Genomic DNA, 230686 nt, shown 5'->3' on the forward strand with positions numbered 1-230686 from the left:
GTCGCGGCGCTGGACGAGGTGGCCGAGCGGACGGGCCAGAAGCCCATCACGGTGCTGGCCGCGCCCGCGGACGGCTGCGCCGACGACAGTTGCGCGATCTAGAGGCCGCGCAGCGGCTGGCCCAGGTCGCCCGCGCGGTGGTGGCGGCGGCACAGCACCTGGTAGCGGACGGCTGAGGCGTCGGTGTCGCCGATGACGACCTGCTCGCCGGTGCGGGCCATCACGCCGCCGACCACGCGGGCGTTGAGCTGGCCCGGCCGCCCGCACCAGCACAGGACCTCCACCTGGAGCCTGCTCACCTCGTCGGCCAGCTCGAACAGCCGCTGCGCCGCGGGGAACATCACCGAGCGGAAGTCCGAGGCCAGGCCGAAGGCGTAGACGTCGACGCCGTGCTCGTCGACGAGGTCGGCGAGCTGCTCGATCTGCTCGACGGAGTAGAAGCACGCCTCGTCGCAGATGAGGTAGTCGACGGGGTCGTGCTTGGTGACCAGCGCGACCAGGTCGAGGCCGTCCTCGACCTCGATGGCCTCCAGCCCGAGCCCTATCCTGCTCGTCACCTGGGGCCCGCCCGAGCGGTCGTGCTTGGTGAGCACGAGCCCGCGCCGCCCCTGCCTGCCGTGGTTGTAGTTCAGCTGCAGGGCGAGGGTGGACTTCCCGCAGTCCATGGGCCCGAAGTAGAACTTCAGCACGGCATCGCGGCCGGCGGCGGAGGGCGCGGCAGACAGAGCAGACGATTCGGTCACGGAGTGCCACCTTAGTGGTTGGCTTATGGGAGATTTGTCCCAAGAGCCTCAGGAGGACGCCTTGGTCACAGAGAAGCCCGCCGACAAGCCGCCGGCGCTGGACGCCATGATGACGCCCGACGATGTCACCGCCGCCCAGGCGGACGCCGCCCGCTGGCGCTACGGGTTCTTCGTGGTGGTCACCGGCATCGTCGCGATCCTCGTCGCCTTCGGGGCCGCGGTCTTCGCCACCAGGGAGTTCGCCGCGCTGTTCGCGGGCGTCGCCGGGGTGGTCGGCACGATCATGGGCGCCTACTTCGGCGTGCAGGCCGGGCAGTCGGGTAAGGCGCGCGTGGAGTCGGAGCTGGCGAAGTCCCAGGAGATGGTCGTACGGCTGGCCGCCTACGTGGGCACCCAGAACGCGCCACGGGTTATTGACGAAGTTCTGGGCCGGCGCCGTACATGATGGCAATCCGTCTGTTATCCGAGCCCAGTACACATATGAAGCATGCGTAGCGTGCGTATCGGAGTCGACACCGGCGGCACGTTCACCGACGTCGTGGCGGTGGACGAGAGTACCGGCGAGGTCGTCACCACGAAGACGCCCTCGACCCCGGCCAACCCGGCCGACGGGTTAATCAGGGGCATCGAGAAGCTCGGCGAGTTCGACGTGAGCTCGATCGTCCACGGCACCACCGTGGCCACCAACCAGTTGCTCGAGGACCGGATCTCGGAGCTGGGGTTCGTCACGACCGAGGGCTTCGAGTTCATCCTGGAGATCGCCAGGCAGAGCGTGCCCGACGGGTACGGCAACTCCTACTTCTGGGTCAAACCGCCCAGGATCGTGCCCGTGCACCTGGTCAAGACCGTGGGCGGGCGCCTGGACCACCTCGGCGAGGAGGTCCGGCCGTTCTCCGAGGAGCAGGCGGTCGAGGCGGCGCGCTGGTTCCGCTCCAAGGGGATCACCGCGATCGGCGTCTGCTTCCTGCACTCCTACGCCAACCCCGAGCACGAGCGGCGCATGCGCGAGGTGCTGGAGCGCGAGCACCCCGAGGCCGTGGTCTCGCTCTCCAGCGACGTGCTGCGGGAGTACCGCGAGTACGAGCGCTCGATCACCACGCTGGTCGACGCCGCGGTCAAACCGGCGATGCGGCGCTACATCGCCAGCCTCTCGGAACGGCTCGGCATGCCGTTCTCCGTGATGAAGTCGAACGGCGGGATCCTGTCCGCCCGCGAGGTCGTCAACCAGCCGATCACCACCGTGCTGTCGGGACCGGCCGCCGGCGCCCTCGGCGCCGCGCTGATCGCCTCCACGGCGGGCCACCCCTCGGTCATCACGCTGGACGGCGGCGGCACCTCCACCGACGTCGCCGTCGTCGTCGACGGCGAGCCCTCGACCACGACCGAGGGCGCCATCGGCCGGTACCCGTGCAAGATCCCGATGATCGACATCGTCACCGTCGGCGCGGGCGGCGGCTCGGTCGCCTGGATCTCGCCCGAGGGCACGCTCAAGGTCGGTCCCCGCTCGGCCGGCGCCGACCCGGGCCCCCTCTGTTACGGCAGGGGCGGCGCCGAGGTCACCGTCACCGACGCCCATGTCTACCTCGGCCGCATCCCGCCCCACCTGCTTGGCGGCGAGATCCCGCTGGACGTCTCCGCCGCCCGCGCCGGCATCGAGGACCTGGCCGACAAGCTCGGGCTCAGCCCCGAGCGCACCGCGACCGGCATCCTGGAGATCAGCGCCTTCAACCAGAGCAACGCCATCCGGCGCCTGACCGTCAAGCGTGGCCTGGACGTGCGCGACTTCCCGCTGGTGACGTTCGGCGGATCCGGCCCGTTGCTGGCCTGCCGCCTCATCGACATCCTCGGGCTGCCCGCGGTGCTCGTACCGCCCGGACCGGGCAACGTCTCCGCCTTCGGCCTGCTCACCGTGGACGTCAAGAACGACTACGTCCGCACCCACGTGACGCGCTCGCTCGACCTGCGCACGGCCGCGCGGATCTTCGGCGAGCTGGAGTCCACGGCCGCCGAGGCGCTGGACCGCGAGGGCTTCGACGACCCCGTCCACGCGCGCAGCGCCGACCTGCGCTACTACGGCCAGGCCTACGAGGTCCGGGTCCCCGCCCCGGCGGGCGCGCTCGACGAGGGCTGGCACGCTGAGGTCACCGCGCGCTTCCACGACGCCCACGAGAAGCTGTACGGCTACGCCTACCGCGACGACCCCAGGCACCCGGTCGAATGGGTCAACCTGCGCGTCTCCGGCATCGGCCCCATCACCCGCCCGGCCATCCGCCGCCTCGAAGGCGACTTCCCCGAGCAGGAGCCGCAGACCAGGGCGGTGCACTTCGACCACCCCACCCCCGCCACGCCCATCCACCAGCGCGCCGGCCTGGCCCCGGGCACCGTGATCGAGGGCCCCGCGGTCATCGAGGAGTACGGCTCCACGATCCCCGTCCACCCCGGCTTCCACGCGGAGGTCGACCCCTTCGGCAACCTGGTGCTGCGCCCCGGCAAGCCCGAAGCCGCCGAAGCCGCCGCGAATGAGGAGGGCGAGTAACCCATGAGCGCCGACCCGATCCTCATCGAGATCGTCGAAGGCACGCTGGCCTCGGTCGAACGTGAGGTCGAGACCGCCATCGCGCGCACGGCCCGCTCGCCGATGATCCGCGACGCCCACGACTTCCGCGCCGGCATCCACGACGTGAAGCTCAGGAAGCTCACCGGCCGCTCCTACAGCGCCCTCGTCCAGCCCGTCGTCAGGGACTTCCCCGTTGAGACGATGAAGGAGGGCGACGTCTACTTCCACAACGACGTCTACCTCTCCGAGGGCGGCATCGGCCACCTGCCCGACCTGTGCGTGACCGTCCCGGTCTTCCACGAGGGCGAGGTCGTCGCGTTCGTCCAGGCGTTCGGCCACCACGACGACATCGGCGGCTCGGTGCCCGGCAGCATGCCCTCCCACGCGCGCAGCGTCTTCGAAGAGGGCCTGATGGTGCCGCCGATCAAGCTGTGGGACCAGGGCGTGCCCAACGAGGCCGCGCTGCGCATCATGACCAGGAACTCCCGCATGCCCGACTCCCTCGCCGGCGACCTGGATGCCGAGTGCTCGGCCTGCCTCATGGGCGCGCGCCGCCTGTCCGAGCTCTTCCAGCGGTACGGCAGGGCCGCCGTCCAGGAGTGCTTCGACGCGATCATCTCCAAGACCACCGAGACCTTCCGCCGCGAACTCCTGGCCAAGATCCCCGAAGGCGTCTACGTCTGGGAGGACTACGCCGAGCACGACGGCGTCGACGAGCCGCGCCTGCACGCCCAGCGCATCACGCTGACCGTCGACCACGCCAGGCCCGCGCCGCTCACCATCGACTTCACCGGCACCTCGCCCCAGGCCAAGGGGCCGATCAACCACGCCGGCGACTACGCCGACGGCGTGTTCCTGAAGAAGTGGCTGGCCCCGGTGCTGCGCAACCTGGCCGACACGCCGGAGCGCATGGCCGAACTCGACGTCAACGAGGGGGTGGTGCCGCTGATCGAGATGCGTTTCCCCGACAAGGGCACCCTGCTCACGCCCGTCTTCCCCGCGCCCACCAACGCCCGCACGTTCGTCATCCTGCGGCTGCTCGGCGTGCTGGCCGGGGTGCTGGCCAAGGCCACGCAGGGACGCATGCCGGCCGACCAGGAGACCATCCGCTACACCGGTGTGCACGGGCTGGACGGGGAGGGCCGGCCGTACCTGATGAGAGAGGTTCTCGGCGGCGGCTCCGGCGGGCGCTGGTACGCCGACGGCGAGGACACCATCCACATCGTGCCCGACTCGCGCAACATCCCGGTGGAGTTCGCCGAGGCGCGCTGGCCGTTCCGGGTGGAACGGCTGGCGCTGGCGTGCGACTCGGGCGGGCCCGGCATGTACCGGGGCGGGCTCGGCTACGACAAGCACATCAGGATGTTGCGCGACGCGTCGTACATGTCGATCGCCGACCGTTCGATCCTGTCGTGCTGGGGCGTCAACGGCGGGCTGGCCGGGCGGCCGTTCCGGGTGGAGGTCGGGGGCAAGGAGATGGAGGGGCTGGTCGACGACCATCCGGTGCAGGCGGGGGAGGTGGTCCGCATCCGCACCACCGGTGGCGGCGGGTGGGGCTCGCCCTACGACCGCGACCCCCGGGCGGTGGCCGCCGACGTACGCGACGGGAAGGTCTCCATCGCCGGGGCGCTGGGGGACTACGGCGTGGTCCTGGACGGGGACCGCATCGACGAGCAGGGCACGGCCGAACTCCGCGCCCGCCTGCGCCCGGCCAACGGCCGCTTCTTCGACCGCGGCCCCGGCTACACCCGCCTGTCCGGCGGCAACCCCGCCCCAGAAGTGGACGAACTGTAAGGATCTCATTACGGGCCGTAATGGAGGCGGCTAGCATGATCCGACGTGAACGCCCCCTCCTCTGCCTACGTCGATGAGTCGATGCGGGTCTCGCATGGTCTCTATGTGATGGCGGCCGTGCTGGTCGCGCCCTCTTGTGCCGCCACCTTCCGTGCTGTGCTCCGCTCCCTGCTGATCGGGAAGCAGGCGCGGCTCCACTGGCGGGACGAGAGCGACCGTCGCAGGGCCTTGATCGTCGAGGCGCTGGCGGCGCTGTGTCCCTTGGGCATCGTGGTGGTCGCCAGTGGGCTGGACCGGCGGCGGCAGGAACGCGCCCGCCGTAAGTGCATGGAGACGCTCCTCTGGGAGCTGAGTGGATGCCATGCGGCGGACGTCGTGTTCGAGCGGCGCAACGAGGTGCTGGACGCCCGGGACGCGGAACTGGTCGAAACCCTGCGTGGCCGTCACGCGATGGCTCCGCGGCTGCGCGCGCGGTGGTGCTCGCCCTTGGAGGAGCCTCTGCTCTGGATGGCCGACATCGTCGCAGGCGTGGCGTCGCTGAACGAGGTGGGGCAGGGGGACCTATGGGCCGCGATCAAGGACGGGGTGACGGTCGCGCGGATCGAGGTCTCGTAGAAAGGCGCGCGCCCGGGCTTCCGTCAATTCCGGCGGTGCACCCGGGCCCACTTCCATCCCCCCCAGCAGGAGGGCGGCCTGCGTTCACTGTACCCGGGTGAACACCGTCTGTCACTCGAGTTGGTGTGGGGTGCCATGATTTCCCCCGTTCGTGGAAACGATGGGGAGGAGTCATCATGCGGATCGCACTGGCCGGGCTGGCCACCAGTCACCCCTACAGCGACGCCAGGACGCTGGCGCGGCATGCCGAGCTGAGTGTGTGGGAGCGGGATCCGGAGCGGCTCGGGCGGTTCGTGGAGGAGCATCCTCGGGCCAGGGTCGCGGGCGACCTCGCGGAACTGCTGGCCGGTGAGCCGGACGGGGTGGTGCTCACCGTGCCCAACCCGCAGGCGCCGGCGGCGCTGGGCGCGGTGCTGCGTACCGGGGCGCCGGTGTTCATGAATAAGCCGGCCGCCGCCTCCAGGGAACAGCTCGAGGCGCTGGATCGGCTGGAGATCACCGACCGGGTGCTGTCGACGTCGGTGCTGCGGTTCGCGCCGGCGTTCGCGGGGGTGCGGGTGGATCCGGCGGAGGTGCTGGGGGTGCGGGCGACCGTACGCCATGACGTGGGGATGTGGGCCAACGGCTACAACGCCTGGCAGGACACGCCCGGCCAGGGCGGCGGGACCATGGTGACGATGGGCGTGCACGGGGTGGAGTTGCTGGTCGCGCTGCTCGGTCCCGAGGTACGGCTGGCCGGCGCGGCCGGTGCCGTACGCCACTACGAGGGGCTGCGCTCGGAGGACACCGGCGTCATGGCGCTGCGGTGGGGCAGCGGGATCACCGGCACCGTGGAGATCATCGGGGTCTCCGCGGACGAGGCGTACACCGTCACCGTCCACACCCGCGACGGCTCGCGGGAGATCGTCATCGAGGCCGGCGACGACCATCTGAAGGGTCTCGGCTACGAGGGGACGGTCGGCGCGTTCCTGGACATGGTCGGCGGCGCGCCCAGCCCGGTGCCCTGGGAGCAGACCCGCGCGATCCTCGAAGTGCTGGTTTCGGCGCGCGAAGCGGTCCCTACCCATTGACAGGGCCAGACTCCGATAGTTACGGTCTGGACCGTAAATGAGAGGAGTTCGGGGTGCGGACGGTATCGGAGCTCGAAGAGCGGCTGGCGCGGCCGAGCGCGGGGCTCGTCGACGACCTGGCCAGGCTCGACGGCGACATCATGATCCTCGGCGCGGGCGGCAAACTGGGCCCCAGCCTGGTCAGGCTGGCGCTCAACGCCACCCGGGGCGATAGGCGCGTGGTGGCGGTGTCCAGGTTCTCCGAGCCCGGCCTGGCCGACGCGCTGACCGAGGAGGGCGCGAGCGTGGTCAGCGCCGACGTGGCCGACGAGGCCGCGCTGCGCGACCTGCCCGACGTCGAGAACGTGGTCTTCCTGGTCGGCGCCAAGTTCGGCACCCAGGGGGCCGAGCACGCGACCTGGTTCACCAACTCCTACCTGCCCGGCCGCGTCGCCGACCGGTTCAGGCACAGCAGGATCGCCGCCCTGTCCACCGGCAACGTCTACCCGCTCATGCCCGTCACCAGCGGCGGCGCGACCGAGGAGACCAAACCGGACCCGGTCGGCGAATACGCGATGAGCTGCCTCGGCCGCGAGCGCGTCATGGAGCACTTCAGCGAGAAGTACGGCACGCGCCTGGCCCTCATCCGCCTCAACTACGCGGTCGAGATGCGGTACGGCGTGCTCGTCGACCTGGCCCAGAAGATCGTCGCCGGGCAGCCCGTCGACCTGGCCACCGGGCAGGTCAACGTCGTCTGGCAGGGCTACGCCAACGAGGTCACGCTCCGGGCGCTGCTGCACGCGGACGCGCCGCCGTACCTGCTGAACCTGACGGGACCCGAGCTGATCTCGGTACGGCAGGCCGCGCAGGCCCTCGGCCGCGCGATCGGCAAGGAGCCGGTGCTCGTCGGCGAGGAGGCGCCCACCGCCCTGCTGTCGAACGCCGCCCGATGCCACCGCCTGTTCGGCTACCCGGAGCTGACGCCGGCCGAGCTCATCGAGCACACGGCGCGCTGGGTGTCCGAGGGCGGGCCGCTGCTCGGCAAGCCGACTAAGTTCGAGCGGCGCGACGGCCGGTTCTGATCAGCATGCTCATCGACCAAGGGGGAAATCACGTGCTCAGCACGGCTCCAGATGCTCAGACGTCCGTGCGGGACCTGTTCAGGCGCGGCCTGGTCATCCCGGCGCACCCGCTCGCGCTGGACGCGGGCAGGAAGCTCGACGAGCGCCGCCAGCGGGCGCTGACCCGCTACTACGTGGACGCGGGCGCGGGCGGGCTGGCCGTGGGCGTGCACACCACGCAGTTCGCCATCCACGGTACGCCGCTGCTGGCGCCCGTGCTGGAGCTGGCCGCGGAGACCTCCCGTGAGGCCGAGCGCGAAGTCGTGCTGGTGGCCGGCGCGACCGGTCCGACCGCGCAGGCCGTGGCCGAGGCCGAGCTGGCCAGGACGCTGGGCTACCACATGGTGCTGCTCAGCCCCTACGCCGAGCTGGACGAGGACGCGCTGATCGAGCGGGCGCGGGCAGTGGGCGAGGTGCTGCCGGTGATCGGCTTCTACCTCCAGCCCGCCGTGGGCGGCCGGACGCTGTCGCGCGACTTCTGGACCCGTCTGGCCGGCATCGAATCTGTCGTCGGGATCAAGGTCGCGCCCTTCGACCGCTATCGGACCCTCGACGTGTTGCACGGTGTGGTGAGGGCCGGGCGCTCCGACGAAGTGGCGCTCTACACCGGCAACGACGACCACATTCTGGCCGACCTCATCACCCCGCACCGGGTCGTCGTGGACGGGCGCGAGGTCGAGGTGGAGTTCGTCGGCGGGCTGCTCGGGCAGTGGGCGGTGTGGGTGCGCAAGGCCGTCGGGCTGCTTGAGGAGGCGCGGCGGGCGCGCGGGGGCGACGACGAGGCGGTACGCAGGCTGCTGAGCCTCGACGGCCACCTGACCGACGCGAACGCGGCCATCTTCGACTCGGCCAACGGGTTCCATGGGTGCATTCCGGGGATCCACGAGATCCTGCGGCGGCAGGGGCTGCTGGCGGGGCGCTGGTGCCTGGATCCCGAGGAGGATCTGTCGCCCGGGCAACTGGCGGAGATCGACCGGGTGTGGGCGGCCTACCCGTGGCTGCGGGACGACGAGTTCGTGGCCGAGGGCCTGGACCGGTGGCTTTCCTAGAGTTCGACCCCGAGCCCCGGCGCCGCCCCCCGGCACCGGGGCTCCACCACGCCCACCCCCACCCCTCCACCCCAGAACCCTCCACCCCAGGTCTGACCACCCCAGGTCTGACCACCCCAGGTCTGACGTGCTGTGGTCTGACGTGCTGTGGGTTGACGTGCTGTGGGTTGACCGCCTGCGGGCTGACGTCCCTGGGTCGGACATCCAGCGGGCTGACGGTCTGTGGGGTGACGGCCCTCGGGTTGACGGTCTCGGGTCTGACGGTCTCGGGTCTGACGATCCAGGGGTTGAAGGACCCGAGGCGGGTGGGCCGTGGGTTGACCGACCCAGGGCTGATGGACCCACGGCTGACGGACCTGGGTCTGACGGTCGAGGGGTTGACCGGCCTGGGTCTGACAGCCCAGGGGTTGACGGGCCTGGGGGTGAGCGGGCCTGAGGTGGGGGTTGGGCTAGAGGGTGAGGCGGTACAGGGTGAGGGGGCGGCCGCTGCTGCCGCTGGTCAGGTTGCCCGTTCGCTCGGCCAGCCCCGCCAGCTCCAACCGGTGCAACATCCTGCGCGCCGTCCGCTGCTGCACCGCCAGCCGTTCCGCGATCTCCCGGGTGGTCAGCGGCTCACCCCCCGAGGCGTCCCGGGCCTCCAGCAGCCGCTCCAAGGTCGGAACCGACAGCCCGACCCGCCGCGCCAGCACGGACAGGTTCTGCTCACCGGCCGGCGTGCTGGTCACCGACTCCAGCACGATGTCGGTGTCGGCCCGCAGCGACAGCACTGCCGCCACGTCCCCGATCCGCCGCGCCCTGGCCAGGGCCCGCCGCGCCAGGCTCTCCGCCTCGGCGGCGCTGCGTCCCAGCCCGAACCCGACCCGCACCACCCGGCTGCCCGCCGCCAGCCGTCCCAGCATGGGCAGCCCGGTGAACCCGCCGGTGGCGTCGTACAGCGGCCCGCGGGTGGTCACCAGCAGGTGGGTGCCGCCGCGGAAGCCGGCCAGCGTGCCGCCCAGCGCGGTGGCCTCGCGCAGCAGTCCCTCCTCGCCGTCCACCTCGACGAGCCCGAGCGCGATCTGCGCGTCCTCCTGCGCTTGGCCCTCGGCGGTCAGCAGGAGCTGGCGCAGCGCCACCCGCACCGAGTGCACCGACGGCGCGAGCCGCAGCACGTGCATCTCCCCGCGCAGCGCCTCGTGCACCGAGCTGAGGCAGGTGATCACCGGGTGGCCGGGCCCGCGCCGGTGGAAGGCGATGGCCTTCTTGGAGGTCATCTCCGGCCGGTAGCCGAGCGTGCGGAGCTGGTCGGTGGGCAGTCCCGCCTCGGTGAAGGTGGCGGTGACGTCGGCGGGCGCGAGCGTGTCGATGGACAGCCGGGTGACGTCGTAGCCCTCGTGCTGCAGGCGGACCAGGCCGCTGAGCAGCGTCGCGCCGGAGTAGTCCACGAACGCGGCGGGCCGGGAGAGCATGTCGGCGTCGCGGGCCAGCATGTACGGGACGATGCCGGTGAACAGCCAGCCCTCCACGGCGTTGGCGTGGGCCTCGACGATGGCGGGGGCCTGCGACTCGTGGTCGTAGTCGAGCCGCAGCGCGCTCACCCCGGGCTGCTCCTCGCAGGTGGCCGCGACGTCGTCGACCAGATCGTGCGGGCCGACGACACCGATGACGATACCCACCCTCGCCTCCTTCTTCACTATTACGGTCAAGACCGAAAGGTTAACTTGTGACTCTCAAGTTTCCAAGCATGGCCGAGTCCGCCGGCCGTACCCTCGGCGACGAGGAGATCGCGGCGCTGGAGCGGGTGATCCGCTCGGGCATGCTCAGCTCCGTCTGGGGGACGGAGGTGCGCGCGCTCGAAGGCGAGATCGCCGAGCTGTACGGCTCCCGCCACGCCATCGCGTGCAGTTCCGGCACCGCGGCCCTCCATCTCTCGGTCGTGGCGGCCGCACCGGACCCCGGGGACGAGATCATCACGACACCGATCACGGACTTCGGCACGGTGGCCCCCATCTTGGCGCAGAACGCCGTCCCTGTCTTCGCCGACGTGGACCCCGCCACCGGCATTCTCGACCCGGAATCGGCCGCCAGGCTCATCGGCCCCCGCACCCGCGCGATCATGGTGGTCCACCTGTTCGGCGCGCCCGCCCCGATGGCCGCCTTCCGCGCGCTGGCCGACGAGCACGGCCTGGCGCTCATCGAGGACTGCGCCCAGGCGTGGCTGACCGAGCTGCCCGGCGGCCGGTACGCGGGCACGGCCGGCGACGTCGGCACCCTGAGCCTGCAGCAGTGGAAGCACATCACCTGCGGCGACGGCGGCCTGACCCTCACCGACGACGACGAGCTGGCCAGGCGCATGCGCCTGTTCGCCGACAAGGGCTGGGACCGCGCGCGGGGCCGTTCCCACGAGAGCCTCGGCCTCAACTACCGGATGACCGAGCTGCAGGGCGCCGTCGCCCGTGCCCAGCTCGGCAAGCTGCCGGGCGTGGTGGCCGACCGGCGCCGCACCGCCGTACAGCTGATCGAGGAGCTCAAGGACCTGCGGACGGTACGGCTGCCGCGCCCGGACGGCCACGCGTGGTGGTTGTTCCCGCTCGTCCTGCCCGGCGGCGGCGCCCACGAGCTGGCCGGGAAGCTGCGCGAGGAAGGAATTCCGGCGCGGGCCGGATACCTGACGCAGACGCTCAACCAGGCACCGGTCCTCGATGCACCGCTGTACGGGAACTCGCGCTACCCGCTGGAGGGCTACCGGGCGGCCGCCTGCCCGGAGGCGGAACGGCTGGTCGGGGATACGCTGCTGGTCATCGACTGGAACGAGAACTACACCGGCGAGCACGTGGCCGCCATCGCGGCCGGCGTGCGGGCGCACTGCCGGTGACCGATATCCCGGAGGGCCGCCTAGTTACGGTCATGTATCAGGCATTGACCCCCTGTTCTTCCGATCGCTAGGTTTCGGTCTAGACCGGTATTACGAAGAAAGGAAGGCCCATGAGGAAGGTAGCGGTAGCCGGCCTCGCGGCCGCCTTGGGAGTGACGCTCGCCGGATGCGGCGGATCCGACGGAGGATCCGACGGCGGCAAGAGCACGGTGACGATGTGGATGTACCCCGTCATCGACGACCAGGCCAAGAGCAAGGCGTTCTGGGACAAGGTCGAGAAGGACTTCGAGGCGAAGAACACCGGCATCGACGTCAAGATCGAGCAGCAGCCCTGGGACGGCCGCCAGCAGAAGGTGACGGCGGCGCTGGCCTCCAAGAAGGGATTCGACCTGGTCCTGCTGGGCCCCGACCAGATCCCGCAGTACGTCAAGCAGGGCACCGTCGCCCCCGTGGACGACGCGGTCGCCGCCGACAAGGCGTCGTTCCGCCCCAACGCGCTGAACGCGCTGAGCGTCGACGGCAAGCTCTACGGCGTCCCGATCTACCAGACGATCACGGCGCCCATCTGGAACAAGAAGCTGCTCGACGACGCCGGCGTCACCGAGGTGCCCAAGACCTGGGACGAGGTGCTGGCCGCCGCGCCGAAGCTGGCCGCCAAGAAGACGCCGATCCTGCTGTACCCCGGCGCCCCCGAGACCTCGCTCAACCTCAGCTTCTACCCGATCCTGTGGGCCAACGGCGGCAGCGTCTTCGCCGCCGACGGCAAGAAGGCGGCCTTCAACGGCCCCGAGGGCGTGAAGTCGCTGCAGTTCCTGCTCGACCTGCAGAAGGCCGGCGGCCTGCCCGCGAACGCGGCGACGCTGGCCAACGTGATCGAGGGCAGCCCGCTCGCCCAGGGCAAGATCGCCATGTACCACGCCGCCGCCCCCATCGGCGCCACGCAGCTCGGCGCCGGCGTCGGCGAGGAGAACGTGGTCGTCGGCGGCCCGATCGAGGGCGCCAAGAAGGTGGCCTTCGGCATCCCCGGCGGCATCGTGCTGGCCAAGGCATCGAAGGTCGCCGACGCGGCCAAGAAGTTCGCCGCCTACGTGGGCTCGGCCGAGGTCGCCACCCAGCTCGCCACCGAGTCCGGGTACTTCACCGCCCGCACCGACGCCTCGCCGGCGAGCGCGTCGCCGCTGGCCAAGGAGTTCGAGAAGTCGCTGGAGTTCGCCTTCCCCGGTGACACGCACCCGGCCGCCCGCCAGGTGATGACCGCGCTCGCGCCGGAGATCCAGTCGGCGCTGCAGGGCAAGAAGACCGCCCAGCAGGCGCTCGACGACGCCGCCAAGCTGGTCGACGACCAGCTCGCCACCGCGGGCTGACGTACCTGGGGAGGCCGCCCGCGCGGCCTCCCCATCCCTCTGCGAAAGGCGTGAACTCCGTGCGACACCGGCTGCGCGACCCCATCACCGGGTTGCTGTTCGTCCTGCCGATGCTCGTGCTCTTCGTGATCTTCCGGTTCGTTCCCTCGCTGGGCGCGGCGGGCATGAGCCTGACGGACTACCAGATCAGCGGGGAGTGGAGCTTCATCGGCGTGGACAACTACGCCAGGCTCTTCAACGATCCGATCTTCATGGGCGCCCTGCGCGTCACGATCGTCTACGTGGCGATCTACGTGCCGCTCACGCTGATCGTCTCGCTGTGCACCGCCCTCCTGCTCAACTCGGTCATCTTCATGAAGGGCCTGTTCCGGGGCATGCTCTTCCTGCCCTACGTGACCAGCTTCGTCTTCGCCGGCGTGATCTGGCGGTGGATCTACGAGTTCGACGGCCTGATCAACGGCCTGCTGGCCAAGATCGACATGGGCCCGATCGGATTCCTGGACGACACCGCGCTGGTCCTGCCCTCGCTGGCCGCCGTGTCGGTGTGGAAGGGCTTCGGCTACTCGATGCTCATCCTGCTGGCCGGGCTGAAGTCGATCCCGCCCTCCTACCTGGAGGCCGCCCGCGTGGACGGCGCCAACGCCTGGCAGCGCTTCCGCAGCATCGTGCTGCCGCTGCTGCGTCCCGCGCTCTTCTTCGTCGTGGTCATCGAGACGATCGGGGCGTTCCAGACCTTCGACGTCATCTACGTGATGACCGGCGGCGGGCCCTCGCGCGCCAGCTACAACCTCATCTACGCGCTCTACGACCAGGGCTTCGGGAACTTCAACGTGGCGTACGCGGCCACGATCGGCATCGTGCTGTTCATCCTGGTCTTCATCGTCTCGATGATCCAGCGCCGCCTGCTCGATCGGAGCAACTCATGACGCTTACCGAGACCAAGCCGGTGACGGCGGCGCCCGCGCGGCCCCCGGGGCCCCGGCGCAGGACCGGACGGCAGTGGCCGCTGGTCGTCCTGCTCGCCCTGGTCGCCGTGCTCACCGTCAGCCCGTTCCTGCTGATGCTGGTGCTGGCGCTCAGTCCCAAGAACGAGCCGACCCTGCCGCACCAGTGGCCGGAGACGCTCACGCTGGACAACCTGGTCACGAACCTGACCTCCTCCGGCTTCCTCGGCTGGACGCTCAACTCCTTCATCTACGCCGGTGTCTCGGTGGTCGTCATCCTGCTGACCGCCTCCATGGCCGGGTACGCCTTCGCCAAGAAGCGCTTCCCCGGCCGCGACGCCATGATGTGGGCGTTCCTGGCGACGATGATGGTGCCCTTCCAGGCCACGCTGATCCCGCTGTTCATCCTGGTCTCCGACCTCAACGGCGCGGACACCTTCTGGGGCCTGATCGTGCCCACGCTGGCCAACTCCCAGGCCGTGTTCCTCATGCGGCAGTTCATCCGGGACCTGCCGGACGAGCTGTTCGAGGCGGCCAAGGTGGACGGCGCGCCCGAATGGCGCATCTACCTGCAGATCGTGGTGCCCCTCACCAAGCCGATCCTGGCCACCCTGGGCGTCTTCGTCTTCCTGTGGCACTGGAACGATTTCCTGTGGCCGCTGGTCGCCACCAGCAGCGAGGAGGTGCGCACGCTCACCGTCGGCCTGTCCACGCTGCGCGGCGAGCAGTTCCCGCAGTCGATGGAGATGGCCGCCGCGGCGATCTCGGTCGTGCCGTGCCTGGCCGTCTTCTTCCTGCTCCAGCGCTACCTCGTCAACAGCATCGCGATGACCGGGTTGAAGTAACCCTTAGGCTGGTGCGACATGAGCACGGCAATCGACCCAAGGGCGGCCGAACTGCGCGATCGCCTGCGCGGGACGCTGGTCGCCGCCGCGGCCACCCCCATGACCACCGCGGGCGAGGTCGACCTCGACCTGGTCTCCGGCTACCTCGCCGGGCTGGTCGCCGACGGGGCCGACGGGCTGGCGGTGCTGGCCCACACGGGGCGCGGGCCGTACCTGAGTGAAGGGGTGCGCGCGGCCGTCGTCGAGCGCGCGGTCGCGCTCGGCGTGCCGGTCGTGGTCGGAGTCGGGGGTACGGACGTCGTCGCGCAGGCCAGAGCGGCGGCGGAAGCGGGGGCCGCGGCGCTCATGCCGTTCCCGTCGCCCGGCGACCGCGTGGCCGAGCATCGGGCGGTGTGGGAGGCGACCGGGCTGCCCCTGATCGCCTTCGACCTCTACAGCCTGCCCTGCCCGCCGGACGTGCTGGTCGCGCTGGTCGCGCTGCCGGGGGTGGCGGGGCTGAAGGCGGCGCTGCTGTCGGACGCCATGGCCTGCCAGCGCACCATCGAGATCACCCGCGCGGCGGACCGCCTGGCCATCACCGGCGAGGACCGCATGTTCGGCCCGTCCCTGCTGTGGGGTGCTGAGGCCGCGCTGGTCGGCCTCGCCGCGGCGCACGTGGGGGTCACCGCCGACGTGCTGCGCGCCTACCGGGGCGCCGACCTGCGCGCCTTCGAGGCCGCCTCGGCCCGGCTGGACCGCCTGGCCGCCGCCACGTTCACCGAGCCGATGGAGGGCTACGTCCAGCGGATGTTGTGGCTGGCGGCCGAGGAGGGCCGCATCCCGGCCACCCACGCCCACGACCTGTACGGCCCCGACCTCGGGCCGGAGCCGCTCAGCGTCAAGGACGTGCTCTAGGGGCGGATCGCGACGCTCACCAGGTTGCGGCCCTTGATGGTGTAGAGCGCGCGGCGGTCGGGTGCGATGCCGAGCTTGGGCGTGCCGCCGAACCAGTCGCCCGCCAGCCCGGAGACGATCTTCCTGACCGTCCAGGCGCGCAGGTCGACGCGGTAGACGGCGTCGGCGTCGGCCGTGTAGGCGGTCAGCCCCGCCACGTACAGGTCGCCGCCTCTGGCGCTGACCTTGAGCGTGCGGGTGACCTTGCGCCTGAGCAGGTGGTACTCGAACAGCACGCCGGTGTTGGTGATGCCGTAGACCGCCAGCGGGGTGTGGGCCAGGTCGGTGATCGCGGCGACGCCGGGCAGCGGCTCGATCTCCCACCTGACCTTGCGGGTGCGCAGGTCGAAGGCGGCCAGCTTCGCCGTCGGGGTGACCGGGGGCGAGCCGAGGCCCTCCTGGGTGCTGGTGCCGCAGTAGAGGGTGCCGAGGTAGGCGGTGACCGAGAAGATGGTCTGGCGGTCCACGACCGGGCGGTAGGTGTCGAGCTTTCCCGACCTGGGGTCGTAGACGTTGAGCGCGCCGTTCTGGTGGCCCGGTTCCGGCTGGGTCGGCATCGCGATCAGGCCGGTCACGTGGTCGTAGGCGAGGTCCTTGGGGCGGTCCTGGTTGTGGCCGGTGCGCAGGAGCAGTTTGGCCTCGGGCTGCCCGGCCTTGTGGGCGTACAGGGCGCCCTGGGTGTAGACACCCAGGTACGTGGTGCCGCGTACCGTGATCATGGTTTTGGGTTCGCCCGGGATGGGCAGCCTGGTGACCTTGCCGGTGGCCAGGTCGTGCAGGTCGGCGCCGCTCTTGCCGCCGACGTAGACGGTTCTGCCGTCGGAGTGGACCGACATCGGCGCCTCGGCGGCCGAGCGGAAGCCGCGCTGCACGTGGCTGAGGTAGTCCATGGCGCCGGTCGCCGGGTCGTAGACGAAGACGCCGCTGTCCTGCAGGCCGTAGACCTTGCCCTTGTGCTCCAGGATGCGGACCGTCTGCGCCTCGGGGAACGGCACGCCCAGCACCTCCGACCTGCCGCTCGCGAGCTCGTAGCGGTAGACGGTGCCGGACGGGCGGCCGGCGAAGTAGACCCAGCCGTCGAAGATGAGGACGGCGACGGTGTACTTCTCGCCGGGGACGGACGCCTTGACGATCTTGTAGTTGGCCGGGTTCGCCTTCTCGATCACGACCAGTTCGGCGGTGGAGTTGAGGCCGCCGGCGAGGTGGGTGTCGCTGCCGGCCATGCTGGAGACCCAGTCGCGGTCGGCCAGCTCGGCGGGCAGCAGCTCGCGCTTCTCGCCGGTCCGGCGGTCTATGGCGATGAGGTGGGCGTTGGCGCCGACGCCCGCGTAGACGTGGCGGTCGTCGGCCTGGATGCTGCGCACGTACGCTTCGCCGGGCGCGGGCTGGCCCAGGTCGCGGCTGGTGCCGGTGGCCGGGTCGTACTCGACCACGCGGCCCGGCTCCGACATGCCCATGTAGACCTTGCCGTCGGGGGCGGCGGCCATGGTCCAGATGAAGTGGTCGGGGTACTCGGCGAGCTTGGTGGTGGTCCCGTTCAGGGTGTCGATCTTGTACAGGTCGGAGCGGGAGTGGGTGCCGACGTAGACGTCGGTGCCGTGCTTGCACATCGCCCAGACGCCGACGCCGGTGGGGATGTCGAAGTGGGCGGTGATCCGGTCCTGGACGAGGTCCCAGGCGCCGACCACGTTGGGGGACAGGCCACGCGAGCCCATGTAGAGCACGTCGCCCACGAACTCGCCGTTGCCCAGCGGGCTGGCCACGCTGGCCGGGCCCAGGTCGGTGAGCGTGCCTTCCGCGGGTCGCGTCGCGGCGAGGGCCGGTGCGGCGGGTAAGGCGAGGGCGGCCGTCGAGGCGGCGGCGGCCTGGAGGAAACGTCGGCGGGGGATCATGCGCAGTGCTCCTTCAGATAACGGCCTGGACCGTAATTCGACCGTACGGCTTCGCGGGCGCTCGCCCAGCGTGGCTTGTCCGGCGGGGGGGTGTTCCCGGCGGGGTGTGTTCCCGGTGGGGAGGCTTCCGGTGGGGCTTGTCCGGCGAGGTTCGTCGCGACGGCGAGGTTTGTCGCGGTGGGGAAGTTCCGGTGGGGAGGTTTCCGGCGGGGAGGCTTCTGGTCGGGAGGCTTCTGGTGGGGTGGCGGGTCAGGTGGGGAGGTTGAAGAGGGTGGCGGCGTTGCGCCAGGCGACCTTCTCGGCGGTCTCCGGGTCCAGGTTGGCCGCGGCCACGGAGCCGAAGGCGGAGGCGGGGTCGATGAGCGTCGAGTCGGTGCCGAACAGCAGGCGGTCCGTGTCCACCGCCGCGGCCACCTCGGCGAAGCGGCGGGCGGGCGCGTGCGAGTAGCAGGGCTCCAGGTAGAGGCGGTCGCAGCCACGCGCGGCCTCGATGGCGTGACGGTGCCCGTCGGCGCCCATGTGGCCCGCGATGACCCTGAGTCCCGGGGTGTCCTGGCAGGTCGCGGCCAGGTCGAGGACGGTCGGGCCCCACGTGTGCACCAGCGCGGGCACCCCGTGCGCGGCGACCAGCGCGAGCGCCTCGCGGGTCTGCGGGGAGTCGGCGGGGGAGCGGGTGTAATCGGTGTGGATCTTGACCCCCTTGAACCGGCCGGTGGGCAGGTACTCGCGCAGGTCCTTATCGGCCTGGTCCAGACGGCGGGGGTTGACGGTGACGTAGCCGTAGTGGCGGTCGGTGGTCTCCAGCCAGTCGGCCAGCGCCCGGTTGCCGGTCGCCGGGTCGTAGATGACCGCCTCGGTGGCCGACACGATCGAGCAGGTGATGCCGTAGCGGTCCATGGCGGCGTGGTTGAGCGCGGCCACGTCCATGGTGAAGAACCACGGGCCCCAGTGCGCGTGCACGTCGATGATCATCCGAGCAGCCTCCTCGCGTTGCCGCCGGCCACCGCGGCGATCTCCTCGGGCTTGAGTCCGCTGGTCGCCAGCCGTAGCAGCGGGACGACGGGCTCGTAGTGCGGGGTGCGCGAGCCGTACACAAGCCGATCGGGCGGTACGGTCTCCAGCGCGTCAGGGGAGTTGAGCAGGCGGGTCGAGGTGTGGAAACCCGGCTCGTCGGCGGCGACGACCAGGAAGTCGCCCAGGTGGTAGAAGTGCGTGTCCAGGAAGACCACGTTCGCGCTGCGACCGGCGAACGGCTGCCAGAACCTGCGCACGTCGCCGCCGGTGAGCACGGTCAGCCCGAGTTCCGCCGCCTTGCGCGCCACGTGCCGCACCGACGGGAACCCGGCCTCCACCCCCTGCTCGTCCGGGAACAACCGGATCGCCCGCACGCCCAGCGGCACGAGGCGCTCGATCTCGCGTACCGCGCCGAGGGGGTCGCGCAGGTCCACGGCGCCGACCGGGACCACGTCCGGCAGCGCCAGGACCTCGTCGTTGCCCGTGCGCATGTCGAACAACGCCGCCCGCAGCGACGCCACCGCTCCGGCCTGGATCCGGTGCCCGGCGAGCGTGCCCAGGACCGACGCCGGGTCGCCGGGCGGGCCGTCGCGGTCGGCGTAGGCTCCGACCAGCACGTCCACGTCGAGCGTCACGGTGAGCTCGCCGACCAGTTTGCGCGCGTCGAACGCCGTCACAACCGCCTCCATTGACTATTCGCGCTCAGAACATTACGGTCTGGGCCAAAATTGAGCAATAGGTGCAACGGCTCACCCCCACTCGCAGAAAGCCTCCCATGCGCGCATTAACCGCGATCGCGGCGGCCGTGCTGGCCCTCGCCCTCGCCACACCCCCACCCGCCCAAGCCACCCCCTCCGCGCAAGCCGCTCCTTCCGCGCAAGCCGCTGCTTCCGTGCAAACCACGCCATCCGCCCAAGCCACTCCATCCGCGCCATCTACTCAGGGCGCGTCATCCGCCCCGGGCGTGTCAGCCGCGCGAATCGCGTCGGCCGGTTTCGCCGCCAAGCCCGGGAGGTGTGACGGGACGCGGGTCGAGACGTTCGGGCCGGCTTCGGTGACCGGGGCGATCGTCGGCGCCGCCGTACAGGATGGGCATGCCTATGTCGTGACGCGCGGCCAGAAACCGCCGGTGCTCGCCGACATCGACCTGAGCACCCGCAAAGTGGTCAGAAGCGTCACGCTCCCGGACGGCCCCGCGACCGGCGAGCCCGAAGGCGGGTGGGCCACGGCGATCAGCGGCGGAAAGGTGTACGTCGGGACATATCCCGTGCCCGATCTGTATAGCTTCGACATAGCTACGGGTGAGGTGAAGCATCTGCACTCCTTCGGGAGGAACGGCGGCTTCGTGTGGAGTCTGGCCGCCGCGCCCGACGGCAAGCTGTACGCCGGGACCTACCCCGACGGGCGCGTGTGGGAGTACGACCCGGCGACGGCCGCCGTCAGGAACTTCGGCGTGCTGGTGGCCGGGGAGCGCTACGTCAGGTCGCTGGTCGCCGACGCCACCCACGTCTACGCCGGCCTGCTCGACAAGGGCAGGCTCATGGCGATCGACCGTCGCGACGGCGCCGTCAGGCAGCTCGCCCAGGGGACGGGCGGCATCGGCGTCGTGGCCGAGCACGGCGACCGGGTGCTCGCGGTCAGCGGCCAGACCCTGATCGACGTGCGCAAGGACGGCTCCGACCTGCGGACGGCCGCCTCGCCGGCACTCGACGCCCTCGTCTCCGCCCCCGACGGCACCGTCTACGGCACCTCCAGGCCCGACGGCGCCGTGCACCGCTACCGCACCGGTGACGCCGCCACCACCCGGATCGCGGATGCGCCCTCGCAGGAGGACGAGACCCGCCGCCTGGTCCTGGCCGCCGAAGGGACGCTGACCGGTTTCTCCGGCAGTGGCGGGATGTGGTGGCTGGACCTGCGTACCGGGGAGTCGGAGTTCGTCGACCTGATCGACGCGGGGCTGCCCGCGGGGGCCGAGCGGGTCCAGAGCATGCTGCTCGTGCCGGGCCGTGCCGTCTACATCGGCGGCCACTTCTCCATGGACGTACGCGACCTGCGCACCGGCAAGCAGCGCCGCTTCCGGGTGCCCGGCGAGCCCAAGGACATGGTGCGGCGCGGCAACAAGATCTACGCGGCCATCTACCCCAGCGGCCAGATCCTCGAGATCGACGTGCGCACCGACAAACTGCGCAGCCTCGGCTACCTGGGGCATGACCAGGCACGGCCGTGGGACATCGAGTACGACCCGGTCCGCGACAAGCTCCTGGTCGCCTCGGCCCCCCTCGGCCCCAGGCTCAACGGAGCCCTGTCGATCGTGGATCCCGACACCGGCGCCAAGGACGTCCATGTCGGGATCATGCCGGACCAGAGCCTGATGAGCCTGTCGCTGGACGCGTGGCGGGGCATCGTGTACCTGGGCGGCGACGTGCTGGGCGGCGGCGGCACCCCACCAACCCGGAAATCAGCCTCCGTAGCTGCCTTCGACCTGAAAAAACGCGAAATCCTGTGGCAGGTCGACCCCATGGCCGACTTCCGCACCTTCCAGGACATCAAGGTGCACGACGGCCTCCTCTACGGCGTCTACAAGCGCAACTCCGGCGCCTGGATCGCCCTCGACCTGGCCACCCGCACCGTCAAGAGCCAAGGCACCCTTTCTGGGTACGGCGAGCTGACCGTACACCGGGGCCGCGTCTTCACCTCGACGTTCTTCGGCAGCGGCAACGCCTACCTCCTGGACACCGAGGCCCGGACGCTGGCCACCGGGCTGGGCGACGACTGGTACACCAACCCCCAGCTCCACTTCGAACCCGGCTCCTGGAAAGCCTGGGCCCTGGTAGGCCGCTCCCTGGCCCGCCTGGACCTAACCCCCACCTGCCCACCCCTGACCCCACCCACCTCCACCGCAACCCCCACCCCCTAACCCCACCCACCCCGACCCCCGCCCCCTGACCCCACCCCGCCCAAGACCCGAGCACCGGAAAGCCCCGGCCTCGGCTCGCCCGGTGCCGGGGAAAGCTCACGCCCCGCCCAGGTCCCGGATCAGGCCTGGGCACCGGCTCCCGGGGCCTCGGCCTCCGGCTGCCGGGCCAAGGGCGCGCGTCCGGCCTCCGCCCCGGCCCTGGGCCGTCGGCGGCGGCTGCCACCTCCGGTTTCGGCCTCTGCGCCCGGCCGTCAGCTGCCACCTCCGGTTTCGGTCTCTGCGCCCGGCCTTCGGCCACTGGGCCATGGGCCATGCGCTCGGCCTCCGGTCTCGGGCCGCAGCTTCCGGGCACCGGTCTCGGGGTCAAGGGCCTCCGGGGTCTCGGCCTCAGGTCATGTGTCTTGGAGCTCGGCCTCCGGTCTTCGGGGCAAGCCTGGGGTTGGGGGTGAGGCCGGGGCGTCGGGTGGGTGGTAGGGGTGGGGTTGACCGGGGTTGGGGGGCGTGGATAGTTTCGGTCTGTGCCGAAATCCGTCACGGACGCCCACCGCCTGATCGGCCCCGTGCCGTTCGACGACCTGCCGGAGGACCCGCGCCCCGACATGTCAAGGCTGGGCATCCAGCGCGCCCACGTGACCCACACCCTCAGCCTGTTCTCCGACCACCGGACCGGCAACGAGGCCCTCATGGACCTCCGGGACCCGGCGCTCCAGCCGGTGCCCGTCCTGGTGCCCGAATCCTTCGAGCCCATCCCGGACTGGAGCGTGCCGATGGTCCGCCTGTGCCCGTCCAGGCACCGGTTCGACCTGGCCGGCCCCACCACCCTGCGCTGGCTGCGGCGGATGGAGGTGACGGTGGCGGTCGAGTTGGAGGAGACCTCGCCGGGCGAGCTGCTCGCCCTGGCCGGCCGCCTGCCGGACCAGCGGATCCTGCTGCTCAACCCCGGCTACCGCAGGCTGCGCGCCGTCGGCGAGCTGATGGCCGAGATCCCGAACCTGTGGCTGGAGATCGGCACCGTCAACACCCAGCGCGGCGTCGAGTGGCTGGCCGGACACTACGGCCCCGAACGCCTGGTGTTCGGCACCGGCGCCCCCGTCCTCGACGACTGCGGCCCGCGCTTCCTCCTCGACCACCTGGACCTCCCCGCCAAGGACGTCGAGCTGATCGCGACGGGAGGAAGCCTGCTGTGATCCTCGACGCGCACGGACACCTCGGCTCCTGGCCGGACTTCCTGATCCCCGACCCGTCGGCCGAGGGCATGGTCGAGCTGATGGACCGCGTCGGCGTCGACGCCATCGGCATCAGCCACCTGCTCGGCGTCGGGCCGTCGGCCGAGGCGGGCAACCGGCTGGCGTTCGAGGCGGCGCGGCGGTATCCCGGCCGCATCGGCGTCTGGCAGGTCTACAACCCGCACCAGCGCAACTCCCTCACCACGGACGGCGTCTGGGGCGTCAAGATCCACCCGGACGTGCACCAGTGCACCCTCGACGACCGCCGCTACGACCCGGTCTGGGAGCTGGGCCTGCCCGTGCTCGCGCACGGCCAGACCGACTCGCCGTGGAGCGATCCCGAGCGGTTCACGACGGTCGCGCGGCGCCATCCGCACGTCCCGCTGCTGCTCGGTCACGCGGGCCTGTGGCCGTACGGCTTCGCCCGCGCCGCCGAGCTCGTCCACGACCACCCCAACCTCTACCTGGAGATCTGCGGCTCCAAGATGACCGGCCGCTGGATCGCCAAGCTGGCCGAACTGGCCGGCGCCGACCGCGTCGTCTACGGCTCCGACTCCTGCTTCCTCGACCTGCGTGTCGGCTTCGGCCGCGTCGCGCTGGCCCCGCTCAGCGACGCCGACCGGGCCCTCATCCAGGGCGGCAACCTCGCGCGCGTGCTGAAAGGACGCCTCGCATGACCCTCGCCATCCACGGCGGCACCCCCGTCCGCACCACCCCGTGGCCCGCCTGGCCGCCGCCGCTCGACGACGCGCAGCGCAAGCTGGTCACCGACGTCCTCGACAGCGGCCTGTGGGGAGCCACCCAGGGCGGTTCGGCCTGCGCGGACCTGACCGCCGCGTTCGCGCGCCTGTCCGGCGTCCGGTACGGCATCGCCGTGGGCAACGCCACCCTGGGCCTGTTCGCCGCGCTGCGCGGCCTGGGCGTGCAGCCGGGCGACGAGGTGATCGTGCCCGCGTACACGTTCGTCGCCTCGGCCACCTCGGTGCTGCTGGCGGGAGCCGTACCGGTGATCGTGGACGTGGACCCCGTGGACCTGCACCTGTCGGCGGCCGCGGTCGAGGCGGCGGTGACCGGGCGCACGGCCGCGATCATGCCGGTCCACCTGGCCGGCAGCCCTGTGGACATGGACGAGCTGGGGGCGGTAGCCGTACGGCATGGACTGAAGGTCGTCGAGGACGCGGCGCAGGCGCACGGCGCGAGCTACAAGGGCCGCCCGGTCGGCGGGCTCGGCGACGCGGGCGTCTACAGCTTCCAGGCGAGCAAGGCGATGACGGCGGGGGAGGGCGGGCTGATCGTCTGCCGCGACGAGGCCGATCATGACGCGATCTGGTCGGTCTGCAACCTCGGGCGCAGGCTCGGCGGCGCGTGGTACGGCCATCCCGAGGTCGGCTGGAACCTGCGCCTGACGGAGATCCAGGCGGCGCTGCTGCTGCCCTGGCTGGACCGGCTGGGGTCGGAGGTGGCCCGGCGGAACGCGTTCGCCGCCGAGGTGGAGCGGGGGCTGGCCACGATCGGCGGGCAGCCGGTGAGCGTGGTGCCGCAGCCGCCGGGCACCACGGCCGACTCGCGCCACCTGCTGATGCTGCGGGTGCACGTACCGTTTGACCGGGCCTTCTTCCTGGAGGCCATGGCGGCGGAGGGCGTGCCGCTCGACGGCGGCTACCCGCCGCTGGGAACGATGGCCGCCCTCACCGACGCCGGCGCGCGGCCCGAGCCGTGCCCCGCCACCGAGACCGCCGCCCGCGAGGTGGTCTGGATGCGCCAGTCGATGCTCATGGACGACCCCGCCCACGCCTCGCACCTCATCGAGGCCCTCACGAAGGTGCTCCACGCATGATCTTATGGAAGGGAGCGCTCGCGGCCGTGCTGGCCGCGGTCACCGCGCTCACCCCCACGCCCCCCGCTCCCGAGAACCTCGGCGTCCCGCTCCAGGACGTGCTGCTGCTCGGCGGCGCCGTCGCCCCGGGCCCGGAGGGCGAAACGGTGATCTGGAGCGCCTCCTCCGGCGCCCCCGCCCACCTCAACGCGGTGGACCCGGCGACCGGCGCGCAGACCTCGCGCTTCGACCTGCCCGGCGCCGGCGGAGCGTGGGCCGTGGCGGCCACCCCCGACGGCGGCGTGTACGCGGGAACCTACGGCGCGAGCAAGCTCTTCCGCTGGACGGCCCAGGGCGGCGTCCAGGACCTCGGCAACCCGCTGCCGGGCGAGACGTTCGTCTGGACGCTGGCCGCGGGCGAGGGCGCGACCGTCTACGGCGGCACCTCGCCGGGCGGCAGGCTGTTCGCCTACGACCCCGCCACCGGCGTGCGCGACTACGGCCGCCTGTCGGCCGCCCACGCCTACATCCGCAGCGTCTCCCACGCGGGTGGCAAGATCTACGCCGGCACCGAGGCGCCCGCCAAGATCTTCGAGGTCGACGCGGCGAGCGGCGCGGTCAGGGAACTGCCCGCTCCCGAGGACACCACCGGCAAGTGGGCCTACGACGTCAACACCGCCGCCGGCTACCTCTACGTACGGCTCGGCAGCGCCAGCCCCGGCCCCCTGCACGTGTGGGACGTCGCCGCGGGCAGGTGGACCGACCGGGTGGACGCCGCCCACGGCCTGGACGTCTCGCCGCCGGACGACGAGGGCCGGGTCTACTTTGTAAAGGGCGGCGAGCTCGTCCGCTACGACCCCAAGACCAAGGCCATCACCCCGACGGGCCTGCCGGTCACCGGCCGCGTGGCCAACACCCGGGGCATCGGCTGGGCCGAGCTGGGCCTGCCCGACTACCCGGGCAAAAGCCTGGTCGGCCTGCTCTGGCGCGGCATGATGTTCCGCTACAACCCGCAGACCGGCGCCAAGTCGTTCGTTCAGAGCGGCATCAAGGGCGAGCCGATCGACGTCACCGCGCTCTCGGAGGGCCCCGACGGCCGCATGTACGCCGGCGGCTTCCTCAACGGCGGTTTCGCCGGCATCGATCCCGACTCGGGCAAGACGGAGGAGTTCCACACGTTCTCGCAGAGCGAGGACATGACCACGCACCGGGGCAAGCTGTACATCGGGGCCTATCCCGAGGCCCGCGTCTACTCCTACGACCCGCGCCTGCCGTGGAACAGCACCGAGTACTCGCCCAGCCCGGAACCAGGCCCCGCCCCGAACCCCGCCCGCCTGTTCGACAACGTCGCCGAGCACCAGATCCGCCCGCGCGCCATGGTCTCGGCCGGCCGCTACCTCGCCGTCGGCACCATGCCCGACCTCGGTCACCTGGGCGGCGTGCTGTCGGTCTGGGACCCGGAGACCGGCCGGCTCAAGTCGTCGCGGCGCAACGTCGTCCAGGACCAGTCGATCGTGGCGCTCGCCTACCGCGACGGCGTCGTCTACGGCGGCACGTCCATCTACAGCGGCCAGTCCGCCACCCCGCCGACGCAGCCGGAGGCCAAGCTGTTCGCCTGGTCGGTGCGGGAGAACCGGCTGCTGTGGGAGATCGTCCCCGCCCCCGGCAAGCCCGCGATCCCGGCGCTCGCCTTCGACGCGACCGGCCGGTTGTGGGGGATCGCCGGTGGTGAGGTGTTCGCCGTGAACACCTGGGCCCGCAAGGTGGTCAAGCGCGTGGTGCTGTCGTCCGGCAAGAGCGCGAGCGGTCAGCTCGCCTTCAACCGCCGCGACCTTCAGTTGTACGGCGCGCACGCCGGGCAGTCGGTGTTCCGCCTGAACCCGCTGACCGGGCGCCACACCGTCCTGCTGTCCGGGCCGGTGCACCAGCTCGCGGTGCACAGTTCGGGCGACGTCTACTTCGCCGAGGGCCCCACCCTCTACCGCCTCAGCCGCTGACACCCAGGGGAGAGGCCACCCCGGCTCCCGGGGTGGCCTCTGGCCGTGGGACGGGTCAGCAGATGCGGTAGGTGTAGAAGTTCTCGAAGCGCGACAGGTAGAGGTGCCCGTCGGCGCCCTTGAGCAGGTTGGAGATGGGCCGGGCGATCAGCGTGAGCGCCATCGTGGCCGGATCGATCCGGTAGGCCTTGCCCTGCACCTTCCCCCACAGCATCCCGTTGTGGAACTCGAGGTTGGTGTCCAGCCACACCTGCGTGGCGGTGCCCCACGGGTAGGTCTGGTGCTTGGCGGTACGCAGCGTCTGCCCGGTCACCGGGTCCATCTCGAACACCGCGTCCGGCGTGAGCCCCCACAGCCGCCCGGCGCCGTCGAAGGTGATCGACCCGAGCGACAGGTCGCCCTCGACCGGCGCCGTCACCCACTTCAGCGCGTCGGTGACGATGTCGTAGGCGAAGACCTTGGCCGCGGTGTCCTGCGGGACGCCGACGCCGCCGAAGGCCGAGGTGGCGCCGTAGACGACGCCGTCGCGGTAGGCGAGGCCGATGACGGAGTGGCCGGGGACGAGGTCGCGCCTGATGACCTTCTGCCCGGTGTCGGGGTTGAGCAGGCCGAGGGCGCCGCCGACCGTACCGGACTTGGGCACGGTGCCGAAGGCCAGCCACTCGCCCGCGGAGATCATCGCGAACGGCCGGTCCTGCTCCTGATCGGAGAGGCTGAGCAGTTGGGTGGGGGTGGCGCCGTCGAAGGAGTAGATGCGGGCGCCCGGGTAGACGCCGAGGTAGAGCTTGCCCTTGTGGGTGACGATGCCCTCGCTCTGGCCGACGTTGGGCCAGAACTGCGACCGGCCGGTCCGAGGGTCGTAGGCGGCCAGGCCGCCGGTGAAGAAGCCGCCCGCGTAGACGCGGCCGTCGGGCCCGTTGCCCATGGAGCGGATGCTGACGGGCTGCCCGGTGATCGTGGACTCGAACAGGCGGCCCTCGCGGGTGCGGCGGTCGTAATGCCACATGCGGCCGGTGGAGCTGGTGCCGACCAGGACGTGGCCGCGCCAGCCGAGGGGACGGATCGCGCCGCCGCCGAGGTCGGTGAAGCCGGTCGGCCGGACCTTCCCCGAGCGCAGGTCGAGGACGCCGAGCTGGTCGTTCTGGACGAGGTAGACCTGGTCGCCGAGCCGGCCGCCGCCGAGGGTCAGGCTGTCGACGTCGTCGACGACGCGTTCCCAGCGGCGTGTGAGCAGGTTGTAGACGCCCATCGGGTTGGTCCCGGTGGAGGTGGCGAACCTGACGAGCAGGCGGTGGCCGACGACGTCGAGGTCGTAGGCGTAGCCGTTCCCCTGGACGGGTGGGTCGACGACGCGGATCGGGGCGCCGTCGGGCCGCAGGACGGCCACTTTCATGGACTGGGCGCCCATGCCGGCGAAGACGGTGCCGTCGCGGGCGACGGCCAGGTCTCTGATGAACTGCTCGCCGGGCACCGGGCTGCCCAGGTCGCTGAGCTTGCCGGTCGTGGTGTCGTAGCGGACGAGCTTGCCGCCGGGCGAGGTGCCGGCGTAGACGGAGCGGCCGTCGGGAGCGGCCGCGACGGTCCAGACGAACGTTTCGCCGGGTACGGCGATGCCGATCTCGGTGACCTTGCCGGTGTCGGGCTCGAAGCGGAACAGCCGGCCCATGGCGCCGGCGGTGGCGTTGTAGCTGCCGACGTAGACGGAGTGGTCGGGGGCGACGGTGACCGCCCAGGACCCGAGGGCGAGGGGGAGCGGGTGCTCGGAGACGAGCCGGGCGTCGGCGGCGTTCCTGACCGCCAGGACGGCGGGGCCGGAGGCGCTGGAGGTGACGGTGTAGACGCGCCCCCGGTCCATGGCCGCGCCGGCGGTGGTGGCGCCGGTGAGCGGCAGGGAGCCGAGGTCGTGGAATCCGCAGCCGGTAGGCGGCGCGGATTCGGCCTGGACCGGAGCGGCGAGGGTGAGGACGAGTAAGAGGGCTGCGGCGAACGCTCGCATGGGAGGCCTCCATGGATTTATTTAACGGTCTTGACCGTAATTAAGGATGGGGCCTTCTGGCAACATGTGGTGCATGAGCGGACCGGTGCGGATCATCGCGGTGCGGCACGGCCAGAGCGAGGCCAACCTCGCCTACGAGCGGGCACGCGAGACACCCCTGGTCTTCGAGCGCGGCGACCACGAGGTCACGCTGACCGATCTCGGCAGGCGGCAGGCGGCCGCGGTGGGGCGCGTGCTGGCGGCGCTGCCCGAGACGGAGGCGCCGGAGGTGGTGTGGTGCTCGCCGTACCTGCGGGCGCTCGACACCTGGGCGCTGGCCCGGCAGGCGTGGGCCTCGGACCTGCCCCACACCGTCGACGAACGGCTGCGCGACCGCGAGATGGGCGTCCTGGCCACCTTCAACCGGGCGGCGATCGTCGCGCGTTTCCCCGAGGAGGCCGCCCGCTTCGAGGCCGAGGGCGAGTACGCCTTCCGCCCGCGGGGCGGCGAGTCCTTCGGCGACGTGGTGGTACGGCTGCGCGCCTTCGTCGAGGACCTGCGCGAGTCCGCCCACGGCCGCCGGGTGCTGATCGTGGCCCACGACGCGGTCGTCCTGCTGCTGCGCCACGTGCTGGCCGGCGGGCCCGACGCCGAACTGGCCGCGATCCACCGCCATGCCCCGATCCGCAACGCCTCGCTGTCCACCTGGCACACGGTGGACGGCCGGCTGGAGGTGCTGACATTCAACGACGTGGCGCACCTGGCCTGAGACCGGGCTCGCTACCGTTGCCCTATGCCCAAGACTCCCGACACCTCCCGCCGCAGCGAGCGCTCCCGCCAGGCGATCCTCGCGGCCACCCGCGCCCTGATCTCCGAGGTGGGCTACGAGAAGGTCGCCATCGAGGCCATCGCCGCGCGGGCGGGCGTCGGCAAGCAGACGATCTACCGGTGGTGGCCGTCCAAGGGCGCGGTGATCTTCGACTCGATCCTGGCCCTGAGCGAGAACGCCCAGGGCCAGGACCTGTCGCTGCCCGACACCGGAGACCTGGAGGCGGACCTGAAGCAGGTCATGCGGGCCACCGTCGCCGAGTTCGCCGACCCGGACTTCGAGCGGCCGATCCGGGCCCTGACCGCCGAGGTGATCAACGACAGCGGGCTGGCGGAGCAGTACCGCGACCGGCTCGCCCGCCCCGTGGACGAGGCCAAGAAGGCGCGGCTGCGCAGCGCCCAGCGTGCCGGGCAACTGGCCGACGACGCCGACCTCGACCTGGTGCTCGAAGTGCTCTACGCGCCGCTGTTCCAGAGGTGGCTGCAGCGGTCGGGGCCGCTGACGCCCGAGTACGCCGACGCGCTGGTCGAGCTCACCCTCAGGGCGTTCCGGCCGGGTGCTCGCGGGTGAAGTCCGCGATCCAGTTGGTCTCCCAGGTACGCTCGCCGTCCACCGAGAACGCCTGCTCCCAGCGGCAGTGGTCGGCGTCGATCCTGATCCAGAGGAATCGGCAGCGCACCGGAGTGCCCTCGTGCTCGTCGTCGCAGTAGAACTCGCCCCGGTCGCCGTCGAAGCGCCCCACCACGGGCGGCAGCCCGAGCACGGGGTCGGCGGAGCTCACCCAGTAGATCGACCAGAGGTCGGTGGCGGGGTCGTGCAGGCGCAGCGTCAGTCCCGAGGCGCCCTTGGTGGGGAAGGTGACCTCGTCGCAGCTCGCCGCGCCGTCCAGATGCCGCGTGGCACGTGTGTATCCCGGGAACTCCTCCCAGTCGTCGCTGCCGGCCAGGCGCTTGGTGAGCTTGCGCTGGCGCGAGGTCCAGGTGCCCTCGAAGAAGTCGAAGTTGTTCATGCGCAGAAGTTAGGAGCGCACCACTGACATCTCCTGTCAGTGCCTGAATCCTTTTGGGGGCCCGCCGCCTCTTATGTGTGTCCCGGCGATCCCCGCCGGAACCCCGACCCGGAGGTTGTGTCCATGACCGTCACCACCATCGCCATCATCGCCGTCGCCGCCGTGCTCGTCTGTACGTGTACCGTCGTGGTGCTGCGCCGCAGGAGCCGTTCCCGTGGCTGACACGACCTGGCCCGACGAGCGGCTCATCGCCGCCGCGCAACGGGGCGACGTCGACTCCATCGCCGCGCTGGTGTCGGGCTCGCAGGCGCACGTACGCCGCTTCGCCCACGCGTTGTGCGCCTCCCCGGAGGACGCCGAGGACGCCGCGCAGGAGGCGCTGATCATCCTCTACCGGAAGATCGGGGTGCTGCGCGCCTCGGCGGCGCTGGCGTCGTGGATGTTCCGCATCGTCCGCAACGAGTGCCTGCGCCGGGCCCGTACGCTGACCGGGCACCACCACGCGGTGCCCGACGGCGCCGGGCGCTCGGCCGAGGAGGAGGTGCTGCTGCGCCTGGAGGCCGGGATCGTCGCGGAGGCCATCGCCGCGCTGCCCGCCGACCAGCGCAGCGTGCTGATCATGCGCGACGTCCAGGGCCACAGCGGGCGCGCGGTCGCCGCCGCGCTTGGCCTCAGCACCCCGGCCATGAAGTCCCGGCTGCACCGCGCCCGTACGGCGGTGCGCGCCACCCTGCTGACCTCGGTGGGTGGTGGCCATGGCTGACGGGCGGGACTTCTCCAGCAGTTCGCTGCCCCGGCACTTGGCCCGCGGCGCGCTCGGCCTCGGCTCGCTGGTCGCCGCGCTGGCGCTGCTTCCGGTGACCGGGCCGGTGAGCCTGCTGCTGGCCCCGGTCGGGGTGCTGGCGCTGCGCGGGTGCCCGACGTGCTGGGCGATCGGGCTGGTGCAGACGATCTCCAGGGGACGGCTCCGCCGTACCTGCGTGGACGGTCGCTGCGAGCTGACGAGGACCCCGTGATCGTGGTGGCTCAGAGGGTCACGGCGATGCGGTGGTCGTGGGACAGGCCGTGGGGGGAGCAGGGCACGCCTGTCTCACGGGGGCACAGGACGTGGTGGCCGGTGACGTTCGCGACGTAGAGGCGGTAGGGGCGGGGCGCGCTCAGGTCCTCGGGGGCCATGGGCCGGCCGCCGCGCGCGGGGGCGCCCGGGTAGATCGCCAACGCCGCTTCCAGGTCGGTGACCTGCCTGGCCGTGGCCCGCATGTAGACCGCCTGGCCGCTGCCGGGGACGACCTGGGAGTTGAACACGACCAGGCTCAGCTCCGGGCGGTCGGCCAGGTTCCTGGAGTGGGTGGCCTCGGGGGAGGAGACCCAGTAGAAGTCGCGGTAGCCGTCGTGGGCGAAGAACACCGGACTGGCCCACGGCGTGCCGTCCCGGTCGGCGGTGGCCAGCGTGGCGTACACGCCGGCGTCCAGGATGGATCGGGCCATGGCCGCCAGGTCGTCGTTCATCGGCGCGCGCCGCCTCTCTCGTCGGTCATGGGCTCCGTGACGGGCCGCTCGGCGGCCTCGGGAGTCCATACCCCCGCGCGGCGTGCGCCGCGCTCCTCGGCAGAGGCGGCAACCCTAGCCCCTGGCCGCCGCACGGGCCAATGCGGCGGCCGGGGAGGCGGTGGCGCGCACCGGCCGGGGCGCGCGCCGGCTTGGAGGGCTCGCCCGTGCGGCTGTTCTACGGGCCGCGCGCAGCGCGCTTGTCCGGCGGGTTCGCGGGCGATCGTGGCGGGCTCGCGGGTGTGTGGCTACTTGATGGGGCCGCAGGCGATGCGGCCGCCGGCGTCGCCGGTGCGGAGGGTGGCCTCGTCCGGGCCGGTGGCGCTGTAGCGCTCGGGGATGTTGGCCAGGTTGTCGGGCAGCGCGTGCACGATGACGGCGCTGCCGTCGGCGTCGGTGAGCTGGCGGACGCGGAAGCGGTCGGTGACCACCGAGGCGGTGCCGGAGCCGTCCGCGCCGACCAGCAGCGGCGGCAGGTCGCCCGAGTGGTGGGCGTGGGTGCCGCCGCCGAGGTCGAAGTGGCCTCCGGCGGTGTAGAACGGGGACACCTTGCCGGTCGCCGGGTCGACGGCGGCGGGGTCGCAGATGCCTGTCGTGTGGATGTGGAAGCCGTGGTAGCCGGCGGGCAGGCCCTTGACCGTGACCGACAGGCGCGACTTGGTGTACCCCTCCGGCCGCAGGGCGAGCGTGCCGACCGGCTTGCCGGCGACGTCGCGGATCGTGACCGCGAGCGGGTGGGCCTCCTGTGCGCCGGTGGTGGCCTGGGCCACGGCGCCGACGCCGATGGCCGCGACCGCGGTGAGGAGGGTGGCGCAGATGGTCAGGTGAAGGGTTCGTGGCTGCGGCGCCATCGCGAGGCGGCCTTTCGATGCGGGGAAGGGGGGTCGCGTCGAGGGTAAAGGCCATCTGCGGGGATTTTGTATAGGATTTGGTATAGCAATCTGATGGGTGGCCGGGGTTATGGCCATCCTTCACAGTCACGTGGAAATGACGAGGTCGGCTCGGGTACGGGTGGCGTCCGCGGTGAACCAGCGGTCCTCGGCGGCGAACCACGCCTGCCACTCCGCCTCCAGCCCGGCGCCGTCCCTGGCCACGACGCGCTCCCAGCGGGTCTCGCGCTCGGCCTCCAGCCAGACCCGGAAGGCCAGGAGGTGGTCGGCGTCGCGGCGGGCCGTACCGACGCCCTCGATCACCAGGACCGGCGCGGGCGGGACCTCGAGCCAGGTCGTGTAGCGGGCGCGGTGCCAGTCGTAGCGGCGGAAACCGCCCGCGCGGCCCTGCGAGAGCGGGTCCAGGACCTGCGCGCGCAACGCCGCGAACCACGCGCCGGGACCCTCCGACCACGGCACGGGGAAGTCGTCGCTGTGGATCACCTGGCAGGCGAGCGCCTCGCCGAGCCGTCCCGCGAACGTGGTCTTGCCCGCGCCGGCGGGCCCGTCGACGGCCACGAGGCGCACGGGGCCGCACGACGGCGGCAGGTCGCGGACGCGCTCGGCGAGGGTTTGCACGCTGTCGAGGGTAGGGGGCGACAGAAAGGACCTGGCAAGCTGACAATATTGACTTTCCCCGGGATGGAGGTTGATCTTGCTCGGACCCCTAGGCGACATCGTCGTGCTCGATCTGTCCAGGGCCCTTGCCGGTCCGCACGCCGCCCAGATGCTCGGTGACCTGGGCGCCAAGGTGATCAAGGTGGAGCACCCTGACGGCGGTGACGAGTCGCGGGGCTGGGGGCCGCCGTTCGTCGGGCCGGAGCATGACATCTCCACGTACTTCCTGGCGGCCAACCGCAACAAGCTGTCGCTGGCCGTCGACCTGAAGTCCGACGAGGGCAGGGCGCTGATCGAGCGGCTGGTCAGGCAGAGTGACGTGGTGATCGAGAACTTCCGCACCGGGGTCCTCGAACGGCTCGGCCTGGCGGTGGAGCGACTGCGCGAGATCAACCCGCGCCTGGTGGTCCTGTCGATCACGGGGTTCGGACACGACGGCCCGGAGGGCGGGCGGCCCGGCTACGACCAGATCGCCCAGGGCGAGGCGGGGCTGATGTCGCTGACGGGTCCCAGCGCCGAGGAGCCCTACCGCGTGGGGGCCTCGATCGCCGACCTGCTCGCGGGCATCCACGGCGCGTACGGCGTGGCCGCCGCCCTGTACGAGCGCGAGCGCACGGGCGAGGGCAGGATCGTCCGCACCTCCCTGCTGGCCGCGGTGACCGGCGTGCACTCCTACCACGGCACCGCCTGGACGGTCGGCGGCCAGGTCCCGAGGGCCAACGGCAACCACCACGTCTCCATCGCCCCGTACGGCGCCTTCCACTGCGCCGACGGCATGCTCCAGATCGCCGTCGCCAACGACACCCAATGGCGAAAAGTCGCCACCCTCCTCGGCATAGACCCAGATATCGCGAAATATCGCACTAACCGGGACCGCTTCCAGCACCGCGACGACCTCATCCAGGACATGGAGAAGACCCTGGCCGCCCACGACCGAGCCCACTGGCTGGCCGTTCTCGCGGAGCAGGGCGTCCCGGCCGGCGCCATCCGCTCCCTGGACGAGGTCTACGCCTGGGACCAGACCCGCTCCCAGGGCCTGCTCGTGACCGTCGAGCACCCGGTCCTGGGTCCCATCGAGCTCCCGGGCCCGCCGCTGCGCTTCGACGGCCTGCCGCCCGCCGAGCACACCGCCCCGCCCGCGCTCGGCCAGGACGGCGCCGCGGTCCTGGCGTGGCTGGAGGAGCGCGAGCGATGATCGACAGCCGCCCCGACGCGCGCGCCCTCATCCGCGCGGTCCTGGACGAGGGCTCCTGGCGCTCCTGGGACACGCCGCCGGTCGACCCGGTGCGCCCCGACTCCTCCTACGCCGACGAACTGGGCGTGGCCCGCGCCAAGTCCGGCTACGACGAGTCGGTCGTGACCGGCGAAGGACTCCTCGACGGCCGGCGGGTGGCGGTGGTGGCCAGCGAGTTCTCCTTCCTGGCCGGGTCGATCGGCGTGGCCGCGGCCGAGCGGATCGCCTTGGCCGTGGAGCGGGCGACCGCCGAGCGGCTGCCCCTGCTGGCCGCGCCCGCCTCGGGCGGCACCAGGATGCAGGAGGGCGCGCTGGCGTTCGTGCAGATGGTGAAGGTCACCGCCGCGGTGCAGGCACATCGGGCGGCGGGCCTGCCGTACCTGGTGTATCTGCGGCATCCGACGACGGGCGGGGTGTTCGCGTCGTGGGGGTCGCTGGGGCACGTGACCGCCGCGGAGCCGGGGGCGCTGATCGGGTTTCTCGGGCCGAGGGTGTTCGAGTCGCTGCACGGCTACCCGTTCCCCGAGGGCGTGCAGGTGGCCGAGAACCTCTACCGCCACGGCCTGGTGGACGCGGTCGTCTCGGCCGAGGCGGCGCGCTCGATCGCGGTGCGGGCGCTGAGCGTGCTGTGCGCGCGGGTGGACGACCTCGATCCCGGGCTGCCGCCGGAGGAGGACCTGCGCCCGGTGGAGGCGTGGGAGGCCATCACCCGCTCCCGGCGCGACGACCGTCCGGGCGTGCGGACGCTGCTCAAGCTGGCCGCCACCGACGTCACCCCGCTCAACGGCAGCGGCGAGGGCGAGAACGAGCCCGGCCTGATCCTGGCGCTGGCCAGGTTCGGGGCGGCGCCGGCGGTCGTGCTCGGCCAGGACCGGCGGCGCCAGCGGGTGGGTGCGCCGCTGGGCCCGGCGGGGCTGCGGGTGGCCAGGCGCGGCATGCGGCTGGCCGCGGAGCTGGGGCTGCCGCTGGTCACGGTGATCGACACGGCGGGCGCGGCACTGTCGAAGGCGGCCGAGGAGGGCGGGCTGGCCGCGGAGATCGCCCGCTGCCTGGCCGACATGGTCGCGCTGGAGGCGCCGACGGTCTGCCTGCTGATGGGGGAGGGGGCGGGCGGCGCCGCGCTGGCGCTGCTGCCGGCCGACCGCGTGCTGGCCGCCCAGCACGCCTGGCTGTCGCCGCTGCCGCCCGAGGGCTCCTCCGCGATCCTCTACCGCAGCGTCGACTTCGCCCCCGAGATCGCCCAGGCCCAGGGTGTACGCGCGACGGACCTGCGCAGGAACGGCATCGTCGACCGGGTGGTGCCCGAACTGCCGGATGCCGCCTACGAGCCGAGGGCGTTTGCCGAGCGGGTGGGCAGGGCGCTGGAGTACGAGATCGCCACGGTGCTCCGGTTCACCCCGCAGGAGCGCAAAGACGCCAGGAGGTCACGCTATCGCGCGCTTTGACGCCAAAAATACTGACTGAACACTTGTATGGTCGCCGGTACATGCGTCTAGCATGTTGGACATGCGACCAGTTTCTGACGAGGATCTGACGGCGCGCGCCCGCATCCGGGACGTCGCGATGGCGCTGTTCGCCGACAAAGGGGTCAAGGCCACCACGATCCGCGGCATCGCCGAAGCGGCCGGGGTCTCGCCCGGCCTGGTCCAGCACCACTTCGGCGCCAAGGAAGACCTGCGCGCGGCCTGCGACGAGTATGTCCTGTCCTACATCCGCGCCCAGGTCAAGACCGGGGTCACCGACCGCAACCTGGAGGACCCCGGCTTCATCGAGCACGTCCACCGCACCGCCCCGCCGCTCATGCAGTACCTCGGCCGCGCGCTCGTGGACGGCTCGCCCGCCGCGGCGGCCATGTTCGACGAGCTCGTCGCCGTCACCGAGGAACACCTGGCCGGGACCGACGAGCCCGGCGCCGACCACCGCGCCCGCGCGACCGTCCTGACGGCCATGAAGCTCGGCCTCACCGTGCTGCACGAGCACGTCTCCCGCGCTCTCGGCACGCCCGTGTTCGGCGCGGAAGGGGCCATGCGGGTCGGCAAGGCCCAGCTCGACCTCATCAGACCGGAGTTCCTGGGCCGCGAGCTGTTCGAGCAGGCGCGGACGGGTCTGGAGAAGGCGGAGGGACAACGATGAGCACCGCCGTACGCGCCGAGGGCCTGGTGAAGACGTTCGGCCGGGCCCGAGCCCTGGACGGGCTGGACCTCAGCGTCAGGACCGGCGAGGTGCACGGCTTCCTCGGGCCCAACGGCGCTGGGAAGACCACCACCATCCGCGTGCTGCTCGGCCATATGCGCGCCGACGGCGGCCAGGCCGAGCTGCTCGGCGGCGACCCCTGGCACGAGGCCACCGAGCTGCACCGCCGCCTGGCGTACGTGCCGGGCGACGTCACCCTCTGGCCGACGCTGAGCGGCGGCGAGGTCATCGACCTGCTCGGCCGGGTGCGCGGCGGCCTCGACCCGCGCCGCAGGGCCGACCTGCTCGACCGCTTCGAGCTCGACCCCCGCAAGCGCTGCCGCGCCTACTCCAAGGGCAACCGGCAGAAGGTCGCGCTCGTGGCCGCGTTCGCCTCCGACGTCGAGCTGCTCATCCTGGACGAGCCCACCTCCGGCCTGGACCCGCTGATGGAGGCGGTCTTCAACGACTGCGTGCGGGAGGAGAAAGGACGCGGGCGCACCGTCCTGCTGTCCAGCCACATCCTGTCGGAGGTGGAGACGCTCTGCGACCGCGTGTCGATCATCCGGGCCGGCCGTACCGTCGAGTCGGGCAGCCTCGCCGACCTGCGCCACCTCACCCGCACCTCGGTCACGGCCGAGCTGGACGGCCCCGCTGCGGGCCTCGCGCGGCTGCCCGGCGTGCACGACCTCACCGTGGACGGCGACCGCCTGCGCTGCCAGGTCGACGGCGCGGCCCTCACCCCGGTGCTCGCCGAGCTGGCCAGGGCGGGCGTGCGCACGCTCACCACCCAGCCGCCGACCCTGGAAGAGCTGTTCCTGCGCCACTACGCGGGGCCGGCCCGATGACCGGCCTCGGCGCGCTGATCCGGCTCATCCTGCGCCGCGACCGCGTCCTGCTGCCCGTCTGGATCCTCATCAGCGCCGCGCTCCCGGCCGCCGTCGCCGCGAGCACCGCCCGCCTCTACCCCGGCCAGGCCGCCCGCGACGCCTTCACGCACGCCTCCATGAACAGCCCCGCGCAGCTCGCCACCCGCGGCGTCATCCACGACGCGAGCGTCGGCGGCCTGACCGCCTGGACGCTCGGCTCCTCCGGCGCGCTGATCGGCGGCCTGGTCAGCATCCTGCTCGTCATCCGCCACACCCGCGCCGAGGAGGAAACCGGCCGACGCGACCTGCTCTCCTCCGGCGTCGTCGGCCGCCACGCGCCCCTGGCCGCCGCCCTCGCCGTGGTGCTGGCCGCCAACCTGCTGCTGGGCCTGCTCGGCGTGCCCGGCCTGGTCGCCGCCGGCCTGCCCGCGGGCTCGTCGCTGCTGTTCGGGCTCTCCACCGCCGCCTCGGGCTGGTGCCTGGCGGCCGTGGCCGCCGTCGCCGCACAGCTCACCACCGGATCCGGTACGGCCCGCGGCCTCGCCATCGCCACCGCCGGAGCCCTGTTCGCGCTCCGCTCGCTGGCCGACACCGGCGGCGCCGCCTGGCTCGCCTGGCTCACCCCGTTCGGCTGGACCCGCCTGACCAGGCCGTACGGCGGCGACCACTGGTGGGTCCTGGCCCTGCCCGTGGTGTTCGTCGTGGCGGCGGGGGCGGCGGCGTTCGCGCTGTCGGCCCGGCGCGACCTGGCCGCCGGCCTGCTGCCCACCCGCGCGGGACCGGCCGAGGGCACGCTGGGCGGCGCGTTCGCGCTGGCCGGGCGGTTGCACCGGGGCACGCTGACCGGCTTCGCGGTCGGCTTCGCGCTGGTCGGCGGCCTGATCGGCTTCTCGGCCCGCGGCCTGGACGCCCAACTGGACACCCAGGCGCTCAGAGGGCTCGCCGAGACCATCGGCGGTCCCGGCGCCCGGATCTCGGATGTGTTCTTCACGTTCATCCTCTACGTCATGAGCCAGCTCGTCGCGGGCGCCGCGCTGGTGTCGGCGCTGCGGGCGCGCGGCGAGGAGGCGGCCGGGCGGGCCGACCTGCTGCTGTTGGCGCCGGTCGGCCGGCTGCGCTGGGCGCTCGGCCACCTGTTCTACGCGGTGTTCGGACCGGCGCTGCTGCTGGCCCTGCTCGGCGGCGTGGCCGGGCTCGCCTACGACGGCGGCGTGCTGCGCGTCGCGGGCGCCACCCTCGCCTACCTGCCCGCGGTCTGGACGGTGGTCGGCGTGGCGGTCCTGCTGTTCGGGCTGCTGCCCCGGCTGGCCGCCGTCGTGAGCTGGAGCGTGCTCGGCCTGATCCTGGCCGTGGACCTGGTGGCGGAGTTCAAGCTGGCCGGCGGGTTCGTGCTGGAGCTGTCGCCGTTCGTGCACGTGCCCGCGCTGCTGCTGGGCCGGGGCGCCGCGCCCGTCGCGGCCCTGGCGGGGCTGAGCGTGGTCGCGGCGGCGCTGGCCGCGGCGGGGCTGGTGCTGCTGCGCCGCCGCGACCTGGCGCCCTCTAGCTGAGGCCCGCGTCCTTCCACGTCCACAGGACCGCGCCCTTGGCGTCGTAGCCGGTGAAGGTGAGGTCCGGCCAGGTCAGGCCCTTCTTGGCCACCTCCGCCGGCACGGTCGCGGCGAACATGGTCACGCCGTGCCCCCAAGGGTCGGGGACGGTCTCGGCGGTGACCCTGCCGGCCTTCGACACGCCCTCGATCCTGGCGGTGCCGGGGAGGGCGAAGCCGTACCAGACGTCCTTGTGCTGGCCCCAGCGCAGGGGCTCCTCGGGGCCGAGCACCGTGCGCAGGCCCGTGCCCGGCTGGCGCTCGAAGGAGCCCGGCAGCATCCGGCCGTCCTTCCAGAAGTGCAGGCAGGACGAGCCGCTCAGGTGGGCCGAGACGCCGCCGGGCAGCGACCGGCCCGTGCCCTCCGGCTCGGTGGCCCGCATGCAACCGTGGTCGAGGAACCGGGTGCGTTCGAGGGTGCGGCCCTTCTCCTTGTAGGCGAGCGCGAAGATCTTGACGTTCGCCGGGAAGCGCAGCGTCCACACCGGCGCCGGCGCGCCCTCGATCCGCTGGATGCTGGCGGGCAGCCTCTTGCCGTCCGCGGTGATTCCGGTGATGGCCTGCGTCCCGGCGGGCAGCACGCCGTAGGCCAGCTCGGCGCCCGGCTCCGGCAGATAGGTGGTCTTCGTGGACCAGGACAGGGTTTTGGCGTCGAGCTCGGCCGTGGCGCAGCCGGTGGACTCGCGCCCGCTCGGCTCGACGCCCCCCTTGGCGCACAGCTCCGGCCCCTCGCTGCCCTTGGCGAACCACAGGCGGACCGGGCCGAAGGTGAAGTCCTCCGTGCCCGGCACCACGATCTTGCCGGTGATCGGCTCGCCGGAGTCCTGCTCCAGGGGAGGATCCTGGCGCCAGATCTCCCCGCCGGCCGCGTCGTAGGCGACCAGCGCGTACCGGTCGTCCTCGGAGCTGACGTCCGCGGGCAGCGCGAACACGCCCAGGCCCAGCCCCCACGGGTCGGCCCGCGGCGTCAGCGTCAGCTCGCGCCCGCCGGCCCGCCACACGAGGCGTGCCACGTCCTGCCTGGCCGCGCCGAACACGACGCCGTCATCCACCTGCAGCCGGACCGGCCACGGCCGGTCGGCGCCGCCGTCCTTCCACAGGTAGCGCTCGTTGAGCGAGATCGAGCCCACCTCCCGGCCGGCGCGCGTCCAGATTACCTCCATGTCCGTCGCGCCGGCCTGGGTCTCGTTCGGAACCTGGTAGGGCCGCAGCGACAGCCCACCCGCCAGCTCGTACGGCCGGCCGGCCGGCCTGGCGTTAGCCGCGCGGCCCGCCAGCATCGACCGGGGCATCTCCCCGAGCGTGCGCCGTTCGGTGTCGGCGAACTCCACCTTGGTCACCTGCTCGGCCGCCGGGTAGCTCACGCTCCAGATCGCCTGCGGCGCCCCCCGGACCGGGTGCACCGTGCCCGCGAGCTGCCTGCCGTCGCCCGTCACCGCCCAGACCTGCTTGGTCTCCGGCTGGGTCAGGCCGTAGTCGACGACCCGGTCGCCGTCCTGCGCCGAGCCCTCGTACGTGCCCGGCCCCTGCCCGTAGACGGGCGAGCACGAGCCGACCGGCTCGCGCCCGGCGGTGATCAGCGAGCAGAGCTGCGGATTGCCGTGCCTGCCCTTGGCGAACCACAGCTTCAGCCCGTCGAGCTCCACCGGCTGCCCGTGCGGCGTCAGGCTTGCCATGATCTGGTGCTCCACCGTGCCGGGATCGGCCGCCGAGTTCCTGCCCAGGCCCCCGTTGAGCAGGACAGGAACGAACAGCGCGATCATCGCGACCGGGATGGCCGCCAGCAGCCAGCGCCCCCGGCGCGGGGGCAGGGGAGTGCGCGAGTGCACGTTCAGCCAGGCGTTCTGGCTCGGCAGGTAGGTCTGGGCGCGAGCGTCCAGCGCGGCCTTCAGCCGCTCCTCCAAGGGAGTCACGCGTCCTCCTCAAGGGCCCGGCCCAGCGCGGCCAGGCCCCTGCTCGCATGCGTCTTCACCGAGCCGGGCGACACGCCCATGGCCGCGGCGATCTCACGCTCGGACAGATCAAGCCAGTAGCGCAGCACCAGCGCCTCCCGCTGGCGGCGGGGCAGCCGGTCGAGCGCCTCCAGCAGCTCGCGGTGCTCCTCGGCGAGGATGACCGACTGCTCGCTGCTGCGGACCGGTTCCGGGGGTTCCGGGCGGCGCAGCCGTATCAGGCGCAGGTGGCGCAGGCGGTTGCGGGTGAGGTTGCAGACGATGGCGCGCAGGTACGCCACGGCCGCGCCGTCGTCGCGCAGCCGCCCGGTGTGCAGGCGGGCGAACGCCTCCTGCGCGATGTCCTCGGGGTCGTCGGCGCCGAGCAGGCCCGCCAGCCGTACCAGAGACTGGTAGTGGGCCGCGAACAGGTCGGCGAACGACGGCGGCGCCTCCCGCACCGGCGCGAGCGAGGTCGTTTGTCGGTTCACGCCCCTATAGACCCACGAGTGTCGCCGTGGTTGACAGGAAATGCCGGAAAAGGCGGTTATGGCACAGGGATGCGTTCCACCCGGATCGAGAAGACCTCCTCGCGGGGGACGACGACCTCGTAGGCGCCGTGGTCGACCATCCAGTAGCCCAGGGCCTCGGCCTTCATGCCGCTGTGGCCGGTGTAGGCGATGTGCAGGCCGTCCTCGTCCTCGTCGAGCACGATGCAGGGCTCGCCGCCGAACGCCGCCACCGTGCGCACGAGCACCAGCCACTCGACGTCGGCCCGCTTGACCGTGCGCCGCCAGTAGCCGGAGGCGGCCTCGAAGCCGGCCAGTTCCTCCTCGCTGAACAGCACGACCTCGTCGCTGTCGGGGCCGAGCGCGGCGGGGAAGGTGCGCTCCTCGAAGCGCGCCACGAAGCCGGAGGTGATGGGGACGCTCATGCCGCAGGCCGCCAGGTCAGCCCGTCGTAGGCGGCGAACGGGCGCTCGGACTCGGCGCCGACGTGGACGATCTCGGCGCCGGCCGGGATCGGCATCGGCATCGTGTGGAACTGCGGCACCACGTGCTCGCGTGAGGTGGTGAAGCCGTTGCCCGCGAACGGCGGCGTGTCGCTCCAGTCACCGCCCATGTGCGGCCCGTACGGCACGGCGTAGGTGTCGACGTCGCGCGCGTACCAGCGCATCACATACAGCTCGGGCACCTCGGCCGTCAGCTCCGATCCTTCGAACGACAGGTCGAGCCCGTGGTAGAGCTGCCTGGGGGTGGTCAGCCGCGCGCAGTCCTGCACGCGGTAGACATATCCGGAGATGACCGTGCGCTTGCCCGACAGATAGGGCACGAGCAGACGCGGCGGGACCACCTTCTGCATTTGCGTTCTGCTCACGACACCACTTTACGATCGCGTGACCCCGAGCACCCGATGTTCAAGGCACGGAAGGGTCTTCCTCATCGTGGCCGTGGCCTCCAGGTCGGCCTCGACGAGCTGGACTCCGGATGCACTGCCCAGATCCGCCCGGACCACTCCCAGCGGGTCGACGAGCATGCTCCGGCCGACGCCGAAACCGTCACTCGACTCGGCCGGGTTGGGAGCCTGACCGACGGCCGCGGTCCACGTCGTGTTCTCCAGGGCGCGGGCGCGTACCAGCGTGATCCAGTGGTCCTCCTTGAGCGGCCCAGAGCCCCAGGCGGCGATCACCGCGAACATCTCCGCGCCCTTGTCCACCAGGGCCCGGGTCAGCTCGGGGAAGCGGACGTCGTAGCAGGTGACGAGCCCGATTTTGAGTCCCGCCAGCTCGACCACGGACGGCTCGGCGCCCGCCTCGACCAGCTCCGACTCCTTGGCGCCGAAGGAGTCGAACAGGTGGATCTTCCGGTACGCGGCCTGGATCTCGCCTCGGGCGTCCATGGCGACGGCGGTGTTGTACACCCGGTCCTCGCCCGGCTCGAACACGCCCGCGATCACCGCGGTGCCGTGGGCACGGGCCGCCTCGGCCACGCCGGTCACGAACGGGCCGTCCAGGGGCTCGGCCAGGTCGGTGATGCGCTTGCCGTAGCGGGTGAGCGTCGCCTCGGGGAAGATGGCCAGGTCGGCGCCTTCGGCCTCGGCCAGGGCCTGCCGTACCCGCTGGAGGTTGACGGTGGGGTCAGGGGACACCGGGATCTGACAGAGGGCGATTCTCGTCACGTCTCGACTCTAGACCGTTGGGCACCCGGCGGAACCAGGTCAGGCACCGCCAAATCCACTCAAGCGGCCCGTAGCGGTAGCGGGTGAGCCACCACCGGCTGAACATCGCTTGGGCGGCCACCGTCGCCCCCGCCACCACCAGGACCCACCAGCCGTCGGTCACCGGGCCGGTGAGGAAGATGACCAGCGTGCCGGAGACGTAGTTGGTGAGCGCCAGCCTGCCCATCGGCTCCAGCACCGCGGCCAGCCAGGGGCGCAGGACCAGCAGCAGGCCGGTGCCGTAGGCGAGCGCTCCGGCCAGGGCCCCAAGCGTGTAGTAGGCGGGGATCGAGCTGGAGCGGTAGAAGACGGTCAGCACCACCGTGGCCACCGCGCCGACGGCGAAGAAGGGCGCGAGCAGCCGTCGGTCCGGCCTGAGCTGGATCAGCGCCATCCCGACCAGGAACAGCCCCGGGATGATCAGCGTGCCGCCGCCCTGCCACACGCCCCAGCCGGTCGCGACCAGGCCGAGCACCAGCACCGGGTAGCCGGACGCCAGGAACGAGGCGGGCAGCAGCACGGCCGCGCCGAAGGCGGCGTAGTCGGTCAGCACCTCGCCCTCGTAGAACGTGTGCTGCACCAGCCCGAACATCAGCAGGAAGAACAGCCGGCGCAGCAGCACCCCGCGCGAGCCGCCGCGCAGGAACAGCACGAAGCTCATGCCGAACAGCAGCGAGAAGATCGGGTAGAAGCGGCCCTGGAAGGCCGACTCCATCACCGAGTCCAGCGGTTGCTGAGGCGGATCGTGCGGTGCGTGCTGCCAGGTGTTGACCAGCATGATGCCGCACACCGCGAAGCCGCGGAGCGCGTCGAGCTCTCGGATGCGCGTCACAGGAACCAGGCAAACCACCATACGAGGAACCCGCCGCCCACCACGAGGGCGACCAGGTGCGGCCACAGTCTTCTGGCCGGTTTCGCCTCGATGGCCCACACCGCCGCCGCCACGCTCAGGGCCACGGCGCCCACGGCGAGCCAGCCGTACGTCTCCACGTTACGCGGGACGCCGACGGCCAGGGCGGTCTCGTTGGTGCTGAGCAGGGCGTACACCGACTGCGCCGTCAGGCCGACCGCCGCCAGCCCGGCCAGGCCCGCGAACGCGCTCAGCCCCCGCCCCCGCACTCCGCCGCCGACCAGTTGCACGAGCGCGACCAGCGCGAACAACACCAGCGGCACGGCCGGCCAAGGGGCGAGCATGATCTGGTACGGCGCGCCGGTCACCAGCATCGACCCCGGGGCGAACCGGTCGAGCGCCGCCCGGCTCGGGACGCACGGCTGACTCCACGAGGCCGGGGCCTCGACGAACGTGGCGATGGTCTGGCGGCCGCAGGTGGTGGCCATGGCCAGGAAGACGGCGTGGCCCGCGCCCGCGAACTCCACGAACGTGGCGCCGGGCAGTTCGGCGGCGGCCGGCCTGCTGGTCCTGGGCGGCGTCGTGGGATCGAACTGCCCACCCAACACCAGCACCGGCACCCCCACCGCCTGCCTTGTGCCATCGGGGTGCGCCCCCGCACCCGCCCGTCCCGCGCCCCCGCCCTCTCCCGCCACGCCCCCGACGCCCTTTCCCGCCACGCCGCTGGCGTCCGTTTGTGCCGCGCCCTTGTCGAGCGGCCGGGCGCCCGTCTGCATCACGCTGCCGGGGTGCGCCCCGGAGCGTGCCGCGCTGGTGGGGTGCCTCCCGGCGTTCTGGAGGCCGCCTGGGGCCGTCGGGTCTGTGGTGGCAGGGCTGGTGGGGAGGTTCCAGGCTTGGCAGACCGCCTTGTCGTTGGTCACCGTGAAAAGGCGCGAAATTTCCGGAAATTTCGCCTCATCCTGGCATTGGACGGCGTGATACAGCCCGAACTCGTGCGAGGTCAGCGCCCCGCCCACCGCGTCGGCGAGCGGGCGCAGCAGTTCCTCATGACCAGAGGCCAGCGCGTCGATCAGCGCGGGCGCCACCGCCACCAGCTCGGCGTCGTGCAGCGCCTCGGCCAGCACCGTGGCCACGTCGTCACCGCTCATCCGCGCCGTGAACGACTCGCCGAGCAGCGGATCGGTCGTCGGCACCCGGGCCGGGCTCCGGTTGTAGCGCTCCACCATCGCCTCGAACCGGTCCTTCACCCCCAGCGCCGCCACCGTGTCGGCCAGGTTCCGGTCGGCGTCGCGGTACCAGTCGACCTTCTCCGGCAGGTAGGAGTCGAGCACCATGGCCCGCACCCCGCCCGGATCCGCCTTGGCCGCCTCGACCATGACCCGCGTGGAGTAGCTGACCCCGAACAGGTTCCAGGCCGGGTAGCCGAGCTTCCTGCGCAGGTCCACGACGTCCGCGACGATCTCGCGCGTGTTGTAGCCGCGCAGGTCGATGCCGCGCTCGGCCAGCCGTTCCCGGCACTTGACGGCCCCCGCCGCCACGCCCGCCGCGCCGCTCTCCGGGCTGCGCAGCCGGTCGAGCATGGCCGCGACCGTCTCGGGACAGGTCAGCCGGGGCTCGGAGTACCTGCCGCCGCGCTGCTCGACCGTCACGACGTCGCGGTCGGGAAAGAGCTGACTCAGGAACCCGGTGAGCTGCAACGACGACGACGCCGGGCCGCCGCCCATGTAGACGATCGGGTCGGGCTTGCGCGCGGGATCCTGCGAGCGGCGCACGGCGTACCCGACCTTGATGGTACGGCCCGGCGCGTCCCTGCGTTCGGGAACCTCCAGGAACCCGCAGGTGGTGCCGGTGGGAACGGGGACGGGACAGGCGTCGGCGGCCCGGACGGCGGCGGCCGGAGGGGGGACGCTCAGAGCGAGCGCGATCACGACCCTGATGATCACAGGTCGAGCCTAATAGTCTGGGGCCGTGACGGAACCCCTTGTATCCAGGATGCGCGCCTTCGGCACGACGATCTTCGCCGAGATGAGCGCGCTGGCCGTGCGGACCGGCTCGATCAACCTCGGCCAGGGCTTCCCCGACACCGACGGCCCCGCCGCGATGCTCGACCGCGCGGTGGAGGCGATCGCGGCGGGCGCCAACCAGTACCCGCCGGGTCCGGGCGTGCCCGATCTGCGGCACGCGGTCAGCGAGCACCGCGCGGCCCACTACGACCTGGCCTACGACCCCGACGGCGAGATCCTGGTGACCGTCGGCGCCACGGAGGCGATCGCCGCGAGCGTCCTGGCCCTGTGCGAGGCGGGCGACGAGGTGATCGCCTTCGAGCCGTATTACGACTCCTACGCCGCCTCGATCGCCCTGAGCGGGGCCCGCCTGGTGGCGGTGACACTCCGCCCCGTGGACGGACGTTTCACCTTCGACCCGGACGAGCTCCGCGCCGCCGTCACCCCGCGCACCCGCGCCATCCTGGTCAACTCCCCCCACAACCCCACCGGGACCGTCTTCACCCGCGCCGAACTGTCCGTCATCGCCGACCTCTGCCAGGAACGCGACCTGACCGCGATCACCGACGAGGTCTACGAGCACCTGACCTTCGACGGCGTCGAGCACATCCCGCTGGCCACCTTCCCCGGCATGCGCGAACGCACGGTGATGATCTCCTCGGCGGGCAAGACGTTCTCGGTCACCGGCTGGAAGACCGGCTGGGTCTGCGCACCCCCGCCGCTGCTCACGGCCGTGCAGACGGTGAAGCAGTTCCTCACGTTCACGGCCGGCGCGCCCTGGCAGTTGGCGGTCACCTACGGGCTGCGCCACGAACTGGACTGGGTCGCGGCCCTGCGCTCCGGCCTCCAGGACAAGCGCGACCGCCTGATGGAGGGCCTGGCCTCGGCGGGCTTCGAGGTCCTCCGGCCGGCGGGCACGTACTTCGTCCAGACCGACATCCGCCCCCTGGGCTTCACCGACGGCCTGGAGCTGACCCGCAGGCTGCCGTCGCTGGCGGGCGTGGTGGCCATCCCGACCCAGGTCTTCTACGACCACCCGGAACGCGGCGCCCACTTCGTCCGGTTCGCCTTCTGCAAGAAGGACGAGGTCATCGACGAGGCGGTATCCCGCCTGAAACGCCTCACCAAACCCCCAACCAGCCCCACCTCGTCCGCGCGATGTCAGCGGGGAGGGTGGGTCAGGTGATGATCTGGACGGGGAGGCGGCGTTGGCGGACGGCGCTTCGGACGGCCTTGGCCAACTGGGCGTGTTCGGCGGCTCGGGCTGAGGAGGCTCGGTAGGCCAGGCCGATCGTGCGGCCGGGGGCGGGCGGGGTGAAGCGGCGGAGCGCCAGCCGTACCCTCTTGCCGGTTTCGACCGGGACGGCGGACTCGGGCAGGAGCGTCACGCCCAGGCCGCCCGCCACGAGCTGCACGAGCGTGGGCAGGCTGGTGGCGTAGGTGGTCGCGGTGGCGCGCGCGCCGACCTCGCGGCAGACGTCGATGGCCTGTTCGCGCAGGCAGTGGCCCTGGTTGAGGAGCACGATGTCGAGGCCCTTCAGGGCCGCGCGGCCGAGCGGCTCCTCGCTCGCGGCGAGCGGATGATCTTCCGGTACGGCCAGCAGGAAGTCCTCGTCGTAAAGCGGTTCCTCGACCAGCCCGGTCACCTCGGTGGGCAGCGCGAGCAGCACCATGTCCAGGCGGCCCGCGCGTACCTCCTCCAGGATCGTCTCGGTCTTGGCCTCGTGGACGGTGAGCTTGAGGCGGGGGAAGCGCTTGGCGAACATCGGCAGCAGGGCGGGCAGGACGTAGGGCGCGACCGTGGGGATGACGCCCAGGTGGGCGGGGCCGCTGAAGGGCGCGCGGTTCTGGGCCACCTCGCCCATGAGGTCGCCGACCGCGGCCAGGACGCGCCGCGCGTGCTCGGTGACGCGTTCTCCGGCGGGGGTCAGCAGCACCTTGCGGGTGGTCCGTTCCACCAACTGCTGGTCCAGGACCTCCTCCAATGCCGCGATATTTCCGGACAAAGTGGGCTGGCTGATCCGGAGCGTGCTCGCCGCCTCCCTGAAGTGGAGGTGCTCGGCCACCGCCAGGAACGCGCGGAGCTGAGCCAGCGTCGGCATGGGCTCACTGATAGGGAACACCTCTCGGATTGGTCCGGCTGCGTGATTTCTCGGATCAATGCTAGATGCGCCAACCTGGGCCCCTGACCACCGCGTTTATCGAAGGAGACCGGACTTGCTCACCGTCGGTGACCACTTCCCCGAGTACGAACTCACCGCCTGCGTCGACCTCGACCCCGAGAAGGCGTTCGCCGAGATCAACCACAAGACCTACGAGGGCAAGTGGCGCGTGGTGTTCTTCTGGCCGAAGGACTTCACCTTCGTCTGCCCGACCGAGATCGCCGAGTTCGGCCGTCTCAACGAGGAGTTCGCCGACCGGGACGCGCAGGTGCTGGGCGTGTCGGTGGACTCCGAGTTCGTGCACCACGCCTGGCGTAAGGACCATGAGGACCTGCGCGACCTGCCGTTCCCGATGCTCAGCGACATCAGGCGCGAACTCTCGGCCGAGCTCGGCATCCTCGGCTCCGACGGGGTGGCCCAGCGTGCCACGTTCATCGTGGACCCGAACAACGAGATCCAGTTCACGATGGTGACGGCGGGTTCGGTCGGCCGTAACGTCAAGGAGGTCCTGCGGGTCCTGGACGCGTTGCAGTCCGACGAGCTGTGCCCGTGCAACTGGAACAAGGGCGAGAAGGGCCTCGACGCGAAGGCGCTGCTGGGCGCATGAGCATCGCGGCGCTGAAGGAGGCCCTTCCGGCCTACGCCAAGGACACCAAGCTCAACCTCGGCTCGGTCACGACCACCTCGTCGCTGACCGACCAGCAGCTCTGGGGCACGATGCTGGCGTGCGCGCTGGCCGCCAGGTCCGGCCGGGTCATCGCCGAGGTCTCGGCGGAGGCGGCGCGGAACCTGTCGGAGGAGGCGTTCACCGCCGCCAAGTCCGCCGCCTCGATCATGGCGATGAACAACGTGTACTACCGGGCCACGCACCTCATCGGCGACGAGACGTACGCCACGCTGCCCGCCAAGCTCCGGATGACCGTCATCGGCAACCCGGGCGTGGACAAGGCCGACTTCGAGCTGTGGTGCCTGGCGGTGTCCGCGATCAACGGCTGCGGGCGGTGCATGGAGTCGCACGAGCAGGTGCTGCGCGGGTCGGGGCTGCCGCGCGAGCAGATCCAGGAGGCGCTGCGGGTGGCCGCCGTGGTGGCCGCCACCGCCGCCACCCTGGAGGCCGAGGCGGCCCTGCTCCCCGTCTGACCTGCCCCACAGGAACGGGACGCCCCCGCCGGGCGTCCCGTTCCGCGTTCCCACCCCGGGACGCGCAGCCCAATGCGCGGGGCCACGCGCGCCGAGCCACACGAACAGCACGGCGCGCGGAGGCGCTCGGGCAGGCAAGGAGACGGTGGGAGCCGGGGTTGGGTGAACGGGTGGTGGGAGGGGGGTGAATTATCCAGGGCGGTTGGATAATGCCTCTTCTCCGGCGGAGGGGACGCTCCTTACGCTGCCGAACATGTCTAGACAATTAACGTCATTGTGGCAAGCCATCGTGCTGCTCTTGGCGGTCGCGGCAGGGGTGGCGCTGTGCGCAGGCCCGGCCTCCGCGCACCTCACCCGGCAGCACGCCGAACTCGTGGTGGCCACCTCCAACGGCGTCACCAGTGGACGGCTGATCGTCCACCGTGACGTCGTCAGCCCGGAACGTGCGGGCGCCTGGGCCTCCGCGCTGCTCCCGACGCCCTGCCCGGTCAGCGCCCACGGCGTGGCCGGTGACGGTGGCGGGGTGCCGGGGGGAGTGGTGGTCGAGCTGGCCTGGTCGTGCGCCGTGGACGCGCTGGACCTGGCGCCGCTGCTGGACCGGGGCGGGTTCACGGAGGTGATCGCCGAGTTCGACGGCACGGCGGCCAACGTGAACGCCGCCGCGCCGGTGATCGACGTGACCGGCGCGCACGCTCCGGTCCGCGCCGTGTGGCCGGTGGCCGTGGGCGTGCCGGCCGCCGTGCTGATGCTCGCGCTCCTGGGTCTGGTACTGCTGCGCCGTACCGGAAACCGGGCCGGGAGCGGTGCGGGAAGCAGCGCGGTTGGCCAGGCCGGACGGCGGACGTGGCGGACCAGGGCGGCGGTCGCGGTCACCGTGAGCGTCGCGGTGCTCGCCCCGCAGGCGGCCATGGCCGCCGCGCCCGATCCCGTGCGGACCACCACCGGAGACCTGGAAACGGCCAACCCGGCGACGCCCGACCCCGCGAAAGCAACGGCAGAGGCAACGGCTACGCCCGAGCCCAGCGCGAGCAGTGCCGACGCCGCCGGGACGCTGGCCATGACCACGGCCGACCCCAAAGCCGGTCAGCCCGTGACCTTCAGCTACTCCACCGACCGGGTCAACGCCCTCAACTGGATCGGCATCTACGGCCCCGGCGAGAAGCCGGGCGTGGTCGCCTCCCGGGTGTGGGTGCGGGCGCCGCTGGGTTCGGGCACGGTGTCGATCCCCACCACCGCGCTGGGGGAAGGCTCGTGGACCGCCTACTACATGTTCGACGACGGCTACGAGGCGCTGAGCGCCCCGGCGACGTTCACGCTGGCCGGTGCGAGCGCCGACGTCGTGACCGTCACGGGCACGGTGTTCAAGGACAGGAACGGCAACGGCGCCAAGGACCGCGGCGAGACGGGCTTCCCCCGCGTCTCCGTGACCGACGGCGCCAACTGGGCCACCACCGCGGCCGACGGCACCTACAGCATCCAGGTGAACCGCAACCGCCGCGAGACCGACCTGGTCTACGTCGTCTCCCCCGACGGCTACGAGCCGGTGCTGCGCGAGGACTACATCCCGCGCTTCTTCCGCCAGCTCGACCAGCAGACCGGGGTCGACTTCGCCCTGGTGCCGACCAAGGCGGCGGCCGACCCGAAGGAGAAGTGGCTGATGGTCTCCGACGTCGAGGTGGGCAACCGCAACGACGAGGAGTACAAGAACGCCGCCCCGCGCTGGACCGGCCAGGTCAAGGCGATGTCCGAGGTGGACGGCGCCACGCTGACGATCACCACGGGCGACCTGACCGTCACCGACTACGCCGACGCCGCACGCCGCCAGGGCGGCTACGACCTGCTCAGGAACGGCCTGCGCGACGGCAGGCTGGGACACCCGTTCTACCCGGTGATCGGCAACCACGACATGGGCGGCACCGCCACCTCGGTCGGGTACGGCGGCAGCCTGGAGTACTGGCGCCGCAACGTCGGCCCCGAGTGGTACAGCTTCGACCGCGACGGCCGGCACATCGTCGTGCTGGAGGACAACTACGACACCCGCGGCCTGGCCCCGCAGCTCCAGTGGCTGCGTGAGGACCTGCGCAGGCACGCGGTGGGCAAGCAGGTGTTCGTGTTCGCGCACCGGTCGCTGTTCACCCGCTGGGGTCCGGGCGCGGGCATGCAGCCGACGGTGGACGAGCTGGCCAAGTACGACGTGCGGATGTTCGCCGCCGGGCACAACCAGCAGGCCGAGTACCGCCGGGGCGCGTTCGCCCGCTCCGTCGAGGTCAACAACATGGGCATGTACGGCATCGACGCCGCCCGGCCCGACTACAAGATCCTCGACTTCAGCGCGATCACCGGCAGGGACAAGGGCTACGTCACCGGAGTGCACCGCCAGTTCGGCGTCAACGACGACGTCTCGCTGGTGAGCCCGGCGAACGGCAGCGTCCACGGCAAGAAGGCGGGCGTACCGCTGGAGATCTACGCCGAGGACGACGGCCGGACCCCGGAGCGAGCCGAGCTGACCGTGCGCTTCAAGAACGGCAGGGTCGTCTGGAAGCGGGAGCACCTGCGCTTCGGCGAGGAGACCAGGCCGAGGGGCATCGTCAACTGCTACAAGGGCGAGTCCTGCCCGAAGGCGCACGTGTCGTGGACGCGGGCCGGCGACCGGATCGACGGCCTGCACCCGGGCTCCTACACGGCCGAGCTGACCGTGAGGGACAGCAAGGGCAAGCCGTTCCCGAAGGTGCGCACCGCCTTCGAGGTGCGTCCGGACTCGCACGTCTCGCGGCCCGAGCCCAAGGGCGACTGGCTACGGCAGGGCGGTGACGAGCAGGGCCGCTCGGCCTCGGCCGACAATCCGGGCGCCACGCTCGACCTGCGGTGGGCGGCCAACACTGGTGAGCAGTTCCATCTCAACGGGGCCGCCGTCTCGGGTGGCAGGGTGATCGTCGCCTCGCAGGCGTTCGCCTCGCCGTACAGCATGATGCTGGCCTACGACGCGCGCACCGGGCGCGAGCTGTGGCGCACCTACCTCGACGGCGACGCCGAGTCCTTCCCGACCGTGCACGGCGGCAAGGTCTACCTGACCACCGGTGTCGGGCGCGTCTACGCGCTCGACGAGCGGACCGGCAGGGTGGCGTGGGAGACCATCGACGCGGAAGAGGTCAAGCAGGGCACCGTGCGGCGTTACGGGCGCGCGGGCGGGCCGGTCAGCGTGTTCGACCTGCCCGACGGCCGCGCGGTCGCCGTCTACCACGAGTGGGACGGGGTGCGCTGCCGCGACGCCCGTACCGGCGAGCGGCTGCCCGGCGGTTTCAACGCGCCGGTGGCGTGGGGCGAGTTCCACAGCACCGCGATCAGGAAGCCCGGTACGACCGTCGCGTGGCTGCACTCGGGCTCCAGCCAGTCGCTGATCTCGATGGACCTGGCCACGTGCAAGCAGGTGTCCAGCGTGGACACCGGCGGCGACATCTACTCGCAGTCCTCACCGGTGTTCAGCGAGTCGGGGCTGGTGACGACGACCGCCTCGGGCACGCGCGGGCACGGCGCCGACGGCGCGGTGCGCTGGCACGCCAAGGTGGGCACCTCCGCGGTCTGCGAGTACGGCCCGCCGCCGGTGACCAGCCCGGCGACCTGGGGCGGCCTGGCCTATGTCGCCAGCCAGGACGGCATGGTCCGCGCCTACGACAGCGCGACGGGCAAGACGCTGTGGGAGACCCCCACCGGTTATCTGCCGGGCGAGAGCCCGATGGAGGACCCGTGGCGTTCCGGCACCTCGTGCAAGGCCAACGGCCCCGGCTCACCGGCGGCGCACGCGCTGGCCACCGAAACGACGGTCTACGCGGGCACCTGGGACGGCCGGGTCGTGGCGCTGGACCGGGCGACGGGACGGCAACTGGCCGCCTACGACCTGGGCGGCGGGGTCGCCTCGGCGCTGTCGGTGAGCGGGAACACGGTGTTCGCGCTGACCGACGACGGGTCGCTGCACGCGCTGGCGGCTAGATGACCAAGGGATTGGCTCGCCTGCTCGCGGTCGCGGGCGCGGTGGCGCTGATCCTGCTGGGGGCGGCGGGTCCGGGGTGGGCACACCCCTTCGGCCCGCCGCCCGTGGCGAAGATCCGCGCGGACGGCCCCGCCGTCGAGATCACCTGGTCGGCGGCCGACGACGACATCGCCGCCCTGACCAAGGCCGTCACCGACGTAGACGGATATTTCCGTCATGGCGTGACGGTACGGCAGGGCCCGGCCGACTGCCCGCTGACCGAGGTCCATACCGAGGCGCTGGCCACCACCGGCGCCGTGCTCCGCTTCGGCTGCCCGCGACCGGCCGACGAGCTTCAGGTGCGCGTCACGCTGCTGCAGGACCTCAACCGCGCCTACCGCACGGTGTCGGTGACGCCGTCGGGCTCGGGCGCCCTCCACACCGCCGACGCCCCCGCCCATCCGGTACGGCTCAGCGGCGCCGCCGCCCCGATCGCCGCCACGTCGTTCACCGCGGACCTGCCGTCGCTGATCGACCGGTTCCTGCCGCTGGCGCTGCTGGTGGCACTGGTGGCGGGTGCGGCCCACGCCTGCGCCCCCGGCCACGGCAAGACGCTGACCGCCGGGTACCTGCTCGGCGGCCAGGCCAGACCCATGGACGCGGTGCGGCTGGGCGGCGTCGTGGCGCTCATGCACACGGTGTCGGTGGGGGTGCTGGCGGTGGTGTGGTGGCTGGCCGTGGACAACGCGCCCGACCTGGGGGCGGTGACCCGGTGGCTGCAACTGGCCGGGGCGGCGGCCGTGGTGGCGGTGGGCGGCGGCCTGGTCTACCGCCACCTGAGAAACCAGAGCCACGGTCATGGCCACGGTCATGGCCACGGTCATGGACACGGCCACGGTCATGGGCACGGGCATGGGCATGGGCATGGGCACGGCCGCGGCTTCGGTGCTGGTCAGGCCGATGGGCAGAGCCGTGATCAGGGCCATGGGCACGAGGGGTCGTTGCTCACCCGGCGTGGTCTGGTCACCCTGGGCGTGTCCGGCGGCCTGCTGCCCTCGCCCTCGGCGTTCCTGCTCCTGCTGACCGGCCTGCTGTCCGGCCGGGCGTTCGTGGCGCTCGTGCTGGTCGCCGCCTTCGGGGTCGGCATGGCGCTCACGTTGTCGGCGGTCGGGCTGGCCGTACTGCGTGGGCGGGATCTGCTCGGTGTGGCGACCCGTCACCGCTGGACCCGCCACCTGCCGCTGGCCGCCGCGCTGCTGGTCCTGGCCGGCGGGTTGGGCAGCACCGCACTGGCCGCGATCGACCTGGTCAGAGCCGGGTGACCGCCGCCGTAGGGAGCCGCCAGCGCTGGGCACGTGGCACCGCGCGGTGCCGTCAGGGCTGGGTGAGCGGGGGCAGCGCGGCCGTGGCCTCGTCGTCGGTGGCCCCGGTGGCCTGGAGCAGGTCGACCACGATCGAGCGCAACTGCGCCAGGATCACGTCGGCGGAGAACCCGAGCCGGTCGGGTCGCTGCCGGGCCGCCACCGCCAGCAACGCCTGCCTGGCGAGCTGCGGCTCGCGCCCCGCCCCGAGCTCCAGTTGCAGCAGCAGCGCCGCCTCGGACACCTCCCGCAACGAGGTGGCCAGCGTCGTCGGCAGCGGCGTGGTCTCGCCCAGCGCGGCCAGCGTACGGCGGGCCAGCACCCGCGAGTTCCGCAACGCGTGGTCCACGGGCACCGCGGCGCTCTGGTAGCGGCTCAGCCGGGCGCGGCGGTGCCAGTGCAGCGGCGAGATCGTGGCGATCTCCCGGCTGGTCTCCAGCGCCTGCTCGAACTCCTCGATCACCGCCTGGGTGCCGCGTGCCTCCTCCAGCGCCTCGGCGGCCAGGTCCGCGTCCCGCGTCTCGATCGCCGCCGCGCACTTCTCCAGCACCGTGGACAGCGCGTCCAGCACCCCGGAGGCGTGCTTGGCGGCGATGGCGAACGGGCTGGCGGGCAGCAGCGCCACGGCCGCGATGCCGACGACGCCGCCGGTGAGCGCGTCGAGCATGCGGTCCAGGCCGCCGGTGTCGCCGGGCGGCAGCAGGGTGGCGACCAGCACGGCAGAGGACCCGGCCTGCGCGACGAACAGCGCGCCGCTGTTCAGCAGGACCGCGGCCGACATGGCGAGGCCGACGACCAGCGCGATCTGCCACGGCCCCGACCCGATCCAGGAGACGAGCAGGTCGCCCACGCCGACGCCGAGGCTGACGCCGACGACGAGTTCGACGACCCGGCGCAGTCGTTGCCCGAGCCCGACGCCGACGCAGATGAGCACGGCGATGGGCGCGAAGAACGGGCGGGCGTGGCCGAGGAGCTGGGTGGCGATCACCCACGCCAGCGCCGAGCCGACCGCGCACTGCGCCACCGAGGGAGCCATCAGCCCGAACGTGCGCAGCCGTTCCCGCATGTGCTCGCCGAGCTTCGTACCCACTCTCCCCACCTTCGCGGATCTTTGTGACGTTAAGGTCACGCCTGGTCAGCCCATTCTGGTCAGCATCTCCGCGGTGACCTCGTGCTCCAGCGAGCGACCCGCGGCGAACCTGGCGATCTCGCCGGTCACGATGTCGCCCAGCCGCCGGTAGCACTCCACGGTTCCGGCCGCCTGGTGCGGGGTGAGCAGGACGTTCGGCAGCTCCCTGAACGGGTGGCCGATGGGCAGCGGCTCCTCGTCGAACACGTCGAGGGCGGCGTCGACGCGGCCGGTCTTCAGCTCGGCCAGCAGCGCCTCCTGGTCCACCAGCCACGAGCGCGCGGTGTTGACGAGCATGGCGCCGTCCGGCATCAGCGCCAGCTCGCGCGCGCCGATCATGTGCCGGGTCTCGGGCAGCACCGGCGCGTGCAGGGCCACGACCTGGCTGGTGGACACCAGCTCGTCCAGGCCGACGGACGCCTCGTGGTAGGGGTCGTGCACGATCACCTCGGCGCCGAGCGCGCGTACCAGCTCCATGTAGGCGCGGCCGGTGCGCGACGCGCCGACCACGCCGATGCGGCAGCCGAGGATCTCGTGCCGGGGCGGCGTCAGCGACGCGGCCTCCCACGCGGCGCCGGAGCGCAGCGCGTGGTCGAACCGCTGCACCCGGTACAGCAGCGCCAGCGTGAACGCCAGCGACGCCTCCGCCACCGACCTGGCCATGCCCGCGCCCGCCTGGGTGACGCGGACGCCGCGTGCCCACGACTCCTCGGTCACAAAGGGCTTTACGGTCGCGCCCGTATGGGCCAGCAGGCGCAGTTCGGGCGCCAGGTCCAGCAGCTCACGTCCGAGCGCGGGCGCGCCCCAGCTCGTCACCAGCACCTCCGTGCCCGGCAGCGCGGCGGGCAGACCGGCGTGGTCGTCCACCAACCGGACGTCGCCGAGCGCCAGCAAGTGCTCGGGGTTGGGGAAGAACCGGGCTCGAAGGGCAGGGGAAGCGCTTACCGTGATCCGCATGCCTCAGCACTCTACGGTCAGGCGTCCAGGAACTCCTCGACGGCCTCCAGGAAAGCGGGCCGCGCCGAGGTGTGGATCAGGTGGCCGACGTCGATCGTGACCAGCCGGGCGCCCGGGATGAGCCGGGCGACGGGCTCGGCCCTGATCTGGCTGCTGGGACCGCCCGACAGCACCAGCGTCGGCGCGCTGACCCGGGCGAGCTGCCCGGCCCACGCCGGGTCCGGGTTCAGGAACTGCCGCTCTGTCTGGAGCACCATCTCCCAGTCGTAGCCGGTGGAGCCGTCGTGGACCGGCGCGGGCCGCCCGGTCATGGGCAGCGGCGCGCCCGGGTCCTCCAGCACCAGCCGCTCGACCAGCTCGGGATGGCGCATCGCCAGGTGGAAGGCGACCATGCCGCCCAGCGAGTGCCCCACGACGATCGCCCGGCGCCCGTCGAGCAGCGCGGCGACGTCGTCGGCCATGTCCGGCAGCGCGTAGCTCCCCGGGTACCCGCTCTCGCCGTGCCCGCGCAGGTCGGGAGCCAGCACGTGATAGCGCCTGGCGAAATGCTGGATGATGCCGTTCCAGTCGTTGTGGTTGGCGGTCCTGCCGTGGAGCAGCACCATGAGGGGCGCGCCGGCCTGGCCCTCCTCCCGGTAGACGATGGTCAGCCCGTTCGCGGTGGTCTCGCGCATCATGCGGCGACTCTACCGACGCCGCGCCCACCGGCTTGCCGTACATCGGAGGCCGACGTCGGCAGACATTGCCCATGAAGGCCGCCGAACCGCTCGGCTAGCGTCGCCTGCGTGGGGGAACGGCTACTCATCGCACTCGGCGGCAACGCCATGACCGGCCCGGACGGCAGCGCGGCGCCCGAGCACCAGCGCGCGGCGGTCGAGGAGGCGATGCGGCACGTACGCACGCTGCTGGAGGCCGGCCACCGGGTGACCCTCACCCACGGCAACGGCCCCCAGGTCGGCAACCTGCTGCTGAAGAACCAGCTCGCCGCGGCCGTGGTGCCGCCGGTGCCGCTGGACTGGTGCGGCGCGCAGACCCAGGCCACCATCGGCACCCTGATCATGAACGCGCTCGGCCCCCGCGTCGCCACCGTCGTCACCAGGACGCTGGTCGACCCCGAAGACCCCGGCTTCGCCGACCCGGTCAAGCCCATCGGCCGCTACTTCACCGAGCAGGAGGCGCGCCGCTTCGAGAAGCTCGGCCAGACCTGGCGCGCCTTCGGCAAGGGCTGGCGCCGGGTCGTGGCCTCCCCGGAACCGCTGGAGATCCTCGACTCGGGCGCGGTGACCGCGCTGATGGACGCCGGGTTCACGGTCGTGGCCGCGGGCGGCGGCGGCGTGCCGGTGGCACGGCAGCCCGACGGCGCCCTGGCCGGCGTCGAGGCGGTGATCGACAAGGATCTGGCGGCGGCGCTGCTGGCGCGGGCCGTACAGGCGAAGGTGCTGATCATCGCGACGGACGTGCCCCACGCCATGATCGGGTACGGCGGGCCCGCCCCCCGCCCGATCGGCCGGATTTCCGTGCCGGAGTTGCGTGTCCTGCACGCCGCCGGGCACTTCGCCGGGGGGAGCATGGGACCGAAGGTGGAGGCGGCGCTGCGGTTCGTCGCGGCGGGCGGGGAACGAGCGGTGATCACCTCGCTCCCCGAGATCGCCGCCGCCCTCGACGGAGATGTCGGTACACAAGTGGAGAAGGGGCAATAGATGCCGGACCCGATCGAGGTACGCAAGGTGCCGATCGAGAGCGTGACGGACGCCTCCGGGCTCGAACGGCTGATCGCGGACGGGGTGATCGAGGCGCCCCGGGTGCTCGCGGTGGTCGGCAAGACCGAGGGCAACGGCGGCGTGAACGACTACACCAGGATCCTGGCCGACCGGGCCTTCCGCGAGGTGCTGGAGCGGCACGGGCACCCGGCGCCCGACTCGGTGCCGCTGGTGTGGTCGGGCGGCACCGACGGCGTGCTGAGCCCGCACGCCACGATCTTCGCCACGACCGCGGACGCGCCCGCCTCCGACGAGCCGCGCCTGTCGGTGGGCGTGGCCATGAGCGAGGTGATCCTGCCCGAGGACATCGGCCGCCCCGCCATGGTGGAGAAGGTCGCGGCCGGCGTACGCGAGGCCATGAAGATCGCCGGCATCGACGACCCCGCCGACGTCCACTACGTGCAGACCAAGACGCCGCTGCTGACGCTGGCCACGATCACCGACGCCAAGAGCCGCGGCCAGGACACCGCGATCGAGGAGACGGGCCCGTCCATGGACCTGTCGAACGCCACCACGGCCCTCGGCATCGCGGTCGCGCTCGGCGAGATCGAGATGCCGTCGGAGGAGCAGATCTTCCGCGATCTGTCGCTCTACAGCAGCGTCGCCTCCTGCTCGTCGGGCGTGGAGCTGGACCGGGCGCAGATCGTGCTGGTCGGCAACGTGCGCGGCGTCGGCGGACGCTACCGCATCGGCCACAGCGTGATGAAGGACGCCCTCGACGCCGACGGCATCTGGGCGGCCATCCGCGACTCCGGCCTCGACCTGCCCGAGCGGCCGCACCCGTCGGACCTGGGCGAGCGGCTGGTCAACGTCTTCATGAAGTGCGAGGCCGACCCGTCGGGACGGGTGCGCGGGCGGCGCAACATCATGCTCGACGACTCCGACGTGCACTGGCACCGGCAGATCAAGGCCACCGTGGGCGGCGTGGCGGCGGCGGTGACGGGCGATCCGGCGGTGTTCGTGTCGGTCGCCGCGGTCCATCAGGGCCCCTCGGGCGGCGGCCCGGTGGCGGCCATCGCCGACCTGGGCTGATCTTCCCGGTACCCACCACGATTTCATCGCTCAGGCACGCAAGCGTGCACGAATCTTGGGGTCGCTCCTCCGTCTGGTCAGCATTCTCACACCTGACCGGAAGGAGCACCCCCCATGAGACGGATCGGCGCCGTCCTCTGCGCGCTCACCCTGGCGTCAGCCGTGCCCGCGGCCCCCGCGGGCGCGGCGGCGCCCGCCCCGCCGCCCGCCGTGCTGCGCGCGGCGATGGACGGCTCGGGCGTGGACACGCTCAACCCGTTCCTGGCCTTCTTCAACGGCGCCCTGGAAACGTTCGGCATGGTCTACCCGTCGCTGAACTCCCTGGCTCCCGACGGCACGCCGGGCCCCTACCTGGCGACCAGGTGGGAGCCGTCCGCGGACCGGCTCACCTGGACGTTCACGATCCGGGAGGGGCTGAAGTGGAGTGACGGGCAGCCCATCACCGCCGAGGACGCGGCCTGGACGCTCAACCTGATCATGACGGACGCGGTCGCGGGCACCGCCAACGGCTCCCTGGTGTCCAACTTCGAGAAGGTCACCGCCGAGGGACCGGCGACGCTGGTGATCAGGACGAAGGCGCCGCAGGCGAGCGTGCCGTACGTGAGCCACCCGATGAGCGGCATCCCCATCGTGCCCAAGCACGTCTGGGAGCCGCGCGCCAAGAACCTCAAGGACGTCAAGAACGACGAGTTCCCGCTGGTCGGCTACGGCCCGTGGACGCTGACGGAGTACAAGCAGGAGCAGTACGCCAGGTTCACCGCGAACAAGGACTTCGTGCTCGGGCCGCCGAAGTTCGACCAACTGGTGCTGCAGAGCTTCAAGTCGGGCGACGCGGCCGTGGCGGCGCTGCGCAGCGGCCAGATCGACTACAAGGCGGGCGTCAACCCGACCCAATTCAAGGCGCTGCAGGCCGATCCGGCGATCACGGCGGTGCGCACGGTCGGCAACGGCTGGATGGGCCTGGAGATCAACCACAACGCCCGCACCCGCTCGGGCAAGAAGATCGGCACCGGCCACCCGGCGCTCGGCGACCCGGCGCTGCGCAAGGCGATCGCGCTGGCCACCGACAAGCAGACGCTGGTCACGAAGGTGATCGACGGCGTGGGCCGGCTCGGCCAGGGCTACCTGCCGCCGGCCTGGCCGCAGTGGTTCTGGACCCCGGCCCAGCCGACCCCCTACGACCCGGCCCAGGCCAACAAGGTTCTGGACGAGGCCGGCTACACCAAGGGCGCCGACGGCGTGCGCACCGACCCGAAGAGCGGCCGCCCGCTCGCCTTCCGCCTCGGCATCCACTCCGACGACGCGGCCGACGCCGCCATCTCCGGCTACCTGACCGGCTGGCTGAAGGAGATCGGGATCAAGCTGACGATCCAGTCGCTCAGCATGAGCGCGCTCAACAGCGACCTGGCCAAGGGCGACTGGGACCTGCTCATGGACGCCTGGACCACCGGGCCCGACCCCACGTACCTGCTGGGCATCCAGAGCTGCGGCACGCTGCCCAAGGACGACGGCACCGGCGGCAACACCGACTCCTTCTTCTGCGACGCCACCTTCGACGAGCTGTTCAAGAAGCAGCTCACCACGTTCGACCAGGCCGAGCGGGCCAAGGTCATCGCGAAGATGCAGGAGATCCTGTACGCCGCCAACGTCAACCAGATCTACTACTACGGCGACGGCCTGGACGTGGCGCGCAAGGACACCGTCACCGGCCTCACGCTCGGAAAGCCGGACGCCTCCGGCGTCTACCCGTCGCAGACCGCGTTCTGGAGCTACCTCAGCGCCACCCCCGCCAAGGCGACGGCCGCGGCCAAGGCCGAGGGCTCCGGCGGCGGGGCGGCCTGGATCGCCGGCGGCGTCGTCCTGGTCGTGGTCCTCGGCGGCGTACTGGTCTGGCGCCGCCGCGCGGGCGGGGCCGACCGTGAGTAAGCACCTCGGCAAGAAGGTGGCCGCGGCCCTGGTGAGCTTCCTGGTCACGCTGGTCATCGGGTTCGTGATCTTCAGCCTGATGCCCGCCGACCCGGTGCGTACCCTCACCAGGGGCCGCCCCACCAGCGAGGAGCAGCTCGCCCAGATCCGCGTCCAGCTCGGACTCGACGAGCCGGTCTGGTACCGCTTCCTCACCTTCGCCGGTGACACGCTCCGCGGGGAGCTGGGCTTCTCCTGGCAGTTCCAGTAATCGGTCTCCTCACTGGTGGCCGAGCGCATCGGGCCGACGCTGCTGCTCATGGGCGCGGCGGCGGTGATCTCCATCGCGCTCGGCCTCTGGCTGGGCGTGCACAGCGGCTGGCGGCACGGCACGGCCTTCGACAAGCTCGCCTCCGGCGCGTCGCTGACGCTGTGGTCGGTGCCCACGTTCTGGCTCGGGATGATCCTGCTGGTGCTGTTCAGCGGCTGGTTCCCCAGCGGCGGCATGTCCGACCCGTCGCTGGCCGCCACCGGCCTGGAGCACGTGCTGGACGTCGCCCGGCACCTGGTGCTGCCCGCGCTGACGATGGTGCTGGTGGTCTTCGCCCAGTACGTGACGGTCATGCGCGCCTCGATCATCGACGAGCTCGGCAGCCCGTACCTGCTGACCGCCCGCGCCAAGGGCCTCACCGACGCCGACGTGCGCAGGAAGCACGCGGTGCCCAACGCGCTCCTGCCCTCCGTCACGATGATCTTCATGCACCTGGGCACGCTCGTGACCGGGGCCATCACCGTCGAGGCCGTCTACTCCTGGCCGGGGCTCGGCTACCTGACCTACGAAGCTCTCAAGATCCCCGACCTGCCGCTGCTGCAGGGCACCTTCATCATCTTCAGCGCGAGCGTGATCCTCATGAACCTGCTGGCCGACCTCGCCTACCGCTTCCTCGACCCCAGGGTGCGGGTCCCGTGAGGCGCTCGGGCCTGTGGGGGATCGGCGTGCTGGCCGCCTTCGCCCTGCTGGCGCTGACCGCGCCGCTGCACATCGGCGCCGACCAGCTCGACGTGGTCAGGGTGGACGGCCCGCGCCTGGCCCCGCCCAGCGCCGCCTACCCGCTCGGCACCGACCTGGCCGGCCGGTCGATCCTGCACCTGGTCATCTGGGGCAGCCGCGAGTCGCTGAGCATCGGCCTCATCGCGACCGCGCTCACCGTCCTGCTCGGCACCGCCGTCGGCCTGCTCGCCGGCCATTACCAGGGCCGCGTCGGCCAGGCGCTGATGCACGTCACCGACTGGTTCATCGCCCTGCCCAGCCTGCCGCTGGCCATCTCGCTGTCGGCCGTGCTCGGCCAGGGCGCCGCCTCGATCACGATCGCCATCGCCGTCACGTCCTGGACCGCCACCGCCCGCCTCGTCCGGGCCCAGACGCTCGCCGTGGAGGCCAGGCCGTTCATCGAACGCGCCAGGGCGCTCGGCGCGGGCAACCGCCAGGTGATGATCCGGCACGTGCTGCCCAACGTGATGCCGCTCGTGCTCGTCTCCAGCACGCTCACCGTCGCCTCGGCCATCCTCGCCGAGGCCACCCTGACCTTCCTCGGCCTCGGCGACCCCACCAGCGTGACCTGGGGCTCGATGCTGCAGACCGCCTTCTCCGGCGGCGCCGTCACCGCGGGCGCCTGGTGGTACCTGATGCCGCCCGGCCTCGCGATCCTGCTCGTCGTGCTCGGCTTCACGCTGACGGGCCGCGCCGTGGAACACCTGCTCAACCCCCGGATGGTGCAGCATGCTTGAGGTCCGCGACCTGCGCGTCGCCTACGGGGGCACGCCCGCTGTACGCGGCGTCAGCTTCACCCTCGAACCCGGCAGCACTCTCGGCGTGGCCGGCGAGTCGGGCTGCGGCAAGTCCACCATGGCGCTCAGCCTCCTGCGCCTGCTGCCCGCGACCGCGAAGGTGAGCGGCGAGGTCGTCTTCAAGGGCGAGAACCTGCTGACCGCCCGCTGGGCCCGGCTGCGCGCGGTGCGCTGGTCGGCCGCCTCGGTCGTCTTCCAGGGCGCGATGAGCGCGCTCAACCCGGTACGCACCGTCGGCGAGCAACTGTGCGAGCCGATCCTGCTGCACGACGCCGTCACGCGAAAGCAGGCCACGCGGCGCGCGCAGGAGCTGATGGACAGCGTCGGCCTGCCGCCCGAGCGGCTGCGCGCCTATCCGCACGAGTTCTCCGGCGGCCAGCGCCAGCGCATCATGATCGCGATGGCGCTCGCCTGCCGCCCCGACCTGATCATCGCCGATGAGCCCACCACCGCCCTCGACGTGATGGTCCAGGCGCAGATCATGGACCTGCTCGCCGGCCTCGTGCGCGATTCCGGCATCGCCGTCATCATGATCAGTCACGATCTGTCCGTCCTCGCCCAGCTCTGCGACACCCTCGCCGTCATGTACGGCGGGCGCATCGTCGAACAGGGCCCCGCCCGCCAGCTCATCGCCGACCCCCGCCACCCCTACACCAGGGCCCTGGCCGGCGCCTTTCCCGCCATCGGCGACCCCGCCTCCCGCCGCAACCCCACGGGCCTGCCCGGCGACCCGCCCCGCCAGGCCGAGCTGGGCGACGGCTGCGCGTTCGCGCCCCGGTGTCCCGACGCGGGGGCGGCCTGCCGTACCGGGGAGGTCGTGTTGTGGCCGAGCGGACCCGCGCGCACCGCGGCGTGCGTGCGCGTGCTGGAAGGAGAGCCCCGTGCTTGAGGCCCGCGAACTGAGCGTCGTCCACCCCGCGCGCGGCGGCCGCCCGCCCGCGCGCGCCGTCGACGGCGTCAACCTCCAGGTACGGCCGGGCGAGATCGTCGCCCTGATCGGCGAGTCCGGTTGTGGTAAGAGCACGCTGGCCAGGGCGCTGGTCGGCCTGGTTCCTCCCACGGCGGGCCAGGTCCTGTACCAGGGCGCGCCGCTCGACCCGCGGCGTCTGCGCGCCTTCCGCCGGCGGGTCCAGCTCGTCCTCCAGGACCCGGGCGGCGCGCTCAACCCGCGCCAGAACGTCTTCGACGCCGTCGCCGAGGGTCCCCGGCTGCACGGCGAGAGCGAGGGACTGCGCGAGCGGGTGCGCGGTGCGCTCGCCAAGGCCGGGTTGCGCCCGCCGGAGGAGTTCTACCGCCGCCATCCGCACGAACTGTCCGGCGGCCAGCAGCAACGCGTGGTCATCGCCGGCGCGCTCGCCCTCGACCCCGAGGTGATCGTCGCCGACGAGCCCGTGGCCTCGCTCGACGCCTCGGTGCGCGGCGAGATCCTCAAGCTGATCCTGTCACTGCGCGACGAACTGGGCCTGTCGGCGCTCGTCGTCAGCCACGACCTCGGCCTGGCCTGGAACATCGCCGACCGGGTCGCGGTCATGTACCTGGGCAGGATCGTCGAGACCGGCACCGTCGAGGAGGTGCTGCAACGACCCCGCCACCCCTACACGCGGGCGCTGCTGTCGGTGCTGCCCGGCTCGCCGGAACGGATCGTGCTCACCGGCGAGCCGCCGGACCCCACCCGCGTGCCCACCGGGTGCCGCTTCCACCCCAGGTGTCCCATTCGTGTCTTTGGATGCGACATGATCGATCTGCCCGTCCTGTCCCCGGCCGATTCCGTGGCCTGTTCGGAGGTACCCCAGTGAACCGCCTCATCCCTCCGCCCGCCCTGCGCCCCGGCGACCGCGTCGCCGTCATCGTCGCCTCCAGCCCGTGCAACCAGGACAAGCTGGCCGGCGGCGTCGCGGCGCTCAAGGCGTTCGGGCTGGAGCCCGAGGTCTTCGACTCCGCGCGGGCCGCCGGGACCGCGTTCGACTACCTGGCCGGCGACGACGCCCTGCGCGCCGCCGACCTCACCAGGGCGCTGGCCGACCCCGCGTACGCCGGGGTCATCATGGCCGGCGGCGGCTACGGCGCCCAGCGCACGCTGGAACTCGTCGACTGGTCGCGCATCGACCCGGGCGCGCCCAAGGTCGTGGCCGGGTACTCCGACGTCACCGCGCTGCTGGAGGCGCTGGCCGTCAAGCTCGGCTGGGGCAGCTTCTTCGGGCCGATGGTGGCCTGCGACGCCTTCCACGAGGGGGTGGGCTCGTACGCCTTCGATCGGCTCATGGCCATGATCACCACGCCGGTGACCGAGCTGCGCTTCGCCGGCGCGCACACCATCGTGCCCGGCGTGGCGGAGGGCGTCACCGTCGGCGGCAACGCCAGCCTGCTGGCCGCGAGCGTCGGCACCGACACCTCGCTGCCGGCCGAGGGGGCCATCCTCTTCCTGGAGGACGTGGACGAGTACACCTTCCGCCTCGACCGCATCTTCACCCAGCTCCGCCGCTCCACCTACACCGACGGGGTGGCCGGGATCCTGCTCGGCACGTTCACCGAGTGCGGCGACCCGGGCGACGTGGAACGGCTGCTCGCCGACCGGTTCGGCGACCTCGGCGTGCCGGTGCTGGCCGGGGCCGACATCGGCCACAACGTGCCCATGCAGACCTACCCCATCGGCGTACCCGCCAGACTCGACGCCGACGCCGGGGTGCTCACCCTCCTCAAACCCGCCCTCGCGTAACGAGCCGCGCCCTGCAGCGCCCTGCAGCGCCCTGCAGCGCCCTGGTGTGACCTGGTGCGGCCTGCCGCAGCAGGGCGCGGCAGGGCGTAGCCTCGTGGGTTGTGCCGAGCATTCCGCAGCCTCTCGTACCCGATGACGACGGCAGCGCCGACGACGCCGTCGCCGCCGCGCTGTCCGCCCATGCCGCGGGGGAGGCCGACCCCACCCAGGTGCTGTCGGCGCTGAGCGGCGCGCGGCTGCTGGTGCCCGTGGTGGCGTTGCTCACCTCCTCGGAGGTGGGCGAGCACGGGCTCAGGCAGGAGAAGGAGAGCGAGATGGCGCTGCCCAAGCTCGTCGGCCAGGACGGCCGCGAGGCGGTGCTCGCCTTCACCTCCGCGCGCTCGCTGGCCCTGTGGCGGGCCGACGCGCGTCCCATCCAGGTGAGCACGCTGGACGTGTGCAGGGCGGCCGCCGCCGAGAAGGCCGCCGCCGTGGTGGTGGACGTGGCGGGGCCCGTCTCGTTCGTGATCGAGGGCGAGGTGCTGGCGGCGCTGGCCGCGGTCGCCACCGGCGCCACCCCCGAGGGCGTCACCGTCGCCCGCCTCGAACCCGCCAAGCGCGCCCGCCGCTGGCCCTGGCGCCGCGACTGACGCCTTTCGCCTGTGCGGGGCGGGCCCGCCTGGCTACCCTCGGAGGGTGGGCGGCCTCCTCCTCGCGCTGAGCGCGCTCGCCGGCCTGCTCTGGGGCGGGTACGTCAGAGCCATGGCCGCGGGGTTCGAGGCCGAGCCCGCCGACACGCGGGCCGAGGCCAGGCGGGCGTTGGTGAGGTGGCCGCGTTATCGGGTTCCGCCCTGGCTCGAGCTGGCGGCGGCCGTGGTCTGTCTGCTGGTCGTGTGGCGGGCGGGCCTGCCGTACCTCTTCTTCGCCCTGGTCGGGATCGCGCTGGCGGTCGTCGACTGGCGTACCTCGCGGCTACCCGACGTGCTCACGCTGCCCGCCTACCCGCTGCTGGCGCTCACGCTGCTGCCCACGGGCGAGGTGGCGCGGGCTCTGGCCGGGGGGCTCGCGCTCGCCCTCCTGTACGGCGTGCTGTGGTTCGTCCGGCCGAGCGACCTGGGCCTCGGCGACGTCAAGCTGGCCGGGCTGATCGGCATGGCGACGGCCGCGCTCGGATGGGAGCAGTGGGTGGCCGCGGCGCTCGGCGGGCAGGTGCTCGGCGCCCTGTACGCCGTCTGGCTGCTGGCCACCAAGCGGGGCGCTCGCGACACCCAGTTCCCGTTCGGCCCGTTCATGCTGCTCGGGGCGCTCGGCGCGCTGTGTCTCGGCAACTGAACACCGACATCAGCACACTGCCGCTCATGGAAGACTTGGGGGCATGTTGCGCTGGTTGACCGCCGGAGAGTCCCACGGCCCCGAACTCGTTGCCATCATGGAGGGCCTGCCGGCCGGGGTCGAGGTGACCACGGCCGCCATCGACGAGGCGCTGCGCCGCCGCCGCCTCGGCTATGGGCGCGGCGCCCGGATGAAGTTCGAGCAGGACGAGGTGACGATCGTCGGCGGCGTGCGCCACGGCCGCACCATGGGCAGCCCCGTCGCCGTCCGCGTCGGCAACACCGAGTGGCCCAAGTGGGAGAAGGTCATGGCGGCCGACCCGGTCGACCCGGCCGACCTGGAGGGCATGGCGCGCAACGCCCCCCGCTCGCGCCCGCGCCCCGGCCACGCCGATCTGGCCGGCATGCAGAAGTACGGCTTCGACGACGCCCGCAACGTCCTCGACCGGGCCAGCGCCCGCGAGACCGCCGCCCGGGTCGCGCTCGGCGAGGTCGCCAGGCGCTTCCTCAAGCAGTCGCTCGGCGTCGACATCGTCAGCCACGTCACCGAGATCGGCGGCGCGCGCACCCCGTCCGAGATCCTGCCGGGCCCCGGCGACCTCCAGCGCATCGACGACGACCCGGTCCGCTGCTCCGACCCCGAGGGCAGCGCCGCCATGGTCGCCGTCATCGACCAGGCGCACAAGGACGGCGACACCCTCGGTGGCGTCGTCGAGGTCCTCGCGTACGGCCTGCCGCCCGGCCTGGGCAGCTACACCCACTGGGACCGCCGCCTCGACTCCCGCCTGGCCGGGGCCCTCATGGGCATCCAGGCCATCAAGGGCGTCGCGGTCGGCGACGGCTTCGAGACCGCCCGCCGTCCCGGCTCCCGCGCCCACGACGAGATCGAGTACACCACCGAGGACGGCGTCCGGCGCATCACCAACCGCGCCGGCGGCGTCGAGGGCGGCATGACCAACGGCGAGATCCTGCGGGTCAGCGCCGCCATGAAGCCCATCTCGACCGTCCCGAGGGCACTGGCCACCATCGACGTCCTGACCGGCGAGGCGGCCAAGGCCCACCACGAGCGCTCCGACGTCTGCGCGGTCCCGGCCGCGGGCATCGTGGCCGAGGCCATGGTCGCGCTGATCCTGGCCGACGCGGCGCTCGAGAAGTTCGGCGGCGACTCCGTGGAGGAGGTCGCCCGCAACCTGTCCGGCTACCTGTCGTCGATGGTGATCAAGTGAGCGAGAGCGAACCCATGACCCGCGCCGTTCTCATCGGCCCGCCCGGGTCGGGCAAGTCCACGCTCGGCCGGCTGCTGGCCGAGCGGCTCGGCGTCGGCTACCGCGACACCGACGAGGACGTCGAGGCGGTCGCCGGCAAGCCGGTCGGCGACATCTTCGTCGAGGATGGCGAGGAGCGCTTCCGCGAGCTGGAGTTCGAGGCCGTACGTGCCGCGCTGGCCGGGCACGACGGCGTGCTGTCGCTGGGCGGCGGCGCCATCCTGCGCGAGGACACCCAGGAACTGCTCGCCGGGCACCCGGTCGTCTACCTCCAGGTCGGGCTGACCGACGCGGTCCAGCGGGTCGGGCTCGCCTCGGCCAGGCCGCTGCTGGTGCTCAACCCGCGCAGCCAGCTCAAGAAGCTCATGGAGGCCAGGCGCCCGATCTACGAGCGGCTCGCGGTCCTCACGGTCGCCACCGACGGCCGCGAGCCCGCCGAGCTGGTCGAGGAGATCGCCAAGGGGCTCGGGGCATGAGCGCGAGCAGGATCACCGTCAAGGGCGAGAGCCCCTACGACGTCGTCGTCGGCGCCGGGGTGCTCGGCGAACTGCCCGGCCTGCTGGGCGAGGGCGTGCGCACGGTCGCCGTCGTGCACCCGTCGACGCTGCCGGAGATCTCCCGCCCGGTCTGCGCGGCGCTGACCGAGGCCGGCTACGACGTGGTGGCGCTGCCGGTGCCCGACGGCGAACAGGCCAAGACCGTCGAGGTGGCGGCGGGGCTGTGGTCGGCGCTCGGCCGCTACGGCGTCACCCGCTCCGACGCGGTCGTTGGCGTGGGCGGCGGCGCGACCACCGACCTGGCCGGGTTCGTGGCGGGCACGTGGCTGCGCGGCATCAAGGTCGTGCTGGTCCCGACGACGCTGCTGGCCATGGTCGACGCCGCGGTCGGCGGCAAGAACGGCATCGACACCCCCGAGGGCAAGAACCTCGTCGGCACCTTCCTGCCGCCCGCCGGCGTGCTGTGCGACCTGGCGACGCTGGCGACGATGCCGCGCGCCGACTACGTGGCGGGGCTGGCCGAGGTCATCAAGGGCGGGTTCATCGCCGACCCGACGATCCTCATGCTGGTCGAGGACGACCCTGAGGCCGCCACCCGCCCCGACGGCGAGCACACCCGCGAGCTCATCGAGCGCAAGATCCAGGTCAAGGCCGACGTCGTCGGCGCCGACCTGCGCGAGGCGGGCCTGCGCGAGATCCTCAACTACGGCCACACGCTGGCCCACGCCATCGAGCGCCACGAGCACTACCTCATGCGTCACGGCGAGGCCGTGGCCATCGGCATGACGTACGCCGCCGAGCTGTCGCGGCTGGCCGGCCGGGCCGACCTCGTCGAGCGGACCAGGAGCATCCTCACCTCCGTGGGCCTGCCGACCGGCTACCGCGCCGACGCCTGGCCGGAGCTGCGCGAGCACATGCGCATGGACAAGAAGAACCGGGGCGCCAAGCAGCGCTTCGTCGTCCTGGACGATCTGGCCAGGCCGGGGCGGCTGGAGGATCCGGCCGAGGAGCTGCTGGCCGCCGCGTACAAGGAGATCGCCCGATGATCTACGTGCTCAACGGTCCCAACCTGCGCCGCCTCGGCACCCGTGAGCCCGACGTCTACGGCGCCGAGACCTTCGCCGACCTGATCGCGCTGTGCCAGGCCACCGGCCGCGAGCTCGGCGTCGAGGTCGAGGTGCGCCAGACCGACGACGAGGCCACGATGATCGGCTGGATCCACGAGGCGGCCGACGGCAAGATCCCGGTCGTGCTCAACCCGGCCGCCTTCACCCACTACTCCTACGGCCTGCGCGACGCCATAGCCCAGCGCACGGCGCCGCTGGTCGAGGTGCACATCTCCAACCCCGCGGCGCGGGAGGAGTTCCGCCACAACTCGGTCGTGGCCGGTGTGGCGACCGGCACGATCGCCGGGTTCGGGCTACGCTCCTACGTCCTCGCCCTGCACGCGATCATGGAGATGGCAAGCAAGTAATGCGGCACTACGGCTCTTTCGTCGCGCTCGGCGACAGCTTCACGGAGGGTCTGAACGACCCCGGCGCCAACGGCCACTACCGCGGCTGGGCCGACCGGGTGGCCGAGCGCCTCGCCGTGGACAGCCCCGCCTTCCGGTACGCCAACCTCGCCGTCCGCGGCAGGCTCATGGACCAGATCGTCGCCGAGCAGGTCCCGGTCGCCGTCGAGATGGCCCCCGACCTGGTCAGCCTGTGCGCCGGCGGCAACGACCTGCTGCGCCCCGGCAGCGACCCGGACGCGATGGCGAAGAAGCTCGCCACCGCCGCCCGCGCCCTGCGCGCCGCCGGCGCCGACGTCCTGCTCTTCACCGGCGTCGACCCGCGCGACACGCCCCTGATGCGCCACATGCGCGGCAAGTTCGCCGTCTTCTACCTGCACGTGCGCTCCATCTCCGACCTGTACGGCTGCCGCCTGGTCGACCAGTGGTCCATGCAGGGACTGCGCGACTGGCGGGCATGGAGCCCCGATCGCCTCCACATGAACGAGGACGGCCACCGCCTGGTCGCCGCCCGGGTCCTGGACGTGCTCGGGGTGCCGTTCGACGAGTCGTGGCAGAGGGAGTGGCCCCAGCGGGCGGTCGATCCGCGGGCCAAGCGCCGCGAGGACGCCCAGTGGATCAGGGAGCACCTCGTCCCCTGGGTCACCCGCAGGCTCCGCGGAACCAGCTCGGGCGACGGCGTCCTCCCCAAGCGCCCCGACCTGACGCCTTGGTCGTAGGGCGGCGAAAGCCGATCAAAAGCGCCGGCCCCTAGATTCATCGCCGTCGGGACTGGAGAACCAGGGCGCGGACGCGTCCTGGCTCACCCGTGCTGACCGAGGGAGGGTGGTGGCGGCGTCGGGGCGGACGCCGCCATCATCACGTTCAGCCCGAAACCCCTCCGGCACCCTCATGCCTCTGGAGGCGCCTTGCCTCGCCGCGTGCCGGCGGTGGGCCGTGACGGTGGGGACCACGTCCGACGTGAGAAGCGATCCCCCCGATCTGCGCCCGCGCACGACGGCGGGTGGTGGTGGGGGCGGCCTGCCGTAACGGATGGAAAGCTCTTGAGCGGCAGAAGCGACCTCAGGTGCCGGAGAGACGTCTGAGGGCGGCGCGGGGAACGGCGGGGTCGGTGGTGCGCCAGAAGGGGGGCAGCGAGCCGAGGAGGAAGCCGCTGTAGCGGGCGGTGGCGAGGCGTGGGTCGAGCACCGCCACCACGCCCTTGTCGTCCATGGAGCGCAGCAGGCGCCCCGTCCCCTGGGCGAGCAGCAGGGCGGCGTGCGTGGCCGCCACCGTCATGAAGCCGTTGCCGCCGCGCGCCTGCACGTGCCGCTGGCGGGCCGAGGTCAGCGGGTCGTCCGGCCGGGGGAACGGCACGCGGTCGATGATGACCAGCCGCAGCGAGGGCCCGGGCACGTCCACGCCCTGCCAGAGCGACAGCGTGCCGAACAGGCAGGTCGGCTCGTCCTCGGCGAACTGCTTCACCAGCAGCATCGTCGAGTCGTCACCCTGGCACAGCAGCGGCACGTCCAGCCGGTCGCGCAGCGCCTCGGTGGCGGCCTTGGCGGCGCGCATCGAGGAGAACAGCCCCAGCGTGCGCCCGCCGGCCGCCTCGATCAGCTCGGTGATCTCGTCGAGGTACTGCTGCGGCAGGCCGTCGCGGCCGGGCTGCGGCAGGTGCTTGGCGACGTAGAGGATGCCCGCGCGCGGGTGGTCGAAGGGCGAGCCGACGTCCAGGCCGTTCCAGCCCTTGTCGCCGCTCAGGCCCCACTGGCGGGCCATGCCGTCGAACGTGCCGCCGAGGGCGAGCGTGGCCGAGGTCAGCACGACCGTGCGCTCGCCGAAGAGCTTGTCGCGCAGCATGCCGCCGACGTTGAGCGGCGCCACGCGCAGGATGGGCGGGCGGCGGTCGGTGCCGTCCTCCAGCCAGACGACCTCGGCGCGGTCCTCCTCGGAGGCGTGGCCGTAGGCCTCCAGCATGCGCACGGCGGTGTCGTGGACCTCGTCGAGCGCGGTGAAGGCGGCCTTGCGCTGTCCGGCGCGTTCCGGGTCGTCCTTGTCGGCGCCGCGCGGGCCCATCGCGGTGACGCAGCGCGCGGCCGAGTCGCGTACGAGCGCGAGCGTCAGGCCCAGCACCTCGGGCAGTTCGTCGATACGGCCGGCGGGCGCGGCGGCCAGCAGCGCCTTGAGGTCCTCGCCCGCCTCCATGAGCTGGTCGGCGACCGGCTGGTCGATGAGGCGGGCCACGCGGCGCACCGCCAGCGACACCGACGCCTCCGACAGCTCGCCGGTGACCACGGAGGTGACCCGGTCGACCAGCTCGTGGGCCTCGTCCACGACGACGACCTCGTGCTCGGGCAGCACCGGGATCTCGCCCATGGCGTCGATGGCCAGCAGCGCGTGGTTGGTGACGACGACGTCGACCTCGCCCGCGCGGGCCCTGGCCATCTCGGCGAAGCACTCGGCGCCGCTCGGGCAGCGCTGGGCGCCCAGGCACTCCTGGGCGCTCACCGAGTACTGCCGCCAGGCCTGCTCGCTGACGCCGGGCACCAGCTCGTCGCGGTCGCCGGTCTGGGTCTCCTCAGCCCACTCCTGGATGCGCTGGACCATCCGGCCGGTGGCGCTGACGTCGCGCGGGTCGAAGAGCTGGTCCTGCTCGTCCTCTTCCGGCCAGCCCGCGGTGGCCTTGTAGCGGCACAGGTAGTTGCGCCGGCCCTTGAGTATCGCGAACGACGGCTCGTGGGGCAGCTCCTTGGCGAGCGTCTCGGCCAGCCTGGGCAGGTCGCGGTCGACGAGCTGGCGCTGCAGCGCGATGGTGGCGGTGGAGACGACCACGGGGGAGTCGGTGCCCATGGCGTGCCGGATCGCGGGGACCAGGTAGGCCAGCGACTTGCCGGTGCCGGTGCCCGCCTGGACGGCCACGTGCTCCTCGGTGTCGATGGCCCGCTGGACCGCCTGCACCATCGTGATCTGACCGGCTCGCTCGCTCCCTCCGAGAGCGGTGACGGCGGCGCTGAGAAGCTCTTCGACTGGGGGGAGATGGGAGTCCGGCACCCCACAAAGCTACCGGCATTTCCGGGGTAGTCGGGGAGTGATCGAGCGGACGCATCCCGGCGTTACCGAACCGGTCGGGCATCTCGCATGGCACACTTGCGGTCGGAATCCCAACCGGTCAAGAAAGATCTTCCTATCGTGATCAGAGGGGGTTGCGGTGGGTTTGGGTCGGCCGGTTCAGTAGGGTTTTCCGGGGTTGAGTGGACGAATAAAGGCTGGTTAAAGCAGTATGTCTGCCATGTCGGAAGTTGTCCCGTTGCCGTCGTTCGGCGAGGTGTTCTTCGATGCGCGAGGTCAGGAGCGCTGTCTCCGGGTCACCTGGCATGAGGGAACGCTCGTTCTCAGCCTGTGGCGTGGGGAGATGTGCACGGCCTCGTTCCGCATGCCCATGGACGACGTCGGGCGCCTGCTCGACACCCTCGACGAGGGTTTCGCCGAGGCGACGGGCGAGCAGCCCGCCGTGCCCGCGCACGACCCCGAGGTGATCCCGGGCACCGGGCAGTACCACCGCCCGCCGGACAGCGGGCTCCCGCAGCCGCCGCACTACGCCCAGCCCGACGAGCGCCCCACCGCGGCGCTGTCGCCCAACGACGTGCTGGTGGCCAGGGGTGCGCCCGCGCCGCCGGACAAGCTGGTGGCCTCCTACGACACCACGCCGCCGCGCGAGATGCCCATCCCCGGGTACGGCGAGCAGCGCCCCGCCTACAACGAGCGGCAGCCCGCCTACAACGAGCAGTACACCGAGCAGCAACCCGCCTACGGCGAGCGGCAGTCCGCCTACAACGACACGCCGCTGTACAACGACACGCCCGCCTACGGCGACCAGCAGCACTACGGCGGCTACCAGGCCGAGCAGACCCAGCCGGTCAAGCAGCCCTTCACCGGCCCGCAGTACGTCGAGCCCGCCGCCCAGGCCGACCCGTTCTACCAGTTGCCCGGCACCGACTCCCGCGGGCGGCAGGCGCCGCTGAGCACCGACCCGCTGGGCTTCCCCTCCCAGGCCGCCGAGCCCTATCAGCAGGCCGCGGAGCCGTACCAGGCCGAGCCGTACCAGCACGGCGCCGAGTCCTACCAGCAAGGCGACGGCTACCAGCAGGGCTACCAGCCGCGCAGGCAGTACACCCAGCAGCCGGACCCCTACACGACCGGCCAGCACTCCTACCAGCAGCCGCCGCCGCCCCAGCGTGAGCGCAGCCAGGGCGCGGCCGGGCTCGGCACGCCCATGCACGGCATCCCCGGCGCCGGCCGCCGCGCCCAGCAGGACTACCACTCGGGCGACCACCAGCCCTACCAGGCCCCGGCCAACCCCGTGGACCCGCTGCTGGCCATGAGCAACCCGGTGCCGCCGCACCAGCCGGAGCTCGACATCACCCGGCCCTACGTCGGCGACCCGATGTTCTCCACGGGTGAGCGGCTGCGTCCCGAGCAGCAGTACGACGACAGGGGCGAGCGCCGCGAGTGGTGATCCGCGCCGCGTGGGGGCAAGATCCGAAATAGTCTCCTGATCGGGCATCATGCGGTGTGACACCGCCTGGCCCCTAGGAGGCTTGCGTGAACCCGGAGATGGCCCTTCGCCTGCTGCTCGTCGCCGCGGGCGCGCTTCTGGTGGCCGCCGTCGCCAGGCGCAGGGGCTGGCCGGCGCCGCTGCTGCTGGTGGTGGCCGGGCTGATCGCCTCGCCGCTGGTGCCGGTGGTGGCGCTCGACTCCGAGATCGTGCTGCTGGTGTTCCTGCCGCCGCTGCTGTACTCGGCCGCGCTGGACAGCTCCTACCTGCGCCTGCGCGAGGTGACCAAGGCGGTCGCGCTGCTGTCGGTCGGGCTGGTGCTGTTCACCATGGTCGTGGTCGGGTACGTGGTGCACCTGCTGGTCCCGGCGCTGCCCATGGCGGCCGCCTTCGCCCTGGGCGCGATCATCGCCCCGCCGGACGCGGTCGCCGCCGTCGCCGTGGCCCGCCGGCTGGGGCTGCCGCGCCGTACGCTGACCATCCTCATCGGCGAGAGCCTGTTCAACGACGCGACCGCGCTGACCGCCTACCGGGTGGCGATCGCCGCGGCCACCGGCAGCGTCTTCGAACTGTCCGGCGCGGTGGGGCAGTTCCTGTACGCGTCGGTGGTGGGCGTGGTCATCGGCGTGGCGCTGGCGCTAGCCTTCGGGTGGGTGCTGCCCCGGCTGCGGGACGCGCTGGTCGAGAACACGATCATGCTGCTGATCCCGTTCGCCGCCTACCTGGCCGCCGAACTGGTCCACGCCTCGGGCGTGATCTCGGTGGTGATCGTCGGCCTCTACCTGGGTGGCAGGATGCACCGGCAGGGGTTCGGCACCCGGCTGGTCGCCGCCGGCGTGTGGAAGGTAGTGGACTTCTTCCTGGAGACCATCGTCTTCGCGCTCATCGGGCTGCAGCTCACGCACGTGATCCCGAAGGAGTACACCGGCTGGCAACTGGCCTGGTACGCGCTGGCCGTGTTCGCGGCGACGGTGGTGGCCAGGTTCGTCTACGTGTTCCCCACCTCGTTCCTGCAGCAGTCCCGGCCGGCCATGCCCAACGTGGTGATCGTGGGCTGGGCGGGCATGCGGGGTGTGGTCTCGCTGGCCGCCGCCTTCGCCATCCCGGCGGGGTTCGAGGGCGCCGATCTGATGATCTTCCTGACGTTCACGACGGTCATCGGCACGTTGCTGGTCCAGGGGCTGACCTTCCCCACGCTGATCCGCCGCCTGAGGGTCACCAGCGAGAACGAGGTCTACGAGGACAACCTGGGCGAGGCCGCCGCCAAGCAGGCCGCCATCCAGGCCGGCCTCGACGCCCTGAACAGGCAGCTCCCGCCCGACGACGAGATGGACGAGATCACCCTGGACGTGGTCGGCCAGCTACGCCAGAAGACCGAGCGGCGGGCGATGTCAGCGTGGGAACGGCTCGGCGGCGGCACCGCCCAGGACGGCTCGGAGACGCCGAGCGCCCTGTACCGGCGGCTGCGCGGCGACATGCTGGTGGCCGAGCGCGAGGTGTTCGTCAGGCTGCGCGACGAGCGCCGCATCGACGACGAGGTGATGCGCAGGATGATGGCCGAACTGGACTTCGAGGAGGCGATCCTGGAGCGCTAGGCGCACGGGTCGGCGTAGGGGAGGTCGTCGCCGACGTACGCGCGCCAGTCGGCCCGCGACAACGGCCGCTCCATCCGCTCGCACAGCCTGGGCAGCGCCCGCTCGGCGCTGACCGGCAGGTCGCGCAGCGTCCCGTCGTAGCCCAGCACCCGCAGGTCGCCGCCGGGCAGGAAGGCCATGCGCGGCGCCGCGTCCCGGTCGTCCATCTCGGGGCGGGTGGCGGCCACGGTGCGGGCCGCGCCGAGCTGCCGGCCGGTGTCCAGGTCGAACGCGGTCACCTGCTCGTCGTGCGCCAGCACCAGCGTCCTGCCGTCGGGGGAGAAGATCGCCCCGCGCACCGTCCCCGGCACCTGGAACACCTGCCCGGTCGGCCGCCACGTGGTCGCGTCCCACAGGGCCACCCCGCTCCCGCCGTACGGCGAGGCCCCCCGCCGCCCGGCGCGGTCGAGCACCATCCACAGCCGGGCGACCGTCCCCGGCCCCGACGTCCTGGGCAGGACGCGCATGGTGGCCAGGTCGATCACGTCCACCCGCACCGAGTCCCCCGCCAGCAGGTGGCGCCCGTCGGCGCTGAAGGACAGGTCCTCGGAGGAGACCGGGCCGAAGATCTTGACGATCCTGCGCTCGCGCACGTCCACGACCGCCACGTTCCCGGTGCCCGGGTAGTCGCCCGACCAGACGAAGCCGATGGCCACCCACCGCCCGTCGGGGCTGAAGACCATCCGCCCCATGCCGTCGGCCAGGCTCAGCTCCGGATCCGGCCGCCTGACGACGCCCGTGCGGCGTCCCGTCGCGGTGTCCCACACCTGGATCTGCTCGGAGTGGTCGTTGGGCACCGCGGAGAGCAGGGTCCGGCCGTCGGGGCTGAGGGCGAGGTCGGGTTCGAGGCCGAACGTCAGCTTGCCGAAGGCTTCCACCGCCGGGCGGGCGGGCGTGAACGACGGCAGCGTCCACGACCTGGCCTGCGAGCCGACCAGCCCGACCGCGGTGCTCCCGTCGGCGGTCATGCGCAGCAGCGTGGCCCCGGCGGGCGGCGCGCTCCCCGCGGCCGTGTACGGGGCCAGGTCGTAGACGGTGACCTGGCCGCCGTCGTCGAGCAACGTCAGCCGCCGGCCGTCGGCGCTGAGCGCCGGGCGCTGGGTGAGCGGCGCGGTCGTGGTGAACCGCATCAGCCTGGCCCCGTCGCGTACCCGCCACAGCGTCACGACGGACGGCGAGGTCACCACCACGCCGTAGTCGGACAGGTGGCTGAGCGTCACCATGTACGCGCCGTCGGCGGAGAAGCCCGCGGTCTGGGCGGGGCCGGGGAAGTCCCGCACGCGCCTGCCGTCGGCGAGGCTGACCAGCGAAAGGTCGTCATTCCTCGACACCGCCGCCATGGAGCCGTCCGGCGTGATGCCCGCCACCCTGCCCGGCAGCCCGTGCCGCAGCTTCCTGGCCGCGCCCGAGGGCGGCTCGCGCACGGTCCCGGCGTCCCCGTCCACGGCGAACCGGTCGCCGGGCCCCAGCTCCTGCGGCGAGGTCCCATGCCGGGTGAAGTTCTGCGCCGCCCTGCTCCACAGCCCGTAGAACGGCCCGCCCTGGTTGGCGGTGACCTCCAGGTAGCCGCCCGCCGGGCTGAAGCGCAGCGACCCCGGCGTGTTGGCGCCGGTGGAGAGCGTGTTCTTCGAGCGGTCCCGCGCCACGAGCCTGCCCGTGCGCAGGCTCCACAGCCGGATCCGGCCGTTGGCGCCGAGCGCGAGCGTGTCGCCGTCGGGCGACAGCGCCGCGCGGAACGGCCCGGCACCGACCCCGCCGAACTCCCGCCGCACCGCGCCGTCGCGCACGTCGTAGACCCGCACCCGGTCCTCTCCCGCGCTCACCAGCAGCGAGCCGTCGTGGCTGAGCGTCCGTCCGGTGTTGGTGAGCAAAGGATCCTTGAAGGTGTGCGTCTCGGGCTGGGCGAGCGAGCTCAGCACCGCCGCCTTCGCCTCGGGCACGGGCGAGATCCGGTACGCGGCCGCGCTCAACGCCATCGCCCTGGCCGGATCGCTGCGGCGCAGCCCGTCGGCCTGGAGCGCCACCAGCCTGGCACGCTCGGCGGCCCGCTGGTCGGCGAGCCGCTTCTCACTGGCCTGGCTCAGCCGCGTCTGCTGCCAGGCCAGCACGCCCGCCACCAGCGCGGTGACGGTCAGGACGGCCACGCCGCCGGTCACCACGCGCCGCCGCCTGGCCCGGCTTCTCGCGTGGCTCGCACTGGCCGCGAGGAAGGACTGCTCGGTGGCGTTGAGCGTCAGGTGGCCGGGAAGGGGGTGGTCCAGGGCCTGGCGCAGGGCCGTACCTTGGAGGAGGTCCTCGTCGCGGCGGCCGTGCTCCGACCAGCGGCGGGCCGCCTCGCCGAGCCTGCGGTGACGGGCCAGGGCCGCGCGGTCGCCGGCCACCCACTCGTGCAGGCGGGGCCAGGCGCGCAGCAGCGCGGGGCGGCCCATCGAGACGCCGCCTTCGCCGCGCTCGATCAGCCGGGCCCGTTCGAGCTCGGCCAGCACGGGCTCGGTGGCGGGGCGGCCGTCGAGCAGTTCGCCGAGCGTCGCCGAGCGCGGGCTCTCCTCGCCCTCGCGGACGTCGACCAGGCGCAGCAGCACCTGCCTGGCCACCTCGCGGTCGGCGGCGGGGAGCGCGGCGTAGACCTGCTCGGCGACCTGGCCGAGCGCGGGCTCGCCGGCCAGTTCCTCGGGCGGGCGCACGCCGGCCGCGGCCCGCGCGCCCGAGGCCATGAGCGGCTCGCCGGCCATGGAGGCGCCGAGCAGCGCGGTGAGCAGGTCGTGCGCGCTGGGCCGCAGCTCCGGGTCCTTGGACAGGGCGGCGGCCACGTGCGGGCGCAGCGGCGCGGGCACGGGCGACAGGTCGGGTTCGTGGGTGAGCAGGCGGTTGATGACGGCGACCGTCGTCGGCGCGCCGAAGACGTCCTGGCCGGTGGCGGCGAAGCAGACCAGCGCGCCCCAGGCGAAGACGTCGGCGGCGGGCTCGGCCCGGCCGCCGGAGAAGACCTCGGGCGCCATGTACATGGGCGTGCCGGTCAGCTCGCCGGTCGAGGTCATCGACAGGCCCGCCGCGCGGGCGATGCCGAAGTCGATGACCCGCGGGCCGTCGGGCCCGAGCAGCACGTTCTCCGGCTTGAGGTCGCGGTGGACCACCCCGGCCTGGTGGATGGCGGCCAGCGCGGTGGCCACGCCGAGCGCCAGCCGGTGCAGCGCGTCGCCGCCGAACGGCGCGGCCCTGCGCAGGCTGGGCCCCGACACGAACTCGGTCACCAGGTAGGGCCGCGCGCCGGTCAGGTCGTGGTCGATGATGCGGGCGGTGCAGAAGGAGGCCACGCGCTGGGCGGCGCGTACCTCGCGCAGGAACCTCCTGCGCAGCGCGGAGTCACCCGACAGGTACGCGTGCAGGACCTTCACCGCGACCCGGTTGGCCGCCTCGTCGTACGCCTCGTACACGACCCCCTGGCCGCCGGCGCCCAGCCGGCCGGCCAGCCAGTAGTCCCCCAGCCGCAGCGGTTCCCCGTTCACCTACGGTTGGATGCGCGCTCAGCCCATCTGGTTGTCGACGTAGCACCACCGCCAGGTCTCGCCCGGCTCGAACGACTGGATCACCGGGTGGCCCTCGCCGCCCGCGTGCTTGCTGGCGTGGCGCGACGGCGAGGAGTCGCAGCAGCCGATGTGCCCGCAGGACAGGCAGCGCCTCAGATGCACCCAGCGGCCACCGGTCGCCAGGCACTCCTCGCAGCCCTCCGGCGTGCGCGCGGGCGGATCGCCGGCGTTGGAAAGATGTTCACAGATTGCCATAACCGAAATCGTAGGACTAGAAGCACATTCCAATTTGGCCGCACCTCTTGATCGAGCGCTTGGTGCAGTGGACTCTTTGCTAATCGGGGGCGGCGAAAGGAGCCCCTCGTGCTTGAGGTCCGCAACCTCGAGGTGGTCTACGACGACGTCATGCTCGTGCTGCGCGGCGTCAGCCTGAGCGTCCCGCCCGGCTCGATCGTGGCGCTGCTGGGCGCCAACGGAGCGGGCAAGACGACCCTGCTGCGCGCGCTGTCCGGCCTGCTCGACGTGCACGACGGAGAGATCACCAAGGGTACGGTCACCCTGGACGGCGTCCCGATCCACCACCTCAAACCAGCCCAGATCGTACGGCGCGGCCTCAGCCAGGTCATGGAGGGCCGCCGCATCCTGGCCGAGCTGACCGTCGAGGAGAACCTCAGGGTCGGCGGCCACACGGCCGCGGAGTCCCACCTCGACCGGGTCTACACCCTGTTCCCCGTGCTGGCCGAGCGCCGCAGGAGCGTCTCCGGCTACCTGTCGGGCGGCGAGCAGCAGATGCTGGCCGTCGGCCGCGCCCTCATGGCGGGCCCCGCCTACCTCCTGCTCGACGAGCCCAGCCTCGGCCTGGCCCCGGCGCTCGTGGCCCAGATCCGCGACCTCATCGTCGAGATCAACAAGCAGGGCACCACCGTCCTGCTGGTCGAGCAGAACGCCACCATGGCGCTGTCGATCGCCGCCCACGGCTACGTGATGGAGACCGGGAAGATCGTGATGGACAAGCCGGCCGCCGCACTGCTGGCCGACGAGGACATCAGGGAGTTCTACCTCGGGCTCGGCGCCGAGGGCGCGGCCAGGTCCTTCCGCGAGGTCAAGCACTACAAACGGAGGAAGAGATGGCTGTCCTGACCGTCGAGGACGTCGGCCTGTCCTTCGCCGGCGTCCGCGCCATCGACGGGGTCTCCTTCGAGGTCGGCCCCACCGAGCTGTTCGCGGTGATCGGTCCCAACGGCGCCGGCAAGACCTCGATCTTCAACGTCCTCTCCGGCGTCTACCGGCCCCAGCGCGGCAAGGTCGTCTTCCTGGAGACCGAGCTGCTCGGCCGCCGCCCCGACGAGATCGCCGCGATGGGCCTGGCCCGCACGTTCCAGAACGTCGAGCTCTTCCACAACCTCACCGTCCTGGACAACCTCATGCTCGGCCGCCACTGCCACTTCACGTACGGCACGCTGTCGGCCCTCGCCTGGTTCGGCCGGGCCAGACGGCAGGAACTCCAGGCCAGGGCCAGGGTCGAGGACATCATCGACTTCCTGGAGCTGGCCGCCTGGCGCCGGCATCCGGTGCGGCTGCTGCCGTACGGGATCCAGAAGCGCGTCGAGCTCGGCCGCGCGCTGGCGATGGAGCCCAGGCTGCTGCTGCTCGACGAGCCCGTCGCCGGCATGAACCTGGAGGAGACCGAGGACATGGCCAGGTTCGTCCTGGACATCCGCGACGAGCTCGGCATCCCGATCGTGCTCGTCGACCACGACATGGGCCTGGTCATGGACCTGGCCGACCGGGTGCTCGTGCTCGACTTCGGCCGCCAGGTCGCCCTCGGCACGCCCGCCGAGGTGCAGCGCGACCCCAAGGTCATCGAGGCGTATCTGGGAGGGACCGCGTGACTGTCACCGCACGACGCCTGGAGACGATCGTCACCCGTGTGAGGCGGCGGGCCGAGCGCACGCCCGCCGGCGTGGCCCTGCGGCACAAGGACCTCGGCGTCTGGCAGGAGATCACCTGGTCCGGCTACTGGCACCAGGTCGAGCTCGTCGCCCACGCCCTGCTGGCCCTCGGGGTCGAGCCCGGCGACCGGGTCGCCGTCCACTCCGAGAACCGCCCGGAATGGCTCTACGCGGATCTGGCCACGGTCGCGGTGCGCGGCATCACCGTCGGCCTCTACCCGACCAACCCGCCCGCCGAGGTCGCCTACCTGCTGGCCGACTGCGGCGCCCGCATCCTGCTGGCCGAGGACCAGGAACAGCTCGACAAGGCGCTGGACATCGCCGGCCTGGAGCGGATCATCTACCTGGAGCCGCGCGGCATCCGCGGCAGGTACGACGACCCGCGCCTGATCCACTGGCCCGACCTGCTGGCCATCGGCGCCGCCCACCGGGAGGAGCACCCCGAGGCGCTGGCCCGCCGCATGGACGAGGCGAGCGCCGAGGACGTGGCCACCCTCATCTACACCTCCGGCACCACCGGCCCGCCCAAAGGCGTCATGCTCACCGTCGGCAACATCGAGTTCGCGGTGCGCACGCTCGTCGAGGAGGGCGGCTTCACCTCCCCGCCGCCGTCCGAGCGCGACCTCATCCTGTCCTACCTGCCGCTCTGCCACGTCGCCGAGCGCGCCTTCACCGTCTGGTTCAACTCCGGCGCCGGCGTCCAGGTGAACTTCGCCGAGTCGATCGAGACCGTCCAGGCCAACCTGCGCGAGGTGCAGCCGACGATCCTGTTCGGCGTCCCGCGCATCTGGGAGAAGGTGCTGGCCCAGGTCAACATCAAGATCGACGCCGCCTCGCCGCTCAAGCGGGTCGTGACCCGGTTCTGGCTGCGCGTGGCCGACCGCGTCGGCGACACGCTGGTGCGCACCGGCGGCACGCACACCGCCGCCACCCGCCTGCTGTACGCGCTGGGCTGGGTGTTCTGCTACCGCTCGCTGCGCGAGCGCCTCGGCATGCGCCGGGTGCGCTACGCCGCCTCCGGCGCCGCCCCGATCGCCCCCGACGTGCTCAAGTTCTACATGGGCATCGGCGTGGCCATGCACGAGGTGTACGGCATGAGCGAGAACACCGCCATCGCCACCGCCAACCGGCCCGGCCGGGTCCGGCTCGGCACCGTCGGCGAGCCGCAGAACGGCATCGAGCTGAAGATCGACGAGGCCACCGGCGAGATCATGACCAGGCATCCCGGCACCTTCGCCGGCTACTGGGGCAACCCCCGCGCCACCGCCGACGTGCTCGACCCCGACGGCTGGCTGCACACCGGCGACGTGGGGGAGTGGGACGGCACCCACGTGCGCATCACCGACCGGATGAAGGACATCATCATCACCGGCGGCGGCAAGAACGTCGCGCCCTCCGAGATCGAGAACGCGCTCAAGGCCTCGCCGTACGTGAAGGAGGCGGTCGTCGTCGGCGACCAGCGGCCCTACCTCGTGGCGCTCATCGGCATCGAGTACGACACCGTGGGGGAGTGGGCGCGCCGGCGCGGCATCGCCTACACCACCTACCGCGACCTGTCCGAGCGGCCGGAGACGCGGGCGCTGGTCCAGGACGTCGTGCTGCGGGTGAACGAGCGCTTCGCCCGGGTCGAACAGGTCAAGAAGTTCGCCTTCCTGCCCAAGGAGCTCGACCACGAGGACGGCGAGCTGACCGCCACGCAGAAGGTCAAGCGCAGCGCCATCGCCAAGCTGTTCGAGGAGCTGGTCGAAGGGATGTACCGCGCGTGACGGGACTACTCGAGTCGATCATCAGGGGGCTGGGCAGCGGCTCGGTCTACGCGTTGCTGGCGCTCGGATTCGTGATCATCTATAAGGCGACCAGGGTCATCAGCTTCGCCCAGCCCTCGCTCATGCTGGCCGGGGCGGTCGCGGTCAGCTACCTGGCCGAGGTGACCGGCTTCTACCTCGCGGTGCTGCTGGCCGCGCTGCTCATCGCCGGCGTCGCGCTCGGCATCGAGAGGGTCGCGATCCGGCCCATGGTCGGCCGTCCCGTCTTCGTCGTCGCGATCATCACGCTGGGCGTGGACGTGGTCGTCCGCGTCGTCGTCAACGGCTTCATCGGCCGCGACGTGCGCCAGATGGGCGACCCGTGGGGCCTGCGGCAGGTGACGCTCGGGCCGCTGGTCGTGCAGCAGCGCTGGCTGGCCATGCTCGCCGTGACGGCCGTGCTGGTCACGCTGCTGTTCCTGTTCTTCCGCCACACCAGGTACGGCCTGGCCATGCGGGCCGCCGCCTTCGACCAGGAGACCGCGCTGGCGCAGGGCGTCTCGGTCGGGGCGGTGTTCGCGATGTCGTGGGCCCTGGCCGGGTTCCTGGCGGCGATCGCCGGCATGTTCGTCGGCACCGGCCAGGGCGTCGAGCAGCTCACCTGGATCGTCGCGCTCAAGGCGCTGCCGGCCATCATCGTCGGCGGCCTCGACTCGCTCGGCGGCGCGGTCGTGGGCGGGCTGACGATCGGGGTGGTCGAGTCGCTGTTCCAGAGCTACCAGGGCGAGTTCGCGCCGTGGCTGGGACAGAACTTCGCGGTGGTCACGCCGTACGTGGTGATGCTGGTCGTGCTGCTGGTGCGGCCGTACGGGCTGTTCGGCACCCGGGAGGTCGAGCGCGTATGACCGAGACCAGGTCCACCCCCAAGGCCCAGGTGCCCGATCCGCCCGCCGGGCGTGCGCGCCGGCCGCGCGGGCGCCCGCTGCTCTACACCGCCTACGGCCAGGACATGGCCCTGCTCGACACCCGGGCCAAGCGGATCTGGACCGGGCTGCTGGTGCTGCTCGCGCTGTCGCTGTCCGTGGTGCTGGCCGACCGGTCGCTGGAGGTGCTGGCGGGGGCGTACGTGCTGGCCATCGGGGCGATCGGGCTCAACATCGTCACCGGGTACGCCGGGCAGGTGTCGCTGGGCCACGCGTTCTTCGTGGCCATCGGCGCGTACACGGCCGCGGCGGTCTCGGGGCCGCCGGGGGGCGAGCACCTGGGGTTCGGGCTGGCCGAGATCTGGATCTGGCTGCCGGCCGCCGGGCTGGTGGCCGCGCTGTTCGGGGTGCTGGTCGCGCCGCTGGCCACCCGGCTGCGCGGCCTGTACCTGGCGGTCGTCACGCTCGGGCTGGTCTTCCTCGGCGAGCACGTCTTCAAGGAGTGGGACCACCTGACCGGCGGGCCCGGCGTGGGGCGGGAGGCGGCGGTGCCGCACCTGTTCGGCGTGCCGCTCGACCAGGACGGCATCGCCACCAAGGAGCAGCAGCTCTACGTGCTCATGCTGGCGCTGCTGATCGTCTTCGCGGTGGCCGCGCGCAACCTCGCGCGCTCGCGGATCGGGCGGGCCTTCTCGGCGATCCGCGACCGGGACATCGCCGCCGCGGTCATCGGGGTGCCGCTGACCCGCTCCAAGGTGCTGGCCTTCGGGATCTCCTCCTTCTACGCCGGGTGCGCCGGGGCGCTGTTCTACAGCATCGCCGGGTACGTCGAGCCCGGCTCGTTCAACCTGCTGCTGTCGGTGCAGTTCATCGCGATGGTGCTCATCGGCGGGGTGGCGACCGTGTCCGGGGCCATCGCGGGCGCGCTGTTCATCTCGCTGCTGCAGCCGATCACCCGGTCGCTGCCGGAGCTGCTGCCGATCGTCAGCGCCGACACCACCGTGACGCCGAACGTGTTCCAGGTCGAGACCGTGCTCTACGGCCTGCTGATCATCCTGTTCCTCGTCTTCGAGCCGCGCGGGCTGTTCGGCATCTGGATCCGCGTGCGCACCTACTGGAAGTCGTGGCCGTTCTCCTACTAACGAGAGGAAACTCTGATGAAGGTGCGCTATGGCGTGACATTTGTCGCGATAGTGGCCCTTCTGTCCGCGTGTGGCGTCATCCGGGGGGACGACGAGGGCAGCAAGGGCGCCGTGACGACCGGCGTCACCCGCGAGCCGTGTCCGCTGGCGGTCGACAAGAACAAGGGCTGCATCTACCTGGGCACGATCTCCGACCTGACCCAGGGGCCGTTCGCGGCGCTGGCCGTACCGATCACCGACGCGCAGAAGGCGTTCTGGAAGCGCGTCAACACCGCGGGCGGCATCGGCGGCAAGTACGAGGTGGACGTGCAGGCGTACGTGCGCGACAACAAGTACAACCCCGAGGTCCACCGGCAGGTCTACAACGAGATCAAGGACAAGGTCCTGGGCCTGGCGCAGACGCTCGGCTCGCCCACCACCGCGGCCATCATCGGCGACCTCAAGGCCAACGACGTCGTCTCCGCCCCCGCCTCCTGGACCTCCGCGTGGGAGTTCGAGGACGTGATCGTGGAGAGCGGCGCCAACTACTGCGTCGAGGCCATGAACTCCGTCGACTACGCCATGGAGGTCTACAAGCCCAAGACCGTGATGGCCGTCCACCTGGCCGGAGACTACGGCGCCGACGCCGCCGCGGGCGCCAAGGTCGCGGCGGAGAAGAACGGGCTGGAGTTCACCGCCGTCGAGACGCCGCCCGGCGCCACCGAGCAGGGCCGGGCCATCACCGAGATCACCAAGAACAAGCCCGACCTCGTCATCCTCACCACCGGCCCCGCCGACGCCGCCGCCATCGTCGGCCAGTCGGCCGCCGCCGGGTTCAAGGGCCGCTTCATCGGAACCGGTCCCACCTGGAACCCCGCCCTGCTCAAGTCGCCCGCCGCTCCCGCGCTCAAGGCCCTGTACGAGCAGTCGTCGCCCGGCAAGCCCTTCAACGCCGACACGCCCGGGCACAAAGCCATGCGCGAGGCGCTCACCGGCGTCACGCCCAACGACGGCTACACCTCCGGCTGGGTCTGGTCCTACCCGCTGAAGGCGGCGCTGGAGAAGATGGTCGCCTCGGGCGACGTCAGCCGCAAGGGCCTGCTCGCGGCGGTCAAGACGCTCTCGACCGTGGACTACGAGGGCATGCTGCCGCCCGAGGCGGGCAACTTCTCCGGCGACCCGAACACCGCCACCTTCCGCCAGACGCTCGTCAACAAACTGGACGAGGCCGCGCCGACCGGGGTCACCATGGTCAAGGACTTCTTCACCGGGCCCACCGCCCAGGCGTACGCCATGGACGGTCCCTGCTACGCCAAGCTCTAGTTTTCCGCCGTTCTGGCTCCCGCCGGGGGCACGAGCCGTTGGGTAGGGTCGCAGGTATGCGACTCCGGTTTGTGCCCCTAGCCCTTTTCGCCTCTGCCGTCTTCCTCGCCGGGTGCGGCGAGGTCAACAGCACCATCGACAAGGCCCAGGCGTGCCTGGAGGCGCCGAAGATCGTCGCCGACCTGGTGGCCGAGGTCGGCAAGTTCACCAACGATCCGCAGGCGATGGACAAGGCCATCGACGACGCCGCCACCAGGCTGAACGGCGTGGCCGACAAGGCCTCCAACACCACCCTCAAGGAAGCCACGGACAGCCTGGCGACGTCGCTGGGCAACATCAACGTCAAGACCGTGAACGACGCGGTCGACTCCGCCCAGAAGGTGACCGCCGAGACCGCCGCCTACCTCGACAAGATCGCCAAGGCCTGCGCCTAAGCCCCCGGCCAGTCCTGGCCACCCCCTCCGGGAGCCCCAGGGCGGGCCGGGAGCCCGGGGTTGCCCGACCCGTGCCATCTCTTCGAAGCCCAGGGCGGGCCCAACCCCGGGTGGCGGAAGGCCGCGTTGCCCCGCCTCGCCCGGCTCTGGCAACCCCGGAGTGGGCTGACCCGGGGGTGGAAGCCCGGGTTGCTCCGCCTTCGGACGTGATCGTGCCTCGGCGTCACACGGGCGGTTCCGGCGACCCGGAGGTGGATACGACCCGGGTGGCTTCGCCTCCGGTCGCGGTTGTGGTCAGGATGGGGTTTCTGTGGCGAGGTGGGCAGGGAGCAGGGCGGCGCCGAAGTCGGCGCCTGGGCGGCGGAGCACCGAGTGGGCGTGGTTGGCGCCGTTCTGGGTGTTGTCGTACTCGATGAGCAGGCCCGGCCCCTGGATGCGGTAGTAGTGGCCGAGGCCGCGTTCGGAGGGACCCGCCCACGCGAATGACAGCTTGCCCGGCTCCACCGGCGCGCGCAGTGCCGGGGCCAGGCGGTCGACGTAGACCGAGGTCAGCCGGCCCAGCAGCGCCGCCGCCGAGCCGGTCAGCTCCGCTCCGCGTACGCCGTAGGGCTCCAGGGGGTCGGTGGCGACGGCGGTGCCGGTGAGGATGTCGGGCGGGGCCGTACCGGCGATGACCGCGGCGGTGCGGTGGGCGGCGGGGAGGTCGGCGAGCAGCGCCCGAGCGAGTTCCTCCTCCAGCGGCAGCGGCCGGGTGACCGCGACACCCTCGTAGGTGACCGCGGCCGGGTTGGCGCCCAGGAACAGCGGCGCCACCTCCACCTCCTCCCCGCTGACGGTGGCGGTCACCGACAGGTGGTGGCCCTCGAAGCGCCAGCTCCAGCGATCCGCGCCCGGCGTGCCGAACACCGCCAGGTGGTAGTCGTCGCTGTGCCGCCTGCCCCGGCCATCCTCGCGCAGGTCGAGCACCTCCTCTAGCGCCATCACGGTCACCGCCTGCGCGAACGCGTGCGGCGCCAGTGCGGTGGCCAGCAGGCGGTGGGCGGCGTTGCGCGCGGCCCTGCCGAGGCCGAGCAGCGGGGCGCCCGGCCGCCACGCGGGCACGTACGTCCATTGCCGGCGCAGCGGGTCGGCGAAGTCGTGCGCGGCGAGCGCCCGTCGCTCCTCGTCGAGAGCGTCGAGGAACTCCCCGGCGACCGTCGCCATGGCCTGCGCCGTCATGGTGATTCCCGCCTTCTCTAGGGGTTGTATGTACGAATTATGGTGAATTTCATGGAGCCCGACCCCAGATTCACCCTCGCTAATGAACGTACCTTTCTGACGTGGTTGAGCACCGCATTGGCGTTGAGCGCGGGCGGCGTGGCGATGGCCGCCGTCCCGGAAGACGTGTTCGTCCCCTGGATCCGCACCGCCCTGGCCCTCATGCTCGTCGCCCTCGCCGCGCTCGCCGCCGGCATGGCCTACCCGCGCTGGCGCAACATCCAGCGCGCGCTGCGCGAGCAGTCCCCGCTGCCCCCGCCCGCCCTGGCCGCGGTCTTCGGGTACGGCGTGGCCGCCGTGGCCATCGTCGCCCTGGTGCTCATCATCCTCGCGATCTGACGATGTCGAAGGAGATCTGGGACCCCGGGCTGCAGAGCGAACGTACGCGGCTGGCCTGGGTGCGGACCGCCGTGGCCCTGTCCACCGGCGGCCTCGCGGCGGCCGGGCTCACGCTGCGGGCGGGGCTGCCCCCCGCGGCCGTGGCGGGGTTCGCCCTGGCCTCGCTGAGCGGCGGCGTCCTGCTGGCCAGGACGGGCGTCCGCTTCCGCCGCTACCAGCGCGCCCTGCACGAGGGCGAGCCACTGGACGCCGGACTCGACGCACTGCTCGCCTGGCTCGGCACCCTCTGCGTGGTCGCCGGAGCCATCTTCTTCGTGGCCAACAGAGGCTGAGTGGCCAGCAGAGGCCGAGTGGCCAGTAGAGGCCGAATGGCCGGCGAGGCTGAGGGCGCGTCAGCCCGCCGCGAGCCGAGGTTGAGCGCGCTTCAGCCCGTGGCATGGCCGCGCGTGCGCCAGCCGTCCGGAAACTCCCTGCGCCCCAGATCGTCCAGCAGAGACAGCAGCCGGTACCGCCCAGGCACCGGCGGATCGTCCAGCAGATCCCAGAAGCAGCGGAAATATCCGTCCGCCCGCTCCCGCCCGCGCAGCGGCTCCAGCTCCGCCACCGCCTCGTCCGTCCGCCCGAGGCAGGCCAGCGCCAGCGCCCGCACGTGCCGGTCCTTCTCGCTGCCGGTGTGAGCGGGGTCAGGCTCGGCGGCCAGCGTCAGCAGCCGCTCCGCCCGCTCCGGATCGGACCTGCGCAACATCACCCCCAGCCGCACCGTGTATCCGCGGTAGCCGCCCTTCTCCGCCGCGTGCGCCCGCTCCAGATGGGCACGGGCCGCGTCCGGATCACCGCGCATCAGCTCGACCAGGGCGCAGTCGAGCCGGTCGGCGCCGGCCACGTCCACGTCCACGAGGGTCACCGCCTCGCCCGACATCGCCTGGACTAGCGCCAGCCCCGCCTTCATGCCCGCGTGGCCCGGCGCGGTCCGCAACCCCTGCCGGTAGACCTGCGCCGACTCCTCCAACCGGCACAACGCCGTCAGGTGCCCGCCGAGCAGGTAGGAGGCCCTCGCGTACTCGGGCGAGACCCTGATCGCCTCCCGGTAGGCGCTCTCGGCGCCCGCGTTGTCGCCGAGCGCGAAGCGCGCGTTGCCCAGCTCCACGAACGCCGCGCCGTGCCCGGGATCCAGCCGCACCGCCTCCTCCAGCGACCTGGCCGAGGCGGCCGAGTCGCGCAGGCACGCGTGCAGCACCCCGGCCAGATAGTGCAGCCCGGAGGCGGACGGACGCCGCTCCAGCCGCCGCCGGGTCAGCTCCACCGCCGTGGTCCAGGCGACGACGGCCTCCGCCTGCCGGTCGAGGTCGCGCAGCACGTACCCGAGCCCCTCGTAGGCGTACGGGTTGCCGCCGTCCATCTCGATCGCCATCCGGTACGCCGCCTCCGCCTCCTGCGGCCGGTCGAGGGCGTGCAGCGTGTCGGCCAGTTGCTTGCCGATGAACATCGTGGGCCCGATCTCGATCACCCGCTGGTAGGCGCGGACCGCCGCCTCGTGCTCCTCGAGGTTGGAGTGCAGCGCCCCCAGCCACTCGTACATCGGGCCCGACCCGGGATTGCGCTCCACCTCCGCCTGAAGGATGCGCAGCCCGGCCCGCCACTGCCGCCTGGCCTCCTGCGCGCGGTCGAGCTGCGCGAGCACCGAGCCCAGCCGCCCGTAGGCGCAGAAGTCCTCGGGGTCGAGCTCCACCACCGTCCGGTACGCGGCCTCCGCCTCCTCCAGCCTGCCGAGCGCCAGCAGGGCGTTGCCCAGGTAGGTGTGGGTGTCGGGGCTGTCGGGGCGGACCCGGGTCAGCCGCTCGGCCAGCGCCAGCGCCTGCTCGTGCTCCTCCGCCGCCTCGGCCATCAGGCACGACCAGTCGAGGAAGCTCGGGTCCTCGGGCGCCCGTTCGAGCTGCTCGGCCAGGATGTCCCTGGCCCGCCCCCGGTGTTCCAGCTCCATCGCCCTGGGGCCGGACAGGTGGTAGGAGTTCCAGATGTGCAGCGCCGGCCAGAGACGGTCCTCGTCGCCGTTCCCGGCCGCCTCGAACGCCTCGATGGCCTCCTCGTACCTGCCGTACTGGCGCAGGGCGAGGCCGAGCTGGGTCCAGGCGCCCTCGTCGCCGGGCTTGAGCGCGGCGGCCTCGCGGTAGAAGCCGAGCGCCAGCCCCTGGTAGCCGAGGGCGGTGACGTCGTGGCCGAGGCCCATCGCCAGCGACGCCGGGTCCGCGGCGAGCCTGACGGCGGTGGCGAACGCCTCCTCCGCCCGCGTCTGCTCGCCCAGGGCCAGCGCGGTCAGCCCGAGGTGCCGCCACGCGTCGGCCGCGTCGGGCGCGTACCGGGTGGCGAGCTCGGCCGCGCGCAGCGCGTCGCTGGAGGGCGAACGCCGCAGGTTGGCCGGGTCGACCAGGTCGCGGGCGATCTCCATCGCGGCCTGCGCGACCTGCTCCAGCGCGGCGGGCGACGAACCGGCCAGGCGCGCCGCGGCCCGCTCGGCGAGCCCGATGCGCGCCCGGGTGTCGAGCGACAGCCAGCGGACGTGCCGCAGCCGCAGCAGGTCAAGCAGCCCGGCCCGGAGCTCGCCCTCGACCGGGCTGTAGTCGGAGCGGGCGCTGTCCATCAGCGCGAACGTGCGCTCGAACTGCTTCTGGTAGGGGGTGAAGCCCGGCTTCAGCATGTCCTGCATGGTGTCCAGGTGCTCGCGCTGGTCGGAGGTCAGGACCGGCTCGAAGAAGCGCGCGGTGAGCAGCAGGTCGCCGGCGAAGCCCCGGTCGAGGACGCAGATCGGGAACAGCCTGGCCATCAGCCGCAGGCCGTCCACGTTGTCGGTCCAGAACGCGTGCCACAGCAGCGTCTCGACGTTCTCCCGCCAGGCCCGGTCGTCCAGGCGCTCGGTGCCGTCCAGGCCGTCCTGGCCGGCCAGCCGTTCACGCAGCAGGTCGATGGCGCGGCGGTTGGCCTCCAGCACGGTGTAGCGGTCCTGCGGCCCCAGCAGGAACGAGCGGAACGTGGAGCGGACCGCCTGGTGCAGGCGGCGGGTCCTGGTCAGGATGAAGTCGTGCCTGCGCACCAGCTCGTCCATGATGCGGGCGAAGGCCAGCGGCTCGCCGACGTCCCACAGCGCCGACAGCAGCGAGGCGTCCAGGCGCTCCGAGCGGTGCAGGGCCATGCCGAACAGCAGCATGCGCTCGTGCGGGTCGTGGGTGTGCTTGAGGTAGCGCTCGGCCAGGGTCCTGATGACGAAGGAGACCTCGCCGTCCTCGCCGATCTCGGCCAGCGCGTCCTCCACGTCGCCGGTGCTCTCGATCTCGTGACAGAGCATCGACACCGCCAGCGGGATACCCCTGCTGGCCCGCCAGATCCGCTCCACCGGCAGGTCGACGGCGGCCGCGCCGAGCCTGCGGTGCAGGTACTCGGCGAGCGTCCCCATGTCGAAGACCTCCATGAGGATGCGGCGGAACCGGGTGCCGGGCAGCTCGCGCTGGTAGAGCGACGCCTCGTTGCCCTCGGTCGGGCTCAGCTCCTCCTCCAGCCGCATGGCGATCACCCACACGACACCGGGTCCCGACAGCCGGATCGCCTCGCGCAGCCGCCGGTGGTCGGCGGGGCGCAGCAGTTCCGCTGTGTCCAGGAAGATCGCGATGGGCGAGCCCCTGCGGCCGGTGGTCAGGCTGCGCAGGCCCGCCGCGAACGCGGCCACCACCTGGTCACGCATCCGCGCCACCCTGGCCTGCTCCCTGGCCAGCCGTTCCGCCTTCTGCTGCTTACGGCGGTGCAGCGCGTCCGCGCCGCGGTCGACCATGCGATCCAGCGGGCTGGTCGGCAGCGGCACGCCGAACAGCGCGTCGCCGACCAGTTCGCCGCCGAGCTCCAGCGCGCCCTTCGTCCAGGCCCGCGGGCCCGAGTCGGCCTCGTCCGCCTCCGGCGCGTCCTGGTCGCTCTCGCCGAGCGCGTCCACGGCGGCGACGAAGTCCTCGAACTCCTTGCCCGCCGCGCGCCCCTGCCGCCGCTCGGCCGGCGGGCACAGCTCGAAGGCGATCCGCTCCAGCGTGCTCACCAGGCTGGCCCGCCACAGGCCCGCCGCCTGGTCGAGGTCCTGCACCTGCTCGGCGTCGAGGTCCACCAGCACCCCGCGCAGCCCGGCCGCCGCGGCCATGTCCACGTAGCGGTTGACCAGCGTGCTCTTGCCCATGCCCCCGTGCCCGTGCACGAGGACGGCGAAGCCCTCGTCGGGCCCGTCCCCGGGATCGCGCAACGCGGTCAGCAGCGAGGCGAAGCGCTCCTGCTCTTCCGTCCTGCCTACGAAGATCTGCCGCGCCACTGCCGCTCCAGGTTGGGGGATACCGGGTCCGTGCCGATGTTTCTACCCCGCTTGCGAGCGCGCGCAAGCCGGGCGGACACTCGAAGGGAGGGGGTGACCTCATGGAAGAACAGCGCAGGAGCGTGCCGTTCGAGTGCCGGGGATGCTGGTACGTCTGGGAAGAGGACTACCTCGTGCGATCGGTCGACGACCGCCATGGTAACGAAAGAGAGGTCTGGGTACGGGCCGGCGTGCTCGTCCCGCCGCCGGCCAGTGCCGCGCTCTGCCCGAAGTGCGGCGGGCAGCAGACCACCACGTTCCCCGAGGGCTATCTCGCCCGCCACCCGGAGGCGCGGCTGGCCGGGATGCCGGTGGTCCCGGACGAGACGGTCCTGCTGAGCCCGATCCGGCCACGGCTGCTCTGAACCATGACAGGAGGTGAGCTTTTGCTGGCCTCCGGTGGTGAAACACCCGGCTTGTGCGGGGAGTGAGGGCCGGTGGACACTCGGTGGCGGATACGGCCATGCCGTACCCGCGCTCTGACTTGACCCCGAAGCCCGCCTCACACCCGGGCCCCGCCGCGAAGGGGATTTCCCGGAGGGGCCTCGTGCCCCTCCGGGAAACGGTTCAGCTCAGGCTCTCCAGCCAGGCCCTGTGCAGCCCGGCGAAGCGGCCGGAGGCGGCGATGAGTTCGTCGGGACGGCCGTCCTCGACGATCTCGCCGCGCTCCATCACCAGCACGCGGTCGGCGATCTCCACGGTCGACAGCCGGTGCGCGATGATCAGCGCCGTGCGGTCGGCGAGGATCGTGCGCAGCGCGCGCTGGACCAGCCGCTCGCTCGGCACGTCCAGCGACGAGGTCGCCTCGTCCAGGATGAGCACCGCGGGGTCGGCCAGGAACGCCCGCGCGAACGCGACGAGCTGCCGCTGCCCGGCGGACATGCGCCCGCCGCGCTTGCCCACCTCGGTGTCGTAGCCGTCGGGCAGCGCGCTGACGAACTCGTGCGCCCCGATCGCCTTGGCGGCCTCGCGCACCTCACGGTCGGAGGCGCCCGGCCGGCCGAAGCGGATGTTGTCGGCGACCGTGCCGGAGAACAGGAAGTTCTCCTGGGTCACCATGACCACCGCGCGGCGCAGCGTCGGCTCGTCCAGCGCCGTCAGGTCGACGCCGTCGAGCAGGACGCGGCCCTCGACCGGGTCGTAGAAGCGGGAGATGAGCTTGGCCAGGGTCGTCTTGCCCGCGCCCGTCGCCCCGACCAGCGCCACGCTCTGCCCGGCCGGGATCGTCAGGTCCAGCCTGGGCAGGATCGGCATCTCCTCGGTGTAGGCGAACCGCACGCCCTCGAAGCGCACCTTGCCCCTGGCGCTCTCCAGCGGCGTCGGCCGGCGCGGCTCGGGCACCGCCGGAGGCTCCTCCAGGACTCCGGACAGCTTCTCCAGCGCGGCGCCGGCCGACTGCAGCGTGTTGTAGAACTGGCTGATCTCCTGCATCGGCTCGTAGAACTGGCGCAGGTAGAGCAGGAACGCCGCCAGCACGCCGACCGTGACCTCCTGGTGCAGCGCCAGCCAGCCGCCGTACACCAGGACGCCGGCGACGGTGACGTTGCCGATGAGCTTGATGCCCGGCATGAACACCGCCAGCAGTTGCATGCTGCGCGCGTTGGCGTCGCGGTAGTCGGCGTTGAGCTGCTTGAAGATCTCCTGGTTACGGCTCTCGCGGCGGAAGGCCTGCACCGCGCGGATGCCGGTCATCGACTCGACGAAGTGCACGATGACCAGCGCGACCGTCTCGCGGGTGCGCCGGTAGACGATCGCCGACTGCTTGCGGAACCACCGGGTGAACAGCAGCAGCAGCGGCAGCGGGATCAGCGCCAGCAGGCCGAGGTGCAGGTCCAGGACGATCAGCAGCGCCGCCGTACCGAACATCGTCAGCACGGCGGTGACCAGGCCGTCGAAGCCCGACTGCAGCAGTTCGGCGATCGCCTCGATGTCGGAGGTGAGCCGCGAGATGACCCGGCCGGAGGTGTACTTCTCGTGGAAGGACAGCGACAGGCGCTGGAAGTGGTCGAACACCCGCCTGCGCAGCTCCAGCAGGATGTCCTGGCCGATGCGCCCCGACAGCTTCAGGAACGCCTGCCGGGTGAGCGCCTGCGTGGCCGCCGCGGCCAGGATCACGCCGACGACGGTCAGCAGCGTGCCGGTCCCCGTGCCCTTGAGCATCGGCGGGATGCCCTCGTCGATGCCCACCTTCACCAGGTACGGGATCGCCAGGCCCGCCAGGTTGGAGACGATGATGATCGCGGTCAGCGCCGCGATCTGCTTCTTGTGCGGTTTCAACAGGTCGCCGAGGAGCTTGCGGGAGCGCTCCCGCAGCAACACCGACACCTTGTCGTCGAGCTCGTCCTGCTCCTCGGAGGCCACGCCCCGCCAGGCCTTGGTCGCGCTCGTCATCGCAGCGCTCCTTCCGAGGGGTCGAAGTCGGCGTCCTGGGCCAGCAGCTCCCGGTACTCGGGCACCGCCTCCAGCAGCTCGTGGTGGGTGCCGATGTGGGTGATCGTGCCGCCGCGCAGCAGCGCCACCTTGTCGGCCAGCAGCACCGTCGAGGCGCGGTGCGCCACGACGATGCCGGTCGCGTCGCGCAGCACCCGCCGCAGCGCCTCCTCCACGAGCGCCTCCGTCTCGACGTCGAGCGCGGACAGCGTGTCGTCCAGCACGAGGATCCTCGGCTTGCTCAGTACGGCCCGCGCCAGCGCCAGCCGCTGCCGCTGCCCGCCCGACAGCGACATGCCCTGCTCGCCGATCCGGGTGTCGAGCCCCCAGGGCAGGTCGTAGACGAACTGGGCCTGCGCGGTGCGGATCGCCGCGTCCAGCTCCTCCTCGGAGGAGTCGTGGTGTCCCAGCGTGAGGTTCTCCCTGACGCTCATGGAGAACAGCGTCGGCTCCTCGAACGCCGTCGCCACGATCTGCCGCAGCGAGCCCAGCTCCAGCTCGCGCACGTCGTGGCCGTCGATCGTGACCCTGCCGCGCGTGGGGTCGAGCAGCCGGGGCACCAGCGAGGTCAGCGTCGTCTTGCCCGAGCCGGTCGCGCCGACGACGGCGACGGTCTCGCCGGGCCGTACCTCCAGCCAGAGGTCGTCGAGCACCGGGGCCTCCGCGCCAGGGAAGCGGTACTCCACGCCCTCGAAGCGCAGGTGGCCGCGGGGCTCCCGGGCCGTGTCCGCGCCGTCCTGGATCGACGGGACGGTGTCCATGACCTCCATGACGCGGTCGGCGGCGGTCATGGCCTCCTGGGACATCGCCAGGATGTAGCCGAGGCTGGCGATGGGCCAGACGAGCTGCAGCATCAGCGTGGTGAACGCGACCAGCGTGCCCAGCGACAGCTCGCCGCCGCCCACCGCGAGCGCGCCGAGCAGCAGCACCAGCGCGAGGGTGAAGTTGGGGATGACCTCGAGGAAGGTGAAGAAGCGCGCGGAGTTGCGCACCTTCTCCATGGAGGTCCTGTACACCTTGAGCGCGGAGTCGTCGAAGGAGTCGAAGACGTGGTGCCGGCGCCCGAACGCCTTGATCGTCCTGATGCCGATGGCCGACTCCTCCACGAGCGTGGCGAGATCGCCCTGCTCGTCCTGGACCTGGCGGGAGATGCGGATGTAGCGCTTCTCGAAGCGCAGCGACACCACCACGATCGGCACCGCGGAGCCCGCGACCAGCAGCCCCAGCGGCCAGTACATGTTGAGCAGCACGATGGTGACGACGGTGAGCTGCAGGATGTTCATGACGAGGAAGAGCATCCCGAAACCGAGGAAGCGCCGGATCGCCGACAGGTCCGTCGTGGCACGTGACAGGAGCTGGCCGGACTGCCATTCGTTGTGGAAGGCCATCGGCAGCCGCTGCAGGTGGCGGTAGAGGTCGTCACGGATGCGGGTCTCCAGCCCGAGCACCGGCCCGACCTGGGCCCAGCGGCGCAGGAAGGTGAGGAGCGCTTCGAGGACGCCGACGCCGAGCGCCAGGAGTCCGAGAGGAAGCAGCGCCCCCTGGTCGCCGTGGGCGACCGGCCCGTCGACGACCTCCTTGCCGATGAGGGGGAGCGCGATGCTGGCCCCGATGCCGAGGAGGGCGACCAGCCAGATGAAGACGAGTTTGCCGATGTAAGGGCGGAGGTAGCCCTTCATCCGCCAGAGGGAGTTGGTAGACAGCAGGGGACGGCGGGAGGTTGTGGTATCGGGAGGCACTCAATCAATGCTAACCCGACCGATCAACCCATTTTTGGCTGGGCACGGCCCGCTTCGGGCAGGGAACTTCTGGCACGGAATCGGTCAAGGCGGCGCGTCGCGCCTCAGGCGGGCATGATCGCGCGCGGCACAGTGGGACGCGACCGGCCCACGATCCCGCCGGACCGCCGTAGCCCGTGAGGAGCGCATGGAGCCGCTGCTGATCCTGCATGCCGTGGCGGCGATGTGCGCGCCGGTGCTCGTGCGGGTGATGGGCAGGGGCGCGTTCACGGTGCTGGCGGCGGTCCCGGCGATCTCCCTGGTGCTCGTGACCGGTCCGGTGCCGTACGAGCACGCGCGCGCGTGGGCGCCGCAGCTCGGGCTGGAGCTGGCCTTCCGCGTAGACGCGCTGTCGGCGCTCATGGTGACGCTGGTGACCGGGATCGGCGCGCTGGTCCTGTGGTACTGCTCGCGCTACTTCGCGCCGGACGCCCAGGGCCTCGGCCGGTTCGCCGGCGTGCTGGTGGCGTTCGCCGGGGCCATGCTCGGCCTCGTGATCGCCGACGACCTGCTCCTGCTGTACGTCTTCTGGGAGCTGACCACCGTCTTCTCCTACCTGCTGATCGGCTACGACCCCGAGAGCCGGGCCGGCAGGGTCGCCGCGATGCAGGCGCTCACCGTCACGACCTTCGGCGGGCTGGCGATGCTGGCCGGACTGGTCATGATCGGCCAGGCGGCGGGCACGTACCGCATCTCCCGGATCGTGGCCGACCCGCCCCAGGGCGGGCTGGTGGGCGTGGCGCTGGTCCTGGTGCTGGCGGGCGCGCTGGCCAAGTCGGCGATCTTCCCGTTCAGCCTGTGGCTGCCCGGCGCGATGGCCGCGCCCACGCCCGTCTCCGCCTACCTGCACGCGGCGGCCATGGTCAAGGCGGGCATCTACCTGCTGGCCCGCCTCGGTCCCGCGTTCGGGGACGTTGCCGTGTGGCGGCTGGTCGCGGTGCCGCTGGGCCTGGTGACCATGCTGATGGCCGGGTGGCGGGCGCTGCGCGAGACCGACCTGAAACGCCTGCTCGCCTACGGCACCGTCAGCCAGCTCGGCTTCCTGACCGTGCTGTTCGGCGCGGGCACGGGCGCGGCGGCGCTGGCGGGCGTGGCCATGCTGCTGGCCCACGCCCTGTTCAAGGCGGCGTTGTTCCTGGTCGTCGGCATCGTCGACCACGCCACGGGCACCCGCGACCTGACCGTGCTGAGCGGGCTGCGTGCCTCGATGCCGTGGGTGTGCGCCGCCTCGGTGCTCGCCGCCGCCTCGATGGCCGGGCTGCCGCCGCTGCTGGGCTTCTCCGGCAAGGAGGCCGCCTTCGAGGCCCTGCTGCACGACCCCGTCGTCCTGGCCGGGGTGGTGCTCGGCTCGCTGCTGACCGTCGCCTACACCGCGCGCTTCCTGTGGGGCGCCTTCGCGTCCAAGCCCGGCCTGCCGCCCACGCCGGTGCGTCCGACGGCGGCGCCGATGTCCGTCCCGCCCGCGCTGCTGTCCGTCCTCGGCCTCGCCGCCGCCTTCGCCGCCAGTTGGTACGGCGCCGCCATGGCCCCCTTCACCGCCTCCTACCCCGACCCCGGCCCGGAGGCCCACCTGGCCCTGTGGTCAGGCGCCCTCGTCCCGCTGGCCCTGTCCGCCACCGCCCTGGCCGGCGGCCTCATCCTCTTCCTGGTCAGGGAACCCGTGGCCAGGCTGGGCGCCTCCCTGCACGTGCTCGACGCCGCCCAGCTCTACTGGGCGATCATGCGCGGCGTGGACCGCTACGCCACCATCCTCACCGGCCTGCTCCAGCGGGGCTCCCTGCCCGCCTACCTCACGCTCGTGCTCGCCGTCATGGCCGCCACCGGCTGCTTCTCCTTCCTGTACGGCGGCGCCCCCGTCCTCCACCTGGACTTCACCGGCTGGGCCGGCGCCGAGCAGCCCGTCGTCGGCGCGATCGTGGTGGCCGGAGCCGCCGCCCTGCTGTTCGTGCGCGGCCACATCCTGCTCGCGCTGACCGCGGGCGTCACCGGCTACGGCGCCGCCCTGCTCTTCCTGGCCCACGGCTCACCGGACCTGGCGCTCACCCAGTTCCTGGCCGAGACGCTCAGCCTGGTGATGTTCGCGCTGGTGCTCAGTCGGCTGCCGGTCAGCCCGGAACGCGACTCGGCCCGGGTGCCGTTCTGGCTGCGGCTGGGCCTGGGCGTGGTCACCGGGGTCGTGGCCGCCGGGGCGGGCATGATCGCCCTGCACGAGCGCACCGCCGTACCGGTGGGGACGCAACTGGCGGCGGCGGCTGAGGAGGCCGGGGCGAGCAACCTCGTCAGCGCGCTGCTCGTGGACATGCGGGCCTGGGACACGCTGGGCGAGAGCTCGGTGATCATCGTGCTCACGCTCGGTGTGACGAGCCTGGTCTTCCTGCGCCGCCGTACCTTCAGCCTCGAACGCGAGGACGCGGCGCCGCCCGCGGACGGGCGCACGCACTGGCTGTCGGCGACGCTGCCTGCCGGGCAGCGCTCGGTCATCTTCGAGATCGTGGCCAGGCTGACCTTCCACACGATGCTGCTGCTGTCGGTGTTTTTGCTGTTCACCGGGCACGGACGGGTGGGCGGCGGGTTCGCGGGCGGCATCGTGGCCGGGCTCGCGGTGGCGGTGCGCTACCTGGCGGGCGGGCGCTACGAGTTGGCCAGGGCGCTGCCGGTCAACGCGGGCGTGCTGATCGGGGTGGGGCTGACGCTGTCGCTGTGCTGCGCGCTGATCGGCTGGGGCGTGAGCGGGGACGCGCTGCGGATGCTGGCGGCCGACGTGACGCTCCCGCTGGTCGGAACCCTGCACCTGTCGACGGTGCTGCTGTTCGACTTCGGCATCTACCTGTCCGTGGTCGGCATGGTCGGCGACGTGCTGCGCGCCCTGGGCGCCGAGCTTGACCGGCAGATGGAGAGCTCGTGAGCCTGCCGCTGGTGCCGTTCGCGCTGTCCGCGGTGCTCATCGCCGCGGGCGTCACGCTGCTGCTGGAGCGGAGCCTGGTCAGGATCCTGGTCGGCGTCATCGTGCTGTCCAACGGCGTCAACCTGCTGATCGTCACGGCGGGCGGGCCAGCGGGCCGCCCGCCGTTCCTCGGCACGCCGGGGGCGGCCGACCCGCTGCCGCAGGCGATGGTCCTGACCTCGATCGTGATCACGCTGGGCGTGACCGCGTTCCTGCTGGCCCTGGCGCACCGCTCCTGGCAGCTCACCGGCGACGACGCGGTGCAGGACGACACCGAGGACCGCAGGGTGCGCATCAGGGCCACCGCGGGCGAGCTGAGCCAGGCGCTGCGGGCCAGGGAGAAGTCCTACGAGCGGCTCGTCGCCGACCAGCGCGCCGAGCTGGCCCGCCTGGACGCCGAACGGGTCAAGCGCGAGCGCCGTGCCACCGCCGAGCTGGAGTCGCGGATCCTGGAGATCAACGTCGACCTCGGCCGCTGGATGGAGGCGCACAAGGACGACGGGCTGTCGTCGGAGGAACTGCTGCGCCGCTTCGACGAGGCCAGGCAGCTCGAACAGGCCCAGGCACGCGGCAAGGACGAGCGGGTACGCGAGCTGCGCGACGACTTCGCCCGCAGGCAGCGTGACCAGGACGCCGCCGAGCGGGAGTTGCGGCGCAAGCTCCGTGCCAGGCAGCGCGAGGCGCGCAGGAAGCTGCGGGCGGCGATCCGCGAGGACCTGCGCAGACAGGCCCTCGCGCAGGACCCCGAGCTGGAGGGGGAGGACTGACATGCAGGCGCTGATCCCCGCTCCGGTCCTGCTGCCCCTGCTGGCCGCGGCGCTGAAACTGGCCATCGGCGGACGGCTGCGCCGGCTGCACGCGCTGATCAGCCTGGCGACGCTGGGCGCCATGGTCGTGATCTCGCTGATCCTGCTGGTCGCGGCCGACCGGGGCGGGCCGCTGGTCGCGTGCGTCGGCGGCTGGCCCGCGCCGACCGGCATCTGCCTGGTCGCCGACCGGCTGTCCACGCTCATGCTCGTGGTGTCGTCGGCGGTGACGTTCTGCGTCATGCTGTACTCGCTGGCCAACGCCTACGCCGACCAGGAGCACCTGGCGCCGATGGCGATCTTCCATCCGGCGTACCTGATCATGGTGGCCGGGGTGGCGGACGCGTTCCTGTCGGGTGACCTGTTCAACCTGTTCGTCGCGTTCGAGATGCTGCTGGGCGGCTCGTACGTGCTGCTCACCTTCGGCGGGACCCTGCCGAGGATCCGGGCGGGCGCCACGTACACGGTCATGGGGCTGGCCTCGTCCATGCTCTTCCTGATCGCGCTCGCGATCACCTACGCCGGCACCGGCACACTGTCGATGGCCCAGCTCGCCGAGCGCTTCGCCGGGCTGCCCCAGCACCTCAAGCTCATGGTCGAGCTCACGCTGCTGCTGGTCTTCGCGATCAAGGCGGCGGTCTTCCCGATGTCGGCCTGGCTGCCCGACTCCTACCCCACCGCGCCCGCCCCGGCCACCGCCGTCTTCGCCGGACTGCTCACGAAGGTCGGCATCTACTCGATCATCCGGCTGGAGGCGCTGCTGTTCCCCGGCGGGCCGGTGTCCACGATCCTCATGTGGGCCGCGCTGGCGACCATGCTCGTCGGCATCGCGGGCGCCGTCGCCCAGACCGACATCAAACGGATGCTCTCCTTCACCCTGGTCAGTCACATCGGCTACATGGTGTACGGCGTCGCGCTCTCCTCGGTCGCCGGCATGGCCGGAGCGGTCATGTACGTCGTTCACCACATCACCGTCCAGACCAGCCTCTTCCTGGTGACCGGGCTGATCGAGCGGCGTACCGGGACCACGTCCGTGGACCGGCTCGGCGGCCTGATGAAGCTGGCCCCGCTGATCGCGGTGCTGTTCTTCGTGCCGGCGATGAACCTGTCGGGGATTCCCCCCATGTCCGGATTTTTGGGGAAACTTCTGCTCGTTCAGGCGGGGCTGGCGGACGGCGGGCCGCTGGCGCTCACGCTGGTCGCCGGCAGCCTCGTGACCAGCCTGCTCACCCTGTACGCGGTGGCGAAGACCTGGGGGAAGGCGTTCTGGCGCAGCCCGCCCGCCGCGCAGGAAGCGGAGGAGACCGTGCTGGACAGCGAGGAGTCGTCGGAGGAGGGCGCCATCCGCACCACCACCCTGCTGCCCTGGCCCATGGTGGCGGCCACGGCGGCGCTGGTCGTGCTGGCCCTGTCCTACACGGTTCTGGCCGGGCCGCTGTCCGCGCTGGCCGGACGGGCCGCCGATGAGCTGATGGCGCGGCAGCCGTACCTGGAGGCCGTGTCGGGGAGCGGGCGATGAGGACGCGGTTGTTCGCCCCGCGTGTGTTCGGGCGGCACGTTCCGCTGCCGCTGGTGGCGTGGCTGGCGTTCGTGTGGGTGTTGTTGTGGGGCGACCTCAGCGTCGGCAACGTCCTGGGCGGCCTGGTGGCGGGGGCGGTCATCGTGTGGATGCTGCCGTTGCCGCTGCTCGACCCCGGGATCCGGCTGCGGCCGGTGGCGCTGGCGGCCTTCCTGCCCCGCTACGCCCTCGACATGGTCGTCTCCAGCGTCCGCGTGGCGTGGTGGGCGCTGCGGCCCGGGGCCTGCGCGCCGCCGGTCCACCTGTCCACGGCCACGCTGCGTACCTCGTCGGAACCGATGACCACGCTGATCATCGTGGCCCTGTCGTCGTTGCCCGGCAGCCTCGTCGTCGAGGCGTACACCGGAAGGAAGGAACTGGTCGTGCACGTGCTCGGGGTCACCGACGCCACCTCCGTCCAGGAGGAGGTCACCCGGCTGGAAAGCAGGGTGATCGCCGTCTTCGGCACCAAGGCCGACAGGGAGGAACTCCGATGACCGTCGTCCACGCCCTCGTCGTGATCCTGCTCGGCTGCGCCGCCGCGATGACCATCTACCGGCTGGCCCGCGGACCCTCGATGCTGGACCGGGCGGTCGCCTTCGACGTGCTGACCGCCGTGGCCATGTGCGCCGTCGGCACCGCCGCCGCCGTCTACCGCGACTACACCGCCATGCCCGTCCTGCTCGTTCTGTCGCTGCTGGGCTTCGTCGGGTCGGTCTGCCTGGCCCGGTTCTTCGCCAGGAGCGGCCGATGACCGACATCCTCGCCGGCGCCTGCCTGCTGCTCGGCGCCGCGCTCACCTTCGTGGCGGGGGTCGGCCTGGTCCGCTTCCCGGGTACGCTGGCCCGCATGCACGCGGGCAGCAAGCCCCAGGTGCCCGGCATCCTGCTCATCCTGATGGGCATGTGGCTCCGCGAACCGACGGCCGCCACGGGCGGCCCCCTGCTGATCGTCGGTTGCGCCCAGATCATCACCGTGGCGGTGGCCACCTACGTGGTAGGCCGCGCCGCCTACCTCTCCGACTAACCCACCCAGCCCCCCTCTCGCTCCGGTCTCCATGACCTGCCCCCGCGCCCGGCTCCCCGAAGCGCCCGATCCAGGGGCGTTTTGCCAGGCCGAGGCGCTGTCCTCCGGAGGGTTGTCCTGGAGGTGCGCCCCGCGCCTGGTGGGTTGGGGGTCAGGAGGCTTGGCGGGTCGGGTGGGTGGTGAGGTGGGCGTCCAGGGTTCGGGCTGCCCGTACCAGGGCGCTGGAGCGGGGGCGGTCGGCGAGTTCGGCGACCGCAGGTACCGCGCCGCGGGCCGCCGACCAGCGGGCCACGTCCAGGGCGAAGGCCAGGGTGCGGGTGTGGGCGGTGGTGCCTCGTTCGTCGGCAGCCGGGAGGTAGGACGCGAGCAGGCCGGTCATGATCTCCCAGACCTCGCGGTGCGCCCCCTGCCTGGCGCACGACTCCAGGGAAGAACGGACGTCGGCCGCGCTGACCACGCCCGCCCGCAGCGCCAGCCCGAGCTGGTGTCCGCACCGCTCGCCGGGCAGCCCGCCGGTGGCGGCGGCCGCCAGCAGCAGCCTCTCGGCCCGCTCCGGCGGCAGGTACCAGTCCCGCTCGGACAACAGCGTCGCCAGCAACGCGCCGACGGCGTCGCCCGCCGTACCCTCAAGGTGGAACAGGCGCGTGACGTGCTCGACGAAGTCCGCGGGCCGTTCCCAGCCCGGGGTCACGTGCGGCAGCAGGTGCATGGCCAGCGCCTCCCGGTCCGAGGGCAGCACCCGGTGCCAGTGCTCCATCGACTGCCCGCGGCGAGCGGTGGGCGCGTGCCCCAGCAGCGCGTCGACCAGGGGAAGCCCGGTCGGCTCCAGGCGTGCGATCCCCTGCGGGCGCCCGCCGCGCCACAGCACCCGCAGCCGCGGCTCCGGCCGGTCGGCCAGCCAGCGCACCAGGGTCGCGCCGGCCTCGGACGCCAGCCGCCCCGCCCGTTCGGCCACCTCGGCGGGCACCTCGCGCGGCAGCCGTAGCAGCGCCTGCTGCAGGTCGGCGGGCAGCGCGACGGCGCCGGCCCGTTCGTAGCCCTCCAGCCGGGCGACCAGTTCCGCCGGCTCGACGTGCCCCGAGGCCGTCGTGGGCAGCGCCAGCAGGTACGGCGGCAGCGTCCCCACCCGCAGCGCGGCCAGCACCTCGGCACACCGCTCCAGCACCATCCGGTGGGGCGCGGCCAGCGTGTGCGCCTGCGGTAACCGGCCCAGAAGCTCGTCCCCGGCGCTCTCGCCCGGCCGCGCGGCCTCGCCGGCCAGCGCCTCGACCCACGACTCCACCGCGTGCCAGCGCCGCTCGCCGTCGCCGCGGCCACGCCCACGGATCAGGCGGCGCAGCGTTCCGCCCAGCCCGCCTCGCGCGGCGGCGGCCGCGGGACGCCGGGCGCCCGCCGCGCGGACGAACCCGTCCAGCCACGCCTCGAACGGGTCCGGCTCGTCCGCGGGCGGCTCCACCGGCGGAAGCGGAACCGGCACGAACCCGTCGGTCAGCCCGCCCTCCTGATCCACGTGGCCATAGGCCGCGGACAGCGGGACGAGCAGGTCCGCCGGCAGCACTGTCGCCGCCTCGCGCACCGCCTCGGCGCCGACGGGGGTGAAGCGCCCGGCATGCCGTACGGCCAGCCGTACCGTGCGCTCCTGAACCGCGTAGGACTCGCACAGGAACGCCGACGCCAGCGCGGGCGCCAGGTGGTCGAGGTCGCCGTCCGTCTCGCGGGCCACCCGGTCCAGCCAGCTCAGCCCGGCCCGCACCAGCTTGCTCTCGGGGCGGAACAGCAGCGCGGACACCGCCTCGCCCACGTCCTCGGCGGCGAGCGTGCCGCGCAGTTGCCTGAGCGCCGCCTCGGCCACCGTGCCGGGGGCGGCGGGCAGCAGCCGCAGGTAGTCGCGGGCGCGGCCGGGGTCGGGGGCGGGGTCCAGCTCCTCGTGCAGGCGGACGAAGAAGCGCAGGTCGGGGGCGGTACCACCGCGCAGGAACCGGCGTACGCAGCCGTCCACCAGCATCTCGCGGTCGAGGACGCCGGAGGCGGCCAGGTCGCGCAGCGTGCGTACCCAGGAATGGCGCGGCCCCCAGTCCAGCGGCTCGACCCGGTCCTCGCGCAGGGCCCTGCCCACGCCCTCCGCCTCGAACAACCGCGGCACGAGATGGGCCGCCAGCGGGTCTCCGGGCAGCCGGGGCGGCTGGCTCACCCACGCCACCACGAGCGGCTCGTGGTCGGGCGGCGGTGTGCCGGTCCTGCGCAGCAGTTCCAGCGCGAGCGGCGCGCTGTCGTCCGTGCGCTGGGCGCGCGAGCCGCGCAGCCGCAGCGCCAGCCGGACGGCCAGGTCGGCCTGCCACTCGGCCGGGCGGGCGGTGATGACCTTCAGCAGCGGTTCGAGGTCGGGCTCGGGCGACCAGCGGGAGAAGTCGCGGCGGTAGAGGTAGGCGGCGACCGCGGCGGCCCCGCCGATGGTGCCCGCGCCGGCCACCCGCATGGGCTCGATCCAGACGTCGTGCAGCCGCCAGTCCCAGCTCTGGCGCCGTTCCGCCAGCCGGTGCTGCGCGTTCCTGGCAGGGGCGATGTGGCCGGGCAACTCGGCGGCGACCTCGCGCCGGCCGTCCTCGTCCAGTTCGAGGACGCGCGTGGCCACCTCGTCGGCGTCGCCGCGGGTGATCGCCTCGCGTACGCTCTCCCACGCCTGCCTGGTCACGCGGTCACCTCGACGTCCACGCGGGCGGCGATCCTGGCGGCCAGCACGTGCTTGCAGGGACCGCGCGAACCCCGATGGTCGAACCACCACGAACACGTGCACGAGCCGTCGGCCAGCCCCACGATCCTGACGCCGTTCGGGGTGGTCACCTCGGCCCGCTCGCCGCTCACCCGCACCGCGCCCGACGACACCAGCGCGCGGGCCGCGGTCAGCCGGGGGTTGAGCTCGGCGACCTGGTCGCGGTCGTAGGGCAGTTCGCGGTGGAAGTGGGCGCTCTCGTGGAGGTCATAGCCGACCCGGCCGGCCGTGCCGAGCTGGGTCAGCGCGGCGCGCACCCGCGTGGGGGACAGGCCGGAGGCGTCGGCCAGCGCGCCGACCTCGATGGCGGGCTCGAAGGCGAGCAGCGGGGCCAGCACGTCGGCGTCGCCCGCCGCCTCGTCGGTGGAGAGGTGGTCGAGGACCGCGCCCTCGCCGGAGAAGCCGCGCGAGGGGCCGGGGGAGAGGGCCAGCGTGTAGCGCATCCCGGGGAGTTCGAGCTCCCAGACGCTCGCGGTCGAGCCTGATCCGGCGGGCGGGCCGTACAGGCGAAGGGCCTTGGCGAAGCGCAGGAGCGGCAGGAGCGTGGCCACGCGGCCCGCGCCCGCCAGGCACACGGCGCCGGGGACGGGGCTGGTGTGCAGGCGCAGGTCGCGGCCGGCGGGGGCGACCCAGACGGTGGCGCCGGCGGCGCGCGGCAGCGAGCGCAGGAAGCGGATCGCGTGCGGGCCGCCCAACTCCGCGCGCAGGTCGAACCCGGAGGCGATGACCTGCACCTCGGCGAAGCCGCGCAGCCAGCGCGGCGGCAGCGGGACCTTCTTCTCCACGACCGCGCCGTCGAGGGTGGTGACGGCCATCTCGTCGGCCCCCACGCCTAGGTGCAGCGGGTCCTTGCCGCCGACGCGGGCCAGCGCCTCGCGCAGCGGGCCGTTGACGTCGACGTTGGTAGTGCCGCGGTCGAGGATGTCGCCGTCGAGCGCGGCCAGGTCGAGCCGGGCGTAGACGCCGCCGCAGGCCGAGAACGACTCCATCCGCAGCCGCTGCCCGTCGCAGGTCACCACCGGGTCGCGGGTCCAGCCGGGGCGCGGCTGGTGGTAGCGGGTCATCGCCACGTCCGACAGGGCCAGCAGCCCGGCGGCGGCGGGGGCGGCTTCGGTGACCAGCCCGCTGAAGAAGCGCGGGCGGGGCAGCGGGCCCGACAGCGCCCGTCCGCCGGAGGTGGACAGGCCCAGCCGGGAGCCGTCGAGGAAGGAGGGAGCGGCGTAGGAGTACGCCTGCACGGCAGTCATGGCGGTGAAGCTAGAGATCGACTCCGACAAAAATCCGCCACCCCGCGTGCGGCCTGGTCACGACGTCTCAGGCGGTCACGCCGCCGTCGATCACCAGGTCGTGGCCGACGGCGAAACCGGCCTCCTCGGAGGCGAGCCAGAGCACCGCCGCGCTCACCTCGTCCAGCGTGCCGATGCGGCCGAGCGGGATCTGCGTCGCGTACCGGACGGCGCGCTCCTCGTCGCTCTCGCCGGGCAGCGCCGACATCGGCCCCTCGTTGGCTCCGGGGCTGACGGCGTTGACGCGGATGCCGTCGCCGACGTGGTCGCGGGCCGCGGCCCTGGTCAGCAGGCTGACGGCGCCCTTGGCGGTGCCGTAGGCGGAGAAGCCGGGTCGGCGGCCGTGGGCGCCGATGTTGGAGGAGGTGTTGACGATGGCTCCGCCGCCGTGCTCGCGCATGTGGGCGATCTCGTGCTTCATCGACAGGAACACGCCGGTCAGGTTGACGTCCAGGACCTCACGCCAGGTGCCGGCGTCGAGGTCGGCGAGGGGACCGGGCGGGTTGAGGACGCCGGCGTTGTTGTGGGCGACGTGCAGCGCGCCGTAGCGGCGCACGGTCTCGGCCACCATCGCGGCCACGTCGTCCTCGCTGGTCACGTCGGCCACCACCGCCGCCGCCTCGCCGCCGTCGGCGGCGACGAGCTCCACGGTCTCCTTCAGCGCGCCGGCGTTGCGCCCCGCCACCATGACGGCGGCGCCCTCCTTCGCGAACGCCCGCGCCGTGGCCCGCCCGATCCCGCTGCCGCCACCCGTGACCAGGACGACTTTGCCACTGAACCGCATCACAAACTCCTCAATATTTAAGAATGATCAGTCCAACAAAGACAGGGCCTGCTCCGCCGCGTCCCGCATCCGCGCGGCGTCGTCTGAGGCCTTGCCGACCACCCGCAGGCCCTGGAGCACCACGAGCAGCAGGCGCGCGAGCGCCCGGGGGTCCTTGCCCTCGGCCAGCTCGCCCTGCTCCCGCGCCCTGGTCAGTGCCGCGGCCAGGGCGTCCTCGACGAAGTCCCAGTTGCCGCGGACGCGCCGGGACAACTCGGTGTCGTGCGGCGCGAGCTCGACCGCGGTGTTGACGATCAGGCAGCCGCGCCGCTCGGCGTCGTGCGCGGCCTCTTCCGCGTACTGCCGCACCAGTTCCCGTACGGCCGGCAGCGCGGGACCCGGCCCGCCCAGCCGCCCGGTGAAGTCGATCCCGTTTTCCAGGTAGCGCTCGTAGGCCCGCAGGTAGAGCTCGCGCTTGCCGCCGAACGTCGCGTAGATGCTGGCCCTGGCCACGCCCAGTTGCTCGACCAGGTCGGCCATCGAGGTGGCCTCGTACCCCTTGCGCCAGAACAGCTCCATGGCCCGACCCAGCGCGACGTCGGGGTCGAACTCCTTCGTCCTTGCCATGGGCGAGAACGTAGCTTATTCGAGAACGATCGGTCAAATATCGGGGATGACGAGCTTGACGCCGACGCCGCGTACCGTGTGCAGGAATCGGGGATTCTCCGCGGTCTCGCCGAGCTTGCGGCGCAGCCAGGACAGGTGGACGTCGACGGTGCGGTCGGCGCCGCCGTACGGCATGTGCCAGACCTCGACCATCAGCTCGCGCTTGGTGATCACCCGGCCGGGCCGGGCGGCGAGATAGTGCAGCAGGTCGAACTCGCGCGGACTCAGCTCCAGCTCCGTCCCGTCGAGCCAGGCGGCGCGGCCGGGCGGGTCCACGCGCAGGCCGCCGACCTCGATCGCGGGCGCCGTGCCCGGCTCGGAGTGCGCCGCCCGGCGCAGCACCGCCTTGATCCGCGCCTCCAGTTGCTCGGCGCCGAACGGCTTGATCACGTAGTCGTCCGCGCCCGCGTTGAGCGCCTTGACGATCTCCGCCTCGGAGTCCCTGGCCGAGGCGACCACCACCGGCGTCGAGGTGACCGCCCGCAGCATGCGCAGCACCTCGCCGCCGTCCAGGTCGGGCAGCCCCAGGTCGAGCACGACCACGTCGGGACGGCTCTCGATGACCTGGTTCAGCCCCGCCATGGCCGTCGGGCTGGAGGAGACGGCATGGCCGCGCTCGCTCAGCGCGCGGGTGAGCGCGGAGCGGATCGACGCGTCGTCCTCGATGAGGTGGACATGCACCACGAGATCACGCTAACCCGCGAAATCCCCTACTTGACCAGGCATTTGTACTATCCGTGACACAGTCGAACCATGCCTCGCTCGATCAGAGGCCGCATGACGGTCACCGCGCTCGCGGTCTTCGCCGTCGTCCTGCTCATCGGCTCGGTCGCGCTGTCGCTCACCGTCCCCGCGCTCGTGCGCGCGGAACTCGTCGACCGCGCCGACCGCGCCAGCCGCCAGGTGACCACCCTTATCGACGAACGGCCGCTGCCCGGACCCGTCCCGCCCCAGCACGACGTGCTCCTCCTCCAGGTCGTCGACACCTCCGGCCGCGTTGTGGCCGCCAGCGCCGCCCTGCAGGGCCGCCCGCCGCTCACGGCCGCCCGCCCCGCCGGCGGCGACTCGCGTGTCTCCACCCGCGTGTGCCCGCCGGGCGCCGACGCGTGCCTGATCGTCGTGGGCACCAGCAACCGCTCCACCGCGTACGGCCCCGCCGTCGCCTATGCCGCCGTCCGCGAGTCACTCGTGCTCAGGAGCGCCTTCCTCCCACTGGCGCTGGCCGGATCCTCGCTGGTCCTGCTCGCGCTGGTCGGCTGGGGCGCCTGGACGATCGTCGGCCGGGTCCTGGCCCCGGTCGAACGCATCCGCGCGGGCCTGGAGCAGATCAGCGCCACCGACCTCAGCGAACGCATGCCCGTCCCCGGCACCGGCGACGAGGTGGCCGAACTGGCCATCACGGTGAACGACACCCTGTGCCGCCTGGAGGACGCGGTGGAGCGCCACCGCCGCTTCGTCTCCGACGCCTCCCACGAACTGCGCACGCCGCTGACCGCGATGCTGGTCGGCCTGGAATCCGGCCTGGACCACCCCGACCGCGCCACCGTGAAGTCGGCCCTGGACGACGCCACCCGGCTGTCGGCGATCGTCCAGGACCTGCTGCTCATGGCCCGCCTGGACGCCGGCGAGCGCCCGGCGGAGGACCTCCTCGACCTGGGCGCCCTGGTCGCCGAGGAGGTGGCCCGCCGGCCGTTCCGCCTGGAGGTGGAGACGTCCGTCACCTCCGGCCTGAAGGTCCGCGGCGACCGCCTGCGCCTGGACCGCCTGCTGACCAACCTCCTGGCCAACGCCGACCGCTACGGCGAGGCCCACATCTGGGTCTCGGTCAGCCGCGACGGCGACCAGGCGGTGGTGGAGGTCATGGACGACGGCCCCGGCATCCCCGCCGACCTGCGCGAACAGGTCTTCCAACGCTTCACCCGCCTGGACCGCGGCCGCTCCCGCGACACCGGCGGCACCGGCCTGGGCCTCCCCATCGCCCGCGACATCGCCGAAGCCCACGGCGGCACCCTCCAAGCCGCCGACACCCCCGAAGGCGCCCACCTGATCCTCCACCTCCCCCTCGCCGAACGGGACTCTTCTCCCGGCGGCTGACACCTTTGCCACCAGGGAGGAAGACACCCCCACCGGGACATCCACGATCTTGCGCGCTTTCCGCCACAGTGCTGCGAATGGACAACCAACCGGGTGGTGGACCGTCGGGCGGCCCGCCATCCCAGACCCCTCCTTGTCGGCTGCAGGTCGTCGACATCCGGATGAAGGCCGCGCATGCCGCCTTCGTCGCCTTCGCCGAGGAGCAGCGACTGGAGCTCGTACGCTTTGTCATGAGATGCGGCGCCTCGCTGGCCGAGGCCGAGAGCGCCGCCCGCGAGGCCTTCGCCGAGGGCTGGCGGCTGATCAGCCGCGACCTTCGGGAGTGGCGCAAGGTCGGCGACGAACGCCTGTGGATCCGCAAGGTGGCACTCGGCGTCTGGACCGGCACGGGCGGCATGCGGCCGTTGCTGCCGGAGGTCGCCACGGTGGGCGTCGAACTCGCCGATCTCGCGGGGCAGGCGCTCGATACCACGATCGTCCTGGCCGCTCTGCCTCCGGGCCAGCGGCTGGCGATGGCGCTGCACCGTGACGGCTTCGGACCGGCCGAAGTCGCCGCGTTCATGGAGGTGCCTGAGCCGGAGGCCGCGAGGCTTCTCGGCGACGCCCGCGCGACGCTACGGGTCTCGCTGGCGGCCTACCGCACGACGCAGGGGGAGCCGTGACGGGCGACGAGCCGCTGAGCGACGAGCAACTGGACCGCGTCCTTGACGAGGCCGACGCGCGGCACCTGCACTTCATCGCGTCGAACACCTCGATGCCGGACCTGCTCAACTCCCTGATCGCGCTCACCCCCGACGTCCAGCCACCGGTTCATCTGGTCGAGATCGTCGTCCAGGCCAGGACCAGGTTGCGGGAGATCGCGCACGAGCTGGCGCGCGCGGAACTGCACTCCCGCTCAGCCTGCGTGATCGTGGGCGACGAGCGGGCGGAGGTGATCGATCGCGCTGTGCTGAGCGCGCTGGCCGTCGCCACGGACCGGGAGCTGTGCCGCCTGCCCGAGCTGACCAGGCTGCTGACGGTCGCGCTGGCCCGCGCGCTGGCCGGCCTCGTGCGCTTCCTGTCGCCCGAGGACGTGCCCCGCGACGAACGCGTCGCCGACAACCTCAGCAGCCTGGTCGAGGCACTGGCCCAGGCGGTCGGCGACGCGGGCGAACTGGCCGCCGAGCTGAGCAGGGCCCACGACCTGGACGGCGTGGACGCCTCGGGCGCCGACCTGTCGGAGCTGGAGGTGCCCTCTCCCGACCTGCTGGACGGCGTCATCTGGGACCACTCCACGGTGTGGCCGCCGGAGATCCTGGCGTGGGTGCGGGTCAGCTCCGAGCAGGTACGCGCCGGGGTCTACCGGGTGACCTGCTAGGACTGCTCACCCAGGGCGATGGTTTCGGCGACTTCGGCGTGGCGGTCGGCCTCCTCCTCGGCGAAGCGGGCCGCGTCGAGTCGGTCGGCGATCTCCTCGTCCTGGCGCATGAGCGTGTCCAGTGACTGGCCGGCCATGTCCAGGACGCCCATGTCGGCGTACGCCTGCTGCAACCGCGGGCTCCACAGGCCGATGTCCTTCACGCACGGCACGATCCGGCTGAACAGCAGCGAGCGGAACAGCCGCAGGTACTCGGACTGGTCCACCGCCTGCATGGCCTCCTCGACGTCGGGCTTCGACAGGCCGATCGTCTCCCAGGTCTCCCGGCCGCGCAGCCGGTCGCGCATGAGGTAGCAGCCCTCGATGACGAAGTCCTCGCGCTCGTTGCGCTCGGCCTCGGTCAGGTTCTGGTAGTAGTCGCGCAGCGCCATCCGGCCGAAGGCGACGTGGCGGGCCTCGTCCTGCATGACGTACGCGAGGATCTGCTTGGGCAGCGGCTTGGTGGTGATGTCGCGCATGACGCCGAACGCCGCCAGCGCCAGGCCCTCGATGAGCACCTGCATGCCGAGGTAGGGCATGTCCCAGCGCGAGTCGCTGAGCGTGCTGTCGAGCAGGGCCTTGAGGTGCTCGTTGATGGGGTAGGCCAGGCCGACCTTCTCCTGGAGGAAGCGGGCGTAGGTCTCGGCGTGGCGGGCCTCGTCCATGGTCTGGGTGGCGGCGTAGAACTTGGAGTCGAGGTCGGGCACCGACTCCACGATCTTCGCCGAGCAGATCATGGCCCCCTGCTCACCGTGCAGAAACTGCGAGAACTGCCATGCGGCGCTGTGCAGCCGCACGTCCTGGCGCTGCTTCTCGTCCATCCGGTCCCAGAGCGGCGTGCCGTAGATGGCGATGGTCTGGTCGGGGATGCCGAGCACGTTGTACGGGTCGACCTCGAGGTCCCAGTCGATGCGTTTGGCGGAGTCCCACTGCTTGTCCTTGCCCTTCTGGTACAGGGCGAGCATGCGGTCGCGGCCGTCGTCGTACTCCCAGGTGAACCTGCTCGAACCGGCCATCTCCACGTTCCAGGTGGAGAGCTCCGCGGGGATCGTGTAGAGATCATGCGTCGACATGCCGCCTCCAGGGGGACGTACACCGTACGTATGCCTGCAGGCTCGCATGGCGGCTCAGGGTCCGTCAATGAAACTAGAATGAGCCATGCCCTCCGAGCCGCTGTCCAAGAAGCGCATCGTCACCGCGGCGATCGGCCTCATCGAGCGTGAGGGCGCCGACGCGATCTCCATGCGCCGGATCGCCGCCGACCTGGGCGTGGGCGTGATGTCGCTCTACAACCACGTGCCCAACAAGGACGCCCTGCTGTCGGAGGTGGCCGAGTCGGTGCTCAGCGAGATCGAGTTCACCGACGACCCCGACGCCGACTGGACCGACCGGGTACGCATCCAGGCCCGCGCCTTCCGCCAGATCGCCCACCACTACCCGCGCTCGACCATGCTGGTCGTCAGCAGGCAGCTCCACTCCAACGCCGGCCTGCTGCCGGTGGAGCGGGCGCTGGCCACGTTGCGCAGCGCCGGGTTCGAGGGGCCGGAGGCGGTGAAGGTGCTACGCCTGTTCATCGCCTTCATCGTGGGCGCGCTGCTGCGGGAGGTCGGGGTGACGCCGTCGTTCGCGCCGCTTCCGGCCAGGATGCGGGCCGGACGGGTTGACGCCGAACTGTTCCCCACGGTCGCCGCGCTGGCGCCGCTGCTCGACACGTGCGATCCGGACGAGGAGTTCGACTTCGGGATGGAGATGTTCATCCAGGCGATAGCCGTACACAGGAAAAGGGCACCCGGCGCGCCGGATGCCCTTTCCGGGGCAGCCGCCCCTTCCCCTGAGCGGCTGTCCTAGTACCAGTTGTGCGACCTGAAGTGACCCCAGGCGCCGCACGGCCTGCCGTACCTGTCCTTGATGTACGTCAGGCCCCAGCGGATCTGCGTGGCCGGGTTGTAGCGCCAGTCGTGCCCGGCTCCCCGCATCTTGCCGCCGGGCAGTGCCTGCGGGATTCCGTAGGCGCCCGACGAGCGGTTGTACGCCCGGTGATTCCAGTTGCTCTCCCGGGTCCACAGGCTGTCGAGGCACCGGAACTCGCGTAGTGACCACGCCCGCTGAACCACCAGGCCGAGCGCGATCCTCTTGTTCCGACCCTCGGGTCGCTTGTGGGCGGTCTTGGGCCTGGCCTTGGTGGTCCAGGTCCCTCGCCTGACCTCCGGTGCCTCAGCACTGGTACGCCAGGAACCCCGGAAATCCACCTCGGTGTCGGCCGCGGCGGCGGCAGCGTTCCCGCCGGTCACTCCCGCGAGCGAGAGCATGGTGACGAGGGTGCTGCGCAGAGCGCGTTTGCTGTCCAAATCGATCCTTGCTATCGGGCCGTGTGCGAACGGTTACTCAGCGTGACCGCCTTGTACCTGCCGATCCCCGATCCGTGGCTTGGATGAGGAGGGTCCGCGCGGCTTCCCGGGATCTGGTTCCGCCCGTGGGGGCGGCCCGGAAGCTCCACGACATGTCCTACGCGTTGTTCTAGTGCGCCGGATCGGCGCGGGTCAGGGACCTCGGGCGTCCTGAGGACAGGACTTTGCGCTGTGGCGGGGCCGGGTTGGCTCCGCCCGGCCGCCTCCTGGGCCGAAGCATTCGAACATCCGGTTCCGGCTTGGGGGACGGGGCTCGTTCCGGGGGAGATGGCCTGGTGGGGCCCGGCGCGCCGCCGTACCGCCGGGGGAGGGGTTTTGCCTGGTCTGAGAGGTTTTGTCGAGGAGTACTGTGGGGATCATGAGCCTTCGTGACATCCCCGTCCGCACCCTCGCGGACGTCCCCACCACACTCGCCGAACTCGCCGGCGACAAGGCGCTACTCATAGTGAACGTGGCCTCCCGCTGCGGGCTGACCCCGCAGTACTCCGGCCTTGTCAAACTCCAGCAGGAGTACGGCCCGCGCGGCTTCACCGTCGTCGGCGTGCCGTGCAACCAGTTCATGGGCCAGGAGCCGGGCTCGGCGGAGGAGATCCAGGAGTTCTGCTCCACGACCTACGGGGTCGACTTCCCGCTGCTGGAGAAGACCGACGTCAACGGCGCGGACCGCCACCCCCTCTACACCGAGCTGACCGAGACCGCCGACGCGGAGGGCGCGTCCGGCGACATCCAGTGGAACTTCGAGAAGTTCCTCGTCGCGCGGGACGGCACGGTCGCGGGCCGCTTCCGCCCCGGCACCGAGCCGGGTTCGCCGGAGCTCACGCGCGCGATCGAAGGCGTGCTCTGAACCCGTCCTACAACCGGGGGCCGCAACTGCCGCGGATGACCAGCTCGGTCGGCAGCAGCACGCTCCTCGGGCGGCGTGAGCCCGACCGCAGCACCAGCTCGGCCGCCCGGTAGCCCAGGTCGCGGGCGGGCTGGGCGATCACCGTGAGCGGCGGGGAGCACAGCTCGGCCCACGGCACGTCGTCGTACATGACCACGGACAGGTCGCGGGGCACGCGCAGGTCGAGTTCGCGCGCGGCCAGCACCGCGGCCTCGCCCAGCATGTTGCCGCCCGCGACCAGCGCGGTCAGGTCGGGGCGGGTCTGGAAGAGGCCGGAGGCCGCCGCGTAAGCCGAGTCGCGGCTGCCGTCGGAGAAGACGATCAGCTCCTCGTCCGGCACGCCGCCCACGGCCTGCCGGAACGCCTCCACCCTGCGCTCACGGCCGGGTCCGCCCAGGTAGGCGATACGGCGGTGGCCCAGGCCCCTGAGGTACTGCACCGCCGTACGGATGCCCGATCGGTCGTCGGTGAGCACGGCGGGCACGTCGAGCGGCCGCGCGGCGGGACGCGGCGCGGCCGGACGGGCCCCGGGCAGCGCGCCGACGCCGTCGAGCATCATCAGCTCCGACAGCGCCGCCGAGCTGACGCCGCTCAGCGCGCCGCCCTCCGTCCCGGGCTCCGCGTCGGGATCGGGTACGGCGGGCGCCGCGTCGGGATCGGGCGGCAGCCGGTCGGCGAAGACGACGTTCATGCCCGCCTTGAGCGCGGGGCGCCAGGTGTCGGCGTCGCCGCAGGGCACCGCGATCACCCGGTCGACGCTCTGCTCCAGCAGCATGCCGATCAGCTCGGCCTCCTGCTCGGGGTCGTCGGCGGTGGAACCGATCACGACCGGCTCCCCGGCCGAACGCGCGCAGGCGAGCACGCCCTCGGCGAGCTGGCCGTAGAAGCTGTCGGTCAGGTCGGGCAGGAGCAGGCCCATGCCGCCGGTGCGCTGCTGGCGCAGGTTGCGGCCGAGGGCGCTGGGACGGTAGTCGAGCTGCGCGGCCACGGCCAGCACCCGCTCGCGGGTCTCCGGGCTGGCCGAGCCGCCCGACAGCACCCGGGATACGGTCGCGACGCCGACGCCCGCCGCCTCGGCCACATCCTTGATGGTCGCCCTCTTCATGGAAACGATTCCATCATGGTTTCCGCGTACTTTCCAGTGTTGCCCCAGGCTCTTGACATGGATGTCCGTTTCGGGTGAGATGCATGAAAACGTATCCACGCAGGAGTGCGCATGGCATCCATCGTCCTAAACAACGTCGACAAGATCTACGCCGGTGGCGTCAAGGCTGTGAACGGGCTCAACCTTGAGATCAAGGATGGCGAGTTCATGGTGCTGGTCGGCCCGTCCGGTTGCGGTAAGTCGACCGCGCTCCGGATGATCGCCGGCCTTGAAGACATCAGCGGCGGCGAGATCTCCATCGGCGACAAGGTGGTCAACCACCTCCCGCCGAAGGACCGTGACATCGCCATGGTCTTCCAGAACTACGCGCTCTACCCGCACATGACGGTCGAGGAGAACCTTGCCTTCGGCCTGAAGCTTCGCAAGATGCCCAAGCCGGAGATCCAGAAGCGGGTCAACGAGGCCGCCAAGATGCTCGGCCTGGAGCAGTACCTCAAGCGCAAGCCCGCCGCGCTCTCCGGTGGTCAGCGCCAGCGTGTCGCCATGGGCCGCGCCATCGTGCGTGAGCCGCAGGCCTTCCTCATGGACGAGCCGCTGTCCAACCTGGACGCCAAGCTCCGTGTCTCCATGCGCGCCTCCCTGAACCAGATGCACGAGCGCCTCGGCGTCACCACCGTGTACGTCACCCACGACCAGGTCGAGGCCATGACGCTCGGCGACCGGGTCTGCGTCCTGCGCGACGGCCTCCTGCAGCAGGTCGACACCCCGCAGAACCTGTTCGACAAGCCGGTCAACCTGTTCGTCGCCGGCTTCATGGGCTCGCCGTCCATGAACTTCGTGACGGCGGAGCTCGTACGCGACGGCGGCGGCGCGGCCGTCACCTTCGCCAACATCAAGCTCTCCATCCCCGAGTCGACCTTCTCCGACAAGCCGGGTCTCGACCAGTACATCGGCAAGAAGATCATCCTCGGCATCCGTCCCTCCGACTTCGAGGACGCCGCCTCCGCCGGCAACCACGCCAACGGCTGGGCCACGCTGCCGGTCAAGGCGGAGGTCACCGAGGAGCTCGGCTCCGAGATCAACGTCCTGTTCCTCATCGACGCCCCGCCGGTCGAGCACAAGGACACCGTCGCCGCCCAGGACACCGGCGACGACGACGAGGCGGCGCTGCCGCTCGTGGGCGACAAGTCGCTGTGGACGGCCCGCGTGAACGCCCGCAGCCACGTGCGTCCCGGCCAGAGCATCGACCTGGTCGTCGACACCCACAACCTGCACTTCTTCGACTCCACCTCCGGTCTGTCGATCGGTCACGAGGCGAACATCGGCAAGTAACGCCCCCCGACTCCGATCCCCACCACAACCCCCTCCTGTGGTGGGGATCGGCTGTTCCCACCCCTTTTATCCCCTGATCACCCACTTAGCCCCTGATCACCCACTTAGCCCCTGATCACCCACCCACACGCCACCCACGCCACACCGCCCGGACCTGCCACCACCGCTGCGCCACTCCGGTTCCTTCGCACCCACGCACGCTTCCGCAACCGCGCCCCACGCCCGCGCCCCGCCCCCGCGCTTCGCGTTCCTCCATCGCGTGCCCCGGGTCGCTCGTGTCGTCACCGAGTCGCCAAGGGTGCCGCTGCCCTCAGGGTGTGCCGCTTCAGCCCACCCATCCGAGTGCCCCGTCGCGCCCTGATCGGGTTTGTCCTGTGATCCGGTCGTGCCAGCCTTCGGGGTGGCCCCCCGGCGCGCCACGCCGTAGACCGGGTGGGCGTCGCTCGGCATGTGTTACCAGGCGAAACGCTGTCCTGATGGTGCCAAGATCCTGACCATGGGCCCCAACCCCTTGAGCTGTTCGTTACTGATCCACTACTGTCAGTAATGGTTCGCAGCCTGAAACAGGAGGTTTCATGCCCCGCACGACTCGTCTGATCGCCCTCTCCGCCCTGGCCGCAGCAGGACTGCTCCTGGCCACCGCCCCGGCCCACGCCGTGATCGACCCCGCCGCCACCCTCATCTGCCTCACCGAATCGGCCGTCGACGTCACCGCGCTCGTCGACCCCGCCAGTCCGGGCGTACCCGCCGAGGTGCCGGCGGTCGGCTGCCTGCAGCCCTGACCCCGCACGGCGGCGCGGCCAGCCATGCCGCGCCGTCCCCCCGGCATCCCCCCTCGTGAAGGAGTTCCGTTGGACATCCGAGCTCTCGTAATTAGAACGGCCGCCGCCCTCGCGGTCGCCGCCGCCATGATGGGCAGCAGCGACCCGGCCACCCTCAATGTGCAGGCCATCGTCGACAGGCTGAATCTGTACGTCCTGACCTCCTGAGATGCAACCACTGCTGTCCATAGCCCGAGTGCCTCAGCCGCACGGCGCGCTGAGGCGCCTCGGCTACATCATGTTCCTGAGCCGCTGGATCCAGGCCCCGCTCTACCTCGGGCTCATCGCCGCCCAGGTGGTCTACGTCTGGCGCTTCATGGCCGAGCTGCTGCACCTCATCACCCTCGGCTTCGGCGGCAAGCCCGCCGAGACGACGGTGATGCTGATCGTGCTCGGCCTGGTCGACGTGGTGATGATCTCCAACCTGCTGATCATGGTGATCGTGGGCGGCTACGAGACCTTCGTCTCGCGGCTGCGGATCGAGGGACACCCCGACCAGCCCCAGTGGCTCTCCCACGTGAACGCCAACGTGCTCAAGGTCAAGCTGGCCATGGCGATCATCGGCATCTCCTCCATCCACCTCCTTCAGATATTCATCAACGCCGCCAAGCCGGCCATCACCGACAGAGAACTCCTATGGAAAACACTCATCCATTTGACCTTCATCCTCTCAGCGGTGGCGCTCGCCGTGATCGACCGGATCATGGACGGTCCCCGTCCCGCCCACCGGTCCGATCCCCAGAGCCCCGCCGCCACCGACGCGCCACGCAAGCAGATCGCCGCCTGACGACCGGGCTCGCGCTGGCCGCGGGGCTGATCGGCGGCGCGCTGCTGGCCGTACCCGCTCAGGCCGGTACGGCCCCGAGCCTGGTCGGCGACGTGATCATCTTCAACGACGAGATCGTCGAGCCGGTCTCGCTCCCGGTCAGCACCTGTGGCGGGCCGGGCGTCCTGTTCAGCACCTCGGTCACCGACTGCGGCGGCGCCTCCCGGGTGTCCGACGACGACGCCTGACCCTCCGAGCCGGGTGCCCGCTTGCCGCGGCGGGCACCCACCCGGCTCGCCTCCTCCGCTCCAGCTGAACATCGCTAATCTTGCATCGTTCGTTCTCTTGTATCGTTCGTGTTTATGCCGGTAATCTCTGCGCCATGACTCCGACCACCGCCGAGGAACTGCGAGGGGCCGGCCTGCGGGTGACGGCCGCCAGGGTCGCGCTGCTGGAGACCGTCCGCGCCGGCGACCACCTCGGTGTCGAGGAGATCGCCTCCAGGGTGCGCGATCGCGTCGGCCACATCTCTCTGCAGGCCGTGTACGAGGCGCTGCACGCGCTGACCGCCGCGCGTCTGGTCCGGCGCATCGAGCCGGCCGGCAGCCCCGCCCTGTACGAGGGCCGCGTCGGGGACAACCACCATCACGTCGTGTGCCGCTCGTGCGGCGCCGTGGCCGACGTCGACTGCGCGATCGGCCACGCGCCCTGCCTGAGCGCCGCCGACGACCACGGCTTCACGATCGACGAGGCCGAGGTCGTCTACTGGGGCCTTTGCCCCACCTGCACCACCGCACACGGTGCCTGAACACGATCCGACAGTCCGGAAGGATTCCCCCATGTCCGAGAACCACGACGCGATCGTCACCGACGCGAAGACGGAGGAGCCGGGCGGCTGCCCCGTCGCGCACGGGCGTGCCCCGCATCCGACCCAGGGCGGCGGCAACCGCCAGTGGTGGCCCGAGCGGCTCAACCTGAGGATCCTCGCGAAGAATCCCGCGGTCGCCAACCCGCTCGGTGAGGAGTTCGACTATGCCGAGGCCTTCCAGAGCCTCGACCTCGCCGCGGTGAAGCAGGACATCCTTGAGGTCATCACCACGTCGCAGGACTGGTGGCCGGCCGACTTCGGGCACTATGGCCCGTTCATGATCCGGATGGCGTGGCACAGCGCGGGCACGTACCGCATCAGCGACGGCCGCGGCGGCGCGGGCGCCGGACAGCAGCGCTTCGCCCCCCTCAACAGCTGGCCGGACAACGGCAACCTCGACAAGGCCCGCAGGCTGCTGTGGCCGGTCAAGAAGAAGTACGGCAAGAGCCTGTCGTGGGCCGACCTCATGATCCTCACCGGCAACGTCGCCCTGGAGTCGATGGGCTTCCAGACGTTCGGCTTCGCCGGCGGCCGCGAGGACGTGTGGGAGCCCGACGAGGACGTCTACTGGGGCCCCGAGTCCACCTGGCTGGGTGACGAGCGCTACAGCGGCGACCGCGAGCTGGAGACGCCGCTCGCCGCGGTCCAGATGGGCCTCATCTACGTCAACCCGGAGGGCCCGAACGGCAACCCGGACCCGCTCGCCGCGGCGCGCGACATCCGCGAGACGTTCCGCCGCATGGCGATGAACGACGAGGAGACCGCGGCCCTCATCGTGGGCGGCCACACCTTCGGCAAGACCCACGGCGCGGGCCCGGCCGACAACGTCGGCGCCGACCCCGAGGCCGCCTCGATCGAGGAGCAGGGCCTGGGCTGGAAGAACGCCTTCGGCACCGGCAAGGGCGCCGACACGATCACCAGCGGCCTTGAGGGCATCTGGACGAACACGCCGATCACCTGGGACAACAGCTTCCTGGAGATCCTCTACGGCTACGAGTGGGAGCAGTTCAAGAGCCCGGCGGGCGCCTTCCAGTGGCGGCCGAAGGACGGCGCGGGGGCGGGCACGGTGCCCGACGCCCACGACCCGTCCAAGCACCACCAGCCGACGATGCTGACCACCGACCTGTCGCTGCGCGTCGACCCGATCTACGAGCAGATCACCCGCCGCTGGCTGGAGCACCCCGAGGAGCTCACCGACGCCTTCGCCCGCGCCTGGTACAAGTTGACCCACCGCGACATGGGCCCGGTCGTGCGCTACCTCGGCTCCGAGGTCCCGGCCGAGACCATGCTGTGGCAGGACCCGCTGCCCGAGCGCACGCACGACCTCCTCGACGCCGCCGACGTGGCCGCGCTCAAGGCGCAGGTCCTGGAGTCGGGCCTGACGGTCGCGCAGCTCGTGTCCACCGCGTGGGCCTCCGCCGCGTCCTTCCGCGGCAGTGACAAGCGCGGCGGCGCCAACGGTGCGCGCGTACGCCTGCAGCCGCAGAGCGGCTGGGAGGTCAACGACCCCGACCAGCTCGCGAGCGTGCTGCGCACGCTGGAGGGCATTCAGCAGGCGTTCAACGCGGGCGGCAAGCACGTCTCGCTGGCCGACCTGATCGTGCTCGCCGGTGGCGCGGGCGTCGAGAAGGCCGCCAAGGACGCCGGGTTCACGGTCGAGGTGCCCTTCGCGCCGGGTCGCGTGGACGCCGCGCAGGAGCAGACGGACGTGGAGTCGTTCGCCGCCCTGGAGCCGGTCGCCGACGGCTTCCGCAACTACCTCGGCAAGGGCACCCGCCTGCCCGCCGAGTACCTGCTGCTCGACCGGGCGAACCTGCTCACGCTGAGCGCCCCCGAGCTGACGGTCCTGGTCGGCGGCCTGCGCGTCCTGGGCGCCAACCACCAGCAGTCGCCGCACGGCGTCCTCACCGCGACGCCGGGGACGCTGACCAACGACTTCTTCGTCAACCTGCTCGACCTCGGCACCACGTGGCAGGCGACCTCGGACGACGCGACCACCTTCGAGGGCCGCGACGCCTCCGGCCAGGTCAAGTGGACCGGCACCCGCGCCGACCTGGTGTTCGGCTCGAACTCCGAGCTGCGCGCGCTGGCGGAGGTCTACGCGAGCGACGACGCGAAGGAGAAGTTCGTGAACGACTTCGTCGCGGCGTGGACCAAGGTCATGAACCTGGACCGGTTCGACCTGCGCTGATCGTCCTCATCCGGCGGAGGCCCCGTGCTCGCGGGGCTTCCGCCAGATGACGCTGTAGCGCAGCAGAAGGTGCCTGCGGTACTGCGAGCCGGGCAGCATCTCGGCGCTCAGCGCCCGCATCTGCCTGTACGTCACCGGAGGCGGCCACACGGTAGGAGAGGTCTGCTTCCAGAGCCCTTTGAAGGCCCGGTGGACCTGGCCCACGACGATGCCGGCGAGGTCGCGTGGCAGGTCGCCGGGCAGCTCGCTGCGCGCGAGCCCGACCACGGCCAGGACGCCGCCAGGCCGTAGCAGCTCGCTCATGCGGGCCAGCCCGTCGGCCGCGTCCATATGGTGCAACGTGGCCACCGACGCGACGACGTCGAACGAGCCGGGCTCGAAGGGGTGGGTCAGGAAGTCCCCGACGATGTAGTCGATGTCACCGGGGTACGCGCGGGCCTGGCCGATGCTGGGCTCGTGGAGGTCGATGCCGGTGACGTACGGCACGGCCTGCCGAAGCTCCCGGGCGAGCATCCCCTCACCGCAGCCGACGTCAAGGGCGCGCTTGGCCCCGTCGGGCACCGCGCCCAGGATGCGGGAGTGGTAGTGGATGTTGTGGTTCCATCGCCTGCCAGATCTAACGGACATACGGCCATCCTTCCGGACGCCCTATCCGGCCACATAGTTCTTGATCAGGTCGTAGAGCGCGTTGCCCGCCCCGCCCTCGAACAACGCCCTCCCGGTGCCGGCGATGACGTTGAGCGCCCGCTTCACCCTGGGCACGGGCAGCTCTTTCTCGGTGAGCGCCGCCCGCAGCTCCGCCAGCGCCTCGCTGACCTCGGGAGACAGCCGCGCGTCCGTGTCGTCCAGATATCGCACGATCACCTGCGCCAGCTCACGTGACGGATCGAGCGCCGCGTTGTTGTTGACGACACCGCTGCCGAAGAGCGAGTTGATGAAGCTGACCTTGTCGTAGAAGTTGTAGTTCACCGAATGCTCCTGCGGCATCGTCCGAGGCTCCCGGCCGGAGCGATCCGCTTCGGCCCAGAGCGCACCGAGTTTGGTGAGCTTGAGGCGGCGACTCCGTCGGGGACGCATCGCCGGTGGCAGCGGGAACAGGGCGAGCAGGTCCCGCGCCCAGCGGCCCGGCCCGAGATTGCGGACCACCAGGTTGCCGGCCAACGCCGCGCGGACGGCCCACCGCACGTGATCCGGGGCATGCTCCTCCCGCACCAGGTGGTCGACGGCGTCCTCCTCCGGGCGCCAGTCTCGGGACAGGCGCAGAACGAGGGCACGAACAACCGGGCCGACAGGCTCGGTCACGGCGCGGTGGTACGACTCCGGGTGATGGCGGACGAACAACTCATCGCACGGGTGATCCACGCCGGGCGACGGTACGGCGTAGCCGAGCCTGACGGTCTTCCCGTTCTCGGCGGGCAGCACCACGTCCACGCGGTGCAACCGCGGAAGTGGCATCCGCCTGAGCAACGGCGGCAGGGACGGCGCCTCGTGCTGCCGGATGTGCAACCCGCTCTCGTCCATCCGGCGCTGGAAGCTTCGGCGCTGCTCTTCCTTGAAGCTCTCCCGCCACTCGTGGTGCGCCTGTGTGCGCCGGTTGGCCTCCTCTACTCTCCGGCATCTGCGCTCGTAGTCCTCGTGCGAGCACACCCAGTCGCCCGGCCGGAGGTCCGTGGCGGGTACCGCGCGGGTGAAGCGCCGCAAGCGCCGTCCCGTCATCGCGGCCAGCACCCGTCGTCGGCCCGTCAGTTCGGAACCGAGCTGTAGGAGCTCGGATCCGGACGCGGTCAGGGCGGCCGCCAGGCCGAGGGCCGCGAGGAGCGCGGATAACCAGGGCAGGTTGGCCAGCCAGAAGATGCCGGGAGCGGCTATGAGGGTGCCCAGGAACAGGCGTGCGGACGTTTTCGACCGGGTGGTTTCCGACCAGACGGCGCCCGCGATCAGGTACGGACTCAGCCGTACGTCGTCTGCACCGACCCGCATGGCACCAGTATGGGCATCAGCGGCCGATTCTGGCGGAGACCTGTGCGGCGAGGTTGCGGGGGACGAACTTGCCCACCGCGACGATCGCCTTGTAGCGCGGGTCGGGGATGCTGACCACGCGGCCCAGGGCCAGGTCGCGCATGGCCGCGGCGACCACGTTGTCGGCCTTCAGCCACAGGAAGCCGGGGATGCCGGCGGTGTCCATGCCGGCGCGGTCGTGGAACTCGGTGCGGACGAAGCCGGGGCACAGGGCCATGACCTTGACGCGGGGGTGGCCGACCTCGGCGGCGGCCGACTCGCTGAAGTTGATCACCCAGGCCTTGGAGGCGCTGTAGGTGCCTCGGGTGAAGAAGCCCGCCACCGAGGCGACGTTGATCACGCCGCCGCGGCCCCGGGACTTCATTCCGGGCAGCGCGGCCAGTGTCAGGCGCAACACGGCCTCGCAGTGCAGCTTCAGCATGCGCAGCTCGTCCGCGACCGGGGTACGCAGGAAGCCCTCCGGGTGGCCGAAGCCGGCGTTGTTCACCAGGAGGTCCACGCCGTCGCGGATCCGGGACTCGACCGCGGTGAGACCGTCCTCGGTGGACAGGTCCGCGGGCAGGGTCTCGACGGCGCCGCCGTACCGGAGCTTGAGTTGCTGGGCGCTCTCGGCGAGGCGGTGCTCGTCGCGGGCGACGAGAACCAGCGTGAAGCCGTCGGCGGCCAGGCGGCGGGCGAAGGCGGCGCCGAGGCCGGCGGTCGCGCCCGTGATCAGTGCGGTAGGCATGTTCGCAGATTAGCCCGCCCGGGGCGGCGCCCCGCCGTTGAGGCGGGGCGTGGCGTGAGAGGATCGTGGGGTGCGATCGGCTCTTCTCGCGCCGCTGGCCGTCGTGGTGGTCACCGTGACGGCGCTGGCCTGCGCACCCTCCACCCCCGAGGCCCCCGAAACCCCCGCATCCGGTACGCCGTCCGCCTCGGCCGGTGCGCCGTCGTCCACGGCACCGGCGGAGACTCCGGTTCGGTCCGAGCGGCCGGGCAAGCTGGTGTTCACCGAGGTGGGCACGATGGACAAGCCCGTGGCCTTCGCCGTACGCAAGGACGACGAGCGCGTCTACGTCGCCGAGCAGGGCGGCAGGCTGCGCACGCTGGACGGCGCGACCGTGATCGACCTGTCCGGCGAGGTCAGCACCGGCAACGAGCAGGGACTGCTCGGCGTGGCCTTCCACCCGAGCGGCCGGTGGCTCTACCTGGACTGGACCGACCGCGAGGGCCACACTCACGTGACCGAGTGGGCCTTCGACGGGAACAAGGCCACGGGACGCCGCGACGTCCTGCGGCAGAACCAGCCGTTCGCCAACCACAACGGCGGGCAGCTCGCGTTCGGCCCCGACGGGTACCTGTACATCGCGCTCGGCGACGGCGGCAGCGGCGGCGACCCGCAGGGGAACGGGCAGGACCTCGGCACCTGGCTGGGCAAGATCCTGCGCATCGACCCGCGCGGCACGCCGTACAAGGTGCCCGAGGACAACCCCTTCACCGGGAAGGACGGCGCCAAGCCGGAGATCTGGGCCTACGGCCTGCGCAACCCCTGGCGGTTCACCTTCGACAAGGAGACCGGCGACCTCTGGATCGGGGACGTCGGCCAGAACGCGTGGGAGGAGGTCGACTTCCAGCCGGGCGCCTCCAAGGGCGGCGAGAACTACGGGTGGAACCTTCGCGAAGGCGACAAGCCGTTCAACGGCGGCCAGGGGAAGGGCCTGACCGATCCGGTGATCACCTATCCGCTGGGCGAGGGCGGCAACTGCTCGGTCATCGCCGGGTTCGTCTACCGCGGCGAGAAGATCCCGTGGCTGCGGGGGCGGTTCCTGTACGGCGACTTCTGCGCGGGCTGGGTGAAGGCGGCCCAGGCCGGAGAGCCCCGGGACGCCATTGACGTGGGGACGGTCGAGCAGCTCTCGTCGTTCGGGCAGGCGGCGGACGGCGAGCTGTACGCGCTGAGCCTCCAGGGACCCGTCTACAAGATCGAGGCGGCGTCGTGAGCCGCCTGCTGATCGTGCACCACACGGTCTCGCCGGCCACGCACGAGCTGTTCGAGCAGGTGCTCAAGGGCGCGACCACGGACGAGGTCGAGGGCGTCGAGGTGGTGACGGAGCCGGCTCTGGGCGCGACGGCGGCCGATCTGCTCGCCGCCGACGGACTGGTCATGGGGACGAGTGCCAACATCGGCTACATGTCGGGCGCGCTCAAGCACTTCCTGGACACCGTCTACTACCCGTGCCTGGCCGAGACGCGGCGGCTGCCGTACGGGCTGTGGGTGCACGGTGACAACGACACGACCGGAGCGGTGTGCGCGGTGGAGTCGATCGCGGGCGGGCTCGGCTGGGAGCGCGCGGCCGCGCCCGTCACCGTCACGGGCCGGCCCGCCAAGGCCGACCTGGAGGCGTGCTGGGAACTGGGCGCGACCCTGGCAGCGGTCATCAGCCCGGTGGCCTGACACGAAGCGGCGGTGATCAGTCCGGCCGCCTGATGCGACGCAGGTGATGGTCAGCCCGGCCGTCTGGCGAACCAGGTGATGGTCAGTCCGGCCGTCTGGCGAACCAGGTGATCATCAGGGCGGCGGTCGCCGCGTGCGTGATGCTGGAGGCCACTCCCGCGCCCGTCGCGCCCCAGACCGGGATCAGGGCGGTGTCCAGGCCCAGGTTGAGTGCCAGCGCCGACAGCGTGATCATGGTCATCGGGTGCGGCCTGGCCAGCCGGGTCAGGTGCTGCTCGACGGGTTTGATGAGCGCCGCCATCACGGCCGCGGGCGCGAGGGCGAGGAGCGGGGCCACGCTCGCGGCGTACGGCGGGCCGTACACGAAGGGCAGCGCGCACGCGGCCCCGGCGGCGATCAGCGCCACGCACCCCAGCGAGATCACCAGGTTGAGCGCGAGCACGTGGCGGGTGACGGCGCGCGAGCCCGCGTCGGTGCCGCCCGCCTGGCCGGGCAGGCACACGTGCGCCACCGCCTCGGTCGGGATCTTCACCAGCATCAGCACCCCGGCGGCCACGGTGTAGAAGCCCGCCTCACGCGGCGAGTGCAGGAAGCCGAGCAGGAGCGTGTCGGCGGCGGGCAGCAGGTGGAAGGCGACGAGGCCGAGGTGGTAGCGGCCGGACAGGGCGAGCTGGCGGACGGCCAGGGCCCTGGCGGGGCGCAGCGCGCGGGCGCCGAGCGCGCCGGTGAAGCGCAGCACGGCCGGTACGCTGGCCGCCGCCCAGCACGCGACCACGGCGGTGAGCGTGAGCAGGTCGAAGGCGGCCAGCGCCAGGATCGGCAGGTACTGCGCGAACCCCGAGGCCAGTTGCGCCTGGTTGACCAGCCGGGTGCGTCCGCGCAGGAGCAGGACGCCGCGCAGGTTGAGCCAGCAGACGGTGACCGGCACCGACGCCAGCGCGATCGCCAGCGCGGGCGTGGCCGTGCCCGGGTCGCAGGCCGCGGCCAGGGCGAAGGCGAGCAGGGCGGTGAGCGTGCCCATGCCGAGCCCGATGACGACGGCGTTGCCGGCCAGCCGCGCCCGCAGCACGCGGTGCGGCCAGAAGGCGATCTGCGAGGTGTTCAGCGACCAGTGCCCGATGAGGACGGCGGTCGTGGCGATGCTGACGATCGCCGCGTACAGGCCACGGCCCTCCGGCTGGAGGGCCCGGGCCAGGGCGGCGCCGGCGACGATTCCGAGCGCCGTCTTCACGGCTTCGGCGGCCATCATCGGAAAGGCCGCGCGGACGGTCGTTCTCAGCGGCCGGCCCATGGGGCAGATCCTATGGACCACTCCCGTCACGGATTATGTGGCGTGGTTTTCCGTGAAGTCGGGAGATCGTCTGCATTTGCCAAGGAGCGGAATTCAGCCGGATATCTTCTCGATGAGATCCTCCACCTGGGCGTTGAGCCTGGCGCCTCGGGCCCAACCGGCGTAATGGGTGAGGAAGGCGACAACCTCCCGCAACTCCTCCACGCTCAGCTCGCCGGCCCGCACCGCCGCGTCCAACTGGATCAGCAGCTCTTCGTCCAGGCCGCCCTGGCCGACGAGCAGGCCGAGCAGCAGGAGCCGGCGTTCTCGGAACGAGAGCGCGTCTCGTGACCACAGATCGGCGAAGGTCATCTCTGCCATACAAACCGCGCTCCCTATCCAGGTGATCCTCATATTTTTCGCTACTTCCGGAGATGGACCAATGGGGGTTGCGGGAACGTTGCGGCGGAGTGACCGTGAAGGCATGCGTGCCTTGGGTTTACTCGCCGCGGCGCTGCTTTTCGTCAACGCCTGCGGAGCCGGCCAGGGTGAGGCGCCGGGCGCGGCGCAACCCCGCAACGACGGCGGGAACGCTACCCAGCGCGGTGTCCACGTGCGCAACGCCTACCTGCTGAGGGGCGGCTCGCTGCACGCCGTTCTCATCAACTCGGGCACGCGGGCCGACCGGCTCGTCCAGCTCACGCTCGCCGGCGGGCGGCTTTCGCTGCTGGCCCCGGTCGAGCTGCCGCCCTCGGGGGTGACCGGCGGGGACCGGGCCCTCGCCACCGCGAGCGGGCTGGAGGCGCGGGTGGGCTCGTGGGTTCCGGCGACCTTCCAGTTCCAGGAGGCGGGCGTGCTCGCGGTACAGGTTCCGGTCAAGGAATTCCCCTAGGCTTCCGTCACAAGTAAAGCCAAGGGATGGCCAAGATTTGGTCAAGATGTGTCACCGGTCATGACGCTCATTCCGCATGAAAAAGGGCACAACAACACCGTTGGTCCGTTAAGCGGAGGTAAGCCCCGGTGATAACGGTACGGACCTGGGTCTCGATCATGGTCGCGGCCCTCACCCTCTCGGCCTGCGGCCAGCCGGCCTACCACTACGTCCACGACAAGGGCGGCACCACCTACTTCAAGGTCCCCTCCTCCTTCGCTCAGCTCGACGCCACCCCGATCGAGCAGTACCTCAGCCGGCTCCACCCCGACTCCGAAGCGGCCAGGCTGCGCCGGGAACGGGTGTGGTCCACCGCCTTCGACCAGGCGGGCGCGCCGACCCTCCAGCACCTGCTCAGCTCCAGCGACCCGTTCGTGTACTCCACCGTCCACCGGCTGACCGTGCGCGAGCGCGACCGGGTCTCGCTCGACGGGCTGCGCGACTTCGTCTTCCCGGTGACCGAGCCGGCCAGGACCGCCTACGTCACCGACCGGCTCAGCAGCGGGCAGATGCCGCTCTACCTCAAGTTCGAGCCGCTGGTCGACGAGGTGCTCACCCTGGACGGCGGCGCCAGGGGCGTCCGGCTCCGCTTCAACTACCAGATCGGCCCCGACGTCCAAACCTTCGACCAGACCGCGATCCTCGACGAGAAGGGCTCCACCGTCTCGGTGCTGATCGTGAGCTGCCGCTCGCTGTGCTTCAGGAAGCGCGGCGGCGAGCTGGACAAGATCGCGCAATCCTTCAAGCTGCTCCGGCTGCCCGGATGAGGGAGCTCCAGTGACCACGACCATTCCCCACGGGGGCCTGCGCGCGCCCGGCAGCGGCCCGACCGATCCCGACGCCGTCACCAGGAAGAAGATGCGGTTCTGGGACCGGGGGAAGTTCCTGATCGGGCTGCTGGCCGCCTTCCTCATCCTGACCTGGAAGACGATGGCGGACTTCGAGGGGATCATCCCCTTCTGGGATGCCATGCAGTACATCGGACGGGCCTATCCGTGGATCTTCTGGTTGCTGGCCGCCGAGACGGTACGGCAGGCCCACTTCCTGGTCAGCGAGCGTTCCTCCGGCTACCACCGGTTCTGGAGCCAGCGGGTGTTCGGCGGCTTCGAGCGCTGGTCGCACCGCCGCTTCGACGACTGGACCCGCTTCCGCGTCGCCAGGGCCGTCAAGATCGCCTTCTGGGTGTCGCTGCTCGCGCTCGTGCTCGGCGCGGTGCTGGACGTCAGCCCGTTCATCGCCCTGTTCAGGGCCCCGGCGCTGGCCGTGCAGGCGCTGCCGTTCGTGCTGCAGATCGTCTTCCTGTTCTTTGTGATCATCATCCAGTTCGTCGGGCTGTTCTGGTTCCTGTCGCGCGGCGGCGTGGAGACGTACTTCCCCGACGACATCAAGACCCGCTTCGCCGACGTGTGGGGGCAGGACCACGTGGTCGAACGGGTCAGGGAGAACATCGTCTTCCTGGAGAGACCGGACGCCATCGAGGAACGGGGCGGCTACGTGCCCAGCGGGCTGCTGCTGTGGGGGCCGCCGGGCACCGGCAAGACGCTGATGGCCGAGGCGGTGGCCGGTGAGACCGGCAAGCCGTACGTCTTCGTGGATCCCGGCGCCTTCACCAACATGTTCATGGGCATCGGCATCCTCAAGGTGAAGACGCTCTTCAGGAAGCTGCGCAAGCTCGCCCTGCGCTACGGCGGCGTGATCGTCTTCTTCGACGAGGCCGACTCCCTCGGCAAGCGCGGCCGCCTGGCCCAGCAGGGACCGCCTGGACAGCAGGGCTTCAACGGCTGCCACGGCCTGAACTACCTCTCGGAGGAGACCCGTTCCGTCCTCGCCTTCAGGGCGCGCCGCGCCGAGCCGGAGCCCGGCCGCGACCGCTTCTTCATGGGCGGCGGCATGAACGCCTCCGGCGACCCCGGCACGCTCCAGGCCCTGCTCACGGAGCTGTCCGGCCTGAAGAAGCCGCGCGGCTTCTTCAACCGGCTGGTACGCCGCGTGCTGGGCATGCGCCCCAAGCCACCGCCCAAGTACCGCATCCTCGTCATGATGGCCACCAACCGCCCCGACGCCCTCGACGAGGCACTGTTACGGCCAGGCCGCATCGACCGCATCTACAAGGTCGGCTACCCCTCCAAAGCCGGACGGGTCCGCACCTACCAGGGCTACTTCGACAAGGTCGCGCACGAGCTCACCCCGGACCAGGTCGACAAGCTGGCCACCATCACCCCCTACGCCACCGGCGCCACGATCAAGGACCTGGTCAACGAGTCGCTGATCACCGCCATCCGGGACGGCCGCGAGGTCATCACCTGGTCCGACGTGCTGCGGGCCAAGCGGCTCAAGCAGCTCGGGCCGCCGGAGGACGTCGAGTACATCGAGCGCGAACGGCACGCGGTCGCCGTACACGAGGCGTGTCACGCCGTCGTGGCCTACTACACGCGCTTCCACCTGGAGATCGACATCGCCACGATCGAGAAGGGCGCCGACTACCTCGGCATGGTCGCCTCGATCAAGCCCGAGGACCAGTTCACCCGCTGGAAGTCGGAGTACGAGGCCGACATCATGGTCTCGCTCGCCTCGCTGGCGGGCGAGCGGATGTTCTTCGCCGAGGACAACTCCTCCGGGGTCTCCGGCGACCTGCACGCGGCCACGTTCCTGACCGCGCTGATGGAGTCGCACTGGGGGATGGGCTCCGGGGTCACCTCGCTGCCCGCGCTCCAGGAGCTGGAGATCATGGGCGGCAAGTCGATACCGCGGCCCCGGCGGGCCGACCTGCCCGAGCACGGGCAGCCCGACCTGATGCCGGACGTGCTGGGGGAGCGGATCGAGTTCAACCTCGTGCGGCTGCTGGAGAAGACCGAGCGGCTGCTGCAGGAGCACCGGCGGGAGGTGCTGAGCGTCGCCCACGCGCTCGAACGGCACAGGACGCTCAACGGGGACGACGTGGTCGCGATCATCGAACGGCGGGCCGGGCCGCTGGTCGACGGCACCGTCTACGCCTCCGACGAGCTGAGCGCCGAGCTGGAGGAGTACCACCAGGAGGCGGCCAGGGCACACCACGAGCACAGCCGGGTCGAGCGGGAGCTGCCCGGCCTGGTGGCCGACGAGGTCGTCGTGGAGGCCGTGGTGGTGGAACACGAACCTGCCGCGCCGGTGTGGAGCGGGCCTGCCGTACCGGCGGGCGGGGGTGGGACGCGGCCGCAGTTCGTCGCCCAGGCCCACCCGCCACTGACCCATCCGCCCCAGGCCCACCCGCCACGGGCTTACGCGCCTCAGGCTCAACCGGCCCCGCAGGCTCACCCTCCGCTGACCCCTCCGGCACCCGCGCGGCAGCCCATCGTGCCCTTCGGGGAGCCTCAGCCCGAGCGGGCCCGTCCCTCGCTGGGCCGGGCGGTGCTGATCGCGGTCGGCAGTCTGGTCGCGCTGGTCGTGGTGGCGCTGCTGGGTGGCCTGGCGGTCACCCGGACCAGCCCTGCCATGGAGCCGGCCTCGCCGGGCCTGCTGGTGATCCTGTTCGTGTTCGTGGTGGCGCTGATCGTGGGGGCGTGCCTGGCGGTCGTGGCCGTCAGGGGGCTGCGCGCGGCCCGCGAGCGGGCGGAGCGCGAGCGCGACCAGGCCCACGCCAGAGCCCAGCTCCTGGCCGCCGCCATGGACCCCGACACGGCCATGCGCCTGCTCGGCTACGACGGCGGGCGGCCTCCCGGAGAAGGGTGACGTCAATCACGTAATGCGTTCACTTCATTGCTTAGGGTGAAAATGGCCTGAGCGAGGAGTGAGATGGGTCCTGGAATAGTCCGCAGCCTGGTGCCCGCGCGGCTGGACCGCCTGCCCTGGTCGCCGTTCCACACCCGGCTGGTGATGGCGCTCGGCGTGGCGTGGGTGCTTGACGGGCTGGAGATCACGATCGTCGGCAACGTCGGTGCGTTCCTCCAGCGCTCCGACACGCTCGGGCTGACCTCGGCGCAGGTCGGCCTGTCGGCGACCGTCTACCTCATCGGCGAGGTGGCCGGCGCGCTGTTCTTCGGGTGGCTGTCGGACCGGATGGGCAGGCGCCGCCTGTTCATCCTCACGCTGGCCGTCTACCTGGTCGCCAGCGGCCTGACCGCGCTCTCCTGGGACTTCGGCAGCTTCCTCGTGCTGCGCTTCGTCGCCGGGGCCGGCATCGGCGGCGAGTACGCCGCGATCAACTCGGTGATCGACGAGATGATCCCGTCCCGCTACCGGGGCCGCGTGGACCTGGCCGTCAACGGCACCTACTGGCTCGGCGCGCTGCTGGCCACTTCGGCGACCTTCCTCCTGCTCGACCCGTCGAGCCCGCTCGACCCCGACTGGGCGTGGCGGCTCGGCTTCCTCGTCGGCCCGGTGCTCGGCATCCTCGTCTGGGGACTGCGCAGGCACCTGCCGGAGAGCCCGCGCTGGCTCATGACCCACGGCCGCGAGGACGAGGCGGAGCGGGTGGTCGCCGCGATCGAGAAGGAGGTGGAGAAGGAGGACCGGCTCGTCCTGGAGCCGGTGCCGGACAGCCGGGCCATCGAGGTGCTGCCGCGGAAGCGGCTGCCGCTGGTCGAGGTGGCCAGGACGCTCTTCCGCACCTACCCGGGCCGCTCGTTCCTGAGCGCCACGCTGATGATCTGCCAGTCGTTCCTCTACAACGCGATCTTCTTCACGTACGCGCTGGTGCTCACCCATTTCTACGACGTCGAGGCCGGCGAGGTGCCCAAGTACATGTTCGCCTTCGCCCTCGGCAACCTGCTCGGCCCGCTCGTGCTCGGCCGGTTGTTCGACACGGTCGGACGCCGGCAGATGATCTCCGGCACCTACCTCGCCTCCGGCGCGCTGCTGGCCTTCACCGGCTGGCTGTTCGAGCGCGGCGCGCTGACCGCGACCACCCAGACGATCATGTGGTCGGTCATCTTCTTCGTCGCCTCGGCGGCGGCCAGTTCGGCGTACCTGACGGTGAGTGAGATCTTCCCGATCGAGATGCGGGCGCAGGCGATCTCCATCTTCTTCTCGCTGGGCCAGGTCGTGGGCTCCTTCGGCCCGGTCGTGTTCGGCGCGCTCATCGGCGACCGGGCGAACCCGGACCCGGCCCGGCTCTTCCACGGCTACCTCTTCGCCGCCGGGATGATGATCTTCGCGGGCCTGGTGGAACTCCGCTTCGGGGTCAAGGCCGAGCGCGCCGCGCTGGAGACCGTCGCCGAGCCGCTGAGTGCGGTCAGGGCAAGGGCGCGGCGCGTCAGGAGCGAGGAGCGGTGAACCCCCGGCCGGGCCCGGCCGTCGTCTGGGTATGGACCGCCTTCTCGCGCTGAAGGGCGCGTGCGTGCTTCTCGCCGCCCTCCCGCTCGCCGCCTGCCAGAGCGACCGCGTCTGCACCCTCATCGGTACGCCCGTCGGCATCCAGGTGGACGTGGCGCCGCCGATCTCCGAGCGGGTGGCGGCGGCCGAGATGGAGGTGTGCCAGGCGGGGACGTGCCGTCCGGCGAAACTGGAGCTGCACCGGGCCGACCAGGGCGGCGCGGCCGGCTTCGGCGACGTGGCGGGGCTGCGCAAGGAACCGGCCCAGGTCTCGCTGAAGCTCACCGACTCCAGGGGGGAGCCGGTGGTCGAGCGGGACATCCAGGTCATGCCGCGCGGACGCTTCCCCAACGGGCCGGACTGCGGCGAGGGCGGGCCCAACGCGAGGGTACGGGTGGACGGCCAGGGCCTGCTCCATGAGGTGCCCTGACGGCTTGACCGGACCGCCCGATGCCCGCATTAATTGGATTTAGTGCCTAATAGTGGGGGTGCGGGATGCCGGAGGTCGTGCGGATCAGCCTGCGGAACCGGCTGCGCGCGCTTTTCACCTTCCAGGAGGTGCTCGACCGCTTCGACATGATCGCCGACCGGTCGGCGGGAGCCGTACGGGTGCGGACCGGGCGGCGCGGCGGGTACTGCGTCGTGTGGGCGCCCGAGCACGTCGAGCGCGTCTTCGTCACCCACCAGCACCTCTACGCCAAGTCCGCGCAGTACCGGCTGCTCGCCGTCGTCACCGGCGACGGCCTGCTGACCAGCGAGGGCGAGCGCTGGACAGCGCAGCGGCGGCTCATCCAGCCGATGTTCGCCAAACGCCACCTGGGCCGCTTCGCCGAGCACATGACCGACGCGATCGCCGACTTCGCCAAGGAATGGGACCAACTGCCGGACGGCGCCCGCGTCGACGCGGCCACCGCCATGAACCGGCTCACGCTCGACGTGGTCGGCCGGGCGCTGTTCGGCTCCGGCCTGTCGGAGCAGGCCGCGCGGCTCGGGCCCGTGCTCACCTCCGGCCTGCGCGCGGGCGTGCGGGCGACCCGCCTGCAACTGCTGTTCAGCACCCCGCCGTGGCTGGTGGACGCCGCCCACGCTGTCGTACGGCGGGCGCCCGGGTGGATCCCCGGCATCCGCGACCTGCGCCACGTGCTGACCACCACCGACGAGGTCGTCGAGGCGATCGTGGCGGCGCACCCCGGCGGCACGGACGACCTGCTCGGCCTGCTGCTCGCGGCGCCCATGGACAGACGGCAGGTCCGCGACGAGGTGATGACCTTCCTGCTGGCCGGGCACGAGACCACCGCCAACGGCCTGGCCTGGTTCTGGCACCTGCTCGCCCTGCACCCCGAGGCGCGCGCCCGCCTGGAGGCCGAGGTGGCCGGGGTGCTCGACGGCCGGGTGCCGACCGCGGCCGACGCCGACCGGCTCGTCTACACCGCCGCCGCCTTCCAGGAGGCCTTACGCCTCTACCCGCCGGCCTGGTCGATCGTGCGTACGGCGGTGGCCGACGACCGGCTCGGCGACCTGGACGTGCCCGCGGGGACGAACGTGGTCATCCCGGTCTACCTGGCACACCGGGACCCGAGCGCCTGGCCGGATCCCGACCGGTTCGACCCGGAACGTTTCCTGCCCGGGGCGGCGCCGCGCCGCTTCAGCTACCTGCCCTTCGGGGCGGGGCGGCGGATCTGCGTGGGCGCCGGGTTCGCGGTGATGGAGGCGAGCCTGATCATCGCCATGCTCGTCCAGCGCTTCCGGCTGGAGATGGAGGCGGGCGCGGAGGTGCGGGCGGAGGCGACGGTCACACTCCGGCCGCGTGATGGGATTCCGATGAGACTGTACAAAGTGGTCTAATTCAATCGGATCCCGCGAAGATCGGAAGGACGCCCTTGACCCGGCTCCTCAGCGCGCAGGGGCTCATCCAGGCCGTCCTGCGCCGCACCAACCTGCTCATGGCCGGCAAACGCGTGGCGATCGTGGGCGAGGCCCCGCCCGGCCTGGTCACGCGGCTGCGCGCGATGGGCGCCCACCCCGGCAGCCCTGTCGAGGAGGCCGACCTGGTCTTCGGCGCGGACGTGCGTCCTGACCTGCTGAAACCCGGCGCCGTCGTCGTGGGCGGCGTCCGCGGCGACCTCGGTGTGACGTCGGCCAGGCAGGACGTGCTCCGCGTCGACAGGGGCGGCGGCGACGCCGACGTCTACGTGGTGAGCCTGCCGTGCTGACCGACATCGCCGACCCCGCGCTCTGGCCGGGCGGCGCCGACCGGATCGCCTGGGCCCGCCGCTTCATGCCCGTCCTCAACGCCCTGTCGGTCCCCGCCCAGACCGAGGGTGGGCTTGATCTGGATGGGTGGCGGATCGGGCTCGTGCTGGTGCTGGAGCCCAAGACCGCCAACCTGGCGCTCGCGCTGCGCGACGCCGGGGCCGAGGTGATCGTGCACTGCCCCGGCAGGGAGACCTCCGACGACGTGGCCGCCGCCCTGGTGCGCTCCGGCGTCTCCGTGCTGGCGAGGTCGGGCACCACGCGGGCCGAGGACGACGACCTGGCCCGCCGGATGCTGGATGCCGGGCTCGACGCGCTGGTCGACGACGGTGCGAGGGTGATCAGGCTGGCCCATGCCGAGGAAAGGCTGGGCCCGCTCAGGGGCGCGGCGGAGGAGACCACGAGCGGACTGCGCCCGCTCAGGGTGATGGCCGCCCAGGGAGACCTGCGGGTGCCGGTGATCGCGGTCAACGACGCGCGCTGCAAGGTCCTGTTCGACAACGTGCACGGCACCGGGCAGTCCTGCGTCATGGCCGCCCTGGACCTCAGCGGGCTGGAACTCGACGGGCTGACCTGCGTGGTCGCCGGATACGGCCACGTCGGCCAGGGTGTGGCCCGCTACGCCGCCGCCCTGGGCGCGCAGGTCGTGGTCAGCGAGGTGAACCCGTTCGCCGCGCTACGCGCCTTCCACGACGGGCTGCGCGTGCTGCCGCTGCTGGACGCCTGCCCGCAGGCCGACCTGCTCTTCAGCGCCACCGGCGTCGCGGGCACCGTCACCGCGGAGCACGTCGCCGCGCTCCGGCCGGGCGCGTACGTGGCGGTGGCCGGGGGAGTGGAGGACGAGGTGGAACGCCCGCCGGGCGGCCGCGAGGTCCGTCCTGGCGTCACCGACCACGGCGGCTGGTACCTGCTGGCCGAGGGCGAGTGCGTCAACTGCGCCGCCGCCGAGGGCAACCCGATCGAGATCATGGACCTGTCCCTGTCGCTGCAGGCGCTGGCCGTCGCCCACCTGCTCGCCAGCCGCCTGCCGCCGGGCGTGCATCCACTGCCGGAGGAACTGGACGAGCGCGTGGCCAGGCTGAAGCTGGACGCGCTGGGCGTACGCCTTGACCGGCCGACCGATCGGCAGCGCGCGTTCCTGGGCAGGGGCCTGTGATCGTCGACGTCCGCGACGCCGGCGTCCGGTACCGCTCGACCGGGCAGCAGGTGCTGCACGGCGTGGACCTGGCCGTGGAGCGCGGCGACTTCGTGCTGGTCGCGGGGCCGTCGGGGTGCGGCAAGAGCACGCTGCTGCGGCTGCTCAACGGGCTGGTGCCGCACGCCTACCGCGCCGAGGTCACCGGCCGCGTGGAGATCGGCGGCCGGCCCGCCCTGGAGCAGTCGGTCCGGCAGCTCTCCACGGTCGTCGGCACGCTGCTGCAGGACCCCGCCAAGCAGATCGTCGGCACCACGGTCGCCACCGAGCTGGCTTTCGGCCCGGAGAACCTCGGCCTGCCCCGCACCGAGATCCGCGCCAGGATCGGAGAGGTGGCCGACCGCGTAGGCGTCGCCCACCTGCTGGACCGCCCCACCCACGAGCTGAGCGGCGGCGAGCTGCAGATGGTGGCGTTCGCGGGCGTGCTGGTGATGCGTCCCGAGGTGGTCGTCGTGGACGAGCCGCTGGCCAACCTGGACCCGGACGCGGGCCGCCGCCTGCTGACCGCCTTACGCCGCTTCGTCGACGACGGCGGCGCGGCCGTGGTGGTCGAGCACCGGGTGGAGGAACTGCTGGAGTTCGGCCCGGACAAGGCGCTCTACCTGGAGGACGGCCACCCCCGCTACTCGGGCGACATTTCCGGATTCCTGCGGCAGGCACCGGTGGCGCACGTCAAGCTCCCCTTCGACACCCTCGTGGCCCGCGCCAGCGAGCTGCCCGCCTCCACCGGCCCGCCCCGCCCGTCCCGCACCGGCCCCTCCCGCCTGGCCTACAAGAACGTCTCGCTCGGCTACGGCTCCCGCACCGTCCTGCACGACGCCGACCTCGACCTGAAGGCCGACGAGCGGGTCGCCGTCCTCGGCCGCAACGGCGCCGGGAAGTCGACCCTGCTCCGCGCCGCCGTACGCCTGCTCGAACCCACCAGCGGCGAGATCCTCGTGGACGGCGAGCCCGTCGGCGGGCGCGACACGCTCAGCCTCGCCACCACCTTCGGCTACGTCTTCCAGAACCCCGGACAGGCGCTCTTCTCCGCCACCGTCGAGGAGGAGCTGGCCTTCGGCCCCCGCAACCTCGGCCAGAGCCCCGAGCGGATCGCCGAGGTCTCCCGCGAGGCGCTGGCCGCCATGCTGCTCGACCGCGAGCCCGGCATCATGTCCCGCCCGCCGCACACGCTCTCGCACGGGCAGCAGCGCCGCCTGACCGTGGCGCTCGCGCTGGCCATGAGCCCGAAGACGCTCGTCCTGGACGAGCCCACCGCCGGGCAGGACCTGCGCACCACGACCGCGTTCATGGACCGCGTGCTCGGCGGCATGCAGAGCGTCTACTTCATCACCCACGACGTGGACCTGGCGCTCACCCGCGCCGACCGCATCGTCATCGTGGACGGCGGCCGCGTCGTCGCCGACGCCTCACCGGCCGAGCTGGCCCACGACGAGCGGTTGTGGACCGGCAGCGGCCTGCGCGAGACCAGCCTGGTCCGCGCCATCCGCGACCTGCTACCCGGGAAAGGAGCGATACCGCACCCGTTCGACCTGGCCAGATCCGGAAGGACTCACCTGTCATGACATCCCCTCACTTACCGGTCCGCACCTCCATCTGGGAGATCAACTCCCGCGTCGTCGTGTTCGCCGCGGTCGGCGCCGCCCTGTACGCCGTGCTGGGCCTGATCAGCTTCACCATCCCGGGCACCCAGAACGTCGACATCCGCCCCGCCTTCGCGCTCGTGCCGTTCATCGGCATGCGGTTCGGACCGATCGCCGGATTCTTCACCGGCCTGGTCGGCAACATGGTCATCGACCAGATCAAGGGCTACGGCGCGCTCTTCTACTGGAACTGGAGCCTGGCCAACGCGCTGACCGGACTGCTGGCCGGCATCCTGTTCGCCCTGCTGGCCACCCGCGTCGCCCGCTCCAACGAGATCCTGCGCCTGGTCCTGGTGGGCGCGATCGCGTGGTTCTCGATGCTGCTCGGTTTCGCCACGACCTTCACCGACATGTGGCTGCAGGACCTCACCTTCGGCGGCTGGGCCTCCTTCGCCTTCGGCCCGCTGCTGCTCAGCAACACGCTGGTCGCCCTCATCCTGGTGCCCGCGCTCGACGCGATCTGGGAACCGATCTCCAAGCGCATGGGCAGGTAACCGCGTGGACGTCACGCCACGGTATCTGGGAGGCGAGTCCTTCCTGGGCCGGCGGGACCCGCGCGTGCTCCTGCTGGTCCCGGTCTGCTTCCTCGTGGCGGTGGCGCGCGTGAGCGACCTGCGCCTCATGCTGGTCTGCGCCCTCGTGGCCCTGGCCTACTACCGTGCCGCGGGCATCCCGTGGCACGCGGTCAGGGCCAACTGGGCCTTCGTCCTGACGCTGATGACGCTGACGGTGCTGGTCAACAGCGTCTTCACCGACGCCCTGCAGATCGAGGCCACCCGGCAGGCGCCGCCGCTGTTCGACATGCCGATCACCGGGAACCCGGTCAGCGTGGCGACGCTGTCGTACTCGACGACGCTGCTGCTCAGGTTCGTGGCCATGGCCATGGTGGGCTTTCCCGTGGCCTTCTGCATCGCGCCGGGCGACCTCGGGGTCAGCTTCGCCCGGCTGCGGGTCTCGCAGCGGCTGGCCTACGGGGTGGACCTGACCTTCCGGTTCCTGCCGTCCACGGCGGCGACCATGCAGCAGATCATCGACGCGCAGCGGGTACGCGGCTACACCCACCCGCGCACGAATAACCCGATAAAGCGGCTAATATCCCTCAAACCGGTCGTGATCCCCTTGACCGTGAACTCGCTCATCGACGCGGAGGACACCTCGAACGCCATGGACCTGCGCGGCTTCGGCGCCAAGCACCGCACGTGGATGCGCGAGCTGACCTTCGACCGCGCCGACTACCTGCTCCTCGGCGCGTTCGCCGCCTTCGCGCTGGCCCTGCTGGCGTACAAGATCCTCGGCACGGACGTCGTATGGGTCCCGTAGTCCACGGGGCGCCGCTCGTCCTCACCATGGACGGCCCGCCGATCGAGGACGGCACCGTCACGGTCGAGCACGGGCGCGTCGTCGAGGTCGGGCGGGGCAGGGCCGAGGTGCGCTGGCCGGGCGTCCTGGTCGCCGGGCTGGTCAACGCCCACACCCACCTGCAGTACACGTGCATGGCCGAGGTCGGGCGGCGCGTCTACGACTCCTTCGAGCACTGGTCGGAGGTCTTCAACGACGCCTACTTCCAGGGCGGCCAGGGGAGCTGGGACCCCGCCCGCAGGACCGGCCCCTGGGACTGGGCCGCCGCCGCGGCCGACGGCGCCTGGCAGTGCCTGCGCTCGGGAACCACCGCCGCGGCCGACATCGTGACCGATCCGGAGGCGTTCGTGGACACGCCGCTGGGCGGCCTGGCGTACCTGGAGATCATCGGCGACACCGACGCGAGCTGGCGGGAGGACGGGCGCGAGCGCTTCCTCAAGACGCTCGGCGAGCGCCGCGCGGGCATCTCGCCGCACTCGCCCTACACGCTCGACACCGGCGTGCTCGCCGACGCGGCCGTGCTCGCCCGCGAGCGTGGCACCCGCATCCACATCCACCTGGCCGAGTCCGCCCACGAGCGCGAGTACACGATGGCCGGCACCGGGCCGCTGGCCGAGCTGGTGCGGCAGTGGAGCGCGCCGTTCGCGCTGCTGGAGGGCGGCTCCGGGCTCGCGCCCGCCGCCTACCTCGACAGCCTCGGCGTGCTCGGACCCGACTGCCACCTCGCCCACGGCGTCCACCTCGGCCCCGACGACCGCGCGCTGCTGCGCGAGCGCGGCACCGCGATCGCGCTGTGCCCCCGCTCCAACCGCACTCTCGGCCTCGACGGACCCGACGTCGCCGCGCTGCTGCGCGAGGACAACCCCATCGCCGTCGGCACCGACTCGCTGTCGTCCTCGCCTTCGCTCGACCTGCTCGCCGACGTCGCCGCCCTCAAGCACCTCGCCGTACGGCAGGGCTACCGCGACCCCGACCTCGACCGGCGGCTCGTCGAGGCGGCCACCCTCGGCGGCGCGTACGCGCTCGGCATGAGCGGCGAGATCGGCGTCCTGCGGCCGGGCGCGCGCGCCGACTTCGCCGTCTTCGACGTCGACCCCCGCGACCCCTACGCCGGCCTGGTGGAGCACGGTTCTGGACGGTGCGTGGCCACGGTTGTGGGCGGCACCAAACTTTGGGCCCTGTAGGGCCGTCCGAGCAGGTGCTAGCGTCCCGGGACGATGGCATCGCAGAGCCTGCGGTTCAAGCTGTACTCCCTCCTCAGCCTGCCGATCGTGGCGCTCGTCGCGCTGTGGACCTTCGTCGCCGGTCACGTGGTCGGAGACTTCTTCGAGCTGCGTACGGCGACCACCGTGTTCGAGAAGATCAGCGCCCCCGCCGCGGCGCTGGTCACCGAGCTGCAGCACGAGCGCAAGTCGGCGGCGATGTTCCTGTCCTCGCCGCCGCCCGACGGCAGCCTGCTCGTCTCGGCGCGCAAGCGCACCAACGCCGCCGCCGGCGCCTTCCGCACGCTGTCGGCCTCCGAGGAGGCCCAGACCGTCACCACCCCGGAGCTGCGCCGCGCCATCGACGCCGTGCTGCGCAAGATCGGCGGCCTGGACGCGGTGCGCAGGGAGGTCGACGACCGCACCACCAGCCGCCTGTCGGTCGTGCGGGCCTACGGCGAGGTCACCGACGAGGTCTACCACCTCTACGACCAGGCCGTCACCGCGCCGGACATCAAGCTCTACCAGCAGGCCGCCGGGCTCCAGCGCATCGCCCACGCCCGCGACCTCATGTCGCGCGAGGACGCGCTGATCTCCGGCGCGACGCTGGCCGGCCGGATCACCGAGCAGGAGTACCACGCGGTCGAGGAGCTCGCGCCCAGCAGGAAACTGCTGCTCGAAGACGGCGTGGCCGCCCTCGACGCCGAGCTGCGCGCGCCGTACGACCTGCTGCTGGCCTCGCCCGAGCACCAGAGCATCTCCGCGATCGAACACGAGATCATCGACACCGCCCGGCTGCCGCGGGTGCGCAACGCGTGGCAGGCCGTCGCCGACCGCTTCGGCGCCACCCTCGACCGGCTGCTGGTCAGCCGCGCGGAACTGCTGAACACCCGCACCGAGGCCGCCGCCGGCGACATCGTCGTGCGGATCGTGCTGGTGGGCTTCTTCGGCCTGGTCACCATCATCGCGGCGGTGATGTGGTCGGCCAGGCTCGGCCGCCGCCTGGCCACCGAGCTCGACACGCTGCGCGACGCCGCCGCGGAGCTGGCCGACCAACGGCTGCCGCGCCTGGTGGACAAGCTGCGCGGGGGCGAGGACGTGGACGTCGACGCCGAGGCCCCGCCCATCCCCACCGACGGCGCCACCCAGGAGATCCGCGACGTCGCCCACGCCTTCGCCGGAGTGCGCCGCACCGCGGTCGAGGCGGCCGTCGGCCAGGCCGCGCTGCGCAAGGGCCTGGGCCGCGTCTTCCGTAACATGGCCAGGCGCAACCAGGCGCTCGTGCACCGCCAGCTCGTCCAGCTCGACGTGATCAGGCGGCAGATCACCGAGCCCCAGACGCTGCAGGACCTGTTCACGCTCGACCGGCTCACCACCCGCATGCGCCGCCAGTCCGAGGGCCTGCTCATCCTGTCGGGCGGCTCGCCCGGACCCGCGGGCGGCGACCCGGTCCCGCTGGCCGACGTGGTGCGCGAGGCCATCTCCGAGGTCGAGGCGTACACCAGGGTGAACGCCCCGCCCATCCCCGACGCCTTCGTGGACGGCTCCGCCGCCGCCGACGTCACGCACCTGCTGACCGAACTGGTCGCCAACGCCACCGCCTTCTCCCCGCCCACCACCACCGTCCAGGTCTACGGACAGGTCGTCGGCCGGGGCTTCGCCATCGAGGTGGAGGACCGCGGGCTCGGCCTGCCCGACACGATCCGCGAGGAGGTCAACTCCCGCCTGGCCGACCCGCCGGAGTTCGACCTGGCCGACAGCGAGCGGCTCGGTCTGCTCGTGGTCGGCCTGCTCGCCCGCCGCCACGGCATCAAGGTCACCCTCAGCAAGTCGGCTTACGGTGGTATCACCGCTGTCGTCCTGCTTCCACAGTCGCTCATCATCTCCGGATTAACACGGCGTTCACATTCGGGCAAAAACCGGGAAACGGCCGCCTGGCAGCCTCGGCGTGGCTGAGAAAAACCCCGAAAGGACCGCCGTGAGCTACAAGGCTGAGTACATCTGGATCGACGGCACCGAGCCCACGGCTCTGCTCCGCGCCAAGACCAAGATCCTTGCCGATGGCGCCGAGCCGCCGGTGTGGGGTTTCGACGGCTCCAGCACCAACCAGGCCGAGGGCCACGCCTCCGACCGGGTGCTCCGCCCCGTGTTCACCTGCCCGGACCCGATCCGCGGCGGTGCCGACGTGCTGGTCCTGTGCGAGGTCGAGGAGATCGACGGCGAGGCGCACAAGAGCAACACCCGCGCCCTGCTGCGCCCGATCGCCGAGCAGTTCGCCGACCAGGAGTCGTGGTTCGGCATCGAGCAGGAGTACACCTTCTTCAAGGGCTCGCGCCCGCTCGGCTTCCCCGAGGGCGGCTTCCCCGCTCCCCAGGGCCACTACTACTGCGGCGTGGGCGCCGAGGCCGTCTTCGGCCGCGAGATCGTCGAGCTCCACCTCGACCGCTGCCTCGCCGCCGGCCTGAAGATCTCCGGCATCAACGCCGAGGTCATGCCCGGCCAGTGGGAGTTCCAGGTCGGCCCGGCCAGCCCGCTTGAGGTCGCCGACCACCTGTGGCTCGCCCGCTACCTGCTCTACCGCACCGCCGAGGAGTTCGGCGTGGAGGCCACCCTCGACGCCAAGCCCGCCCGCGGCGACTGGAACGGCGCCGGCGCGCACACCAACTTCTCCACCAAGGCCATGCGCGAGGGCTACGACGCCATCATCACCGCCTGCGAGGCGCTCGGCGAGGGTGACAAGCCGCTGGAGCACGTCCGCCAGTACGGCGCCGACATCGAGTCCCGCCTCACCGGCGCCCACGAGACCGCCCCGTGGAACAAGTACTCCTACGGCGTCTCCGACCGCGGCGCGTCGGTGCGCATCCCGTGGCAGGTCGAGGTGGACCGCAAGGGCTACATCGAGGACCGCCGCCCCAACGCCAACGTCGACCCGTACGTGGTGACCCGCCTGCTGGTCAACACCTGCTGCGCCGCCCTGGAGAAGGCCGGCCAGGTCTGACCGCACGTCTTGCGGAGGAACGCGGGCACCCCCGATCGGGACCCGCGTTCCTCCGTTTTCCCGCGAGGGTTCAGGCCAGGCGCGACAGGTAGACCCTGCGCGCCTCCGCCACCAGGCCGCCCCGGTCCTTGACGAGCTCCTCCAGCAGGTCCAGCCAGCGCAGGCAGAACGTCACGTCCTCCTCCCTGGCCACCCTGCGCCGCTCCACGTCGAGGTAGACCGGGCTCGAGTGCGCCCGCACCAGGCCGCCGCCCTCCGCCACCGCCACCACGTACGTCGGCCAGTCCACGCGTAACTCGGCCGCCACCTCGTTCGGCGGGCCCGAGGCCAGTTCGCCGTCGGCGGTCAGCAGCCGCACCCGCTGCACGCCGGGCCCGATCACCCGGGCCGCCGCCCGGACCGTCGAGCCGGCCTGCAGGTCGATCGTGGCCCCCGGGCGCTCGCCCGCCACCGACAGCTCCAGGAACGGGCCCGTCGTGGCGAAGGTACGGCTGTGCCGTACCGCGTGGGCGTAGGACTCGGCGGTGAGCGGGCCGTCCACGTGCGCGTAGGTGCGCTCGCCCCCGATCGGGCCGAGGCGGCCCGCGGTGCCGGCGACCGCGGCCACCCGGTTGCCCGCCCCGATCAGCCGCCGGTAGGCCCGGTCGGAGCCGATCGCCGAGGAGAAGCTGTCGACCAGGCCCAGCGCCGCGTCCACCACCGACATCCTGGCGTCGAAGACCGGGTAGCCGCCGTCGAACAACTGCTCGGGCGTCTCGACCGGGCCGCGGAAGGCGTTGGCGTACCCGATCAGCGCGCCGCGCTCGCGGAGCTTGTCGACCAGGCCGGACGGCACGCTCGGCGCGTCCTGCGCCAGGCCCACCCTGGCCACGTGGGTGGCGTCCGACCAGGGCAGGTTGCGGCCCGCCCAGAGGTCTTCGGTGTCGCCGTCGCCCGCGAGCAGGTTGACCACGTGTAGGTCCTCGCCGTGCTGGGAGTCGGCCACCCACTGGGGCGGGCGGTTGAGCCGCACGTGCAGGTCGCCGCCGTACCAGCCGCGGGCCGCGGCGTCGTAGATGCGCGGCGGGGCCAGCTCCACCAGCGTCTCGCCGTCGCCGGGCGTGAGCGTGGTCTGGGCGTGGCCGTACTCCATCCCGCGCGCGGCCCTGACGGTGAGGCGGCCGGGCGGCACCTCCAGCACGACGTCGTCGCCGTGGAAGTACGGCAGGCCGTCGATGTCCCTGGCCGGAGAGGTGCCGTGCGGGTACCAGCCCCGGCCGTCGTCGCTCCAGACGCTCCACCGGCATGGGAAGCCGGCCCGCAGGCGGAGGGTCTGCTTGGCGGCGAGTAGTGTCAGATCGTCACGCATCGGCTTCTCCCCGTAATCGAAGGCGCCGTTATCGTGCCACGGCCCTGCCCCTCCGGAAAGGCCGCCGATTCCCGGCGGAGTGGCTTTCTTACTCCGAGGTAGAAGGATCTAGAGTCGAGGTGGTGGTTCGTATTTGGGCAGATCCGCGCGTTTCCCATGAAGATGGGCAATCAGTTCGCGCTGGGTTTCGAGGTCGCCGCGCCGATCCGACTCCAGGTCCCTGATCGCCACCTCGATCAGCCCGCGGGTCCGCTGCGGCGTCTCCTGGAAGGCCTGATCCAGCGCGTGGTCGTAGGCCGTCCTGGCCGCCTCGTCGTCGCCCTCCGCCCAGGCCAGCAGCGCCAGGTCGAACAGCAGGAAGCTCGGCCGGTCCGGCTTGACCGCCTGGTACTGCTGGTAGTAGTCCAGCGACTCCTGGTAGCGACCCAGCCGGTACAGGCACCACCCCCTGGTCGACAGGTGGTCGGGGTCGTACGGGCTGAGCGCGTCGAGCACCGCCTCGTAGCACTCCTCCGCCCCCTCGCGCGCGCCCATCGAGAACAGCGTGTCGCCCTTGCCGGCCATCGCCCCGGTGGAGCCCGCGTCCAGCGCCAGCGCCCGGTCGTAGGCGGCCAGCGCCAGCTCCAGGTCGGGGGTCTCCCGGTAGCGATAGGCCCAGGCCAGCATCTCCTCGCAGTACGCGGTGACCTGCCGGCCCGGCGCGGTCGCCTCCAGCCCGGCCTCGATCGCCAGGTCCCACGCGGCCACGTACGACAGCGTGATCGACAGCTCCGCCCAGATCCAGGCGGCGTCGGGCTCGGCCTCCACCGCCTTGGTGAGGCTCCTGATCGCCGCCAGCGGGTCCCTGGCCGTGCGCTGGATGGAGCCGAGCACGTAGAGCCGCTCGGCGTTGTCGGGCGCGAGGTCCAGCGCCCGGCCCGCCGCCTCCAGCGCGGCCTCATGGCGTCCCATGGCCGCCTCCAGCCAGGCCCGCGCGGAGTGGATCTCCGGTTCCTCCGGCCAGACGCGCGCCGCCTGGTGGAGCACCTCCCTGGCCTCGTCCAGGCGGCCGTCGTACTGCAGCGCCTCGGAGTAGTGCACGACGACCTGGGGGTCGGCCTCCCTGTTGACCGCGCTGCCGTTCATGGCGTGCTCGCGCAGGAAGCGCACCGCCTCCTCGCCCCTGCCCAGGCGCTGCAGGGTGTTGCGGAGCATGACCAGGGCCAGCAGGTCGACCGGCTCGCCCGGGTGGAGCAGCTCCGCCGCCTCGCGCAGGTCGGACTCGGCCTCCCCGTAGGCGCCCTTGGCGTACCGGGCGGCGCCGCGCACGGCCAGCAGCCATCTGCTGTCGTCGGACTGGGGGATGGCCCGGGTGGCGTGGGCGATGGCGTCGTCCAGGTCGCCGGTCATCCGGTAGACCTCGGCCAGCGTGCCGCGGGCCCAGGACAGCTCGGGGTCCATCTCGACCGCGCGCTCCAGGTCCGCCCTGGCCTCGGGCAGCCGCTGGAGGCTGAAGTAGAGCTGGCCGCGCGAGCCGATCGCGAAGGCGGAAGGGGCCAGGCGCACCGCCTGCTCCGCCAGCTCCAGGCCCTCCTCGGGCCGGCGGGTCATGCGCAGCACCTCGGCCAGGTCGAGCAGCGGGTCGGTGGCCTCGGGCCACAGCTCGATCGCCCGGCGCAGGTGCGGCTCGGCCTCCTCGAAGCGGCCCAGCGCCAGCAGCGCGCCGCCGAGCCTGGCCCGCGCGAACGCGTAGTCCCCGTTGAGCTCGACGGCCTTGGCCAGCTCCCGCTCGGCCTCCTCGCGGCGGTCGGCCAGGCTCAGCTCGACGCCGAGGTGGGCGTGCAGGGCGGCGTAGCCGGGCGCCAGATCGATGCCGGCGCGGAAGGCGGCCACCGCCGCCTCGCGTTCGTCCAGCTTGCTGTGGGCCAGGCCCAGCAGGCGGTGGTCCTCGGCGTCGCGCGGGGTCATGCGGGTGATCTGCCGGGCCACGTCGTGGGCGTCCTTGGTCTGCTCCTGCCTGCTGAGGATCTCGCTGTAGGCCCAGCGCAGCGGGATGTAGTCGGGCGTGCGCTCGACGGCCGCCTCGACGGCGTTCCTGAGGTCGGCGACCTCGGCGACGGGCAGCTCGGGCAGCCAGAACTCGGTCAGCTTCGTCAGCGCCCTCGGGTCGAGCGGGTCGATCTCCAGCGCGCGCTGGAACGCCTCGTCGGCCTCGGTGATCCGCTTCAGCCCATAGAGGATCTTGCCGCGGGCGGCGTGCGCGGCGGCGTTCTCCGGGTCCCGCTCCAGCGAGCGGTCCAGCAGACGCAGGGCCTCGGCCGGGTCGTCGGCCTCCGCCACCTGGGCCTGGGCGCGCAGCGTCCAGGCGTTCTCGAAGCCCAGGCGGGCGGCCCCGTCGAGATCCTGCCTGGCGCCGGTCAGGTCCATGAGCCGGCCGCGCAGGTCGCCGCGTACGGCCAGCATCCAGCCGTCCTCGGGGTCCAGCTCCAGGGCCTGGTCGAGCAGCGGCGCGGCCTCCTCCAACCGGCCCAGGTCGAGGCGGGCGACGGCCAGGTGGCGCAGCACGACGGGCTCGCCCGGCATCAGCTCGGCGGCCCGGGTGAGGGTCCGCTCCGACTCCTCCACCTGGCCCACCCCGAACAGCGCGATGCCCTCGACGATGAGCGCCCTGGGGTCGCCGGGCAGGTCGTTCCTGATCTCGCGGACCAGCTCCAGCGCCCTGGCCATGTCGCCGGTGCCGAGCAGGATCTGGGCCGCGGCGAACCGGACGACGTGGTCGTTCTCGGCGCTCAGCGCGGCGTCCACGTGCTCGCGCGCCTGCGCGCGGCGATGCGCTCTGGCACAGGCGTCGGCGGCGTCCAGGTGGAGCGTCGCGCCCGGGCGGCGGCGGGCGGCCTCGGTGGCGGCGTCGGCGGCGCTCTCGTGGTCGCCGATGCTCTGGAAGGCGAGCGCCAGCCACTCCAGGATGTCCGGATCGTCCCGGTCGGCCTGCAGCAGCGCGCCGAGCGCCTCCTCATGGCGGCCGGCTTCCAGCAGGGCGCCGCCGAGGTCGCGCCAGGCGGCCGGGGTGAGCTTGCCCAGCCGTTCCGCCAGCTCCAGCCGGAGCCTGGCCAGCCGTACGTCGCCCGCCCAGCGGGCGCAGGCGCGGTCGGCGAGGTCGAGCGCGGCGTACGGGTCGCCGTCCTCGGCCAGCAGCACCTGGGCGTAGGCGGCGTAGGGGCTGTCGGTGTCGTCGGCCTCGGCCATGACGCGGGCCGCCTCCTCGCGGCGGCCGGTGTGCAGCAGCGCCAGCGCGTACGGCGGGGGCGAGAACGACGGGGGCGCGACCTCCAGGGCCCTGGCGAACAGCTCGCCGGAGGCCGCGTGGTCGCCCGACTCGCGCGCCAGCATGCCGCGGGCGATCAGCACCAGGCCGAGCAGGCCGTTCAGCTCCGCGTGCCAGGACTCGGCGCGTGCCTTGAGCGCGTCGCCCAGAGTCTCCTCCAGCTCCGCGGCGTGCTCGGCCACGCCGCCGGTGGCCTCCAGCCACAGGGCCGCCAGCAGCCAGCTCACCTGCTGCGACAGGTCGCCGTTGTCGGGGACCAGGTCCGCGCGCCGGCGGCTACGCCAGAGCTCGGCCATCGCCACGTGGTGTGACGTCATCATGTTCCCCTGGGGGTTCGGGTGGTGAGCGGGCGGCCGCCGCTCCTGGCGTCCGGGGAGCGGCCCGTGCCGTCGTGCCTGAGATGGTTCATGAGGCGGCCGGCGATCACGTCGGTGTGCCGGGGGTCGCGGTGCCTGGCCACCCAGCCCGCGTTGAGGAGGATCACCACCCGGTCGACGGGGGTCAGCGGCGGCAGCGTGTCCCCGCCGAGCAGGTGGTCGGCGCACGTCTGCACGTCCGCCCAGTTCCGCGCGGAGAAGCCGCGCAGGCGGTCCCTGTGCAGCGCGGTGTGGATCCGGCGGCAGAAGTCCGGGTCGAGCACCGGCTCGGGAGCGACGCCGAGCTGCCCCAGCAGGCCGTCCCAGAACTCCCTGAGCTCGCGCACCTCCTCGGCGAAGTCGTCCTGGCCGTCGTCGGGACCGGCCAGCCGCAGCATGGACAGGATCATCTGGGCCCTGAGGGTGTCGGGCGGCAGGGCCCTGCCGGGCTCCTGCGCCGCGTTCGCGGCCGTGGGCGCGCTCGGGTGCAGGCGGAAGGTGAACATGGCGCGCGCGTAGGCGGGACCCAGCATGAACGTGGCCAGCGCGTCCTCGGCCAGCCTGGTCGCGTACGGCGTGGGCGGCCGGGTCAGCAGCTCGTTGAGCATCCTGGCCTTGTCGGCGGCGTGCTTGACGACGCTGGCCCCGGCCTCCCTGGCCGCCAGCGGCACGCCCCAGATGTTCCAGTCGGGGAAGCCGAGCTTGATGACCGCGCGCATGCTGAAGGCCGGGGTCCGCGACGGCAGCGACAACGCCTGGTGCGGGCCGAGCATCCGGGTGAGCAGGTGGTCGGTCACCATGCACACGCTGTCCTCCACGGCGCTGTCGCGCATGGCCAGGCCCGCCACGAACTCGACGTAGTTGTCGTAGACCGGCTCGGCCTCCTTCTTCAGAAACTCGGCGTAGCCGCGCCACAGCTCCGGCAGGTCGGCGCCGTCGGAGTCGAGCCGGTCGCGCAGCTTCTCCGCCTCGAAGCGCAGGTTCCCCGTGGCGGCCCGCAGGTCGTCCTCCAGAACGGTCTGCTTCTCCAGCTCCACCATCCGGTCGCTGAGCGGCTCGATCGTCTCGCGGACCCTGGCGACGCGCTCCTCGACCGCCTGAATGTGGTCGTCCAGGTTGGTGATGCTGGCCGTCAGCGGCCGGTTGCCGAGGTCGCCGAGCCGGCCCATGCCCGGCCTGGCCAGTTCCTGCCCGATGGGGGCGGCGATGCTGGCCAGCTCGCTGACGGCGTCCTCCGCCTCCTGGAGCGCGTCCATCACCTCGCGCATGTGCTCGCGCTTCTGGATCGCGTCGGTCACGGCGCCGCTGATGCGGTCCAGGTCGGTCAGGAGACAGTCGAGCCTGATCGCCAGGATGCGCTTGCCGTCCACGTCAGCCGCCCCGGGCGAGCATGGCCAGGGCGCGGCGGCCGGTGTCGCGGGTCGCCGCGCCGCCGAGCCGCAGGCGCCAGACGGCGTTCAGCACGTGGGCGGGGGTGATGCCGGGGCTCGGGCGCTCCTCGCCGGTCAGCGCGCGCTCGGCCGCGCCGACCTGGCCGCCGGGTACGTAGCGGGCGCGGGGCAGGTGCCGGTCGAGCAGGTCGAAGACGGCCGTGGCGGGGATGGGCGGGTCGCCCGGGCCGTCCGGCTCCTCGCCGGTGAGCGCCGTCCAGGCCGGGGCGATCATGGCCTCGGCGGCGCGGGCGTACGTGCCGCCGTGCCGTTGCGACATGGCCAGGAGCAGCTCGGTCATCGTGCGCACGCGCGTGCGCCACGACGGGTGCGACGGGCTGGTCACGTCCGCCTCCTCCGGGTCGACGCGCAGGCGCACGCACGACAGCGGGTAGGCGGGGCCGAGCGTGTAGGTGGCGTAGCAGTCGGCGATCAGCTCCTCGCGGTGCGGGGTGTCGGCCCGCTCAAGGAGTGGCCGCTGGTCCTTGTCGCGTACGTGGGCCGCCTCGCGGATGACGTAGTGGCCGAGCTCGTGCGCGAGGACGGGCAGGTGCCAGGCGTCGGGGGAGGGCGGCAGCCTGAGCAGGTCGGAGGCGCGCGTGAAGGACTCCGAGCGGGCGCACGCGGCGACCGCCACGTCGGCGGGCACGCCCGCGCGCTCGCACAGGAAGTCCACCAGGGCCGTGACGGCGGCCCCGGCGTCGGCGTCGAGCGCGTGGCGGCGCAGCAGGACGGCCTGCGCGTAGTCGAGCGCCTCGACCCGCAGCCGCTCGGCCTTCTGCCTGAGGTGGCGCAGGTGGCCCCAGTCGCGCACGTCCCGCAGTTCGAGGATCAGGTCGTCGGCGTGCAGCCGCAGGGAGCGGGCGGTGGCGGTGCCCGGCTCCGTCCGCAGCGCCAGGTCGGCGGCCTGGTCGAGGGCGTCGATCTCGGCGGCGACGTGGTCGTCGATCATGCGGTGGCTTCCTCGACCACGGTGCGCACCCCGCGTACGGTCGCCGGCGCCGGCCACGCGTCGGCGTAGTCGGCGGCCAGCACGAGCACCACGCCCAGCAGCAGCGCGGCCACCGCGCCCGCGGCCGGCGGGGAGGCCAGCCAGGCGACCAGGCCGGTGCTGACCGTGATCGCGATCGCGAGCAGGTCCATCTGCCCGCCGAAGCGGTCGCCCAGCTCGGCCAGTTCGGCGCGGGCGCCGTCGAGCCTGGCACGCTCCAGGGTGTCGCCGGTGAGCCGCTCGTCCAGCGCGGCCCTGACGTTGTCGGTGCCGAGCAGCGCGGAGACCAGGAGCGGGCCCGCCGCCTTGTCCTGGCCGAGGCCGTCGGCGAGGTGGGAGACGGCGGTGTTCAGGCGGTCGAGGACGCCGAGGGGGATGAGGCGGTGCAGGGCGGTGAGCGCCTTGGACAGGGCCTGGGCGGCGAGCTTGGTCAGGGTGCCGGCGATCGCGGCGACGCCGAGACTGTCGAGCATCTCCTGGGCGGTCGTGGTGACCGTGCTCACCCCTGGGATCTTGGCCAGGGCGCTGCTCGCGACGCCCGCCGAGCGTTCGTGGATGCGGTCCAGGCAGGCGGCGGCCTCCTGGCGCAGGGCGGCGACCGCGGTGGGCAGGTCGGGGGAGGCGCCGGTGGCGGCCTCGAAGCCGAAGTCGCCCGAGGGTTCCAGCGCGGCGGCGAGACGGCCGAGGGAGTCCCGCGCGTCGCGGAGGGCACCCCCAGGGCCTTGCGGGCCGCGTGGGAGGCTCTCCCGCCCGTCGGGCTGGGCCGCGGAGATCAGGGCTTGGGAGAGGGCCAGGTCGCGGGCCGCCTCGGCGAGCAGGGCGCCGGGGTCGGGCGGGCCGGGGTCCGGCGCGCCCGCGGCGCGGGGCGGCTCGAAGCCGTACGCGCCGCTGTCGCCCAGGGCGGTCCTGGCCTGGTCGGCGAGGCGGTCGCGGGCGTAACCCGCGCGCCGTTCGTCGCCCCCGGCCAGCGCGGCGTGCAGCTCGCCGACCGTGTCGTGCAGGGATCGTGCCGACCGCGCGAGGCCGTCGAGGTGCTGTCGTGCGCCCACTGTGCATCCCTCCGGAGCAACATTGTGAGGCTCCGGAGGGAATGTTGCCTAGGGGAGTCGGAAGTCCAGGTCAGGAGTGATATCTGCCACGTCCATCTGGGCCTTTTGCAGACGTCCGGAATGATCCCAGTTCATGGCCTGCCAGCGCGTGAACTGGTCGAGCACCCACATGCCGGACTGGCGGCTGCCGTTGCCCGACTTGCCGTTGCCGCCGAACGGCAGGTGCGCCTCGGCCCCGCTGGTGGAGTTGTTGACGCTGACCATGCCGGCCGAGATGCCCTCGCGGAAGCGGAAGACGTTCTTGGCGTCGGTGGTGTAGATGGAGCTGGACAGGCCGTAGCCGGGCAGGTTGGCCAGCTCGATCGCCTCGTCGAGGGTCTCGAACGTGGTCACGCCGACGATCGGGCCGAACGTCTCCTCCAGGAACAGCCGGTCGTCCTGGCGGACGCCGTCGACCACCACCGGGTGGTAGTAGAGCCCGCCCTCGCCGGTGAACTCGTGGTGCGGGTTGTCCTGGCTGATCTTGCCGGTGCGGCCGGTGACGACCTCGTGGTGCGGCTGGATCCAGGTCAGGAACTCCTCGTAGCGCACCGCGAACTTCTCATCCAGCAGCGGCCCGGCCAGCACGTCGCCCATCGGCTCGCCGATCTTGGCGTTGGTGACGGCGCGGACGAAGCGCTCGACGAACTCGTCGTGGACGCTCTCGTGCACGATGACGGTGCCGAGGCTGGTGCAGCGCTGGCCGGCCGTACCGAAGCCGCCGAACAGCGCGCCCTCCACGGCCAGGGCGAGGTCGGCGTCCGGCATGACCACCATCGGGTTCTTGCCGCCGAGCTCCAGGCAGGCCGACTGCAGGTGCCGGCCGGTCAGCTCGCCGATCTTCCTGCCCACCTCGGAGGAGCCGGTGAAGCCGACCTTCTGCACGGTGCCCTCGCCCAGCGCGAGGTCCAGGCCCTCGTAGGTCTCCTTGCCGTCGGCGAAGACGATGTTGAGCACGCCGTCCGGCAGGCCGGAGGCGGCGAACAGCTTGTACATGGCGTGCGCGGAGGCGGCGGCGTACTCGGCGGGCTTCCACACCACCGCGTTGCCGCACAGCAGCGCGGGCACCAGGTACCAGGAGGGCACCGCCACGGGGAAGTTCCCGGCGGTGATCACCGCGGCCACGCCTACCGGGTTGCGGAAGGTGAACAGGTTCTTGTCCGGCATCTCCGACGGGACGGTCTGGCCGTACAGCCTGCGGCCCTCGCCCAGGAAGAAGTCGCAGGTGTCGACGATCTCCCGCACCTCGCCCAGCGACTCCTTGTACGGCTTGCCGATCTCCTCGGTCACCAGCCGCGCCAGCGCCTCGGCGTTGGCCTCCACCAGCCGCCCGATCGAGGCGATCACCCGCCCCCGCACCGGCGCCGGCACCTTGGCCCACTCCCGCTGCGCCTCCTTGGCGGTACGGCAGGCGGCCGCGAAGGCGGCGGCGTCCGTGAGGCCCACGTCGGCCACGACCTCGCTGGTGCGCGCCGGGTTGGCCGAGACGTAGGTACTGGTGGCAGGGGCGTCCTTGCCGCCGACAATGGAGACAATCTGACGGGTCACCGATGACCTCCTCGTAGTTCCTCCGCAAAGACAATCATCCTGCCGCACATTTTCCCAAGCCCTGGCGAACGTCCGGCGATGTCCTGGTTCGTATTACTGCGCGGGCGAATCTCTGGACCTGTCCCGCTGCGTATAACCGGACGACCGTCTTCCCGGGGAACACGGCTGGGGTGCCGTTCCTCGAAGGGGTGTGTGCGGGGAGACGGCCGTGCGCGCGCGTCCCCGGGAGCTGTGGCGGTCCACCGGGGCGCGCGCCCTCACACCTCTGGAGTGGAGATGCTCTTCCCCGGTCCTGTCCTGGAGTCGCTGGAGCGCGCGCCGTCGCGCCCGGCCATCGAGCACGGCACGCGCGTGGTCACGCGCGGGGAGCTGCTCGGGCTGGTCGCGCGGTGCGCGGGCGGCCTGCGCGCGAGGGGGCTGCGGCCGGGCTCGTGCGTCCTGGTGCACGCCGGCTCGACGCCCGAGGTGTACGCCGCGCAACTGGCCGCGCACGCGCTGGGCTGCCTGGTGGGCATGGCCCGCCCCGGCTGGAGCCCGGTGCAGCATGCCGGCGCGCGGCAGGCGGGCTTCGACCTCGTGCTCACCGACGCGCTCGCCGCCGAGCTGGCCGCCGGGCCGTCCGGGGAAGCGGCCGAGCCGGGCGCGGAGCCCGACGGCCTGGCCAGGCTCACCTTCACCAGCGGCAGCACCGGCAGTCCCAAGGCCCCCGTCCAGACCTATCGCGCCTACAGCCTCGCCTACCGGCCCTCCGCCTGGCCGCCGCCGCTGAAGGCGCTGATGGCGAACTTCGAGCGCTGCCTGGTCCACGCCAGCCTCGCCAGCCCGGTCATGATGACCTACCTGGGCAGGACGCTGGTCGCCGGCGGCGTCGCGATCATCCCGGAGCTGCCGCTGGCCGAGGCGGTCGCCGCGCACCGGGCCACGGCCACGATGATGGCGCCGCCGGTCCTGGCCGGGCTGCTGGAGCGGGGCGCCGACCTGACGAGCCTGCGGGCGCTGGTGCTCGGGGGCGCGCCGGCCGCGCCGTCGCTGCTGGAGCGGGCCGCCGACCGGCTCGGCCCGGTGATCTGGCAGGGGTACGGCCAGGCCGAGGCGGGCGTGATCGCCATGCTGACACCGGAGGACGTGGCGGCGGGCCGTACCGGGGCGGTGGGGCGGCCGCTGCCTGCCGTACAGGTGAGCCTGCGTGACGGCGAGGGGCGGCAGGTGCCGCACGGCGCGGACGGCGAGGTGTGGGTGCGCAGCCCGCACATGATGGCCGGCTACTGGCGCGCGCCCGAGCTGACCGGAGAGGTGCTGCGCGACGGCTGGCTGCGCACCCGCGACCTGGGGTTCCTGGACCGCGACGGGCTGCTCCACCTGACCGGCAGGACCCGAGACGTGATCATCGTCGGCGCCGAGGTCTGCTACGCGGGCGCGATCGAGCGGGTGCTGGCCGCGCACCCGGACGTGGAGCAGGCGTACGTGGTCGGCGCGCCGGACGCGGAGACCGGCGAGGCGGTGCACGCCTTCGTGGTGCCCGCCCCGGGACGGACGCCCGACCCCGGCGCGCTGGCCGCGCTCGTGCCCGCGGCGCTGAGCGCGGCCAGCACGCCGAGGAGCGTCACCGTCATCCGGCGGGTCCCGCTCAACGCGGCGGGCAAGCCGGACAAGTCAGCGCTCAGACCCACGGGGCCGTCGGCCACCAGATGATCTCGAAGCGGCCGAGGAGCCTGCCCACCCAGTACAGGACGGTGAAGGAGCCGGCGACCACGAACACCGTGCCGGTGATGAGGGCCAGCCGTCCCGGCCGCGCGGCCAGCCAGCGCTGCGCCCGGCCGCCGAGCGCGAGGGCCAGCAGCACGACGAGCACGGCCATGACGACGATGTTGCCGAGCGACTGCAGCATGAACGCCAGCGCGCCGTAGAACGGGTTGTGGCTGGCGGCGGCGTCGCGGAAGAGCTGGCGGAACAGCCCGAACGGCCGGCCGATGAGGAAGGCCCCGATGAGCGCGCCCATGACCAGCATGCGCGCGTTCGGCAAGCGCCGCTCCAGCCCGGCCAGCGGGTCTCTGACCAGGCCGAGCGCGGCCAGTCCCAGATAGACCAGGATGAGGCCGATCACGCCGAAGGTGACCATCGACTGGACGTTGCGCGCGAGCAGGCCGCCGGCGGGCGGCGAGTTGGCGAACTGCGGCATGGCGGTGCCGGCCAGGCCCACCACGAAGCCGTAGCCGCCGGAGACCGCCAGGACGCCGACGGCCAGCCAGCCGAGCGGCTTCAGCGTGCGCGCCACCCGCGCGCCCGCCGAGCTGTCGGCGCCCACCAGCGGCGCGACCGCGCCCATCGCGGCGATGTTGCAGGCGGTGAACGTTCCGGCCAGCCCGGTCACGAACGCGAACACCACCCCGGACAGGATCCCGGCGATCGGGGTCTGCGAGGCGTCGCGGCCGAGGAGCGTGTCGGCGACGTTCGCGCCGATCGTCTGGTCCACGAACTCGGCCGACCACACCACGGTCAGCAGGAAGCCGGCCAGCACGCTGAGCAGGACGACCAGCCATCGCCTGGCCGTCGGCCGCTCAGCCGGCGTGGTCTCGGTGGCGCGCAGGGTCATGGGAGGTGTTCCTCTCCTGTTCGAAGTGGCGTTCGCACAGGCGCAGGCGCCTGGCGTGCCAGACCATGTACGTGCCGAGGACGAGCTGGAGCGGGCTGCGCCACACCTCCTCCCATCGATCGCGCAGCCGGAGATAGGCGAGGACGAGGGGGCGCAGCCGTACCCGGTGGCCGCGGGGGGTCATCAGGCAGGGGCCGCGGTTGGGCAGCGGGCGGGTGTGCCGGGCGGTCGTGGCGACGTCGTGCTCGCGCAGGACCTCCCTGACCACGGCCTCGATGCTGATCGGCGCCAGGTGCCAGGCCGGGCAGGGCCGGTTGGCCGCCACCCCGAACGGGATGTTCCCGCCGGAGCGGTGGAAGTCCGGATAGCTGAAGCAGAGCACGGAGCCGGCCGGGATCGGTTCGGCGCCCTCCAGGCAGATGTCGGCCGAGGTGATCCGGTGCGCGACGCCGAACAGCGGGAAGTCGTGCAGGGTGCGCTCGATGACCGCCTCCAGCGGTTGCGCGGCGCCGTGGGCGGCGATCTCCATGAGCACGTGGGCGGTGGCCTCCGCGCTCTGGACGACCGCCGTGTTGAAGAAGGTGCCCTGGAGGTAGAAGGCGCGCTCGCGCTCGTCGAGGGACTCCGGCAGCGGGTGCGGGACCTGGCCGAGCGTCTCGCGCAGGTGGCGGGTCAGGCGCAGGCGCCGGTCCATGTGGCGCAGGCCGCAGCACTTCAGCGAGGTGACGACGTCATCGGAGTGGGCGACGATGAGGTCCCTGACGCCCGGCGGGCTGGGGACGCCGTAGACGACCCGGTGGTAGAACTCCGCCCAGACCGGCATCATCAGGTCGCGCAGCCGTACCAGGCCGTGCTGGTGGGGGAGGGCGGCGCGCAGGCTCGCGGTGGCGAGCTCGTCGGCGGTACGGCTCGGCATCGTGAGGATGCGGCGCGTGCACCTGGCCACATCGGTGTAGCGGGGGCCGGGCTCCAGGTGCTCCTGGTGGACCTCGGCGCCGGGCGAGAGCCAGTACCAGAACAGGTCGGACAGCGCGGCGCCGCGGCTGCGGCCGTCGGCGGCGGGGTGGGCGTACAGCTCCAGGAAGCGGGTGACGTCGACGAGGTCGCCGGGCACCGGGATGCCGTCCACGCCGTTGATGCGGGCGAACAGCCGGGTGCGCAGCCTGGTGACGGCGCCGGGCAGCCAGTACGGCAGGCTCAGCAGGACGACCAGTGCGGCGAGGACGACGACCACAGCAATCACACACGGTTGTACGAGTGCCGATATGTCCCGAGATTCACCGGAATCTTTTGGGCCGGGTTGATCCGTACAACTCACATGGAGGTCTTCAACCTGCGCGACTTCGAGGGCGTGGCCCGGGAGAAGCTCGACCCGGTGTACTACGACTACTTCGCGAGCGGGGCGCAGGACGAGGTGACGCTGGCGGCCAACGAGGCGGCCTTCCGGCGGCTGGCTTTGGTGCCGAGGATCCTGCGCGGGCAAGGCCCGCCCCGGCTCTCGGGCAGCGTGCTGGGGTGCGAGAGCTCGATGCCGGTCCTGCTCGCGCCGACCGCCTTCCACCGGCTGGCCTGGCCCGCCGAGGGCGAGGCCGCCACCGCCCGCGCGGCCCGCGAGGCGGATGTCATCATGATCGCCGCGATGCTCTCCACGATCACGATCGAGGAGATCGCGGCCGCCGCGGGCACGTTGTGGTTCCAGCTCTACATCCAGCCCGACCTGGGCTTCACCGAGTCGCTGGTACGGCGGGCCGAGGCGGCCGGCTGCCGCGCCCTGGTCGTGACCGTGGACTCGCCCGCACTGGGGAGGAACGAGCGCGGCGACCGCAACGACTTCCACGACCTGCCGCCGGGCATCTTCTGCGCCAACATGCGCGGTGACGGAAACGTCCGACAGGTCCGCCTTTCTCCCGAAATTTCGTGGAAGCATGTGGAATGGCTGCGTGAGGTGACGCGACTGCCGATCCTCCTCAAGGGCGTCCTGCACCCCGCCGACGCCGCGCAGGCCGTGGCCCTCGGCGTGGACGGGCTGATCGTCTCCAACCACGGCGGACGGCAGCTCGACACCACCCCCGCCACGATCGACCGGCTGCCCGTCATCGCCGACGCGGTCGGCGGCAGGGTGCCCCTCCTGCTCGACGGCGGCGTACGGCGCGGCACCGACGTGGTGAAGGCGCTCGCGCTCGGCGCCTCGGCCGTCGCCGTCGGCCGCCCGGTGCTGTGGGGACTGGCCGCGGGCGGGGCCGAAGGCGTGGCACAGGTGCTGTCCCTGCTGCGCGGGGAACTGGAGAACGCGCTGACGCTGTGCGGGGCCGACTCGCCGGGCGCGCTGACCAAGGACCAGGTGGTGGGATGAAGGTCAGTGGTGGGATGAAGGCCATCGGTGTGGGCGTGGGCAGGACCGGCACGCTGTCGCTGAAGGCGGCGCTCGAACGCCTCGGGCTCGGCCCCTGCTTCCACGGCCGCCACGTCCTCGACCACCCCGAACGGCTGCCCATGTGGCGCGCGGCCGCCGCCGGTGAGCGGGTGTCCTGGGAGGCGGTCTTCGCCGGGTATGCCTCCAGCGTGGACTGGCCGGGCGCCGCCTTCTGGCGCGAGATCCTGGCCGCCTTCCCCGACGCCAAGGTGATCCTGACCGAGCGCGACCCCGAGGCGTGGTACGCCAGCGTGTCCAGGACCATCTACCGCATGTTCGGCGACGGCGAGCCCGACGCCCGCGTGGCCGAGGCGCGGCGCACCGTGCCGGGGCTGGACGTGTTCACCGCGTTCCACCGGGCCATGATCTGGGACGGCTTCTTCGCCGGCCGCTTCACCGACCGGGCCTACGCCATGGCGGTCTACCAGGAGCACAACGCGGCGGTGCGCGCGGAGGTGCCGGCCGAGCGGCTCCTGGTGATCGGGCCGGGGGCGGGGTGGGGGCCGCTGTGCGACTTTCTCGGGGTGGCTGTGCCTGGCGAGCCGTACCCGCACCTCAACGATCCCGAGCGGTTCTGGGCGCGGGTGGAGGCGCGGATGGCCGAGTCCCGTTCCTGAGCCCCTGTCCCGGGCGGAGTCCCTTTTCGTGAGCCTCCCGTGCCCGGGGTGCGCGCCTGGGTTCCGCCCTGATAGGCGTCCAGAGAGGCGCCGGGACCGCAGGCCAGGAGGCGGCCGGGAGGCGGCGGCTTCGGGTGGGCATTGGAGGTCAGGCGGCGGCTTCGGGTGGGGCGACGGAGGTGGGGCGGCGGCTTCGGGGCGGGGGCCGGGGTGTGGGGTGAGGGCAAGCGCGTGCGGTGAGGGCCGGGTGTGGAGTGGGGTGGCAGGGGGGCTCGGCGCAAGTTTGAGGGGCTGCTCAGGAGGTGGGGGTCGGGAGAGTGGAGGTCAAGGGGTGGTGGTGAGGGCGGTGCGGATGCGGGCCAGGCCGCGGCGGATGCGGGTCTTGGCGGTGCCCAGCGGGATGCCCTCGCGTTCGGCGATCTCCTGGGCGGTCAGGCCGTAGAGGATGGACAGGATCAGCGGGCGGCTCTGGGAGGCGGGGAGGGCGAGGAGTTCCTCCTGGATGCGTTCGACCCGGGGGCCGGAGTCGGGGCGGGGAGGGGGGACGGGTAATCGCCACGGGTCCACGGGCAGGTCGCGGCGGAGGCGGACGGCGTCGACCGCCAGGTTGCGGGTGATGGTCAGGAGCCAGGTCGCGACCCGGCCCCGGCGAGGGTCGTACGCGGCGGCGTGCCGCCACGCCCGGACGAAGGCGTCCTGGGCCACCTCTTCCGCCAGGCACGGGTCGGCGACCACGCTCAGCGCCAAGCCGTACACTCTGGGTTGAAAGCGCCGCACGAACGCAGCCGCCGCATCGGTGTCACCCGATGCCATACCCGCCATGAGCGTCTCATCGGAGAGAGTCCACACATCCCACGACGATTCCCGCTCGGGGATGGTTCAAAGTTGAATGGCTGTTTTTATGCTTGGAAATCCGCGAACTCGAAGCCGGGCGAGACGACACAACTGACCAGAACCTCCTGGGCGCCCGAGGGCCGGGCCGACTGCCACACGCCGCCCGGCACGATCGCCTGCGGAACCTGGCCGTCCTCCACGTCCGGGCCCAGGACGACGTGCCGATCGCCGATGGTCAGGTCGAGCGGGCCGCCCCGGTGCCACAGCCACACCTCGTCCGAACGCACCACGTGCGGGACCGACTCCTCGCCCGGCATCAGCAGGAAGTAGATGCCCGTGGCGCTGGCCCGCTCGCCGTCGTAGCCGCCGGGGGTGAAACGCGCGGCGGTCTTCCAGGTCTGGCGGAACCAGCCGCCCTCGGGGTGGGGGAGCAGGTCGAGCGCGGCGGCGATCGGCGGGCGCGGCACGAAGGCGAGCGCCTTGCCGTGGACGTCGCGGCGCAGGAACCGGTCTCCGTCCAGTACCAGTTGGCCCTCCAGCGTGCTGGCCAGCGCCTCGGCTTCGTCGGCGACCTGGACGGTCGGTCCGCCGGGATAAATGGTGAGATCCACGGGACCGATGCTAGTCAAGATCGACGCGGAGCCCGGGTATCGCGTCCAGTGGGGTGAGGTCGAGGCCGTCGCTCGGCGTGATGGCGACGCTCTTGAGCGCGGGTAGCCGGGCGAGGACCGACAGGTCGGTGAGGTCGGTGTCTTGGAGCCGGACGTATTCCACCCGCGGGTAGGTCGCGGCCAGCTCGTCGAGACAGCCGGGGACGCCTTGGAGGTGGGTCAGGGTGATCGAGGTCAGTTCCCCGGCGTGGGCGAGAAGGGAGGGGGAGAGCCGCTGGCCGAGTCCCACGAGTGAGATCATCCTGAGTTCCGTCTGCCGCGACAGAGCCTCTATCCAGGCGTCTCCGTCCGGCAGTTCCAGGCCCAGTTGGTGCAGCCGGGGCAGCCCGTCGAGGAAGGCGAGGTCGGCCTCGTGCACCACCTCCCACGTCCAGAGCTCGCGCAGGTGTTCCAGGCCGTAGAGAGGCGTCATGTCCATCGTGCAGGGGTGGCCGGCGTAGAGCCAGAGCCGCCGCAGCCGGGGAAGGAGCCTGACCGGGCCGAGGTCGGTCTCAAGCTGGAGGAGTTCCAGGGCCTCCAGTTGCGGCGTGTCCTTCAGGAACGCCAGAGATCCCACCGCGCAGTCGACCGCCAGCTCGGTCAGTTTCGGCAGGTGCCGCAGGCTTGCCAGCTCGCGCGTCTCGTAGACGGACAGCGCGGCCGGGGCGGGGAGCGCGGCGAGCACGTCTACCGCGTAGCGGCGGCAGTCGAAGAAGCGCCACATGTCGACCACCGCGCTCTGCACCTGACGCCGGGGGTCGGTGGCGAAGGCGGCCAGTTTCGTGAGGGCGGCCTCGCCGTTGATCAGGCCCGTCATGCGCACGGTCAGCCCCGCCTGCAGCGGGGTGTACGCCGACAGGTCGTCGGGCACGCGCCGCAGGATCTCCTCGCCCGCCGCCGCCAGGATCCCGGTCTCGTCCCCGGTGCGCGGCGGGATCACCTCGGCCAGGCACGCCTCCACCCGCTCGCGCAGCTCCAGCGGGATCTCCCTGATCGTCTCCAGGCAGGAGGCCACCAGCAGCCGCAGCCGCCGCGTGTGCCTGCCGCCCTCGTCGGCCCGGTCCAGCAGCCCGCGCAGCAGGTCGCGGCGCAGCCGTCCGGTGGCGTGGCCCGCGGTCATCACGACGACCTCGCGCCACTGGTCGAGGTGGGCGCGTTCGACCGCCGCCTCGACGTCGTCGTCCTCGACGAGTTGTCCGGCCGCAAGGTATTCCTGGACCGTCTTGTGGACGAAGTCGATCCGGCCCGGCACGGGCTCGCGCAGCACGCCGCTGCGCCGCAGCAGGTACTCCAGCACGTCCGCCGCCTGGTACGGCATGCGCGTCATCCCGGTCAGCCGCTGCTCCACGCGGCGCAGGGCGGTGGCCTTGGCCAGTTCGGAACGGCCCATGGAGACCACGCGCCAGGCCAGGTCGCGCAGGATCCAGATCTTCTGCTCAGGATCGAGGACGATGTCGTCCTGGATCCCGCGTTCGGCGTCGCGCCGTTCCAGCAGGAGGGCGAGGACCGCGTCGTACAGGCCCATCCTGCTGCGGGGGAGCTGGGTGCGGCGGTCGAGGTTGAGCGCGCAGAGCATGGCGGCCAGCAGCGGGGTGGCGGCCAGCAGGCGCAGGTGGGGGTTGCTCTCCAGGCGGGCGAGCAGGGCGCGCTCGTAGGAGGGCAGGTCGTCGGGGTGGCAGGGCAGGCTGGGGCAGTCGCGCATGGCCACGTGCCACTGGCGGACCAGCTCGCCCAGGTCGTCCGGGGTCATCGGCTCCAGCAGGGCGGCGGTGAAGCCCTCGTCGGCCAGCCAGCGCACGTCCGCGGCGGCAGGCCGGGAGGTGACCACGACGCGCAGCTCCGGGTTGGCCGCGAGGAGCCTGGACAGCCACTGGCGGACGGCGTTGCGGTGCCGTACCAGAAGCTCGTCGACGCCGTCGACCAGCAGCAGGCCGCGGCCGGAGGCGAGCACGCGCTCGGCCCAGCCGCGCGGCATCCGTCCGGCGACCTCCTGGGCGACGTCGTCGAGCAGGTCGGCGGGGGCGGGCAGGCGGCCGTCGGCGTGGCTGCGCAGCTTGACCATGAGGGGGACGCAGCCGTTCCACCCGGCCAGGTCGCCGGTGAAGCCGCGGCGGGCGGCGGTCACGGCCAGCCAGCGCAGCAGCGTGCTCTTGCCGGACCCGGCCTCGCCGCGCAGGAGGGTGCGGCGGCCGAGCGCGGACTCGATGCGGCGGCTGCCCGGCTCGCTCTCGTCGCGGCCGGTGAGTGAGGTGGGTGCGAGGCGTTCGAGCGGGCGGCGCTCGTGGTCGGCGCTGACGGTGAGCGAGATGTAGGCGACGCTGAGGGAGGTGCGCGGGCGGTAGGTCTCCATGGGCACGCCGAACAGCTCGACCTCGTCGAGGGTCCGGCTGAGGAAGCTCAGGTAGTGCTGCTCGAAGGCGAGGTCGTCCTGCGAGCCCTCCGGCGCTTCGAGGGTGCGGACGGGCAGACGGGCCAGGACACGTTCCATGCCCTCGGCCAGGCCGCTGAGGCGGGAGAGGCTCTCGGTCGCGGCGCGCGGCAGGTAGGGAGGCAGTTGCTGCATCATCCCGACCAGGCAGGCCACGCACTCGGCCAGCAGCACGCCGTAGAGCGCGTCCTCGGTGGTGCCGAGGCGCGGCGGCGCGACGGTGTCGAGCACGCGCCTGGCCAGCCGGGCGGGGTCGGCGTCGGCGTCGAAGAGCGCCTCGTCGGACAGGTCCGCGGTGCGCAGCGACTCGACCACCTCCAGGAGTACGGCGGAGCGGGCGTCCTCGTCCAGCCCGCGGTACTCCTGCTCGACCAGGTCGCGTAAGCGCGACTCGACGGCCATCGCCATGCCTTCGAGCTGGTTGCCGAACTTCCTGGGCGCCAGGCGGTCCCGGAAGCCGCTCTGGATCATGTCCTTGAGCTGGGCGTCGCGGTCCCGGTTGGCGGCACGGGCGGCGAGCCACTCGCGCATCGCGCGTTCCGCGATGGCCTTGCCCGCCGCCACGACCGCCGTCTCCACACCTGGCATAAAAGCGATCATGCCGGAAATCTCAGCCCTTGACGGCGCCCCCCAGCAGACCGGCCACGAACTGCCGCTGGAACACCAGGAACACCAGCATCAGCGGCAGCGTGGCGAGGAAGGCGCCCAGCATGAGGCCCGCGTAGTCCACGTGCGACAGCCCGATCAGGTGGTTCAGCGCCACCGGCACCGTGTAGCGCTCCTCGGAGTTGAGCATGAGCAGCGGCCAGATGAAGGAGTTCCACTGCGTCATGAAGGTGAAGATCACCAGCGCGCCGAGCTGGGGCCTGACCACCGGCAGCACGATCCGGTAGAAGATCCGCATGTCCCCCGCGCCGTCCAGCCGGCCGCTCTCCAGCAGCTCGTCGGGGAACTCGAGGAACGCCTGGCGCATCAGGAAGATCCCGAAGGAGTTGGCCAGGAACGGGATGATGATCGCCTGGTAGGTGTCGACCCAGCCGATGCTGGCCATCATCTGGAACAACGGCACCAGAAGCACCTGGAACGGGACCATCATCGTGGCCAGGACGATGCCCAGGAGCAGGCCCCGGCCGCGGAAACGGTACTTGGCCAGGCCGTACCCGCACATCGCCGACACCAGTGAGCTGAGCGCGGTGTAGACCAGCGCGGTCCAGACGCTCGTGGCCATCACCCGCGCGAAGTGCACGGACTCCTCAAGCTTGACGATGTTGGCCAGCAGGTCGCCGCCGGGCAGGAACGGCGGCGGGGAGGCGAACAGCTCGCTGCCGTCGTGCGTGGCCGCCACGATCATCCAGTAGAACGGCACCACGCTCACCAGCGCGCCCAGAACGGCCAGCACCCACACGAGCCGCCTCACGACCGCTCCTTCCCGAAATAGCGGAACTGCACCCACGACAGCGCGCCGATCAGCGCCACCACCGCCCACGCGATCGCCGCCGCGTAACCGAAGTCGTACTGCTTGAAGCCCACCTGGTAGAGGTAGAGGATCGGCGTCAGCGTGGCGTCGCCCGGCCCGCCGCCGGTCAGCACCAGCGGCTCGTCGAACAACTGCAGCGTCCCGATCGTCGAGGTGATCGAGCAGAACACCACGACCGGCCGCAACTGCGGCAGGATCACCCGGCGGAACGCGGTCAGCGGGCCCGCGCCGTCGATCGCCGCCGCCTCGTACTGCTCGCGCCCGATCCCCTGCAGCCCGGCCAGCAGGATGACCGCGTTGTACCCGACCCAGCGCCAGGTCAGCGACGCGATCAGCGCCACCCGGGCCCAGAACGGGTCGTTCAGCCAGTCCACCTGCAGCCCGAGCACCTGGTTGACCGCGCCGCCCTCGGTGCGCAGCAGCACGCGGAACACCACCGCGTACGCCACCAGCGTCGTCACCGCGGGCAGGAAGTACGCCACCCGCAACGTCGCCCGGAACTTCAGCCACGACTGGTTGAGCACGTAGGCCAGCACGGTCGCCAGCCCGATCATGACCGGCACCTGGACCACGAGGATCAGCGCGGCGTTGCCCAGCGACTTCAGGAAGGACGGGTCGCGCACCAGCCGCGCGTAGTTGCCGAACCCGCCGTCCAGGCTCTGCAGCAGCGACGCGGCCAGCGGGTAGGCGAAGAAGAGCGCCAGCAGCGCCGCCGCCGGCCCGACGAAGACCCATCCCGCGGTACGGCGGCGCCGGTCGTACCGCCGATGCCGGGGAACCTCGACCGCGACGGCGCTCACGAGGCGATCTCACGCCCGGTGGCGGCGGCGAGTTGCTCGGCCACGCCGTCGAGCACCGCCTTGGGGTCCTCGCCGTTGAGCAGGCAGGCCGAGACGGCCTTCTTGAGCAGTTCCTCCGCCTGCTTGTCGTCCCCGGTCAGCTCCACGGGCGGGATCGACTTCACCTGGTCGGCGAACAGCCGGTTGGCCTTCTCGCCGCCGAAGTACGGCTGCGGCTCGTCGAACAGCGGGTCGGCCAGCGCGGGCAGGTAGGCGGGGAACAGCGCCTCGGTTCTCATCATCGACACCTGCCGCTCCTTGCTCGCGAGCAGCCATTCGAGGAAGGCCCAGGCGGTCTGCTGGTTCTTGGTCTGCGCGGTGATCGACAGCGCCGACCCGCCATTGGCCGAGGTACGGCTTCCGCCGGCCTCGAAGGCGGGCAGCGGGACGACCCCGAACTTGCCCGACAGCTCCGGCATGTCGGCGGTCAGGGTGCCGCTCCACCAGGCGGCGGTCGGCTGCGTGGCGGCCTTGCCCTGCTTGGTGGCGGTGACGCGGCCGTCCCAGCCCTTCTCGTTCTGCAGGAGGTCCTTGTCCTTGAGGGTCTTGAGCAGGGTCAGCGCGCGGACCGCGTGGGCGGAGTTGACCGCGACCTTGCCGTCGACGAAGTAGCCCTGGCCGAGCTGCTGCAGGAGCGTGGTGAACCCGGCGGCGGTGGTCAGGTCGGAGACGAACAGGCGCCTGCCGGTGGCCTCCTTGATCTTCTCGCCGGCCTTGACCGCGTCGTCCCAGGTGACGAGCGAGGCCGGGTCGATCTTGGCCTTCTCGAAGTAGTCGCGGCGGTAGTAGAGGCCGACGGGGGCGGAGTCCCAGGGCAGCGCGTACAGGCCCTTGGCGGTGGAGGCGGCCTGCCACTTGGCCGGGTCGAAGTCGGCCTTGTACTTGCCGGCCACCGGCGTGAGGTCGACCAGGCCGCCGGGGAAGTTCTCGGCGTAGCCGGGGACCGCGGTGTCCTCAAGCGTGATGATGTCGGGCAGGCCGGCGCCCGACTTGAGGCCCACGGTGATCTTGTCGTAGGCGTTGTCGTAGCCGATGTCGGTCACCTTGACCTTGACGCCCGGGTTGGCCTTCTCGAACTCGGGGGCCAGCCGCTGGAGTGCCTTGGCGGCGACATCCCACGACCAGATCTCGATATTTCCGGACACCTTGTTTCCGGCCGGCTGGGTGATCTTCGGCGCTTCCTTGGCCGGGACGCCTCCGGTGGCGCAGGAGGCGGTGAAAACTAGTGCTATCCCGGCGATGGCTTTCTTCACGGGGGTTGCTCCGGTGGTATGTCACGTGATGTATTCTGAGTTTTGAATACAGTAGACGTGTGGTCCTGGTCACGCCAGTCCCTTTGCCAGGAAATGTCGGCCCTGAGCGCTAATCTGCATCGAGTGATCTCCGAAACCCCAGCTCAGACCGCGCGGCACGCGAGAGTGGCCGCCGGGCTGGCCGAGCTGGAGCGGTGGCTCGGCGACCAGGTACGGCTCGGCCTCGGGCAGGCGGGGGATCGCGACTGGGACGACCTGGCCAAGCGGCTCGTCGACGCCCAGGCCGCAGGGGCGGCCGGGATGGTGGCGCGGCTGGAGCGGGTGCGCTCCGGCTCGGCGTGGCCGGGTGCGCTGCTGTCCGAATACGCGCTGCTCAACCTGCTGGCCGTGGCCTATCGGCGGCGTGCCTCGCTGCCCCCGGGCTTGGCGCGTACCGTGCTGACCCGCGTCGGGTTCACGACCTCGCGGGCCGAGGTGCTGGCCGGGGCGCAGGTCCGTGACCGGTGGCTGGTGCTCGGGGTGCGGGACGAGGCGCTCGACCACGTGACGGCGCGGCGCGTGTGGCTGCGCGGCCAGGACACCGGCCGCCCCGCCCTGATCCTGACCTTCACCCCCGCCGGCCACCCGATGGACGAGACGCCGCCATCGGGCGCCACCCGGGAGGCCACCCTGGCCTTCTACCCCGCCGCCACCCCCCTCCGCGCCCTGATCGCACCGGACCCCGCCGATGCTCCGGACTCCGGCCAGGCGCCCGCACCTTCGCCCGCCCCGTCCGGAAACGCCGCCGCACCGGACCCCGCCGACGAGCCTTTGATCGCCGATGCGCGGGACTCCGGCGAGGCGTCCGGACTCTCGGAGGAGATGGGCGGGGTGCGGGGGTGGGTGGTTGGGCGGGAGGTGCCCGGGGCGGTTTCGGTGGAGGCGGCGCTGGAGGAGGTGGCCGGGGCGGTGGCGGCCGATCCCTGGACGGATGCCTGGCCGTTGCTGCTGGGCGGGGTGGTGCCGGGGCGGACCGAGCTGGGTGGGTTGCCGCTGCATCCGGCCTGTCACGATCTGTGGCGGCTGATCGCGGTCTCCGGTGGCGGGCCGGTGACGGTGGCGGCCGAGTGGACGCCGCGTGGGCTGCGCCCCCTGACCGTGTGGGACGACGACGCCCGGCCGGTGGCCCTGTGAGCGACCAGGGTTCCGCTTGGGCGGAGATGGTGTCCACCGCGCTGGTGGGGACGGCGCGCCGGCCGTACCAGGGAGAGTTGCTGGAGGACGCGGCGGTCGAGGTCGTGCGGCAACGAGCCGGACAGACGGCGACAAACCAGCAGGACGGGCCGGGCGCTCAGGACGGGCTGAGCTCTCGAGACGGGCTGGGCGGGCGGGCGGAGGCGGAAGAGCAGAGGGTGGTGGCTTGGGGGGCGGCGGAGCGGCTGGGGCGGATTCTGGGGGGTGAGCACGGCCGGGTGCTGGCGGAGTGGCTGGCCGTGGCGGCGGCCGGTGGGCGCCGGGTGCCGCCGCACGTGCTGCCTGAGCTGCTCGAACGCGGCAGGCGCGACCGCTCGATCAGGGGCTGGCTCGGGGTGCTGGCCGGGCGGCGCGGCAGGTGGCTGGCGGAGCGGAATCCGGCCTGGGCGTTCCTGCTCGACGAGCCCACCGGCGAGAGCTGGGAGTACGGCTCGCCCGCCGACCGCCACGCCCACCTGAGGGCGGTCAGAGCGGCCGACCCGGCGGCGGCCCTGGCGCTGCTCGAAGCCACGTGGGAGCGGGAGACCCCGGAGGACCGGGCGGAGTTCACCGAGACCCTGGCCGTGGGGCTGAGCATGGCCGACGAACCGTTCCTGGAGCGCGCCCTGGACGACCGCCGCCGCGAGGTACGCCAGTCGGCGGCCAACCTGCTGGCGGGCCTGCCGGACTCCCGGCTGGCCGGGCGGATGGCGCGGCGGGCGGCGCGGTGCCTGGAGGTGTCCGGAGGGCGGGTGGAGGTGCGGCCGCCGGAGGAGTGCGACGCGGCGATGGAGCGCGACGGCGTGCGGGCCAAGCCGCCGCGCGGGATCGGCGAGCGGGCGTGGTGGCTGCAGCAGGTGGTGGCGCGGGCGCCGCTGCGGATGTGGGCGCGGCCCGGGGTGATGCTCGGGCTGCGGTTCTCCGACTGGGACGCCGAGGTCAAGGCGGGGTGGGTGCGCGCGGCGGTGCTGCAGCGGGACGCGGGGTGGGCGCGGGCGATGTTCGCGCACGACCCGATCGCCGACCTGCTGGGGGTGCTCGCTCCCGAAGAACAGCAGGAACTAGCCGCCGAGTTCGTGAAAAATCAGGACATGGATAGCCAGCTCATCATGGTCCTCGGCGGCGTCGAGCGGCCCTGGCGGGCCGGGCTGGCGGCAGCCGTACTGAACAAGATTGCCAGGATCGCGGCCACCCAGCCCTGGAACCTCGGCGAGCTGGCCAGGCTCGCCGGCGAACGTGTCGACCCGGAGCTGCATCCGCTGGCCGAGCGGAGCGGGGCGGGCGAGGTGGCCGAGGTGTTGCGGTTCCGCGCCGAGATGGTGGCGGAACTTCGGGAAGGGGAGGGCGCATGACGGTCCTGCGGGCCCATGCGGAGGACGAGTACGCCGAGGAGCTGGCGCTGCTGGCCAAGGAGGACGACCGGCCCAGGCCGCCCGGCTGGGCGCTGTCGCCCTGGGCGGTGACCACGTACGTCCTGGGCGACGGGCGGCGGATCACGCCCAAGTACGTGGGCGCCCGCCGTATCGTCGAGGTCGCCGTCGCCACGCTGGCCACCGACCGGGCGCTGCTGCTGCTCGGCGTCCCCGGCACGGCCAAGACGTGGCTGTCGGAGCACCTCGCGGCGGCGATCAGCGGCGACTCCACGCTGCTGGTCCAGGGCACCGCGGGCACGCCGGAGGAGGCCGTCCGCTACGGCTGGAACTACGCGCGCCTGCTCGCGGAGGGGCCCTCGCGCGACGCGCTCACGCCGAGCCCGGTCATGCGCGCCATGGCCGAGGGCCGCGTGGCCAGGGTGGAGGAGCTCACCCGCATGCCCTCCGACGTCCAGGACGCGCTGATCACCGTCCTGTCGGAGAAGACGCTGCCGATCCCCGAGCTCAATCAGGAGGTCCAGGCGCAACACGGCTTCAACCTCATCGCCACCGCCAACGACCGCGACCGCGGCGTGAACGAGCTGTCCAGCGCGCTGCGGCGGCGCTTCAACACCGTCGTGCTGCCGGTCCCGGCGACGGCGGAGGAGGAGATGGAGATCGTCTCGCGCCGCGTCGCCCAGCTCGGCAGCTCGCTGCGGCTGCCGGAGACCACGACCGGGCTGGAGGAGATCCGGCGCGTGGTCACCGTCTTCCGCGAGCTGCGCGACGGCGTCACCGAGGACGGCCGCACCAAGCTCAAGACGCCCAGCGGCACCCTGTCCACCGCCGAGGCGATCTCGGTGCTGACCAGCGGCATCGCGCTGGCCGCCCACTTCGGCGACGGCGTGCTGCGCGCCGGCGACGTGGCCGCGGGGCTGGTCGGCGCGGTCGTGCGCGAGCCGGCCGCCGACCGGGTGGTGTGGCGGGAGTACCTGGAGACCGTGGTGCGCGAGCGTCCCGGCTGGCAGGACTTCTACCGGGCGTGCCGCGAGGTCTCATGATCGAGCTGTTTGGCGTCCGGCATCACGGCCCGGGGTCGGCGCGGGCCGTACGGGAGGGTCTGGAACGGTTGCGGCCCGACGCGATCCTCATCGAGGGCCCGCCGGAGGCCGACGCGCTGGTCCGCTTCGCCGCCGGGTGCGTGCCGCCGGTCGCGCTGCTCGCGCACGTGCCGGGCGACCCGTCGCGGTCGGCTTTCTGGCCGTTCGCGGTGTTCTCGCCGGAATGGCAGGCCATCCTGTACGGCACGCGCCACGGCGTCCCGATCCGCTTCTGCGACCTGCCCGCCGCCCACCTGCTCGCTCCGGAGGGCGGCGACGAGCGCGGCGCCCGCGACCCGATCGGCGAACTGGCCGCCGCCGCCGGACACGACGACCCGGAACGCTGGTGGGAGGACGTGGTCGAGCACCGGCCGGGCGCCGCGTTCGAGGCGATCGGGGAGGCCATGGCGGCGCTGCGCGAGGGTCATGTCCCGGATGCTGTCGAGGCCCGGCGTGAGGCGTACATGCGGCGTGTCCTGCGCGCGAGCGTCAAAGCGGGATATGAGCGGATCGCGGTGGTCTGCGGCGCCTGGCACGTGCCGGCCCTGGCCGGGCCGCCGCCGCCGGTCAAGGCCGACGACGCGCTGCTGCGCGGCCTGCCCAAGGTGAAGGTGGCGCTGGCCTGGGTGCCGTGGACGTATGAGCGGCTGGCGATCCGCTCCGGCTACGGCGCGGGGGTCGGCTCGCCCGGCTGGTACCACCACCTGTTCACCGCCGCCGACCGGCCGGTCGAGCGCTGGCTGGCCGAGGCGGGCGCGGTGCTGCGCGAGGAGGGCCTGCCGGTCTCCTCCGCGCACGTCATCGAGGCGGTACGGCTGGCGGAAAGCCTGGCCGCCCTCCGCGGCCGTCCGCTGCCCGGGCTCGGCGAGGTCACCGAGGCGGTCAGGGCGGTGCTGTGCGAGGGCGACGAGCCGAAGGTCGCGCTCATCCAGCGGCGCATGGTCGTCGGCGACCGCCTCGGCCACGTGGGCGACGACGCCCCGCTCGTACCCCTCCAGCGCGACCTGCGCGAGCAGCAGCGCCACCTCCGCCTCCACCCCGCCGCCCAGGACGACGCCGCCCGCGAACTCGACCTGGACCTGCGCAAGACCCTCGACCTGGGCAGGAGCCGCCTGCTGCACCGGCTGCGGCTACTCGGCGTGTCCTGGGGGACGCCGGGCGAGGCGCGGGGGAGGGGGACGTTCAGGGAGAGCTGGCGGCTGGAGTGGCGGCCGGAGTTCGACCTGGCGCTGATCGAGCGCGCGGCGCTCGGCACCACCGTCGAGGCGGCGGCCACCCGTCACGTCCTGGACCTGGCGCCGGCCCGCCAGAACCTCGGCGAGCTCGCCGCGACCGTCGAGAAATGCCTGCTGGCCGAGCTGCCCGGCGCGCTGCCCGGCCTGCTCGCCGCCCTGTCGGAACGGGCCGCGCTGGACGCCGACATCACGCACCTGATGACCGCCCTGCCGGCGATCGTGCGCGCGCACCGCTACGGCGACGTCCGCGGGACACCGGCCGAAGGGCTGGCGGCGGTCGCCCGCTCGATGCTCGACCGCGTCCTGGCCGGCCTCCCCGCCGCGCTGCCCGGCCTGTCCGGACAGGCGGCGGGCGCGATGCTGGCCCAGGTGGACGGCGTGCACGCCGCCGTCGACCTGCTCGGCGACCCGTCGGCGCGCGAGCGCTGGCTGGCCGCCCTGCGCGGGATCTGCGACACGCCGGGAGCCCACGGCCTGGTCGAGGGACGGCTGACGCGCATCCTGCTGGACGCGGGCGCGCTGGCCGACGCCGACTGGCGGCTCGCGCGGGCGACCTCGCGCGGCGGCGGTCCCGCCAGGGCGGCGGCGTGGATCGAGGGGTTCCTGAGCGGGGGCGGGCTGCTGCTGGTGCACGACGCGCGGCTGCTGGACCTGGTCGACGCCTGGATGAGCGGGCTGCCCGGCGAACAGTTCACCGAGGTGCTGCCGTTGCTGCGGCGGACGTTCGGCGGCTTCGCCGTACCGGAGCGCAGGGCGATCGGGGAGCGGGTGCGGTCGGGCGCGGGCGGCACGCGGCCCGCGCGGGAGGTCGACGAACGGCGGGCCGCGGCGGCCGAGCGGACCGTGCTGACGATCTTCGGGAGGGACCGTGGATGAACGGCTGCGCAGGTGGCGGCTGGTGCTGGGCGGCGGCGAGGCCGACGGCACCGGCCTCGGCCTGCACGGCGACGACGCCAGGATGGACGCCGCGCTCGGGTCGCTGTACGACGCCGGGCAGAGCGCGGAGCGGGGCGGGCTGGGGGCCTCGGCGCCCCGGGTGGCCCGCTGGCTGGGCGACGTGCGCACGTACTTCCCGCCCGGCGTGGTCCAGGTCATGCAGCAGGACGCGATCGAACGGCTCGACCTGACCAGGCTCCTGGCCGAACCCGAGATGCTGGAGGCCGTCGAACCCGACGTGCACCTGGCCGCCACCCTGCTGTCGCTGGCCAAGGTGCTGCCCGACGAGGCGCGCGAGTCGGCGCGGGCGCTGGTCAGGGCGGTGGTCGGCGATCTTGAGAGGAGGCTCAGGGCCAGGACCCTGACCGCGGTCGCGGGGGCGCTGGACCGGGTGGCGCGGACGCGGCGGCCCCGCCGTACCGCCGACGTCGACTGGAACCGGACGATCCTCGCCAACCTCGGCCACTACCTGCCCGACCGCAACACCGTCGTGCCCGAGCGGCTGGTCGGGCACGCGCGCAAACGACGCTCGCTGCGCCGCGACGTCGTGCTGTGCGTGGACCAGAGCGGCTCGATGGCCGAGTCGGTGGTGTACGCGGGGGTGTTCGGCGCGGTGCTGGCCTCGATCCCGGCGCTGCGCACCCGCATGGTCGTCTTCGACACCGCCGTGGCCGACCTCAGCGACCTGCTGCATGACCCGGTCGAGTTGCTGTTCGGCACCCAGTTGGGTGGTGGCACCGACGTCAACCGGGCGCTGGCCTATTGCGAGGGGCTGCTGGAACGTCCGGCCGAGTCGGTGCTGGTGCTGGTCAGCGACCTGTTCGAGGGCGGGCCGCGGGACCAGATGCTGCGCAGGGTCGCGGCGATGACGGGGGCGGGAGTGCGGGTGATCGTGCTGCTGGCGTTGTCGGATGAGGGGGCGCCGCTGTTCGACCGCGACAACGCCGCCGCGTTGGCCGCGCTGGGCGTGCCCGCGTTCGCCTGCACCCCCGACGCCTTCCCCGACCTGATGGCCGCGGCTTTGGAGGGCCGCCCCCTGCCCTAGGCCGGATTGCCTAGGTCCATGGCCCGATGTGCCTGACCTGCGGGGATCATAGGTTGCCTGCCATGACAACTGTTGCTGAAGCCCCACCCGCCCCAGTCAGCGTGATCTCGCGGAAGTTCCGCTCGTTGAGCTTCGGACTGGTCGCGCTGGTCACGCTGGTCGCCTTCGAGGCGATGGCCGTGGCCACCGCGATGCCCGTGGTCGCCCGCGACCTCGGCGGCATGGACCTGTACAACCTGGCCTTCAGCGCGACCCTGGCCGCCAGCGTGATCGCCACCGTCCTCGGCGGCCGGTGGTCGGACGTGCGCGGCCCCCTCCAGCCCATGGGCACCGGCGTCGTGACCTTCGTCGCCGGTCTCCTGCTGGCCGGTTTCGCCCCCACGATGGAGATCTTCATCGCCGGACGCTTCGTCCAGGGTCTCGGCGCCGGACTGATCCAGGTTTCGTTGTACGTGGTGGTCGCCCGGGTCTACCCGGGTTCGATGCACCCCAAGGTGTTCGCCCTGTTCTCCGCCGCCTGGGTGGTCCCCTCCATGGTCGGCCCGGCCATCGCCGGACTCGTCGTCGAACAGGTCGACTGGCGCTGGGTCTTCCTCGGCGTCGCCGTGATCGTCGTGCCCGCCGCCCTGCTGCTGTGGCGCGGCACCGCGGGCTCCGACGTCCGCTCCGGCGCCGCCGAACCCGCCCCCGGCCTCGGCCGCAAGCTCGTCTGGGCCACGCTGACCGCCGTCGCCGCCGCCCTCATCCAGTACGGCAGCGCCCTCGGCCTGGCCGGTCTGCCCCTGCTCGTCGCCGGAGTCGTCGTCCTGGCCGTCGCGCTGCCCAGGCTCCTGCTCAAGGGTTCCCTGCGCGCCGCCCCCGGCCTGCCGACCGCCCCGGTCCTGCGCGGCCTGGCGTTCGGCGCGCTCACCGCCTCCCAGGTGCTCATCCCGCTCATGCTCATGAACGAGCGCGGCCTGTCCCCGATCGGCGCCGGAATCGTCCTGACCGTCGGCGCGCTCGGCTGGTCCACCGGCTCCTGGTTCAAGGGCCGCGGCACCATCGGCAACCTGACCGCCCTGCGCGGCGGCGCCCTCATGATCGCCGCGGGCATCGCCCTGGTCAGCCTCGTTCTCGTGGACGCGGTCCCGCTCGCCGTCGCGTACATCGCCATGGCGATCTCGGGACTCGGCATCGGCGCCCTGCACCCGACCGTCTCCGTGCTGGTGCTGGAGATGTCCAAGCAGGGCGAGGAAGGCCACAACTCCGCCGCCGTCGGCGTCGGCGAGTCCGTCTTCACCGTGGTCGCCGTCGCGGTCACCGGCGCCCTGTTCACCGCCACCCACGAGACCTACGTCGTCGGCTTCGCCTTCACCTTCGCCCTCGCACTCCTCGGCGCCATCCTGGCCCCGCGTTTTGCCCAGTCCGCGAAGACGGGCACACTGGAGGGGACCGCGTCATAAAAGGGGGGTACATGCCGCGAGTGCGGGAGCTTGAGGTCTTCAGGCTTGTCCTGCCGTACGGCGGGCGCCAGGAGACCCTGCTCGTCAAGCTCACCGACCACGGTGGCATGACCGGCTGGGGCGAGGCGACCTCCCCCGAAGCCAAGACCTGGACCAGCCTGGAGGAGACCCTCGGCGCCCGCCTCATCGGCGTCGACTGGGAACACCCCGACAGCGCGCCCAGCGGCGACCCGGCCGTGGACATGGCCTGCTGGGACCTCTGGACCAGGATGCGCGGCGTGCCGCTGGCACACGCGCTGGGCGGCAGCCGTACCTCATTGGTGGCGACGGTACGGCTGACGCCCGACCCGTCGTTGGAAAGCCTCGTAGCCCGCGTGAACCAGCAGGTGTGCGCAGGCTACGGACACGTCACTCTCGACATCAGGCCAGGCTGGGACGTGGAGCCCGTCCGGGCGGTCCGGGCGGCGTACCCGGCGCTGACACTGGCGGTGGACGGCGCGGGAAGCTACACGACCCCCGAACAGCTGATCGCCCTGGACTCCTACGGCCTGGAGGTCATAGAACGCCCCTTCGCCGTCTCCGACCCCTACCTGCACGCGACTCTCCAGGACCAGGTGTCGGCGTCGGTGGCCGTCGAGGCCACCACCACGGCCGACCTGGACGACTACGTGACGCTGAGAGCAGGCCGGGTGCTGCTGCTGAGACCAGCGGCCTTCCCGTCACTGAGCGAGGTCCGCCGAACACACGACCGGGCGGCGGCGGCCGGCTGGGACATCCAGTGCACGGGCGGCCAGGGCGCGGGTCTGGCAAGGGCGGCGACGGTAGCGGTGGCCAGCCTCCCGGGCTGCACACTGGCCTGCGACGTGACTCAGCCCCCACGCAACAACCAGATCGTGGACCCGATCGTAGGGGCCAACGCCGGGGTGATCGCGGTGCCGTTCACCCAGCCGGGACTGGGCCACACGGTCGACGAGGCCCGAGTACACCGCCTGGCCAAAGACCGATTCAGCGCCTGAAAAAGGCAAGGCGTTCCGCTGCGCTCCACGCGTTTCTCCAGTCGAGCTGAAGCTCGACCCCTGAAGGTCCTCGCTCCGCTCGGTCGCTCTGTTCCAGGCCCACCCCTTGACCAGAGCGCTGGCCACCCACCTCCCGCCCACCCGACACGCGGGTGGGCGCCCGGTTGGGTCGCCTGGGCCTCTTGGGGGCTGCCTTGGGGTCACGTGGTTGGGTCGCAGGTCTGGACAGGCGTGCGAACTGGTTGGGGTGCCTGAGGACCCCGCGCTGAGTCATTGCCTCCGCAGAACCGTGAAGCCACGAGTAGCCCGTGCCTCACGGCGCCACCCGCACCGGCACCAAATTGGCCACTACTCTGGCTTGTCCAACGGGACAGGACGAACCGAGCCGGCACCGCACGGCAGCGACACCAGAAATGACCGGGACTGAGCCCCCACGGTCACCTCGGCGACCATGTCCCCATCCGGCCCATACACCAGCAACCCTGGAGCCATCGGCCGGACAACGCCTTCCCCGCCGCCGCGTATGCCATTGCTGCGCAGGCGCAGACTGATCCGCGACACCCGTCGCGTACCAAAGCCAAGAGACGAAAGAACGTCTCGTACGTCGGCCAACTCAGCCTCGTACCGCTCGACCACGCGGTCGGAGAGAACCTCCACGCTCTGTGTCCGATCCATGCTTCGACGGTAAGAACGGCCGCGAGCCAGGCTCAATGAACTTGTACGAACTTGCGCCGTCATCTTAAGGAGCGCAATGCCGAGGTGATCAATGCCCTTGCCTTGTTGCCGTACACAGCGTGGGCCGCCAGCTCAGTGAAGCCCTTGACGTAGAGAACGATCTCCCGAGGTTGGGTAACCGTCACTCCTGCGGAGAGGAGTTCGACGAACACCCGCGTGTCGTCGTAGATCGAAAAGGTCTCCATCGTCCACAGCTTGCGGCGAGCGTTGGAAGGGATGATTCCGAGCGAGACAGAAGGAAGCGACAGTCCCTCCAGGAGTTGCCCGAGTTGCCCGGCCATGACATCGTCGTCGGCTATCCGGTCATGAAGCACCGACTCCTCCAGGACAATCGCAAAGCGATGATCCCCTTCATAAAGAAGTCGGCTGCGGGCCGCTCGGGCCGCTACCGCCTCATTGATGTCTCGGGGTGCTTCGTGAAAGTCGGCGAAGGCCGTCAGCACGGCCCGCATATAGCCGGGCGTCTGCAGCGGCCACGGCATGAACTGGGAGCAGTAGAAACGAAAGAGTCTGGTCTGTTCGTACAGCGATACACGTGTCTCTTGGAGACCCTTCATCCCCCGGCGCTTCAAGCGCCGCCACTCCATGTACATGCCGTCGGCATCACGACTGGCCGCGATCAGATCGGGAATCTCATCCTCGGCCCCGCAGATTCGGCACCAAGTGCGTATGTCATCGTCGGACGGCAGCGTACGGCCATTGACAAGCCGGGAGCACTTCGACTCGTCCCAGCCGGCCTCGTAGGCAAGCGCCCTGGCCTTCAGGCCGGAGTCGCGCAGGATCTCGCGAAGACGCTTGCCGATGGCGATCCTGGCCTCGTGGGCGCTGGATGACGACGGTACAGGCACGTGCAGTGATTTCAGAGGGCCCGGTAGTCCTGATGATCGACGCCGCGTTCCCACACGGCCTCGAAAGCTGTTTGGCACAGCTTCACCACCGCTGGGTCATCGCGGTCTTCATGCCCGGTCGCTTCGCCCTCACCGGAATGGAAGCCGAAACGCACGAGCCGATCATCGAACAGCCAGAAGTCATTGCCGGGCAACGCGAGATCCGAAGCCTTCTGCCGGGGGAGCCAGCGGACCAGTTCACCGCCTGCGAGGTTGGCATACGGCGTCGCGGAATGTTCGTAACGGATGTAGGCGCTGGCGGGCTCGGAAACGATGCGTGCCCGGCGCACCACGACGCCTCGCCCGACGGTCTCCTTGATCAGCTTCACCCACGGCGCGTCGAACTCCGTGCGGTCGAACGCGATGTTGTCACGCCAGGCCAGGTATCCGGGGCTCGAATAGCCGTATCCATCCCGCATTTCGAGGTGCAGTGCTGTGCTTGTGCACTGGCCGAGCATGTCAGCCAAAGTCGGCGTTGTGCTCACTGCATGCCTCCACGAGATAGCCACGCATATGCCCTGGAAGTCTAACGATCATTTCGCCGGGCGCGAGCGGGCTACGAGTCGTAACCTGCTCAATTTCGAGTGGATCTGTGACTGTGACACCTTGAATGACGATGCTGCCATCGCGGTCGTCGACCCAAACCGACGGGCAACCCCCGTGCTCGCTCGTGTCGTCGACACCGATGCACCGTAGCGCCATGGCGGCCTCCACTGCTCCGACTTTGTGCGACCTTGCACACACAGGCGAGCTTGAACGGCGGACACCAGGGCGTCAAGGCCTGGCACGGTACTGTGGTCATCACGATCAGCACCCTGTCAACGACATGACCACGAACAAGGGCCCCACTGAACGCCCGCTGCTCTTCCTCGACGTTGACGGTCCGCTTTCTCCCTTTGGCGAGGACCTCCGACGCGAACTGCGGATCACGACACAGGAATCGCGCTTGGCGCGGCTCACCCGCGACGTGGGGCGTCGACCGGCGGCTCGAAAGATCGTTGATCAGGTCTTCGTGTCGCGGACGTCTTGTCCGTGTTCGGCGAATGCCTTGAAGTCCTGCATGTGCTGCAGCGACTGCTTGCGGAAAGTACCGGGCATCAAGCGTGCCATCAGCCGCATCAGCAGGCTGTCGAACCGGTACTCGTTCTCGCTCTGCCACAGCGTCGTCTGTGGACCGGCTTCGGTCAGGCGGTCGCGCACGCCGTTCCACATGCCCTTGACGACGATCTCGCGGTCGAAATGGACGACGCTGCCTTTCGGGATGTCGTGCAGGTCCGCCGGTTCGCGGCGGGTGATGGTCTCGGTGCCCTCGAACTGCTGCCTGCCCATCTGCATCACGACTCGCGACGTGGTGCCGACGTGCCCGTGCGTTCCGGTGAGCGGCTCGTGCAGCACCAAGCCCCGTAGCCACTTCGGCATCTCTGCCGGATCTGCCAGGAGCTGGACTACCTTCTCCCGCGGCAAGGCGATCTCGATCGAGACGGTGTACTTCATGGCGAAGTGATCCAGGCTTCTCGAGTGGACGGGTGCGCGATGGCAGCACCAACCCTACTCAGGGGTCCGGTGAGCAGCGGTGGAAATCGGTGGACACGTCGCTCCGGGGAGTTCTAGGTTGGCCCGAGTCCAAGGCCGACACGTCCAAGCGGGGTGCATTTGATGATGGTTCAAGCGGTGGTGGCCGGCGACGGCTGCCCTCCGGGAACGTCAGGACCTCATCGAACTAAGGAACCCTGTGGATCTTCCACGCGTATTCACCATTCGCGAAAGCAGCCACCGCATTCACAACCCGTTCACGGCTGACAAGTTCGCCGTGCTGGGCCAGGCGCTCCGTCTGGCACCCGGTACGCGGGCGCTCGACCTCGCCAGTGGATCGGGCGAGATGTTGTGCACCTGGGCGCGGGACCACCACGTCACGGGGACGGGGGTGGACGTCAGCACGGTGTTCACCGAGCAGGCCCGGGCTCGGGCCGCCGAACTCGGGGTCGCCCACCGGGTCGACTTCGTTCACGGCGACGCCTCGGGCTACGTCTCGGACGAGCCGGTCGATCTCGCCGCGTGTGTCGGGGCGACCTGGATCGGTGGCGGTGTCGCCGGCACCGTGGAACTGCTGGGCCGCAGCCTCCGCCCAGGCGGCCTGATGTTGATCGGCGAGCCGTACTGGCGTCAGGATCCGCCGACCCAGGACGTCGTCGAAGGCTGCCACGCGAGCCGCAGAGGCGACTTCCGGATGCTGCCGGAGCTGATCGGGCACTTCGGCGACCTCGGGTACGACGTCGTGGAGATGGTACTGGCCGATCAGGACAGCTGGGACCGGTACCAGGCGGCGCAGTGGCTCAACCTCCGCCGCTGGCTCGACCAGAACCCCGATGACGAGCTGGCCGCCGACGTGCGGGCCGAACTCTCCACCGGGCCTGTCCGGTACGTGAAGTACGCCCGTGAGTATCTCGGCTGGGGAGTCTTCGCACTGATGAGGCGCTGAGAGCACGACGCTGAACCGGCCTCCTGACGATGTGGTGGATTCGGTGGCCCCAGTTCTCCGCACGCTGGGTGATCAGGGATAGGGCGGGCCCAGGCTCCATACGCGTACCTTGCCGTCGTCTCCTGCGGACACCGCCACCGGGCGGTCGTCCAGGACGCCGATCGTCACCGCCTCGATCAGGCCCCGGTGGCCGAGGAACGGCTGGCCGATCTGGGTTCCGGTGGACAGGTCCCAGACCCGTACGGTCTCGTCGCGGTAGCCGCCGGACACCACCACCGCGCGGCCGTCGGCCAGTTCGCCTGCTGCCAATCCCAGCGCCCAGCTCCGGTGGCCGGTGAACGGCCGGCCGATCGGGGCGGCGGTGGAGAGGCTCCAGACGCGGACGGTGTGGTCGCCGTCTCCGCCGCCGGACACGGCCACCTGGCGGCCGCCGAGCCGGCCGATCGTCATCGATTCGATCGGGCCGCCGTGGGCCTGGAGGCGTTGGGCCGCCGGGGAGCCGGTGGTGAGGTCGGAGATGAGGATCCTGCCGTCGTAGCCGCCGGACACCACGACGGCGCGGCCCTCGGACTCGGCGATCGCCACGGCGAGTACCCAGGTGGGATGGCCGGTGATGGGTGCGCCGACGGGGGCGCCGGTGGTCAGGTCCCATCGGCGTACGGTGCCGTCCTGGCTGCCGGAGACGGCGATGGGGCGGCCGTTCAGTTGTCCGGTGGCGACGGATTCCACCGAACCCCGGTGCCCTGTGAACGGTTCGTGGATCGGGGCTCCGGTCGCCAGGTTCCAGACGCGGACGGTGCCGTCGAGGCCGCCGGACACCGCGACGGGGGTGTTGGCCAGCAGGGCCGTGGCCACTGACCAGATCGGGCCTTGGTGGCCCTTCAGGACCGGGCCGATCTGAGCGCCGGTGGCCAGGTCGGAGACGGTGACGGTGCCGTCGTAGCCGCCGGTGACCACGACCGGCTCGCCGTTCAGACGGCTCAGGGCCACGGAAAGGATCCACTTCTGGCGGCCCGCGACGGGCTCGCGGGCCAGGGCGCCGAACGGGATGCCGGTGGACAGGAACGGGACGCGGGTGGAGAAGAAGCCCCATGCCGCCGGGATCACGGCCACGACGACCCCTGCGGCCAGGGCGGCCATCAGGCGCCGGCGGCCCAGGGGCGGGCGATGGACCACGGGCGGGCTGGGAGTGGTCAGGGGGCGTTCGTGGGTCAGGGCGGTCAGGAGGTCGGCGATCGCGGGACGGTCGGTGGGGCGTTTGGACAGGCAGGCGGCCAGCACCGGGGCGAGGTGGGCGGGGACGTCCGTTAGGTCGGGGTCGCGGGTCATGATCGTGTTGAGGATCGCCGCCGGGCTGGAGCCGGGGAAGGCGCGGCGGGCGGTGGCGGCGTACACCATGGTGGCGGCCCACGCGAACACGTCGGAGGCCACGCTTGCGGCGCCGCCGTCCAGCAGCTCAGGCGCCATGTAGGCGGGGGTGCCGACCAGACCGGAGACCGCAGCGGACTGGTCGAGGGCGCGGGCGATGCCGAAGTCGATGACCACCGGCCCTTCCCGCCCCATGATCACGTTGCTGGGTTTGAAGTCGCGGTGCACGACTCCGGCCCGGTGGATCGCCTGCAGCGCCATCAGCGTGGTGATCGCCAGCCGGTCCAGGCCGCCGCCGGTGCGCGGGCCGTACCGGAACACGAGCAGTTCCAGGGACGGGCCGGGAACATACTCACTTACCAAGTACGGTCGCCCGCCCGCGATCCCCGCGTCCAGCACGCGCGCGGTGCAGAACGCCGCCACGCGGCGCGCGAACTCGCTCTCGCGCAGGAAGCGCTCCCTGGCGAGGTCGTCGCCGGCCATGCCGGAGTGGAGCGTCTTGACGGCCACCGGCCGTCCTTGCGAGGTGCGTCCCAGGTAGACCACTCCCTGGCCGCCGCTCCCGAGCACGCCGGACAACTGGTAGTCCGCGATCCAGGGCGGATCGCCTTCTGCCAGCGGGCGCGGTTCGGAGGTTAAGTCTTCCTCTCCCGGCCTCACACGGCGAACGGTACAAGCCGCCGGGCAGGAGAGGAAGGCGCAACCGCCGCAAGCCACGTCACGCGGCGTCGAGGGCTTCGGTGATCTTGCGGGCCATCTCGGTCATCGTCGGGCTGGGCTCGCCCGGACGGCTGCGCGTGGCGGCGTCGATCGCGACCGCGACGGTGCGGCGGAAGTTGTCGGCCTCGGCCGGATCCTGCTGCTTGAGCAGGTTCACGGCCGAGGTCAGCGCGGGCAGGACCTGGTCGGCGAGTTCGGCGACGGTCTTGCCGTACTTCACCCCCTTGGGAGCCTTGGTGAGCACGTGCCCGACCTCGCCGGTCGCGGAGGTCAAAGCGAGGGAGCCGTGGGTGGCGGCCTTGTGCGACGACCCGGCGGCGCCGGCCGCGGACATCAGCGAGACGGCGCCCCAGGCGGCGAGACGGAGGGTGAGCTTGTCCTGGTCGGTGAGGGTGATCGACATGATCGGTGCTCCTTCGGTAGTGGCCTCGGCGGTGGTCGCCGTGCCGTTCATGTGCTCAACCTTCGCCGAACGTCCTGATCCCGGACCGTCACCGTCCTGACACCGCGGCTGATACGACGGGACTGTCGGGGCGGGACGGCATGATGTGCTCATGACTGAGACGTTGACCCTGCCCGCAGCGGTGGACGCCGCCGCGCTGCTGTCGCTGTCCGGCGAGCACCACGCCCGGCTCGTGCGTCCGCTGGGCGCGCACGAGGCCGATGGGCATCTGGTGAAGGCGTACGCGCTGGAGAAGCCCGGCCGTGTCGTCGCCGGGGTGGAGGCCGGGCTGGAGCTCGCCGCCGGGCACCTGGCGCTGGGGTCCGCGCGCGGTTCGCTGGGGCTGGCGGTGCTGATCCTGCACGCGGGCGGCGACGGCGACTACGTCCTCCTGCACACCTGGATCGAGGCCCACATGTCCGACCTCGCGGTGTTCGTCGGCCCCGCGGACGACCCCGCCGGGCTGCGTCCCGGCCGGGCGGGGCTGGCGCCGTGCGTGTGGGAGGCCGCGATCCTGGCCCACGAGCGGGAGGCGTTCACCCGCCACGTGCTCGACGGCGGCGGGCCGATCGAGGAGCGGGTGTCCGCGTGGAGCGCCGACGTGATCTCCGGGGAGGTCCGTTGAATCCTCGGGTACGGCCGGCCGTACCCGCCGACCTGCCCCGCGTCGCCGAGCTGGCCGCCGAGCACACCGCCTACGAGAAGGCCCCGCCGCCCCCGCCCGACCTGGCCGAGCGGCTGTCGGCGTTGCTGTTCGGCGCGGCGGTCCCGCGGCTGCGCTGCCTGGTGGCCGAGACGCCGTCCGGGGAGGTGGTCGGTTATGCCACCTGCGCGCCCGAGGTGTCCACGTGGGGCGGCTTGGAGTACCTGCACATGGACTGCCTGTTCCTCACCGAGGCCAGCCGGGGGCACGGCCTCGGGCAACTGCTCATGGCGGCGGTGGTAGGGCAGGCGCGGGAGCTGGGCCTGCCGTACGTGCAGTGGCAGACGCCGATCTGGAACGAGGGCGCCATTCGCTTCTATGATCGCCTGGGCGCCCGATCGACGGAGAAGCGCCGCTACACCCTGGATGTCTGACCTGTGGCCAACTGGCGATTACTCGGCATCGTCCTTCGCGTACAGCCGTCCGCGCTGATCCCCTACTGGCTGTTCGCCCTTCCCTGGCGCACCTGGACGGTGGCCGGGGTGGGGGCGGCCGGATGCTGGTATTTGGTGAGGATCGGCGGATTCGGCGTCTGGCCGCTCGCCGTGGTGACGGGACTGTCGGCATGGGCCGCGCACACCAGGAGCTTCACCTGGCGGAACCCCCGGTTGTCGCTGCGCAGGCAGCCGAGGCTGGCCGCCGTGGTGAGGGACGCGGCGCGGACGGCCGGGTTTCGCCGGACGCCGCAGATCCGGATCGGCGCCTTCGGGGGCACCGGCGTCGCGAGGAACTGGTACGGCAAGCCCAGGATCCGGATCGGGCTGCCGTTGCTGCTCCAGTTGCCCGAGGACGAGCTGCGCGCCTTGCTGATCGTCGAGCTGATCCGGCTCAGGAAGGCCACCTACCGCACGCACCTGCTCCTGGACCTGTACGAGGACGAGCTCCTGAAGCCGACGCCGTGGCAGGCGGAGATCGTCGAGGAGGTCCGGCAGGTCCGGCGTGCCCAGTGGCTGGTGGCGGCCGAGCTTGCCGGGCGGGAGCCCGTTGCGGCGGTCCTGCGGCGGTTCCTGGTCGGGCAGTGGGCCTTCGACTGGCTCATGGCGCGGACACCCGGGGCGCCTGCCGATGTCTATGAGGCCTTTGTCTGGAAGTTGCGGCACGATCGGCTGGCCGAGCGGATCGCGCCTGGCGTCTGGGCGTGGATGCGCGCTCGTCCGGCGGTCGTCGAGGGCAAGGTCATGGACGAGCTGGGCTGGAACGACGGGTCCGTCCCCGAGTTCCCCGACGACCCCGTCGTGGCCGGGGTGCCGCGGCGGTTCGTAACCCGCCTGCTGCGTGGAGTCGATGCCAAGACCGGCGGGGGTTTTCGCCTCACGGACGTCGCCCGGGAGCGGTGGATCGCCTACTGGGGCGAAGCGCGCTCGGACGTGATCGAGGCGGCTGGCCAGGTGCTCGGCCGGGAGGCCGGGGACGATGACGTTATCGCGCTGGTTCGCGCGGGGCGGGCGGGGGAGCTTGAGTGGTGGCACACCAGGTGGCCGTGTCCCCACCCCAGCCGGGACGTCTGCGCCCTGGTCCCGATTTTTCAGGTGAAAGCCTGGCAGGGGGGATACGTCGCGAAGCACCCGTACCGGCAGCGGGAGCTGGCAGGACCGGACGGTCACCTGATAGACGTCGTGCGACTCGCACGCGACGGAGGACACATGCGCGACCCCGACGAGGACGCCCGGCGGCTGGCGGCCGAATCCCTGGCCGGAGGCGACGCCACCGGCTGGTTCGAGAGGCTCTACGCCGCGTCCGCCTCAGGAGAGGCCATCGTGCCCTGGGACTCCGGCGGCCCGCACCCGCTGCTGGTCGAGTGGGCGCGGGAGCCGGGTGACGGGCGGCGGGCCATGGTGGTCGGGTGCGGGCTGGGCGACGACGCCGAGCACGTGTCCGGGCTCGGCTACGTCACGACCGCCTTCGACGTCTCCGAGTCGGCGATCAAGGGCGCCAAGGCGCGCTTCCCGGAGTCGGCGGTCGACTACTCGGCCGCCGACCTGTTCGACCTGCCGGGGGAGTGGCGTGGGGCGTTCGACCTGGTCGTGGAGATCATGACGGTGCAGGCGCTGCCCGAGGACCTGCACGCCCCGGCGATCGCCGCCGTGCGCGACCTGGTGGCGCCCGGCGGAACCCTCCTGGTCATCGCCACGGCCAGGGACGAGGGCGGGCCCGTGTACGCGCCGCCGTGGCCGCTGACCCCCTCGGAGGTGGCGGCCTTCGGCGAGGGCGGGTCCGGCGCCGAGATCGAGGAGATCGGCACCGGGGAACGCCGCCGCTGGCGAGCCGCCTTCCGCCGCGGCTGAACGCCGTACCAAGAGCTGAGCGCCCGTACCAAGAGCTGAGCGTCCGTACCGAAGGTCAGAAGCGCCTGTACAAACGGTCAGAGGACGCCGCAGCCGTCGCCGAGGCTCTTGGTCGGGTCGAGTGAGGCGGTCTTGCGTGGTTTGGGCGTGCTGGAGCCCGTCGGCGTGGCGCTCGCGACGGCGGGCCGGCGCGTCACCGAGTCGCGGATGGCCTTGGTGGAGATCTGGCGGATCTTGTCCCAGTCGGGATAGCCGGTGCTGATCAGCGGCGGCACGAACTGGATGCTGGACACCTTCGCGTTCTTGACCTTCAGGGCCAGCGGCACCAGATGGGCGAGCATGTTGCGGGGGATGTCGGTCCTGATGAGTTCCTTGGTGGCCAGCGCGATCTTGTTGAACCGGGTCAGAACGGTGGCCGGATCGGCCTGGTCGAGCAGGGCGGCGATCACGCAGCGCTGGCGGCGCATCCGGGTGTAGTCGTCGGAGTAGGTGCGCGAGCGGGCGTACCACATGGCGTCGCCGCCGTTCAGCTTGCGCGTGCCGGCCTTGACCAGGCCCTCGTTGTACTTGCCGAACACGACGTCCCGCTCCACCGTGAGCGTCACGCCGCCGATGGCGTCGATCAGCTTGGCGAAGCCCCACATGTTGACCAGGGCGTACCAGTCGACCTTGACCCCGAGGGTGTGGCCGATGGTCTCCATGAGGACCTTGGCGCCCTGGTGGGTGCGGCCGCCGAAGATCTCCGGGTGCGCGTCCGCGTACTCCCAGACGCTGTTGAGCAGGTCGCTGCGGCCGCCGCCCGGGTCGGCGGGGAGGCGGAAGCCGTTCGGGAAGCGCTCGGCCATCGGCGTGCCGGGACGGAAGCGCACGTTCTCCAGGTTGCGCGGCAGGCTCATCAGCACGGTGTTGCCCGAGGCGACGTCGATGCTGGCCAGGTTCATGCTGTCGGTGCGCACGCCGGTCCTGTGGGTGTCGGCGTCGCCGCCGAGCAGCAGGATGTTGACGCGCTGGCGCCCCGCCCAAGGGTCGGCGGGCCGGCCCTGCTGTTGGGGCCGATCGGCCATGGGGTTCTCGTCGGGGGCGAAGATGTTGTCGATCGCGCTGTGGGCGGTGAAGACGGTCTGCGCGGCGAGGGCGAAGGGCGCGATGACCGCCACGGCGAGCAGGCCGGCGAGGGTGCCCGTGAGGATCTGGGCGTTCTGCGGCAGCCGTCCGGGATTGAGGACGATGAACGTGTGCACGATCAGCGCGAACCAGGCCAGCCCGAGCAGCAGCGCGCCGACCGCGATCGTCTGCAGCCAGTTGACGGCGGCTCCGAACAGGTCGCCGTCGGCGGTCAGGACGACGAGGAGCACGGCGAGGAGCCCGGCCGCGTAGCAGCCGAGCAATGCCAGTCCGGTTCTGCGCCAGCCGGCCCGTAGATGGCCCGCCCCTGGCACGAGCGCCGACAACAGGGTCCATCCCAGGACCGCGCCGGTGCTCACCGGTACCTTGCTCCGTGACACACCCATCCCCGCTTCCCCGCGCAGTCCACCGTAGGCCGCTTTGGGGCGGCAGCATACGGATGGAATGCGAAATATGACGTTAGTGGAGAGTGAACATCAGTAACCGAATAAGATTCGGTTCATGGCCTTCTCCGAGATCGACTACACCGTGACGGACGGTGTCGCCACCGTCACATTGAAGCGTCCCGAACGCCTGAACGCCTTCACCTTTACGATGCGCGGTGAGTTGGTCGACGCTTTCGACAGAAGCGACGCCGACGACGAGGTACGCGCGGTCGTCGTCACCGGCGCGGGCCGGGCCTTCTGCGCCGGAGCCGACCTGTCCGGCGGAGGCGGGACCTTCGGCCACGGCAAGGGCGAGCTGATCGACGGCTACCCGCGCGACGGCGGCGGCACGGTCGCGCTGCGCATCGCGGCCAGCCTCAAACCGGTCATCGCCGCCGTCAACGGCCCCGCCGTAGGGGTGGGCGCCACCATGACCCTCCCCATGGACGTACGGCTGGCCGCCGACACCGCCCGCTTCGGCTTCGTCTTCGCCCGCCGGGGCATCGTCACCGAGGCCGCGTCGAGCTGGTTCCTGCCCAGGATCGCCGGCATCGCCCAGGCCATGGAGTGGTCGGCCACCGGCCGGATCTTCGACGCGCAGGAGGCGCTCGCGGGCCGGCTCGTCTCCCGCATATACCCCGCCGACGACCTCCTGCCCGCCGCCCACGCCCTGGCCCGCGAGATCGCCGACAACACCTCGGCCGTCTCCGTAGCCGCCATCCGCAGGCTCATGTGGTCCGGCCTGTCGGCGCGGAGCCCCTGGCAGGCGCACGCCGTCGACTCCCGGCTCATGGCCGAGCTGGGCGGCGCCCCCGACGCGGTCGAAGGCGTCACCGCGTTCCTGGAGAAGCGCCCCGCCGACTTCCCGATGCGGGTGAGCACAGACCTACCCGAGGGGCTGCCGAATTGGCCTTATCGTGATGAACATGTATGAGAGCACCGTCCTCCCGCTGCCGCCCGACTCCGAGGGCGAGGTCGTCGCGACCCTTCTGACCAGGCGGGCGGAAGCCCCCACCGGCCGGGCCGTTCTCTACATCCACGGCTTCACCGACTACTTCTTCCAGGACCACCTCGCCGACCACTACGTGGCGCAGGGCGTCGACTTCTACGCCCTCGACCTGCGCAAGTACGGCCGGTCCCTGCTCCCGCACCAGACCCGCGGCCTGATCAGGAGCGTCACCGACTACTTCCCCGAGATCGACGAGTCGGTCCGCATCATCAGGCGCAACCACGACACGCTCACCATCAACGCCCACTCCACCGGCGGCCTGGTCGCCGCCCTGTGGGCCGACCGGGTACGCGGGCGCGGCCTGGCCCAGGGACTGGTGCTCAACAGCCCGTTCCTCGACCTCAACGTGCCGGCCCCGGTCCGCCTGGCCGCCGACCTGCTCAAGACACCGATGTCCTACTCCAACCGGCCGCTGCCCCTCGGCGTCAGCACCGCCTACGGCCAGAGCCTGCACCGCTCCTCGGGCGGCGAATGGGAGTACGACCTGGAGCTCAAGCCGCTCGGCGGTTTCGCCGTGCACGCCTCGTGGCTGGCCGCCATCCGCCGCGCCCAGCGCCGCCTGCACAGGGGCCTCGACGTCGACGTCCCGGTGCTGGTCCTGGCGGCGAGCGCCGGTCTGCGCGTACGCGACTTCGTTCCCGAGGCGCGCTCCGCCGACATCGTCCTGGACCCGCGGCAGATCGCCCGCTGGGCCACCGCGATCGGCCCGCACGTCACCTGCGTGCGCATCACCGACGGCATCCACGACCTGGTGCTGTCGGCAGAACCCGCGCGCAAGCAGGTCTTCGCCGAGATCGACCGCTGGTGCGCCGCCTACGTCTACCAGGGGAAGGAGAACAGGCCGTAGTAGGCCGCGGCCACGAGCAGCAGGCCCGTCCCGCCGGCCACCCCGGCGATCGCCACGTGCTGCCAGCGGCTCGGCTGCCAGCCCTCGCGCAGCCCCGACACCACCGCGGCGACCGCGGTGACCTCCTGGACCAGCATCAGCACGGCAAGCGCCCGCACCAGCAGCCACCCGGCCAGCACCGCGGGCCAGGCCCCCGCCTGGTTGATCGAGAACATCACCAGCAGCGCGATGAACCCGCCCACCGAGACCAGCAGCGCCAGGCCCGTCCAGGCCATGCGGTGCAGGCGGCGCCTGATCGGAGTCCACAGCCTGGCGTTCGTCTCGGCCGTGGCGCGTTTGTGGCCGCGCAGCCGTACCACCATCGAGGCGACCGGACCGGCCACGTAGCCCACGGCGGCCAGGCAGATCGTCAGGCCCAGCATCGTCCCGCCCGCGTACCACGGCGCGGCGGGCACGTCGGCGGCCTCGAAGCGCTGCACGGGCGTCGCGCCGGCCAGGTGCACGCTGGGCGTGGCGGTCCGCGGCAGGCCCTTGAGCCAGTTGGCCAGCGTCTCCAGGTAGCCCTTGGTGAACGGCCCGCCCGCCACCCGCAGCGCGTGGTCGCCCTTGTCCATGAAGCGGATCGTGTACTGGTCGTTGCCCGCCTCCTTCAGCGCCGTCGTCAGCGCCTGCGTGGACTCCACGAACGGGATCGACGGGTCGGTCGTGCCGTAGAGCGCCAGGACGGGCTGCCTGATCTGGCGCAGCGCGGGCATCGCGTCGTAGCGCAGGAAGTCGAAGCCGACCCCGCCCATGGCCCTGGTCAGCAGGTCGCGCGCGCCCACGGGCGCGCGCAGCCGTAGCAACTGCTCGTTCAGCGCCCACGCGACCTGCCGCAGCGGCGAGACGTTCGGAGAGGACACGAGTACGGCGAAGCCTACGTCGAGGCTCTTGGCGGCGGCGATCGGCACCACCCAGCCGCCCTCGCTCACGCCCCAGAGCCCCACCCGCGACCTGTCGACGCCCGGCTGGTCGCGCAGCCACCGCACCCACCGCAGCGCGTCGTCGGCGAGCAGGCCGAAGTCACGCTCGCGGAAGGTGTAGCCGATCGTGCGCTTGTCGAACGCGACCGTCGCCACGCCGGCCCTGGCGAGGAAGTCCGCCTGCGGGGTGAACTCCTCCCTGGACCCGTTGCCCGAGCCCGACACGAACACCATCCCCGGGTGGGGGCCGGGTGTGAGCGGAAAACGGACCGTTCCTGACAGCGTCTGGCGCTCTGCGGGGATGGTCACCTCAAGCGTGCGTACCGGCCCGGCCGCCGCCACGGGCCTGAGCTCCTCGACCGGCTGCGGCGCGAGGGAGCGGAACGCCTGATCCACCTGCAACGGAGGTGGGTCGAACGCCGGTGGCAGTGCGTATCCGACGGTCGCCAAAGCCACCAGCACCAAACCGGCGGCAACACTCAAGGTGCCACGGCCTGTGCGCATCGGCCTCCCCATGTGCGCTGGTTTGCCCACTGATCTTCCACCCTACTCCCGGCTCATGTGGCGCAGGGGACCGCATTTGTCGGTGAGACCTGTTAGCTTCCTGCGACATGCGGATCCTGCACACCTCCGACTGGCATCTCGGCCGCGCCTTTCACCGCGAGAGCCTGCTGGAGGGCCAGGCGGCCTTCATCGATCACCTGGTCGAGACCATCATGGCGGAGCGGGTCGACGTGGTCGCCGTCGCGGGTGACGTATACGACCGGGCGCTGCCTCCGGTCGACGCCGTCGCCCTGTTCGACGAGGCCCTGAACAGGATCGTCGCCGCCGGTGCCCGGATTGTGATGATCAGCGGCAACCACGACTCGGCGCGTCGCCTTGGCGTCGGGGCCTCGTTGCTGGATCGTGCCGGTGTGCACCTGCGCACCGACCCCGACCGCGCCTGGGAGCCCGTCGTCCTCGACGACGTGGCCTTCTACGGCATCCCCTACCTGGAGCCCGAACTGGTGCGCGGCCCCTGGGAGCTGGCCGAGCGCAGCCACACCGCCGCGCTGGCCCACGCGATGGAGCGCGTACGCGCCTCCGCGGCTCGCCACGCGAAGGCCGTGGCGCTGGCCCACGTGTTCGTGACCGGGGGAGAGGCCAGCGACAGCGAGCGCGACATCAGCGTGGGCGGGGTGGCGCACGTGCCGCTGTCGGCCTTCGCCGGTCTCGACTACGTGGCCCTCGGCCACCTCCACGGCCGCCAGCGGATGTCGGAGACGGTCCGCTACTCCGGCTCGCCGCTGGCCTACTCCTTCTCCGAGGTCAACCAGGTCAAGGGGAGCTGGCTGGTCCCGCTCGGCGCGGAACCCGAGTTCGTGCCCGCGCCCGTCCCACGCCCGATCGGACGCCTCAGGGGCGAGCTGGAGGACCTGCTGACCTCCCCCCGCCACGCCGCCTACGAGGACCACTGGCTCCAGATCGTGCTGACCGACGCGGTCCGCCCCAAATCGGCCATGGACCGGCTGCGCGCCCGCTTCCCGCACACGCTCGCCCTCTCCTTCGACCCCGTCGGCGCCGCCGAGGCCGCTCCCGTGGCCCCCATCAGCGGCCGCGCGGAGGCCGAGGTGGCGCTCGACTTCGTCAGGGAGGTACGCGGCGAGCCCGCCTCCGGCGACGAGGAAGACCTGCTCAGACTGGCCATCGAGGCATCGAGGATCAAGGAGGCGATGGCCTAGATGCGGCCGCACCTGCTGACGCTCACCGCGTTCGGATCGTTCCCGGGCACCGAGACGGTCTCCTTCGACGCGCTGACCGAAGCCGGTCTCTTCCTCGTCCACGGCCCCACCGGCGCGGGCAAGACCACCGTCCTCGACGCGTTGTGCTTCGCCCTGTTCGGCAAGGTCGCCAACGCGCAGCGCGACAGCGCCAGAAGCCTGCGCTGCGACCACGCGCCGCCGGGCGTCGGGCCGTCGGTGACGCTGGAGGCCACGCTGAGGGGCCGCCTGCTCCGCATCGAACGCTCGCCCGCGTGGCAGCGGCCCAAGCTGCGGGGGTCGGGGTTCACCGAGGAGAAGGCCAAGGTCATCGTCCAGGAACGCGCCGGTTCCTCCTGGCAGGGGCTGACCACGCGGGCCGACGAGGCGGGCGACCTGATCGGCGGGCTGCTCGGCATGAACGCCGACCAGTTCTGCCAGGTGGCCATGCTGCCCCAGGGGGACTTCGCGCGCTTCCTCCGTTCTGACGGCGATGATCGGCGGCGGCTGCTGGAGCGGCTGTTCACCGTCAAGGTGTACACGCAGGCGGAGTCCTGGCTGGCGGAGCGGCGTAAGCAGGCTTGGCGGGAGCAGCAGGAACTGCGGCAGCAGGTCGACTTCGCCATCCAGCGGATCGAGGAGGCGGCTGGGGAGGATCTGACGCCGCTCGTGCTTTCCGCTGGGACGGCTGCCGAGGTGCCGGGCGGGGAACAGGACGCGCTGTTCGAGCTGGCTGTGGAGCCGGTTTCCGGTGGGGCGGCTGCGGGCGCTCAGGATGCCGCGGCCGGTGGGGCGGGCGCGTTCACGGCCGGTGGGGCGGACAACGCCGGGGCCGTTGAGGTGCCTACGGCGGAGAGTGATCCGCTGGGGTGGGCCGGTGGGTTGCTGGCCGCGGCTCGGGCCGTGGTGGCCGGGTCCGCTGATCGGCAGGCTGGGGCTGAGTCCGCGCTGCGCCGGGCCAGGAACGGTTACGAGGTGGCCACCGCGCTGGCCGAGCGGCAGCGGCGGCATGCGGCTGCCGTGGCGCTGCGCCGTACCTTGGACGAGCGTGCGGAAGAGCGGGCCGACCTGCAGGCGCTGCTCGACGACGCGACGCGGGCCGATCGGGTGCTGCCGCTGGTGACGGCAGCCCGGCAGCGTGCCGAGGCCGCCGCCAAGACCCGCACGCTCGCCGCCGACGCCATCGCCCGCGCCCGCCCCCTCCTCACCCCCGATACCCCCCGCCCACCAGAGAACCGCACGCCCGAGGGAGGGACGGTTGAGGGGCGCACGGTTGAGGCGCGGTTGCCTGGGCGGCATGGGCAGGCGGGGCGGCGAGGGGTTGGGGTTGATGATCCTGAGTTGCCCGGACGGCTGGCGGTGTTGGAGCGGGAGCGGCATGACGAGTCGGCGCGGCTGTCGGAGCTGCTGACCGAGGAGGCGAGGTTGTCGGTGATCCGCCGCGACCTGGCCCGGGTCGAGGACGAGCTCACCTCGCTGGTCGCCGAGGACGAGAGCACCGGCGCCCGGCTTGCCGGACTGCCTGACCTTATCGAGCAGGCCGAGGGGTTGCTGGCGCAGGCGCGGGTGGATGCCGCTCGGGTGCCCGCCGCGGAGGCCGTGCGGGATGCCGTCTCCGACATTCTCGACGCGGACCGGGAGCTGGTACGGCTGGCCGCCCAGCTCGACACCCTGACCCGCCGCCAGAATGACCTGTCGGCGGCCGCCGCCGACCTGCCCGCCAAGCTGGCCGAGGCGAAGGCGGCGCTGGATCGGGTACGCGCGGAGGCCGCCACCGTTCCCGCCGCGATGGCCGCGAGGGATGCGGCGCGGGGTGTCCTGGAGGCCGCGCGGCGCAGGGACACGCTCACCGGCGAGCTTCACATCGCCACCGAAGCCCTCAAGCACCTGGTCGACGAGGCCCAGCGGCTGCGCGAACGCTGGCTGGACGTCCGGCAGGCCCGCCTCGACGGGATGGCCGCCGAACTGGCCCGCGACCTGTCTTCGGGGGAGCCGTGTGCGGTGTGTGGTTCCCCGCATCACCCTGACCCCGCCTCACCGGCTCCGACCGCGCCTTCGCCGGACGACGAGCGTGCGGCCGAATCGGCGCACGAGGTCGCGTTGGGCCGCCGGGAGGCCGCAGAACGTGCCATCGCCACCCTTGAGTCCCGCCTGGCCGCCGCCACAGAAGCCGCCCAGCCCCGCCTTCCGGCCCCCTCTGCCGGGAAGCCGCACGCAGCGGAACCCTCTGACGGGGAGCCCTATGTGGCGGAGCTCGCTGACGCGGAGCTCTATGTGGCGGTGCCCGCTGACGCGGAGCTCTATGTGGCGGTGCCCGCTGACGCGGAGCCCTGTGCGGCGGTGCCCTCCGATGGGGAGCCCTATGCGGCTTCGGTGACGGGGCTGAGTGTGGAGGATGCTGAGCGGGCCGTGTGGGAGGCCGAGCGGGAGGTGGCGCGGCTGCGGGAGGTCGCCGAGCGTGAGCCCGTGCTGGCCGCCGAGGTCGAGCGGATCGAGGGACAGCAGCAGCGTGCGGCTGAGCAGGCTCGCGAGGTCGGTGAGGCCATCGCCGCCCAGCGCACCCACCACACCCAACTGACCGCGGAACGTGCCCGCCTCGTCAGCCGCCTGCCCACGACCGCCTCCGACGGTTCGGGTGATGCCGCCGCTGGGAGCGTCTCCGCCGAGGGTTCGGAGGGTGGCGCTTCGGTGGGGGGTGCGGCTCCCGGCGGGGTGGTTGTCGGGGTGGGGACGCTGCGGGAGGCCGTGGCTGACGTGGATCGGTTGCGGCGGTCGGCCGGGCGGGAGGCGGTGCTGGCCGGGCAGGTGGAGCGGCTGCGCCGGGAGCGGGCCGAGCTGGAGGAACGGCTGCGCCGCGTGAGCGCGCGGGTCGCGGCCTGCCGTACCAGGCAGGAAGAGCTGAGCGGCGACGCGGGACGGCTGGCGGCGCGGCTGGACGGTGCGCGCGGCGACGACCCCACGCTGGCGGCGCGGCTGTCACGGCTGGGGGACGAGGCCGAGTTGCTGCGCGAGGCGCTGGAGGCGACCGAGCGCGCGGTGCGGGCGGCGCAGGAGCGCGACGCGGCGCGGCAGGAGGCGGAGCGGGCGGCGGCCGAGGCGGAGTTCGCGGACGTGGACGAGGCGCTCGCGGCGGCCAGGCCGGACGAGGAGCGCGAGCGCAAGGCGGAGCTGCTGCGGGAGCTGGACGCGCAGTACGCGGCGGTGACGAGCACGCTGGCCGACCCGGCGCTGGTCGCGGCGGCGAACGAGGCGGCGCCCGATCTGGCGGAGCTGGAGGAGGCGCGGGAGCGGGCCGAGGAGGAGTACGCGGCGCTCGTGTCGTTGCGGGACCAGGCGCAGTCCAGGGCCCGGCGGCTTGAGGAGCTTTGCCAGGAGTTGCGCGGGTGCCTGGAGCGGTGGGAGCCGGCCGCGGCGGCCCACCGGCTGGCCGAACGGATGGCGGCCCTGGCGTCCGGCACCTCCGGGGACAACCAGTGGAACATGAGCCTGTCGTCGTTCGTGCTGGGCGAGCGGCTGCGGCAGGTCGTGGCGGCGGCCAACGACCGGCTGGATCACATGTCGGGCGGGCGCTACCAGCTCCAGCACGACCTGCGCAAAACGGCCGGCGCGCGCGGAAGGTCGGGCGGCGGGCTCGGGCTGCGGGTGGCCGACGGCTGGACGGGCGTCGACCGGGACCCGGCCACGCTGTCCGGCGGCGAGAGCTTCATCACCTCGCTGGCCCTGGCGCTCGGGCTGGCCGACGTGGTGACCGCGGAGGCGGGCGGCGCCGAGATCGGCACGTTGTTCGTGGACGAGGGGTTCGGCACGCTCGACGAGGACACCCTGGACGGCGTCCTGGACATCCTGGACGGGCTGCGCGACGGCGGTCGCGCGGTCGGGATCGTCAGTCACGTGGCCGAACTGCGCACCAGGATTCCGGCGCAGCTCAAGGTGACCAAGACGCGTACCGGCTCGGCCCTGTCGGTGGTCGGGATCAGCGGGTGAGCCACCAGACGATGACGACGATGGCGCCGATCACGAGGGCGACGCCGTACTGGATGAGGGCCCGGCCGAGGCGGCGGCGGAGATAACCAGGACGGTGGCGGTCTGCGGTCATCGCCCCAGTGTGCCAAGGAATGTCAAGTGACCAATGTCCCCAGCAGGACCCGGATCGCCGTGGCCGGCTTCGTCGGCACGGCGATCGAGTTCTACGACTTCTACATCTACGGCACCGCCGCCGCGCTGGTGCTGAACGCCGCCTTCTTCCCCGAGATGGACGAGACGGCGGGCCGGCTGGCGGCGTTCTCGACGTTCGCGGTGGCGTTCCTGGCCCGGCCGGTGGGCTCGGCGCTGTTCGGGCACTGGGGTGACCGGATCGGGCGCAAGTCGATGCTGGTCGTGTCGCTGCTGCTCATGGGGCTGTCCACGGTGGCGATCGGGCTGCTGCCCGGGTACGCGGCGATCGGGGTGGCGGCGCCGGTGCTGCTGGTGCTGCTCAGGTTCACGCAGGGCATCGGGCTCGGCGGCGAGTGGGGCGGGGCCGCGCTGCTGGCCACCGAGCACGCGCCGCCCGGCAGGCGCGGGCTCTACGCGATGTTCCCGCAGCTCGGGCCGGCGGTCGGGTTCCTCGCGGCGAACGGGCTGTTCCTCGTCCTGGGCGCGACGCTCACGGACGCGGAGTTCGGGAGCTGGGGATGGCGGCTGCCGTTCGTGGCGAGCCTGCTGCTGGTCCTCGTCGGGCTGTACGTGCGGGTCAGAATCGCCGAGACGCCCGTCTTCCAGCAGGCCATGGAGCAGCGGCGGATCGCCCGCGTGCCGTTCGCGGGGCTGATCCGCCACCAGTGGCGCCGGGTGCTGCTCGCCGCCGGTGCGATGACGGTGACGTACACGCTCTTCTACACCGCCACGACCTACTGTCTCGCGTACGGCACCGCCACCCTCGGCATCCCCAGGACCACGATGCTCGCGCTGACCATGATCGCCGTCGTGGTGATGGCCGCTGGCATCGCCGGGTCCGCCCTGGTCTCCGACCGCCTGGGCCGCCGCCGTACGATCATGGCCGGGGCCGTGGTCGCGATCGGGTGGGGGCTGGTGATGTTCCCGCTGATGGAGACCCGGTCGGTGGCGCTGGCCGGGCTCTCGCTGACCGTGGCGCTCGGGGTGATGGGGGTCATCTTCGGGCCGATGGGGGCGTACCTGCCGGAGTTGTTCCGCACGGAGTACCGCTACAGCGGCGCCTCGCTCGCCTACAGCCTCGGCGGGGTGCTGGGCGGGGCCGTACCTCCGCTTGTCGCGACCGCGCTGCAGGGCAGCGGGGCCGGTACGACGGCCGTCGGCGGCTACGTCTCGGCGATGGCCGTGCTGAGCCTGCTGTGCCTGGCCGCGCTGCCGGAGACCGCGGGCGAATCGATGTGAACCCGGGGTGACCCCTGTCCCTTTAGGGGTGTGCCCTCCCCGGTACGGCGTAGCAGGCTCGCAGTTCAGAAGGCCCGATCCGGAGCGTTCACTCAGCCCGTGAATACCCGGTGAACGACCATGAACGGAGACACCCATGTTGCGCCGCATCCTCCTCGTCCCGGCCCTGTTATCCGTCCTCGCCCTGCCCGTCCAGGCCCGCGAGGCCGCCGCCACTCCGCCGCCGTCGCTGCGCATCCTGCTCACGAACGACGACGGCTACCAGGCGCCGTTCACGCTGCGGCTCCGGCAGGCGCTCGCGGCGGCCGGCCACGACGTGACGATCGTCGCCCCGGCCGGCGACTCCAGCGGCGTCGGGACGTCGATCAACATCAGGTTCGGCACGACCGTGGAGGCGGCCGAGATGTCGCCGGGCGTGTGGGCGATCGACGGCAGCCCCGCCGACGCGGTCTCCTTCGGCATCCGCACGGTCTTCGCCGGGGATCCGCCCGACCTGGTCGTCTCCGGTCCCAACGAGGGCGAGAACGTCGCGGCGGCGGTCAACCACTCCGGCACCGTCGGCGCCGCGATCACCGCGCTGGAGGTGGGCGTGCCCGCGCTCGCGCTGAGCACGGCCAGGCAGGGTTCGGCCTTCCCCAGCGCGGACGACTCCGTCGCCTTCGGCGTCAAACTGGTCAACCGCCTGGCCGCCACCGCCCGCAACGGCCGCCTGCTGCCCGCGTACACCGCCCTGAACGTCAACTATCCGGCGGTTCCGACCGGTCAGGTGGAGATCGCTCGCCTGGGCAGGATGCTGCCCGTCACGATCGACTACGTCCCCGCGACGGACGCCTGCCCGCGCTGCTACCGCCTCGCGCCGGTGTTCGCCACCGCCCCGGATCCGGTGCCCGGCGCCGACCGCACGCTGCTGTCGGCGGGTGCCGTCACCATCACGCCGCTGACCTCCTCCTGGGAGAGCGGGCCCGTGGTCGCCTCGCGTCTGTCCGAGCGGCTCGACGAACTCACCCCGTGAAGATGTCACAACGGGGCGGGCTGTCTCGTCTAGGTGGTGAAGAACCTTCGAGAAGGACGTGGACGCCATGAGGAAGCAGATCTTGATCGTCGGCGGCGGATATGTCGGCCTCTACACCGCCATGGGACTGCGCAAGCTGGTACGCGGCGGCGAGGCCGAGGTGACGATCGCCGACCCGCGCGGCTACATGACCTACCAGCCGTTCCTGGCCGAGGCGGCCGGTGGCGCGATCGAGCCCCGGCACATGGTGGCGCCGCTCAACCGGGTGCTGCCGGGCATGCGGGTGCTCACCGGCAAGATCACCAACGTGGACCACAACGAGCGGGTCGCCACCTTCCAGCCCGTCCAGGGCCGCCCCTACGAGATCGCCTACGACATCGTGGTCATGGCCGCCGGTTCGATAACCAGGGGGCTGCCGATCAAGGGCCTGGCCGAGCACGCCGTCGGCTTCAAGACGGTCGGCGAGGCCGTTCACCTGCGCAACCACGTGCTCGCCCAACTGGCCGCCGCCGCCTCGACCGACGACCGCGACGTGCGCAGGAGGGCGCTGACGTTCGTGGTGGTCGGCGGCGGGTTCGCGGGCGTGGAGGCGCTGGCCGAGATGCAGGGGCTGGCCGACAACGCGCTGCGCTACCACCCCGCGATCGGCCGCGACGAGCTCACCTGGACGCTCGTCGAGGCCACGGGCCGCATCCTGCCCGAGATCCACGCCGACCTCGGTGAGTGGACGGCCGACGCGCTGCGGGAACGCGGCGTGGACATCCGGCTGAACACCCTGCTCACCTCGGCCGAGGGCGGCGTCGCCACGATGAGCGACGGCACCGCGCTGGACGCCGGCACGATCGTCTGGGCCGCCGGCGGCCGACCGAACCCGCTGGCCGCCACCAGCGGCCTGCCCGTCGACAAGAGCGGCCGGATCCGCGCCACGGAGTACCTCGCCGTGGAGGGGCTGGCCGACGCGTTCGCGGCCGGGGACGGCGCGGCGGTGCCCGACCTCACCGACCCGGGCGCCTTCACCGCGCCCAACGCCCAGCACGCGGTACGGCAGGCCAAGCTCCTCGGCCGCAACATCGTCGCCTATGTCAGGGGCCGCAAGATGAAGCCCTACAAGCACGCCTACCTCGGCTCGGTCGCCGGGCTCGGCCACCACCAGGGCGTCGCCCAGATCTACCGGATCCGGCTCACCGGGTTCCTCGGCTGGCTGGCGCACCGGGCGTACCACCTGGCCTGGGTGCCGACCTTCAACCACAAGGCGAAGGTGCTGGCCGACTGGACGCTGGCCATGGTCTTCCGCCGCGAAGCCGTACAGCTCGTGGGGCTTGAGCACCCGGAGACGGACTTCCACGAGGCCCTCGCCGCGCAACCGAACGCGGACAGGGCGGCGTGAGCGACACGGCTAGCCGGTGTAGCCGGGGAACAACAGGGACAGTTCACGCGGGTAGGTCGCGATCAGGCGCAGTTCGTCGTCGGTGAGCGGCCTGCCCGTCATCGCGTTGCAGAGCTGCACGAGCCTGAACGCCTGCTCCTCCTCCACCACCTCGACCCCGAGCCCCTCCATGACGTGCCGGAACCCGGCCTTGCCGCCGTACTCGCCGGTCAGCACGACCCGCCCGGCCCGCGCGTGCCAGTCCTCGGGGAAGGGCCCGAGCGACGCCTCGTCGTAGAGCTCGTAGTTCCCGTGGTCCTTGAGCGCGCCGTCGGCGTGGATGCCGCTCTCGTGCGCGAACGCGTTCCGCCCCACCCCCACCTGGTTGTACGGCAGCGCCTGCCCGAACGCGTAGGCCGCCCACAGCCCGAACCTCCTGGCCCACGACAGGTCGAGCTCGTCCCCGATCTCCGCCTTCTCCAGCCCGAACCCGTGCCGGAAGGCCAGGATCGTGGAGAGCAGATCCGCGTTGCCCGAACGCTCGCCGATCCCGTTCACGCACGTGTTGATCCACGCGTCCTGCCCCGCCTCCAGGTCGCCGAGCGCGCCGGACACGGAGTTGGCCACGGCCATCCCGAGGTCGTTGTGGCAGTGGGTCTCGACGGGCAGGCCCGTCGCGGTGGCCAGGCGGGCGAAGCGCTCGCGGATCCGGCCGGGGGTGTCGCCGCCGATCGTGTCGCAGTACCGCACCCGGTCCGCCCCCGCCTCCTTGGCGGCCAGCGCGAACTCCAGCAGGAACCCGTCGTCCGTCCGCGAGCCGTCCTCGGCGTTGACGCCGACGGTCTCGGCCCCGGCGCTCTTGGCCGCCCGCACGGCCGCGGTCATCTCCCTGATGATCGCCTCCCGGTCGAGGCGGCCCTTGAACTTGTTCTGGATCATGTAGTCGGAGGTCGAGATGGACAGGTTGTAGTGCGCCAGCCCGAGCGGCGCCGCCTGCTCCACGTCTCGCGCGACCCCGCGGCACCAGCCCGACAGCCGCAGCCCGCCGAACGCGCCCGCCTGTGCGAGCGCCACCTGCGCACGCACGTAGGGCACCTCGTGGAACAGGAACGGGAACCCGATCTCCGACTGCGCCACCCCGAGCTTGCCCAGGTAGAAGTTGACCATGGTCTTGCCGAACTTCGACAGGCCCGTGCGCGCGGTCTGCACGCCGTCCCGGTTGGTGACGTCGAGGAAATGAACCTTTGGCATGTCCTCACGTTGACATGCGCGCTCAACATGGATCAATATTGATTTTCATCAACATGGAGGGTTGGGTCCATGGACTGGATCGACGCCGCCACCGCCGCCGACCGCCTCGGTGTCAAGCCCGCGACCCTCTACGCCTACGTCAGCCGGGGCGTCCTGAAGCGCCGCCACGACGGCAGGCGCAGCATGTTCGACGCCGCCGAGATCGAACAACTGGCCCGCCGCGGCCGTCCCCGCAACCAGCCGCCGGAGCTGGTGATCGAGTCCGCGGTCACCGCCCTGGGCCTCGACCGCCCGTACTACCGCGGCCACGACGCCCTCGCGCTGGCCCGCACCCACGCCTTCGAGACGGTCGCCGACCTGCTGTGGAACGAGCCGGGCTCGACGGGATGGACCGCCGACGAGGCGGCGTTGCGAGCGGCCGCGGCCGCCCAGCGGAGCCTGCCCGCCGGCCTGCTCCCGCTGGACCGCCTGCAGGTGATCGTCACCGTCCTCGGCGCCTCGGACAACCTGCGCCACCAGCTCGACCCCGCCTCCGTGGCCGCCACCGGACGCCGCCTCATCGCGGGCCTGGTCGACGCGCTGCCCGTCGTGGGGCAGTCGAGATCGACGGGGTTGGCGAGCGGTCCGCCGGGATCGCAAGGTGCGGCGGGTTCGGTCGCCGCGCGGTTGTGGCCGCGGCTGACCGCCTCGGATCCTGCCCCCGCGCTCGTGGACGCCCTGCGCGCGGCCATGGTCCTGCTCGCCGACCACGAACTGGCCGCCTCCACCCTGGCCGCCCGGGTCGCCGCCTCCGCGAAGGCCGACCCCTATGCGGTGGTACTCACCGGTCTGGGCGTTCTGGGTGGCCCGCTCCACGGCGGCGCCTCCTACGGGGCCGAGCGCCTGCTGGCCGAGGTCACCGACCCCGGCCTGGCGCCGCGCGTGATCGGCGAGCGGGTACGGCGGGGCGAACGCATCCCCGGCTTCGGGCACAGCGTGTACAAGAACGGCGACGCCAGAGGCGCGGCCCTCCTGGACCTGGTGGAGTCCGCCGCCCCGGGCCACGACCGGATGGCCGCCGCCCGGGCCGTCCTGTCCGAGGTCCGCCGCCGGAGGCTCCCGGAACACAACATCGACATGGCGCTGGCCACGTTGGCGGCGGTGGCGGGCATGGTGCCGGGGGCGGGGGAGGCGGTGTTCGCGATCGCGAGAACGGCCGGCTGGCTGGCCCACGCCATGGAGGAGTACACCAGAGGGACGCTGCTCCGCCTCCGGGCCTCCTACACCGGCCCATCGATCACCTGAGCTTTCGGAGCACGTCACCCCAGGTGGCTGGTCAAGGGGGCGTCGTGGCGGTGAGTGCGGCGTGCGACGTGAGAAGCGCCCGACGATCGGCGCTCGCCCGCGACGGCGGGAGGCGTGGGGGCGGCTTGCCGTAACGGATGGGTGGGGGTGTGAGAGCAGGAGAACGGGAGTCGGTCAGTATCCCCGCGTGCGGCGGGAGGCGGGGCGGATGCGGCGGGCCAGGTCGCGGCCGCGGAAGGCGCGCAGGATCTCCGCGCCCATGATCACGCCCGCGCCGATCCCCAGCGCGATCGACAGCGCCTCGATCAGGTGCAGCGTGCCCCGCGACAGCTCGCCCAGGCTCATCTCCAGCATCCCCTTGTAGAGCACCGACCCCGGCAGCAACGGCCCGATGGCCGGGATCACGAACACCATCGACGGCACCTTCACCCGCCGCGCGAACGCCGTCCCGATCAGCCCGGTCACCGCCGCGGCCACCGTCGTGGCCACCAGCGCGGGCAGCCCCCGCCACGTCAGGAACACGAACGTCACCCAGATCAGCAACCCGCCCAGCGCCCCCTGCACGAGGTAACGCGGCGGCACGAGCAGCGCCACCGCGAACGTCAGGCTCACCCCCAGCGCCCCCAGCAACTGCGGCGTGTCCATCGACAGCGGCGCCACCGGCACGTTGTCCACGCTGATCGGCACCCCGAGCTGCAACGCGAACGCCAGCACCGAGCTGATCCCCGAGATCACCGCCGCCACGATGAACACGACCTCGGTCAGCCGGGCCGTCGCCGTGACGTACTCCCCGGCGATGCCGTCCTGCACGCACGCCACCAGCGGACGCCCCGGCAGCAGCGCGATCACCGCGCCGACCACCACCGCCGACGACTGCACCGGCACCTCGCCCCAGATCAGCAGCACCGCGATGATCGCGCCGAAGCTGGCCGCTACCGCGAGCTGGAAGAACTCGGCCACCCCGCGCCGCCCCAGCCACGCCCCCGTCCGGTCGCCGAGGATCGTGGCCGCGAACGCGGCCGCCGCCACGATCGGGCCGCCGCCGATCAGCACCGCCGCCGACGCCGAGATCAGCGCCAGCGAGCAGACCACCGCCCACTCCGGATACACCTTGACCCGCCGCGTGATCTCCCGCAGCCGCCCCTCCGTCTCGGCCAGCGACAGCCCCTCCGACGCGATCTCGCCGACCAGCCCGTGGACCGCGATGAGCCGGTCGTAGTCGGGCTGGCGCCGCCGTACCCTGCGCTCGGCCGTCGTCGCGGCGCGGCCGTCCTCCGGCACGTGCGACAGCGTGATCGCCGACAGGTTGACGTCGGCCTCCACGTTGCGCAGGCCGTAGGCCTCAAGGATCCTGCGCATGGCGCCGCCGACGTTCTCGGTCGCCTCGCCGCTGCCGAGCAGCAGCTCGCCGACGCGGAGCGCCAGGGCCATGGCCCGATGCCCGTCGGCATCGGAGGCGGTGTAGGTCATCGGACTCGGACGCTAGCCGCCCGTCCGGCCGCCGCCGAGCAGGCACACCGAGGGCCCGCCGGATCTTTATGAGGCGGGCCGCTCCACGTAGGAGGCCAGCGCGCGCACGCGTTCCGCGTGCTGGTCGTGCCCGATGATCACCGGCGGTTCGTTGTACGGCATGGCGTCCGACGACCGCCGCAGCTTGATGTACTGGCCACAGGCGTCGATCGCATAAGGCTCCATGTCATCCTGAAGGGCGCCGATCACCGTGATCCCGTACGTCTCACCGATCCGCCGGAACAACGCCACCGCCTCCCGCCGGTGCTCCTTGCCCAGGTTGCGGCCGAGCTCGTCCAGCACCAGGCACAGGTGCCCGCCGCCGGAGGAGGCGATCGCCGCCGCGCACACCAGCTTGACCGCCTTCTCGTCCATGAGCGCGGTGTTGGCCCGCCGGTTGTACGGCACGAACCCCTGCCCGTCGCCCCGCCGCCACTTCGGTGTGACCCGCCACTGCCAGCGCTGCTCCGGATCGGCGGGCGGCGGCGGCACCGGGAACTCCAGCGTCGCCCCGTACCCGCCGTAGCCGGTGTCCAGCTTGTCGAACTCCTCCGCCACCCGCGTCAGCCGCGCCTTGATCGCCGCGGTGAGCGCCGCCCGGTGCACCGCCGTCGACTGCGCCGCCTCCTCCGCGCCCTTGTCGGCCGCGGCCAGGTCACGCTGCCGGGAGTCGATCTGCGCCTCGATCTGGCGGCGCTGGTGCTTCTCGTACTCCTCCTGCCCACGCAGATAGGAGGCCAGAGCGCCACAGACCGCCGCGAACGTCGCCTGCTCGCGCGCCGTGCTGCCCGCCCGCTCGGCCAGCAGGAACGCCAACTCCTCCGGCACCTCGGCGTCCTCCTCGGGGAACGTGTCACGCTGCGCCTGGTCGAAATGCCGCTCGGCCATCCGCCACCACTCGTCGGCGCCGCGCGGGCGTTCCTCCTCGGGCAGCGCCTCGATCCACTCGCGGGCGCCGTCGGCCGGACCGCCCCAGTCGGCGGCCAGCGCATCCAGCCTCAGCGCCTCGCGGTCCGCGGCCACCCGCTTGACCTGCTCGGACGCCTGGTCACGTTCCCCCTCGTGCCGCTGCCTGCGGCCCTCCATGCGCTCGATCTCCATGTCGCGCGTGCGGGCGCGGAAGTCGAGCGATCCGGCCAGGCGTTCGGTCTCGGCCACCTTCGGGGTGATCTCCTCGACCGCCGCCGTCAGCTCGGCCAGCTTGGCGCGCCGCTCGGCCAGCCGCGCCTCGATCTCGGCCAGCCGTACCGCCGCCTTCGCGCCTTCGAGCCGCCGCTGCGCCTGCGCCACCGCCCCCTCGGCATCGTGCACGGCCTGCGTCGCCGACTCCTGCGTGTCCCTGGCCCGGTGGAGCCGGTGTTCGGCGGCCTTGATCCGCGCCTCGCGGCCGGTGGCGACCCCGTCGAAGGCGCCGACCACGCTCACCCCGGCCGAGGAGACCACCACCGACCCGGGCAGCCCGGCTAGCGCTGCCGCCGCCGCCTCCATCCGGTCGGCGTCCACGATCACCGCATGCTCGTTCGGCCACCCCCGCAACCCGCCCAACCCCAGCCCACCCACGCCCGGCCCCCGGCCACTCCCTGGCCCGTGGCCGCGCCCCTGCCCGGTTTCCTGCCTGTGGGCGTGGCCGTCCCCCTGGTCCTGGCCCTGATCCTGTCCCTGGTCCTGGCCGGGGTCGTGGTCCTGGCCGGGGCCCTGGCTGTGGGAGTGGTCGCGGGCCTGTTCGGCGACGTCGAGGGCGTCGAGCAGGCCGGTGGCCGCGAGACCGGCTGCCGACAGGGCGTTGAGCTGGGCCGCCGCCGGACCGCCCTCGGCGTCGTCCAACGCCGCCTGCGCGGAGGCAACCTCGCGGTCGGCGACGCCCAGGGACTTCAGCGCCTCGTTCAGCCGGAGCCTGGCCTCGCCCACCTCCCGCTCGGCCGCCGGAACGTCCCTGCCGTCGGCGAAGCGCCGCGTCTGCTCCAGTGCGGGGATCTGGCCACGCAGTTCGTCGGCGGAGTTGGCGGCCACCGCCCGGTCGGCGTCGAGCTTGGCGGCCCTGGCCTGCAATACGGCCAGTTCCTTGCGCGCCTCGCCCACCTTCCTGTCGAGCGTGTCGTCCTTCAGCGTGGTGATCTCCGCCTTGACCATGGCGATCGCCTCGGCCGCCTTCCCGGCCGCCTCCTGGTGCCTGGCCGACTCCGCCGCCAGCAGCTCGTCCTTGGCCACGGCGTCGGCCAGCTTCCTGGCCTGGCGGCCCCGCCAGCAGCGCAGCGCTTCGGCGAGCCGTACCCGCGCCTGATCCCTTCTGTCGAACGTGGTCAGCAACGCCTTCGACTCGGACTCGAACTCGGCCAGCCGTTCGCCCGCCTGGGCCGCGCGCACCCGCTTGGCGTGCTCGTCGCGCCGGGCCTCGCGCTCCTGCTCCAGCTCGGTGTCGAGCCCGGTCAGGGCGGCGATCGCCTCGAACACCCGCTCCGGAGTGATCTCGTTCAGCGGCTGCGACAACAGGTTCGTGGCCACCTTGCTCCGCACGGACGTCGACAGGAACGACACACACCGCACCCGGTCCCCATAAAGCACCTTGGTCAGATCCCGGGCCACCACGTCCCGCCGCCCAGCCGACTTCGGCAACGAACTCCACAGATCGTCGGCCCTGGCCACCCGCTCCGCCTCGGAAGCCGCCGCCGCGAGATGAACCCCTTCCCGCCAGCGGACCTCCAGGTGCGGCGCCTCCTGGTTGACCCGCAGCCACACGGTCACCGCACCCCCGGTCGGCACCTGGAACAGCTCGCCACTCTCCGCCTCCGCCGAGATCAGCTCCCCGTCCGCCTCGTCCGCCTCCTCCGCGGGTACGGCACCGCCCCCCTCAAGCTCGCTGTCGGCCCCGGGCGGCCCGAACACGCCGACGATGTAGCCGTGATCGGCACTGGCCCACTGCTTCCCGCCCGCCCCGCTGGCCAGCTCGGCATTGAACAGCAGCTCCGACACCGCCTTCGCCCCCGAGGCGAACCGCCACTGCTCATCCCCCAGCAACGCCGTGATCGACGCGATGAACGACGACTTCCCGGCCCCGTTGGAGTCCTTGGGCCCGGCCCCGGCCACCACGATCAGCGTTCCCGGCACGGTCGGCACGGGGTGCGTCGACAGCCGGGAGATGTTGACCGCCTGCACGGCGATCAGGACCCGGTCCCCGACAACGTTCTCCACCTGCGACACCCTCAACCCCCGAGACTCATCCAACAACCAACCAAACCCACCCACACCCACCCCACGCGCCGCCCCCCACCCACACGAGGCGCCCCACCCCTGCAGCGGTAACCACCCAAGCTGCTGCACCCACTCGTGCGGTAGCGCGCGTCTTTCTTGCGCAGGCCAGCCGCGAGGCGGCATGCGCCCGCATGCCAAAATCCGCGCACGTGACAATGCCCGGACCCTCGGCGGTGCCCGAAGGTGGCGTGGCCCGTGCTGTCGCCGCACACTCCGACGTGCCGGGACTCTCGAGTCGGCTGGCGCACGCCCGCATGCCGACGCCTGGCCTGGCGGAGCGGTGCGCTTGTGGGGTGGTGGGTCATGAGGGAGACCTTCTGGCGCGTACGGCTCCGGCCAGCGGTGTGTGCGGGCCGGCGGCGAGGATCAGTTCCTCCTGCAGGCGCCGCCGGGCAGCCGGAGTCAGGCGGTGGAACTGGGGGCCGGGCACGTAGCCGCCCGCCTCCTCGCCGGCCTTCACCTGGCCCAGCAGCCCGGCGTGCCGCAACGCGCGCAGCGCCGACTCCAGTTCGCCGATCGGCAACTGGGTGTGGCGGCGCAGTTCGTCCACCGGTGTCGGGAACGGCGACAGCCACGTGTCCTCCGGCAGCGCCCCCTCCGCGCGCGGGATCGCCACCGAGTGGACCAGCACCAGCGTCAGCACCGCCCGCTCGCTCTCGCCCAGCCCGCCCGCGTCCCGCGCCGCCGAGGCCGCCGTCGCGTCGTCGTAGCCTGAGGTCCAGCGTTCGTGATGCTGGATGAGGGTACGGCCCCGCCGTCCCAGCATCTCGCCCAGCGTGTGCCGCATGGCCGGGTCGCGCAGCGCGGCGAACCTGGCCTCCTGGACGGGTTCGGCGGCATGCTCCACGACCATGTAGGCGGCGACCAGTTCGGCGCGCCGTCGTTCGTCGTAACCGGACAGCAGGTCGTCGAACTCGGCCTCCCCGCCCTCGACCAGCCCGCCCGGCTCGCATGCCGGGGATCCGGTGACCAGGTCCTCGTCGGCGACCACGGTCAGCTCGTCGCGCTCGGGCTCGGGCAGCCTGCGGACCAGTTCCTTGAGCTGGGCGAACGACTCGACGGGCCAGAGGGCGCAGCGGGGTCCCAGACGTACCATGCCGTCGGACAGGACGATCCAGGAGGAGTCGTGCAGGCGGCGCAGCGCGCCGACGGCCCAGTTGCGCATCAGGTCGTCGGAACGCCCGATCAGCGCCCGGTAGGTGTCGAGCACCTGCTCGGCCGGGGCCGCGACGCCCGGCCAGGGGTCGGCGGCCAGGTCGTTCCAGCAGCACTTGAGGCATGCCGCCAGCACGCGCCGCGCCTCACCGGCCCGCTCGACCGGCATCGGCGCCACCTGATGCTCCTCCAGCAGGGACGGCGTCGCCCCATCCGGCCACACGGGCACCGCCAGCCCGGTGGTGTCATTGTGCGTCAGCCGAACCATCCCGGCAGGCGCGGGCTCCCCGGTCCCCAGCCGCAACGGCCCACCCGAACGAGCCCACACATGCGCCACCCCCGGCACAGCGGCCCTCGGCGTCAGCGCCTGAGGCGCGGCGGCCTCCGACGTGGTGGCCAGCGGCGCTGGCACCTCCGGCGCAGCCGACTCCGGCATTGGCGCCCCCGGTGCGGTGCTCTGCGGCGCTGGCGCTGGCGGCGTGGCGGTGTCTGGCCCTGGGGTCGCAGGTCGGGCCACCTCCGGCGCATCGGCCTGCGGTGTGGTGGTTTGGGGTGTTGGGGAGTCTGGTGTGGGGGTCGCTCGCGGAGACGGCTCTGGGGTGGTCATGGGGTGCGCTCCAGGTAGCCGTGGGAGAGCCAGGCGGGTTCGCGGGCCGGGTCGACCGTCAGCTCGTCGGACCACGCCAGCCGGTACGGCAGCTCCGGCCGCAGGTCGATGCTGGTCAGGTCGGCCAGCAGGCGGCGTACCGAGGACCAGTCGGCCCCCACCGCGTCGGACAGGCGCACGCGGGCGGAACCCGCCAGGAGCGACTCCGCGACCTCGGTCAGGCGTTGGACGACGGCGTCCGCGGGGCCGTCCAGGGAGTCGGCGGGGCCGGGGTCGGGCAGGTCGGAGCGTGGGGGAGTGGGCTGGGCGGGGACCGGGCGCGGGGCCTCGTCAACGGCGCGGGCGATCGCGGCGGGATCGTGCCACGGCGCCGGGGCGTCGAAGACGAAGCCGTCGAGGACGGCGGCCAGCCGTTCGCGCGAGGCGGTCTGGGCGAAGGTGCGCCACGTCTCGGTGGGCAGCAGCGTCAGGTTGCGGGTGGTGCCCGCGGAGTCGGCCAGACGTCCGGCGGCGCGGCGGCTGGCGTCGCTGTAGGAGTAGATGGCGGCGCGCAGGTCGGTGCAGGTGCGGTCGAGGTCGGGCCAGCGGGTCAGGATGGTGCCGTGCAGGCTCTGCGCGCGGCGCGCGATCTCCTCGGTGCCCCAGAGCTTGGGGGCCTGCTCGCGCAGTTCCTCGATGGTGCCGGTGGTGAGGGTGATGAGCTCCAGGGCCCACAGGCGGAAGGCGCGCGCGAGGTTGGCGGCGCTCTGCCTGGCCTCCTCCATGGTGGTGCGCGGGTCGGCGACGTTGAGGTCTTCGAGGGCGAGCAGGCGGTGCATCTCGGACTGGCCGCCGTCGTCCATCATGCGGCGGATGAACATCAGCCCGACCACGCTGGTGAACGAGGCCCGGTAGCGGAGCTGGTTGGGCTTGGGGAAGACCTCGCGGACGGCGCCGAGGCCCTTGAGCACGCGCAGCCGGTTGTCGAACTGGTCGGCCGGGTAGGCACGGCACACGTGGCGCATCTGCTCGTGCGTCAGCCACTCCTCGCCCGCCTCCGCGAACGCGCCGAACAGCGTCTCGGCGATGTCGACCAGGGCGGGGTCGTCGACCACGGCGCCGCTGTCGCGGGCGAGCGCGGCGAACATCCGGCGGTAGGTCGACAGCACCGCCTCCTCGGAGAGCGCGGCGTCGAGGGTCAGGGGCTGATCAGGCACGCGAACTAAGGTACGGCTTCGCACCGACACTCTGGCATCGGACGCGGCGAGCCGTACCGAAGACGGCGCCGACAGGTTCTGAGCAAGGCATGCGCCTGGTACGGCTGCACGCTATCGTGATGCCCGGTAAGACGGGGGCAAACGCTAAGTAATCGTACATACGGGGTGAGTGACGGATGCGCGTCCGCATACTCCGGGGTGACCGAGCCACCGCTGTGATCGCCGCAGTGGTGGCCGGTTGTCTCGTCGTCGTGGCGGCGGTGTTCGGCGTGGGCGTGTCGAGCGCCAATCCGAAGCTGGCCGACGTGGGCGCCTGGCTCTGGACCAAGGTCCGCGGGAAGATCGTCCATGTCAACGGCCTGTCGGGCGAGGTGGACGGCTACCTCGACGACAAGGCGGGCCGTCCGCTGCGGATCGTGCAGGACGGCCAGACGGTCCTGCTCGTCGACGACCGCACCGGCGTCGTCAGCCGCATCGAGCCGAGCCAGCTCAGCGTGGCCCAGAGCCGCGACTTCGGCGCCGCGGGCATGCAGCTCGTGGTCACCGGAAAGGCCGCGTACGCGGTCAATCCCAAGGGAACGGTGCAACGCATCGACCCGGTCACGCTGAACTCCCTAGGGGCCCCGCTCGAACTGCAGGGGCCGCTGGGCGCCGCGCGCATCGACGGCGGCGGCAAGCTGTGGGTGCCGGTGCCCGCCAAGGGCGAGGTCGTGCCGGTCGCCTCCGGCGTCGCCGAGCAGGCGGTCAAGGCGGGCGAGCCCGGTGAGGAGCTCGCCGTCACCATCGCCGGCGGCCTGCCGGTGATCGTGAACACGCGCGCCTCCACCGCCGTGGTGATCGGCTCCGACGGCGGCGCGGGAGAGATCCTGCTGCCCAAGGGCGTCGCGCAGTCGGACAAGGGCGGCGCGCTCACCCCGGCGATGACCGAGGGCTCGCTGGTGCCGATCCTGGCGCCCGGCCCCGACGGGCTGCTCGTGGTGATCGACACCGCCTCCAACGCCGTCCAGACCACCAAGCTCACCGCCGACGAACCGGCCGCGCTGGGCGTGCCGCAGGTGCTCGGCTCCAAGGTGTACGTGCCGGACAGCGCCAGCGGCGGCCTCATCGTGTGGGACAGCGCGGCGGGCGGCAGGCCGACCACGATCCAGGTGGCCGAGCAGCCCGGCCCGATCGAGATGTTCGTCAAGGACGGCCTGCTGTGGGCCAACGACGAGAACGGCGACAAGGCCGTCGTCGTCGATCCCGAGGGCCGCAAGCACCCGGTGGACAAGGACGACAGCGACGTCCCCGGCCCGACGAACACCCCCAAGCCCAAGCAGACGCCGAAGCCCGAGCCCACGGCCTCGGGCCGCCAGCCCGACCCGACCAGGACGGCCGATCCGGAGCCGACGGATACCGAGGAGGAGCCCGCCGAGCCGACGCGTAAGCCGTCCAAGAAGCCCACCGAGGAGCCGGACGCGACGCCGACCCCGACTCCGACGCCCAGCGCGACCCGCACACCCACCCCGACGCCGACGCCGAGCCCGCCGACCAAGCCGGGCTCGGTCAGCGCCAAGTCCGGGCCGGGGAAGATCGACATCACCTTCAGCCCGTCGACGGGCGGCAAGCCCGACCGCTACACCGTCCAGGTCAACGGCGGCGGCGGGCGCGTCGCGCCGCAGTCGGTGGACGCCAACGGGCCGTTCCAGTTCGAGTTCAGCGGCGGGGACTGCAGCAAGGAGTACACCTTCACCGTCGTCGCCCACTGGAAGGGCGGCCAGGTGCAGTCCGAGCCCAGCGCGGGGGTTAAGCCGTGCGTGGCGCCCGGGGCGCCGTCGAACTTCGCCGCCAAGGCCAAGAACCGCGGCGCCGACCTGAGCTGGAGCGCCCCGTCGAACGCCGGGGAGGGCACCACCTACGTTCTGTCCGGCGCCAAGTCGGACGACTCCATCAGCGGCACCTCCGTCAGCGTGGACGGGCTGGAGAACAACAAGAAGCACGAGTTCAAGCTGAAGGCCAAGAACGCGGCCGGGGAGAGCCAGGAGGTGGCCAGCGCCACCGCCGACCTGGCCTATCCGCGTCACGCCTACAAGAACGCCAACAACAACCAGACCAACACGCTCATCAGGCCCGGCCCGTCCAAGAGCGGGGAGGCGGGCTCGATCCCGAAGGGTCAGTACATCAGCCTTACCGTGATCTGCCAGGTCAAGGGGGCCTCGGTCACGGAATCCGAGACGAACGAGACCAGCGACGTCTGGAATCGGATCGAGTGGAACGGCGGGGTGGCCTACCTCAGCGTGACGCTGATGGAGTCGCCGCGCGGCGCCTTCCCGGCGGCGCCGCTGTTCGAATGCACGGACTGAGAAGGGGACTCAGCTGTGAGCCATTACAACGTGGAAGAGACGGCGCAGCCGTACCAGCAGCAACAGCTCGCGGGGCAGTTCGCCCAGCGCTTCCAACTGCTCGCGGGCAACATCGAGCACGTCATCAGGGGCAAGCGTGAGGCGATCGAGCTGGCGCTGATCTGCCTGTTCGCCGAGGGGCACCTGCTCATCGAGGACGTGCCCGGCACCGGCAAGACGACGCTGGCCCGCTCGATCGCGGCCAGCGTGGACGCCGAGTGGCGGCGCATCCAGTTCACGCCCGACCTGCTGCCCAGCGACATCACCGGCGTGTCGATCTTCAACCAGGCGTACCAGAAGTTCGAGTTCCACCGCGGGCCCGTCTTCGCCAACATCGTGCTCGCCGACGAGATCAACCGGGCCTCGCCCAAGACGCAGTCGGCGATGCTGGAGGTCATGGAGGAGCGGCGGGTCACCGTCGACTCCGAACCCCACCAGGTGCCGCGACCCTTTCTCGTGGTCGCCACCCAGAACCCCGTCGACATGGACGGCACCTACCCGCTGCCCGAGGCCCAGCTCGACCGCTTCCTCATGCGGATCTCCGTCGGCTACCCCGACCACGCCTCGGAGGTCGAGGTGCTCAAGGGCGGGCCGTCCGGGCCGCAGGTCGAACGGCTGCCCGTCGTCGCCCGCGCCACCGACGTGGCCGGGATGATCGACTTCGCGACCCGCATCCACGTTGCCGATCCGGTCTTCGACTACATCGTGGCGCTGTGCGGTGCCACCCGGAGTCACCCGGCGCTCCGGCTCGGGGCCAGCCCACGCGGCAGCCTCGCGCTGCTGCGTGCCGCCCGGGTCAAGGCCGCCGCCGCGGGGCGGCACTTCGTGGTGCCCGAGGACGTGAAGGCGCTGGCCGTACCGGTGCTGGCGCATCGTCTGATCCTCACGCCCGACGCGGAGCTGCGCGAGGTCGCGGCGGGGCAGGTGCTCGGCGAGATCCTCACCGGGATGCCGGTGCCGCAGGCGGCCTGAGATGCTGACGCCGCTCGGGTGGGGGACGCTGGGCGGGTCCCTGGTGCTGTACGCGGCCGGATTCCTGCTCGGCTACACGGAACCGGTCGTACTGGCCACCGGCGGGCTGCTCGCGCTCGGCGCCGCGCTCGCCTGGACCGCGCCCAAGCCGCGGCTGGAGGTCAGCCGCGAGGTGACGCCGCTGAAGGTGCCGCGCGGCGAGGCCGCCGTGGCCGTGCTCAACGTGCGCAACCTCGGCCGCTGGGCGCTGTCCGGCCTGCGCGCGCACGACCGCATCGGCGCCGCCGAGCACACCGTCGACCTGCCGCGCCTGCCCCGCCAGGGCGCGCGCATGGTCTCCTACGCGCTGCCGACCTCCGTGCGCGGCGAGATCCCCGTCGGTCCGTTGCGGCTCGTGCGCGCCGACCCGCTCGGGCTCACCCGCAGAGTCCGCGAGTACGGCGGGGCCGCCACCCTCCTGGTCCGCCCGCGCACCGTGGCGCTGCCGGTGCCCCCGTCCGGCCGCGCCCACCACCTGGAGGGCCCGACCAGCGACAACGCCCCGAGCGGCACCGCCACCTTCCACACCCTGCGCGAGTACGTGGTCGGCGACGACCTGCGCCACGTCCACTGGAAGTCGAGCGCCCGCACGGGGACGCTCATGGTCCGCCAGCTCATCGACGCCAGCCTGCCCACCACGACCGTGGTCCTGGACACCCGCGAGCTGACCGAGCCGGCCGTCGACGCCACCGCCTCGGCCGCCGTGGCCGCCGCCCGCGCGGGCTTCCCCGTACGGGTGCTGACCGGCGACGGCCCGCTGGCCGAGACCAAGTCCGACGCCGAGATGCTGCTGGACCGGCTCGCGGTGGTGGCCTCCGGCACGTCGAGCGTGACCGAGGCGGTACGGCTGGCGCGGGGCGGCGGCTCGCTGGTGGTCGTCACCGCAGACCCGGCCGAGGTGGGGCGGTGCGCGGGGGTGCGGCGCCGGTTCGACCGGGTGATCTGCGTGTACCTGGGCCACGGCCGTCCCGCCACGCCCGGCGTCACGCTGGTCCCGATGTCCGAGCTCGACACCCTTCCGGCGGCCTGGAGCGCCCGATGACCCACGCCACCCCGGCCCCCCACCCCCAGCCCCTCGTCCCAGACCCTCACCCCGGCTCACCAGGCCATGGCCAGTCCCCGGGCCCGCCCGGCTCCGGCCACCCCTCGGGCCCGCCCGGCTCTGGCCACCCCTCGGGTTCGCCTGGCTCTGGCCAGTACCTGGGGCCGTCCGGTCCAGGCCAGGACTTCGGCTCGTCCAGCTCCTCAGCGGGCTCGCCGGCCGGGGAGCCCGGGGCAGCGGGTGGGCGGCGGGCGCGTCGGCGGGGCGCGGCGTCGGCGGGCTCGGGCCGGGCGCGTCAGGACGGGGAGGCACAGGCGGACGAGCGTGCGGGCAGGCCGCTCGGGTGGCGGCCGGTCGTCGCGCTGCTGCTGGTCGCGGCCCTGGCCGGGGTGGCGGGCTGGGGGTTCCACCGGGTCTTCCCCGCCCCAGAGCTGCTCCTGACCCTGGCGCCGGCCGCGCTGGTCCCGCCGCTGGTGGCGATGCTCACCAGAAACCGCCCGCTCTGGCTGGCGCTTGCCGTCAACGTGGTCCTGTGGTTCGCCGCCACGATCCCGCTCTACAAGGGCGTGGCCCCCGGCATGGTCAGGGACCTGGCCAACTCCTGGCAGGCCCTGCTCACCACCCTCCTGCCCGCCCAGCCGGAACCGCGCCTGCTCGTCCTGGTCCACGCCGCCGTCTGGCTGGCCGCGCTGGCCGGCGCGGAGACGGTCGTGCGGAGCGCCACCCGGGTCGCCGCCGCGCTGCCCGCGATGGCGGCGTTCGGGCTGGCCCTGCTGCTCGGCGTGGACGGCGAGGGCTCGAACCTGCCCGTGGCCGCCGCGCTGGTCGTGCTCACGGCCGCGCTGGCGATGGTGCGCGACGACCGTCCGGCGCTCTGGCTGCTGGCGGGGCTGCCCGCGGCGGCACTGCTGGCCGGCGCGGCGCTGGTCGTGGGGCGGCTGCTGCCGGTCGCGGCGGAGCCGTACAACCCTCGGCAGGACGCCGAACTGCCGCCCCCGGTGCGCGTCGACAGCGTCAGCCCGCTCGACCGCGTCTCGGCCTGGCTGCAGTTTCCCGACCGCCCGCTGTTCACCGTGAAGGCCGACAGACCGGCCAACTGGCGGCTGGCCGTACTCGATCGTTACGACGGCGTGCGCTGGACGTCGGGCGCGCGCTTCCAGCCGACCGGCGGGCGGGTGCCCGCCGGAGAGTGGACGGGCCCGGTCGACACGGTACGGCAGAGCGTCACGATCGACGGCCTGCCCGGCGGCTGGCTGCCCGCGGCGGAACGGCCCGCGGAGGTCACCGGCGTGCCCGGCCTCGGTGTGGACCCGAGCAGCGGCGCGTTGCTGGCCTCGGCCAAGCCCGCCAAGGGGTTCGCCTACCAGGTGACCTCGCGGGTGCCCAAGCCGTCGAAGGAGCACCTGGTCGGGGCGGTGCCGGTGCACGATCCCGCGCTGACGGCCTTTCCCGACGGGCCGCAGGAGGCGGAGTTCCGCAAGCTGGCCCAGCAGGCGACCAAGGGGGCGGACGCGCCGATCAAGCAGGCGTACCGGCTGCAGAAGTACCTGCGGACCAGTGCCAGCAACGATCCGACGGCGCCGCCCGGCCACTCGCTGAAGGGGCTGGAGTTCTTCCTGGAGACCACGCACCGGGGCACGTCGGAGCAGTTCGCCTCGACGTTCGCGCTGATGGCGCGGACGCTGGGGCTGCCCACGCGGGTCGTCGTGGGCTTCCGGCCGGGACAGCGCTCGAACGGCGTGCACCGCGTCATGTCCGGAGATGTCGTGGCGTGGGCGGAGATCAAGTTCGAGGGGCTGGGGTGGCTGCCGTTCTACCCGACGCCCGGCAAGAGCGGCTCCAAGGACGACCACGATGTCGTGTCGTCGGCGATCGAGGAGAGCGAGCGGCTGGAGGGCGAGTTCACCCAGGGCGGGGTGGACAAGCCGAAGCCGTCGGCCAAGGCGACCGCCGGCGGGTCGCGCAAGGGCGGCGAGGGGGCGCCGCTGTGGGTGATCGTCCCGGCGGCCTTGGCGGGGGTGCTGGCCGTGTACGCGGTGGTGGCGATGGCGCTGCCCTGGTGGCGGCGGCGGCGCCGGATGGCGGCGGCCGGGGCGGAGGGACGGGTGCTCGGCGCCTGGGTCCAGTCGTGTGACGACCTCGGGCTCAAGGACGACCAGGCGCTGACCGCCGAGGAGGTGGTCTCCCGTCATCCTGCCGCCATCTCCCACCATCTGCGGCCGCTCGCCGACATTTCCAACTATGTCCGCTACGCGCCGGACGACGTCGCGGAGCAGGCCGCCGACGAGGCTTGGCGCCGCAGCGACGCGGTCCGCGCCGAGGTACGCCGCAGCACTCCGCTCAAACACCGCCTCCTGCGCCGCCTCCTCTTCCGCTGACCCCCTCTGCCCGATCGTTCGGGCTGGGGGCCGCCCGCCTGGGTGCGCGGGCTTGGCGTCTCGCGTGCGAAGCGGATCCGGGTGCGCGGTCTGGGAGGAAGCCGGGTGCGGGTCTGGGAGGATTTCGGGGTGCGAAGTGTCGAGGCGCAGTTGATTCACCGGCCGGCCGGGCGGGAGGCTGGGGAGGTGGTGCGGCATCTGCTGGCCGTACAGGCGCAGGATGTCGGCGCCGCCCAGCTCGCCCTGCGCGCCCGCTCCGCCACCGTCACCCGCGCCGGGATCGACGCGGCCGTGGAGCGGCGCGAGATCGTGCGCGCCTGGGGACCCAGGGGGACGCTCCACTACATCCACCACGACGACCTGCCCTGGCTGCTCGCGCTGACCAGCCGCAGGACCGGCTCGCTGCTGCGGCTGTCGCAGGAGGGCGTGCGGGGCGACGACCTGCTCCCGCTGATCGAGGGCGCGCTGTACGGCCAGGGGCCGCTGACCAAGGCCGAGCTCGAAGAACGCCTGGGCGGGCGGGCGAGCGGGCAGGGGATCGTCCACCTGGTCGGGCTCGCGGCCTCCCACGGGCTCGCGGTGCTGGGGCCTCTGCGCGGCGGGAAGCCCACCTACGTGCACGCCGCCGACTGGCTGGGCGGGCCGATCGTGTTCGAGGCCGACAGGGACAGGGCGCTGGCCGAGCTGGCCGTCCGCTACCGCCGCTCGCACGTCCCCGCCGGGCCGGAGGACCTGGCCGCGTGGTCGGGCGTGCCGCTGGGGGCGGCCCGCGAGGGCTGGAAGGCGACCACAGAACCCGTGCCGCAGGAGCCGGTCGGGGTGGTCAGGCTGCTGCCCGCGTTCGACGAGTTCCTGATGGGTTGGAAGTCCCGCGATCCCGTCCTGGCGCCCGAGCACGCCCGCGCGGTCTTCCCCGGCGGCGGCATCCTGCGCCCGTCGGTGCTGGTGGACGGCCGGGTGCGCGGGACCTGGTCGCGCAAGGGAAGCGCGGTCACGGTCGAGCCGTTCGACGAGCTGCCGCCGCTGGACGACGAGATCGCGGAGATCCGTCAGTTCCTGGCTTAGGTGGAAATATCGGGATATCCGTGTACGGCCGCCGCCCGCCGAAACCTCTCAACCAACTCAGATCGCGAAATTTCCGGAACCCACACCGCCTCCGTGAAACTCCACAACAAATAGGGATGCGCCCCCATCCCATAAAGCGCCCCATAATCCCGGCGAGCCAGCGCGCCCCGTTCCTCGTCGGTCAGCGGGCCCGCCCACTCCCGCGCACAGCCCGCCGGATCACCGACATACGCCTCCAGCAGGGCGGGCGACAGGTTGATCTCCCGCATGAACGCGTTGATCCCGTACCGGCTCATGGCGCCCACTCGAAGAACGGCGACGTGGCGAACCGGGAGACGGCCCCCTCCGCCGACAGCGCCGGCTTTCCACCCGCCACCCCCATCGCGACCAGGAAGTTCAGGAACTGGTGCGAGACGTTCCCCGCCTCGGTCAGCCGCGAATAGGTCAGCTCGCCCAGCGCCCCGTCCACGTCCCCGGTCGCCACCCACTCCACCGCCTTCTCGTCGAACTCCGGCGACGGCGAGCCCGCGAAGTGCCGGGGTCCGCCCACCTCCGTCGCCAGGTGCCCGCTGGCGATCACCGCCACCCGCCGGTCCAGCGGCGAGTCCTCAAGGGCCGCCCGCAGCACCTCGCCCACCCGGAAGAACCGGGCCGCGGGCGGCAGCGGCGGCGCCATGCAGTTGGTGAACACCGGCACCACCGGCACCTCCAGCTCCGGCGTCAGGTACAGCAGCGGCAGCAGCACGCTGTGGTCGGCGCGGAAGGCGTCGGAGGCGGCGAAGTCCACGCCGCGCTCGATCCCGCCGCCCAGCAGCTCCCGCCCCAGCTCCGCGTCCCCCAGCAGCTCCCGGTACGGCAGGCCGAACTCCCTCTCCTCGTTCCAGAACGTCGCCGGCACCCGCGGCGCCTTGCCCACGAGGAAGGCGGGCATCGTGTCGTAGAACCACTGCGTCAGGTGGTCGGTCGCCACCACGACCACGGCGTCGGGCTTGGCGGCGGCCAGCCGTACCCGCAGCCGATCGAACCCCGCGCGGGTCGCGGCCAGGTCGTCGCCGCGCGCCCGCCACAGCAGCGGGTTGTGCGTGGTGCCGTAGACGCCGACGATCTCAGCCAAGGCCGAACAGCTCCCTCGCGTTGTCCAGCATGATCCGCTGCCGCGAGGCGGGCTTGAAGTCGAGCGACTCGAACTCCGCCGCCCACCGCTCGGGTTCCAGCACCGGCCAGTCGGTGCCGAACAGCACTCGCTTGGTGATGACGCTGTCGGCGTAGTGGACCACCTCGGCCGGCCAGTAGCGCGGCGCCCAGCCGGACAGGTCGAGGTAGTAGTTGGCCTTGTGCCAGCAGGCGGCCAGGTTGTCCAGGTGCCACGGCCAGCCGGGGTGCGCGGCGATCACCGTCAGCTCGGGGAAGTCGGCGGCCACGTCGTCGAGGTAGGGGATGGGCCGGGTGTACTCCAGCTTGTAGCCCATGCCGCCGCGGGTGCCCGCGCCGGCGCCGAGGAAGCCGCCGTGGAACATCACCGGCAGCCCCAGCTCGGCGCAGACCTCCCAGATCGGGTAGAAGCGCTCGTCGTTGGGGAAGAAGCGCTGGCGGCCCGGGTTGAGCTCGCCGACCCCCTTGATGCCGTACTCGGCGTGGCAGCGCCGGATCTCCCGCGCCGCGTCCGGCGCGTGGGGGTCGATGCCGCAGAACGCGATGAAGGTGTCGGGATGTTCGGTCTGCGCCCGGCCGAGCGCGTCGTTGAGCTCGGGCAGCCCGGCCGAGTTGACGATCACGGCCATCATGTCGCGCTCGCGGTAGAGGTCGGCCTGGGCGGCGAACGAGATCGGGGTGCGCTCCTTGCCGAAGTGGGCGCCCATCTGACCGCGGCGCCGTCCCATCGCGGCCAGGAACTCCTCGGTCTGCGGGTGGGTGTGCACGTCGATGGCTTTCACTGCAGCTCCGGTGCGGGTCTCGTGGCGGGACGCGGCAGCCGTCCCTCGTGCGTGGAGAAGCGGGTGCCGGGCCGGGTGGTCTCGTCGTCGATCAGTCCGAGGTGCAGCGCCTGCGGGTCCTGGACCAGGTCGGCGACGGTGTTCAGCGGCCCGTGCGGAATGTCGGCGGCGGTCAGGCGTTCGAACCACTCATCGCGCGGCCGCTTGGCGGTCTCGGCCCGCAACGTCTCCTCCAGCTCCGCGTAGTGGCGGAAGCGCAGCTCACGGGTGGCGAAGCGGGGGTCGTCGGCCAGATCGGGACGCTCCAGCACGCCGAGCAGCCCGAGCCAGAACTTCTCCGGCACCGACAGATGGATCACGAACGGCAGCCCCTCGGCGCTCACGCACCCGTAGGCCTGCGCCCGCGCCGCCCTGGTCGAGGGCCCGGCGACCGTGCCCGTCTCCAGATAGGTGGCGATCGGCTCGGTCAGGAAGTCGGTCAGCGCCCCGAGCATGGAGACCTCCACGCGGCGGCCCGCGCCGGAGACCGAGCGGGCGTGCAGCGCCGCCAGGATGCCCTGCACCGCCGACATGCCCGACAGTAGATCGGAGAACGCCGGCCCGGCGGGGCGCGGATCGTCCAGCGGCACCAGGTGCCCGTACATGCCGCCGATCGCCGAGATGATCGTGTCGTAGGCCGGTCGTCTCGCGTACGGCCCGCTCGGCCCGAACCCGGTGATCGAGCAGTACACCAGCCGAGGCTCGCGCACCTTCATGACCGGCCAGCCGAAGCCCAGCCGGTCGGCCACGCCGGGACGGAAGTTCTCGATCAGCACGTCCGCCCCCGACACCAGCTCCAGCAGCGCCGCGAGCCCGTCCGGGTCCTTGAGGTCGAGCGTCACCGACCGCTTGCCCCGGTTGTAGGCGGCGAACTGCGGGCTGTACGGCCGGCCGCCGCCCCCCTGCCAGCGTCGCATCGGATCGCCGCCCGGCGGCTCCACCTTCGTCACCTCGGCACCGAGGTCGGCCAGCAGCTTCCCCGCGTAGGGGGCGGAGATGTACTGGCCGATCTCGACCACGCGCAGCCCGCTCAGGGGCATGTCCCGTCCTCCTTCGTCACGAGCATCACCTTGCCGAGATGGTCGCGCCTGCCCGCCATCTCGAAGGCCGCGCCGATCTCCGCCAGCGGCAGCTCCGCCGCCACCGGGGGTCTGACCAGGCCGCGGGCCACCAGGTCGAGGCCGTCGCGGACGTCGGCGTAGTCCGCGGCGGCGCAGCCGTACAGGGTGACGCGGCGGGTGTAGAAGGCGCGGGTGTCGATCTCGACGGCCGAGCCGGGCAGCGCCGCGGCCACCACCACCGAGCCCGCCCACGCCACGCCGCGCAACGCCGCCGAGATCAGCTCGCCGCTGCCCGTCGCGTCCAGCACGAGGCCGGGCGGGCGGCCGTCGAGCGCCTTCTCCAGGGCCTCGCCGGCGCCCTCGCGCGGGTAGGTGATCACCTCGCTCGCGCCGAGGCCCGGCAGCTCGCCGACCGGCTCGCCCTCCAGGGCGCCGGCGGTCACCTCGGCGCCCAGCGCGGCGGCCACCTGCACCGCCGCGCAGCCGAGCGCCCCCGCGGCCCCGGTCACCAGCACCTTCTGCGGCAGGCCCCGGCCGGAGCGGCGGATCATGTGCAGGGCGATGGGCACGCTGTGCACCGCCGCCGCGGCCCGGGTGAACGGCAGCGCGCCCACGTCGAAGGCGACCCGGGAGGGGACCGCCACGTACTCGGCGGCGCCGCCGTCCCGGTGGATGCCGACGACCGTCTGGGCGGGGCAGTCGGCCTCGCGGCCGGCCGTACAGGCGGCGCACTCGCCGCACGGGACGTTCGGCTTGACCGCGACGCGCGCCCCCACCCGGTCGGGCACGCCGGGCCCGCAGGCCACGACGACGCCCGCCGGGTCGAGCCCGACCGTGCGGGGGAGCAGCACGCCTGGCCCGAGCGGCGCGCCCGCCATGACCTGGCGTTCGAGCTGGTTGACCCCGACCGCGCGCACCTCGATCAGCACCTCGCCCGGCCCCGGCTCGGGCACCGGCACGTCGGCGACGCGCAGGTGCGAGCCGTCCCAGCGCGCCGCCCTCATGGGCGCTTGGCCACGCCGAGCGCGTCCTGCGCGCGGGTGAGCTGGCTCAGGTAGGTGAACGAGGCGAAGTCCGCCGGCGGCAGCTTCAGCACCGCGAGCAGTTCCTCGAAGCCCTTGGGGTTCAGGCCCATGTCGTCGTCGTAGAGCAGCGGGCCGTTGGCGTACACGTCGGGCTCCTCCTCCAGCGGCGTCACCGTGAAGCCCTTGGCGCGCATCAGCTTCTGCACGTACGCCTGCTGCGCCGGGTCCTTGAAGACCTTGATGCCCTTGATCGTCGCCCGGATGAACCTGGCCGTGGTGTTCGGGTTGCGGTCCACGAAGTCCTTGAGCGCGGTCAGGCTGTCGTTGGGCCACTCCTTCATCACGTCGAGCACCGTGCGTCCCCGCACCAGCTTCTTGTGCCGGGGGAAGATCACGGTCATCGCCAGCTTGCCCTGCTTGAACTGCTCCACCCAGGCGTTCGACCCGCCGGGCAGGTTCACCGGCTTCACCGCCACGCCGGTCAGGTCGAAGCCCGCATCCTTGAGCAGTTGCATCCGCACGTCGTACTCGATCGTGCCGGGGTTGGCGCCCAGCAGCACCGGCTTGCCCGCCAGGTCCTTCGGCTGGGCGATCTCCGGCTGCACCACCACGACGAACGGCTCCCGGTTGCGATAACCGGCCACGATCCGCAGGCCGGTGCCCGCCGTCGCCGCCGCGACCACGTCGGGCGAGGCCTCCGCGCCGAAGTCGAGGCTCCCGCCGACCAGGCCCTCCCTGATCGACTGCACCTCCACGCGCTCGACGGTCAGCCCCTCTTCCTTGTAGAAGCCCTTGTCGATGGCGATCTCGACGGGGGCGTTGGTGTCCAGGTTCGGCAGCCGCATGCCGATCTTCACGGTGGTCTTCTCCGGCGCCCCGATGGGACCGGTCGCGGCGGGCGCGGGCGTCTGCGGCGCGTTGCCGCCACACCCCGCGATCAGGAGTACGGCCAGCGGCACGATCAGGCGTTTCATGACACTCCTTCGGCGTACCAGGGAGCGGCGATCCGGCGAGCGAGGCTCACCAGCGCCATCAACACGTTGGCGATGACGACCAGCAGAAGCGTGAGCGCCAGCGCGGATGCCAGGTCGAAGTCGGCTGACCTGCGGAAGATCAGGTAACCGAGCCCCTGGCTGCCCCCGATGAACTCGCCGACCACGATGCCGACCATGGCCCTGGCCACGCCCATGCGGATCCCGGTGAGGATCAGCGGGAGCGCCGCCCAGAGCTGCACCTTGAGGAAGACCTGGGTACGGCCGGCGCCGTACACCCGGGCCGCCCGCACCAGCGAGGGGTCCACACCCCTGATGCCGTCCATGGTGTTGATCGCGATCGGGAAGACCGCCATGAGAAAGATGATGAGGATCTTGGGCGCGGAGCCGAACCCGAGCCACAGCACGAGCAGCGGCTGGAAGGCGATCCTCGGCATCGCGTAGGCGGTCCAGAACGGCGGCCCGGCCACGTCGCTGATCAGCCGCGACGACCCGAGCGCCAGCCCGCACGGCACGCCGACCACCACCGCGAGCAGGAACCCGGCCACCGCGTTCTGCGTGCTGAACCAGGCGTGCTCGGGCAGCGTGCCGTCGGCCAGCATCCCGGTGAACGCCGTCCAGATCGCGCTGGGCGGCGGCACGAACGACGGGCTGGCCAGCTTGAGTCCGCTGATCGCCAGCTCCCACAGGGCGAACAGCGCCACCACCTCGGCGACGACCGCCCACCTCTTGAGGTCACGCATGGTTCCTCCACCCGCCGGCCCGGCGTTCGGCCAGGTCGAGCAGCCGTACCAGGATCACCGACAGCACGACGTAGACGGTGATGGCGGCGAACGCCTCCCCGGTCCTGAACCGCGCCGTGGCGTTGACGATGATCGAGCCGACCCCACTGGGTGAGCCCACCATCTCGCCGACCAGCAGGCCGATCATCGACGTGGGCACCGCCAGCCGCAGCCCCCCGATCACGTACGGCACCGCCCACGGCAGCCGGATCTTCAGGTAGACCGCCGCCCGGCTCGCCCCGAACACCCGGGCCGCCCTGATCAGCGACGGGCTGGTCTGCGCCGCCCCGGTCGCGGTGTTGAGCGCCACCGGGATCATCGTGCTGAGGAAGACCAGGACGACGATCGGGCCGTCGCCGTAGTCGAGCCAGGCGGTGAGCGTGGGCTGCAGCGCGATGAGCGGCGTCGCCCAGAGCGACCACAGCAACGGCATGAGCAGCCGGTTGGCCCATGGCAGGCTGCCGGCCACGAGCCCGGTGACCACTCCGGCCGCAGCGCCGAGCGTGTATCCGATCACCCAGCTCCTGGCGCTGGTGGCCAGGTGACCGGCCAGCTCGCCGCTGGCGGTGAGCGATGCCAGCGCGCCCGCCACGTCGCCGGGGGAGGGGAAGAAGACGCGGTTGACCAGTTCGAGCTCGACCACGGCCACGTGCCAGAGGGCCACGAAGACCACCAGGTCGGCCAGGGCGATGAGCGGGGTCCGGTATTTCCAGGGGCGGCGGGCCGTACGGGATTTGGGGGTTTGCATGGGTTTGGTGGGGGCGGTGCGCGCGGTCATTCCGCCGCCCCGCGAGCCGCGGCCACGGCGTCGGACTCCAGCGACTTCCACAGGTGATCGCGCAGGCCATCGCGGTTGCCGGAGGTCACGGAGACGATCTCCTTGATGGTCCCCGGGTGCGAGCTGAACACCGCGATCCGGTCCCCGAGCTGGACCGCCTCGTCGATGCTGTGGGTGATGAAGACGACGGTCTTGCCGGTGGCGTCGATGATGCGCTTCAGCTCGGCCCGCATGACCTCGCGGGTGAGCGCGTCCACGGCGCCGAGCGGTTCGTCCATGAGCAGGATGCGCGGGTCGGCCACCAGCGACCTGGCCAGCCCGGCCCGCTGCTGCATGCCGCCGGACAGTTCACGGGGGTAGGAGTTCTCGAATCCGGACAGGCCCACGAGGCGGATGGCCTCGGCGATCCTGTCGGCGGCGCCCTCCTTCAGACGGGGCTGCATCTCCAGCCCGAATCGGACGTTGTCGGCGACGGTGCGCCAGGGCAGCAGGGCGTAGTCCTGGAAGACCACGGCCCGGTCGGGACCCGGCGCGGTGACCGGGCGGCCGCCGGCCAGGATCGTGCCGGTAGTGGGAGTGAGCAGGCCCGCCACGCAGTTGAGGACCGTGGTCTTGCCGCAGCCGCTGGGCCCGAGGACGGTCAGGAACTCGCCTTCCATGACGTCGAGGTCGACGTCCTGCACGGCGATGAGGCGGTGGCCCGTCCTGGCGACGTGGTACCGGACGGACAGGTCGCGGATCTGGATGATCGGATCGGTCGCCATAAACGGCTCCGTACTCCAAGGGGAACGAGATGGCTACATTATTCATGGCGTGAAAACACGGTCAACCCCCCTCTCTTCGGCATTTTCGAGAAGGTGTTGACAAGATTGGATACGAAATCCACGCTGTGGGCATGCGCACAGAAGAAGTGAGCTGGTACAGCGAAGGCGACCGGATCAGCGCCCTGTGGCGCACCCCCGACGAGGGGGCCGGGCCGTACCGCGCCATCGTCCAGGGCCCCGGCTGGCTGGGGCTCAAGGACGCGAAACTCTACGTCCGTTACCACGAGGCACTGACCGCGGCGGGCTTCGCCGTGCTGGTCTTCGACTACCGGGGCTTCGGCGGCTCCGAGGGCGACCGGTCGATCCTGTCGCCCGTGCGGCAGTTGCAGGACCTGCGCTCCGCCGTCACCTACCTGACCGGCCGCGACGACGTGGTGCCCGACGGCATCGGCGTCTTCGGCAGCGGCGGCACCGGCGGCGGCAACGCCGTGCTGCTCGCCGCCGCCGACCGCAGGGTGCGGGCCGCGGTCAGCCAGTTGCCCGTCGCCGACGGAGCCGACTGGCTGCACCGGATGCGCAGCGAGTACGAGTGGCTGGAGTTCCTGGCCGACGTCGAGGCCGACCGCCTCGACCGCGTACGCACCGGCAAGGGCCGCCTCGTCCACCCCCGTGAGGAGATCATGGTCCCCACCAAGGAACGGCGGGCCACGACCGTCAAGGCCGACGTGGACGAGCGCATCCCGACCCAGGTGGCGTTCGCCCCCGCGGTCGAGGAGATCCTCGCCTACCGGCCCGCCGCCGCCGAACTGCACACCCCGCTGCTGGTCATCGGCATCGAGAACGACGCCACCACGCCCACCGACCACGCCGAGAAGGTCTACGCCGCCGCCCGCGGACCCCGCGAGCTGATCATGCAGCGGCACACCACCCACTACGCCGCCTACGACCGCTACTGGACCGAGGTGACCCCGAGGGTCGTCGCCTGGTTCGACCGGCATCTCGGGCCCGCCCACCTGGTCGTGTCCACGCCCGAGGGCGACGCGCGGATCGAGGCCCCCGCATGATGAGGATCGCCGGAGGAACGGTCGTCACCCCGGCCGGCCGCCTCGACGCCGACGTGCTCGTGTCCGGCGGCAAGATCGCCGGGCTGGTCTCCCGCGAGGTGGAGACCGGGGACCAGGTCGTCGACGCCACGGGCAAGCTCGTCCTGCCGGGGATGGTCGACGTGCACGTCCACACCCGCGAGCCCGGCTTCACCCACAAGGAGGACATCCTCACCACCACCCGCCAGGCCGCCGCCGGCGGCGTGACGACGATCTTCGGCATGCCCAACCTCGACCCGCCCACCACCACCGCCGAGGCCCTGCACGACGTCCTGGCCCTCTATGCCGCCACGTCGATCGTGGACTACAACCACAACCCCGCCGCCACCCTCACCGACCAGGTCCCCAAGATGGCGGAGATGGGCATCCACGCCTACAAGGTGTACATGGTCGTCGACACCGGCCGCACCTACCCGCACCCCGCCGGAACCGGCATGCACGACCACGGCGACCTGCTGCGCATGATGGACACCATCGCCGCCACCGGCAAGCGCTTCATCGTCCACCCGCACGACCAGGCGCTCATGGACTACATCGAGGGCCGCTACCTCGACCGCGGCGAGAACACCCCGCAGGGCTACGCCCAGGCCTATGCCGAACGCGAGGGCGTCATCTGGGACACCGCCATCGACGTCGTCCTGCGCCTGGCCGAGGCCAGCGGCTGCCCCGTCCACCTGGCCCACATGCAGACCCGGCGCTCCGTCGACGCCGTGCGCCGGGCCAAGGCCCGGGGTGTGGACGTGACGTGCGAGGTCAACCACTGGATGCCGTTCCTGTCCCGGTGGGAGCACGTGGAGCGGCTCGGGCCGTACGCGCTGTCGTACTGGGTGCCCGACGACGCCCGCGCGGCCATCTGGGACGGCATGCGCGACGGCACCATCGACATCGCCGCCTCCGACCACGCGCCGCACACGCGGGAGGAGAAGGAGATCGGCTGGACACGCATGTGGAGCTCCCACACCGGGACCCCCGGCATCCAGTACTTCTACCCGCTCCTCCTCGACGCCGCCCTGTCCGGGCGGATCCCGCTGGAGCGAGTGGTCGAAATGGCCGCCGAGGCCCCCGCCCGCGAGTTCGGCCTCCCCGCCAAGGGCGCCCTGCTGCCGGGACGCGACGCCGACATCGTGATCGCCGACCCTGACGCGCCGTGGACCATCACCGACGCGGGAGTGCTGTCCAAGGTCGGGTGGACGCCTTATGCGGGGGTGACGTGCGGGGTCCGCATCGACCGCACGTTCGTCCGCGGCGTCGAGGTGTACGGCGAAGGCCAGGTCGTAGGCCACCCCGGCCACGGCCACCAAGCCTGACCCCCTACCACCCCACCCTCACCCCTTACCCCCACCTCAGCTCCACCCTCACC

General features: G+C 72.1%; 201 protein-coding genes (1 of these 201 running past the window's edge). 123 read left to right on the forward strand and 78 right to left on the reverse strand.

The window, feature by feature from the left end:
• Window positions 1–102, forward strand: the end of a protein-coding gene (locus tag ACIBEJ_RS11940) for a DsbA family protein (RefSeq protein ID WP_397182655.1). 567 nt of this gene lie to the left of the window's left edge; only the last 102 of its 669 coding nucleotides appear in the window; its start codon lies off the left edge, out of view; the stop codon is at window positions 100–102.
• On the opposite strand, the gene ACIBEJ_RS11945 is transcribed toward ACIBEJ_RS11940, so the two are convergent.
• Complete coding sequence (locus tag ACIBEJ_RS11945; protein WP_397182656.1) at window positions 99–743, reverse strand: thymidine kinase; 645 nt, start codon at window positions 741–743, stop codon at window positions 99–101. The two genes, ACIBEJ_RS11940 and ACIBEJ_RS11945, sit on opposite strands and share 4 nt — an antisense overlap.
• Window positions 744–804: 61 nt before the next feature.
• Between ACIBEJ_RS11945 and ACIBEJ_RS11950 the strand changes: the two genes are divergently transcribed.
• From ACIBEJ_RS11950 to ACIBEJ_RS11980, 7 genes are all read left to right on the forward strand, one after another.
• Entirely contained in the window at window positions 805–1188 is a 384-nt protein-coding gene (locus ACIBEJ_RS11950) for a hypothetical protein (RefSeq protein WP_397182657.1), read from the forward strand.
• Window positions 1189–1230: 42 nt separating this feature from the next.
• Complete coding sequence (locus ACIBEJ_RS11955; RefSeq protein WP_397182658.1) at window positions 1231–3279, forward strand: hydantoinase/oxoprolinase family protein; 2049 nt, start codon at window positions 1231–1233, stop codon at window positions 3277–3279.
• Window positions 3280–3282: 3 nt separating this feature from the next.
• A complete protein-coding gene (locus ACIBEJ_RS11960) occupies window positions 3283–5094 on the forward strand; it encodes a hydantoinase B/oxoprolinase family protein (RefSeq protein ID WP_397182659.1) in 1812 nt (603 codons plus the stop codon).
• Window positions 5095–5139: 45 nt separating this feature from the next.
• The gene (locus ACIBEJ_RS11965) at window positions 5140–5709 is read left to right on the forward strand and encodes a hypothetical protein (RefSeq protein ID WP_397182660.1); all 570 of its coding nucleotides are present in this window, start codon (window positions 5140–5142) and stop codon (window positions 5707–5709) included.
• Between the two features lie 176 nt (window positions 5710–5885).
• Window positions 5886–6779, forward strand: coding sequence for a Gfo/Idh/MocA family protein (locus ACIBEJ_RS11970; RefSeq protein WP_397182661.1), 894 nt, complete (start codon window positions 5886–5888; stop codon window positions 6777–6779).
• Between the two features lie 53 nt (window positions 6780–6832).
• Window positions 6833–7840 carry an NAD-dependent epimerase/dehydratase family protein gene (locus ACIBEJ_RS11975; protein ID WP_397182662.1) on the forward strand — a complete coding sequence of 336 codons (1008 nt, stop codon included), beginning with the start codon at window positions 6833–6835 and terminating at the stop codon, window positions 7838–7840.
• 65 nt (window positions 7841–7905) lie between these two features.
• Window positions 7906–8928, forward strand: coding sequence for a dihydrodipicolinate synthase family protein (locus ACIBEJ_RS11980; protein WP_397182663.1), 1023 nt, complete (start codon window positions 7906–7908; stop codon window positions 8926–8928).
• 449 nt (window positions 8929–9377) lie between these two features.
• Here ACIBEJ_RS11980 and ACIBEJ_RS11985 read toward each other — a convergent pair whose 3' ends face one another.
• The gene (locus tag ACIBEJ_RS11985) at window positions 9378–10583 is read right to left on the reverse strand and encodes a hypothetical protein (RefSeq protein WP_397182664.1); all 1206 of its coding nucleotides are present in this window, start codon (window positions 10581–10583) and stop codon (window positions 9378–9380) included.
• A gap of 68 nt (window positions 10584–10651) precedes the next feature.
• On the opposite strand from ACIBEJ_RS11985, the gene ACIBEJ_RS11990 reads away from it, so the two are divergent.
• The 5 genes from ACIBEJ_RS11990 to ACIBEJ_RS12010 all read left to right on the forward strand — a co-directional run bounded on the left by ACIBEJ_RS11990 (window position 10652) and on the right by ACIBEJ_RS12010 (window position 15829).
• Window positions 10652–11782, forward strand: a complete 1131-nt coding sequence (locus ACIBEJ_RS11990) for a DegT/DnrJ/EryC1/StrS family aminotransferase (RefSeq protein WP_397182665.1) — start codon at window positions 10652–10654, stop codon at window positions 11780–11782.
• A 110-nt stretch (window positions 11783–11892) separates the two neighbouring features.
• Window positions 11893–13146, forward strand: coding sequence for an ABC transporter substrate-binding protein (locus ACIBEJ_RS11995; protein WP_397182666.1), 1254 nt, complete (start codon window positions 11893–11895; stop codon window positions 13144–13146).
• Between the two features lie 50 nt (window positions 13147–13196).
• The gene (locus ACIBEJ_RS12000) at window positions 13197–14072 is read left to right on the forward strand and encodes a carbohydrate ABC transporter permease (protein ID WP_397182667.1); all 876 of its coding nucleotides are present in this window, start codon (window positions 13197–13199) and stop codon (window positions 14070–14072) included.
• Entirely contained in the window at window positions 14069–14935 is an 867-nt protein-coding gene (locus ACIBEJ_RS12005; RefSeq protein ID WP_397182668.1) for a carbohydrate ABC transporter permease, read from the forward strand. Before ACIBEJ_RS12000 ends, ACIBEJ_RS12005 begins: the two co-directional genes overlap by 4 nt.
• Window positions 14936–14953: 18 nt before the next feature.
• Entirely contained in the window at window positions 14954–15829 is an 876-nt protein-coding gene (locus ACIBEJ_RS12010; RefSeq protein ID WP_397182669.1) for a dihydrodipicolinate synthase family protein, read from the forward strand.
• On the opposite strand, the gene ACIBEJ_RS12015 is transcribed toward ACIBEJ_RS12010, so the two are convergent.
• The 3 genes from ACIBEJ_RS12015 to ACIBEJ_RS12025 all read right to left on the reverse strand — a co-directional run bounded on the left by ACIBEJ_RS12015 (window position 15826) and on the right by ACIBEJ_RS12025 (window position 19451).
• Entirely contained in the window at window positions 15826–17760 is a 1935-nt protein-coding gene (locus tag ACIBEJ_RS12015) for a PQQ-binding-like beta-propeller repeat protein (RefSeq protein ID WP_397182670.1), read from the reverse strand. The two genes, ACIBEJ_RS12010 and ACIBEJ_RS12015, sit on opposite strands and share 4 nt — an antisense overlap.
• A gap of 249 nt (window positions 17761–18009) precedes the next feature.
• Window positions 18010–18732, reverse strand: a complete 723-nt coding sequence (locus ACIBEJ_RS12020) for an amidohydrolase family protein (RefSeq protein WP_397182671.1) — start codon at window positions 18730–18732, stop codon at window positions 18010–18012.
• Complete coding sequence (locus tag ACIBEJ_RS12025) at window positions 18729–19451, reverse strand: amidohydrolase family protein (protein WP_397182672.1); 723 nt, start codon at window positions 19449–19451, stop codon at window positions 18729–18731. Before ACIBEJ_RS12025 ends, ACIBEJ_RS12020 begins: the two co-directional genes overlap by 4 nt.
• 287 nt (window positions 19452–19738) lie before the next feature.
• On the opposite strand from ACIBEJ_RS12025, the gene ACIBEJ_RS12030 reads away from it, so the two are divergent.
• The 5 genes from ACIBEJ_RS12030 to ACIBEJ_RS12050 all read left to right on the forward strand — a co-directional run bounded on the left by ACIBEJ_RS12030 (window position 19739) and on the right by ACIBEJ_RS12050 (window position 26730).
• Window positions 19739–21691, forward strand: coding sequence for a PQQ-binding-like beta-propeller repeat protein (locus ACIBEJ_RS12030; RefSeq protein ID WP_397182673.1), 1953 nt, complete (start codon window positions 19739–19741; stop codon window positions 21689–21691).
• 518 nt (window positions 21692–22209) lie between these two features.
• The gene (locus ACIBEJ_RS12035) at window positions 22210–22878 is read left to right on the forward strand and encodes an amidohydrolase family protein (protein ID WP_397182674.1); all 669 of its coding nucleotides are present in this window, start codon (window positions 22210–22212) and stop codon (window positions 22876–22878) included.
• Window positions 22875–23594 carry an amidohydrolase family protein gene (locus tag ACIBEJ_RS12040; RefSeq protein ID WP_397182675.1) on the forward strand — a complete coding sequence of 240 codons (720 nt, stop codon included), beginning with the start codon at window positions 22875–22877 and terminating at the stop codon, window positions 23592–23594. The genes ACIBEJ_RS12035 and ACIBEJ_RS12040 overlap by 4 nt, the downstream gene beginning before the upstream one ends.
• Window positions 23591–24754, forward strand: a complete 1164-nt coding sequence (locus tag ACIBEJ_RS12045) for a DegT/DnrJ/EryC1/StrS family aminotransferase (RefSeq protein WP_397182676.1) — start codon at window positions 23591–23593, stop codon at window positions 24752–24754. The genes ACIBEJ_RS12040 and ACIBEJ_RS12045 overlap by 4 nt, the downstream gene beginning before the upstream one ends.
• A complete protein-coding gene (locus ACIBEJ_RS12050; RefSeq protein WP_397182677.1) occupies window positions 24751–26730 on the forward strand; it encodes a hypothetical protein in 1980 nt (659 codons plus the stop codon). The genes ACIBEJ_RS12045 and ACIBEJ_RS12050 overlap by 4 nt, the downstream gene beginning before the upstream one ends.
• Window positions 26731–26785: 55 nt before the next feature.
• Here ACIBEJ_RS12050 and ACIBEJ_RS12055 read toward each other — a convergent pair whose 3' ends face one another.
• Window positions 26786–28726, reverse strand: coding sequence for a hypothetical protein (locus tag ACIBEJ_RS12055; RefSeq protein ID WP_397182678.1), 1941 nt, complete (start codon window positions 28724–28726; stop codon window positions 26786–26788).
• 73 nt (window positions 28727–28799) lie between these two features.
• On the opposite strand from ACIBEJ_RS12055, the gene ACIBEJ_RS12060 reads away from it, so the two are divergent.
• On the forward strand, window positions 28800–29474 hold the full coding sequence (locus ACIBEJ_RS12060) for a histidine phosphatase family protein (RefSeq protein ID WP_397182679.1): 675 nt from the start codon (window positions 28800–28802) through the stop codon (window positions 29472–29474).
• A gap of 24 nt (window positions 29475–29498) precedes the next feature.
• Window positions 29499–30104 (forward strand): TetR/AcrR family transcriptional regulator, encoded by a 606-nt coding sequence (locus tag ACIBEJ_RS12065; protein WP_397182680.1) that lies wholly within the window; start codon window positions 29499–29501, stop codon window positions 30102–30104.
• Here ACIBEJ_RS12065 and ACIBEJ_RS12070 read toward each other — a convergent pair.
• Entirely contained in the window at window positions 30073–30543 is a 471-nt protein-coding gene (locus tag ACIBEJ_RS12070) for a hypothetical protein (RefSeq protein WP_397182681.1), read from the reverse strand. The genes ACIBEJ_RS12065 and ACIBEJ_RS12070 overlap by 32 nt on opposite strands.
• A 214-nt stretch (window positions 30544–30757) precedes the next feature.
• On the opposite strand from ACIBEJ_RS12070, the gene ACIBEJ_RS12075 reads away from it, so the two are divergent.
• Complete coding sequence (locus tag ACIBEJ_RS12075; RefSeq protein WP_397182682.1) at window positions 30758–31306, forward strand: RNA polymerase sigma factor; 549 nt, start codon at window positions 30758–30760, stop codon at window positions 31304–31306.
• Window positions 31299–31559: a hypothetical protein gene (locus tag ACIBEJ_RS12080; RefSeq protein WP_397182683.1), complete on the forward strand. Its 261-nt coding sequence runs from the start codon at window positions 31299–31301 to the stop codon at window positions 31557–31559. Before ACIBEJ_RS12075 ends, ACIBEJ_RS12080 begins: the two co-directional genes overlap by 8 nt.
• Window positions 31560–31569: 10 nt before the next feature.
• On the opposite strand, the gene ACIBEJ_RS12085 is transcribed toward ACIBEJ_RS12080, so the two are convergent.
• The 3 genes from ACIBEJ_RS12085 to ACIBEJ_RS12095 form a co-directional block, all read right to left on the reverse strand.
• Window positions 31570–32052 (reverse strand): pyridoxamine 5'-phosphate oxidase family protein, encoded by a 483-nt coding sequence (locus ACIBEJ_RS12085; protein ID WP_397182684.1) that lies wholly within the window; start codon window positions 32050–32052, stop codon window positions 31570–31572.
• Window positions 32053–32339: 287 nt separating this feature from the next.
• Window positions 32340–32942, reverse strand: a complete 603-nt coding sequence (locus ACIBEJ_RS12090) for a superoxide dismutase family protein (protein WP_397182685.1) — start codon at window positions 32940–32942, stop codon at window positions 32340–32342.
• Window positions 32943–33068: 126 nt separating this feature from the next.
• Window positions 33069–33599, reverse strand: a complete 531-nt coding sequence (locus ACIBEJ_RS12095) for a uridine kinase (protein WP_397182686.1) — start codon at window positions 33597–33599, stop codon at window positions 33069–33071.
• 76 nt (window positions 33600–33675) lie between these two features.
• Here ACIBEJ_RS12095 and ACIBEJ_RS12100 point away from each other — a divergent pair, with 76 nt between their 5' ends.
• From ACIBEJ_RS12100 to ACIBEJ_RS12120, 5 genes are all read left to right on the forward strand, one after another.
• Complete coding sequence (locus ACIBEJ_RS12100) at window positions 33676–34833, forward strand: CaiB/BaiF CoA transferase family protein (protein ID WP_397182687.1); 1158 nt, start codon at window positions 33676–33678, stop codon at window positions 34831–34833.
• Window positions 34830–36317 carry a carboxyl transferase domain-containing protein gene (locus ACIBEJ_RS12105; RefSeq protein WP_397182688.1) on the forward strand — a complete coding sequence of 496 codons (1488 nt, stop codon included), beginning with the start codon at window positions 34830–34832 and terminating at the stop codon, window positions 36315–36317. Before ACIBEJ_RS12100 ends, ACIBEJ_RS12105 begins: the two co-directional genes overlap by 4 nt.
• Window positions 36318–36378: 61 nt before the next feature.
• A complete protein-coding gene (locus tag ACIBEJ_RS12110) occupies window positions 36379–37005 on the forward strand; it encodes a TetR/AcrR family transcriptional regulator (RefSeq protein ID WP_397182689.1) in 627 nt (208 codons plus the stop codon).
• Entirely contained in the window at window positions 37002–37892 is an 891-nt protein-coding gene (locus ACIBEJ_RS12115) for an ATP-binding cassette domain-containing protein (RefSeq protein ID WP_397182690.1), read from the forward strand. The genes ACIBEJ_RS12110 and ACIBEJ_RS12115 overlap by 4 nt, the downstream gene beginning before the upstream one ends.
• The gene (locus ACIBEJ_RS12120) at window positions 37889–39460 is read left to right on the forward strand and encodes an ABC transporter permease (protein ID WP_397182691.1); all 1572 of its coding nucleotides are present in this window, start codon (window positions 37889–37891) and stop codon (window positions 39458–39460) included. Before ACIBEJ_RS12115 ends, ACIBEJ_RS12120 begins: the two co-directional genes overlap by 4 nt.
• Here ACIBEJ_RS12120 and ACIBEJ_RS12125 read toward each other — a convergent pair.
• Genes ACIBEJ_RS12125 through ACIBEJ_RS12155 form a run of 7 tightly spaced genes read right to left on the reverse strand, consistent with a single transcriptional unit; the run spans window position 39453 to window position 46439 of the window.
• Entirely contained in the window at window positions 39453–41411 is a 1959-nt protein-coding gene (locus ACIBEJ_RS12125) for a hypothetical protein (protein ID WP_397182692.1), read from the reverse strand. The two genes, ACIBEJ_RS12120 and ACIBEJ_RS12125, sit on opposite strands and share 8 nt — an antisense overlap.
• Entirely contained in the window at window positions 41408–41920 is a 513-nt protein-coding gene (locus ACIBEJ_RS12130; protein WP_397182693.1) for a sigma-70 family RNA polymerase sigma factor, read from the reverse strand. Before ACIBEJ_RS12130 ends, ACIBEJ_RS12125 begins: the two co-directional genes overlap by 4 nt.
• A gap of 56 nt (window positions 41921–41976) precedes the next feature.
• Window positions 41977–42363, reverse strand: a complete 387-nt coding sequence (locus ACIBEJ_RS12135) for a hypothetical protein (protein WP_397182694.1) — start codon at window positions 42361–42363, stop codon at window positions 41977–41979.
• Window positions 42360–42806, reverse strand: a complete 447-nt coding sequence (locus ACIBEJ_RS12140; protein ID WP_397182695.1) for a hypothetical protein — start codon at window positions 42804–42806, stop codon at window positions 42360–42362. The genes ACIBEJ_RS12135 and ACIBEJ_RS12140 overlap by 4 nt, the downstream gene beginning before the upstream one ends.
• 9 nt (window positions 42807–42815) lie before the next feature.
• The gene (locus ACIBEJ_RS12145; RefSeq protein ID WP_397182696.1) at window positions 42816–43607 is read right to left on the reverse strand and encodes a carbon-nitrogen hydrolase family protein; all 792 of its coding nucleotides are present in this window, start codon (window positions 43605–43607) and stop codon (window positions 42816–42818) included.
• Window positions 43567–44478, reverse strand: a complete 912-nt coding sequence (locus ACIBEJ_RS12150; RefSeq protein ID WP_397182697.1) for a DUF418 domain-containing protein — start codon at window positions 44476–44478, stop codon at window positions 43567–43569. The genes ACIBEJ_RS12145 and ACIBEJ_RS12150 overlap by 41 nt, the downstream gene beginning before the upstream one ends.
• Complete coding sequence (locus ACIBEJ_RS12155; protein ID WP_397182698.1) at window positions 44475–46439, reverse strand: alpha/beta fold hydrolase; 1965 nt, start codon at window positions 46437–46439, stop codon at window positions 44475–44477. The genes ACIBEJ_RS12150 and ACIBEJ_RS12155 overlap by 4 nt, the downstream gene beginning before the upstream one ends.
• Before the next feature lie 25 nt (window positions 46440–46464).
• Between ACIBEJ_RS12155 and ACIBEJ_RS12160 the strand changes: the two genes are divergently transcribed.
• Complete coding sequence (locus tag ACIBEJ_RS12160) at window positions 46465–47685, forward strand: pyridoxal phosphate-dependent aminotransferase (RefSeq protein WP_397182699.1); 1221 nt, start codon at window positions 46465–46467, stop codon at window positions 47683–47685.
• Here ACIBEJ_RS12160 and ACIBEJ_RS12165 read toward each other — a convergent pair.
• Window positions 47678–48601 carry a LysR substrate-binding domain-containing protein gene (locus tag ACIBEJ_RS12165; RefSeq protein WP_397182700.1) on the reverse strand — a complete coding sequence of 308 codons (924 nt, stop codon included), beginning with the start codon at window positions 48599–48601 and terminating at the stop codon, window positions 47678–47680. The two genes, ACIBEJ_RS12160 and ACIBEJ_RS12165, sit on opposite strands and share 8 nt — an antisense overlap.
• Before the next feature lie 115 nt (window positions 48602–48716).
• On the opposite strand from ACIBEJ_RS12165, the gene ACIBEJ_RS12170 reads away from it, so the two are divergent.
• From ACIBEJ_RS12170 to ACIBEJ_RS12185, 4 genes are all read left to right on the forward strand, one after another.
• Window positions 48717–49268 carry a peroxiredoxin gene (locus tag ACIBEJ_RS12170; protein WP_397182701.1) on the forward strand — a complete coding sequence of 184 codons (552 nt, stop codon included), beginning with the start codon at window positions 48717–48719 and terminating at the stop codon, window positions 49266–49268.
• A complete protein-coding gene (locus ACIBEJ_RS12175; RefSeq protein WP_397182702.1) occupies window positions 49265–49801 on the forward strand; it encodes a carboxymuconolactone decarboxylase family protein in 537 nt (178 codons plus the stop codon). The genes ACIBEJ_RS12170 and ACIBEJ_RS12175 overlap by 4 nt, the downstream gene beginning before the upstream one ends.
• A gap of 253 nt (window positions 49802–50054) precedes the next feature.
• Entirely contained in the window at window positions 50055–53792 is a 3738-nt protein-coding gene (locus ACIBEJ_RS12180) for a PQQ-binding-like beta-propeller repeat protein (RefSeq protein WP_397182703.1), read from the forward strand.
• Complete coding sequence (locus ACIBEJ_RS12185) at window positions 53789–55090, forward strand: hypothetical protein (protein ID WP_397182704.1); 1302 nt, start codon at window positions 53789–53791, stop codon at window positions 55088–55090. The genes ACIBEJ_RS12180 and ACIBEJ_RS12185 overlap by 4 nt, the downstream gene beginning before the upstream one ends.
• Window positions 55091–55142: 52 nt before the next feature.
• Here ACIBEJ_RS12185 and ACIBEJ_RS12190 read toward each other — a convergent pair whose 3' ends face one another.
• From ACIBEJ_RS12190 to ACIBEJ_RS12200, 3 genes are read right to left on the reverse strand one after another with little or no spacing between them, the layout of a single operon-like run.
• Window positions 55143–56219, reverse strand: coding sequence for an aromatic acid exporter family protein (locus tag ACIBEJ_RS12190; RefSeq protein ID WP_397182705.1), 1077 nt, complete (start codon window positions 56217–56219; stop codon window positions 55143–55145).
• Window positions 56220–56264: 45 nt separating this feature from the next.
• Window positions 56265–57215: a hydroxyacid dehydrogenase gene (locus tag ACIBEJ_RS12195; RefSeq protein WP_397182706.1), complete on the reverse strand. Its 951-nt coding sequence runs from the start codon at window positions 57213–57215 to the stop codon at window positions 56265–56267.
• 17 nt (window positions 57216–57232) lie between these two features.
• Window positions 57233–57892 carry an alpha/beta fold hydrolase gene (locus ACIBEJ_RS12200; RefSeq protein ID WP_397182707.1) on the reverse strand — a complete coding sequence of 220 codons (660 nt, stop codon included), beginning with the start codon at window positions 57890–57892 and terminating at the stop codon, window positions 57233–57235.
• 108 nt (window positions 57893–58000) lie between these two features.
• Here ACIBEJ_RS12200 and ACIBEJ_RS12205 point away from each other — a divergent pair, with 108 nt between their 5' ends.
• From ACIBEJ_RS12205 to ACIBEJ_RS12280, 16 genes are all read left to right on the forward strand, one after another.
• On the forward strand, window positions 58001–58915 hold the full coding sequence (locus ACIBEJ_RS12205) for a carbamate kinase (RefSeq protein WP_397182708.1): 915 nt from the start codon (window positions 58001–58003) through the stop codon (window positions 58913–58915).
• Window positions 58916–60007 (forward strand): ring-opening amidohydrolase, encoded by a 1092-nt coding sequence (locus ACIBEJ_RS12210; RefSeq protein WP_397182709.1) that lies wholly within the window; start codon window positions 58916–58918, stop codon window positions 60005–60007. It begins immediately after the preceding gene.
• 114 nt (window positions 60008–60121) lie between these two features.
• The gene (locus tag ACIBEJ_RS12215; protein ID WP_397182710.1) at window positions 60122–61933 is read left to right on the forward strand and encodes an ABC transporter substrate-binding protein; all 1812 of its coding nucleotides are present in this window, start codon (window positions 60122–60124) and stop codon (window positions 61931–61933) included.
• Window positions 61926–62183 carry a hypothetical protein gene (locus ACIBEJ_RS12220; protein WP_397182711.1) on the forward strand — a complete coding sequence of 86 codons (258 nt, stop codon included), beginning with the start codon at window positions 61926–61928 and terminating at the stop codon, window positions 62181–62183. Before ACIBEJ_RS12215 ends, ACIBEJ_RS12220 begins: the two co-directional genes overlap by 8 nt.
• Before the next feature lie 15 nt (window positions 62184–62198).
• The gene (locus tag ACIBEJ_RS12225; RefSeq protein WP_397182712.1) at window positions 62199–62882 is read left to right on the forward strand and encodes an ABC transporter permease; all 684 of its coding nucleotides are present in this window, start codon (window positions 62199–62201) and stop codon (window positions 62880–62882) included.
• Complete coding sequence (locus tag ACIBEJ_RS12230) at window positions 62879–63700, forward strand: ABC transporter permease (RefSeq protein WP_397182713.1); 822 nt, start codon at window positions 62879–62881, stop codon at window positions 63698–63700. Before ACIBEJ_RS12225 ends, ACIBEJ_RS12230 begins: the two co-directional genes overlap by 4 nt.
• On the forward strand, window positions 63693–64649 hold the full coding sequence (locus tag ACIBEJ_RS12235; protein ID WP_397182714.1) for an ABC transporter ATP-binding protein: 957 nt from the start codon (window positions 63693–63695) through the stop codon (window positions 64647–64649). Before ACIBEJ_RS12230 ends, ACIBEJ_RS12235 begins: the two co-directional genes overlap by 8 nt.
• A complete protein-coding gene (locus tag ACIBEJ_RS12240) occupies window positions 64642–65556 on the forward strand; it encodes an ABC transporter ATP-binding protein (RefSeq protein WP_397182715.1) in 915 nt (304 codons plus the stop codon). Before ACIBEJ_RS12235 ends, ACIBEJ_RS12240 begins: the two co-directional genes overlap by 8 nt.
• On the forward strand, window positions 65553–66476 hold the full coding sequence (locus ACIBEJ_RS12245) for an LD-carboxypeptidase (RefSeq protein WP_397182716.1): 924 nt from the start codon (window positions 65553–65555) through the stop codon (window positions 66474–66476). The genes ACIBEJ_RS12240 and ACIBEJ_RS12245 overlap by 4 nt, the downstream gene beginning before the upstream one ends.
• Window positions 66477–66577: 101 nt before the next feature.
• Window positions 66578–67105, forward strand: coding sequence for an SseB family protein (locus tag ACIBEJ_RS12250; protein WP_397182717.1), 528 nt, complete (start codon window positions 66578–66580; stop codon window positions 67103–67105).
• Window positions 67106–67151: 46 nt separating this feature from the next.
• Window positions 67152–67787 carry a prepilin peptidase gene (locus ACIBEJ_RS12255; protein WP_397182718.1) on the forward strand — a complete coding sequence of 212 codons (636 nt, stop codon included), beginning with the start codon at window positions 67152–67154 and terminating at the stop codon, window positions 67785–67787.
• 43 nt (window positions 67788–67830) lie between these two features.
• On the forward strand, window positions 67831–69012 hold the full coding sequence (gene aroC / locus ACIBEJ_RS12260) for a chorismate synthase (RefSeq protein WP_397182719.1): 1182 nt from the start codon (window positions 67831–67833) through the stop codon (window positions 69010–69012).
• A gap of 14 nt (window positions 69013–69026) precedes the next feature.
• Window positions 69027–69527: a shikimate kinase gene (locus ACIBEJ_RS12265; protein ID WP_397183254.1), complete on the forward strand. Its 501-nt coding sequence runs from the start codon at window positions 69027–69029 to the stop codon at window positions 69525–69527.
• Window positions 69524–70594, forward strand: a complete 1071-nt coding sequence (gene aroB, locus ACIBEJ_RS12270; RefSeq protein WP_397182720.1) for a 3-dehydroquinate synthase — start codon at window positions 69524–69526, stop codon at window positions 70592–70594. Before ACIBEJ_RS12265 ends, aroB begins: the two co-directional genes overlap by 4 nt.
• On the forward strand, window positions 70591–71022 hold the full coding sequence (gene aroQ, locus ACIBEJ_RS12275; RefSeq protein ID WP_397182721.1) for a type II 3-dehydroquinate dehydratase: 432 nt from the start codon (window positions 70591–70593) through the stop codon (window positions 71020–71022). The genes aroB and aroQ overlap by 4 nt, the downstream gene beginning before the upstream one ends.
• Window positions 71022–71780, forward strand: coding sequence for an SGNH/GDSL hydrolase family protein (locus tag ACIBEJ_RS12280; protein ID WP_397182722.1), 759 nt, complete (start codon window positions 71022–71024; stop codon window positions 71778–71780). The genes aroQ and ACIBEJ_RS12280 overlap by 1 nt, the downstream gene beginning before the upstream one ends.
• 343 nt (window positions 71781–72123) lie before the next feature.
• Here ACIBEJ_RS12280 and ACIBEJ_RS12285 read toward each other — a convergent pair whose 3' ends face one another.
• The gene (locus tag ACIBEJ_RS12285; RefSeq protein WP_397182723.1) at window positions 72124–74094 is read right to left on the reverse strand and encodes an ATP-dependent DNA helicase; all 1971 of its coding nucleotides are present in this window, start codon (window positions 74092–74094) and stop codon (window positions 72124–72126) included.
• Between the two features lie 238 nt (window positions 74095–74332).
• On the opposite strand from ACIBEJ_RS12285, the gene ACIBEJ_RS12290 reads away from it, so the two are divergent.
• A complete protein-coding gene (locus ACIBEJ_RS12290) occupies window positions 74333–75559 on the forward strand; it encodes a hypothetical protein (RefSeq protein ID WP_397182724.1) in 1227 nt (408 codons plus the stop codon).
• A gap of 86 nt (window positions 75560–75645) precedes the next feature.
• Entirely contained in the window at window positions 75646–77193 is a 1548-nt protein-coding gene (locus tag ACIBEJ_RS12295) for a Na+/H+ antiporter (protein ID WP_397182725.1), read from the forward strand.
• Here the strand turns inward: ACIBEJ_RS12295 and ACIBEJ_RS12300 are convergent.
• Window positions 77190–80738, reverse strand: a complete 3549-nt coding sequence (locus tag ACIBEJ_RS12300; RefSeq protein WP_397182726.1) for a serine/threonine-protein kinase — start codon at window positions 80736–80738, stop codon at window positions 77190–77192. The genes ACIBEJ_RS12295 and ACIBEJ_RS12300 overlap by 4 nt on opposite strands.
• 18 nt (window positions 80739–80756) lie before the next feature.
• Window positions 80757–81014 (reverse strand): UBP-type zinc finger domain-containing protein, encoded by a 258-nt coding sequence (locus tag ACIBEJ_RS12305; protein ID WP_397182727.1) that lies wholly within the window; start codon window positions 81012–81014, stop codon window positions 80757–80759.
• Between the two features lie 108 nt (window positions 81015–81122).
• On the opposite strand from ACIBEJ_RS12305, the gene ACIBEJ_RS12310 reads away from it, so the two are divergent.
• From ACIBEJ_RS12310 to ACIBEJ_RS12340, 7 genes are read left to right on the forward strand one after another with little or no spacing between them, the layout of a single operon-like run.
• A complete protein-coding gene (locus tag ACIBEJ_RS12310) occupies window positions 81123–81899 on the forward strand; it encodes an ABC transporter ATP-binding protein (RefSeq protein WP_397182728.1) in 777 nt (258 codons plus the stop codon).
• Complete coding sequence (locus tag ACIBEJ_RS12315; protein WP_397182729.1) at window positions 81887–82651, forward strand: ABC transporter ATP-binding protein; 765 nt, start codon at window positions 81887–81889, stop codon at window positions 82649–82651. The genes ACIBEJ_RS12310 and ACIBEJ_RS12315 overlap by 13 nt, the downstream gene beginning before the upstream one ends.
• Window positions 82648–84477, forward strand: a complete 1830-nt coding sequence (locus ACIBEJ_RS12320) for an AMP-dependent synthetase/ligase (RefSeq protein WP_397182730.1) — start codon at window positions 82648–82650, stop codon at window positions 84475–84477. The genes ACIBEJ_RS12315 and ACIBEJ_RS12320 overlap by 4 nt, the downstream gene beginning before the upstream one ends.
• Window positions 84474–85361 carry a branched-chain amino acid ABC transporter permease gene (locus tag ACIBEJ_RS12325; RefSeq protein ID WP_397182731.1) on the forward strand — a complete coding sequence of 296 codons (888 nt, stop codon included), beginning with the start codon at window positions 84474–84476 and terminating at the stop codon, window positions 85359–85361. Before ACIBEJ_RS12320 ends, ACIBEJ_RS12325 begins: the two co-directional genes overlap by 4 nt.
• Window positions 85358–86521, forward strand: coding sequence for a branched-chain amino acid ABC transporter permease (locus tag ACIBEJ_RS12330; protein ID WP_397182732.1), 1164 nt, complete (start codon window positions 85358–85360; stop codon window positions 86519–86521). Before ACIBEJ_RS12325 ends, ACIBEJ_RS12330 begins: the two co-directional genes overlap by 4 nt.
• Window positions 86522–86536: 15 nt before the next feature.
• On the forward strand, window positions 86537–87823 hold the full coding sequence (locus ACIBEJ_RS12335; protein ID WP_397182733.1) for an ABC transporter substrate-binding protein: 1287 nt from the start codon (window positions 86537–86539) through the stop codon (window positions 87821–87823).
• Window positions 87824–87879: 56 nt separating this feature from the next.
• The gene (locus ACIBEJ_RS12340; protein ID WP_397182734.1) at window positions 87880–88257 is read left to right on the forward strand and encodes a hypothetical protein; all 378 of its coding nucleotides are present in this window, start codon (window positions 87880–87882) and stop codon (window positions 88255–88257) included.
• A 294-nt stretch (window positions 88258–88551) separates the two neighbouring features.
• Here ACIBEJ_RS12340 and ACIBEJ_RS12345 read toward each other — a convergent pair whose 3' ends face one another.
• A complete protein-coding gene (locus tag ACIBEJ_RS12345; RefSeq protein ID WP_397182735.1) occupies window positions 88552–89475 on the reverse strand; it encodes a DUF3500 domain-containing protein in 924 nt (307 codons plus the stop codon).
• Window positions 89476–89526: 51 nt separating this feature from the next.
• On the opposite strand from ACIBEJ_RS12345, the gene ACIBEJ_RS12350 reads away from it, so the two are divergent.
• Together ACIBEJ_RS12350 and ACIBEJ_RS12355 are read left to right on the forward strand one after the other, a co-directional pair.
• The gene (locus ACIBEJ_RS12350) at window positions 89527–89853 is read left to right on the forward strand and encodes a YidH family protein (RefSeq protein WP_397182736.1); all 327 of its coding nucleotides are present in this window, start codon (window positions 89527–89529) and stop codon (window positions 89851–89853) included.
• A gap of 2 nt (window positions 89854–89855) precedes the next feature.
• On the forward strand, window positions 89856–90185 hold the full coding sequence (locus ACIBEJ_RS12355) for a YidH family protein (protein ID WP_397182737.1): 330 nt from the start codon (window positions 89856–89858) through the stop codon (window positions 90183–90185).
• A 92-nt stretch (window positions 90186–90277) separates the two neighbouring features.
• On the opposite strand, the gene ACIBEJ_RS12360 is transcribed toward ACIBEJ_RS12355, so the two are convergent.
• Window positions 90278–94192, reverse strand: a complete 3915-nt coding sequence (locus tag ACIBEJ_RS12360) for a tetratricopeptide repeat protein (RefSeq protein ID WP_397182738.1) — start codon at window positions 94190–94192, stop codon at window positions 90278–90280.
• A 101-nt stretch (window positions 94193–94293) separates the two neighbouring features.
• Here ACIBEJ_RS12360 and ACIBEJ_RS12365 point away from each other — a divergent pair, with 101 nt between their 5' ends.
• Window positions 94294–94596, forward strand: coding sequence for a hypothetical protein (locus ACIBEJ_RS12365; protein ID WP_397182739.1), 303 nt, complete (start codon window positions 94294–94296; stop codon window positions 94594–94596).
• Between the two features lie 202 nt (window positions 94597–94798).
• Here ACIBEJ_RS12365 and ACIBEJ_RS12370 read toward each other — a convergent pair whose 3' ends face one another.
• Together ACIBEJ_RS12370 and ACIBEJ_RS12375 are read right to left on the reverse strand one after the other, a co-directional pair.
• The gene (locus ACIBEJ_RS12370) at window positions 94799–96622 is read right to left on the reverse strand and encodes an ABC transporter ATP-binding protein (protein WP_397182741.1); all 1824 of its coding nucleotides are present in this window, start codon (window positions 96620–96622) and stop codon (window positions 94799–94801) included.
• Window positions 96619–98340: an ABC transporter ATP-binding protein gene (locus ACIBEJ_RS12375; RefSeq protein WP_397182742.1), complete on the reverse strand. Its 1722-nt coding sequence runs from the start codon at window positions 98338–98340 to the stop codon at window positions 96619–96621. The genes ACIBEJ_RS12370 and ACIBEJ_RS12375 overlap by 4 nt, the downstream gene beginning before the upstream one ends.
• Window positions 98341–98587: 247 nt before the next feature.
• Here ACIBEJ_RS12375 and ACIBEJ_RS12380 point away from each other — a divergent pair, with 247 nt between their 5' ends.
• From ACIBEJ_RS12380 to ACIBEJ_RS12405, 6 genes are read left to right on the forward strand one after another with little or no spacing between them, the layout of a single operon-like run.
• A complete protein-coding gene (locus ACIBEJ_RS12380; RefSeq protein ID WP_397182743.1) occupies window positions 98588–101344 on the forward strand; it encodes a Na+/H+ antiporter subunit A in 2757 nt (918 codons plus the stop codon).
• Entirely contained in the window at window positions 101341–102150 is an 810-nt protein-coding gene (locus ACIBEJ_RS12385) for a Na(+)/H(+) antiporter subunit C (RefSeq protein ID WP_397182744.1), read from the forward strand. The genes ACIBEJ_RS12380 and ACIBEJ_RS12385 overlap by 4 nt, the downstream gene beginning before the upstream one ends.
• Before the next feature lies 1 nt (window position 102151).
• Window positions 102152–103708: a Na+/H+ antiporter subunit D gene (locus ACIBEJ_RS12390; RefSeq protein ID WP_397182745.1), complete on the forward strand. Its 1557-nt coding sequence runs from the start codon at window positions 102152–102154 to the stop codon at window positions 103706–103708.
• Window positions 103705–104244, forward strand: a complete 540-nt coding sequence (locus ACIBEJ_RS12395; protein ID WP_397182746.1) for a Na+/H+ antiporter subunit E — start codon at window positions 103705–103707, stop codon at window positions 104242–104244. Before ACIBEJ_RS12390 ends, ACIBEJ_RS12395 begins: the two co-directional genes overlap by 4 nt.
• Window positions 104241–104501: a monovalent cation/H+ antiporter complex subunit F gene (locus tag ACIBEJ_RS12400; RefSeq protein ID WP_397182747.1), complete on the forward strand. Its 261-nt coding sequence runs from the start codon at window positions 104241–104243 to the stop codon at window positions 104499–104501. The genes ACIBEJ_RS12395 and ACIBEJ_RS12400 overlap by 4 nt, the downstream gene beginning before the upstream one ends.
• Window positions 104498–104773: a cation:proton antiporter gene (locus ACIBEJ_RS12405; RefSeq protein ID WP_397182748.1), complete on the forward strand. Its 276-nt coding sequence runs from the start codon at window positions 104498–104500 to the stop codon at window positions 104771–104773. The genes ACIBEJ_RS12400 and ACIBEJ_RS12405 overlap by 4 nt, the downstream gene beginning before the upstream one ends.
• Window positions 104774–104924: 151 nt before the next feature.
• Here ACIBEJ_RS12405 and ACIBEJ_RS12410 read toward each other — a convergent pair whose 3' ends face one another.
• From ACIBEJ_RS12410 to ACIBEJ_RS12430, 5 genes are all read right to left on the reverse strand, one after another.
• A complete protein-coding gene (locus ACIBEJ_RS12410; protein ID WP_397182749.1) occupies window positions 104925–107465 on the reverse strand; it encodes a DUF6493 family protein in 2541 nt (846 codons plus the stop codon).
• On the reverse strand, window positions 107462–108790 hold the full coding sequence (locus tag ACIBEJ_RS12415) for an SWIM zinc finger family protein (protein ID WP_397182750.1): 1329 nt from the start codon (window positions 108788–108790) through the stop codon (window positions 107462–107464). Before ACIBEJ_RS12415 ends, ACIBEJ_RS12410 begins: the two co-directional genes overlap by 4 nt.
• Before the next feature lie 67 nt (window positions 108791–108857).
• Complete coding sequence (locus tag ACIBEJ_RS12420) at window positions 108858–109613, reverse strand: SDR family NAD(P)-dependent oxidoreductase (protein WP_397182751.1); 756 nt, start codon at window positions 109611–109613, stop codon at window positions 108858–108860.
• A gap of 27 nt (window positions 109614–109640) precedes the next feature.
• The gene (locus ACIBEJ_RS12425) at window positions 109641–110219 is read right to left on the reverse strand and encodes a TetR/AcrR family transcriptional regulator (RefSeq protein WP_397182752.1); all 579 of its coding nucleotides are present in this window, start codon (window positions 110217–110219) and stop codon (window positions 109641–109643) included.
• Between the two features lie 33 nt (window positions 110220–110252).
• Entirely contained in the window at window positions 110253–110942 is a 690-nt protein-coding gene (locus tag ACIBEJ_RS12430; protein ID WP_397182753.1) for a response regulator transcription factor, read from the reverse strand.
• Between the two features lie 69 nt (window positions 110943–111011).
• On the opposite strand from ACIBEJ_RS12430, the gene ACIBEJ_RS12435 reads away from it, so the two are divergent.
• The 3 genes from ACIBEJ_RS12435 (at window position 111012) to ACIBEJ_RS12445 (ending at window position 113709) form a co-directional block, all read left to right on the forward strand.
• The gene (locus ACIBEJ_RS12435; protein WP_397182754.1) at window positions 111012–112352 is read left to right on the forward strand and encodes a sensor histidine kinase; all 1341 of its coding nucleotides are present in this window, start codon (window positions 111012–111014) and stop codon (window positions 112350–112352) included.
• 77 nt (window positions 112353–112429) lie between these two features.
• Window positions 112430–113014 carry a hypothetical protein gene (locus ACIBEJ_RS12440; RefSeq protein ID WP_397182755.1) on the forward strand — a complete coding sequence of 195 codons (585 nt, stop codon included), beginning with the start codon at window positions 112430–112432 and terminating at the stop codon, window positions 113012–113014.
• Window positions 113011–113709, forward strand: a complete 699-nt coding sequence (locus ACIBEJ_RS12445) for a hypothetical protein (protein ID WP_397182756.1) — start codon at window positions 113011–113013, stop codon at window positions 113707–113709. The genes ACIBEJ_RS12440 and ACIBEJ_RS12445 overlap by 4 nt, the downstream gene beginning before the upstream one ends.
• Here the strand turns inward: ACIBEJ_RS12445 and ACIBEJ_RS12450 are convergent.
• Complete coding sequence (locus ACIBEJ_RS12450) at window positions 113706–114821, reverse strand: ferritin-like domain-containing protein (RefSeq protein WP_397182757.1); 1116 nt, start codon at window positions 114819–114821, stop codon at window positions 113706–113708. The genes ACIBEJ_RS12445 and ACIBEJ_RS12450 overlap by 4 nt on opposite strands.
• Window positions 114822–114906: 85 nt before the next feature.
• On the opposite strand from ACIBEJ_RS12450, the gene ACIBEJ_RS12455 reads away from it, so the two are divergent.
• On the forward strand, window positions 114907–115596 hold the full coding sequence (locus tag ACIBEJ_RS12455; RefSeq protein WP_397182758.1) for a TetR/AcrR family transcriptional regulator: 690 nt from the start codon (window positions 114907–114909) through the stop codon (window positions 115594–115596).
• Here the strand turns inward: ACIBEJ_RS12455 and ACIBEJ_RS12460 are convergent.
• The gene (locus ACIBEJ_RS12460) at window positions 115593–116096 is read right to left on the reverse strand and encodes a transglycosylase SLT domain-containing protein (protein ID WP_397182759.1); all 504 of its coding nucleotides are present in this window, start codon (window positions 116094–116096) and stop codon (window positions 115593–115595) included. The genes ACIBEJ_RS12455 and ACIBEJ_RS12460 overlap by 4 nt on opposite strands.
• A 418-nt stretch (window positions 116097–116514) precedes the next feature.
• Here ACIBEJ_RS12460 and ACIBEJ_RS12465 point away from each other — a divergent pair, with 418 nt between their 5' ends.
• Entirely contained in the window at window positions 116515–117000 is a 486-nt protein-coding gene (locus ACIBEJ_RS12465) for a glutathione peroxidase (protein ID WP_397182760.1), read from the forward strand.
• A 7-nt stretch (window positions 117001–117007) separates the two neighbouring features.
• Here the strand turns inward: ACIBEJ_RS12465 and ACIBEJ_RS12470 are convergent, their stop codons facing one another.
• Window positions 117008–118144, reverse strand: a complete 1137-nt coding sequence (locus ACIBEJ_RS12470) for a LacI family DNA-binding transcriptional regulator (RefSeq protein ID WP_397182761.1) — start codon at window positions 118142–118144, stop codon at window positions 117008–117010.
• A 111-nt stretch (window positions 118145–118255) separates the two neighbouring features.
• Here ACIBEJ_RS12470 and ACIBEJ_RS12475 point away from each other — a divergent pair, with 111 nt between their 5' ends.
• The 7 genes from ACIBEJ_RS12475 to katG all read left to right on the forward strand — a co-directional run bounded on the left by ACIBEJ_RS12475 (window position 118256) and on the right by katG (window position 124122).
• Complete coding sequence (locus tag ACIBEJ_RS12475; RefSeq protein WP_397182762.1) at window positions 118256–119476, forward strand: ABC transporter ATP-binding protein; 1221 nt, start codon at window positions 118256–118258, stop codon at window positions 119474–119476.
• A gap of 575 nt (window positions 119477–120051) precedes the next feature.
• Window positions 120052–120258: a hypothetical protein gene (locus tag ACIBEJ_RS12480; RefSeq protein WP_397182763.1), complete on the forward strand. Its 207-nt coding sequence runs from the start codon at window positions 120052–120054 to the stop codon at window positions 120256–120258.
• 69 nt (window positions 120259–120327) lie between these two features.
• On the forward strand, window positions 120328–120465 hold the full coding sequence (locus ACIBEJ_RS12485; RefSeq protein WP_397182764.1) for a hypothetical protein: 138 nt from the start codon (window positions 120328–120330) through the stop codon (window positions 120463–120465).
• 1 nt (window position 120466) lies between these two features.
• Window positions 120467–121084: a TIGR00645 family protein gene (locus tag ACIBEJ_RS12490; protein ID WP_397182765.1), complete on the forward strand. Its 618-nt coding sequence runs from the start codon at window positions 120467–120469 to the stop codon at window positions 121082–121084.
• 92 nt (window positions 121085–121176) lie between these two features.
• Window positions 121177–121311 (forward strand): hypothetical protein, encoded by a 135-nt coding sequence (locus tag ACIBEJ_RS12495; RefSeq protein WP_281395377.1) that lies wholly within the window; start codon window positions 121177–121179, stop codon window positions 121309–121311.
• Window positions 121312–121445: 134 nt separating this feature from the next.
• Window positions 121446–121871, forward strand: a complete 426-nt coding sequence (locus tag ACIBEJ_RS12500) for a Fur family transcriptional regulator (protein ID WP_397182766.1) — start codon at window positions 121446–121448, stop codon at window positions 121869–121871.
• Between the two features lie 31 nt (window positions 121872–121902).
• On the forward strand, window positions 121903–124122 hold the full coding sequence (gene katG / locus ACIBEJ_RS12505) for a catalase/peroxidase HPI (RefSeq protein ID WP_397182767.1): 2220 nt from the start codon (window positions 121903–121905) through the stop codon (window positions 124120–124122).
• A gap of 6 nt (window positions 124123–124128) precedes the next feature.
• On the opposite strand, the gene ACIBEJ_RS12510 is transcribed toward katG, so the two are convergent.
• Genes ACIBEJ_RS12510 through ACIBEJ_RS12520 form a run of 3 tightly spaced genes read right to left on the reverse strand, consistent with a single transcriptional unit; the run spans window position 124129 to window position 126868 of the window.
• Window positions 124129–124749, reverse strand: coding sequence for a class I SAM-dependent methyltransferase (locus ACIBEJ_RS12510; protein WP_397182768.1), 621 nt, complete (start codon window positions 124747–124749; stop codon window positions 124129–124131).
• 21 nt (window positions 124750–124770) lie between these two features.
• Window positions 124771–126102 (reverse strand): hypothetical protein, encoded by a 1332-nt coding sequence (locus ACIBEJ_RS12515; RefSeq protein WP_397182769.1) that lies wholly within the window; start codon window positions 126100–126102, stop codon window positions 124771–124773.
• A 16-nt stretch (window positions 126103–126118) separates the two neighbouring features.
• Entirely contained in the window at window positions 126119–126868 is a 750-nt protein-coding gene (locus ACIBEJ_RS12520) for an SDR family NAD(P)-dependent oxidoreductase (RefSeq protein ID WP_397182770.1), read from the reverse strand.
• Between the two features lie 70 nt (window positions 126869–126938).
• Here ACIBEJ_RS12520 and ACIBEJ_RS12525 point away from each other — a divergent pair, with 70 nt between their 5' ends.
• Together ACIBEJ_RS12525 and ACIBEJ_RS12530 are read left to right on the forward strand one after the other, a co-directional pair.
• Complete coding sequence (locus ACIBEJ_RS12525) at window positions 126939–128120, forward strand: PQQ-dependent sugar dehydrogenase (RefSeq protein WP_397182771.1); 1182 nt, start codon at window positions 126939–126941, stop codon at window positions 128118–128120.
• The gene (locus ACIBEJ_RS12530; RefSeq protein ID WP_397182772.1) at window positions 128117–128575 is read left to right on the forward strand and encodes a flavodoxin; all 459 of its coding nucleotides are present in this window, start codon (window positions 128117–128119) and stop codon (window positions 128573–128575) included. Before ACIBEJ_RS12525 ends, ACIBEJ_RS12530 begins: the two co-directional genes overlap by 4 nt.
• 82 nt (window positions 128576–128657) lie before the next feature.
• On the opposite strand, the gene ACIBEJ_RS12535 is transcribed toward ACIBEJ_RS12530, so the two are convergent.
• Both ACIBEJ_RS12535 and ACIBEJ_RS12540 read right to left on the reverse strand, forming a co-directional pair.
• On the reverse strand, window positions 128658–129866 hold the full coding sequence (locus ACIBEJ_RS12535; RefSeq protein ID WP_397182773.1) for a lipopolysaccharide biosynthesis protein: 1209 nt from the start codon (window positions 129864–129866) through the stop codon (window positions 128658–128660).
• Window positions 129867–129959: 93 nt separating this feature from the next.
• Complete coding sequence (locus ACIBEJ_RS12540; protein ID WP_397182774.1) at window positions 129960–130226, reverse strand: carboxymuconolactone decarboxylase family protein; 267 nt, start codon at window positions 130224–130226, stop codon at window positions 129960–129962.
• A gap of 103 nt (window positions 130227–130329) precedes the next feature.
• Here ACIBEJ_RS12540 and ACIBEJ_RS12545 point away from each other — a divergent pair, with 103 nt between their 5' ends.
• The 14 genes from ACIBEJ_RS12545 to glnII all read left to right on the forward strand — a co-directional run bounded on the left by ACIBEJ_RS12545 (window position 130330) and on the right by glnII (window position 146715).
• Window positions 130330–130737 (forward strand): hypothetical protein, encoded by a 408-nt coding sequence (locus tag ACIBEJ_RS12545; RefSeq protein ID WP_397182775.1) that lies wholly within the window; start codon window positions 130330–130332, stop codon window positions 130735–130737.
• Between the two features lie 158 nt (window positions 130738–130895).
• Window positions 130896–131543: a hypothetical protein gene (locus ACIBEJ_RS12550; protein ID WP_397182776.1), complete on the forward strand. Its 648-nt coding sequence runs from the start codon at window positions 130896–130898 to the stop codon at window positions 131541–131543.
• A 10-nt stretch (window positions 131544–131553) separates the two neighbouring features.
• Entirely contained in the window at window positions 131554–134484 is a 2931-nt protein-coding gene (locus tag ACIBEJ_RS12555) for an AAA family ATPase (protein ID WP_397182777.1), read from the forward strand.
• 63 nt (window positions 134485–134547) lie between these two features.
• Window positions 134548–136026: an MFS transporter gene (locus ACIBEJ_RS12560; RefSeq protein WP_397182778.1), complete on the forward strand. Its 1479-nt coding sequence runs from the start codon at window positions 134548–134550 to the stop codon at window positions 136024–136026.
• Window positions 136027–136057: 31 nt separating this feature from the next.
• Window positions 136058–136495, forward strand: a complete 438-nt coding sequence (locus ACIBEJ_RS12565; RefSeq protein WP_397182779.1) for a hypothetical protein — start codon at window positions 136058–136060, stop codon at window positions 136493–136495.
• Between the two features lie 65 nt (window positions 136496–136560).
• Entirely contained in the window at window positions 136561–137910 is a 1350-nt protein-coding gene (locus ACIBEJ_RS12570; protein ID WP_397182780.1) for a cytochrome P450, read from the forward strand.
• Window positions 137911–137945: 35 nt separating this feature from the next.
• Entirely contained in the window at window positions 137946–138278 is a 333-nt protein-coding gene (locus tag ACIBEJ_RS12575) for a hypothetical protein (protein WP_397182781.1), read from the forward strand.
• A complete protein-coding gene (locus ACIBEJ_RS12580) occupies window positions 138272–139474 on the forward strand; it encodes an adenosylhomocysteinase (protein WP_397182782.1) in 1203 nt (400 codons plus the stop codon). The genes ACIBEJ_RS12575 and ACIBEJ_RS12580 overlap by 7 nt, the downstream gene beginning before the upstream one ends.
• Window positions 139471–141078 (forward strand): ABC transporter ATP-binding protein, encoded by a 1608-nt coding sequence (locus tag ACIBEJ_RS12585; RefSeq protein ID WP_397182783.1) that lies wholly within the window; start codon window positions 139471–139473, stop codon window positions 141076–141078. The genes ACIBEJ_RS12580 and ACIBEJ_RS12585 overlap by 4 nt, the downstream gene beginning before the upstream one ends.
• Entirely contained in the window at window positions 141075–141650 is a 576-nt protein-coding gene (locus tag ACIBEJ_RS12590) for an ECF transporter S component (protein ID WP_397182784.1), read from the forward strand. The genes ACIBEJ_RS12585 and ACIBEJ_RS12590 overlap by 4 nt, the downstream gene beginning before the upstream one ends.
• A gap of 4 nt (window positions 141651–141654) precedes the next feature.
• On the forward strand, window positions 141655–142476 hold the full coding sequence (locus tag ACIBEJ_RS12595; protein ID WP_397182785.1) for an energy-coupling factor transporter transmembrane component T family protein: 822 nt from the start codon (window positions 141655–141657) through the stop codon (window positions 142474–142476).
• Complete coding sequence (locus ACIBEJ_RS12600; protein WP_397182786.1) at window positions 142464–143699, forward strand: amidohydrolase family protein; 1236 nt, start codon at window positions 142464–142466, stop codon at window positions 143697–143699. The genes ACIBEJ_RS12595 and ACIBEJ_RS12600 overlap by 13 nt, the downstream gene beginning before the upstream one ends.
• 33 nt (window positions 143700–143732) lie before the next feature.
• Window positions 143733–145673, forward strand: a complete 1941-nt coding sequence (locus ACIBEJ_RS12605) for a nitrate- and nitrite sensing domain-containing protein (protein WP_397182787.1) — start codon at window positions 143733–143735, stop codon at window positions 145671–145673.
• Between the two features lie 22 nt (window positions 145674–145695).
• The gene (gene glnII / locus ACIBEJ_RS12610; RefSeq protein WP_397182788.1) at window positions 145696–146715 is read left to right on the forward strand and encodes a glutamine synthetase; all 1020 of its coding nucleotides are present in this window, start codon (window positions 145696–145698) and stop codon (window positions 146713–146715) included.
• Between the two features lie 70 nt (window positions 146716–146785).
• Here the strand turns inward: glnII and ACIBEJ_RS12615 are convergent, their stop codons facing one another.
• From ACIBEJ_RS12615 to ACIBEJ_RS12640, 6 genes are all read right to left on the reverse strand, one after another.
• Entirely contained in the window at window positions 146786–148063 is a 1278-nt protein-coding gene (locus ACIBEJ_RS12615; protein WP_397182789.1) for a CehA/McbA family metallohydrolase, read from the reverse strand.
• 108 nt (window positions 148064–148171) lie between these two features.
• Complete coding sequence (locus ACIBEJ_RS12620) at window positions 148172–151687, reverse strand: tetratricopeptide repeat protein (protein WP_397182790.1); 3516 nt, start codon at window positions 151685–151687, stop codon at window positions 148172–148174.
• Window positions 151684–153093 (reverse strand): hypothetical protein, encoded by a 1410-nt coding sequence (locus ACIBEJ_RS12625; RefSeq protein WP_397182791.1) that lies wholly within the window; start codon window positions 153091–153093, stop codon window positions 151684–151686. Before ACIBEJ_RS12625 ends, ACIBEJ_RS12620 begins: the two co-directional genes overlap by 4 nt.
• Window position 153094: 1 nt before the next feature.
• The gene (locus ACIBEJ_RS12630) at window positions 153095–154105 is read right to left on the reverse strand and encodes a hypothetical protein (RefSeq protein ID WP_397182792.1); all 1011 of its coding nucleotides are present in this window, start codon (window positions 154103–154105) and stop codon (window positions 153095–153097) included.
• Window positions 154102–155193, reverse strand: coding sequence for a hypothetical protein (locus ACIBEJ_RS12635; protein WP_397182793.1), 1092 nt, complete (start codon window positions 155191–155193; stop codon window positions 154102–154104). Before ACIBEJ_RS12635 ends, ACIBEJ_RS12630 begins: the two co-directional genes overlap by 4 nt.
• A gap of 48 nt (window positions 155194–155241) precedes the next feature.
• Entirely contained in the window at window positions 155242–156780 is a 1539-nt protein-coding gene (locus ACIBEJ_RS12640) for an aldehyde dehydrogenase family protein (protein ID WP_397182794.1), read from the reverse strand.
• Window positions 156781–157056: 276 nt separating this feature from the next.
• Between ACIBEJ_RS12640 and ACIBEJ_RS12645 the strand changes: the two genes are divergently transcribed.
• Window positions 157057–158472, forward strand: a complete 1416-nt coding sequence (locus ACIBEJ_RS12645; protein ID WP_397183255.1) for a class I adenylate-forming enzyme family protein — start codon at window positions 157057–157059, stop codon at window positions 158470–158472.
• On the opposite strand, the gene ACIBEJ_RS12650 is transcribed toward ACIBEJ_RS12645, so the two are convergent.
• Together ACIBEJ_RS12650 and ACIBEJ_RS12655 are read right to left on the reverse strand one after the other, a co-directional pair.
• Entirely contained in the window at window positions 158441–159373 is a 933-nt protein-coding gene (locus ACIBEJ_RS12650) for a hypothetical protein (RefSeq protein WP_397182795.1), read from the reverse strand. The two genes, ACIBEJ_RS12645 and ACIBEJ_RS12650, sit on opposite strands and share 32 nt — an antisense overlap.
• The gene (locus tag ACIBEJ_RS12655; protein ID WP_397182796.1) at window positions 159339–160616 is read right to left on the reverse strand and encodes a hypothetical protein; all 1278 of its coding nucleotides are present in this window, start codon (window positions 160614–160616) and stop codon (window positions 159339–159341) included. Before ACIBEJ_RS12655 ends, ACIBEJ_RS12650 begins: the two co-directional genes overlap by 35 nt.
• A 75-nt stretch (window positions 160617–160691) precedes the next feature.
• Here ACIBEJ_RS12655 and ACIBEJ_RS12660 point away from each other — a divergent pair, with 75 nt between their 5' ends.
• Both ACIBEJ_RS12660 and ACIBEJ_RS12665 read left to right on the forward strand, forming a co-directional pair.
• Window positions 160692–161726, forward strand: a complete 1035-nt coding sequence (locus tag ACIBEJ_RS12660; RefSeq protein WP_397182797.1) for an alpha-hydroxy acid oxidase — start codon at window positions 160692–160694, stop codon at window positions 161724–161726.
• Window positions 161723–162403: a sulfotransferase family protein gene (locus tag ACIBEJ_RS12665; RefSeq protein ID WP_397182798.1), complete on the forward strand. Its 681-nt coding sequence runs from the start codon at window positions 161723–161725 to the stop codon at window positions 162401–162403. Before ACIBEJ_RS12660 ends, ACIBEJ_RS12665 begins: the two co-directional genes overlap by 4 nt.
• A gap of 324 nt (window positions 162404–162727) precedes the next feature.
• Here the strand turns inward: ACIBEJ_RS12665 and ACIBEJ_RS12670 are convergent, their stop codons facing one another.
• The 6 genes from ACIBEJ_RS12670 to ACIBEJ_RS12695 form a co-directional block, all read right to left on the reverse strand.
• Entirely contained in the window at window positions 162728–163225 is a 498-nt protein-coding gene (locus tag ACIBEJ_RS12670) for an RNA polymerase sigma factor (protein WP_397182799.1), read from the reverse strand.
• Between the two features lie 77 nt (window positions 163226–163302).
• Window positions 163303–163848, reverse strand: a complete 546-nt coding sequence (locus ACIBEJ_RS12675; protein ID WP_397182800.1) for a cupin domain-containing protein — start codon at window positions 163846–163848, stop codon at window positions 163303–163305.
• Window positions 163849–163858: 10 nt separating this feature from the next.
• Entirely contained in the window at window positions 163859–166903 is a 3045-nt protein-coding gene (locus ACIBEJ_RS12680; protein ID WP_397182801.1) for an NACHT domain-containing protein, read from the reverse strand.
• Window positions 166904–166925: 22 nt separating this feature from the next.
• Complete coding sequence (locus ACIBEJ_RS12685) at window positions 166926–167732, reverse strand: carbohydrate ABC transporter permease (RefSeq protein ID WP_397182802.1); 807 nt, start codon at window positions 167730–167732, stop codon at window positions 166926–166928.
• Window positions 167729–168592 carry a carbohydrate ABC transporter permease gene (locus tag ACIBEJ_RS12690; RefSeq protein WP_397182803.1) on the reverse strand — a complete coding sequence of 288 codons (864 nt, stop codon included), beginning with the start codon at window positions 168590–168592 and terminating at the stop codon, window positions 167729–167731. The genes ACIBEJ_RS12685 and ACIBEJ_RS12690 overlap by 4 nt, the downstream gene beginning before the upstream one ends.
• The gene (locus tag ACIBEJ_RS12695; RefSeq protein WP_397182804.1) at window positions 168589–169884 is read right to left on the reverse strand and encodes an ABC transporter substrate-binding protein; all 1296 of its coding nucleotides are present in this window, start codon (window positions 169882–169884) and stop codon (window positions 168589–168591) included. Before ACIBEJ_RS12695 ends, ACIBEJ_RS12690 begins: the two co-directional genes overlap by 4 nt.
• Before the next feature lie 123 nt (window positions 169885–170007).
• Here ACIBEJ_RS12695 and ACIBEJ_RS12700 point away from each other — a divergent pair, with 123 nt between their 5' ends.
• From ACIBEJ_RS12700 to ACIBEJ_RS12730, 7 genes are all read left to right on the forward strand, one after another.
• Window positions 170008–171057: an SWIM zinc finger family protein gene (locus ACIBEJ_RS12700; protein ID WP_397182805.1), complete on the forward strand. Its 1050-nt coding sequence runs from the start codon at window positions 170008–170010 to the stop codon at window positions 171055–171057.
• Complete coding sequence (locus tag ACIBEJ_RS12705; RefSeq protein WP_397182806.1) at window positions 171054–172448, forward strand: DUF5691 domain-containing protein; 1395 nt, start codon at window positions 171054–171056, stop codon at window positions 172446–172448. The genes ACIBEJ_RS12700 and ACIBEJ_RS12705 overlap by 4 nt, the downstream gene beginning before the upstream one ends.
• Complete coding sequence (locus ACIBEJ_RS12710; RefSeq protein ID WP_397182807.1) at window positions 172445–173509, forward strand: AAA family ATPase; 1065 nt, start codon at window positions 172445–172447, stop codon at window positions 173507–173509. Before ACIBEJ_RS12705 ends, ACIBEJ_RS12710 begins: the two co-directional genes overlap by 4 nt.
• The gene (locus tag ACIBEJ_RS12715; protein ID WP_397182808.1) at window positions 173506–175659 is read left to right on the forward strand and encodes a DUF5682 family protein; all 2154 of its coding nucleotides are present in this window, start codon (window positions 173506–173508) and stop codon (window positions 175657–175659) included. Before ACIBEJ_RS12710 ends, ACIBEJ_RS12715 begins: the two co-directional genes overlap by 4 nt.
• On the forward strand, window positions 175652–176764 hold the full coding sequence (locus ACIBEJ_RS12720) for a VWA domain-containing protein (protein ID WP_397182809.1): 1113 nt from the start codon (window positions 175652–175654) through the stop codon (window positions 176762–176764). The genes ACIBEJ_RS12715 and ACIBEJ_RS12720 overlap by 8 nt, the downstream gene beginning before the upstream one ends.
• Before the next feature lie 62 nt (window positions 176765–176826).
• The gene (locus ACIBEJ_RS12725; RefSeq protein WP_397182810.1) at window positions 176827–178206 is read left to right on the forward strand and encodes an MFS transporter; all 1380 of its coding nucleotides are present in this window, start codon (window positions 176827–176829) and stop codon (window positions 178204–178206) included.
• A gap of 11 nt (window positions 178207–178217) precedes the next feature.
• A complete protein-coding gene (locus tag ACIBEJ_RS12730; RefSeq protein ID WP_397182811.1) occupies window positions 178218–179222 on the forward strand; it encodes an enolase C-terminal domain-like protein in 1005 nt (334 codons plus the stop codon).
• A 348-nt stretch (window positions 179223–179570) separates the two neighbouring features.
• On the opposite strand, the gene ACIBEJ_RS12735 is transcribed toward ACIBEJ_RS12730, so the two are convergent.
• The 4 genes from ACIBEJ_RS12735 to ACIBEJ_RS12750 all read right to left on the reverse strand — a co-directional run bounded on the left by ACIBEJ_RS12735 (window position 179571) and on the right by ACIBEJ_RS12750 (window position 182338).
• Complete coding sequence (locus tag ACIBEJ_RS12735; RefSeq protein WP_397182812.1) at window positions 179571–179897, reverse strand: hypothetical protein; 327 nt, start codon at window positions 179895–179897, stop codon at window positions 179571–179573.
• A 59-nt stretch (window positions 179898–179956) separates the two neighbouring features.
• On the reverse strand, window positions 179957–180805 hold the full coding sequence (locus ACIBEJ_RS12740) for a helix-turn-helix domain-containing protein (protein ID WP_397182813.1): 849 nt from the start codon (window positions 180803–180805) through the stop codon (window positions 179957–179959).
• Between the two features lie 11 nt (window positions 180806–180816).
• The gene (locus ACIBEJ_RS12745; protein ID WP_397182814.1) at window positions 180817–181329 is read right to left on the reverse strand and encodes a DUF6879 family protein; all 513 of its coding nucleotides are present in this window, start codon (window positions 181327–181329) and stop codon (window positions 180817–180819) included.
• 517 nt (window positions 181330–181846) lie between these two features.
• The gene (locus ACIBEJ_RS12750; protein ID WP_397182815.1) at window positions 181847–182338 is read right to left on the reverse strand and encodes an SRPBCC family protein; all 492 of its coding nucleotides are present in this window, start codon (window positions 182336–182338) and stop codon (window positions 181847–181849) included.
• A 238-nt stretch (window positions 182339–182576) separates the two neighbouring features.
• Between ACIBEJ_RS12750 and ACIBEJ_RS12755 the strand changes: the two genes are divergently transcribed.
• Complete coding sequence (locus tag ACIBEJ_RS12755; RefSeq protein WP_397182816.1) at window positions 182577–183323, forward strand: SAM-dependent methyltransferase; 747 nt, start codon at window positions 182577–182579, stop codon at window positions 183321–183323.
• A 72-nt stretch (window positions 183324–183395) separates the two neighbouring features.
• On the opposite strand, the gene ACIBEJ_RS12760 is transcribed toward ACIBEJ_RS12755, so the two are convergent.
• Both ACIBEJ_RS12760 and ACIBEJ_RS12765 read right to left on the reverse strand, forming a co-directional pair.
• Window positions 183396–185351: a serine/threonine-protein kinase gene (locus ACIBEJ_RS12760; RefSeq protein WP_397182817.1), complete on the reverse strand. Its 1956-nt coding sequence runs from the start codon at window positions 185349–185351 to the stop codon at window positions 183396–183398.
• A gap of 58 nt (window positions 185352–185409) precedes the next feature.
• On the reverse strand, window positions 185410–185865 hold the full coding sequence (locus tag ACIBEJ_RS12765) for a hypothetical protein (RefSeq protein ID WP_397182818.1): 456 nt from the start codon (window positions 185863–185865) through the stop codon (window positions 185410–185412).
• Between the two features lie 100 nt (window positions 185866–185965).
• On the opposite strand from ACIBEJ_RS12765, the gene ACIBEJ_RS12770 reads away from it, so the two are divergent.
• The 3 genes from ACIBEJ_RS12770 to ACIBEJ_RS12780 are packed head-to-tail and all read left to right on the forward strand — an operon-like array spanning window position 185966 to window position 188841.
• A complete protein-coding gene (locus ACIBEJ_RS12770) occupies window positions 185966–186478 on the forward strand; it encodes a hypothetical protein (RefSeq protein WP_397182819.1) in 513 nt (170 codons plus the stop codon).
• On the forward strand, window positions 186475–186930 hold the full coding sequence (locus ACIBEJ_RS12775; protein WP_397182820.1) for a GNAT family N-acetyltransferase: 456 nt from the start codon (window positions 186475–186477) through the stop codon (window positions 186928–186930). The genes ACIBEJ_RS12770 and ACIBEJ_RS12775 overlap by 4 nt, the downstream gene beginning before the upstream one ends.
• Window positions 186931–186933: 3 nt before the next feature.
• Complete coding sequence (locus ACIBEJ_RS12780) at window positions 186934–188841, forward strand: methyltransferase domain-containing protein (protein WP_397182821.1); 1908 nt, start codon at window positions 186934–186936, stop codon at window positions 188839–188841.
• 77 nt (window positions 188842–188918) lie between these two features.
• Here ACIBEJ_RS12780 and ACIBEJ_RS12785 read toward each other — a convergent pair whose 3' ends face one another.
• Window positions 188919–190325 (reverse strand): LCP family protein, encoded by a 1407-nt coding sequence (locus ACIBEJ_RS12785; protein WP_397182822.1) that lies wholly within the window; start codon window positions 190323–190325, stop codon window positions 188919–188921.
• A 142-nt stretch (window positions 190326–190467) separates the two neighbouring features.
• On the opposite strand from ACIBEJ_RS12785, the gene ACIBEJ_RS12790 reads away from it, so the two are divergent.
• Window positions 190468–191325, forward strand: coding sequence for an enoyl-CoA hydratase-related protein (locus ACIBEJ_RS12790; protein WP_397182823.1), 858 nt, complete (start codon window positions 190468–190470; stop codon window positions 191323–191325).
• A complete protein-coding gene (locus tag ACIBEJ_RS12795; RefSeq protein WP_397182824.1) occupies window positions 191318–192247 on the forward strand; it encodes an alpha/beta hydrolase in 930 nt (309 codons plus the stop codon). Before ACIBEJ_RS12790 ends, ACIBEJ_RS12795 begins: the two co-directional genes overlap by 8 nt.
• Here the strand turns inward: ACIBEJ_RS12795 and ACIBEJ_RS12800 are convergent.
• Window positions 192220–193605 (reverse strand): alpha/beta hydrolase family protein, encoded by a 1386-nt coding sequence (locus ACIBEJ_RS12800; protein ID WP_397182825.1) that lies wholly within the window; start codon window positions 193603–193605, stop codon window positions 192220–192222. The two genes, ACIBEJ_RS12795 and ACIBEJ_RS12800, sit on opposite strands and share 28 nt — an antisense overlap.
• Window positions 193606–193820: 215 nt before the next feature.
• Between ACIBEJ_RS12800 and ACIBEJ_RS12805 the strand changes: the two genes are divergently transcribed.
• Both ACIBEJ_RS12805 and ACIBEJ_RS12810 read left to right on the forward strand, forming a co-directional pair.
• Window positions 193821–194930, forward strand: coding sequence for an exonuclease SbcCD subunit D (locus tag ACIBEJ_RS12805; protein ID WP_397182826.1), 1110 nt, complete (start codon window positions 193821–193823; stop codon window positions 194928–194930).
• Complete coding sequence (locus ACIBEJ_RS12810; RefSeq protein WP_397182827.1) at window positions 194931–198932, forward strand: AAA family ATPase; 4002 nt, start codon at window positions 194931–194933, stop codon at window positions 198930–198932.
• Here the strand turns inward: ACIBEJ_RS12810 and ACIBEJ_RS12815 are convergent.
• Entirely contained in the window at window positions 198922–199044 is a 123-nt protein-coding gene (locus ACIBEJ_RS12815) for a hypothetical protein (RefSeq protein ID WP_397182828.1), read from the reverse strand. The genes ACIBEJ_RS12810 and ACIBEJ_RS12815 overlap by 11 nt on opposite strands.
• 26 nt (window positions 199045–199070) lie before the next feature.
• Between ACIBEJ_RS12815 and ACIBEJ_RS12820 the strand changes: the two genes are divergently transcribed.
• The 3 genes from ACIBEJ_RS12820 (at window position 199071) to ACIBEJ_RS12830 (ending at window position 202741) form a co-directional block, all read left to right on the forward strand.
• On the forward strand, window positions 199071–200342 hold the full coding sequence (locus tag ACIBEJ_RS12820) for an MFS transporter (protein ID WP_397182829.1): 1272 nt from the start codon (window positions 199071–199073) through the stop codon (window positions 200340–200342).
• A gap of 136 nt (window positions 200343–200478) precedes the next feature.
• Entirely contained in the window at window positions 200479–201354 is an 876-nt protein-coding gene (gene surE, locus ACIBEJ_RS12825) for a 5'/3'-nucleotidase SurE (RefSeq protein ID WP_397182830.1), read from the forward strand.
• 67 nt (window positions 201355–201421) lie between these two features.
• The gene (locus tag ACIBEJ_RS12830) at window positions 201422–202741 is read left to right on the forward strand and encodes an NAD(P)/FAD-dependent oxidoreductase (protein WP_397182831.1); all 1320 of its coding nucleotides are present in this window, start codon (window positions 201422–201424) and stop codon (window positions 202739–202741) included.
• Window positions 202742–202750: 9 nt separating this feature from the next.
• Here ACIBEJ_RS12830 and ACIBEJ_RS12835 read toward each other — a convergent pair whose 3' ends face one another.
• Window positions 202751–203971: a LeuA family protein gene (locus ACIBEJ_RS12835; protein WP_397182832.1), complete on the reverse strand. Its 1221-nt coding sequence runs from the start codon at window positions 203969–203971 to the stop codon at window positions 202751–202753.
• Window positions 203972–204040: 69 nt separating this feature from the next.
• Between ACIBEJ_RS12835 and ACIBEJ_RS12840 the strand changes: the two genes are divergently transcribed.
• Window positions 204041–205255 (forward strand): citrate synthase, encoded by a 1215-nt coding sequence (locus ACIBEJ_RS12840; protein ID WP_397182833.1) that lies wholly within the window; start codon window positions 204041–204043, stop codon window positions 205253–205255.
• Between the two features lie 174 nt (window positions 205256–205429).
• On the opposite strand, the gene ACIBEJ_RS12845 is transcribed toward ACIBEJ_RS12840, so the two are convergent.
• The 4 genes from ACIBEJ_RS12845 to ACIBEJ_RS12860 all read right to left on the reverse strand — a co-directional run bounded on the left by ACIBEJ_RS12845 (window position 205430) and on the right by ACIBEJ_RS12860 (window position 212971).
• Complete coding sequence (locus ACIBEJ_RS12845; RefSeq protein WP_397182834.1) at window positions 205430–206725, reverse strand: threonine/serine exporter ThrE family protein; 1296 nt, start codon at window positions 206723–206725, stop codon at window positions 205430–205432.
• Between the two features lie 66 nt (window positions 206726–206791).
• Window positions 206792–209962 carry a chromosome partitioning protein ParA gene (locus tag ACIBEJ_RS12850; RefSeq protein WP_397183256.1) on the reverse strand — a complete coding sequence of 1057 codons (3171 nt, stop codon included), beginning with the start codon at window positions 209960–209962 and terminating at the stop codon, window positions 206792–206794.
• Between the two features lie 352 nt (window positions 209963–210314).
• The gene (locus tag ACIBEJ_RS12855) at window positions 210315–211436 is read right to left on the reverse strand and encodes a hypothetical protein (protein ID WP_397182835.1); all 1122 of its coding nucleotides are present in this window, start codon (window positions 211434–211436) and stop codon (window positions 210315–210317) included.
• A gap of 335 nt (window positions 211437–211771) precedes the next feature.
• Complete coding sequence (locus tag ACIBEJ_RS12860) at window positions 211772–212971, reverse strand: hypothetical protein (RefSeq protein WP_397182836.1); 1200 nt, start codon at window positions 212969–212971, stop codon at window positions 211772–211774.
• 215 nt (window positions 212972–213186) lie between these two features.
• On the opposite strand from ACIBEJ_RS12860, the gene ACIBEJ_RS12865 reads away from it, so the two are divergent.
• The 5 genes from ACIBEJ_RS12865 to ACIBEJ_RS12885 all read left to right on the forward strand — a co-directional run bounded on the left by ACIBEJ_RS12865 (window position 213187) and on the right by ACIBEJ_RS12885 (window position 220848).
• On the forward strand, window positions 213187–215313 hold the full coding sequence (locus ACIBEJ_RS12865) for a fibronectin type III domain-containing protein (RefSeq protein WP_397182837.1): 2127 nt from the start codon (window positions 213187–213189) through the stop codon (window positions 215311–215313).
• 15 nt (window positions 215314–215328) lie between these two features.
• Window positions 215329–216324, forward strand: a complete 996-nt coding sequence (locus tag ACIBEJ_RS12870) for an AAA family ATPase (protein ID WP_397182838.1) — start codon at window positions 215329–215331, stop codon at window positions 216322–216324.
• Window position 216325: 1 nt separating this feature from the next.
• Window positions 216326–217405, forward strand: a complete 1080-nt coding sequence (locus ACIBEJ_RS12875) for a DUF58 domain-containing protein (protein ID WP_397182839.1) — start codon at window positions 216326–216328, stop codon at window positions 217403–217405.
• On the forward strand, window positions 217402–219783 hold the full coding sequence (locus ACIBEJ_RS12880) for a DUF3488 and transglutaminase-like domain-containing protein (RefSeq protein WP_397182840.1): 2382 nt from the start codon (window positions 217402–217404) through the stop codon (window positions 219781–219783). The genes ACIBEJ_RS12875 and ACIBEJ_RS12880 overlap by 4 nt, the downstream gene beginning before the upstream one ends.
• A gap of 129 nt (window positions 219784–219912) precedes the next feature.
• Window positions 219913–220848: a winged helix DNA-binding domain-containing protein gene (locus ACIBEJ_RS12885; protein WP_397182841.1), complete on the forward strand. Its 936-nt coding sequence runs from the start codon at window positions 219913–219915 to the stop codon at window positions 220846–220848.
• Here the strand turns inward: ACIBEJ_RS12885 and ACIBEJ_RS12890 are convergent.
• The 9 genes from ACIBEJ_RS12890 to ACIBEJ_RS12930 are packed head-to-tail and all read right to left on the reverse strand — an operon-like array spanning window position 220845 to window position 228223.
• Window positions 220845–221144, reverse strand: coding sequence for a hypothetical protein (locus ACIBEJ_RS12890; protein ID WP_397182842.1), 300 nt, complete (start codon window positions 221142–221144; stop codon window positions 220845–220847). The two genes, ACIBEJ_RS12885 and ACIBEJ_RS12890, sit on opposite strands and share 4 nt — an antisense overlap.
• Window positions 221141–221962 carry an extradiol ring-cleavage dioxygenase gene (locus ACIBEJ_RS12895; protein ID WP_397182843.1) on the reverse strand — a complete coding sequence of 274 codons (822 nt, stop codon included), beginning with the start codon at window positions 221960–221962 and terminating at the stop codon, window positions 221141–221143. The genes ACIBEJ_RS12890 and ACIBEJ_RS12895 overlap by 4 nt, the downstream gene beginning before the upstream one ends.
• The gene (locus ACIBEJ_RS12900) at window positions 221955–222782 is read right to left on the reverse strand and encodes an amidohydrolase family protein (protein WP_397182844.1); all 828 of its coding nucleotides are present in this window, start codon (window positions 222780–222782) and stop codon (window positions 221955–221957) included. The genes ACIBEJ_RS12895 and ACIBEJ_RS12900 overlap by 8 nt, the downstream gene beginning before the upstream one ends.
• Entirely contained in the window at window positions 222779–223861 is a 1083-nt protein-coding gene (locus ACIBEJ_RS12905) for a CaiB/BaiF CoA transferase family protein (RefSeq protein ID WP_397182845.1), read from the reverse strand. Before ACIBEJ_RS12905 ends, ACIBEJ_RS12900 begins: the two co-directional genes overlap by 4 nt.
• Window positions 223852–224886 (reverse strand): alcohol dehydrogenase catalytic domain-containing protein, encoded by a 1035-nt coding sequence (locus tag ACIBEJ_RS12910; protein WP_397182846.1) that lies wholly within the window; start codon window positions 224884–224886, stop codon window positions 223852–223854. Before ACIBEJ_RS12910 ends, ACIBEJ_RS12905 begins: the two co-directional genes overlap by 10 nt.
• A complete protein-coding gene (locus tag ACIBEJ_RS12915; RefSeq protein WP_397182847.1) occupies window positions 224883–225881 on the reverse strand; it encodes an ABC transporter substrate-binding protein in 999 nt (332 codons plus the stop codon). The genes ACIBEJ_RS12910 and ACIBEJ_RS12915 overlap by 4 nt, the downstream gene beginning before the upstream one ends.
• Window positions 225878–226642: an ABC transporter permease gene (locus ACIBEJ_RS12920; protein WP_397182848.1), complete on the reverse strand. Its 765-nt coding sequence runs from the start codon at window positions 226640–226642 to the stop codon at window positions 225878–225880. Before ACIBEJ_RS12920 ends, ACIBEJ_RS12915 begins: the two co-directional genes overlap by 4 nt.
• Window positions 226635–227459, reverse strand: coding sequence for an ABC transporter permease (locus ACIBEJ_RS12925; protein WP_397182849.1), 825 nt, complete (start codon window positions 227457–227459; stop codon window positions 226635–226637). Before ACIBEJ_RS12925 ends, ACIBEJ_RS12920 begins: the two co-directional genes overlap by 8 nt.
• Window positions 227456–228223 (reverse strand): ABC transporter ATP-binding protein, encoded by a 768-nt coding sequence (locus tag ACIBEJ_RS12930; protein ID WP_397182850.1) that lies wholly within the window; start codon window positions 228221–228223, stop codon window positions 227456–227458. The genes ACIBEJ_RS12925 and ACIBEJ_RS12930 overlap by 4 nt, the downstream gene beginning before the upstream one ends.
• A 131-nt stretch (window positions 228224–228354) precedes the next feature.
• On the opposite strand from ACIBEJ_RS12930, the gene ACIBEJ_RS12935 reads away from it, so the two are divergent.
• Together ACIBEJ_RS12935 and ACIBEJ_RS12940 are read left to right on the forward strand one after the other, a co-directional pair.
• Entirely contained in the window at window positions 228355–229287 is a 933-nt protein-coding gene (locus tag ACIBEJ_RS12935; RefSeq protein ID WP_397182851.1) for an alpha/beta hydrolase, read from the forward strand.
• On the forward strand, window positions 229284–230633 hold the full coding sequence (locus ACIBEJ_RS12940; protein ID WP_397182852.1) for a dihydroorotase family protein: 1350 nt from the start codon (window positions 229284–229286) through the stop codon (window positions 230631–230633). The genes ACIBEJ_RS12935 and ACIBEJ_RS12940 overlap by 4 nt, the downstream gene beginning before the upstream one ends.
• The last annotated feature ends 53 nt before the right edge of the window (window positions 230634–230686 follow it).

The sequence above is a fragment of the Nonomuraea sp. NPDC050790 genome, assembly GCF_044456745.1.
GTDB lineage: Bacteria > Actinomycetota > Actinomycetes > Streptosporangiales > Streptosporangiaceae > Nonomuraea.

Coding starts and splice junctions, on each gene's coding strand:
- ACIBEJ_RS11955 (WP_397182658.1), top strand. CDS start 1,231: ATGCGTAGCGTGCGTATCGGAGTCGACACCGGCGGCACGTTCACCGAC.
- ACIBEJ_RS11960 (WP_397182659.1), top strand. CDS start 3,283: ATGAGCGCCGACCCGATCCTCATCGAGATCGTCGAAGGCACGCTGGCC.
- ACIBEJ_RS11970 (WP_397182661.1), top strand. CDS start 5,886: ATGCGGATCGCACTGGCCGGGCTGGCCACCAGTCACCCCTACAGCGAC.
- ACIBEJ_RS11990 (WP_397182665.1), top strand. CDS start 10,652: ATGGCCGAGTCCGCCGGCCGTACCCTCGGCGACGAGGAGATCGCGGCG.
- ACIBEJ_RS11995 (WP_397182666.1), top strand. CDS start 11,893: ATGAGGAAGGTAGCGGTAGCCGGCCTCGCGGCCGCCTTGGGAGTGACG.
- ACIBEJ_RS12005 (WP_397182668.1), top strand. CDS start 14,069: ATGACGCTTACCGAGACCAAGCCGGTGACGGCGGCGCCCGCGCGGCCC.
- ACIBEJ_RS12010 (WP_397182669.1), top strand. CDS start 14,954: ATGAGCACGGCAATCGACCCAAGGGCGGCCGAACTGCGCGATCGCCTG.
- ACIBEJ_RS12015 (WP_397182670.1), bottom strand. CDS start 17,760: ATGATCCCCCGCCGACGTTTCCTCCAGGCCGCCGCCGCCTCGACGGCC.
- ACIBEJ_RS12020 (WP_397182671.1), bottom strand. CDS start 18,732: ATGATCATCGACGTGCACGCGCACTGGGGCCCGTGGTTCTTCACCATG.
- ACIBEJ_RS12045 (WP_397182676.1), top strand. CDS start 23,591: ATGACCCTCGCCATCCACGGCGGCACCCCCGTCCGCACCACCCCGTGG.
- ACIBEJ_RS12050 (WP_397182677.1), top strand. CDS start 24,751: ATGATCTTATGGAAGGGAGCGCTCGCGGCCGTGCTGGCCGCGGTCACC.
- ACIBEJ_RS12055 (WP_397182678.1), bottom strand. CDS start 28,726: ATGCGAGCGTTCGCCGCAGCCCTCTTACTCGTCCTCACCCTCGCCGCT.
- ACIBEJ_RS12060 (WP_397182679.1), top strand. CDS start 28,800: ATGAGCGGACCGGTGCGGATCATCGCGGTGCGGCACGGCCAGAGCGAG.
- ACIBEJ_RS12065 (WP_397182680.1), top strand. CDS start 29,499: ATGCCCAAGACTCCCGACACCTCCCGCCGCAGCGAGCGCTCCCGCCAG.
- ACIBEJ_RS12070 (WP_397182681.1), bottom strand. CDS start 30,543: ATGAACAACTTCGACTTCTTCGAGGGCACCTGGACCTCGCGCCAGCGC.
- ACIBEJ_RS12080 (WP_397182683.1), top strand. CDS start 31,299: ATGGCTGACGGGCGGGACTTCTCCAGCAGTTCGCTGCCCCGGCACTTG.
- ACIBEJ_RS12085 (WP_397182684.1), bottom strand. CDS start 32,052: ATGAACGACGACCTGGCGGCCATGGCCCGATCCATCCTGGACGCCGGC.
- ACIBEJ_RS12090 (WP_397182685.1), bottom strand. CDS start 32,942: ATGGCGCCGCAGCCACGAACCCTTCACCTGACCATCTGCGCCACCCTC.
- ACIBEJ_RS12105 (WP_397182688.1), top strand. CDS start 34,830: ATGATCGACAGCCGCCCCGACGCGCGCGCCCTCATCCGCGCGGTCCTG.
- ACIBEJ_RS12110 (WP_397182689.1), top strand. CDS start 36,379: ATGCGACCAGTTTCTGACGAGGATCTGACGGCGCGCGCCCGCATCCGG.
- ACIBEJ_RS12115 (WP_397182690.1), top strand. CDS start 37,002: ATGAGCACCGCCGTACGCGCCGAGGGCCTGGTGAAGACGTTCGGCCGG.
- ACIBEJ_RS12120 (WP_397182691.1), top strand. CDS start 37,889: ATGACCGGCCTCGGCGCGCTGATCCGGCTCATCCTGCGCCGCGACCGC.
- ACIBEJ_RS12135 (WP_397182694.1), bottom strand. CDS start 42,363: ATGAGCGTCCCCATCACCTCCGGCTTCGTGGCGCGCTTCGAGGAGCGC.
- ACIBEJ_RS12165 (WP_397182700.1), bottom strand. CDS start 48,601: ATGCCGACGCTGGCTCAGCTCCGCGCGTTCCTGGCGGTGGCCGAGCAC.
- ACIBEJ_RS12175 (WP_397182702.1), top strand. CDS start 49,265: ATGAGCATCGCGGCGCTGAAGGAGGCCCTTCCGGCCTACGCCAAGGAC.
- ACIBEJ_RS12180 (WP_397182703.1), top strand. CDS start 50,055: ATGTCTAGACAATTAACGTCATTGTGGCAAGCCATCGTGCTGCTCTTG.
- ACIBEJ_RS12185 (WP_397182704.1), top strand. CDS start 53,789: ATGACCAAGGGATTGGCTCGCCTGCTCGCGGTCGCGGGCGCGGTGGCG.
- ACIBEJ_RS12195 (WP_397182706.1), bottom strand. CDS start 57,215: ATGCGGATCACGGTAAGCGCTTCCCCTGCCCTTCGAGCCCGGTTCTTC.
- ACIBEJ_RS12200 (WP_397182707.1), bottom strand. CDS start 57,892: ATGATGCGCGAGACCACCGCGAACGGGCTGACCATCGTCTACCGGGAG.
- ACIBEJ_RS12210 (WP_397182709.1), top strand. CDS start 58,916: ATGCCGGACCCGATCGAGGTACGCAAGGTGCCGATCGAGAGCGTGACG.
- ACIBEJ_RS12215 (WP_397182710.1), top strand. CDS start 60,122: ATGAGACGGATCGGCGCCGTCCTCTGCGCGCTCACCCTGGCGTCAGCC.
- ACIBEJ_RS12235 (WP_397182714.1), top strand. CDS start 63,693: ATGCTTGAGGTCCGCGACCTGCGCGTCGCCTACGGGGGCACGCCCGCT.
- aroC (WP_397182719.1), top strand. CDS start 67,831: ATGTTGCGCTGGTTGACCGCCGGAGAGTCCCACGGCCCCGAACTCGTT.
- ACIBEJ_RS12265 (WP_397183254.1), top strand. CDS start 69,027: ATGACCCGCGCCGTTCTCATCGGCCCGCCCGGGTCGGGCAAGTCCACG.
- aroB (WP_397182720.1), top strand. CDS start 69,524: ATGAGCGCGAGCAGGATCACCGTCAAGGGCGAGAGCCCCTACGACGTC.
- aroQ (WP_397182721.1), top strand. CDS start 70,591: ATGATCTACGTGCTCAACGGTCCCAACCTGCGCCGCCTCGGCACCCGT.
- ACIBEJ_RS12280 (WP_397182722.1), top strand. CDS start 71,022: ATGCGGCACTACGGCTCTTTCGTCGCGCTCGGCGACAGCTTCACGGAG.
- ACIBEJ_RS12290 (WP_397182724.1), top strand. CDS start 74,333: ATGTCGGAAGTTGTCCCGTTGCCGTCGTTCGGCGAGGTGTTCTTCGAT.
- ACIBEJ_RS12305 (WP_397182727.1), bottom strand. CDS start 81,014: ATGGCAATCTGTGAACATCTTTCCAACGCCGGCGATCCGCCCGCGCGC.
- ACIBEJ_RS12315 (WP_397182729.1), top strand. CDS start 81,887: ATGGCTGTCCTGACCGTCGAGGACGTCGGCCTGTCCTTCGCCGGCGTC.
- ACIBEJ_RS12330 (WP_397182732.1), top strand. CDS start 85,358: ATGACCGAGACCAGGTCCACCCCCAAGGCCCAGGTGCCCGATCCGCCC.
- ACIBEJ_RS12335 (WP_397182733.1), top strand. CDS start 86,537: ATGAAGGTGCGCTATGGCGTGACATTTGTCGCGATAGTGGCCCTTCTG.
- ACIBEJ_RS12340 (WP_397182734.1), top strand. CDS start 87,880: ATGCGACTCCGGTTTGTGCCCCTAGCCCTTTTCGCCTCTGCCGTCTTC.
- ACIBEJ_RS12345 (WP_397182735.1), bottom strand. CDS start 89,475: ATGACGGCGCAGGCCATGGCGACGGTCGCCGGGGAGTTCCTCGACGCT.
- ACIBEJ_RS12350 (WP_397182736.1), top strand. CDS start 89,527: ATGGAGCCCGACCCCAGATTCACCCTCGCTAATGAACGTACCTTTCTG.
- ACIBEJ_RS12355 (WP_397182737.1), top strand. CDS start 89,856: ATGTCGAAGGAGATCTGGGACCCCGGGCTGCAGAGCGAACGTACGCGG.
- ACIBEJ_RS12365 (WP_397182739.1), top strand. CDS start 94,294: ATGGAAGAACAGCGCAGGAGCGTGCCGTTCGAGTGCCGGGGATGCTGG.
- ACIBEJ_RS12370 (WP_397182741.1), bottom strand. CDS start 96,622: ATGACGAGCGCGACCAAGGCCTGGCGGGGCGTGGCCTCCGAGGAGCAG.
- ACIBEJ_RS12375 (WP_397182742.1), bottom strand. CDS start 98,340: ATGAAGGGCTACCTCCGCCCTTACATCGGCAAACTCGTCTTCATCTGG.
- ACIBEJ_RS12380 (WP_397182743.1), top strand. CDS start 98,588: ATGGAGCCGCTGCTGATCCTGCATGCCGTGGCGGCGATGTGCGCGCCG.
- ACIBEJ_RS12390 (WP_397182745.1), top strand. CDS start 102,152: ATGCAGGCGCTGATCCCCGCTCCGGTCCTGCTGCCCCTGCTGGCCGCG.
- ACIBEJ_RS12395 (WP_397182746.1), top strand. CDS start 103,705: ATGAGGACGCGGTTGTTCGCCCCGCGTGTGTTCGGGCGGCACGTTCCG.
- ACIBEJ_RS12400 (WP_397182747.1), top strand. CDS start 104,241: ATGACCGTCGTCCACGCCCTCGTCGTGATCCTGCTCGGCTGCGCCGCC.
- ACIBEJ_RS12405 (WP_397182748.1), top strand. CDS start 104,498: ATGACCGACATCCTCGCCGGCGCCTGCCTGCTGCTCGGCGCCGCGCTC.
- ACIBEJ_RS12415 (WP_397182750.1), bottom strand. CDS start 108,790: ATGACTGCCGTGCAGGCGTACTCCTACGCCGCTCCCTCCTTCCTCGAC.
- ACIBEJ_RS12420 (WP_397182751.1), bottom strand. CDS start 109,613: ATGCGGTTCAGTGGCAAAGTCGTCCTGGTCACGGGTGGCGGCAGCGGG.
- ACIBEJ_RS12425 (WP_397182752.1), bottom strand. CDS start 110,219: ATGGCAAGGACGAAGGAGTTCGACCCCGACGTCGCGCTGGGTCGGGCC.
- ACIBEJ_RS12435 (WP_397182754.1), top strand. CDS start 111,012: ATGCCTCGCTCGATCAGAGGCCGCATGACGGTCACCGCGCTCGCGGTC.
- ACIBEJ_RS12440 (WP_397182755.1), top strand. CDS start 112,430: ATGGACAACCAACCGGGTGGTGGACCGTCGGGCGGCCCGCCATCCCAG.
- ACIBEJ_RS12450 (WP_397182757.1), bottom strand. CDS start 114,821: ATGTCGACGCATGATCTCTACACGATCCCCGCGGAGCTCTCCACCTGG.
- ACIBEJ_RS12455 (WP_397182758.1), top strand. CDS start 114,907: ATGCCCTCCGAGCCGCTGTCCAAGAAGCGCATCGTCACCGCGGCGATC.
- ACIBEJ_RS12465 (WP_397182760.1), top strand. CDS start 116,515: ATGAGCCTTCGTGACATCCCCGTCCGCACCCTCGCGGACGTCCCCACC.
- ACIBEJ_RS12470 (WP_397182761.1), bottom strand. CDS start 118,144: ATGAAGAGGGCGACCATCAAGGATGTGGCCGAGGCGGCGGGCGTCGGC.
- ACIBEJ_RS12475 (WP_397182762.1), top strand. CDS start 118,256: ATGGCATCCATCGTCCTAAACAACGTCGACAAGATCTACGCCGGTGGC.
- ACIBEJ_RS12480 (WP_397182763.1), top strand. CDS start 120,052: ATGCCCCGCACGACTCGTCTGATCGCCCTCTCCGCCCTGGCCGCAGCA.
- ACIBEJ_RS12490 (WP_397182765.1), top strand. CDS start 120,467: ATGCAACCACTGCTGTCCATAGCCCGAGTGCCTCAGCCGCACGGCGCG.
- ACIBEJ_RS12500 (WP_397182766.1), top strand. CDS start 121,446: ATGACTCCGACCACCGCCGAGGAACTGCGAGGGGCCGGCCTGCGGGTG.
- katG (WP_397182767.1), top strand. CDS start 121,903: ATGTCCGAGAACCACGACGCGATCGTCACCGACGCGAAGACGGAGGAG.
- ACIBEJ_RS12510 (WP_397182768.1), bottom strand. CDS start 124,749: ATGTCCGTTAGATCTGGCAGGCGATGGAACCACAACATCCACTACCAC.
- ACIBEJ_RS12515 (WP_397182769.1), bottom strand. CDS start 126,102: ATGCGGGTCGGTGCAGACGACGTACGGCTGAGTCCGTACCTGATCGCG.
- ACIBEJ_RS12520 (WP_397182770.1), bottom strand. CDS start 126,868: ATGCCTACCGCACTGATCACGGGCGCGACCGCCGGCCTCGGCGCCGCC.
- ACIBEJ_RS12535 (WP_397182773.1), bottom strand. CDS start 129,866: ATGGGCCGGCCGCTGAGAACGACCGTCCGCGCGGCCTTTCCGATGATG.
- ACIBEJ_RS12540 (WP_397182774.1), bottom strand. CDS start 130,226: ATGGCAGAGATGACCTTCGCCGATCTGTGGTCACGAGACGCGCTCTCG.
- ACIBEJ_RS12545 (WP_397182775.1), top strand. CDS start 130,330: ATGCGTGCCTTGGGTTTACTCGCCGCGGCGCTGCTTTTCGTCAACGCC.
- ACIBEJ_RS12550 (WP_397182776.1), top strand. CDS start 130,896: ATGGTCGCGGCCCTCACCCTCTCGGCCTGCGGCCAGCCGGCCTACCAC.
- ACIBEJ_RS12560 (WP_397182778.1), top strand. CDS start 134,548: ATGGGTCCTGGAATAGTCCGCAGCCTGGTGCCCGCGCGGCTGGACCGC.
- ACIBEJ_RS12565 (WP_397182779.1), top strand. CDS start 136,058: ATGGACCGCCTTCTCGCGCTGAAGGGCGCGTGCGTGCTTCTCGCCGCC.
- ACIBEJ_RS12570 (WP_397182780.1), top strand. CDS start 136,561: ATGCCGGAGGTCGTGCGGATCAGCCTGCGGAACCGGCTGCGCGCGCTT.
- ACIBEJ_RS12590 (WP_397182784.1), top strand. CDS start 141,075: ATGACATCCCCTCACTTACCGGTCCGCACCTCCATCTGGGAGATCAAC.
- ACIBEJ_RS12600 (WP_397182786.1), top strand. CDS start 142,464: ATGGGTCCCGTAGTCCACGGGGCGCCGCTCGTCCTCACCATGGACGGC.
- ACIBEJ_RS12605 (WP_397182787.1), top strand. CDS start 143,733: ATGGCATCGCAGAGCCTGCGGTTCAAGCTGTACTCCCTCCTCAGCCTG.
- ACIBEJ_RS12615 (WP_397182789.1), bottom strand. CDS start 148,063: ATGCGTGACGATCTGACACTACTCGCCGCCAAGCAGACCCTCCGCCTG.
- ACIBEJ_RS12620 (WP_397182790.1), bottom strand. CDS start 151,687: ATGATGACGTCACACCACGTGGCGATGGCCGAGCTCTGGCGTAGCCGC.
- ACIBEJ_RS12630 (WP_397182792.1), bottom strand. CDS start 154,105: ATGATCGACGACCACGTCGCCGCCGAGATCGACGCCCTCGACCAGGCC.
- ACIBEJ_RS12645 (WP_397183255.1), top strand. CDS start 157,057: ATGCTCTTCCCCGGTCCTGTCCTGGAGTCGCTGGAGCGCGCGCCGTCG.
- ACIBEJ_RS12650 (WP_397182795.1), bottom strand. CDS start 159,373: ATGACCCTGCGCGCCACCGAGACCACGCCGGCTGAGCGGCCGACGGCC.
- ACIBEJ_RS12660 (WP_397182797.1), top strand. CDS start 160,692: ATGGAGGTCTTCAACCTGCGCGACTTCGAGGGCGTGGCCCGGGAGAAG.
- ACIBEJ_RS12665 (WP_397182798.1), top strand. CDS start 161,723: ATGAAGGTCAGTGGTGGGATGAAGGCCATCGGTGTGGGCGTGGGCAGG.
- ACIBEJ_RS12670 (WP_397182799.1), bottom strand. CDS start 163,225: ATGGCGGGTATGGCATCGGGTGACACCGATGCGGCGGCTGCGTTCGTG.
- ACIBEJ_RS12680 (WP_397182801.1), bottom strand. CDS start 166,903: ATGCCAGGTGTGGAGACGGCGGTCGTGGCGGCGGGCAAGGCCATCGCG.
- ACIBEJ_RS12710 (WP_397182807.1), top strand. CDS start 172,445: ATGACGGTCCTGCGGGCCCATGCGGAGGACGAGTACGCCGAGGAGCTG.
- ACIBEJ_RS12715 (WP_397182808.1), top strand. CDS start 173,506: ATGATCGAGCTGTTTGGCGTCCGGCATCACGGCCCGGGGTCGGCGCGG.
- ACIBEJ_RS12725 (WP_397182810.1), top strand. CDS start 176,827: ATGACAACTGTTGCTGAAGCCCCACCCGCCCCAGTCAGCGTGATCTCG.
- ACIBEJ_RS12730 (WP_397182811.1), top strand. CDS start 178,218: ATGCCGCGAGTGCGGGAGCTTGAGGTCTTCAGGCTTGTCCTGCCGTAC.
- ACIBEJ_RS12735 (WP_397182812.1), bottom strand. CDS start 179,897: ATGGATCGGACACAGAGCGTGGAGGTTCTCTCCGACCGCGTGGTCGAG.
- ACIBEJ_RS12750 (WP_397182815.1), bottom strand. CDS start 182,338: ATGAAGTACACCGTCTCGATCGAGATCGCCTTGCCGCGGGAGAAGGTA.
- ACIBEJ_RS12765 (WP_397182818.1), bottom strand. CDS start 185,865: ATGAACGGCACGGCGACCACCGCCGAGGCCACTACCGAAGGAGCACCG.
- ACIBEJ_RS12770 (WP_397182819.1), top strand. CDS start 185,966: ATGACTGAGACGTTGACCCTGCCCGCAGCGGTGGACGCCGCCGCGCTG.
- ACIBEJ_RS12790 (WP_397182823.1), top strand. CDS start 190,468: ATGGCCTTCTCCGAGATCGACTACACCGTGACGGACGGTGTCGCCACC.
- ACIBEJ_RS12795 (WP_397182824.1), top strand. CDS start 191,318: ATGTATGAGAGCACCGTCCTCCCGCTGCCGCCCGACTCCGAGGGCGAG.
- ACIBEJ_RS12805 (WP_397182826.1), top strand. CDS start 193,821: ATGCGGATCCTGCACACCTCCGACTGGCATCTCGGCCGCGCCTTTCAC.
- ACIBEJ_RS12810 (WP_397182827.1), top strand. CDS start 194,931: ATGCGGCCGCACCTGCTGACGCTCACCGCGTTCGGATCGTTCCCGGGC.
- ACIBEJ_RS12815 (WP_397182828.1), bottom strand. CDS start 199,044: ATGACCGCAGACCGCCACCGTCCTGGTTATCTCCGCCGCCGCCTCGGC.
- surE (WP_397182830.1), top strand. CDS start 200,479: ATGTTGCGCCGCATCCTCCTCGTCCCGGCCCTGTTATCCGTCCTCGCC.
- ACIBEJ_RS12830 (WP_397182831.1), top strand. CDS start 201,422: ATGAGGAAGCAGATCTTGATCGTCGGCGGCGGATATGTCGGCCTCTAC.
- ACIBEJ_RS12835 (WP_397182832.1), bottom strand. CDS start 203,971: ATGCCAAAGGTTCATTTCCTCGACGTCACCAACCGGGACGGCGTGCAG.
- ACIBEJ_RS12840 (WP_397182833.1), top strand. CDS start 204,041: ATGGACTGGATCGACGCCGCCACCGCCGCCGACCGCCTCGGTGTCAAG.
- ACIBEJ_RS12845 (WP_397182834.1), bottom strand. CDS start 206,725: ATGACCTACACCGCCTCCGATGCCGACGGGCATCGGGCCATGGCCCTG.
- ACIBEJ_RS12855 (WP_397182835.1), bottom strand. CDS start 211,436: ATGGTTCGGCTGACGCACAATGACACCACCGGGCTGGCGGTGCCCGTG.
- ACIBEJ_RS12875 (WP_397182839.1), top strand. CDS start 216,326: ATGCTGACGCCGCTCGGGTGGGGGACGCTGGGCGGGTCCCTGGTGCTG.
- ACIBEJ_RS12880 (WP_397182840.1), top strand. CDS start 217,402: ATGACCCACGCCACCCCGGCCCCCCACCCCCAGCCCCTCGTCCCAGAC.
- ACIBEJ_RS12890 (WP_397182842.1), bottom strand. CDS start 221,144: ATGAGCCGGTACGGGATCAACGCGTTCATGCGGGAGATCAACCTGTCG.
- ACIBEJ_RS12905 (WP_397182845.1), bottom strand. CDS start 223,861: ATGCCCCTGAGCGGGCTGCGCGTGGTCGAGATCGGCCAGTACATCTCC.
- ACIBEJ_RS12910 (WP_397182846.1), bottom strand. CDS start 224,886: ATGAGGGCGGCGCGCTGGGACGGCTCGCACCTGCGCGTCGCCGACGTG.
- ACIBEJ_RS12915 (WP_397182847.1), bottom strand. CDS start 225,881: ATGAAACGCCTGATCGTGCCGCTGGCCGTACTCCTGATCGCGGGGTGT.
- ACIBEJ_RS12920 (WP_397182848.1), bottom strand. CDS start 226,642: ATGCGTGACCTCAAGAGGTGGGCGGTCGTCGCCGAGGTGGTGGCGCTG.
- ACIBEJ_RS12925 (WP_397182849.1), bottom strand. CDS start 227,459: ATGACCGCGCGCACCGCCCCCACCAAACCCATGCAAACCCCCAAATCC.
- ACIBEJ_RS12930 (WP_397182850.1), bottom strand. CDS start 228,223: ATGGCGACCGATCCGATCATCCAGATCCGCGACCTGTCCGTCCGGTAC.
- ACIBEJ_RS12935 (WP_397182851.1), top strand. CDS start 228,355: ATGCGCACAGAAGAAGTGAGCTGGTACAGCGAAGGCGACCGGATCAGC.
- ACIBEJ_RS12940 (WP_397182852.1), top strand. CDS start 229,284: ATGATGAGGATCGCCGGAGGAACGGTCGTCACCCCGGCCGGCCGCCTC.